The sequence below is a fragment of the Pontimonas salivibrio genome (genome assembly GCF_002950575.1).
GTDB lineage: Bacteria > Actinomycetota > Actinomycetes > Actinomycetales > Microbacteriaceae > Pontimonas > Pontimonas salivibrio.
In genome coordinates this window covers 170,907-397,051 of sequence record NZ_CP026923.1, presented here as the reverse complement: position 1 = coordinate 397,051, position 226,145 = coordinate 170,907, and the positions used below count along the sequence as shown (strand labels likewise).

The 226,145-nt window shown below is 58.7% G+C and carries 237 protein-coding genes, 6 tRNA genes, 3 pseudogenes and 1 riboswitch (2 of these 247 cut by a window edge); of the genes and pseudogenes, 81 read left to right on the top strand and 165 right to left on the bottom strand.

Annotated features, from left to right (window positions below):
* A protein-coding gene (locus tag C3B54_RS02150; protein WP_104913040.1) for a WXG100 family type VII secretion target crosses the window boundary here: on the top strand, positions 1-134 show its 3' portion. 157 nt of this gene lie to the left of the window's left edge; only the last 134 of its 291 coding nucleotides appear in the window; its start codon lies off the left edge, out of view; the stop codon is at positions 132-134.
* On the opposite strand, the gene C3B54_RS02145 is transcribed toward C3B54_RS02150, so the two are convergent.
* The 5 genes from C3B54_RS02145 to C3B54_RS08855 form a co-directional block, all read right to left on the bottom strand.
* The gene (locus C3B54_RS02145; RefSeq protein ID WP_104913039.1) at positions 131-1,687 is read right to left on the bottom strand and encodes a 2Fe-2S iron-sulfur cluster-binding protein; all 1,557 of its coding nucleotides are present in this window, start codon (positions 1,685-1,687) and stop codon (positions 131-133) included. The two genes, C3B54_RS02150 and C3B54_RS02145, sit on opposite strands and share 4 nt — an antisense overlap.
* Positions 1,680-2,663, bottom strand: a complete 984-nt coding sequence (locus C3B54_RS02140; RefSeq protein WP_104913038.1) for an FAD:protein FMN transferase — start codon at positions 2,661-2,663, stop codon at positions 1,680-1,682. The genes C3B54_RS02145 and C3B54_RS02140 overlap by 8 nt, the downstream gene beginning before the upstream one ends.
* The gene (locus C3B54_RS08860; RefSeq protein ID WP_211286306.1) at positions 2,663-3,181 is read right to left on the bottom strand and encodes a hypothetical protein; all 519 of its coding nucleotides are present in this window, start codon (positions 3,179-3,181) and stop codon (positions 2,663-2,665) included. The genes C3B54_RS02140 and C3B54_RS08860 overlap by 1 nt, the downstream gene beginning before the upstream one ends.
* Positions 3,126-3,848: a hypothetical protein gene (locus tag C3B54_RS02130; RefSeq protein WP_104913037.1), complete on the bottom strand. Its 723-nt coding sequence runs from the start codon at positions 3,846-3,848 to the stop codon at positions 3,126-3,128. Before C3B54_RS02130 ends, C3B54_RS08860 begins: the two co-directional genes overlap by 56 nt.
* Before the next feature lie 168 nt (positions 3,849-4,016).
* On the bottom strand, positions 4,017-4,514 hold the full coding sequence (locus C3B54_RS08855) for a hypothetical protein (RefSeq protein WP_211286304.1): 498 nt from the start codon (positions 4,512-4,514) through the stop codon (positions 4,017-4,019).
* 120 nt (positions 4,515-4,634) lie between these two features.
* Here C3B54_RS08855 and C3B54_RS02115 point away from each other — a divergent pair, with 120 nt between their 5' ends.
* On the top strand, positions 4,635-5,312 hold the full coding sequence (locus C3B54_RS02115) for a response regulator transcription factor (RefSeq protein ID WP_104913036.1): 678 nt from the start codon (positions 4,635-4,637) through the stop codon (positions 5,310-5,312).
* On the top strand, positions 5,309-6,694 hold the full coding sequence (locus C3B54_RS02110) for a sensor histidine kinase (protein WP_104913035.1): 1,386 nt from the start codon (positions 5,309-5,311) through the stop codon (positions 6,692-6,694). Before C3B54_RS02115 ends, C3B54_RS02110 begins: the two co-directional genes overlap by 4 nt.
* Before the next feature lie 117 nt (positions 6,695-6,811).
* On the opposite strand, the gene groL is transcribed toward C3B54_RS02110, so the two are convergent.
* The 4 genes from groL to C3B54_RS02090 form a co-directional block, all read right to left on the bottom strand.
* A complete protein-coding gene (gene groL / locus C3B54_RS02105) occupies positions 6,812-8,434 on the bottom strand; it encodes a chaperonin GroEL (protein WP_104913034.1) in 1,623 nt (540 codons plus the stop codon).
* Between the two features lie 116 nt (positions 8,435-8,550).
* On the bottom strand, positions 8,551-9,603 hold the full coding sequence (locus tag C3B54_RS02100; RefSeq protein WP_158665468.1) for a DUF3048 domain-containing protein: 1,053 nt from the start codon (positions 9,601-9,603) through the stop codon (positions 8,551-8,553).
* Positions 9,604-9,645: 42 nt separating this feature from the next.
* Positions 9,646-10,239: a LytR C-terminal domain-containing protein gene (locus C3B54_RS02095; protein ID WP_104913032.1), complete on the bottom strand. Its 594-nt coding sequence runs from the start codon at positions 10,237-10,239 to the stop codon at positions 9,646-9,648.
* Positions 10,240-10,551: a DUF3263 domain-containing protein gene (locus C3B54_RS02090; protein WP_245867973.1), complete on the bottom strand. Its 312-nt coding sequence runs from the start codon at positions 10,549-10,551 to the stop codon at positions 10,240-10,242. It lies immediately after the preceding gene.
* A gap of 64 nt (positions 10,552-10,615) precedes the next feature.
* Between C3B54_RS02090 and C3B54_RS02085 the strand changes: the two genes are divergently transcribed.
* Positions 10,616-11,755 (top strand): heme/hemin ABC transporter substrate-binding protein, encoded by a 1,140-nt coding sequence (locus C3B54_RS02085; protein WP_245867972.1) that lies wholly within the window; start codon positions 10,616-10,618, stop codon positions 11,753-11,755.
* Here the strand turns inward: C3B54_RS02085 and C3B54_RS02080 are convergent.
* Positions 11,682-12,452: an HtaA domain-containing protein gene (locus tag C3B54_RS02080; protein WP_104913030.1), complete on the bottom strand. Its 771-nt coding sequence runs from the start codon at positions 12,450-12,452 to the stop codon at positions 11,682-11,684. The two genes, C3B54_RS02085 and C3B54_RS02080, sit on opposite strands and share 74 nt — an antisense overlap.
* A complete protein-coding gene (locus C3B54_RS02075) occupies positions 12,449-12,922 on the bottom strand; it encodes a GNAT family N-acetyltransferase (RefSeq protein WP_104913029.1) in 474 nt (157 codons plus the stop codon). Before C3B54_RS02075 ends, C3B54_RS02080 begins: the two co-directional genes overlap by 4 nt.
* A gap of 62 nt (positions 12,923-12,984) precedes the next feature.
* Here C3B54_RS02075 and msrB point away from each other — a divergent pair, with 62 nt between their 5' ends.
* Positions 12,985-13,389: a peptide-methionine (R)-S-oxide reductase MsrB gene (gene msrB / locus C3B54_RS02070; protein ID WP_104913028.1), complete on the top strand. Its 405-nt coding sequence runs from the start codon at positions 12,985-12,987 to the stop codon at positions 13,387-13,389.
* 111 nt (positions 13,390-13,500) lie between these two features.
* Here msrB and C3B54_RS02065 read toward each other — a convergent pair whose 3' ends face one another.
* Positions 13,501-14,448, bottom strand: coding sequence for a DMT family transporter (locus tag C3B54_RS02065; RefSeq protein WP_104913027.1), 948 nt, complete (start codon positions 14,446-14,448; stop codon positions 13,501-13,503).
* Between the two features lie 130 nt (positions 14,449-14,578).
* On the opposite strand from C3B54_RS02065, the gene C3B54_RS02060 reads away from it, so the two are divergent.
* The 3 genes from C3B54_RS02060 to C3B54_RS02050 are packed head-to-tail and all read left to right on the top strand — an operon-like array spanning position 14,579 to position 17,663.
* Positions 14,579-14,911, top strand: a complete 333-nt coding sequence (locus tag C3B54_RS02060; protein ID WP_245867971.1) for a TM2 domain-containing protein — start codon at positions 14,579-14,581, stop codon at positions 14,909-14,911.
* 47 nt (positions 14,912-14,958) lie between these two features.
* A complete protein-coding gene (locus C3B54_RS02055; protein ID WP_104913026.1) occupies positions 14,959-15,471 on the top strand; it encodes a YqhA family protein in 513 nt (170 codons plus the stop codon).
* A 53-nt stretch (positions 15,472-15,524) separates the two neighbouring features.
* Positions 15,525-17,663: a heavy metal translocating P-type ATPase gene (locus C3B54_RS02050; protein ID WP_104913025.1), complete on the top strand. Its 2,139-nt coding sequence runs from the start codon at positions 15,525-15,527 to the stop codon at positions 17,661-17,663.
* 129 nt (positions 17,664-17,792) lie between these two features.
* Here the strand turns inward: C3B54_RS02050 and C3B54_RS02045 are convergent, their stop codons facing one another.
* From C3B54_RS02045 to C3B54_RS02005, 9 genes are all read right to left on the bottom strand, one after another.
* Positions 17,793-18,149, bottom strand: coding sequence for a cation:proton antiporter (locus tag C3B54_RS02045; RefSeq protein ID WP_245867970.1), 357 nt, complete (start codon positions 18,147-18,149; stop codon positions 17,793-17,795).
* A complete protein-coding gene (locus C3B54_RS02040; RefSeq protein ID WP_104913024.1) occupies positions 18,146-18,412 on the bottom strand; it encodes an MrpF/PhaF family protein in 267 nt (88 codons plus the stop codon). The genes C3B54_RS02045 and C3B54_RS02040 overlap by 4 nt, the downstream gene beginning before the upstream one ends.
* Positions 18,409-18,837 carry a Na+/H+ antiporter subunit E gene (locus tag C3B54_RS02035; RefSeq protein WP_104913023.1) on the bottom strand — a complete coding sequence of 143 codons (429 nt, stop codon included), beginning with the start codon at positions 18,835-18,837 and terminating at the stop codon, positions 18,409-18,411. Before C3B54_RS02035 ends, C3B54_RS02040 begins: the two co-directional genes overlap by 4 nt.
* Positions 18,834-20,453, bottom strand: coding sequence for a monovalent cation/H+ antiporter subunit D family protein (locus C3B54_RS02030; protein ID WP_104914204.1), 1,620 nt, complete (start codon positions 20,451-20,453; stop codon positions 18,834-18,836). Before C3B54_RS02030 ends, C3B54_RS02035 begins: the two co-directional genes overlap by 4 nt.
* 5 nt (positions 20,454-20,458) lie before the next feature.
* Positions 20,459-20,860 carry a sodium:proton antiporter gene (locus tag C3B54_RS02025; RefSeq protein WP_104913022.1) on the bottom strand — a complete coding sequence of 134 codons (402 nt, stop codon included), beginning with the start codon at positions 20,858-20,860 and terminating at the stop codon, positions 20,459-20,461.
* Complete coding sequence (mbhE, locus tag C3B54_RS02020) at positions 20,857-23,868, bottom strand: hydrogen gas-evolving membrane-bound hydrogenase subunit E (RefSeq protein ID WP_211286303.1); 3,012 nt, start codon at positions 23,866-23,868, stop codon at positions 20,857-20,859. Before mbhE ends, C3B54_RS02025 begins: the two co-directional genes overlap by 4 nt.
* 299 nt (positions 23,869-24,167) lie before the next feature.
* Positions 24,168-24,243 (bottom strand) — tRNA-Thr (locus C3B54_RS02015).
* 283 nt (positions 24,244-24,526) lie between these two features.
* A complete protein-coding gene (locus C3B54_RS02010) occupies positions 24,527-25,216 on the bottom strand; it encodes a hypothetical protein (RefSeq protein WP_104913020.1) in 690 nt (229 codons plus the stop codon).
* Positions 25,209-25,820, bottom strand: a complete 612-nt coding sequence (locus C3B54_RS02005) for a helix-turn-helix domain-containing protein (RefSeq protein WP_104913019.1) — start codon at positions 25,818-25,820, stop codon at positions 25,209-25,211. Before C3B54_RS02005 ends, C3B54_RS02010 begins: the two co-directional genes overlap by 8 nt.
* Positions 25,821-26,548: 728 nt before the next feature.
* On the opposite strand from C3B54_RS02005, the gene C3B54_RS01995 reads away from it, so the two are divergent.
* The 4 genes from C3B54_RS01995 (at position 26,549) to C3B54_RS01980 (ending at position 30,674) form a co-directional block, all read left to right on the top strand.
* Complete coding sequence (locus tag C3B54_RS01995; protein WP_104913017.1) at positions 26,549-27,529, top strand: ion transporter; 981 nt, start codon at positions 26,549-26,551, stop codon at positions 27,527-27,529.
* Positions 27,530-27,655: 126 nt separating this feature from the next.
* Positions 27,656-28,708 carry a mannonate dehydratase gene (locus tag C3B54_RS01990; RefSeq protein WP_104913016.1) on the top strand — a complete coding sequence of 351 codons (1,053 nt, stop codon included), beginning with the start codon at positions 27,656-27,658 and terminating at the stop codon, positions 28,706-28,708.
* Between the two features lie 270 nt (positions 28,709-28,978).
* Positions 28,979-29,764, top strand: coding sequence for a type IV toxin-antitoxin system AbiEi family antitoxin domain-containing protein (locus C3B54_RS01985; protein WP_104914203.1), 786 nt, complete (start codon positions 28,979-28,981; stop codon positions 29,762-29,764).
* Positions 29,751-30,674: a nucleotidyl transferase AbiEii/AbiGii toxin family protein gene (locus C3B54_RS01980; RefSeq protein WP_104913015.1), complete on the top strand. Its 924-nt coding sequence runs from the start codon at positions 29,751-29,753 to the stop codon at positions 30,672-30,674. Before C3B54_RS01985 ends, C3B54_RS01980 begins: the two co-directional genes overlap by 14 nt.
* A gap of 34 nt (positions 30,675-30,708) precedes the next feature.
* Here C3B54_RS01980 and C3B54_RS01975 read toward each other — a convergent pair whose 3' ends face one another.
* The 8 genes from C3B54_RS01975 to C3B54_RS01940 all read right to left on the bottom strand — a co-directional run bounded on the left by C3B54_RS01975 (position 30,709) and on the right by C3B54_RS01940 (position 38,548).
* A complete protein-coding gene (locus tag C3B54_RS01975; protein WP_104913014.1) occupies positions 30,709-31,860 on the bottom strand; it encodes a DNA polymerase III subunit delta' in 1,152 nt (383 codons plus the stop codon).
* 9 nt (positions 31,861-31,869) lie between these two features.
* Positions 31,870-32,490, bottom strand: coding sequence for a dTMP kinase (tmk, locus tag C3B54_RS01970; RefSeq protein WP_104913013.1), 621 nt, complete (start codon positions 32,488-32,490; stop codon positions 31,870-31,872).
* On the bottom strand, positions 32,487-35,312 hold the full coding sequence (gene topA / locus C3B54_RS01965) for a type I DNA topoisomerase (protein ID WP_170006140.1): 2,826 nt from the start codon (positions 35,310-35,312) through the stop codon (positions 32,487-32,489). Before topA ends, tmk begins: the two co-directional genes overlap by 4 nt.
* A 108-nt stretch (positions 35,313-35,420) precedes the next feature.
* Positions 35,421-35,759, bottom strand: a complete 339-nt coding sequence (locus C3B54_RS01960; RefSeq protein WP_158665466.1) for an Rv3654c family TadE-like protein — start codon at positions 35,757-35,759, stop codon at positions 35,421-35,423.
* Positions 35,760-35,809: 50 nt separating this feature from the next.
* The gene (locus C3B54_RS01955) at positions 35,810-36,241 is read right to left on the bottom strand and encodes a TadE/TadG family type IV pilus assembly protein (RefSeq protein ID WP_104913011.1); all 432 of its coding nucleotides are present in this window, start codon (positions 36,239-36,241) and stop codon (positions 35,810-35,812) included.
* The gene (locus C3B54_RS01950; protein WP_104914201.1) at positions 36,183-36,443 is read right to left on the bottom strand and encodes a DUF4244 domain-containing protein; all 261 of its coding nucleotides are present in this window, start codon (positions 36,441-36,443) and stop codon (positions 36,183-36,185) included. Before C3B54_RS01950 ends, C3B54_RS01955 begins: the two co-directional genes overlap by 59 nt.
* Before the next feature lie 196 nt (positions 36,444-36,639).
* The gene (locus C3B54_RS01945) at positions 36,640-37,545 is read right to left on the bottom strand and encodes a type II secretion system F family protein (protein ID WP_104913010.1); all 906 of its coding nucleotides are present in this window, start codon (positions 37,543-37,545) and stop codon (positions 36,640-36,642) included.
* Between the two features lie 28 nt (positions 37,546-37,573).
* Positions 37,574-38,548, bottom strand: a complete 975-nt coding sequence (locus C3B54_RS01940; protein WP_245867969.1) for a TadA family conjugal transfer-associated ATPase — start codon at positions 38,546-38,548, stop codon at positions 37,574-37,576.
* A 130-nt stretch (positions 38,549-38,678) separates the two neighbouring features.
* Between C3B54_RS01940 and acs the strand changes: the two genes are divergently transcribed.
* The gene (acs, locus tag C3B54_RS01935; RefSeq protein WP_104913009.1) at positions 38,679-40,637 is read left to right on the top strand and encodes an acetate--CoA ligase; all 1,959 of its coding nucleotides are present in this window, start codon (positions 38,679-38,681) and stop codon (positions 40,635-40,637) included.
* 8 nt (positions 40,638-40,645) lie between these two features.
* Here acs and C3B54_RS01930 read toward each other — a convergent pair whose 3' ends face one another.
* Both C3B54_RS01930 and sp36 read right to left on the bottom strand, forming a co-directional pair.
* The gene (locus tag C3B54_RS01930; protein ID WP_104913008.1) at positions 40,646-41,113 is read right to left on the bottom strand and encodes a RidA family protein; all 468 of its coding nucleotides are present in this window, start codon (positions 41,111-41,113) and stop codon (positions 40,646-40,648) included.
* Positions 41,113-41,271 (bottom strand): Sp36 family protein, encoded by a 159-nt coding sequence (sp36, locus tag C3B54_RS08800; protein WP_170006125.1) that lies wholly within the window; start codon positions 41,269-41,271, stop codon positions 41,113-41,115. Before sp36 ends, C3B54_RS01930 begins: the two co-directional genes overlap by 1 nt.
* Before the next feature lie 53 nt (positions 41,272-41,324).
* Between sp36 and C3B54_RS01925 the strand changes: the two genes are divergently transcribed.
* The 3 genes from C3B54_RS01925 (at position 41,325) to C3B54_RS01915 (ending at position 44,958) form a co-directional block, all read left to right on the top strand.
* A complete protein-coding gene (locus C3B54_RS01925; RefSeq protein ID WP_104913007.1) occupies positions 41,325-43,907 on the top strand; it encodes a transglycosylase domain-containing protein in 2,583 nt (860 codons plus the stop codon).
* Between the two features lie 6 nt (positions 43,908-43,913).
* Positions 43,914-44,873: a metallophosphoesterase gene (locus C3B54_RS01920; RefSeq protein ID WP_342749546.1), complete on the top strand. Its 960-nt coding sequence runs from the start codon at positions 43,914-43,916 to the stop codon at positions 44,871-44,873.
* Positions 44,874-44,881: 8 nt separating this feature from the next.
* A tRNA-Pro gene (locus tag C3B54_RS01915) sits at positions 44,882-44,958 on the top strand.
* 27 nt (positions 44,959-44,985) lie between these two features.
* Here the strand turns inward: C3B54_RS01915 and C3B54_RS01910 are convergent.
* From C3B54_RS01910 to C3B54_RS01895, 4 genes are all read right to left on the bottom strand, one after another.
* Positions 44,986-45,648 (bottom strand): thymidine kinase, encoded by a 663-nt coding sequence (locus C3B54_RS01910; RefSeq protein ID WP_104913005.1) that lies wholly within the window; start codon positions 45,646-45,648, stop codon positions 44,986-44,988.
* Positions 45,641-46,534, bottom strand: a complete 894-nt coding sequence (locus C3B54_RS01905) for a bifunctional methylenetetrahydrofolate dehydrogenase/methenyltetrahydrofolate cyclohydrolase (RefSeq protein WP_104913004.1) — start codon at positions 46,532-46,534, stop codon at positions 45,641-45,643. The genes C3B54_RS01910 and C3B54_RS01905 overlap by 8 nt, the downstream gene beginning before the upstream one ends.
* A 31-nt stretch (positions 46,535-46,565) precedes the next feature.
* Positions 46,566-47,861, bottom strand: a complete 1,296-nt coding sequence (glyA, locus tag C3B54_RS01900) for a serine hydroxymethyltransferase (RefSeq protein ID WP_281256242.1) — start codon at positions 47,859-47,861, stop codon at positions 46,566-46,568.
* 52 nt (positions 47,862-47,913) lie between these two features.
* A riboswitch (ZMP/ZTP riboswitch) is annotated at positions 47,914-47,995 on the bottom strand.
* 6 nt (positions 47,996-48,001) lie between these two features.
* Entirely contained in the window at positions 48,002-49,228 is a 1,227-nt protein-coding gene (locus tag C3B54_RS01895) for an MFS transporter (protein WP_104913003.1), read from the bottom strand.
* A 56-nt stretch (positions 49,229-49,284) separates the two neighbouring features.
* On the opposite strand from C3B54_RS01895, the gene C3B54_RS01890 reads away from it, so the two are divergent.
* The 4 genes from C3B54_RS01890 (at position 49,285) to C3B54_RS01875 (ending at position 53,099) form a co-directional block, all read left to right on the top strand.
* Complete coding sequence (locus C3B54_RS01890; protein ID WP_104913002.1) at positions 49,285-50,142, top strand: formyltetrahydrofolate deformylase; 858 nt, start codon at positions 49,285-49,287, stop codon at positions 50,140-50,142.
* A 105-nt stretch (positions 50,143-50,247) separates the two neighbouring features.
* On the top strand, positions 50,248-50,763 hold the full coding sequence (locus tag C3B54_RS01885) for a hypothetical protein (RefSeq protein ID WP_104913001.1): 516 nt from the start codon (positions 50,248-50,250) through the stop codon (positions 50,761-50,763).
* Positions 50,764-50,766: 3 nt separating this feature from the next.
* Entirely contained in the window at positions 50,767-51,627 is an 861-nt protein-coding gene (locus C3B54_RS01880) for an FAD:protein FMN transferase (RefSeq protein ID WP_104913000.1), read from the top strand.
* Positions 51,624-53,099 (top strand): hypothetical protein, encoded by a 1,476-nt coding sequence (locus C3B54_RS01875; protein ID WP_158665464.1) that lies wholly within the window; start codon positions 51,624-51,626, stop codon positions 53,097-53,099. Before C3B54_RS01880 ends, C3B54_RS01875 begins: the two co-directional genes overlap by 4 nt.
* Here C3B54_RS01875 and C3B54_RS01870 read toward each other — a convergent pair.
* Together C3B54_RS01870 and C3B54_RS01865 are read right to left on the bottom strand one after the other, a co-directional pair.
* Positions 53,096-53,476, bottom strand: a complete 381-nt coding sequence (locus tag C3B54_RS01870) for a hypothetical protein (protein WP_104912998.1) — start codon at positions 53,474-53,476, stop codon at positions 53,096-53,098. The two genes, C3B54_RS01875 and C3B54_RS01870, sit on opposite strands and share 4 nt — an antisense overlap.
* A 249-nt stretch (positions 53,477-53,725) precedes the next feature.
* A complete protein-coding gene (locus C3B54_RS01865) occupies positions 53,726-54,940 on the bottom strand; it encodes an NADP-dependent isocitrate dehydrogenase (RefSeq protein ID WP_104912997.1) in 1,215 nt (404 codons plus the stop codon).
* Positions 54,941-55,061: 121 nt separating this feature from the next.
* Between C3B54_RS01865 and C3B54_RS01860 the strand changes: the two genes are divergently transcribed.
* Positions 55,062-55,517 (top strand): GNAT family N-acetyltransferase, encoded by a 456-nt coding sequence (locus tag C3B54_RS01860; protein WP_104912996.1) that lies wholly within the window; start codon positions 55,062-55,064, stop codon positions 55,515-55,517.
* Here C3B54_RS01860 and purH read toward each other — a convergent pair.
* From purH to C3B54_RS01830, 6 genes are all read right to left on the bottom strand, one after another.
* On the bottom strand, positions 55,514-57,070 hold the full coding sequence (gene purH / locus C3B54_RS01855; RefSeq protein ID WP_104912995.1) for a bifunctional phosphoribosylaminoimidazolecarboxamide formyltransferase/IMP cyclohydrolase: 1,557 nt from the start codon (positions 57,068-57,070) through the stop codon (positions 55,514-55,516). The genes C3B54_RS01860 and purH overlap by 4 nt on opposite strands.
* Positions 57,067-57,669 carry a phosphoribosylglycinamide formyltransferase gene (gene purN, locus C3B54_RS01850; RefSeq protein WP_245867968.1) on the bottom strand — a complete coding sequence of 201 codons (603 nt, stop codon included), beginning with the start codon at positions 57,667-57,669 and terminating at the stop codon, positions 57,067-57,069. The genes purH and purN overlap by 4 nt, the downstream gene beginning before the upstream one ends.
* 10 nt (positions 57,670-57,679) lie before the next feature.
* A complete protein-coding gene (locus C3B54_RS01845) occupies positions 57,680-58,951 on the bottom strand; it encodes a cell division protein PerM (protein WP_104912994.1) in 1,272 nt (423 codons plus the stop codon).
* Between the two features lie 50 nt (positions 58,952-59,001).
* Positions 59,002-59,889 carry a succinate--CoA ligase subunit alpha gene (gene sucD / locus C3B54_RS01840; protein ID WP_104912993.1) on the bottom strand — a complete coding sequence of 296 codons (888 nt, stop codon included), beginning with the start codon at positions 59,887-59,889 and terminating at the stop codon, positions 59,002-59,004.
* 11 nt (positions 59,890-59,900) lie between these two features.
* Positions 59,901-61,064, bottom strand: a complete 1,164-nt coding sequence (gene sucC, locus C3B54_RS01835; protein ID WP_104912992.1) for an ADP-forming succinate--CoA ligase subunit beta — start codon at positions 61,062-61,064, stop codon at positions 59,901-59,903.
* 103 nt (positions 61,065-61,167) lie between these two features.
* A complete protein-coding gene (locus C3B54_RS01830; RefSeq protein ID WP_104912991.1) occupies positions 61,168-63,474 on the bottom strand; it encodes an ATP-dependent helicase in 2,307 nt (768 codons plus the stop codon).
* A 73-nt stretch (positions 63,475-63,547) separates the two neighbouring features.
* Between C3B54_RS01830 and C3B54_RS01825 the strand changes: the two genes are divergently transcribed.
* Both C3B54_RS01825 and C3B54_RS01820 read left to right on the top strand, forming a co-directional pair.
* On the top strand, positions 63,548-63,829 hold the full coding sequence (locus C3B54_RS01825; protein WP_158665463.1) for a DUF4190 domain-containing protein: 282 nt from the start codon (positions 63,548-63,550) through the stop codon (positions 63,827-63,829).
* Between the two features lie 113 nt (positions 63,830-63,942).
* On the top strand, positions 63,943-64,728 hold the full coding sequence (locus C3B54_RS01820) for a Bax inhibitor-1/YccA family protein (RefSeq protein WP_104912989.1): 786 nt from the start codon (positions 63,943-63,945) through the stop codon (positions 64,726-64,728).
* A 23-nt stretch (positions 64,729-64,751) separates the two neighbouring features.
* Here C3B54_RS01820 and guaA read toward each other — a convergent pair whose 3' ends face one another.
* The 5 genes from guaA to guaB all read right to left on the bottom strand — a co-directional run bounded on the left by guaA (position 64,752) and on the right by guaB (position 70,299).
* Positions 64,752-66,335 (bottom strand): glutamine-hydrolyzing GMP synthase, encoded by a 1,584-nt coding sequence (guaA, locus tag C3B54_RS01815; protein ID WP_104912988.1) that lies wholly within the window; start codon positions 66,333-66,335, stop codon positions 64,752-64,754.
* Entirely contained in the window at positions 66,332-66,808 is a 477-nt protein-coding gene (locus tag C3B54_RS01810) for a DUF3817 domain-containing protein (RefSeq protein WP_104912987.1), read from the bottom strand. Before C3B54_RS01810 ends, guaA begins: the two co-directional genes overlap by 4 nt.
* Position 66,809: 1 nt before the next feature.
* Positions 66,810-67,541, bottom strand: a complete 732-nt coding sequence (locus C3B54_RS01805; RefSeq protein WP_158665462.1) for an SURF1 family protein — start codon at positions 67,539-67,541, stop codon at positions 66,810-66,812.
* A 110-nt stretch (positions 67,542-67,651) separates the two neighbouring features.
* Positions 67,652-68,764 (bottom strand): GuaB3 family IMP dehydrogenase-related protein, encoded by a 1,113-nt coding sequence (locus C3B54_RS01800; RefSeq protein ID WP_104912985.1) that lies wholly within the window; start codon positions 68,762-68,764, stop codon positions 67,652-67,654.
* Between the two features lie 35 nt (positions 68,765-68,799).
* Complete coding sequence (gene guaB / locus C3B54_RS01795) at positions 68,800-70,299, bottom strand: IMP dehydrogenase (RefSeq protein WP_281256241.1); 1,500 nt, start codon at positions 70,297-70,299, stop codon at positions 68,800-68,802.
* 261 nt (positions 70,300-70,560) lie between these two features.
* Here guaB and C3B54_RS01790 point away from each other — a divergent pair, with 261 nt between their 5' ends.
* From C3B54_RS01790 to C3B54_RS01775, 4 genes are read left to right on the top strand one after another with little or no spacing between them, the layout of a single operon-like run.
* Positions 70,561-71,817, top strand: coding sequence for a branched-chain amino acid ABC transporter permease (locus C3B54_RS01790; protein ID WP_104914196.1), 1,257 nt, complete (start codon positions 70,561-70,563; stop codon positions 71,815-71,817).
* A 9-nt stretch (positions 71,818-71,826) separates the two neighbouring features.
* On the top strand, positions 71,827-72,807 hold the full coding sequence (locus C3B54_RS01785) for a branched-chain amino acid ABC transporter permease (protein WP_104912984.1): 981 nt from the start codon (positions 71,827-71,829) through the stop codon (positions 72,805-72,807).
* Positions 72,797-73,696: an ABC transporter ATP-binding protein gene (locus tag C3B54_RS01780; RefSeq protein WP_104912983.1), complete on the top strand. Its 900-nt coding sequence runs from the start codon at positions 72,797-72,799 to the stop codon at positions 73,694-73,696. The genes C3B54_RS01785 and C3B54_RS01780 overlap by 11 nt, the downstream gene beginning before the upstream one ends.
* Positions 73,696-74,427 carry an ABC transporter ATP-binding protein gene (locus C3B54_RS01775; RefSeq protein WP_104912982.1) on the top strand — a complete coding sequence of 244 codons (732 nt, stop codon included), beginning with the start codon at positions 73,696-73,698 and terminating at the stop codon, positions 74,425-74,427. Before C3B54_RS01780 ends, C3B54_RS01775 begins: the two co-directional genes overlap by 1 nt.
* 292 nt (positions 74,428-74,719) lie before the next feature.
* Here the strand turns inward: C3B54_RS01775 and C3B54_RS01770 are convergent, their stop codons facing one another.
* From C3B54_RS01770 to groES, 3 genes are all read right to left on the bottom strand, one after another.
* Complete coding sequence (locus tag C3B54_RS01770) at positions 74,720-76,018, bottom strand: ABC transporter substrate-binding protein (RefSeq protein ID WP_104912981.1); 1,299 nt, start codon at positions 76,016-76,018, stop codon at positions 74,720-74,722.
* A gap of 154 nt (positions 76,019-76,172) precedes the next feature.
* Positions 76,173-77,075: an EamA family transporter RarD gene (gene rarD, locus C3B54_RS01765; RefSeq protein ID WP_104912980.1), complete on the bottom strand. Its 903-nt coding sequence runs from the start codon at positions 77,073-77,075 to the stop codon at positions 76,173-76,175.
* An 88-nt stretch (positions 77,076-77,163) separates the two neighbouring features.
* On the bottom strand, positions 77,164-77,457 hold the full coding sequence (groES, locus tag C3B54_RS01760; RefSeq protein ID WP_104912979.1) for a co-chaperone GroES: 294 nt from the start codon (positions 77,455-77,457) through the stop codon (positions 77,164-77,166).
* 136 nt (positions 77,458-77,593) lie between these two features.
* On the opposite strand from groES, the gene C3B54_RS01755 reads away from it, so the two are divergent.
* A complete protein-coding gene (locus tag C3B54_RS01755) occupies positions 77,594-78,781 on the top strand; it encodes a class I SAM-dependent methyltransferase (RefSeq protein WP_104914195.1) in 1,188 nt (395 codons plus the stop codon).
* Positions 78,782-79,351: 570 nt separating this feature from the next.
* Here the strand turns inward: C3B54_RS01755 and tsaD are convergent.
* From tsaD to glmS, 7 genes and pseudogenes are all read right to left on the bottom strand, one after another.
* Positions 79,352-80,404, bottom strand: a pseudogene (gene tsaD / locus C3B54_RS08850) (tRNA (adenosine(37)-N6)-threonylcarbamoyltransferase complex transferase subunit TsaD); the annotation flags it as partial.
* Complete coding sequence (gene rimI / locus C3B54_RS01745) at positions 80,401-80,874, bottom strand: ribosomal protein S18-alanine N-acetyltransferase (protein WP_104912977.1); 474 nt, start codon at positions 80,872-80,874, stop codon at positions 80,401-80,403. The pseudogene tsaD and the gene rimI, both read right to left, overlap by 4 nt.
* A complete protein-coding gene (tsaB, locus tag C3B54_RS01740) occupies positions 80,871-81,470 on the bottom strand; it encodes a tRNA (adenosine(37)-N6)-threonylcarbamoyltransferase complex dimerization subunit type 1 TsaB (protein WP_104912976.1) in 600 nt (199 codons plus the stop codon). Before tsaB ends, rimI begins: the two co-directional genes overlap by 4 nt.
* Complete coding sequence (gene tsaE, locus C3B54_RS01735; RefSeq protein WP_104912975.1) at positions 81,454-81,987, bottom strand: tRNA (adenosine(37)-N6)-threonylcarbamoyltransferase complex ATPase subunit type 1 TsaE; 534 nt, start codon at positions 81,985-81,987, stop codon at positions 81,454-81,456. Before tsaE ends, tsaB begins: the two co-directional genes overlap by 17 nt.
* Positions 81,984-83,075 (bottom strand): alanine racemase, encoded by a 1,092-nt coding sequence (alr, locus tag C3B54_RS01730; RefSeq protein WP_104912974.1) that lies wholly within the window; start codon positions 83,073-83,075, stop codon positions 81,984-81,986. Before alr ends, tsaE begins: the two co-directional genes overlap by 4 nt.
* Positions 83,072-83,458 carry a holo-ACP synthase gene (locus C3B54_RS01725; RefSeq protein WP_104912973.1) on the bottom strand — a complete coding sequence of 129 codons (387 nt, stop codon included), beginning with the start codon at positions 83,456-83,458 and terminating at the stop codon, positions 83,072-83,074. Before C3B54_RS01725 ends, alr begins: the two co-directional genes overlap by 4 nt.
* A gap of 7 nt (positions 83,459-83,465) precedes the next feature.
* A complete protein-coding gene (glmS, locus tag C3B54_RS01720; protein ID WP_104912972.1) occupies positions 83,466-85,313 on the bottom strand; it encodes a glutamine--fructose-6-phosphate transaminase (isomerizing) in 1,848 nt (615 codons plus the stop codon).
* 57 nt (positions 85,314-85,370) lie between these two features.
* Here glmS and coaA point away from each other — a divergent pair, with 57 nt between their 5' ends.
* The gene (coaA, locus tag C3B54_RS01715) at positions 85,371-86,315 is read left to right on the top strand and encodes a type I pantothenate kinase (protein WP_104912971.1); all 945 of its coding nucleotides are present in this window, start codon (positions 85,371-85,373) and stop codon (positions 86,313-86,315) included.
* On the opposite strand, the gene glmM is transcribed toward coaA, so the two are convergent.
* The 43 genes and pseudogenes from glmM to rpoB form a co-directional block, all read right to left on the bottom strand.
* Complete coding sequence (glmM, locus tag C3B54_RS01710; protein WP_104912970.1) at positions 86,312-87,673, bottom strand: phosphoglucosamine mutase; 1,362 nt, start codon at positions 87,671-87,673, stop codon at positions 86,312-86,314. The genes coaA and glmM overlap by 4 nt on opposite strands.
* A 21-nt stretch (positions 87,674-87,694) precedes the next feature.
* The gene (rpsI, locus tag C3B54_RS01705) at positions 87,695-88,177 is read right to left on the bottom strand and encodes a 30S ribosomal protein S9 (protein ID WP_104912969.1); all 483 of its coding nucleotides are present in this window, start codon (positions 88,175-88,177) and stop codon (positions 87,695-87,697) included.
* Between the two features lie 25 nt (positions 88,178-88,202).
* A complete protein-coding gene (gene rplM / locus C3B54_RS01700) occupies positions 88,203-88,649 on the bottom strand; it encodes a 50S ribosomal protein L13 (protein ID WP_104912968.1) in 447 nt (148 codons plus the stop codon).
* A gap of 138 nt (positions 88,650-88,787) precedes the next feature.
* Positions 88,788-89,633, bottom strand: coding sequence for a tRNA pseudouridine synthase A (locus C3B54_RS01695; RefSeq protein WP_342749545.1), 846 nt, complete (start codon positions 89,631-89,633; stop codon positions 88,788-88,790).
* A 36-nt stretch (positions 89,634-89,669) separates the two neighbouring features.
* Positions 89,670-90,344 carry a 50S ribosomal protein L17 gene (gene rplQ / locus C3B54_RS01690; RefSeq protein ID WP_104912967.1) on the bottom strand — a complete coding sequence of 225 codons (675 nt, stop codon included), beginning with the start codon at positions 90,342-90,344 and terminating at the stop codon, positions 89,670-89,672.
* A gap of 27 nt (positions 90,345-90,371) precedes the next feature.
* Positions 90,372-91,355 carry a DNA-directed RNA polymerase subunit alpha gene (locus tag C3B54_RS01685; RefSeq protein ID WP_104912966.1) on the bottom strand — a complete coding sequence of 328 codons (984 nt, stop codon included), beginning with the start codon at positions 91,353-91,355 and terminating at the stop codon, positions 90,372-90,374.
* A 130-nt stretch (positions 91,356-91,485) separates the two neighbouring features.
* Positions 91,486-91,887, bottom strand: coding sequence for a 30S ribosomal protein S11 (gene rpsK, locus C3B54_RS01680; protein ID WP_104912965.1), 402 nt, complete (start codon positions 91,885-91,887; stop codon positions 91,486-91,488).
* A 38-nt stretch (positions 91,888-91,925) separates the two neighbouring features.
* Positions 91,926-92,300 carry a 30S ribosomal protein S13 gene (gene rpsM, locus C3B54_RS01675; protein WP_104912964.1) on the bottom strand — a complete coding sequence of 125 codons (375 nt, stop codon included), beginning with the start codon at positions 92,298-92,300 and terminating at the stop codon, positions 91,926-91,928.
* Positions 92,301-92,418: 118 nt separating this feature from the next.
* Positions 92,419-92,532 (bottom strand): 50S ribosomal protein L36, encoded by a 114-nt coding sequence (rpmJ, locus tag C3B54_RS01670; protein ID WP_104912963.1) that lies wholly within the window; start codon positions 92,530-92,532, stop codon positions 92,419-92,421.
* 56 nt (positions 92,533-92,588) lie between these two features.
* The gene (gene infA, locus C3B54_RS01665; protein WP_104912962.1) at positions 92,589-92,810 is read right to left on the bottom strand and encodes a translation initiation factor IF-1; all 222 of its coding nucleotides are present in this window, start codon (positions 92,808-92,810) and stop codon (positions 92,589-92,591) included.
* A 111-nt stretch (positions 92,811-92,921) separates the two neighbouring features.
* The gene (locus C3B54_RS01660; protein WP_104912961.1) at positions 92,922-93,509 is read right to left on the bottom strand and encodes an adenylate kinase; all 588 of its coding nucleotides are present in this window, start codon (positions 93,507-93,509) and stop codon (positions 92,922-92,924) included.
* Positions 93,506-94,834 carry a preprotein translocase subunit SecY gene (gene secY / locus C3B54_RS01655; RefSeq protein ID WP_104912960.1) on the bottom strand — a complete coding sequence of 443 codons (1,329 nt, stop codon included), beginning with the start codon at positions 94,832-94,834 and terminating at the stop codon, positions 93,506-93,508. The genes C3B54_RS01660 and secY overlap by 4 nt, the downstream gene beginning before the upstream one ends.
* An 88-nt stretch (positions 94,835-94,922) precedes the next feature.
* Positions 94,923-95,528: pseudogene (gene rplO, locus C3B54_RS08895) on the bottom strand (50S ribosomal protein L15); the annotation flags it as partial.
* Between the two features lie 299 nt (positions 95,529-95,827).
* The gene (gene rpmD, locus C3B54_RS01645; RefSeq protein ID WP_104912958.1) at positions 95,828-96,013 is read right to left on the bottom strand and encodes a 50S ribosomal protein L30; all 186 of its coding nucleotides are present in this window, start codon (positions 96,011-96,013) and stop codon (positions 95,828-95,830) included.
* On the bottom strand, positions 96,013-96,804 hold the full coding sequence (gene rpsE, locus C3B54_RS01640; protein WP_245867966.1) for a 30S ribosomal protein S5: 792 nt from the start codon (positions 96,802-96,804) through the stop codon (positions 96,013-96,015). The genes rpmD and rpsE overlap by 1 nt, the downstream gene beginning before the upstream one ends.
* Positions 96,801-97,172, bottom strand: coding sequence for a 50S ribosomal protein L18 (gene rplR, locus C3B54_RS01635; RefSeq protein WP_104914192.1), 372 nt, complete (start codon positions 97,170-97,172; stop codon positions 96,801-96,803). The genes rpsE and rplR overlap by 4 nt, the downstream gene beginning before the upstream one ends.
* 2 nt (positions 97,173-97,174) lie before the next feature.
* Entirely contained in the window at positions 97,175-97,711 is a 537-nt protein-coding gene (rplF, locus tag C3B54_RS01630) for a 50S ribosomal protein L6 (protein ID WP_104912957.1), read from the bottom strand.
* 6 nt (positions 97,712-97,717) lie between these two features.
* Positions 97,718-98,116, bottom strand: coding sequence for a 30S ribosomal protein S8 (gene rpsH, locus C3B54_RS01625; protein WP_104912956.1), 399 nt, complete (start codon positions 98,114-98,116; stop codon positions 97,718-97,720).
* Positions 98,117-98,189: 73 nt separating this feature from the next.
* On the bottom strand, positions 98,190-98,771 hold the full coding sequence (gene rplE, locus C3B54_RS01620; RefSeq protein ID WP_104912955.1) for a 50S ribosomal protein L5: 582 nt from the start codon (positions 98,769-98,771) through the stop codon (positions 98,190-98,192).
* Positions 98,771-99,130 carry a 50S ribosomal protein L24 gene (gene rplX / locus C3B54_RS01615; RefSeq protein ID WP_104912954.1) on the bottom strand — a complete coding sequence of 120 codons (360 nt, stop codon included), beginning with the start codon at positions 99,128-99,130 and terminating at the stop codon, positions 98,771-98,773. Before rplX ends, rplE begins: the two co-directional genes overlap by 1 nt.
* A 2-nt stretch (positions 99,131-99,132) precedes the next feature.
* The gene (gene rplN / locus C3B54_RS01610; RefSeq protein WP_104912953.1) at positions 99,133-99,504 is read right to left on the bottom strand and encodes a 50S ribosomal protein L14; all 372 of its coding nucleotides are present in this window, start codon (positions 99,502-99,504) and stop codon (positions 99,133-99,135) included.
* A 29-nt stretch (positions 99,505-99,533) separates the two neighbouring features.
* Entirely contained in the window at positions 99,534-99,833 is a 300-nt protein-coding gene (rpsQ, locus tag C3B54_RS01605) for a 30S ribosomal protein S17 (protein WP_104912952.1), read from the bottom strand.
* Complete coding sequence (gene rpmC, locus C3B54_RS08975) at positions 99,833-100,147, bottom strand: 50S ribosomal protein L29 (RefSeq protein ID WP_104912951.1); 315 nt, start codon at positions 100,145-100,147, stop codon at positions 99,833-99,835. Before rpmC ends, rpsQ begins: the two co-directional genes overlap by 1 nt.
* Positions 100,147-100,563 carry a 50S ribosomal protein L16 gene (rplP, locus tag C3B54_RS01595; RefSeq protein WP_104912950.1) on the bottom strand — a complete coding sequence of 139 codons (417 nt, stop codon included), beginning with the start codon at positions 100,561-100,563 and terminating at the stop codon, positions 100,147-100,149. The genes rpmC and rplP overlap by 1 nt, the downstream gene beginning before the upstream one ends.
* A gap of 2 nt (positions 100,564-100,565) precedes the next feature.
* Positions 100,566-101,327, bottom strand: coding sequence for a 30S ribosomal protein S3 (gene rpsC, locus C3B54_RS01590; protein ID WP_104912949.1), 762 nt, complete (start codon positions 101,325-101,327; stop codon positions 100,566-100,568).
* Entirely contained in the window at positions 101,327-101,728 is a 402-nt protein-coding gene (gene rplV, locus C3B54_RS01585; RefSeq protein WP_104912948.1) for a 50S ribosomal protein L22, read from the bottom strand. Before rplV ends, rpsC begins: the two co-directional genes overlap by 1 nt.
* 26 nt (positions 101,729-101,754) lie before the next feature.
* Positions 101,755-102,036 carry a 30S ribosomal protein S19 gene (rpsS, locus tag C3B54_RS01580; RefSeq protein WP_104912947.1) on the bottom strand — a complete coding sequence of 94 codons (282 nt, stop codon included), beginning with the start codon at positions 102,034-102,036 and terminating at the stop codon, positions 101,755-101,757.
* 9 nt (positions 102,037-102,045) lie between these two features.
* The gene (gene rplB, locus C3B54_RS01575) at positions 102,046-102,882 is read right to left on the bottom strand and encodes a 50S ribosomal protein L2 (protein WP_104912946.1); all 837 of its coding nucleotides are present in this window, start codon (positions 102,880-102,882) and stop codon (positions 102,046-102,048) included.
* A 14-nt stretch (positions 102,883-102,896) separates the two neighbouring features.
* A complete protein-coding gene (rplW, locus tag C3B54_RS01570) occupies positions 102,897-103,208 on the bottom strand; it encodes a 50S ribosomal protein L23 (protein ID WP_104912945.1) in 312 nt (103 codons plus the stop codon).
* Positions 103,205-103,855 carry a 50S ribosomal protein L4 gene (rplD, locus tag C3B54_RS01565; RefSeq protein ID WP_104912944.1) on the bottom strand — a complete coding sequence of 217 codons (651 nt, stop codon included), beginning with the start codon at positions 103,853-103,855 and terminating at the stop codon, positions 103,205-103,207. The genes rplW and rplD overlap by 4 nt, the downstream gene beginning before the upstream one ends.
* A 2-nt stretch (positions 103,856-103,857) precedes the next feature.
* The gene (gene rplC, locus C3B54_RS01560; RefSeq protein ID WP_104912943.1) at positions 103,858-104,508 is read right to left on the bottom strand and encodes a 50S ribosomal protein L3; all 651 of its coding nucleotides are present in this window, start codon (positions 104,506-104,508) and stop codon (positions 103,858-103,860) included.
* A 10-nt stretch (positions 104,509-104,518) separates the two neighbouring features.
* Complete coding sequence (gene rpsJ / locus C3B54_RS01555) at positions 104,519-104,827, bottom strand: 30S ribosomal protein S10 (protein WP_104912942.1); 309 nt, start codon at positions 104,825-104,827, stop codon at positions 104,519-104,521.
* Positions 104,828-105,254: 427 nt separating this feature from the next.
* Positions 105,255-105,479 carry a helix-turn-helix domain-containing protein gene (locus tag C3B54_RS01550; RefSeq protein WP_104912941.1) on the bottom strand — a complete coding sequence of 75 codons (225 nt, stop codon included), beginning with the start codon at positions 105,477-105,479 and terminating at the stop codon, positions 105,255-105,257.
* Positions 105,480-105,566: 87 nt separating this feature from the next.
* Positions 105,567-106,742 (bottom strand): DUF418 domain-containing protein, encoded by a 1,176-nt coding sequence (locus C3B54_RS01545; RefSeq protein ID WP_104912940.1) that lies wholly within the window; start codon positions 106,740-106,742, stop codon positions 105,567-105,569.
* Positions 106,739-107,290 (bottom strand): hypothetical protein, encoded by a 552-nt coding sequence (locus tag C3B54_RS01540; protein WP_104912939.1) that lies wholly within the window; start codon positions 107,288-107,290, stop codon positions 106,739-106,741. The genes C3B54_RS01545 and C3B54_RS01540 overlap by 4 nt, the downstream gene beginning before the upstream one ends.
* Complete coding sequence (locus C3B54_RS01535; protein ID WP_245867965.1) at positions 107,287-107,562, bottom strand: helix-turn-helix transcriptional regulator; 276 nt, start codon at positions 107,560-107,562, stop codon at positions 107,287-107,289. Before C3B54_RS01535 ends, C3B54_RS01540 begins: the two co-directional genes overlap by 4 nt.
* 102 nt (positions 107,563-107,664) lie before the next feature.
* Positions 107,665-108,858, bottom strand: a complete 1,194-nt coding sequence (gene tuf / locus C3B54_RS01530) for an elongation factor Tu (RefSeq protein WP_104912937.1) — start codon at positions 108,856-108,858, stop codon at positions 107,665-107,667.
* A gap of 101 nt (positions 108,859-108,959) precedes the next feature.
* Positions 108,960-111,074, bottom strand: coding sequence for an elongation factor G (gene fusA, locus C3B54_RS01525; protein ID WP_104912936.1), 2,115 nt, complete (start codon positions 111,072-111,074; stop codon positions 108,960-108,962).
* A gap of 35 nt (positions 111,075-111,109) precedes the next feature.
* Entirely contained in the window at positions 111,110-111,580 is a 471-nt protein-coding gene (gene rpsG / locus C3B54_RS01520; RefSeq protein WP_104912935.1) for a 30S ribosomal protein S7, read from the bottom strand.
* The gene (rpsL, locus tag C3B54_RS01515; RefSeq protein WP_104912934.1) at positions 111,580-111,945 is read right to left on the bottom strand and encodes a 30S ribosomal protein S12; all 366 of its coding nucleotides are present in this window, start codon (positions 111,943-111,945) and stop codon (positions 111,580-111,582) included. The genes rpsG and rpsL overlap by 1 nt, the downstream gene beginning before the upstream one ends.
* A gap of 279 nt (positions 111,946-112,224) precedes the next feature.
* The gene (locus C3B54_RS01510) at positions 112,225-112,710 is read right to left on the bottom strand and encodes a prepilin peptidase (RefSeq protein ID WP_104912933.1); all 486 of its coding nucleotides are present in this window, start codon (positions 112,708-112,710) and stop codon (positions 112,225-112,227) included.
* Between the two features lie 52 nt (positions 112,711-112,762).
* On the bottom strand, positions 112,763-116,650 hold the full coding sequence (gene rpoC / locus C3B54_RS01505; RefSeq protein WP_104912932.1) for a DNA-directed RNA polymerase subunit beta': 3,888 nt from the start codon (positions 116,648-116,650) through the stop codon (positions 112,763-112,765).
* 43 nt (positions 116,651-116,693) lie between these two features.
* Positions 116,694-120,185: a DNA-directed RNA polymerase subunit beta gene (gene rpoB / locus C3B54_RS01500; protein ID WP_104912931.1), complete on the bottom strand. Its 3,492-nt coding sequence runs from the start codon at positions 120,183-120,185 to the stop codon at positions 116,694-116,696.
* A gap of 247 nt (positions 120,186-120,432) precedes the next feature.
* Here rpoB and C3B54_RS01495 point away from each other — a divergent pair, with 247 nt between their 5' ends.
* Both C3B54_RS01495 and C3B54_RS01490 read left to right on the top strand, forming a co-directional pair.
* Positions 120,433-121,302 (top strand): spermidine synthase, encoded by an 870-nt coding sequence (locus C3B54_RS01495; protein ID WP_104912930.1) that lies wholly within the window; start codon positions 120,433-120,435, stop codon positions 121,300-121,302.
* A 50-nt stretch (positions 121,303-121,352) separates the two neighbouring features.
* Positions 121,353-121,811: a SprT-like domain-containing protein gene (locus tag C3B54_RS01490; RefSeq protein ID WP_104912929.1), complete on the top strand. Its 459-nt coding sequence runs from the start codon at positions 121,353-121,355 to the stop codon at positions 121,809-121,811.
* Here the strand turns inward: C3B54_RS01490 and C3B54_RS01485 are convergent.
* On the bottom strand, positions 121,801-122,103 hold the full coding sequence (locus C3B54_RS01485) for a DUF427 domain-containing protein (protein WP_104912928.1): 303 nt from the start codon (positions 122,101-122,103) through the stop codon (positions 121,801-121,803). The two genes, C3B54_RS01490 and C3B54_RS01485, sit on opposite strands and share 11 nt — an antisense overlap.
* A 56-nt stretch (positions 122,104-122,159) precedes the next feature.
* Between C3B54_RS01485 and C3B54_RS01480 the strand changes: the two genes are divergently transcribed.
* Positions 122,160-123,245 carry a class I SAM-dependent methyltransferase gene (locus C3B54_RS01480; RefSeq protein WP_104912927.1) on the top strand — a complete coding sequence of 362 codons (1,086 nt, stop codon included), beginning with the start codon at positions 122,160-122,162 and terminating at the stop codon, positions 123,243-123,245.
* Between the two features lie 12 nt (positions 123,246-123,257).
* Here the strand turns inward: C3B54_RS01480 and C3B54_RS01475 are convergent, their stop codons facing one another.
* The 5 genes from C3B54_RS01475 to C3B54_RS01455 form a co-directional block, all read right to left on the bottom strand.
* Positions 123,258-123,797, bottom strand: a complete 540-nt coding sequence (locus C3B54_RS01475) for a DUF4916 domain-containing protein (protein WP_104912926.1) — start codon at positions 123,795-123,797, stop codon at positions 123,258-123,260.
* A 60-nt stretch (positions 123,798-123,857) separates the two neighbouring features.
* Complete coding sequence (locus C3B54_RS01470) at positions 123,858-124,118, bottom strand: glutaredoxin family protein (protein WP_104912925.1); 261 nt, start codon at positions 124,116-124,118, stop codon at positions 123,858-123,860.
* 109 nt (positions 124,119-124,227) lie between these two features.
* Complete coding sequence (locus tag C3B54_RS01465) at positions 124,228-124,326, bottom strand: 30S ribosomal protein bS22 (protein WP_003792170.1); 99 nt, start codon at positions 124,324-124,326, stop codon at positions 124,228-124,230.
* Between the two features lie 77 nt (positions 124,327-124,403).
* On the bottom strand, positions 124,404-124,610 hold the full coding sequence (locus tag C3B54_RS01460; RefSeq protein ID WP_104912924.1) for a helix-turn-helix domain-containing protein: 207 nt from the start codon (positions 124,608-124,610) through the stop codon (positions 124,404-124,406).
* An 80-nt stretch (positions 124,611-124,690) separates the two neighbouring features.
* Entirely contained in the window at positions 124,691-125,119 is a 429-nt protein-coding gene (locus C3B54_RS01455) for an ArsR/SmtB family transcription factor (RefSeq protein WP_104912923.1), read from the bottom strand.
* 84 nt (positions 125,120-125,203) lie between these two features.
* Between C3B54_RS01455 and C3B54_RS01450 the strand changes: the two genes are divergently transcribed.
* Together C3B54_RS01450 and C3B54_RS01445 are read left to right on the top strand one after the other, a co-directional pair.
* A complete protein-coding gene (locus C3B54_RS01450; protein ID WP_211286301.1) occupies positions 125,204-126,730 on the top strand; it encodes a TrkH family potassium uptake protein in 1,527 nt (508 codons plus the stop codon).
* On the top strand, positions 126,723-127,394 hold the full coding sequence (locus C3B54_RS01445; RefSeq protein ID WP_104912922.1) for a potassium channel family protein: 672 nt from the start codon (positions 126,723-126,725) through the stop codon (positions 127,392-127,394). The genes C3B54_RS01450 and C3B54_RS01445 overlap by 8 nt, the downstream gene beginning before the upstream one ends.
* Positions 127,395-127,472: 78 nt before the next feature.
* On the opposite strand, the gene proC is transcribed toward C3B54_RS01445, so the two are convergent.
* Positions 127,473-128,300: a pyrroline-5-carboxylate reductase gene (gene proC, locus C3B54_RS01440; RefSeq protein ID WP_104912921.1), complete on the bottom strand. Its 828-nt coding sequence runs from the start codon at positions 128,298-128,300 to the stop codon at positions 127,473-127,475.
* Positions 128,301-128,350: 50 nt separating this feature from the next.
* Between proC and C3B54_RS01435 the strand changes: the two genes are divergently transcribed.
* Complete coding sequence (locus tag C3B54_RS01435) at positions 128,351-128,677, top strand: hypothetical protein (protein WP_104912920.1); 327 nt, start codon at positions 128,351-128,353, stop codon at positions 128,675-128,677.
* 40 nt (positions 128,678-128,717) lie between these two features.
* Positions 128,718-129,116 (top strand): hypothetical protein, encoded by a 399-nt coding sequence (locus C3B54_RS01430; protein ID WP_104912919.1) that lies wholly within the window; start codon positions 128,718-128,720, stop codon positions 129,114-129,116.
* Between the two features lie 42 nt (positions 129,117-129,158).
* On the opposite strand, the gene tadA is transcribed toward C3B54_RS01430, so the two are convergent.
* Entirely contained in the window at positions 129,159-129,668 is a 510-nt protein-coding gene (gene tadA, locus C3B54_RS01425; RefSeq protein ID WP_104912918.1) for a tRNA adenosine(34) deaminase TadA, read from the bottom strand.
* A 55-nt stretch (positions 129,669-129,723) separates the two neighbouring features.
* On the opposite strand from tadA, the gene upp reads away from it, so the two are divergent.
* From upp to C3B54_RS01410, 3 genes are all read left to right on the top strand, one after another.
* Positions 129,724-130,359 carry a uracil phosphoribosyltransferase gene (upp, locus tag C3B54_RS01420; protein WP_104912917.1) on the top strand — a complete coding sequence of 212 codons (636 nt, stop codon included), beginning with the start codon at positions 129,724-129,726 and terminating at the stop codon, positions 130,357-130,359.
* Positions 130,343-130,960: a winged helix-turn-helix domain-containing protein gene (locus C3B54_RS01415; protein WP_104912916.1), complete on the top strand. Its 618-nt coding sequence runs from the start codon at positions 130,343-130,345 to the stop codon at positions 130,958-130,960. The genes upp and C3B54_RS01415 overlap by 17 nt, the downstream gene beginning before the upstream one ends.
* A 221-nt stretch (positions 130,961-131,181) precedes the next feature.
* On the top strand, positions 131,182-132,549 hold the full coding sequence (locus C3B54_RS01410) for a cryptochrome/photolyase family protein (protein WP_104912915.1): 1,368 nt from the start codon (positions 131,182-131,184) through the stop codon (positions 132,547-132,549).
* On the opposite strand, the gene C3B54_RS01405 is transcribed toward C3B54_RS01410, so the two are convergent.
* Positions 132,506-133,414, bottom strand: a complete 909-nt coding sequence (locus C3B54_RS01405; protein WP_158665461.1) for a carbohydrate kinase family protein — start codon at positions 133,412-133,414, stop codon at positions 132,506-132,508. The genes C3B54_RS01410 and C3B54_RS01405 overlap by 44 nt on opposite strands.
* Before the next feature lie 4 nt (positions 133,415-133,418).
* Positions 133,419-134,330: a pseudouridine-5'-phosphate glycosidase gene (locus C3B54_RS01400; RefSeq protein WP_104912913.1), complete on the bottom strand. Its 912-nt coding sequence runs from the start codon at positions 134,328-134,330 to the stop codon at positions 133,419-133,421.
* Between the two features lie 66 nt (positions 134,331-134,396).
* Here C3B54_RS01400 and C3B54_RS01395 point away from each other — a divergent pair, with 66 nt between their 5' ends.
* Complete coding sequence (locus C3B54_RS01395; protein WP_245867964.1) at positions 134,397-134,996, top strand: DUF4395 domain-containing protein; 600 nt, start codon at positions 134,397-134,399, stop codon at positions 134,994-134,996.
* Here C3B54_RS01395 and C3B54_RS01390 read toward each other — a convergent pair.
* From C3B54_RS01390 to C3B54_RS01370, 5 genes are all read right to left on the bottom strand, one after another.
* Positions 134,989-136,296 (bottom strand): kynureninase, encoded by a 1,308-nt coding sequence (locus C3B54_RS01390; protein ID WP_104912911.1) that lies wholly within the window; start codon positions 136,294-136,296, stop codon positions 134,989-134,991. The genes C3B54_RS01395 and C3B54_RS01390 overlap by 8 nt on opposite strands.
* Positions 136,297-136,396: 100 nt before the next feature.
* Entirely contained in the window at positions 136,397-137,179 is a 783-nt protein-coding gene (gene pstB / locus C3B54_RS01385; RefSeq protein WP_211286354.1) for a phosphate ABC transporter ATP-binding protein PstB, read from the bottom strand.
* 41 nt (positions 137,180-137,220) lie between these two features.
* Positions 137,221-138,162 carry a phosphate ABC transporter permease PstA gene (gene pstA, locus C3B54_RS01380; RefSeq protein ID WP_104912910.1) on the bottom strand — a complete coding sequence of 314 codons (942 nt, stop codon included), beginning with the start codon at positions 138,160-138,162 and terminating at the stop codon, positions 137,221-137,223.
* Positions 138,162-139,118: a phosphate ABC transporter permease subunit PstC gene (gene pstC, locus C3B54_RS01375; RefSeq protein WP_104912909.1), complete on the bottom strand. Its 957-nt coding sequence runs from the start codon at positions 139,116-139,118 to the stop codon at positions 138,162-138,164. The genes pstA and pstC overlap by 1 nt, the downstream gene beginning before the upstream one ends.
* A 62-nt stretch (positions 139,119-139,180) precedes the next feature.
* Entirely contained in the window at positions 139,181-140,179 is a 999-nt protein-coding gene (locus C3B54_RS01370) for a PstS family phosphate ABC transporter substrate-binding protein (protein ID WP_211286300.1), read from the bottom strand.
* Positions 140,180-140,425: 246 nt separating this feature from the next.
* On the opposite strand from C3B54_RS01370, the gene C3B54_RS01365 reads away from it, so the two are divergent.
* From C3B54_RS01365 to C3B54_RS01350, 4 genes are read left to right on the top strand one after another with little or no spacing between them, the layout of a single operon-like run.
* A complete protein-coding gene (locus C3B54_RS01365; protein ID WP_104912908.1) occupies positions 140,426-141,349 on the top strand; it encodes a hypothetical protein in 924 nt (307 codons plus the stop codon).
* Positions 141,350-141,358: 9 nt separating this feature from the next.
* A complete protein-coding gene (locus C3B54_RS01360; RefSeq protein WP_104912907.1) occupies positions 141,359-142,294 on the top strand; it encodes a UDP-glucuronic acid decarboxylase family protein in 936 nt (311 codons plus the stop codon).
* A 6-nt stretch (positions 142,295-142,300) separates the two neighbouring features.
* Positions 142,301-143,020 (top strand): gamma-glutamyl-gamma-aminobutyrate hydrolase family protein, encoded by a 720-nt coding sequence (locus C3B54_RS01355; protein ID WP_104912906.1) that lies wholly within the window; start codon positions 142,301-142,303, stop codon positions 143,018-143,020.
* A gap of 10 nt (positions 143,021-143,030) precedes the next feature.
* Positions 143,031-144,383 carry a hypothetical protein gene (locus tag C3B54_RS01350; RefSeq protein ID WP_104912905.1) on the top strand — a complete coding sequence of 451 codons (1,353 nt, stop codon included), beginning with the start codon at positions 143,031-143,033 and terminating at the stop codon, positions 144,381-144,383.
* Here C3B54_RS01350 and C3B54_RS01345 read toward each other — a convergent pair.
* From C3B54_RS01345 to C3B54_RS01335, 3 genes are read right to left on the bottom strand one after another with little or no spacing between them, the layout of a single operon-like run.
* A complete protein-coding gene (locus tag C3B54_RS01345; RefSeq protein WP_104912904.1) occupies positions 144,380-144,679 on the bottom strand; it encodes a P-II family nitrogen regulator in 300 nt (99 codons plus the stop codon). The two genes, C3B54_RS01350 and C3B54_RS01345, sit on opposite strands and share 4 nt — an antisense overlap.
* Positions 144,670-145,659, bottom strand: a complete 990-nt coding sequence (locus C3B54_RS01340) for a sodium-dependent bicarbonate transport family permease (RefSeq protein WP_104912903.1) — start codon at positions 145,657-145,659, stop codon at positions 144,670-144,672. The genes C3B54_RS01345 and C3B54_RS01340 overlap by 10 nt, the downstream gene beginning before the upstream one ends.
* A gap of 48 nt (positions 145,660-145,707) precedes the next feature.
* Positions 145,708-146,541, bottom strand: a complete 834-nt coding sequence (locus C3B54_RS01335; RefSeq protein WP_158665460.1) for an IclR family transcriptional regulator — start codon at positions 146,539-146,541, stop codon at positions 145,708-145,710.
* Between the two features lie 112 nt (positions 146,542-146,653).
* On the opposite strand from C3B54_RS01335, the gene C3B54_RS01330 reads away from it, so the two are divergent.
* The 6 genes from C3B54_RS01330 to C3B54_RS01305 all read left to right on the top strand — a co-directional run bounded on the left by C3B54_RS01330 (position 146,654) and on the right by C3B54_RS01305 (position 151,750).
* Positions 146,654-147,664, top strand: a complete 1,011-nt coding sequence (locus C3B54_RS01330) for a glycine betaine ABC transporter substrate-binding protein (RefSeq protein WP_104912901.1) — start codon at positions 146,654-146,656, stop codon at positions 147,662-147,664.
* Positions 147,665-147,721: 57 nt separating this feature from the next.
* On the top strand, positions 147,722-148,378 hold the full coding sequence (locus tag C3B54_RS01325; RefSeq protein ID WP_104912900.1) for an ABC transporter permease: 657 nt from the start codon (positions 147,722-147,724) through the stop codon (positions 148,376-148,378).
* Positions 148,375-149,508, top strand: a complete 1,134-nt coding sequence (locus C3B54_RS01320) for an ABC transporter ATP-binding protein (RefSeq protein ID WP_104912899.1) — start codon at positions 148,375-148,377, stop codon at positions 149,506-149,508. Before C3B54_RS01325 ends, C3B54_RS01320 begins: the two co-directional genes overlap by 4 nt.
* Positions 149,508-150,269, top strand: a complete 762-nt coding sequence (locus tag C3B54_RS01315; RefSeq protein ID WP_245867963.1) for an ABC transporter permease — start codon at positions 149,508-149,510, stop codon at positions 150,267-150,269. The genes C3B54_RS01320 and C3B54_RS01315 overlap by 1 nt, the downstream gene beginning before the upstream one ends.
* A gap of 98 nt (positions 150,270-150,367) precedes the next feature.
* Positions 150,368-151,126, top strand: a complete 759-nt coding sequence (locus C3B54_RS01310; RefSeq protein ID WP_158665459.1) for a tyrosine-protein phosphatase — start codon at positions 150,368-150,370, stop codon at positions 151,124-151,126.
* A 3-nt stretch (positions 151,127-151,129) separates the two neighbouring features.
* Positions 151,130-151,750, top strand: a complete 621-nt coding sequence (locus tag C3B54_RS01305; protein ID WP_104912897.1) for a DNA-3-methyladenine glycosylase family protein — start codon at positions 151,130-151,132, stop codon at positions 151,748-151,750.
* A 13-nt stretch (positions 151,751-151,763) separates the two neighbouring features.
* Here C3B54_RS01305 and C3B54_RS01300 read toward each other — a convergent pair whose 3' ends face one another.
* Positions 151,764-151,988, bottom strand: coding sequence for a DedA family protein (locus tag C3B54_RS01300; RefSeq protein ID WP_104912896.1), 225 nt, complete (start codon positions 151,986-151,988; stop codon positions 151,764-151,766).
* Between the two features lie 12 nt (positions 151,989-152,000).
* The gene (locus C3B54_RS01295; RefSeq protein ID WP_104912895.1) at positions 152,001-152,357 is read right to left on the bottom strand and encodes a hypothetical protein; all 357 of its coding nucleotides are present in this window, start codon (positions 152,355-152,357) and stop codon (positions 152,001-152,003) included.
* A gap of 131 nt (positions 152,358-152,488) precedes the next feature.
* Between C3B54_RS01295 and C3B54_RS08730 the strand changes: the two genes are divergently transcribed.
* Positions 152,489-152,632, top strand: a complete 144-nt coding sequence (locus C3B54_RS08730; protein WP_158665458.1) for a hypothetical protein — start codon at positions 152,489-152,491, stop codon at positions 152,630-152,632.
* A gap of 24 nt (positions 152,633-152,656) precedes the next feature.
* Here C3B54_RS08730 and C3B54_RS01290 read toward each other — a convergent pair whose 3' ends face one another.
* Positions 152,657-153,337, bottom strand: a complete 681-nt coding sequence (locus C3B54_RS01290; protein ID WP_245867962.1) for a trimeric intracellular cation channel family protein — start codon at positions 153,335-153,337, stop codon at positions 152,657-152,659.
* A gap of 126 nt (positions 153,338-153,463) precedes the next feature.
* Between C3B54_RS01290 and katG the strand changes: the two genes are divergently transcribed.
* The 3 genes from katG (at position 153,464) to C3B54_RS01275 (ending at position 158,420) form a co-directional block, all read left to right on the top strand.
* Positions 153,464-155,626: a catalase/peroxidase HPI gene (gene katG, locus C3B54_RS01285; protein ID WP_104912894.1), complete on the top strand. Its 2,163-nt coding sequence runs from the start codon at positions 153,464-153,466 to the stop codon at positions 155,624-155,626.
* Between the two features lie 309 nt (positions 155,627-155,935).
* A complete protein-coding gene (locus C3B54_RS01280) occupies positions 155,936-156,691 on the top strand; it encodes an SDR family NAD(P)-dependent oxidoreductase (RefSeq protein ID WP_104912893.1) in 756 nt (251 codons plus the stop codon).
* A 217-nt stretch (positions 156,692-156,908) separates the two neighbouring features.
* Positions 156,909-158,420: a SulP family inorganic anion transporter gene (locus tag C3B54_RS01275; protein ID WP_245867961.1), complete on the top strand. Its 1,512-nt coding sequence runs from the start codon at positions 156,909-156,911 to the stop codon at positions 158,418-158,420.
* A 124-nt stretch (positions 158,421-158,544) separates the two neighbouring features.
* Here C3B54_RS01275 and C3B54_RS01270 read toward each other — a convergent pair.
* A pseudogene (locus C3B54_RS01270) lies at positions 158,545-158,892 on the bottom strand (ferritin-like domain-containing protein); the annotation flags it as partial.
* A 663-nt stretch (positions 158,893-159,555) separates the two neighbouring features.
* Here C3B54_RS01270 and C3B54_RS01265 point away from each other — a divergent pair.
* Both C3B54_RS01265 and C3B54_RS01260 read left to right on the top strand, forming a co-directional pair.
* Positions 159,556-159,804: a helix-turn-helix transcriptional regulator gene (locus tag C3B54_RS01265; RefSeq protein WP_245867959.1), complete on the top strand. Its 249-nt coding sequence runs from the start codon at positions 159,556-159,558 to the stop codon at positions 159,802-159,804.
* A complete protein-coding gene (locus C3B54_RS01260) occupies positions 159,794-161,032 on the top strand; it encodes a type II toxin-antitoxin system HipA family toxin (protein ID WP_104912890.1) in 1,239 nt (412 codons plus the stop codon). The genes C3B54_RS01265 and C3B54_RS01260 overlap by 11 nt, the downstream gene beginning before the upstream one ends.
* Before the next feature lie 36 nt (positions 161,033-161,068).
* Here C3B54_RS01260 and C3B54_RS01255 read toward each other — a convergent pair whose 3' ends face one another.
* The 8 genes from C3B54_RS01255 to C3B54_RS01220 form a co-directional block, all read right to left on the bottom strand.
* Positions 161,069-164,107 (bottom strand): fibronectin type III domain-containing protein, encoded by a 3,039-nt coding sequence (locus tag C3B54_RS01255; RefSeq protein WP_104912889.1) that lies wholly within the window; start codon positions 164,105-164,107, stop codon positions 161,069-161,071.
* Between the two features lie 308 nt (positions 164,108-164,415).
* Positions 164,416-164,991: a GNAT family N-acetyltransferase gene (locus tag C3B54_RS01250; RefSeq protein WP_104912888.1), complete on the bottom strand. Its 576-nt coding sequence runs from the start codon at positions 164,989-164,991 to the stop codon at positions 164,416-164,418.
* 28 nt (positions 164,992-165,019) lie between these two features.
* Entirely contained in the window at positions 165,020-165,532 is a 513-nt protein-coding gene (locus tag C3B54_RS01245; RefSeq protein ID WP_104912887.1) for a hypothetical protein, read from the bottom strand.
* A gap of 289 nt (positions 165,533-165,821) precedes the next feature.
* Positions 165,822-165,897 (bottom strand) — tRNA-Arg (locus C3B54_RS01240).
* A gap of 29 nt (positions 165,898-165,926) precedes the next feature.
* Positions 165,927-166,049 (bottom strand): DUF2256 domain-containing protein, encoded by a 123-nt coding sequence (locus tag C3B54_RS09015; protein ID WP_342749557.1) that lies wholly within the window; start codon positions 166,047-166,049, stop codon positions 165,927-165,929.
* Between the two features lie 40 nt (positions 166,050-166,089).
* Positions 166,090-166,929, bottom strand: coding sequence for an ABC transporter permease (locus C3B54_RS01230; protein ID WP_104912885.1), 840 nt, complete (start codon positions 166,927-166,929; stop codon positions 166,090-166,092).
* Positions 166,926-167,942, bottom strand: coding sequence for an ATP-binding cassette domain-containing protein (locus C3B54_RS01225; RefSeq protein ID WP_104912884.1), 1,017 nt, complete (start codon positions 167,940-167,942; stop codon positions 166,926-166,928). Before C3B54_RS01225 ends, C3B54_RS01230 begins: the two co-directional genes overlap by 4 nt.
* Before the next feature lie 119 nt (positions 167,943-168,061).
* Positions 168,062-168,433 carry a hypothetical protein gene (locus C3B54_RS01220; RefSeq protein ID WP_158665456.1) on the bottom strand — a complete coding sequence of 124 codons (372 nt, stop codon included), beginning with the start codon at positions 168,431-168,433 and terminating at the stop codon, positions 168,062-168,064.
* Between the two features lie 151 nt (positions 168,434-168,584).
* On the opposite strand from C3B54_RS01220, the gene C3B54_RS01215 reads away from it, so the two are divergent.
* A complete protein-coding gene (locus tag C3B54_RS01215; RefSeq protein ID WP_104912882.1) occupies positions 168,585-170,015 on the top strand; it encodes a PQQ-dependent sugar dehydrogenase in 1,431 nt (476 codons plus the stop codon).
* Here C3B54_RS01215 and C3B54_RS01210 read toward each other — a convergent pair.
* Positions 170,012-171,289, bottom strand: coding sequence for an ATP-binding protein (locus C3B54_RS01210; protein WP_104914185.1), 1,278 nt, complete (start codon positions 171,287-171,289; stop codon positions 170,012-170,014). The genes C3B54_RS01215 and C3B54_RS01210 overlap by 4 nt on opposite strands.
* 174 nt (positions 171,290-171,463) lie before the next feature.
* Here C3B54_RS01210 and C3B54_RS01205 point away from each other — a divergent pair, with 174 nt between their 5' ends.
* Positions 171,464-171,778: a hypothetical protein gene (locus C3B54_RS01205; RefSeq protein WP_104912881.1), complete on the top strand. Its 315-nt coding sequence runs from the start codon at positions 171,464-171,466 to the stop codon at positions 171,776-171,778.
* A 23-nt stretch (positions 171,779-171,801) separates the two neighbouring features.
* Here the strand turns inward: C3B54_RS01205 and C3B54_RS01200 are convergent, their stop codons facing one another.
* A complete protein-coding gene (locus tag C3B54_RS01200; RefSeq protein WP_104912880.1) occupies positions 171,802-172,260 on the bottom strand; it encodes a small multi-drug export protein in 459 nt (152 codons plus the stop codon).
* A 151-nt stretch (positions 172,261-172,411) separates the two neighbouring features.
* On the opposite strand from C3B54_RS01200, the gene C3B54_RS01195 reads away from it, so the two are divergent.
* On the top strand, positions 172,412-172,786 hold the full coding sequence (locus C3B54_RS01195; RefSeq protein WP_104912879.1) for a hypothetical protein: 375 nt from the start codon (positions 172,412-172,414) through the stop codon (positions 172,784-172,786).
* A gap of 146 nt (positions 172,787-172,932) precedes the next feature.
* The gene (locus tag C3B54_RS01190) at positions 172,933-173,358 is read left to right on the top strand and encodes a DUF1801 domain-containing protein (RefSeq protein WP_104912878.1); all 426 of its coding nucleotides are present in this window, start codon (positions 172,933-172,935) and stop codon (positions 173,356-173,358) included.
* A 320-nt stretch (positions 173,359-173,678) separates the two neighbouring features.
* On the opposite strand, the gene C3B54_RS01185 is transcribed toward C3B54_RS01190, so the two are convergent.
* Positions 173,679-174,401 (bottom strand): DUF4386 domain-containing protein, encoded by a 723-nt coding sequence (locus C3B54_RS01185; RefSeq protein WP_104912877.1) that lies wholly within the window; start codon positions 174,399-174,401, stop codon positions 173,679-173,681.
* A gap of 115 nt (positions 174,402-174,516) precedes the next feature.
* Between C3B54_RS01185 and C3B54_RS01180 the strand changes: the two genes are divergently transcribed.
* Entirely contained in the window at positions 174,517-175,221 is a 705-nt protein-coding gene (locus C3B54_RS01180) for a TetR/AcrR family transcriptional regulator (protein ID WP_104912876.1), read from the top strand.
* Between the two features lie 2 nt (positions 175,222-175,223).
* Here the strand turns inward: C3B54_RS01180 and C3B54_RS01175 are convergent.
* The 6 genes from C3B54_RS01175 to pheA all read right to left on the bottom strand — a co-directional run bounded on the left by C3B54_RS01175 (position 175,224) and on the right by pheA (position 179,949).
* Positions 175,224-175,312 (bottom strand) — tRNA-Ser (locus tag C3B54_RS01175).
* 56 nt (positions 175,313-175,368) lie between these two features.
* The gene (locus C3B54_RS01170; RefSeq protein ID WP_104912875.1) at positions 175,369-176,730 is read right to left on the bottom strand and encodes an LCP family protein; all 1,362 of its coding nucleotides are present in this window, start codon (positions 176,728-176,730) and stop codon (positions 175,369-175,371) included.
* A gap of 24 nt (positions 176,731-176,754) precedes the next feature.
* Positions 176,755-176,842 (bottom strand) — tRNA-Ser (locus C3B54_RS01165).
* A 24-nt stretch (positions 176,843-176,866) separates the two neighbouring features.
* Complete coding sequence (locus tag C3B54_RS01160; protein ID WP_245867958.1) at positions 176,867-177,724, bottom strand: HAD family hydrolase; 858 nt, start codon at positions 177,722-177,724, stop codon at positions 176,867-176,869.
* Positions 177,721-178,992: a serine--tRNA ligase gene (gene serS / locus C3B54_RS01155; RefSeq protein WP_104912874.1), complete on the bottom strand. Its 1,272-nt coding sequence runs from the start codon at positions 178,990-178,992 to the stop codon at positions 177,721-177,723. Before serS ends, C3B54_RS01160 begins: the two co-directional genes overlap by 4 nt.
* 12 nt (positions 178,993-179,004) lie before the next feature.
* The gene (gene pheA, locus C3B54_RS01150) at positions 179,005-179,949 is read right to left on the bottom strand and encodes a prephenate dehydratase (protein ID WP_104914183.1); all 945 of its coding nucleotides are present in this window, start codon (positions 179,947-179,949) and stop codon (positions 179,005-179,007) included.
* A gap of 78 nt (positions 179,950-180,027) precedes the next feature.
* On the opposite strand from pheA, the gene C3B54_RS01145 reads away from it, so the two are divergent.
* A complete protein-coding gene (locus tag C3B54_RS01145) occupies positions 180,028-181,206 on the top strand; it encodes a MalY/PatB family protein (protein WP_245867957.1) in 1,179 nt (392 codons plus the stop codon).
* A gap of 42 nt (positions 181,207-181,248) precedes the next feature.
* Positions 181,249-181,527 (top strand): GNAT family N-acetyltransferase, encoded by a 279-nt coding sequence (locus C3B54_RS01140; protein WP_104912873.1) that lies wholly within the window; start codon positions 181,249-181,251, stop codon positions 181,525-181,527.
* On the opposite strand, the gene C3B54_RS01135 is transcribed toward C3B54_RS01140, so the two are convergent.
* The 10 genes from C3B54_RS01135 to ddaH all read right to left on the bottom strand — a co-directional run bounded on the left by C3B54_RS01135 (position 181,524) and on the right by ddaH (position 192,559).
* A complete protein-coding gene (locus tag C3B54_RS01135) occupies positions 181,524-182,381 on the bottom strand; it encodes an ABC transporter ATP-binding protein (RefSeq protein ID WP_245867956.1) in 858 nt (285 codons plus the stop codon). The genes C3B54_RS01140 and C3B54_RS01135 overlap by 4 nt on opposite strands.
* The gene (locus C3B54_RS01130; protein WP_425440307.1) at positions 182,378-183,436 is read right to left on the bottom strand and encodes a FecCD family ABC transporter permease; all 1,059 of its coding nucleotides are present in this window, start codon (positions 183,434-183,436) and stop codon (positions 182,378-182,380) included. Before C3B54_RS01130 ends, C3B54_RS01135 begins: the two co-directional genes overlap by 4 nt.
* Entirely contained in the window at positions 183,433-184,482 is a 1,050-nt protein-coding gene (gene lplAB, locus C3B54_RS01125) for a lipoate-protein ligase LplAB (protein WP_104912872.1), read from the bottom strand. Before lplAB ends, C3B54_RS01130 begins: the two co-directional genes overlap by 4 nt.
* Positions 184,483-184,492: 10 nt before the next feature.
* A complete protein-coding gene (locus tag C3B54_RS01120; protein WP_104912871.1) occupies positions 184,493-185,371 on the bottom strand; it encodes an alpha/beta hydrolase in 879 nt (292 codons plus the stop codon).
* Positions 185,372-186,472 (bottom strand): acyl-CoA dehydrogenase family protein, encoded by a 1,101-nt coding sequence (locus C3B54_RS01115; protein ID WP_104912870.1) that lies wholly within the window; start codon positions 186,470-186,472, stop codon positions 185,372-185,374. It abuts the gene before it with no gap.
* A 9-nt stretch (positions 186,473-186,481) separates the two neighbouring features.
* The gene (locus C3B54_RS01110) at positions 186,482-187,630 is read right to left on the bottom strand and encodes an ABC transporter ATP-binding protein (RefSeq protein ID WP_104912869.1); all 1,149 of its coding nucleotides are present in this window, start codon (positions 187,628-187,630) and stop codon (positions 186,482-186,484) included.
* Complete coding sequence (locus C3B54_RS01105) at positions 187,627-189,192, bottom strand: ABC transporter permease (protein WP_104912868.1); 1,566 nt, start codon at positions 189,190-189,192, stop codon at positions 187,627-187,629. The genes C3B54_RS01110 and C3B54_RS01105 overlap by 4 nt, the downstream gene beginning before the upstream one ends.
* A gap of 70 nt (positions 189,193-189,262) precedes the next feature.
* The gene (locus C3B54_RS01100; RefSeq protein WP_104912867.1) at positions 189,263-190,357 is read right to left on the bottom strand and encodes an iron ABC transporter substrate-binding protein; all 1,095 of its coding nucleotides are present in this window, start codon (positions 190,355-190,357) and stop codon (positions 189,263-189,265) included.
* Between the two features lie 91 nt (positions 190,358-190,448).
* A complete protein-coding gene (gene rocD, locus C3B54_RS01095; protein WP_104912866.1) occupies positions 190,449-191,723 on the bottom strand; it encodes an ornithine--oxo-acid transaminase in 1,275 nt (424 codons plus the stop codon).
* Positions 191,696-192,559, bottom strand: coding sequence for a dimethylargininase (gene ddaH, locus C3B54_RS01090; RefSeq protein WP_104912865.1), 864 nt, complete (start codon positions 192,557-192,559; stop codon positions 191,696-191,698). Before ddaH ends, rocD begins: the two co-directional genes overlap by 28 nt.
* A gap of 103 nt (positions 192,560-192,662) precedes the next feature.
* On the opposite strand from ddaH, the gene C3B54_RS01085 reads away from it, so the two are divergent.
* Positions 192,663-193,094, top strand: a complete 432-nt coding sequence (locus C3B54_RS01085; RefSeq protein ID WP_104912864.1) for an Lrp/AsnC family transcriptional regulator — start codon at positions 192,663-192,665, stop codon at positions 193,092-193,094.
* A gap of 4 nt (positions 193,095-193,098) precedes the next feature.
* On the opposite strand, the gene C3B54_RS01080 is transcribed toward C3B54_RS01085, so the two are convergent.
* Positions 193,099-196,641 carry a proline dehydrogenase family protein gene (locus C3B54_RS01080; protein WP_104912863.1) on the bottom strand — a complete coding sequence of 1,181 codons (3,543 nt, stop codon included), beginning with the start codon at positions 196,639-196,641 and terminating at the stop codon, positions 193,099-193,101.
* 69 nt (positions 196,642-196,710) lie between these two features.
* Between C3B54_RS01080 and C3B54_RS01075 the strand changes: the two genes are divergently transcribed.
* Entirely contained in the window at positions 196,711-198,291 is a 1,581-nt protein-coding gene (locus C3B54_RS01075; RefSeq protein WP_104912862.1) for a phytoene desaturase family protein, read from the top strand.
* Positions 198,292-198,327: 36 nt separating this feature from the next.
* On the opposite strand, the gene C3B54_RS01070 is transcribed toward C3B54_RS01075, so the two are convergent.
* Positions 198,328-198,663, bottom strand: a complete 336-nt coding sequence (locus tag C3B54_RS01070; RefSeq protein ID WP_104912861.1) for a hypothetical protein — start codon at positions 198,661-198,663, stop codon at positions 198,328-198,330.
* A gap of 155 nt (positions 198,664-198,818) precedes the next feature.
* On the opposite strand from C3B54_RS01070, the gene C3B54_RS01065 reads away from it, so the two are divergent.
* The gene (locus C3B54_RS01065; protein ID WP_104912860.1) at positions 198,819-199,841 is read left to right on the top strand and encodes an ATP-dependent 6-phosphofructokinase; all 1,023 of its coding nucleotides are present in this window, start codon (positions 198,819-198,821) and stop codon (positions 199,839-199,841) included.
* 57 nt (positions 199,842-199,898) lie between these two features.
* On the opposite strand, the gene C3B54_RS01060 is transcribed toward C3B54_RS01065, so the two are convergent.
* From C3B54_RS01060 to C3B54_RS01045, 4 genes are all read right to left on the bottom strand, one after another.
* Positions 199,899-200,135 (bottom strand): hypothetical protein, encoded by a 237-nt coding sequence (locus C3B54_RS01060; RefSeq protein WP_104912859.1) that lies wholly within the window; start codon positions 200,133-200,135, stop codon positions 199,899-199,901.
* Positions 200,125-200,568 (bottom strand): phage holin family protein, encoded by a 444-nt coding sequence (locus C3B54_RS01055; protein WP_104912858.1) that lies wholly within the window; start codon positions 200,566-200,568, stop codon positions 200,125-200,127. The genes C3B54_RS01060 and C3B54_RS01055 overlap by 11 nt, the downstream gene beginning before the upstream one ends.
* On the bottom strand, positions 200,569-200,832 hold the full coding sequence (locus C3B54_RS01050; protein WP_104912857.1) for a hypothetical protein: 264 nt from the start codon (positions 200,830-200,832) through the stop codon (positions 200,569-200,571).
* Positions 200,833-200,907: 75 nt separating this feature from the next.
* Positions 200,908-202,890 carry a M13 family metallopeptidase gene (locus C3B54_RS01045; protein ID WP_170006123.1) on the bottom strand — a complete coding sequence of 661 codons (1,983 nt, stop codon included), beginning with the start codon at positions 202,888-202,890 and terminating at the stop codon, positions 200,908-200,910.
* Between the two features lie 136 nt (positions 202,891-203,026).
* Here C3B54_RS01045 and C3B54_RS01040 point away from each other — a divergent pair, with 136 nt between their 5' ends.
* The 5 genes from C3B54_RS01040 to C3B54_RS01020 are packed head-to-tail and all read left to right on the top strand — an operon-like array spanning position 203,027 to position 207,589.
* Positions 203,027-204,361: an MATE family efflux transporter gene (locus tag C3B54_RS01040; protein WP_245867955.1), complete on the top strand. Its 1,335-nt coding sequence runs from the start codon at positions 203,027-203,029 to the stop codon at positions 204,359-204,361.
* 10 nt (positions 204,362-204,371) lie between these two features.
* Positions 204,372-205,547, top strand: coding sequence for an MFS transporter (locus C3B54_RS01035; RefSeq protein WP_158665455.1), 1,176 nt, complete (start codon positions 204,372-204,374; stop codon positions 205,545-205,547).
* Positions 205,548-205,557: 10 nt separating this feature from the next.
* The gene (gene nucS / locus C3B54_RS01030; RefSeq protein ID WP_104912855.1) at positions 205,558-206,253 is read left to right on the top strand and encodes an endonuclease NucS; all 696 of its coding nucleotides are present in this window, start codon (positions 205,558-205,560) and stop codon (positions 206,251-206,253) included.
* Between the two features lie 35 nt (positions 206,254-206,288).
* The gene (locus C3B54_RS01025; RefSeq protein WP_158665454.1) at positions 206,289-206,969 is read left to right on the top strand and encodes an HAD hydrolase-like protein; all 681 of its coding nucleotides are present in this window, start codon (positions 206,289-206,291) and stop codon (positions 206,967-206,969) included.
* A 38-nt stretch (positions 206,970-207,007) separates the two neighbouring features.
* Positions 207,008-207,589, top strand: coding sequence for a hypothetical protein (locus C3B54_RS01020; protein WP_104912853.1), 582 nt, complete (start codon positions 207,008-207,010; stop codon positions 207,587-207,589).
* Here C3B54_RS01020 and C3B54_RS01015 read toward each other — a convergent pair.
* Entirely contained in the window at positions 207,537-209,786 is a 2,250-nt protein-coding gene (locus tag C3B54_RS01015) for a heavy metal translocating P-type ATPase (protein ID WP_281256240.1), read from the bottom strand. The two genes, C3B54_RS01020 and C3B54_RS01015, sit on opposite strands and share 53 nt — an antisense overlap.
* A complete protein-coding gene (locus C3B54_RS01010; protein ID WP_104912852.1) occupies positions 209,783-210,013 on the bottom strand; it encodes a heavy-metal-associated domain-containing protein in 231 nt (76 codons plus the stop codon). Before C3B54_RS01010 ends, C3B54_RS01015 begins: the two co-directional genes overlap by 4 nt.
* 236 nt (positions 210,014-210,249) lie before the next feature.
* Between C3B54_RS01010 and C3B54_RS01005 the strand changes: the two genes are divergently transcribed.
* Positions 210,250-211,875, top strand: a complete 1,626-nt coding sequence (locus C3B54_RS01005) for a succinic semialdehyde dehydrogenase (RefSeq protein WP_104912851.1) — start codon at positions 210,250-210,252, stop codon at positions 211,873-211,875.
* A gap of 3 nt (positions 211,876-211,878) precedes the next feature.
* Here the strand turns inward: C3B54_RS01005 and C3B54_RS01000 are convergent, their stop codons facing one another.
* Positions 211,879-213,099, bottom strand: coding sequence for a Fic family protein (locus tag C3B54_RS01000; RefSeq protein WP_104914176.1), 1,221 nt, complete (start codon positions 213,097-213,099; stop codon positions 211,879-211,881).
* A gap of 238 nt (positions 213,100-213,337) precedes the next feature.
* A tRNA-Leu gene (locus C3B54_RS00995) sits at positions 213,338-213,421 on the bottom strand.
* 142 nt (positions 213,422-213,563) lie between these two features.
* Between C3B54_RS00995 and C3B54_RS00990 the strand changes: the two genes are divergently transcribed.
* Genes C3B54_RS00990 through pknB form a run of 7 tightly spaced genes read left to right on the top strand, consistent with a single transcriptional unit; the run spans position 213,564 to position 222,432 of the window.
* On the top strand, positions 213,564-214,289 hold the full coding sequence (locus C3B54_RS00990) for an FHA domain-containing protein (RefSeq protein WP_104912850.1): 726 nt from the start codon (positions 213,564-213,566) through the stop codon (positions 214,287-214,289).
* Positions 214,286-214,774 (top strand): FHA domain-containing protein FhaB/FipA, encoded by a 489-nt coding sequence (locus tag C3B54_RS00985; RefSeq protein WP_104912849.1) that lies wholly within the window; start codon positions 214,286-214,288, stop codon positions 214,772-214,774. Before C3B54_RS00990 ends, C3B54_RS00985 begins: the two co-directional genes overlap by 4 nt.
* A gap of 6 nt (positions 214,775-214,780) precedes the next feature.
* Positions 214,781-216,016, top strand: a complete 1,236-nt coding sequence (locus C3B54_RS00980) for a PP2C family protein-serine/threonine phosphatase (RefSeq protein ID WP_104912848.1) — start codon at positions 214,781-214,783, stop codon at positions 216,014-216,016.
* The gene (locus tag C3B54_RS00975; RefSeq protein ID WP_245867954.1) at positions 216,009-217,409 is read left to right on the top strand and encodes an FtsW/RodA/SpoVE family cell cycle protein; all 1,401 of its coding nucleotides are present in this window, start codon (positions 216,009-216,011) and stop codon (positions 217,407-217,409) included. The genes C3B54_RS00980 and C3B54_RS00975 overlap by 8 nt, the downstream gene beginning before the upstream one ends.
* A complete protein-coding gene (locus tag C3B54_RS00970; protein WP_104912847.1) occupies positions 217,406-218,851 on the top strand; it encodes a peptidoglycan D,D-transpeptidase FtsI family protein in 1,446 nt (481 codons plus the stop codon). Before C3B54_RS00975 ends, C3B54_RS00970 begins: the two co-directional genes overlap by 4 nt.
* The gene (locus tag C3B54_RS00965) at positions 218,848-220,593 is read left to right on the top strand and encodes a serine/threonine-protein kinase (RefSeq protein ID WP_104912846.1); all 1,746 of its coding nucleotides are present in this window, start codon (positions 218,848-218,850) and stop codon (positions 220,591-220,593) included. The genes C3B54_RS00970 and C3B54_RS00965 overlap by 4 nt, the downstream gene beginning before the upstream one ends.
* A 60-nt stretch (positions 220,594-220,653) precedes the next feature.
* The gene (pknB, locus tag C3B54_RS00960; RefSeq protein ID WP_158665453.1) at positions 220,654-222,432 is read left to right on the top strand and encodes a Stk1 family PASTA domain-containing Ser/Thr kinase; all 1,779 of its coding nucleotides are present in this window, start codon (positions 220,654-220,656) and stop codon (positions 222,430-222,432) included.
* A 15-nt stretch (positions 222,433-222,447) separates the two neighbouring features.
* On the opposite strand, the gene C3B54_RS00955 is transcribed toward pknB, so the two are convergent.
* From C3B54_RS00955 to C3B54_RS00950, 3 genes are read right to left on the bottom strand one after another with little or no spacing between them, the layout of a single operon-like run.
* Positions 222,448-223,092: an anthranilate synthase component II gene (locus tag C3B54_RS00955; RefSeq protein ID WP_104912844.1), complete on the bottom strand. Its 645-nt coding sequence runs from the start codon at positions 223,090-223,092 to the stop codon at positions 222,448-222,450.
* Position 223,093: 1 nt separating this feature from the next.
* A complete protein-coding gene (locus C3B54_RS08795) occupies positions 223,094-223,249 on the bottom strand; it encodes a hypothetical protein (protein WP_170006121.1) in 156 nt (51 codons plus the stop codon).
* Complete coding sequence (locus tag C3B54_RS00950) at positions 223,249-224,025, bottom strand: class E sortase (RefSeq protein WP_158665452.1); 777 nt, start codon at positions 224,023-224,025, stop codon at positions 223,249-223,251. The genes C3B54_RS08795 and C3B54_RS00950 overlap by 1 nt, the downstream gene beginning before the upstream one ends.
* Positions 224,026-224,079: 54 nt before the next feature.
* On the opposite strand from C3B54_RS00950, the gene C3B54_RS00945 reads away from it, so the two are divergent.
* Positions 224,080-224,313, top strand: coding sequence for a cell division protein CrgA (locus C3B54_RS00945; RefSeq protein WP_104914174.1), 234 nt, complete (start codon positions 224,080-224,082; stop codon positions 224,311-224,313).
* A gap of 94 nt (positions 224,314-224,407) precedes the next feature.
* Here C3B54_RS00945 and C3B54_RS00940 read toward each other — a convergent pair whose 3' ends face one another.
* The gene (locus C3B54_RS00940) at positions 224,408-225,112 is read right to left on the bottom strand and encodes a rhomboid family intramembrane serine protease (protein WP_158665451.1); all 705 of its coding nucleotides are present in this window, start codon (positions 225,110-225,112) and stop codon (positions 224,408-224,410) included.
* A 119-nt stretch (positions 225,113-225,231) separates the two neighbouring features.
* Positions 225,232-225,771: a peptidylprolyl isomerase gene (locus C3B54_RS00935; protein WP_104912841.1), complete on the bottom strand. Its 540-nt coding sequence runs from the start codon at positions 225,769-225,771 to the stop codon at positions 225,232-225,234.
* 105 nt (positions 225,772-225,876) lie between these two features.
* Here C3B54_RS00935 and C3B54_RS00930 point away from each other — a divergent pair, with 105 nt between their 5' ends.
* On the top strand, positions 225,877-226,145 hold the 5' portion of the coding sequence (locus C3B54_RS00930) for a hypothetical protein (protein WP_104912840.1). 100 nt of this gene lie beyond the right edge of the window; only the first 269 of its 369 coding nucleotides appear in the window; it begins with the start codon at positions 225,877-225,879; its stop codon lies off the right edge, out of view.

The following is a 226,145-nucleotide window of genomic DNA, read 5'->3' as shown; positions in this document are numbered from 1 at the left end:
AGGTACTCGGTGAATGGAAGGCCACCCACGCCCATGTCGAAGCACAGTTGGTCTCCCTCACCCACACACTCGGGCAAGTGGCCCAGCATTACGCCGAACTAGAAGCGCAAAACACCAGGCTCTTCATGCGCTAACTGGGACTCACAGTGAGCTGATCCCCAACCGCCCGTGACACACACGGGTACATAATGCCCAGTTCGTCCTTATCCTCATCAGCCATTACCGAGTCCAAGTGAGTGGGAGTTCCACTCAGCACCGAAAGCTCACAGCTGCCGCACACACCACGGCGACACGAGGCGCTCACCGGAATCCCCGCACTCTCCAAACCCTCCAAGATGGTCTGGTCGGCTCCGACGTCAATGTGTTGGCCCGTCGGTTCCCATTCGACCCGGAGACCGTGTGCGGTGTGTTCGGCGCTGCGATCAACGGGAACGAACCGCTCCAGGTGAAGGCGACTCGAATCAACTTCCTGTTCCAATGTTTCCAGTAGGCCTTCAGAGCCACAGGCATAAATCTGGGCGCTGGGATCGAGAAGTTCACCGATTGCCGCGCGACCCCCTTGCTCGCCAGATACCCACAGAGTCACCTTGGAGGGGTACTGCGCTTCAAGCTCCTCCCCATAAGCCATTTGGTTTCGCTCTCGCCCCAAATACAGCAGCTCCCACTGGCGAGATGCCGGCAGCGAGGCCAACATGGCCCGAATCGGCGTGATGCCGATTCCGCTGGCGACAAACTGGTAGCGGTGAGCGGGCTTAAGAGCGAATGCTTGGATCGGCGGATCAATTTCTAACTCCATGCCGACCCTCACATTGTCATGAATCCACTGGCTACCCCCGCCTGGACCGCGAGTATTGAGTACTGCAATGGTCAACGAATGAGCGTCCGCCGGATCACCGGTTAATGAGTACTGTCGCTCCAGCCCGTTACCCAAGTGCAACGTGATGTGCGCTCCCGCCTCCCACTCCAGCTCGACGGCGTCACTCACGGGCGTCAGAGTAATTTCCGCAATATCTTTGGTGAGCGGGCGGCGGGTCACCACTCGGGCGGTGATTCGATCGGTCGAGGCAGACACCCCCGGAGTGTTGCTGACCGCCGGAACTGCATTGGGGGCGTCTGCTTTCTGGGTGGTCTTGCCCGCCGAGCCCGACGAACGGCGAGTCAGGATGATGCGAATCAACCCGGCAAGCGTGGCGGCGGTAATCAGCACAATAGACAGCGCCGTATACCAGGGGGTCCCCACATCAGTGCCGACCATGCCAGAGTGCAACGCCACCGCAAAAACACTCAGGTAGCTCAAATAGTGGATCGCCTTCCACACAGGTTGTGGGATCCATTGCATCGCCATCGAGGTGACCCACACCAGCACCATCGCCCACATGCCGATAATGCCGAGCGCCACGCCCCAGGGTTCAAACTCAGAAGAAAAAGGGATTAACAGGTCGGCGACCGTGAACTCGATATACGAATCAAGGTAGAGCGAGACCATGTGGGTCAACACCATCAACATCGCTAAACCCGAGATGAAACGGTGGACCACCTTCAGCCACTCTGGGTTATCGGCTCCACGCAGGATTCGCGTCTTCAGGAGAATGCCCCACAACACCGAGAGAGTCAGGAGGATCCACCCGACAATCGCACTCGACCGGGTGACATACCACCAGACGGCTGGTTCAGAAAAATCAAGCACGATATTCGGGCCAATCCGATGACCTAGTCCATGAACCGTCGCTCGTAAAGACCCCCACGCGCAAGCCTTTACGCCTTGACACGTGGAGGAAGTCAGCGGGGCTTTTCTGAAAACCCACTTTGGTCATCACCTCAGCCTGCCAGGCAGTGGGCGCGAGTACTGTGACCGACAACGAATCAGACTCCAGGCTTTCACCACTGTGCGAATCAATAAGGTGGTGCGTTTCTTTCCCCTGGGCGTTGTGAAAGCGACGCTTTAACTGGCTAGATGTCGCCAAACCTCCCGACTCAATCTCCACCACCGAGACGTGCGAATCAAGATTGAGCGGGTTTTCTACGCCAATGCGCCAACCGCGACCACGGGGCGAGAAGCCGTCCACTCGAAGGTCGCCCCCCAGTTCCACCATGGCGCCCATCGCGCCCGCTGAACGGCAAAAGTCCACAATGAGGTCAGCCGCGAAACCCTTACCAATACCGCCGGCGTCCAACGTCGTGCCCTTGGGCACCGTGATGATGTTGCCTTCGATAATGATGTCTCCCAGCTGCCCTGGAGCTCTCGCCGAATCGGGCAAAGTGGTTCCTCGGGTGGCATCAACCACAGAGTGGGTGTAGCCCTCGAGAAGAAGCTGGGGTAGCAGTGTGGGGTCAAACGCGCCGCCGGTATCCTTCCACGCCCTCTGCATGTAGTCCACGAGCGTGGCTGTGCGCGGATCCACCTCTATTGGTGTTCCCTCTGACCAGTTGAGAAGACTAATATCCGAATCAGGGCTAAACCGCGTCCACAGCCCTTCAAGCTCGGCCGCTAAGCCGATCGCATCATCAACAAGGTGGGGGTGTCCACCCACCAATGTGATTGAGGCATTCGCCCCCATCGCTTTAAAAGGGCGCGAGTGCACAACGGGTGTTGTGCCATCTCCAATCACTGCTGCGAGCACAGCCTCATCGGCCGGGTTTAGTGTGGAAGCAGAAAAGTCCATCAAGAGCCACCGGTGTGTGCGTCAACGGGCACTTCAACGGGAGCAGGGGCAGGGGCCGGCTCAGGTGCAGGTGCAGGGGCCGGCGTCGGTGCAGGTGCAGGTGCAGGTGCAGGTGCCGGAGCCGGAGCCGGAGCGGCTGCCGGAGCGGGCTCAGGCGCAGGCGTCGGATCTACCGCATCAACTGCAGGAGCTTGGGCTTCTGCCGGCAGTGGCTGGACCGGACCCAACCATTCGACGGTGGCATTTTCGGAAGCAACAACCTCCTCGCCATCCGGGACTACATCGTTGACTGCGTCCGAAATGTCTGCTCCAGAGCTTGCCTCTGTAGGCGCGGCTGTTGCTGTTTCAGTTTCAAAGAATGCTCCGTTTTGCAGAAAGCCGGCTAAGCCGAAGAAGGCGAATGACGCTCCGAAGCTGACAATCTGTTTTGTCATCGAACCCACCGGTCGAACGGGGGCGTTCTTAGTCGTCATCATCGTCCCCATCATCGTCATCGTCGTCATCGTCATCGTCGTCATCGTCATCATCGTCGTCATCATCGTCGTCGTGATCGTCGTCGTGATCGTCGTCGTGATCGTCGTCGTCGTAATCGTCGTCATCATCATCATCGTCATCGTCATCTTCGTAGTAAGCCGAAGCTCCCGTACTCGCGTCCACTGTCGCGGCAGATGTCGATGATGCCGTGGCGGTCGATGTGCCAGAACTGGAGGATGAACCTGACGACTGACTGGATCCTGACGAGGACGACTCTGAATAGCCCGAAGCGGACGTGCTTCCGTCTACGCTCGTGGCTGACGTTGAGGTTGTCGCTTGGCTCCCCGCCTGGGGTGTCGCCGGTCCGGCAAAAGTCGACGAAGCCCCGACGGTTCCAGGCTGCGGAGTGGTCGCGGATGAGCTTGTACCGGCAGCGCCAGCCGCGGCGGACTGAGAGGCGCCGTCGGCGAGTGTTTGACTGCCTGTCGGGTCGACAAGACCTGTTTCACTTCCACCCTCAGATCCGAAGGCTTCGCTTAATGGGCTGAAGGTGCCAGCGGTATCGGTTGCCACGACTGTGGCAGCTTCCTGCTCGTTGTTGAGACTGGCGGTGAGCAGAGGTTCGGCCAGGTTGGCATTTACTGCCACCGCTCCGGTTCCTGCTCCCAAGATTCCGGCAATTCCTGCACTGATAATCACGTTGCTGTTCATACTCACGAGCCTAGAAACTGCCAATCCAGCAGGCGGCGAGAGGAGAGTAAAGAAACAGCCAAGACTTAGCGGAGGTTTTTTCGCAGAAAGACGCTGGGTCAACTAGCCGAGGCGTCACGTAAGGTGCCCAGCGTGAATTGAGCTGGCAGTCGCGGGGCGGCCTACGGCCTAGTCGTCGTCCTCAGAGTGGTCGTCATCATCGTCGTCATCGTCGTCATCATCGTCATCGTCGTCGACGTCATCGTCGTCATCATCGTCGTCATCATCATCGTCGTCATCGTCGTGACTGCGCTCATAGTCATCGTCCGAACCCTCCGTCGGGGGAGGTGTCGGAGCAGGGGCCGGAGCAGGGGCCGGTGCCGGTGCCGGTGCAGGTGCCGGTGCGGCCGGTTGACTCACGGCTGGTGGCTCCTCGGTGCTTCCTGCCTCATTAGTCGAGGACCCGTCTGGGGGCGCACTGGGCAAGCCCTGGTCGGAAGCAGCAGGCGCGTCAATTTGGAGAGGTTCGTCGAGCGGCGTGGTGGTTTCGGCAATGAGCACTTCACTTGCTCTATCAACCGAGCTCTCCGGCGGAGTAGACAGTAGCTGGGTATTGGTGGCTACGGCAGCTGCACCGGTTCCCAAGACCGCAGCGATGATGGCGCCCACAAGCGTTTGAGTGTTCACCCTTCAACGTTACGACCGCGAGGCCCAGAACGTGAAGAAAGAGAGTAAAGGTTTGTCCAAGATTTAACCCGCGAGGCGTACCATCCCACGTGGAGGCGCCCCACACGCCACAATGGGGACGTGCGGATACTTGTTGTAGAAGATGATGCCGGCATTGCGGGCCCCATTATCGAGTCCATCGAAAACCTTGGTTGGTCGCCCACCCACGCGTCAACGGGGCGCCAAGCGTTGACGTTACTGACCAGTAGCGACTTTGACTGCGTGGTATTGGATCTCGGTTTACCCGATATGGATGGGGGCGAAATCGTTCGAGTTGTCCGTCAGAGTTCTAACATTCCCATCATTGTGGCCAGTGCCCGCCCAGATGAGGCGGACAGGATTTTAGCCCTCGAACTGGGTGCCGATGATTACCTCGTCAAACCTTTCGGCATACGAGAACTCATTGCCCGAATCCGCGCAGTGAACCGCCGCCACACCGATTCGGCACCGGGGACCGCCGACGATAGTGCCCTCCAGCTGGGCGCGCTAGTAGTTGATCAACGAACGCGTCAGGTACAACTGGCGGGTCAAGAGATCGAACTCACCCCCAAAGAATTTGACGTATTGGCCTACCTAGCAGCGGAACCAGGAACAGTGTTTCGCCGTGACGCCCTGTTAAGCGACGTGTGGGACATCAACTGGTACGGCAGCACCAAAACCCTCGACGCACACGTCGCATCGATTCGCCGAAAACTGGGCGACCCCTCCTGGATTGAATCTGTGCGCGGAGTCGGATTTCGCCTCGTGGAACCCCAATGAGACGGCTGTTTCTTTTCGCTTTGCTCGGTGTGAGCATCGTCGCGCTGTTACTTTCCGATATTCCCTTCGGGCTTTACCTCTACCAGGTCGAGCGCGATCGACTCATCACCCAATTGCAGCGCGACGCCTTTATTTTGGGTGGCCGAGCAGAAGACGCCCTGGAAGATTCGAATACGACGGGCCTCGATACCACCCGGGATTTGGCCATTGCTTATCGCGATGAGGGCGGGGCTCGAGTGGTCATTGTGAACACCGCAGGAACCGCGGTCGTCACCAACGACCCCACAGATTCTCGCGAGGGGTTGAACTATGGCACTCGGCCTGAAATTGCCGAAGCTCTCACCGGACGAGTCGCTACCGGGCAGCGTTATTCCGACACCCTCCAAATCGAACTGGTGTATGTGGCGGTGCCGATTTATAGCGGCGACAGCGTCGTCGGGGCCGTTCGGCTGACCTTTAACGAACAAGCAATCGACGACGCGGTCACCCGCTCATTGTGGGGGGTGTATCTCGTTGCCTTCATCACTTTGGTGTTCGCCATTGGGTTGGCCTTCGTAATCTCACGGGTGCTCTCGCGCAACCTGGTCCATTTGGGCGATATCGCCACCCGGCTTTCTCATGGCGACCTCAGCGCTCGCGCTGATGAACCTGACGGACCAAAAGAGGTCAAAGAGTTGGCTCAAAACGTGAACCAGATGGCCACCCGATTAGAGACCCTTGTCCAGGAGCAAAAATCTTTCGCTGCTGATGCCTCACACCAGTTGCGCACCCCACTCACCGCGCTGCAACTGCGGATCGAACGCGTCCGGGAGGGCCTCCCCGACAACCCCGAATTGGGGGAACGTTTTGATGAAATTGATGGCGAGCTCTCCCGAATGCGTCGCCTCATCGAAGGCCTGCTCGCACTCGGACGCTCCAGCGTGGAGGACGTCACCAGAGCACCCCAAGACATTGGGGCGATTGTTCGTGAACGGGTCGAGCATTGGCGCAGTTTGGCTGAAGAATCCGACGTCAGTATTCAGGTAGCCTCACCCGAATCGGCCATCGTGTGGGCAGTCCCCACCGCGACAGAACAGATCATCGACAATTACATCGACAACGCGCTCTCTGTTATGCCAGACGGCGGAGAACTACACATCGACGTCGCGGTGTCCGATGGGGAAACCGAAGTCCGGGTGAGAGATACCGGACCGGGGATTAGTGCTGAGGATGCTGAGCGGGCCTTTGACCGTTTTTGGCGGGGAGGTGCCACTCACGAAGGCACTGGGCTTGGACTCGCGGTCGTCAAACAGTTGGCGCTCTCCAGCGGGGCTCGGGTATCACTGGAGCCACACCCTGAAGGCGGCACGGTTGCCCGCGCAACCTTTTCCCGCACCGCTTAGCCTTCGCTTATGGGGCGCCTGCCACCGCACACCTCAAGCCCATGCGGTTGCGAAGCTGCTCATTACGCACTGAGGGGGCAGCCAAAGGCTGCCCCCTCAGTGATGATGTTCTTCTACTTAGAAGTCCATTCCTCCGGTGGGGTCACCGGCGGGAGCTGCCGAAGCAGGCTCAGGCTTCTCCGCAACAACAGCCTCAGTGGTGAGGAACAGTCCTGCGATAGAGGCGGCGTTCAGCAGAGCCGAACGGGTCACCTTCACGGGGTCAGCGATACCGGCAGCGAGCATGTCGCCGTATTCTCCGGTTGCCGCGTTCAGGCCGTGACCGTCTTTCAGTCCGCGCACGTGCTCGACCACAACGCCGGGCTCGTGGCCAGCGTTGAAAGCGATCTGACGCAGTGGCTGCTCGATGGCCTGGCGCACAATGTTCACACCAGTGTTTTCTTCACCATCGACCTTGAGCTTGTCCAGAGCAACAGCGGCAGCCTGAATGAGGGCCACGCCCCCACCGGCGACGATTCCTTCTTCAACAGCAGCCTTGGCGTTACGCACAGCATCTTCGATGCGGTGCTTGCGCTCTTTCAGCTCAACCTCAGTGGCCGCACCAGCCTTGATAACGGCAACGCCACCGGCAAGCTTGGCGAGACGCTCCTGGAGCTTCTCACGGTCGTAGTCGCTGTCAGAGTTTTCGATTTCTTGGCGGATCTGCTTCACGCGACCAGCGATTGCTTCAGAATCTCCGGCACCTTCCACAATGGTGGTCTCGTCTTTGGTGACAACCACCTTGCGTGCGCGACCGAGCAGGTCGAGGGTTGCGCCCTCGAGCTTCAGGCCGACCTCTTCGCTGATGACCTGACCACCGGTGAGGATGGCGATGTCTTGCAGCATAGCCTTGCGACGGTCACCAAAACCGGGAGCCTTCACGGCAACCGACTTGAAGATTCCACGGATCTTGTTCACCACGAGGGTGGCGAGTGCTTCGCCCTCAACGTCTTCGGCGATAATCAGCAGTTGCTTGCCCGACTGGATGACCTGGTCAACCACAGGAAGCAGATCCTTAATGGCCGAGATCTTCGAGTTCACGATCAGGATGTAGGGGTCTTCGAAGACCGCTTCCTGACGCTCAGCGTCGGTCACCATGTAGGCGGAGAGGTAACCCTTGTCAAAGCGCATACCTTCGGTGAGTTCCAGGGTGGTGCCGAAAGTGTTGGACTCTTCAACAGTGACCACACCTTCTTTCCCGACCTTGTCGATTGCTTCCGCAATCAGGTCACCAATGGCGGGATCCGCAGCGGAAATCGATGCGGTGGCAGCGATTTCGGCCTTGGTTTCGACCTCTTTGGCGGTGGAGAGCAGACGGTCGGATACGGCATTGACGGCCTTTTCCATTCCGCGCTTTAGGGCAATGGGGTCAGCGCCGGCTGCGACGTTGCGCAGTCCTTCGCGAACCATGGCCTGAGCGAGAACGACCGACGTAGTGGTGCCGTCACCGGCAACATCGTCAGTCTTCTTGGCGACCTCTTTGACGAGCTCGGCACCGATTTTTTCGAAGGGGTCCTCGAGGTCGATTTCTTTCGCGATCGACACACCATCGTTGGTGATGGTGGGGGCGCCCCACTTCTTTTCCAGCACTACGTTGCGACCGCGGGGTCCTAGCGTGACCTTGACGGCATCGGCGAGGACGTTGAGTCCACGCTCGAGACCGCGACGGGCCTCTTCATCGAAAGCAATTAGTTTTGCCATGTCAGTTTCTCGTCCCTCCTGGACGTTTACAGTGAGTCAAATTTGCACTCACAAACTGCGAGTGCTAATTGATTTTGGCACTCTCCGCCTGAGAGTGCAAGTGGACGATCCGGCGTTTACTCCAGCTCCACCTGGCCTGCCGGCACTCCGGAACCTTCGGCAGGAATCAACTCCACCCACGTTTGCCCGGGGGCGAGGAGGACTCGAGCGCCAGACGTGTCGGTCAACTCAATCGGTGCCTCGGGGGCAGCCTTCGACCAGCGCACCTCTAAGACACCACCGCCGGTGGCAACAACACCCTCTCCGGAGTCGACCATTCGAGTAGTCGGAATGTCTTGAATCACTTGAATATCGACTTCAAGCACGACGACGTTTTCCGCGGAAATCTGTTCACCCGAGAGGGCATTGTCTGGTGCACCGTTGGTTTGGTGACGCAGGTAAGACCCCCGCTCGGCGTCATACTCCCAAGTGGGAAAGGACGAACCGCTGAAGAAGACGCGCACCAGGTTGGCCGCCACTCCGTCAGTTGCCGCACTCGACTCGTCCACTTGGGTCGAATAGTTGAACTGCGGTGGGGGTCCCGAACGGTCCTGGAAATAGGACACCAGTTCGGGGGCTCGGACAATCACATTATGCGGAGCGATTTTGTCGCTACTGCGGTAAAAAAAATCCTCCACATCGCTTTGGCCATTGATGGCACTGGCGACTGGCGCATCAAGCATCGCCTCCACAAACCGCTGTTGACCGCCCGAGTAGGCAATGATTCCGCCAAAGGGGCTCACAATGTCGGGATCCATGGGACGGACAGAGCGCACCGGACCCACCTCGGCGGGAAGCGTCGAATGCCATACGGCCACATAACGAGTCAGGCCACCTTCGACCAGTTCCTCAAAAACAATGTCGGCCTGATCCAGACCCACTTGGGGCCTCGCCGCCGGAGCATTATCAATCTTTGCGGCAAGCGAAGGCAGGCTCGAATCGCCGCCATCCAAGGGAAGACCGGTCAGTGGCCAGAGGTCTGCATCGATTTCGATCGATGGCGATTCCGAGTTGTCAATCGGCGCCGACTCATCGGTGGCATCGCCACCGTCTGAACCCGCACCGCTTTGGCAGCCCGCCAGGAGCAGGGTCACAGCGAGAACTGAAGTGGCCGCTCGAATCGCTCTCATACTGCCCTCCCCCGTCATATTCAGACTAACGCCCGAAGGGTGTTAATCCGTGGAATAGTCGGCACCCAACAACACGGTGATATTGGCACCGGGATAGTTGTCGGTAAGGACTACCTCATCAATGCCCAGAATTTGTGCCACCCCAAGGGCTAACGCTTCGTCGTCTTCTTGCTGGTAGGCCACCAGGCTGGTCTCGACGTCTTGCGAATCTGCGTTCGTGAGGGTCTGATCCGGCCAGCCCTCATCGCTTAAACGCTCGCCCGCTCCGGAGGCCAAACCTGCCGTGTCGGTCCCGTTCAACACCGTGAGGGTAATGCCTTCGATCTCATCGGCCGAGGGGTTCACAATCGGCTCGACCGGCTCAGGTTCGGGTTCTGGCTCTGGCTCTGGTGCCGGTTCGGGTTCTGGTTCCTGCTCGGCGATGGCGATTTCTTCTGGGTCGAGCTCTAAATAGTTGTCCGCTTGATCAACCAGAATGATGCCCACCACAGCCACCACGGCACTCACACCCAACACGATTCCCGCAGGAATCAACCAAAAGCTTTTTGGCCGTTTCAGGCGACGCAAACCGACGTAACCCTTTTCGAGGGGAACGTCATCAAAACGATCGGGCAAAAACCTCGAACCCTTCGCCATTTAGCGACCTTCCCTTCGAAGCGTTTTTGCCAACCGCTGGGTGGTGACCTGATCAGCGGTGTCAAGAATGTGGTGCACCAAAGCCGAATCGTATTCCAAAGCCGCCTGACTGTGACACACCCGGTAAAGACGCTGGTAGTACACGGGAAGACTCAAGCCAAAACGCTCAAAAACGACCTGTTCTTTCATCGCCCCCGCGCCCCACACCTCCCGCTCACACTCGAGCAGGGAAATGTCATCGTCGGACAGCGCCGACGATGATGTGTGGTCAGAATCATGGGGAGGCACGGCTCCCGCAGCAAAGGGGCTCATCGCCCCCCATGATAGGTCCGGACCAGTCTCCTGCTCAGTTGGCGCGCGTAAACTCGGGCACACTGTGTCCGCACTTTTTCCCCTACCCAAAGCGCTCATCGGATTGACCGGTGCCCTGTCGCTCCTTGTGAGCCTCGGTGGCTGCCAACCCGGCTCCTACTCCTCAGACGACTACAGCCCACAGCTGGCCGGGGACCGGCCTGCACTATCCGACATTGACTGGTTGACTGACCCGAAAAGTTGGGAGGGCCCTTCCACTGCCCTGCTCTCTTCAGACGCCGTCACACCCATCACGAACACCCCTCCCGAACCTGATCTGCCTCGCACCGTCACTTCACGAGATCTTGCGGGTGATGTCGAAGTCACTGTGGAACGGGTCGAGCGGATCATCGCGGTCGATCTGGCCGGATCGCTCGCCCAGACCGTGGTCGGTTTGGGCTACGGCGATCGCCTGGTCGGTCGCGACATTTCGACGCAGATTCCCGGCCTCGAAGACTTACCGGTCGTGACCGGCACCGGTCACGCTATTTCCCCGGAAGCCGTCTTGGAGTTACGCCCAGACCTCATCCTCACCGATGGCACCGTGGGGCCAATCGACGTGATGCTCCAACTGCGAGAAGCAGGAATCCCGGTGGTGTTTATTCGAGTGGCACCCGGATTAGACCAACCCGCCCTTCAAGCACACGCCGTGTCGACTGTGTTGGGTCAACCGGAGCTCGGAGCGCGCCTCGGCGAGCGCATCAACGAAGAAATTGATCGGGTTGTCGCCACCATTGCCGACAACACCCCCGCCGATCCCTCAGATCGGCTTCGCATGGTGTTTCTCTATTTGCGCGGAGCAAATGGCATCTATTACCTCTTTGGTGAGGAGTCGGGTGCCGGTGAGCTCATTACGGCGCTGGGGGGAATCGATGTGGCCGGGGAAATTGGTTGGGAAGGGTTGCGCCCGGTCACCGATGAAGCCTTGGTGGCGGCAAACCCAGACCTCATTTTGGTAATGAGTACGGGTCTCACCAGCGTGGGCGGTGTCGAAGAACTGGTCACCGTGAAACCCGCCATTGGGCTCACGACCGCCGGCCAAAACCTCCGGTTTGTCGACATGGCGGACAACCTGGTGCTCGGTTTTGGCCCTAGGACACCTCTGGTGTTGGACGCTCTCGCCCGCGCCATCTACGCACCAGCACAATCGCCAGCGACACGGTAACCACGGAGCCGAGGGCTAAACCAAAAAACCACGGTGTCGATAATGGCGGTTGCAGACACCCTGGATCGACCTGTACTCGAATGTCAATGGGGTCAAACGCTTCACCGGCGGGGTAGGTACCAAACGCTTCGGCGCCCTCGGCGGTCAACACCGTGGGTGCCGAATTAACACTCCAGGTGCCAGCCTCCGAATCCACAACAGCACCCGCGGCATCAACGCTGACAAACGACACATTTTGCGCACTGACCGTGCGCCCCTCTTGAGTGTCGCCGCTGATGTCAAACACCACGTCCACCTCGTCGCCGTTAATGACCAGTCGCGGTGTGGAAAGGGTTTGATCGAGCAGGCCTTCGTGACCAAAAAATCCAATCGAACCGGTGGTGGCCAAATCACCCGAGCTCACGTCGGGTGCAAGGACACCGTCTGAGCCGCGAATCGTAAACAACGGTGTGCTGTAGGTCACATCACCACTCACATTCCACTCGCCGTTGGCTAACGACCCAGAAAGATACGAGCGGAAAGATTCCTTCACCCCCCACAACACCTCCCAGGAGCGCACCTCGCACGAAGACGCCGAATCCAGCGTTGTGACATCGGAGCCTCCGCCCTGCGCATGTGCGGGGCTCAATGGGGAGGTGAGGCCAGTGATGCCAGTGAGTAACACCGCGCCCAGAAACACCCCCACGCGCTTGATCATTGGGGGGTTTGCCTGGCTGGTCGAATCATTCGAACGTGGTCGATGCCTGCCTCATCAAACACGTCGCCGAAAGGCTCGAACCCGAGTGAGGCGTAAAAGTCTTGAATATAGGTCTGGGCGTGGAGGACCACCGGGGAGGGGTCAACATGGTCGATTGCTCGAGTCATGAGCCCACGGGCAATACCGGCACCACGGTAGTGAGCATCCACCACAAGGCGACCAATGCTGGTCGTCACACCCAAATCTTCGGTGGCAGGTTCGTCATTGTGAACCACACGGACATAACCAATTACCCGGTCATCCTCGACACACCAGATGTGCCGAGTCTGGGGGTCAAAATCAAAACGGTCAATTTCTTCTTCCGTGATGTGTTGCTCCAGGAAAAACACATCAGTGCGAAGCTTCGAAAACGCCAACACTTCCCCGGGTGTGCACTGCTCAAGAGCCTTGTTTTCCCAGCGAAGATTCACCCCTGAACCCTAATCTGCCAGTCTGAGCACACGCCAGAACCCATTGCCCCGAGGAGTGGCCCATGTCGTATCCCATCAATAAAGACAACGACACCTGGAAGGCCGAACTGCCCGCCGAAAAATTCCACGTCCTCAGGCAAGCCGGCACCGAGCGACCCTGGAGCGGTGAACTCTTAGAAGAAAAACGCCCCGGAGTGTTCCACTGCGGTGCCTGTGGCGCCGACTTGTTCTCCAGCGACACCAAATTTGAATCTGGTTCTGGCTGGCCGTCATTTTGGGATGCAGTCAACCCCGATGCGGTGGAACTGAAAGAAGATCGAGGGCTCGGAATGGTGCGTACCGAAGTGCTCTGTGCACAGTGTGGCTCGCACCTCGGTCACCTTTTCGATGACGCCTATGGCACCCCGACCGGGCAGCGCTACTGCATGAACTCGCTCGCGCTCGAGTTTTCGCCACAAGACTCGTAGTCGCCGCCGGAACTATTAACATCGGGCCCCGCACCGCCGGGGCGAACAAGACCGAACCTCTCACCCAGGTTTTTTGGGTGGCTCTTTACGCGGTGTCCCCACCGCTACGGCTTACGCCGGTTTTCTGGCCACCGTGACTAGCGCCGAGCCCACAATGGTGAGCAGTGCTCCCACCACCGTCCACACACCCAGCCGGAATTCCCCCACGGGTAAGAAATAGTCCAAACCCAACGAACCAAGAATTTGGCCGGTCACCAAACTGACCCCCAAGCCCAGCACCCCAATGCGGTGAACGGTGATGGTTTGGATGGGGATAAACAGTGTGCCCAACAGGCCCCCGGCATATAACCACCACTGGGTGGGAAGTGAATCCGGACCCCCGGTCACGGGCAGCAACACCACCCACGCCACAAGAAGTGCGCTGGTTCCCACCGTGAAGTTGATAAACGTCGCCGCCAGGGCAGACGACGCACGATTTCGCAGCCGACCGTTTAGTGCCTGCTGAATACCGGTGCCGGCACCTGAGACCAGTGGCAAGACAAAGGCCCAACCCAACGCACCAGCCGATCCAGCCCACACCTCAACACTCGCCATCACCCCGACCACCACCAGCAGGGCACCCACCACCCGTGGCAGGCTGAGGCGCACCTTGGGGACGCCCACAAACCCTGCACGGTCAATCCACATCGCCCCCAAGGTTTGACCCGCCACCACGGCAACACTAAACAGCGCGACCCCCAGGATGCCGGCCGTGAGTCCCTGAGTGAGCACCAGAAACCCGCCGCCCAGGCCGCCCAAAACACTCCACCAGGGCAATGCTCCCGCCCGAAGCTCCTGCACGATTGTGGCAAACCCTGCCCGGCCTCTCGCAGAAACCGCCATTGCTAGGCTCAAAATCAGCAGGCCCGAACTGAAAGAAATCAGTGCCGCCAAGGCACCATCCCCCATGGCCACACCCAACTCGCCGTTCACCCGGGATTGGCCGGCCACCAACACACCAGCCACCACACTGGCAGCGACCGCAAGGGCGTAGGCACTTTTACTGGAGGGAGTGGACACCCGATTACCGTAGCCGACCTGAACTCATACTCCGTATTGGGCGTGGCTAGATCAATACGGTGGTGGCGTCAGTGGTGAGGTCATAGCGTGGAGGTAGTGGGCCAATGGGCCCGCGCGGAAGGGGACACTCATGGCTGATGGCACCTACACCGACGGGGCAGGAAACAGCATGACGCTTCACCAGCCCGAAAAATCTTTTCTGCTGACCTGGCTCTTCGCGTTGTTTTTAGGTTTTTTCGGTGTCGACCGTTTCTACGCCGGCAAAGGAGGCACCGGGTTCTTAAAACTCATCACCCTCGGAGGCGCCGGGATTTGGGTACTGGTTGACCTGATTCTTGTCCTCACCGGCAATTACTCGGACAAGTTCGGTAGAGCTTTAGTCGGCTACGACAAATACAAAGTCATCGCCTGGGTTGCCACACCCATCATTGTCTTGGCTGCCGGCGGGCTTGGCTGGCCGTAAGCCAATCCTCTAAACCGCGAGCATCACGCAGTTACTACACTCCTCGTATGCGCCAGATTGTGGGTTTAACCAGGTACACCGTCATTGTGCCTGCGCTGGCGTCAATGCTCGGCGCACTACTGCTCATGGCGCAGGGTTCCATCGCCGTAGTGACGATCGTGTGGGACGTGTTGGTTAGTGGAACCCCGCTGAAAGACACCATCGTCGAGGTGCTCACCGCCGTCGATGCGATCCTGCTCGGCACGGTCCTACTCGTCATCGGCTACGGGTTATATGAGCTTTTTGTCGATACCGGCATCAATGTCCCCAAATGGTTACAAATTAACGACCTTGACGATTTGAAATCGAAATTGATTGGTGTGGTCGTAGCCATCATCGCCGTGGTGTTTGTGGGTGTGTTAGTCGACACCAATAGGGCCGATGACGTCATCTCTTACGGTGTTGGGGCGGGAGCACTCGTATTGGGCCTTGCGGGTTTTGCGTGGGCCACGAAAAAGAAAACGGATCCGGGGGCAACCCGCACAAAAAACACCGATAGGCAGGCTCAGAAGACGGACTAAACCCCAGGGCACCCTCTCATCCGAACGCCACCGACTGGCAAGGAGAACCTCTCATGGCCACAGCCGAAGAATCCTCCCACTCGGCCACACAGACACCAACGTCAGGTGCCACACCTCACGGTGAAGGCGACCACCACGCAGGCCATGACAAACACACGGGCCATGACAAGCACGCTGGCCATGACCCGGAAATGTTCCGAAAGCTTTTTTGGTGGAACCTCCTCATTGCCATCCCCGTCCTAGTGTTCTCGGCCCAAATACAGGAATGGTTTAACTACTCAATTGCTGGCGCATGGTCGCTATGGGTCGCGCCGGTGCTCGGAACCGTCATTTTCTTGTGGGGCGGCAAGCCATTCCTGGCGGGTGGACTCGCAGAAATTCGCCACCGTCAGCCCGGGATGATGCTGCTCATTTCCCTGGCCATCACCGTCGCCTTCGCCTCCTCGTTGGCGACCTCCCTGGGCTTTGGCAGTCTCGATTTTTGGTGGGAAGTCGCGGCACTCATTGTCGTCATGCTGCTCGGCCACTGGAAAGAAATGGAAGCCATCGGTCAGGCCCGCGGCGCTTTGGCTGCCCTCGCTGAGCTCGTCCCTGACAGTGCTGAGCGGGTTAGTGGCGACCAAGTCGAACACGTCGCCATTGATCAGCTTGCCCAGGGTGATGTGGTGTTGGTGCGCCCTGGCGGCCGAGTTCCCGCCGATGGTGAAATAGTCGACGGTCGGGCAGCCTTCGACGAATCAATGATCACCGGTGAGTCAAAGCCCGTCAGTCGAAGTGAAGGCGACCGGGTTGTCGCGGGAACCGTGTCAACCGATTCCTCGGTTCGCGTGAAAATCGACGCCATCGGCGAAGACACTGCCCTGGCCGGCATCCAGCGCCTCGTATCTGACGCGCAATCATCACAGTCTCGCGCGCAATCGTTGGCCGACCGGGCGGCAGCTTGGCTTTTTTACCTCGCCACCGCAGCGGCACTGCTCAGTTTCATTGCGTGGTGGCTCGCCGGCGATGCCGCCGAGGGCGTTATCCGTATGGTGACGGTGTTGGTCATCGCCTGTCCCCACGCCTTAGGTCTCGCCATCCCTCTCGTGATTTCCATTTCCACCGCGACCTCAGCCAAAGCCGGAATCCTCATCACTGACCGTCTTGCCCTCGAGAGGATGCGAAACATCGACGCCGTCCTATTCGATAAGACTGGAACCCTCACCAAGGGAAACCACGCAGTCGTCGACTACACCGCGGTGGACGGTGTGGACCGCGACGACGTGTTGTCGCTTGCCGCCGCCGTGGAGGCAGAAAGCGAACACCCGATCGCTCGGGCGATTGTCGAAGCCACCAAAGCGCAGGCCGACGCGCATAGCTCACAGGTCATGTTGCCGCGAGCCACCCACATCACCGCCATAACCGGACAGGGTGTTCAAGGCACCGTCGATGGCGCCACGATTAGCGTGGGCGGTCCGGCATTACTCGCTGAACTGGGCAGCGAAGAGCCAAACGAGCTTGCGAAAACCACCACAGGGTGGCGCGAGTCAGGAGGTTCTGTCCTTTACGTATTCCGCGATGGTGAAGTACTCGGTGCGATGACCCTGGCTGATGAGATTCGCTCGGAATCACGCATTGCCGTTGAACAACTTCACGACCGTGGCAAGCAGGTCATCCTGATCACAGGCGATGCCCAGCAGGTCGCCGACAGTGTCGCGAAATCCCTCGGTATCGATGAGGTCTTTGCCGAAGTGCTCCCCCAGGATAAGGACGCCAAAGTCGCCGAGCTTCAACGTCGGGGCCTTCGAGTGGCGATGGTGGGAGACGGTGTGAACGATGCACCCGCCCTCGCTCGGGCCGATGTGGGAATTGCGATCGGTGCTGGCACCGACGTCGCCATCGAATCGGCGGGGGTAGTGCTCGCCTCAAGCGACCCGAGAGGAGTGACCGGAATCATCGACCTCTCCCGGGCGAGCTACACCAAAATGATTCAAAACTTGGTCTGGGCGACGGCATATAACGTCGTGTCCATCCCCCTCGCTGCCGGAGTGTTTGCCTTCGCAGGAATCAGCCTTCCACCGGCTGCAGCAGCGGTAGCAATGAGCGCCTCCACCATCATCGTCGCCGCAAATGCCCAGTTATTGCGTCGACTGGATCTCCGCCCAGAACCCCTTGTCGAAGATGAGCGCGACGTGGCGCACTCACCCCAGTGACCCTGATTCACCCTGCCGAGAAGCGCGGCCATTGGGGTTGAATAATTAGGCGCTAGACAGGTCTTTGTGGTGACTGTTTCGCGCTAACTGTTACGCGCTAACTGTTACGCGCTAACTGTTTCGCACTAACTATCTCGCGCTGGCCTGGTCGGCCTGGTCGGCAAGCTCGTCGGGAACTGTGGTGGCTACCGGCTCACTCCCACTCATGTAGCTGGCACGGGCGAGCACGAAACTGCCGATCGCGCTGGTGAGTAGCTGGGCGATGATGGCAAAAATGCCCTTGATGAGGTTCAGTGTGTTGAAATCAAGCACCACCACCCCCACAATCATCAGCGACACCCCTAAACCGGCCGCGGTGCCAATGGCGCTCGTGCGGGTGTACACATCAGGTAGCTTCAACAGGCCAATAGCGGCGCTGGCTATAATCGCAGCACCCAGGATGAGCAGTGCACTGCCCACCACGGTGACCACCATGTCCGCGCTCACCGCTTGCTCCCCTGGATCAAACGCGCCAAGGACAACACCGACAGGAAACCGAGCAATGCCGCAATGAGGATGATGTCCATCACCGCTTCCATCGATAGCCACACGCCGATCACCGCAACGGCTCCAATGAACGCGAAGAAAATCAGATCCCCCGCGACGGCCGAGTTACCCGGGGTGGGCCCCCTCCAGGCCCGCACCACGGCGAAGACGATGGACAGCGCCAGAAGCCCCAGCGTCACTGCAACAACGATGTCGGGAATCATGCGACACCTCCCTGTTTCAGGCTAAGACTGGGACGTGCGCGAAGACCAAACAGCAGTCGGTCGTGTGTGGCACGAAGTGATGCGCGGAACCCTTCAGAGTCTCCGGCCACAAACATTCCGTGCACAAACATGCTGCCTTCTTCCCGGTTGACGGCGATGACCAGGGTGTCCGGGGTGATGGTGATCAGCGCAAGCAATATGGTCACTTCCGTATCGCTTAGCTCATCCATCGAAAGCTTCACAATGGCAGGCTCGGCCTGTTTCCCCGGTGTCACAATCAGTGCGACCACTTGAAGACTGGTCAGCACAAACTGGCCAATAAACCACCCTAGGAAGCCCAGCAGCCGCAGGGGCAGGCTCCAGGGTGAAGCCTGGAGTGAGGTCTGGGGTGAGGCCTGGGGTGAGGTCTGTGGTGAACCAGTCATCGTCCCAACACCGCCCTCACATAGTCGCTGGTGTCGAGCAGACCAGTACTGGCCTGCTCAGCCCAGTACAACAGAAATTCCCCACCGAGGCCGAGCGCGACGGAGATTCCCGCCAAGATCAGTGCCGGCAGAATGAGAGACGTGCGCACCCGGGTGCCGCGGTGGTCGTGCGGGTCATCATCGGCGCCGAGGATTCCCCGAGGCGGTTCGGTGTGTTCGACCGCGTGGGCGGCTTCTTCGGCGACCTCATCCTCATCAACGGGGTCAGTGTCGTAGAGGCCTTTTCTGGTGCGAATACGCTCCCGGGCGGCCAGCGTTTCGACATCGGCCTGGCGTTTGCCGTTAAACATTTCCGCCCAGATCTTCATCATCGACATGAGCACAAAAAGGCTCACGACAACGAGCAGTCCGGCGACGACGACTTCACCGGCATCAGCACTGGCCAACACCAACACGTATTTCGCCACAAACCCCGAAAATGGCGGCAAACCCGCCAGCGAGAGTGCCCCAATAACAAACACGCCCGTCACGAGATGCTCACGGATGCGAAGCCCCGAGACTTTATCGAGCCGGCCAGAGCCGTAGGTGTGTTCGATGGCGCTGGCGGCGAGTAACAGTGAACCCATCACCACCATGTGGTGAACCATGTAGGCAATACCTGCGCTCAGCCCCAGGGGGGTAAACAGGGCAACCCCCACGAGAATGAAACCAATCCCGCTCACCATCTGGAACAACAAGAGTGGACGGATATCCAATTCGCCCAAGGCAGCAAAAGCGCCCACCACAAGAGTCACTGAAGCGAGCACCAAAATCGCTGCCATCCAGGTGCTCTCGCCTTCGAAAATCACCGCACTAATGCGGTAAACCACATAGACAGCCACTTTGGTGTGGAGGCCAGAAAATAGCGCCGCAACCGCCGGAGATGCGGAAGCATACGCTCTGGTCAACCAACCGTGCACGGGAAAAACTGCCGCTTTGACACCGAGGGCGGCCAACATCACGGCGGTCGCAATGGCCGTCGCCGGATCATCTCCGGCACCGGCCAACGCCGCCAGATTCACGGTGCCCTGAAGTGCGTAAATCAGAGCCACACCGGCCAAAAACAGTGTGGAAGCGAGAAGATTCACCACAACATAAAGCCTGGAGGCTGCCATGTCCCCGCGACGGCTGAGGAAAATGAGCAGACCGTAGGAGGGAAGCAACATCACTTCGATAAACACGAAAAGGTTAAACAGGTCCGCCGTCAGTAGCGCCCCGGCCACACCGCCAATCAGAATCAGCACCAGTCCCGGAATGGAGGGGCTTCTACTTTCCCCGCTGGCGATCATGTACCAAAAGCTGATCACCGCAAGGAGTGAGGCCGCCGTCAGAATCAGTGCCGCAAAAGTATCCGCCACGAAAGCAATGGCGATTCCTTCCGGCCACAGTGCAATCTGATGGGCCACCACTGTGCCCCCCGAGGTCACCATCAACACGGTGATGGCACCAGCCAGCACCGCCAGCAGTGACCCCATCCCCACAATGGGCTGTAAGGGGTGGTTGCGCGGCACCACAAACAACACACCACCGAGTAGAAGAGGCGCACCCACAAACAGTGGCAACAGCAGTTCCACCATGTCGATCACGTCAGATCACCGCCTCGGTCCGTCAGGCTGTCTTTATTGGCGCCTTTGGCGGTGTATTCCGTGATGGCTTCCCCGTCGTGTGTCGATTCGGTCGGGTCAGCCTCAGTGTCATCGTCGCCGCGGCCCACCACGGCGAAGGTTGCGAGCACCACGGTGATGGCAAAAGCAATCACAATGGCCGTCAACACAAAAGCTTGCGGGAGTGGGTCGGCCGCCATCGACGTGTCGCCACCAATAAATGGTGCGTCTCGTCGGGCGACTCCGCCTGCCGCAATAATCAGCAGGTTCACCGCGTGGGTGAGTAACACAAAACCCAAAATGATTCGGATCATCCCTCGCTGCAGCACCAAGAAAACTCCGGCTGCCGCCAGTAGTCCGATACTTAAGGCCAAACTCATGAGCGGTCCTCCTTCTCAGGAGTTTTAGCGCCCCGTGTGACACCAGCAGGAAGCGCATCATTGCCCGAGGCGGCATCAGCACCCTCACGTGGCTCGGCGGATTGAGAGGTTCCATTCGGCGCTGCTCCGTTTAGCGCCGCTCGACTTCCTACAATCAAGACCGGGCCAGCCATGCTGATGGGTTGAGAGTCGCTTTCTCGAACGCCACCGAGTTCATTGATCACCGCAATGATGATGGCCAATACGGCCAAATACACCCCCAGGTCGAAGACCATGGCACTGGTGAAGCCATACTCACCGCCCCACGGCAGGGGAATATCGAAGCGCACCGGCTTCAGGAACGAACCCACAGCGTATCCCCACACCCCGCTCAGCACAGCCACGATCACACCAGCAGACAAAAGCCCCCGATAGGGCCACGCCACCGGGGCGCCGCGGTCAGATGCCGCGCCCAAATAGGCGAGGCCGAAACCGGTCGCACCCACCAGGGCGGCAATAAAGCCGCCACCCGCTTCATAGTGGCCACGCCAGAACAGGTGGAAGGACAGCAAAATAATGAATGGTGCAGCCCAGCGCGCAACCATGCGGACCGGCAACGTGTTGTCCATGGTGCGCGCAAGAGCTGTGTTCGCCCACGCCGCCACCTCCGCGGTGCGCTCAGCGATCATCGGGCGGGAGCGAAGAATCCCGATGAGCACAATTCCGGCCACCGCGATGACGGTGAGCTCACCGAACGTATCGAGAGCACGGTAGTCCACCAAAATGGTGTTGACCACGTTGGTGCCACCGGTGTCCTGATACGCCTCGTCGAGAAAATACTGTCCCACGGGAGACATGTCTCGCCGGCCGGTGAACGCGAGGGTCACCACAGTGGTCACCACTCCAACTCCTAGGGCAATGGCTGCCGTGACCAGCTGGCGTGTGCGGGCAACCGTGTGGAATACGGCAGGGAGCCTGCGCAAAATCAGTACCAGGGCTACCACGGTGAGTAACTCCACTAACAACTGGGTGACGCCGACATCCACAGCCCCCAGGGCAAAGAACCACAGCGCCACCACGAAACCTGCCCCGCCCACCAAGACGAGGGCGATGAGGCGAGACCGGGTGAGGACAGCGGGAACCACGGTGGCCACAAGGAGTCCCAACCAGAGCACATCACTCCACGGCTCCCCTGAGGGCACGAGGTTTCCGACCGCGGGGATAGTCACGAGGGCCGCTGCGGTGACGACACCCACGATGATCCACGGGGCGGCCAAATGCTGTGCGGGGGCATCGGTGCGGGTGGCATTACCCACCCTCACTCCCAGTGAGATTGCTCCAGTGCGAATGGCTTCGACCACGTCGATGGCCTTAAAACTGAGGATTCGACGCTCAAAGAAAACATCCAGGTGGCGTCGCTGAGTGATCGCGAGAGTGCCCAGGCCAATGATGGTCAGTGACAGGGCAAGCTCGGTGGTAAATCCGCCAAACAGGGCAAAGCTCGCGCCGTAAGACTCGCCTGAGGCGGCGCTGCCGGCTGCCCCGACCAGCGGGTACAGCACAGCAATTGCGGGCCCCAAAATGAGCCCAATTAATGCGGGGATCAAGGCCGAAAGGACAAACAACGGTTTCGCCTCACGAATGTCTTCGTGTGGCCCGTGGCCTTCTTCCACTTCGAGAGGGTGAATTGTTCCCCGATAGTCAGAAAAAGCGCCAAAGAGGATACGGCCCGTGTAGGCAAAAGTTGTCGCCGAAGCAAACACCGCGATGGCTGCCAATGCTGCCCCCACCCACGGTGTACCGCCCGCATCCAACATCTGTCCGAGTAGGTATTCCTTGGAAATGAAACCCAGCATGGGGAAAACCCCTGCCATCGATAACCCGGCCAACACCGTGGTGGCGAAGGTGACGGGCATTAGTCGCCATAGTCCACGAAGCAGTCGAATATCCCGGGTACCCGCCTGTCGGTCAACAATTCCCACGACCATAAACAGCGAGGCTTTAAACAGTGCGTGGGCCAGCGTATAGAGCGCCGCAGTAGCCAATGCCGAAGGTGTGCCGATACCAATGAGCGCGACAATCAGGCCCAACTGACTGATGGTCGAATTCGCCATGATTTCTTTCAAATCGAAAGATCGCATGGCGAATAGGGCACCCATCACCGCCGTGGTGAGCCCGGCAGCAATAAGAATGGACTGCCACACCAGGTTGCCGCCGAGGGCGGGAGAAAACAGCATCAAAAGGTAGATGCCGGCTTTGACCATGGCCGCCGCATGGAGGTAGGCACTGACAGGCGTGGGAGCCACCATGGCGTCTGGCAACCACATGTGGAACGGAAACTGCGCCGACTTTGTCATCGCGGCCAGGGCCACCAACACCGCAATCGCCGCACTAAAGCCAGGGTCTTCTGACCAGACAGCACTGCTGAGGGCTTCACTAATCACCGTGGTGCCGGTGCGCACCACAATCAAGACAACGGCAAACAGGAGGGACAGTCCACCCATGGCGGTCACCAAGAGTGTGCGCACCGCGGGTGCCCCAGCGCGCTCCCCCGAGCGGTTTATGAGAAAAAATGAACACAGGGTGGTGAGTTCCCAGAACACAAAAAGCAGGATGAGGTCGTCGGAGAGGACCAGCCCGGTCATTGCGAAGGCAAACAGCAGCATCCACGCGAAATAGCCCGTGTGGGGGTGGACGTTTCGCTCAGACATGTACCGCGCGGAGTAGGCCATCACGAGGGCACCAATGCCCAAGACAATAATGAGAAACAGGGCGGATAGTCCGTCCAGGCGCAATCCCAACGCGATATCCAGGCTCGGAATCCACGGCACACTCTCTCGCACCACGCCGAGGCCCTCCGCAGTGCCAGCATCACCCAGAATTTCGGGGATACGGACTCCCACCGCAAAGGCCAAAGCCGCGAGGACTGCGGCTGCCAACCAGCCGGCGTTTCGACCAATAACCCTCGTCGCCAGCATGGTGACCGCGACGAGTGCCAAGGTGGAAAAAAGAATGGCCGTCAGGGTCACGACGCCACCTGCGGAAAACATGGGCGGGGCATCAAGCTCGAGCGCGTCATGTTCTCCTCATAGTCGGGTTGGTCTCGGTCCCACCACTGAGGCAAAACCGATGCGGCATGCACATCCACGCCCCACACGCCGACCAGGCTTCCCGGCACTCCATGCCTCATCCTACCCGTCGCCCCTCCGGCATCGCCTCAGGGATCGGTAGCTAGAAAACGATGCGGAACTGGCGTCAAGGAGGAATGAAGATGAGCTAAGGCTCTAAATAGGGACCTCAGCAGTTTTCACCTTCCGAAGACTTCAGATGGGGCCGCCTGCGGGAATCGAACCCGCGACCTTCTCATTACGAGTGAGACGCTCTACCAACTGAGCTAAGGCGGCAAGTCCCCCAAGTATAGGTTCTCCGCACAACACCAACATGTAGGTAGGTGGACAAACCTGGTGCCTCGTTCACTCATGCCGTGTCAGCCGCGGTGTGTGATTTGAGTCAGTGCTAGGAGGGCTAAAGTTTTGGGCTCACCGTGTGAACCTGGGCGGTTGTGGTGACTCATTCGAGGCCGCCATCTACTGCGTCCTCAACGAAGAAGTAGAACGCTGGACAAGTAGGTCGGCGGCACCTCGTCGCAGCCGCAACAACGTAGCACTGTTGGATCGAGTGACCGCCTCAGAGGCGCGGCCGTGATTGTTGAGGCCCGACGCCGCGAAGCTGAAGTTCGGCGACCCAGGACTTGTTTGCCGCAGCGACAAGTTTCTGGTCAGCCTTCGATAAAGGCAGGATGGCGCCGATCAGGTCGAAGGCTTCGCCGACCATGGTCGGCAGATTCACGATGTCGAGGGTGGACGCCCGGTCAAGGACCTCCGCGGCGATCACGGGGTCGATGCCCTCAAGCTTCAGTAGTGCGAGGATCTCGCGCGCATCCTTCTGGCCCTTCTCAGAAGAGTGCCGATCGAGCAGAGCCGCCATCTTGGTAGCGATGTGTGCTTCAACTCTCAACAGTGTCCACTTCTCGAACGAGAGCTCGTCTGGGTACTCCGCGAGTACCTCAACTTTCAATCGCAGCTTGCTGCCGAGTTGCGACTCGAAGGGCAGGTAGATGTCGAGGTGCACGTCGTCGAACGTCGCGCGCAGTTTCCGCCCTTGGTGGTTGTTGCTGGAGGAAAGGTCGGTCATCATCTGCTCGATCTTGTGGCGGCTCTGCTGCGAGGTGATGAGATCAATGTCGAGACTGATCTCGCCGCCCACGCGAACGAAGGTCGCCCACCCGCCGATGAGGATCGATGGCTCGAGGTCGGAACCTAGCCGGTCGACGACTGCGCGGATGACTCCGTCGCCATCTTCGTAGAGATTAGGCACTGGTGCGCTGCTCCCAGTCGGCGTCGCCAAACAGCTTCGCTTTGAGTGCACGGGTGAATTCGGCGGCCTGCCACCCTGGGCTTGCCCACAGGTCGGCGTAGGTTTGCGCGAGGCTGGTGTAACCGGACTTCCAGGTGCGCGCCGCGAGGGGATCTTCGACGAGGATGATGACCTCGTCTCCCTCAGGGAAGTCAGCCTGCGAGAGGGGTCGGGTTGTGTAGACGATCCGACGGCCAAGATCAGAAATCGTGTTGCGACCACCAAGGTAGTGCGCTGCCGCGCTGCTGCCGCTGAGCGCGTAGTCGACCCCATCGTCGTCGAGGAGCTCTTGGGCGGCAGGCAAGGTTGTGGAGACCATGGTGTCGGCGCGTAGGTTGCGGTGAGCAGCGAACGCTTCGAGGAGTTTCTCCGGCGAGACCACCGTGTATCCACGGCGCGAATTCGGACGGACGGCGCCAATGTCAACCAGTCGCCCGAGCGCCTGATGGGTCGTTGAGGGCGCGACCGATGCGGCGTCAGCGATCTCGCCGATGCTGTTCCAATCGCGCTGCCCCTCGAGCGCGGCGTCTGCCAGGGTGCGCCACACGATTTCCACGTTCTTCATGGCCCCATGCTCGCATATTCCATATAAATATGGAAGCTACTGTCCATGTTTTTATGAATCAAGCGAATTCAGCTTCCCCCCTTTTGCCCACAACCGTCGGTGGACGAACCAGAGTGTGCGCGGTCAGATTCAACGATCGCCGTTGATTTTTCGAGAACCCCAACATTCCCTCCCTGAATGGACGACTGGGACAGGATCTCACCTGGGGCCAGTGCTCGTTTTGGTGGCACCTTTTTGGAGCGCTCGGCATAAACCATCGATTCCTTCACGGAATAGATGCGGCAGAGCGTACGCCGAGAGCACCGTTGCTCTTTGCGTTAAGGGCTACTGCCCAGTAAATCATTGGGTTCCGGGTACGCAAACGCAGATTGTGAACGAAGAAACCCACACCCTACGAGTGAGACGCTCTACCAACTGAACTCAAGCGGCAAAGGACGATCACTATGGGGGCTGCCCGGTCACTTGCTGGAATCAGAAAGTGCGGGACCTCTTCTGGTTTTGCAGCGATTGATGACTTTTGGGGGGCGATCCCGACTCGGAGACACTTCTCGGTAACTGATCGAGCGTGACGTGACGCCAGCGACGGAAGGCACTGCACTTTTCTCACCAAAGACTAAGAAGCCACCGCATAACCTAAAGGCGGGCTAGACCGTGGACGACAGTTCCCGAGAATGCTGTCGTGGGCCCGTAAACCCGTTGGCCGTGTCGTAACTGAGGAAGGTTAGCCCGTGTCCGACACCAGGCAATCTCGTGTGTTTATTCCCGCCGACAAATCGCTTCCGCCATACCGAATCGAATGGCTCACGAGAATTGTGTATGGCAATGTTTTCGAGTTCACCGTCGTGGGACTCATTGTGGTTAACGCCTTTTTTCTCGCAGCTCTGACCCTCCCCGACCTCGACCCAACTTTCGCCGCAATCGCTCGCACCTACGACTCAGTCGTGCTGTGGGTGTACGTGGTCGAGCTGGCGCTGCGCATCCTTTCCTACGGCAAAAAACCTTGGATGTTTTTCACGAGCCCGTGGAACATCTTCGACTTTCTCGTCATTGCACTGATTCCCGTGTTTTCTGCGCAAACCGTGGTGTTGCGTCTACTACGTCTGCTTCGGGTGGTGCGGCTCTTCCGCTTTATGCCTGAAGTGCGAATTCTCACAAATTCGATTGTCAAGAGTATGCCTCCCTTGGCCAGCGTCACGGTGCTGATCCTGTTTCTTCTTTTCCTGTACGCGATGGTTGGGCATTACCTCTTTGGCACTGCACTCCCTGAGCACTGGGGCGATATTACGAAAGCAATGGAGAGCCTGTTCATCCTCTTGACGCTTGAGAACTTCCCGAACTATTTTCAAGAGGCGATGGCGGTCACGCCTGCTGCACTGATGTTCTTCCTCTCTTACGTATTCATCATCGTGTTCACCATCTTGAATGTGTTGATTGGGATCGTAATTAATGCAATGGACGAATCACGAGCACAAGAGCAGCGGGCGTCGAAAGACCACTGGAGCGAGATGTTCGATGCGATTGATGGGCTCGAGCGGGATGGCGACTCCGACCAGGCTGGACTGATTGCCCTGCGCCAAGAGGTCCTTCGCGTTCAGAATCAGCAGCTAACGGCAGCCCCTGCCACACCCCCTGCCCCGGCCGCTCCTTCGAAGAACGTGCGCCGTGGCGTGGGGAAGCGGAACACTGGAGGGGCATCCTCAAGCCGTTAGATATATTTGCGACGTCCCTCGCAATTTGCGCGACGGTCGTCCGGGTGCACGCACTGACCCGCCCAAGGATTCGATATCCCATATACCCTGATGGAATCCTATTTTGTATGGTGAAGGGGTCGGTTAGTGATCACGCTCAGCGAGTTTTTCCCCCCTCGGCCAGAGGCCTCCTGGAAACTGGTGAAGCAGGCCGGTGTCGATCACGCGGTGGGAATCCTGAACGGCGGCGAACACGACCAGACGATGTTCCAATCGGTGGGAAGTAGTGGCTGGGCTCCCGATGCCAGGCAGGAAGCCCCATGGAGCCGAAAGGCAATCGAGCACGATAAGGAACTCTTTGAACAGTGGGGTTTTGACCTCGTCGCCATCGAAGACACCGCGCCGATTGACAAAGTTCGCTTAGGGACAGAAGGACGCGACGAACAAATCGATCAAGTCATCGAGCAGATCCGAGCAATGGGTGCTTTAGGCATCGAAGTGTTGTCCTACAACTGGATGGCCTGTTCCAGCTGGGCTCGCACCGACATTGCCATTCCTGACCGAGGCGGAGCCTTAGTCACCGGGTATGTCAGGGAAACTGCCCAGGCCGGGCCACAACTGCTCGCCGCCAATGAGGTCAGCGCCGATGACATGTGGCAGGCATTGGAATATTTCTTAGACGCCGTAATCCCCGAAGCAGAAAAAGCGGGCGTCAAGCTCGCTCTTCACCCCGACGACCCCCCACAACACATTGATCGTGGTGTTCCCCGGATTATGAGCTCCGTGGAAGCGTTCCGGAGGGTACTTGCCTACTCTTCATCCGATTCCCACGGCATTACCTTCTGCCAAGGAAACTTCGCCCTCATGGAAGAAGTCCTATCGGGTCAACAGACCATGGCCGATGTGATCCGAAGTATCGGATCCGACCGAATACCGTTCGTGCATTTCCGCGACATCAGAGGAAACGTCGAACAGTTCCAGGAAACATTCCACGACGATGGCCAAACGGACATGGCGGAATGTTTCCAGGCCTACCACGACGTCGATTTCCACGGGGTGATGCGACCTGATCACGTGCCGACGCTGGAAGGCGAATCAAACGAACGGCCTGGTTACCACATGCTCGGTCGCCTCTTCGCGCTGGGCTATATCCGCGGACTTGAACACAGTACTTTTGGCCACCCGTCGACCAGGGACTAAATACGCCCGAAAGTCGGCGGTGGGCCGATGGGCCGACCATGTAATCGCATTTGGGGTGGCGGCCCACCAGTAACTGCAGCGACTGCTTACCCTCGCCGGGCATGGTCCCCCGCCGCGAGCCTTTCAGTGCTCGACGGAATATCAGAAAGAAATCGAAGTCGCCCGGCCTGCGACACGAGCGTCGCCACAACGCACACCAAAAACCGCGGGCCAGGCGTCGGGATTTCGGCCATGGTGACCGGGGTTTACAAAAATGATAAATTACTTAATGTGATTACGGAAAATATCTCTCGGCTAAACCAACTAGAACGTCATTTGCCAGAAGGCCTCGTGGTCGATGCCGCCTGGCTAGAACGCCTCGGAATCTCGAGTAGCTTGCGGGCCTACTACGTGCGAACCAGGTGGCTCGAACAACCCACACGAGGTCTCTATCGGCGCACACGAGGAGAGCTTCAATGGCAGCAGGTGGCCATATCGCTCCGCCAGATGCTCGACAAGCCGATACACGTAGGTGGTCGGAGCGCACTTGACGCTCAGGGTTTTGCCCACTACCTCAGCGTCGACCCACACCGGATTCACCTTTACGGGCCCGAAAAACCTCCCAGCTGGCTCGCAAAACTCGAGCTCCCCCAGACATTCGAATTCCACAACACCCAAAAGCTTTTTCCCACATCGCTACTGGGAAAAGATGACGTGCGGGAAATTAGTTGGGGCCAATGGGACTGGACACTGACCGTGTCCACACCTGAGCGAGCATTTCTTGAACTACTCGATCAGCTCCCCGACGAAGAAAGCTTTCATCAGGTGGACATGCTCATGCAGGGGGCATCACACCTCAGCCCCACACGGTTGGAAAAACTGTTAACAACTTGCACCAGTGTCAAAGTAAAACGGCTATTTTTCTTCTTCGCCGACCGTCACCAGCACGACTGGCGTAACCGGCTCGATAGGGGGGTTTTTGACTTGGGATCAGGTAAACGGATGTTAGTCCGAGGGGGAAGGCTTGACCCGGAATATTTAATTACGGTTCCCGAAAGCCTCGATGCCCTTTCTTGACAGTTACCGCCAACAAGTACGCCTGCTCATACAGCTGCTTCCGTTAACAGCGAAGGAAAGCTGTTTCGCCCTCAAGGGCGGCACAGCCATCAACCTGTTCGTTCGCGATCTTCCACGCCTTTCAGTAGACATCGACTTGATGTATCTCCCGCTGAATGGCAGGACCAAAGCACTGGAAGAAATCGAGTCCGCCTTAATCAGAATCCAAGCCGCAATCCAAGGAAAGATTCCCGGCGCCCGTGTGGGGCAACACCGAACTGGAGGCGCACTCACCCGATTGATTGTGCTCTCGAATCATGCTCGAGTAAAGATTGAGTGCTCACCGGTGTTGCGCGGTGTGGTGAAAGGCTCGACGGTCATGACCGTCACGGAATCTGTCGAGTCTGAGTTTGGATTTGCTCAAGCACCGGTCGTTTCCTTCGACGACTTGTATGCGGGAAAACTCGTCGCGGCACTAGACCGCCAGCACCCTCGAGACCTTTTCGATGTTCGTAGCTTGCTCGAGGGCGAAGGGATCCAACACGGCCTGAGGGAAACCTTTCTGCTCTATCTACTCAGCCACAATCGTCCAATGGGGGAAATACTCTCTGGCCGCGTCAAGGACCTCGCGGCGGAATACCGTGACGGATTCGTGGGAATGACCCAGGCGCCGATCGGAATCCACACCCTCATTCAGACACAGGCGCGACTTATTCGTGAACTCATTGGGCAAATGCCCCAATACCACCAGGAGTTCTTACTCACCTTCGAAGAGGGTGCGGCAGATTGGTCACTGCTCGGCTTGGATGGTGCACCACAACTTCCCGCCATTAGGTGGCGCCAGCACAACCTCGACACCCTCGATCCCAAAAGACGCAGTGAATTGGTCCGACTGCTCGAACACTCCCTATCAAGGGCCCAAAGACAGTAAAAGCGTGCCTGATGGGCCGACCGTAACGAGCGCTCTACGCCGCCGCCTCGGCTAGCGGCACTCGACCACTGACCGCAATCAACATGGCTTCCAGGGCCAGTTGCGGTGGGGTGTTGCCGGCGATCCGATCACGAGCAATCTGCACGTGCTCCATGGCGGCCAAGGTGTGGTGGGCGGTCGTTACCCCTGCGCGCTCCTCCAGTGCCGGGCGATGGCGTTCGTTCACCAGCGGTTCCGCACTACCCACCTGAAGCATCAAGACATCCCGCAACACCGAGGTGATATCCGTGGCAATGCGATCAACACCGTCTCGCAAGCTCCTAGTGGCCCTTCGCTTTTGGTTATCCTCCAGCGCTTTCACGCTGCCTCGAAGAGCCGCGGGGACACTACCTCCGGGGGCAACACCCAGCGATCGCAGGGTGTCTTCTCGTTCTTGCTGATCGAGTTTTTCCAGCAGTGCTTTTTGGTCAGCTCCGGCGAGCGCAATGAGGTGGGCGGCTTGGTTCACCGCTCTGGAGACGGAGTTCAATGACAACACGGCTTTGACTGTTTCGTCCCGACGGGCCCTGGCTTCCGCATCCGTGGCAAGCCTGGTGGCCATGCCGATGTGGCTTTGGGCTTCGCGGGCAGCCATTGTGGCCACATCCAAGTCCACACCGTGGCGCTGGTGAATCAGTGTGGCCACCTGATCAACCGTGGGGGTGCGAAGGGTGATAGTGCGCACCCGAGAGTAAATGGTGGGCAACACGTCTTGAACACTCGGGGCACACAAAATCCACACCGTGTGGGGCGGGGGCTCTTCCAAGGCTTTGAGTAGGACGTTGGAGGTGCGCTCAGTCATCCGGTCGGCGTCTTCCATCACGATGACCCGCCACTTCGACTGCGACGGCGAGTAATAGCTCTGGGTGACAAGCTCACGCACTTCATCAATGGAGATGGTGACCCGGTCGGTTGCCACCAGGGTCACGTCCGGGTGGGTCCCGGCCATCACGTGGGCGAGTGCCTCATCGTCGTTTCCGTTGGACACCAGCGTGGCGGCAAAGGCGTGGGCGAGGGTGGAGCGGCCGGAGCCTGCCGGCCCCACCACCATCCACGCGTGGGTCATGGCCTGTGAGCCGGGCTGTGCAGCCTCACGTACCGCGGCAATAGCGGTTTCTTGTCCGACGAGCTGATCCCAGAGGCTCACAGCCCCAGGCTACCCAAGCAACGTCGTGACACGCTCGACAATGTCCCCGTGAATGTCTTCGGCGGGTCGTTGGCCGTCAATGAGCACAAAACGCTCGGGCTCTTTTTCCGCAAAGCGTCGGTAGGCGTCACGAACTCTTTCGTGGAAATCATCGGCTTCTGCTTCCAACCGGTCATACACCGTGCGGGTGCTCTCACGCCTGGCGCGCTGAACATCGGCGGGGACATCAAGCACAACGGTGAGGTCTGGAATGAGGCCCTCTGTTGCCCACAGCGACAGATCGCGCACTTCATCCTCGGAGAGGACCCGGCCCGCGCCCTGGTAGGCCACTGAGGAGTCAAAGTAACGGTCTTGAATCACCACTTTGCCCTCAGCCAGGGCAGGTCGAACCACAGTGTGGATGTGGTGGGCACGATCAGCGGCATACAACAGCGCTTCAGCGCGGGGGGCTAAGAACCCTTTGCGGTGCAAAATAATTTCGCGCAACTCGACGCCAACATCTGTGCCGCCGGGTTCGCGGGTGAGGACTACTGAGTGGTCGCGCTGTTCTAACCAACCAGACAGTAATTCCAGTTGGGTTGATTTCCCCGAACCATCACCCCCTTCAAAGGTGATGAATGCGCTGGTCATCCCTCATCCTTTGATGAGGGATTGCCTGTCTTCGTACCGGACTTTGCGGCGGCCTTCTTGGCGCCTGCGTTCTTCACTGTTGTTGTGGCTGACGTGGTCTTTTTGGCCGCTGGTTTTTTCGCGGCAGGTTTCTTCACCGGTGTCTTTTTTGCGGCAGGCTTCTTTACTGGCGTTTTTTTCGCCGCAGGTTTTTTGGCAGCACGCTTTGGTGCCGGACCTTTCGCGCGTTTCTCGGCCAACATCCGTTCAGCGGTTTCCTGATCGATTGCCGCAGGGTCAATCCCCCTGGGCACGGTCACGTTGGTTTCTCCATCGGTCACATAGGGACCAAAACGCCCATTTTTGACCGTGATGGCTTTACCGGTGTTCGAATCGACCTCGAGGGTTTTCAGCGGTGGTGTTTGCCTGCGGCCACCGTATTTGGGCTCCGCAAAACGTGCCACCGCACCGGGCACATCAATCTCGAAAATGAGGTCTTCGCTATCCAACGAACGCGTGTCGGTGCCCTTTTTCAAATACGGTCCGTAGCGCCCGTTCTGGGCGGTAATCATTTCACCCGATTCGGGGTCGGGTCCCACTTCTCGTGGCAGGGATAGAAGCTTCAAGGCCGTGTCCAAATCAATGGTTTCGATATCCATTGCTTGGAACAGGGACGCCGTTTTGGGCTTCACCGCAGTCTTTTTCTTCCCTTGCGCTGCTTCTGCCTCATCTTCCGGAATGACTTCGGTGACGTAGGGGCCGAAGCGGCCCTTTTTGGCGACAATTTCCCGCAGGCTTTCTGGATCAATACCCAGCACCCGGTCTTCGACCGGGGGCGCATCAATCAGCTCTTGAGCTTTTTGGGGGGTTAACTCATCAGGGGCAAGCTCGGGCGGCAAATTCACCCGCCGGACTTCACCGGTTTCTTCATCGAGGGTTTCTAAGAAGGGACTGTATTTACCCACTCGCAGTGAAATGGTGTCGGTAATGGCGATGGTGTTCAGCTCACGGGTATCAATTTCTTCGGTCGCCAGCAGGGCAACATCCTTTAGCCCACGGTGGTCATCGTCACCAAAATAGAACCGCTGCAACCATTCTTGGCGTGAGTATTCGCCGCGGGCAATCCGGTCCAAGTCTTCTTCCAACTCGGCAGTGAACTGGTAGTCGACCAGTTCACTAAAGCGCTCTGAGAGCAGCCTCGTGACGGGGAACGCAATCCACTGGGGAATCATGGCGCTTCCGCGGCGGGAGACATAACCGCGATCAATAATCGTGGAGATGATGGATGCGTAGGTGGAGGGTCGACCAATCCCACGCTCTTCGAGAGCTTTGACGAGGCTTGCTTCAGTAAACCGCGCAGGGGGTTGCGTTTCGTGGGCTTTCGCCGACACCTCCGTCACCCCGAGGCGTTCGCCCTGCTCCATTTTCGGCAACACAGCCGATTTACCGTCGTCGTCTTTATCGTCGTCGTTGCTCTCTTCGTAAGCCTGCAGGAAGCCACGCTCGAACAACACGGTTCCAGACGCCGTGAGCTCGACGGTGACCGGGCTGCCGCCAACTTCCACGTCCGCAGCACCCAGTGTCACGGTGACGGTTTGACCTTTGGCATCCACCATTTGGCTGGCCACAGTGCGCCGCCAAATGAGTTCGTAGAGTTTCAACTCGTCGGGGCGCAACACCCCCGAAAGCTCGTCGGGTGATTTGAAGGCTTCACCCGCGGGACGCACCGCTTCGTGTGCTTCCTGGGCGTTTTGGGACTTGCCTTTATAAAGCCTGGGTGAATCGGGAACGCTGGAGGGACCAAACATTTGTTTCGCTTGGGCCCTTGCCGCCGAAATAGCTTGCTGGGACAAGCTCACCGAATCGGTTCGCATATAAGTGATGTAACCGTTTTCGTAGAGCCCCTGGGCAACACTCATGGTCTGCTGAGCAGAAAAGCGAAGTTTTCGTCCGGCCTCTTGCTGCAAGGTGGACGTCGTAAAAGGAGCCGCCGGCCGCCGGGTGTAAGGCTTCGGGTCAATGGCCGCCACTTCGAGCGTGCTGCCGGGTGCCTCCAACGCTTTCACTAGAGCCGTCGCCACTTCGGGGTCAATCAGGCGCACGCCGTCTTTGAGTTCACCCTCACTGGAGAAATCTCGCCCACTAGCCACCCGGGTACCATCCAGCCTGGCCACTGACGCTACAAAAGATTCGCCGGCACCCGTTTCGACGGTGGCTTTCACATCCGAATAGACGGCGGGGATAAACGCCCGGCGCTCCAGTTCGCGATCGACAATGAGGCGAAGAGCGGGTGATTGCACACGGCCCGCCGATTTGGCGCCAGAGACCCGTCGCCACAGAACCGGTGAGACCTCAAAACCGTAAAGGCGATCCACGATGCGTCTGGTTTCTTGAGCATCGACCAACGCGGTGTCGACATCGCGGGTGTCAGATGTTGCACTACGAATCGAGTCTTCGGTGATTTCGTGGAAGACCATGCGCTTGACCGGAACTTTTGGTTTCAACAACTCCAACAGGTGCCAGGCGATGGCTTCACCCTCGCGGTCTTCATCTGTTGCGAGGTAAATTTCGGTGGCGCCCTTGGCAGCCTTTTTCAGATCCGACACGGTCTTTCGACCCCGCTCGGTGGTGACGTAGTAGGGCTCGAAACCGTTGTCCACATCGACGGCGAAGCGACCCAGTGACGTCTTTTTCAACTCGGCCGGCAACTCTTTCGGTTGGGCCAAATCGCGAACGTGACCCACCGAAGCCATCACTTCGTAGTCGTCACCCAAATACTTACCAATAGTTTTTGCTTTGGCGGGCGACTCGACAATGACTAGTTTCTTGCCCTCAGGCACCATGCTCCTTACATCGGACACTGTGACCTCACCTTGAGCCGGCTGCTCTTGGTCCTATCCGAGGGCTCACGATACACAACTATTTCTTGATGGCACGTTTCCGCCTCGGGGTCAGCGAACATCACCATCCGGCCAGACCCCTCCAGAAATGGGCCCCGCAGCAGCGCGTTTAGTAATCGACAGACCATGCCGGGTAGTCGTGGCGTACACCCTGACGAGGCTTCCAGTGACCTCGCACGAGCTCACCCGAATCCCCTGGCTGCGACCAATCTCCCTGGCCACCACGCAGGGCCGCCCGGGGATGACCCCCATCGCCACATCCGATGCCGCCAGCGCCGAAAGGTTGGCCGCGTGTTGAACTTTTTCACCAAAGCGCAACAGGTCGACCACCATCAGCGCAGCACTACCGGCGATGACCAGGGCTGCGATGACACCGAGGGCAACCACCACCCCGGAGCCTCTTGTGTACGAGTCGACACTCGGGGCTTCCGGCAGAACCCTCACAATGACTCTCGGGGTGTAGTTGCCTCGGCCACCGGCTCACTCTCCCGCAACGCACACGCCATGCCCTGCATCGTGAGGCCCGTCACTATCGATAATGGCCCTGACGACATCGCCTCCACCACCGCGCACACGCTGATGCCCTCGGACGCGGACTGCAATGACACAGTGGCCTCCTCGCCCAGCTGATCCCCGACATGGCCGGCGATTAATGCCGCGGAGTGACCGAGGCTGGCGAGCCTCGCCGCATCAGCAGCGACCCCATCCAGTCGGGACTGTTGAACCATCACCCCCACCGAGCTCAAGACGGCAGCCAGAACCAGCACCACCGCCGGGAGGACTAAAGCCCACTCGGCGGTGACACTGCCTCGATCACGCGGTGAAACTAAGTGCACTGCGCACCAGGTCGGTGAGAATCTCCCGCACCTCATCGCTTTGCATAATGACCACCAGCAGTCCGGCAAACCCCACTGCCGCCATCGTCGCAATCGCGTATTCGGCGGTCGCTGCCCCCTCATCTGCTCGGGGCCCCCGTCCTAAATCCTCGACATGCTGGGCGTTGTGCTCACTGCTCTGTTCGGTATCCCCCGGACTATTTTGTGCTTTACCTTGTGCACTCTCTGGTTCGTTCACGGTGTCATTCCTTTCCTCTCCGGCCGATGTCACCGCTTGGTAACTCGCGCACACTGTCAGGCCGGAGAGGCACAGAAGAGTCACCATTGGATTAAGGCGGAAAGGGATTGTGAGGGTGGGGCTGTGGACATCTCCCACTCGTGTGGGAGCAGACTTTCCGGGTCACCCTGTGTTCGGATAGTGCGTGGTGTCCTGGTCACCACAGTCCCTGCTGGTCTGGTCGAAGGGCCCCCTCCAGCAGGGCAAAAATCACCGGGACAACTCCCACGGCAACGAACGCCGGCAGGATAAACAGCCCAAGGGGAATGAGAATGCGGACCGACAAACTTTGCGCGGCCTCGGCTGCTTCGGCACGAGCGTGGTGTCGTTGCCAGGTGGCTTCCGCCACGGACAGGCGAGAGATGGGGATTCCCACTCGGCGCGATAGTGCAGTGAGGTGGGCAATGTCGGCATTGTCCGACTCGGCGAGTCCGTGTGCGAGTAACACCCTATTGACCCTCGCCTCTGCCACCTCGGGTAGTGCTCCACCCTGGCTGGCGACCGCAAGGAGATCCCTCGCCGGTGAAAGGTAACCAGAATCGGGCATCAGCTGGGCAACTAAACGCCCCATCCACACAATGGCTGCCACGTAGAGCAACGCCGCCAGGATGAGCAACAACCAGCCAAATGCTGAACCGGTCAAAAAACCGAGAGCGTTCACCCCCAGTAACCCCGCCACCACGAGACTAAGTGGCGGCAATGCCAGTAGCAACAGGGTGGTCTGTCGGGGGGCTTGAACGATGGAGCGGATTTCTGCCTCCACGGACACCCGATCGCGAAGCGCCTCGGCCAACGCCCACAGGGCTTGATAGAGCGCAGTGCCCGATTCGTCGGCAACAACGACGACAGCTGAAAACACTCGCTCGGGTTCGCCCCCGGCCTCACAGGCCCCTCGCACACTCTCGGCATGTCGACCGCCGCCTTGCAGGTGGGATTGGATGCGTCCCGCGAGGGCTTGGCCGGCTTCGCCGATTTGGCCATCGCGGGCTAACTCTTCCCACGCTTTCGCCGGAGAGAGGCCTGCTTGAAAAAACACGGCCAACCGGGCCGACAGGGTCGCCATGTGGGCGACCCCCACACCCCGCGGTCGACTAGATCCTGGCCACCACAAGGTCACCTCCCGCAGTGCCCACAAAATGGCCGAGTGTGACCTCGCGGGGTTTCCCCGGGGTGTGGTCGACGTGAATGATGAGGTCAAAGGCACTGCGCGCCTGGCGCGCCAATTGTTCTGATGTGAGCCCCGCGAGCGCGGCCAAACTATCCAAGCGCGCCGGCACTTCTTCCAAAGAGTGCGCGTGCATAGTAGCGGCACCGCCTCGGTGACCGGTGGTGAGTGCGGAGAGGAGATCGCGAAGCTCTGCCCCTCGACACTCCCCCACGACGAGTCGGCCCGGTCGCATGCGAAGCGATTCCCGCACGAGCCGCTGCAGGGTGACCTCCCCCGCGCCCTCTAAGTTCGCCTGGCGGCATTCGAGTTGCACGACGTGTGGATGGTCGATGCGCAACTCGCTGACATCTTCAATCACCACGATGCGATCCCGGGGTGACGCGAACGCTAACAGTGCGGCCAGGAGGGTCGTTTTCCCACTACCCGTCGCACCCGTCACCAACAGGGTGTGTCGCTGATCGACGGCGGCGAGTACCCGGTCACGCACCGCAGTAGACCACCCCAGGGCCAGCGCACCAATATCGGGTTTGGGGCCCCGGCCAAAGCGAATTGAGAGCACCGCTCCCCCGAGTGCCACCGGCGGGAGGGCGGCATGAACACGAATACCCTCAGCCAAGCGCACATCAACAATGGGTGAAGCCTCATCCAGGTGCCGGCCACCAGCTTCAATCAGTGCCCTGGCCAGGTCAACACTGGCATCTGCGCTCAGTCGAAGATCGGTGACCATCAGAGCGCCATCACCGCGGTCGGCAAAAACCCGGCCGTCACCGACCACGAATACGTCGGTGACACTCGGATCCGAACCGAGGACACCCAGAGGGCCCAGGGCGCGAATCACACTGTCGTCTAGGAGTGCCTGCTCCGGGGCAGGAAAAGACCAACGTGTGGGGGTGGGCACACTGGCAGGGTGTCAGGAATGGCTTCCTGGTGGGACGCCATGACAACAACTGTGGAAAATTCGCGTCCTCCATTTACACTGGTGTGCACCTGTTGGTAAGCCGCAATGATGCGAAAAGGGGTCACACACCGTGTCCGAATCCACGATTGATAACCGCCTGCACGAAGAGCGGCGTTTCGAGCCTCCTACAGAGTTTGTGGCCCAGCGAATTGCCGGTCCGGAACTCTATGAGGCCGCCAAAGACAACGGGCCGGAGTTTTGGGCCGACCAGTCGCGCGAATTACTGCACTGGCATAAGCCCTTTACTGAGGTACTGGACTGGTCCAACCCGCCTTTTGCGAAATGGTTTGCCGATGGTCACATCAACGTCGCCTACAACTGTCTGGATCGACACGTAGAGGCCGGACACGGCGAGCGCATTGCGCTGCACTTTGAGGGCGAACCGGGTGACCAACGTGACATCAGCTACGCCGAACTGACCGCCGAGGTGCGCCGGGCAGCAAACCTGCTGCTGTCGTTAGGGGTCAGCCAGGGTGACCGTGTCGTGATCTATATGCCACTCATTCCAGAGGCGGTCATTGCGATGCTGGCCGTCGCACGGATTGGCGCGATTCACTCGGTCGTGTTTGGTGGTTTCAGTGCCGAAAGCTTGCGGGCGCGAATCGATGACGCAGAAGCCAAGCTGGTGATTACCGCTGATGGTGGTTACCGAAAAGGGTCCGTGTTTGCTCTCAAGCCGGCCGTTGATGACGCCCTGGAGATGATTGCCAGCCCGGTGGACAACGTGTTGGTGGTGAAGCGTGGTGGCAACGAGGTCGCCATGGTGGACGGTCGCGACCTGTGGTGGCATGAGGAAATTGCCCCCATGTCGGATCAACACCACGCCGAAGGGTTTGAGGCCGAAAACCCGCTGTTTATCCTTTACACCTCGGGGACGACCGGGAAACCTAAAGGCATTTTGCACACTTCTGGTGGGTACCTCACCCAGGCGGCGTTTACCCACAAAAACGTATTCGACTTGCACCCCGAAACAGACGTCTATTGGTGCACTGCGGACATTGGGTGGATTACCGGCCACAGCTACGTCGTCTACGGGCCCCTGGCTAATGGTGCCACCCAAGTCATTTATGAGGGAACCCCCGATTCACCTGCACCTGGGCGCTGGTGGGACATCGTCGAGAAATACAAGGTCAGCATTTTCTATACCGCCCCCACCGCGATTCGGGCGTTTATGAAAGCCGGCCGACAGATCCCTGGCGCCCGCGATCTGAGCTCCCTGCGCCTGCTGGGTTCCGTCGGTGAACCGATCAACCCAGAAGCGTGGATGTGGTACCGGGAAGTCATCGGCGGGGGGGTCGCTCCCATTGTGGATACCTGGTGGCAAACCGAAACGGGTGCCATCATGATCTCTGCCCTACCCGGTGTGACCAGCACCAAACCGGGTGCCGCCCAAGTACCCCTACCCGGTATCAGCATTGACGTGTTGAGTGAAGAGGGCACCCATGTGGGCCCGGAAGCCGGTGGGCTGCTAGTGGTGACACAACCCTGGCCGTCTATGCTGCGCGGCATTTGGGGTGACCCCGATCGCTACGTCGACACCTACTGGTCTCGCTTCGGTGACAAATACTTCGCCGGTGACGGTGCCCACTTGGACGCCGATCACGACATTTGGTTACTCGGGCGAGTAGACGACGTCATGAATGTGTCCGGCCACCGCCTGTCCACCATGGAAATTGAGTCAGCGATTGTGGCCCATGAAATGACGGCGGAGGCAGCCGTTGTCGGAGCACAAGATGACACCACTGGTCAAGCGGTGGTGGCTTTTGTGATTTTGAAATCGCGTTTTGTGGACCAAAAACCTGCTGATGAACTTGTGGCGGAACTGCGCAACTGGGTGGGCCAACAAATTGGTGCGATTGCCAAACCGCGCGAAATTCACTTGGTCGACGAGCTGCCCAAAACCCGCTCAGGCAAAATCATGCGCCGGCTGCTTCAAGACATCGCCGAGGGTCGAGAAATTGGGGACACGACGACGCTGACCGACACCAGCGTGATTCGGACCATCACGACGTCCCTAGACGACGAGTAACCCCCTCGTTACGGGGTGGAAAACTCCACAATCAGTTCGAGTTCCACCGGGGCGTCAAGGGGTAAGACAGCGACACCTACTGCAGCGCGCGCGTGGATGCCGATGTCACCAAAAATCTCACCCAACAATTCTGATGCTCCGTTTAAGACAGTGGGTTGTTGGATGAAATCGGGGCTGGAGGCCACAAAACCGTTGACCTTCACCACCTGGGTAATGCGATCGAGAGACCCCAGCACGCTTTGGGCCGCAGCGAGTGCGTTGAGTGTGCAGATACGGGCCAGTTCGACCGCTTCGCTGGTGGACACGTCTTGGCCTACCTTGCCGGTAGCGACCAGTGCACCATCGACGAAAGGCAACTGGCCAGCGGTGTAGAGCAAAGATCCGGTGGTGCGGGCGGGCACATAGTTGGCCACAGGGGAGGCAACCTCAGGAATATCGATACCTAATTCGCGAAGGCGTGCATCGATGTGTCCCACTAGTTGTCACCCTTCGGGCGTTTAAAGTAGGCGACGAGTCCGCCCTCTGGTCCGGTAATCACATTGACAAGCTCCCAGCCGCCTTCGCCCCACTGGTTCAAAATGGCGGTGGTGTTGTGGATGATCAGCGGTGTTGTTGCATATTCCCACGTGGTCATGCGCGCCGTCCTCCTTCGAGTTGACTCTTATATCCATCGCGTAGCCTACTGGTATGGCAAATAACCCGCAGAAGTCAAAGGGCTGGTTCGCAGCGATACTCGGCATTACCGGGATGTCCGCCCTGGCCGGTGTGATTGTGACCGCCATGGTCGCCCCCGCCATTGCGGTGACCGGTGTTGCCGCCAACAGTGCGATTGGGGTTTTTGACGCCCTGCCGGAATACATTGACCTGGGCGAACAGGCCGAAAAGAACACGCTGTGGGCGTGGCGAAGCGATAACCCGGCCGACGGTCACATCCGCATCGCAGAGGTGTATTGGCAAGACCGTGAAGAGATTCCTCTCGAGCGGATGAGTGAACACGTCATCAATGCGGCGGTCGCCGGCGAAGATCGACGGTTTTACGATCACGCCGGCGTTGACGCCACGTCGGTATTCCGCGCGGCACTGGGAAACGTCCTCGCCGGCGATATCGAATCGGGTGCTTCGACACTGACCATGCAGCTGGTGAAAAACATTTTCGTGCAACGCTCGCTCTACCTGCCCACGGAAGAAGAACGCGACGAGGCGTACCGGCAAGCCACCGCGACAGACTTCGACCGCAAGCTCAACGAAATGAAGTTGGCCATTGGTTTAGAAAAACGCTTCACGAAGGATGAAATCCTCGAGGCATACCTCAACATCGCCCCGTTTGGGGGAAACACTTACGGTATTCAAGCTGCCTCGCAGCGCTACTTCGGAAAAATTGCGCAAACCCTGTCGCCTGCCGAGGCCGCCAGTTTGATTGCCATCGTGCAATACCCGACGACCAGAAACCTGTCCACCGCGGACAACTACGAAGCCAATGAGGAGCGACGAAACGTCATCTTGTGGTCCATGTGGCAAGAGGGCTACCTCACTGAAGCCCAATACGACGAAGCGGTCGCCATCCCCGTCGATTCAAACTTTGTCCAAATCGCCGAACCCACCAACGGCTGCTTAGCCGCCAACGAATACGCCAAATTCTTCTGCGACTACGTGGTGCGAAACGTGGAAAATTTCGAAAGTTTAGGCGCCACCCCGGAAGAACGCCTCGATCGCTGGCGCCAAGGTGGACTCGACGTCTACACCACCATGAACATGGACTTGCAACGCACCGCGCAAGACCGCGTGTGGGAACTCGTACCTAACGATTTAGAGACCATTGAATTGGGTAGCGCAACGGTCAGCGTCGAAATCGACACTGGTCGAATCCTCACCATGGCGCAAAACAAGGTCTTCAACGACACTGAAGACGGCGGCGGAATTACCGCAACCGCGGTGAACTTCAACACCGACCGCCCCTACGGTGGATCGAGCGGTTTCCAGGTCGGATCGACCTACAAGATTTTTGCCTTGCTCGCCTGGCTGCAACGCGGTTTCGGGCTCAACGAAGTGGTCGATGCCTCCCAGTTTGAACAAGACCAAACCGAATTCTTGGACACCTGCGCTGACGGTGGTGGACCGTGGGGTGGCATTTGGGAGTTTAAAAACTCCGCCAACTTAGAAATCCCGTCCGTGAGCGTCTTTGAAGCGACAACCCGTTCGATTAACTCCGCCTACGCATCGATTGCGAAAGAACTGGACCAGTGCGAAATTCGACGAGTCGCAGAAGCACTCGGTGTTCACCGCGCCGACAACAACCCCCTTCAAACCAACCCTGCTGCCGTGTTGGGCACCAACGAAATCGCCCCGCTGACCATGGCCTCTGCTTTCGGCGGTATCGCCAACGGCGGAAAAACCTGCGAACCGGTGATGGTGGACTACTTCGAAACAACTGATGGAGTGCGCCTAGCGGGGCAAGAAAGCAGCTGCCGCCAATCGCTCACACCCGATGTAGCAGCAGCTGCCGCATCCCCCATGCGTGGAGTAGTCACTGGAGGAACCGGAACCCGCGCGAACCCAGGCGGCGACGTTCCCGTGATCGGAAAAACTGGAACCACAGATAGCCAGGTTCACACCTGGATGGTCGGCTCCAGTACAGAAGTTGCGACCGCAGTGTGGGTCGGAAACATCGTCGGCGACACCAGTCTTCGACGAATTTCCGGTGGAACCGTCATGCGTCACGATATTTTCCGACCCATCATGGACCGCGCAAACGAAATGTATGGCGGGGAGGCATTCCCCACCCCGCCTGCGCGGTTGCAAAATGGCGCCGGTGTGCAACTACCCGACATCACCGGGCTGTACATCGACGAAGCAATCCAGCTACTCGAAGGGGTTGGCTTGAAGCTAGAAGTTCAAGCCGGTGCAGCCGGAGTGGTCGTCTCGTATGAGCCCGCACCCGGCACCCTGCTCGCCAGAGGGCAAACGGTGTATGTGACCCTGGGTGAGGGTGGCGATGACCGAGACCGATTCGTTCCCAGTACCGTCATGCCGAACCTCATCTCCCCGGCACGCTCTGAAGTCGAAATTAGAGGCCTACTCCAAGAAGCAGGAATTTATGGGCCCCTTCAGGCCTACTGTTTCGAAGGTTCGGCCGGCTCTGACACTGCCAATGCTGAAGCGATCGGCCAGCTACCCGATGCGGGGTCGTTCGTTCGCATCGATGTCCAGGTCGAAGTGGCCATGAATTGTTTCGCCGGAGCTGCCCCGAACCCCGACGAAGTTCTGGAATAGCCCGCTGTGAGAGCATCCGGAAACACCCTGTCTCGAGCACTGTGGGGGATGGGTGCGCTTTCCGCCCTGGCTTTTGCCTACGGTGTTGTGGTGGAGCGGGGGCGCTACCAGCTGCGTGTCGAACAGGTCCCCATTTTGGATGCGGGCAGTGAACCCATCCGGATTCTCCACCTCAGTGACCTCCACCTGGCACCCTGGCAGAAAAACGCCGTCTCCTGGATCCGGGCACTGGGTGACAACCCACCCGACCTGGTAGTCGGCACAGGTGACTTCTTTGGTCACCCCAGTGCCTTGCCCCAGCTCAAGGAAGCACTGCTGCCGCTAAAGGGCATCCCCGGAGTGGTGGTCCACGGGTCAAATGACCGGTTTGGGCCCCGAGTGGTGAACCCTTTTGGCTACCTTGCGGGCCCATCAGCACGTGTCGATCATGGAATTCCCCTGGACTTTGACGGCCTCACCGCTCTGTATGACGAGTTGGGCTGGCACGACATTGACAATGGTGTGGTCTCGCTCACTATCCGAGGATCCGAACTGGAATTCGTCGGATTGGGTGATGCCCACGCTGGCGCCGACCACACCGATTCACTCCCCACGTGGCTGGAAGCCGCCAGGGAGCAGCGAAGCGACGACACCGCCGGGGCTCGATCCACCACCACCATCGGGGTCACCCATGCGCCTTACCGCCGAGTGTTGGATGCGTTAGTCACACACGGTTCGGAACTGATTTTTGCCGGCCATACCCACGGGGGCCAAGTGTGTGTCCCGGGTATTGGGGCACTCACCACCAACTGTGACCTACCCCTCTCCCGAGCCCGAGGCCTGACAATGTGGCCCCACGGAAACAGGGCCTCCTACTTGAACGTGTCGGCCGGAATTGGCACCAGTATTTTCGCCCCCGTGCGTTTTGCGTGCCCTCCGGAGGCCGTCCTCGTCACTCTGGTCGGCGACGATATCGGGTACGCTTAACCCCCAGGCGGGGTGTGGCGCAGCTTGGTAGCGCGCGTCGTTCGGGACGACGAGGCCGCAGGTTCAAATCCTGTCACCCCGACCAATCCCTAGGTCCAACGAACGGGTCGGCTCAGCTGAAGTCAGGGTCGGGACCAGGCAACTGCGGATCGACCGGCCGCTGATGGGCACTGGCTAGACGGCCGCCACTCTCTTGGAGATAACACTGGCCACAGAGTGACTCGTAGCCGACATCGACACCGTCGATGGCGACTTGGTCACCGTCGAAAATGAACTCTCCGTCGGCTGTGCGGGCGTTGAATATCGCTTTCTTCCCGCAACGACAGATGGTTTTCAGCTCTTCAACGGAGTGGGCAATTTCGAGCAGTCGCCTGCTGCCTGGGAAGGCCACGGTTTGGAAGTCGGTGCGAATGCCATAGGCCAACACCGGCACTCCCACTTGAACAGCCACCACGAAAAGGTCTTCCACTTGGGCCGGGGTGAGAAACTGCGCTTCGTCGACCAGTACACACGAGAGGCGCTCTGCGGTTTCTGCCTGGAGCCGATCAATGTGAGCAGCCACAACCTGAACGAGGTTGTCATCAGGCTCGAGCATCACATCGACAGGTCTGGAGACTCCCAGCCGGGAGACAATCGTGCCTTGGCCTTTCGTGTCAATACGGGGCTTCAGGAGCACTACGCGTTGGCCACGCTCTTCATAGTTGTGCGCGGCCTGAAGTAGCGCAGTGGACTTCCCGGAGTTCATCGCCCCGTAGCGGAAGTAGAGCTTAGCCACCGTGGCCGCCCGCCTGACGCTCAGCCATTTCGACGACATTCTGTAAAAGTAATGCTCTCGTCATCGGTCCTACACCACCCGGGTTTGGCGACAACCAGCCGGCCACTTCGGCCACAGCGGGATCTACGTCACCCACAATTCGGGGTTTGCCGGTCTCCGGATCCTCCTCACGGGAGACTCCGACGTCCAACACGATGGCCCCCGATTTCACATCTTCTGTGCCCACAATGTGGGGCGACCCGGCTGCCGCGACAATCACGTCGGCCTGTTGCAGGTAGTGCGAGAGGTTGTTGGTCCTGGAGTGCGTGAGGGTTACCGTGGCATCCACACCGCGGCGTGTGAGGAGCAGGCCAATCGAGCGGCCCACCGTGATGCCTCGACCCACCACAACGACGTGGGCTCCGGACAAGCTCTGGCCGTGACGCTCGACCAGTTCAATGACGGCCCGCGGTGTACACGGTAGGGGTGAGTCAATCTCGCCGGAGACTCGAGCGACTAGTCGGCCCAGGTTCATCGGGTGCAACCCATCAGCGTCTTTTGCCGGATCAATGCGCTCAATCAACGCTTCCGAGTCGATGTGATCGGGAAGCGGCAGTTGGACGATATAGCCGGTGACTTCAGGGCTGACATTTAATTCGTCAATGACCGCTTCCAGCTCGGCCTGGCTGGCAGTCGCGGGAAGCTCCCTGGAAATCGAGGCAATTCCCACTTCCGCACAATCCCGATGCTTACCGGCGACGTACCACTTCGAACCCGGGTCATCACCCACCAGCAGGGTCGCTAAACCAGGCGTGTGGCCTGAGGAAGTCAGTGAGCGCACTCGATTGCGCAATTCGTCTTTGATGGTCGCTGCTGTGGCGAGGCCATCCAACACGGAAGCGCTCATCGGTGGGCTTCCTCTCGAACCAGCGTTCCCACTACCCCAATTCCCGGTAGAGGGGGAAGTCGGCGGTAAGGGCGGTCACCCGCGCTCGAAGTTCCGCCAAATCGCCTCCTGGCTTCAAGGTTTCGGCGATGATGTCGGCGACTTCGTCAAACTCGGTGGGACCAAAACCCCTTGTGGCAAGCGCGGGTGTACCAATGCGCACACCACTAGTGACCATCGGCGGGCGTGGGTCGAAGGGAACCGCGTTGCGGTTTACCGTGATGCCCACCTCGTGGAGCCGATCTTCGGCCTCAAGACCGTTGAATTCCGAGTGTCGAAGGTCCACCAGAGTGAGGTGCACATCGGTACCCCCGGTGAGGACATCGACACCAGCGGCGGTTGAGTCGGCGGTGGTCAGACGTGAGGCGAGAGCCTGAGCTCCGGCGATGGTGCGCTCTTGGCGCTCCCGGAACTCCGGTTCCATCGCGATTTTGAACGCCACTGCTTTGGCCGCAATGACGTGCATCAGCGGACCACCCTGCTGTCCGGGGAAGACTGCCGAGTTCAGTTTCTTGGCGAGGCCCTCATCGCGGCTCAAGATCACACCCGAGCGCGGTCCACCCAGTGTTTTGTGCACGGTGGAGGTGACGACGTCGGCGTAGGGCACGGGTGAAGGGTGTACCCCGGCGGCGACCAGTCCGGCGAAGTGGGCCATGTCCACCCACAGGGTGGCACCGACCTCATCGGCAATTTCGCGGAATGCTTTGAAGTCGATGTGTCGGGGGTAGGCCGACCAGCCGGCGATCAGGACTTTGGGTTTGTGCTCGAGTGCGGCGTCACGCACCTGGTTCATGTCGATGAGGAACGTTTCGGGGTCAACCCCGTATGAGGTGGCGTTGTAGACCTTGCCCGAAAAGTTCAGTTTCATGCCGTGGGTCAGGTGCCCGCCGTGGGCGAGCTCAAGCCCGAGGATGGTGTCGCCGGGGCTTGCCAGGGCGTGCAGTGCTGCCGCGCTGGCTTGGGCTCCTGCGTGGGGCTGCACGTTGGCATACGCCGCACTGAAGAGCGTTTTGGCACGCTCAATGGCGAGCTCTTCGGCGATGTCGACAAATTCGCAGCCACCGTAGTAGCGCTTACCCGGGTAGCCTTCGGCGTATTTGTTGGTCAGCACACTGCCTTGGGTTTCCAGGATGGAAAACGGAACAAAGTTTTCACTGGCGATCATCTCGAGCGTCGTTTCTTGACGGTCTCGCTCGTTGGCTAATACGGCAGCAATTTCTGGGTCAACCTCTTGGAGTGAGGCAGTAAACGAGGGGGAGCGGGTGTCGATTCGAGTGGCCGGGTTCACGGTGTCTCCTTCTGGCTGTGGTTCGAGGAACCGTAGGGTTCCCCACTGTTTCTCCACCAGCCCAGGCGCACGGCCGATGACGATATGTCGCTCCCCGATGGTGACCCATCTTTACGCCAGTTGCGATGGCCCGATTCTACTCACCCTCGTTGGGCATTGGGCGAGGGCACTCTGGATAACTCAATGCGGTCAGCAACGACGGCGACAAGTACCGCAATGGCAAACCCGCTTGCCCCGGCATAACCCAGGGCTTGAACACCCAGTGGGTCATACAGCAGTGCACCGATGAGCGCACCACCGCCGATACCCAAATTGAACGCGGTGACGAGTACCGCAGAACCAAAGTCACGCAGGCGCACCGATGCGGCCCGGAGCAGGCGCAACTGAAGCAACGCCGGAATACCCCCAAAGGCGGCAGCCCACACCATCACCATGGTGACCACCCAGATTTCTCCGTAGCCCCTGAAACCCAACATCGCCATCGACACGGTTGCGACCAGGAGCATGCCGATGAGTGACCCCTTCGGAAAACGATCACCCAACACACCGGCTAAGACGACACCGATCGCGCCGGCACCGCCGTAAAGAAACAGCACACCCGCCACCCCTTGGCCGCCAAAACCCGCCACATCAATCAGGTAGGGCGCGATGTACACATAAAAAGTGTTTTGACCGGCAAGTACCAAAATGACAATCACTGCCGCGACTAACACCAAAGGCAGGGTGGGGTCGCGGCGCATCGGCAGCGCGATTTCACCGGTTGATAGTGCGACCTCTCTGCTGACTCCGGGCAGCGTCACCATGAGAGCAAAGGCGAGCGCCAAAATGATGACCGCCAATGCCACAAACGCTAAGCGCCACCCAAAAGCGTTTCCCAGAGCAGTACCCAGGGGAACACCCAACACAAAAGCCATCGTGCCGCCGGCCGTGAGAATGGCCACCGCCCGACCTAGCCGCTCCCTCGGCACCAAATAGGCGGCGTAAGCATTCGCGAGGGCGAAAAACAGTCCGTGCGAGAGACCCCCCAGTATGCGGGCTCCCACCATCACAGCAAAGCTGGGGGCTATCGCGGCCACCACGTTGGATAGTGCCATCACGATCAGGGCAGTAATGACCAGAGATTTGCGTGAATAACGCCTGGTGAGAATGGATAAGCCCATTGCGGTGAGCACTACGGTGGCAGCAAAAATGGTGACCAGAAGCCCCACTTGAGCCTCGCTCACTGCCAGGCCTTCAGCAATTTGGGGAAGCAAGCCCGTGGGCATGAATTCAGCTGTGACGGAGACAAAAACTGCGGTGGCCAACAGCATCAACGCGCGGAGGGGAAACACCGACGGTTCGTTGCTGGCTTTCGAGTGATCTGTCATCAATTTTCCCCACAGGCCGCTTCGGCAGGCCCGGCCACAAAGCCTAAGCTAAGGGGGTGACTTCCTTGGACCAACACCTCATTGTCACCCTTGTATGTGACGACCAACCCGGGATTGTCCACGCCGTGAGTGGTGCGGTGGTGGAAGCCCGGGGCAACATTACCGAGTCGCAACAGTTCTCCAGTCACGACACCGGCCGGTTTTTTATGCGCCTTCAGGTCGAAACACTGCTCGGCTCAGAAGAATTTTCCGGCATCCTGCGCCCCGTCGTTGAGCGCTACAACATGGAACATTCGGTGAGCACGGTGGGTCAAAAAACGAGGACCCTCGTTCTTGGCTCAACGGCCGCTCACTGTGTGACAGATTTACTTTCTCGCCAACGAGATGGTCACTTAGCTATCGATGTGCCGATGATTCTGGCCAACCACCCAGACTTGGGCTCTGCAGCAGAGTTTTACGGTGTGGATTTTGAGTGGAAACCGGTCACCACGGAAGCCGAAAAAGCTGATTTTGAAGCCCGGGTGTGGGAAGTGGTCCAATCACACGATATTGAGTTAGTTGTTCTCGCCCGCTACATGCAGGTCGTGTCACCCGAATTGTGTGAGCGTTTAGCGGGACGGATGATCAATATCCACCATTCGTTCTTGCCAGGTTTCAAGGGAGCAAATCCGTACCGGCAAGCCCACCAGCGCGGTGTGAAACTCATCGGTGCCACCGCGCATTTCGTGACCGAGGATCTCGACGAGGGCCCCATCATCGAACAAAACGTGGTGCGTGTCGATCACTCTCAGTCACCAGCCGAACTGGTGCGAGTGGGTCAGGATGAAGAATCCCGGACTCTGGCTCAGGCCGTTGGCTGGTTTGCCGAACACCGCATTTTGCTGGACGGTATTCGGACGATTATCTTCCGCTAACTAGACCACGCCAGTCCACCAGAAAGCCTTGGTCGACCATTCAGGAAAATTCCACCCTCCTGGCGCACACTGAAAGCTCTTCCGCGTGATGACGAAAGGCTTCCGATGCGGGTTTCTCTTCCCATGAAAATGACGGTGTCGCTTAGTTCACTGGTCGCCCTCGCCGGGTGCCAATCGGCTGCCATGGTGGATTCCACCCCAACCGACGTGGACGACACGGCGCCAGCTGAGTCATCAGAGACCGAGGAGGCGACACAAGACATCTCTTCGGATGAGACTTCGATGGATGGCGCCGAAGCCAACAGCGACATGATGGCCGGAGCGTATGTTGATGGTTCCTTTGAGGCGACGGGTGAATACCAGTCACCCAACGGACCAGAAACGGTTGTGGTGAGCGTGACCCTGACCGATGGGGTGATCAGTGCTGTCGAGGTCACCCCTCAGCCGACAAATTCCACCACCGATCGCTACCAGGCGATGTTTGCCGGAGGCATCGGCGAAGAGGTGGTCGGTAAGTCCCTCGATGACGCCGACGTGTCCCGTGTGGCAGGTTCGTCACTCACCGGCGGTGGTTTTTCGGACGCTTTGGAAAGAATCCGCCAGGACGCCAAAGCGAGCTAGCGGGTGACCACGTGGCGCTTTGACGCCATTGGCGTCCCCTGGGTGATCGACACCTCAGTCACACTTCCCGAGACCCTTAGGCAGGCAATCAGCACTCGAATCGACGAGTTTGATCGGACCTACTCGCGTTTTCGTGGCGACTCTCTGGTGGCACAGGTGTCATCCGAGGCCGGTGAATACCTGTTTCCTCCGGACATTGTCGACCTGTTTTCCCTCTACGAATCGTTGTACACGGCAACGGGCGGGGCACTAAGCCCTGTGGTGGGTAACGCTCTGGAACATTGGGGCTATGACGCCCAGTATCGACTCGAACCCGCGGCGGGTAGGCCCCCATCGATTCCCCGGTTTTCTGATGTGTTGAGCCTGGAGGGCAACACCCTCCTCGCACCCCGTCCGGTGTCCATTGATATTGGTGCAGCGGGAAAGGGATACCTCGTCGACGAAGTGTTTCGGATTGTGCGCGAAGCGGGAATCGAGGATGTCGTTGTGGATGCCAGCGGCGATATTCGGGCACATACTTCCGCGCCGGAGCGTGTGGGGATGGAACACCCCGGTAACCCAGAACGTGTGGTGGGGGTCGTTGAACTGAGCGGACAATCGCTGGCTTCTTCCTCGCCCAATCGGCGCAGTTGGGCACCAGGGGTCCACCACATTTTGGACGCCCTCACGGGTCTTCCCACGTCGACAATTCGAGCCAGTTGGGTGGTGGCCGCAGAGTGTGCGGTGGCAGACGGTTTAGCCACAGCATTGTTTGTGGTGAAACCTGAGGTGCTGGAGGAGTATTTTTCTTTCCAGTGGGCCATCATCGATGGCCACGGGGTGTTGACTCACTCAACAGATTTTCCCGGAGAGGTGTACCCATGACGGTGACGTGGCCTGGGATGTACCGGCTGATCAGTTCGGTGTTGACAATGATCGTGCTGGCCGCTGCGGGACTCTCCGCGCTGGGTCTGGTGGGCTTTAGTCCAATTGGGATTCTGGTGACGGCCGGTCTCGGGATTGCCGCAACGCTGTTGACCAGTGTGTTGGGTGCCCTGTGGCGGGGTGCTCCACTACACGTCGAATCGAGCGTCATCACTGGAGTGTTGATTGCGTTGATTGTGCCGCCCACACTGGAGCCACGAGACCTCATCGGGGTGAGCGCTGCGGGGGCAATTGCGGGGGCCTCAAAATGGTTAATCGCCCCTGGTGGACGCCATCTGTTTAACCCCGCCGCAACGGGCGTGTTCTTTGCGTCAGTCTTTGGCCTCACCGTCGGCTTTTGGTGGGTCGCCACACCGTGGCTCACCCCACTGATCATTGCCGGTGGCGCCTTGGTCGCCTTTCGCTCAGGTCATTTCTTCGCCGTGGGGTGGTTTCTCGCACTCTCCCTCGCTCTGCTGACGGCCAGGCTTCTGGTCTCCGGGGAACCACTGGGTGACACCCTGTGGTTGGTGGTCACCAGCTACCCGTTGTTGTTCTTGGGCTTTTTCATGGTCAGTGAACCACTGACCCAAGCGACCAGGCGCTTTGACCAGTTTCTGGTGGCAGCCACAATCGCCCTTCCCGCCGCACTTCCATTCAGCCTTCCTCTTGGCTTCACCACACTCAGCTCATCGCCTGAGCTGGCACTCCTTCTGGGCAATGCAGTGGCGTGGGGTCTCACCGCCCTTCGGGCGGTGAGGCGCTCCACAGCGGTCACCCTCCAGCAGGTGATGGACATCAACGACACGGTGCGCGAATACCGGTTTATTAGTGATCATCCTCTGCGGATCGAGCCAGGCCAATGGGTTGAGCTTCAGTTGCCACACCAACGCGTCGATTCGAGGGGTTCTAGGCGAGTGATGAGCGTGTCACGGTTGGCCCCACCCTCGGAGTCTGATCAGTGGACTTTCGCCATCACTACCCGCCACAGTGACCCGGGCAGTTCGTGGAAGCGTGCCTTGGCGAAGGCAACACCGGGCACGAAGGCCAGAGTCAGTCAGGTGGGGGGTGATTTCTTACCGCCGCATGCGATTGTGGGCCACTTCGTGATGGTCGCCCGGGGTGTGGGGATCACTCCGTTTTCTGCACAGCTGTTTAACGCCCGAGATCGAGAATTGGGTGTTGAGGGCACCTTGATTGTGGTGGTCTCAGCCGATGAGGAAGAAATCTATCCCGAGTTGTCTCATGTCCGCGGAATCAGACGAGTGATGGTGGGAAGTGTGGACCAGATCTCCACAGCCTTGCCCGATTCCGTGGATGACATCAGTTGGGCGGGGGTTTCCGGATCACCGGAGTTTGTGGCCAAGGCGAGAAAGAACCTCGAGGCCGCCGGTGTGAAGCGAGTTCAGACGGATCGCTTCATCGGGTACTAGGACACTGCAGTCAATGCGTCACGCCCACCACTGAGGTAGGACTGCCATTTCAGATCGGAGCGCTCATGAGAGCGCAGCCGCTTCGACCACTGCTCAATCAGGGCGAGCCGCGCCTGATTGTCGGCCTCTGGCGAAAGGCTAGTGCGGCGAATCCGCCGGAGTTCTTTCAGGGCAACAACCTGGCCTTCGAAATATTTCGCGGCCTGAACACGCTCCCCTGTAAGGGTGCACAAGGAATCCTCAGCAGCTACGTGTTCCAGGGAAGCGAGCACCTGGTCCAGCATCAGATCGAGGTCGACCGCTGTGGCCTGGTCCGTACTCGAGGGTGACGTGGCACCCCGTGGGGGCTTCTGATCCTCGGCGGGCGCGGTAATCACCAACGCTGGTCAGCCTCGGTATCAGCCGGGGAGATTAGCCGCAGGTGCAGAGCTCGTCGTGAGAGAACGGTGCGAGCGCTTCTTCGATGTGCTCGCCACATCCACTCCAAGTGACTTTGCTGCAGCGGTTACAACGCACGGGACTGCACATGGGTTTTCTCCTTTTTACTCAGGTCAGTAAACGTCTGCCCTCAGTATATACCCCAGGGGGTATTAATGTGCAAGCTGGCGTGCGTGCCAGTAACGGCCTCAGGCGAGCTTGGCCTGCAGGTTCTCATCCAGAGCTTCGAGGAAACCTTCGGTGGTTAACCACTTCTGGTCCGGACCCACGAGCAGCGCCAAATCCTTCGTCATCACGCCCGCCTCGACGGTCTCGATGACGACCTGCTCGAGAGTGTCGGCAAAGTCAATGAGTGCCTGGTTGTCATCCAGTTTTCCGCGGTGGGCCAGACCCCGCGTCCAGGCAAAGATGGACGCAATCGGGTTGGTAGACGTCGGGTTACCTTTTTGGTGTTCCCGGTAGTGACGAGTCACCGTGCCGTGAGCAGCTTCCGCTTCCACAATCTTGCCGTCGGGCGAGGTCAACACACTAGTCATGAGACCCAGCGAGCCAAAGCCTTGGGCGACGGTGTCTGATTGAACGTCGCCGTCGTAGTTCTTTGTCGCCCAGACATAACCGCCCTCCCACTTCATGGCACTCGCCACCATGTCGTCGATCAGTCGGTGTTCGTAGGTGATGCCCGCTTCGGCAAATTTCTCCGCAAATTCAGCGTCAAAGATTTCTTGGAAGAGGTCTTTGAATCGACCGTCATAGGCTTTCAAAATGGTGTTCTTGGTGGAGAGATAGACCGGGTAGCCGCGGGAGAGTCCGTAATTCATGGATGCCCGGGCAAAGTCGCGAATCGACTCATCCAGGTTGTACATCGCCATGGCGACCCCGGCACCGGGGGCTTGGAACACTTCAAAGCTTTGTGCCTCTGAACCGTCTTGTGGCTGAAAGCTAATGCTCAGCGTTCCAGGGCCATCGAAGAGGAAATCTGTCGCACGGTACTGGTCACCAAAGGCGTGGCGCCCCACAATGATGGGTTTGTTCCAGCCGGGGACCAGTCGGGGGATGTTGGAAATGATGATGGGCTCACGGAAAATTACCCCACCGATGATGTTTCGGATGGTTCCGTTCGGGCTTCGCCACATTTTTTTCAACCCGAATTCTTCCACGCGGGCTTCGTCCGGAGTGATCGTCGCGCATTTCACCCCCACACCGTGCTTGATGATTGCGTGGGCGGAATCAACGGTGACCTGGTCGTCTGTTTTGTCGCGGTTTTCCATACCCAGGTCGTAGTACTCGAGGGTCACATCCAAGTAGGGGTGGATGAGGCGATCTTTAATGAACTGCCAAATAATTCGCGTCATTTCATCGCCGTCTAATTCGACAACAACGCCATCAACTTTGATCTTTTCCACGTGTAACCCCTTGCATCACTCTGTCTGTCTTGGACTAAAAGTCAGTCTAACCCGATTTTGTCTTTTATCTTCACGTGAAGATACCTGCCCATAATGGTGGGGAAAGCCATAACCTTGTCGCATGAGCGAGCTGCGACTAGAAGAACTTTCCGCCGAAACCGCGAGCGCAGCCAACACCCTGGAAATTCGGCCAGAGCAAGAAGATTTCGCCACCCCGGTCACCTACACCGAAGAAGAACCCAGCGTCGACCCATCAAAAGCGTGGTCGCGGGTAATCAGAAAAGACCAAGAAGTTGTCGGCTTCATTCGTGCGTATTTTGACCCCGAACACCCCCTACCCGAGCTTCGCAGCTGCATTTGGCGCATCACCGTCGCGGGCAGTGCACAGGGCGCCGGCGTGGGGCGCTTCGCCGCGCAGGCCGTCATCGATGAGGCGACTACGCGCGGGTTCGACACCCTCCACGTGATGTGGACGCCGGGAGAAGCGGGGCCCGGCGACTTCTTTCACCGCCTCGGGTTCATCGACTCCGGCCAGACCAGCTACGGCGACACCATCGGAACACTGAGCCTCAATTAGTGCAAGAAGTGGCGCTGCCCGGTGTGGAATAGGGCAATGTTGGCCGCCGTAGCCCGTGCAACCACTTCCTCATCACGCACCGAACCACCCGGTTGAACAACCGCCGCCACACCTGCCGCAATGAGAATGTCGAGCCCGTCGGCAAAGGGGAAAAAGGCATCCGATGCGGTAACAGAGCCGGCGGCGCGTCCTCCCGCCCTGGTCACCGCCAACTGGCACGAATCCACACGGTTGACCTGACCCATGCCGATTCCGACACTGGCGCCATCGGCGGCGAGCAAAATGGCGTTTGATTTCACCGATTTCACCGCCCGCCAGGCAAACTCCAGGCTCGCCATCGTCGCTTGGTCGACTGGACCACCGGCGACCTGCTCCCACTGATCGGCGGGCACGAAATACCGATCCCTCTGCTGAACCAACAGGCCACCAGAAATCACTCGATAGTCGGTGTCATCAGGCCGGTAACCCTCGGGGAGGACCAACACTCGGAGGTTTTTCTTCGCAGCGAGGACTTCCCTGGCGGCGTCACTCACTCCGGGTGCCACAATTACTTCGGTGAACACGTCCGCAATAGCGGCTGCGGTGTCGGCGTCAAGCGGCCGGTTGAGGGCAATCACACCGCCAAAAGCCGACACCGGATCACAGGCGTGGGCCGCCCGGTAGGCCTCAAGAATGGTGCCCGCCGTCGCAATGCCACACGGGTTTTGGTGTTTGATGATGGCGACCGCGGGGCCCTCATGGTCGCCCGCAGCAATCAATGCCGCCTCGGCGTCCAAAAAGTTGTTGTACGACATCTCTTTGCCCTGCAACAGGGTGGCCTGGGCAAGACCCGGTGTTGCACCCACACGTTGATAGACACTGGCGGACTGGTGAGAGTTCTCACCGTAACGAAGAGGCTGTCCTCCGACACCGGTAACCGACACCGCTTCGGGTGGGGCTGAATCTTGCGTGGTCGACTGGTCTTTTGTGGAAGCGAACCACTGAGCAATCATCTGGTCATAGGACGCGGTGTGTTGGTAGGCCTTCCCTGCCCACGCTTCGCGGGCCGCTAACGACACCCCGCCTTCACTCAAAAACCGCGTCACGCTGGGATAGTCCGCCGGGTCCACCACCACACTCACGCTGTGATGGTTTTTTGCCGCCGCACGGATCAGTGCCGGACCACCAATGTCAATGTTTTCAATCACCTCTTCGGGCCCTTTTCCACTGGCCACGGTGGCGGCAAAGGGATACAGGTTCACCACCACAAGGTCGAAGGGTTCGATACCTAAATCCGAGAGCTGTTGGTTGTGTGATTCGAGGCGACGATCAGCCAAAATCCCTCCATGAATGGAGGGGTGCAAAGTCTTCACCCGACCATCGAGGGCTTCCGCAAACCCGGTCACTGCCGCCACATCGGTCACCTTCACACCCGCATCCCTAATGGCCAACGCGGTAGAGCCCGTCGAGACAATTTCCACACCCGATTCCCCCAGGGCGCGAGCCAACTCCACCAATCCCGTCTTATCGCTGACAGATATCAGGGCCCGTCGAATTGTGCGTGCCTCAGTCATGTGCTGCTGTCCTCTCCTTGTGGCACAGTGGCCAACTTGTCACCTTGGGTCAAGACCTGCCACAGCAACTGCCGTTCAACAATTTTGATTCGATCGTGCAGCGACTCGACACTGTCAGACGCTTCTACCGGGACGCGTTGCCTGGCCAAAATGGGCCCCGTGTCGACACCATCATCCACCGAAATCACCGAGGCACCCGCCTGGTTCACTCCGGCCCGAATCTGATCAGCCACGGCGTGAGCACCAGGAAACTCGGGCAAATAGGCCGGATGGGTGTTGATCATCCCCGGTGCGAAACGACCCACCACACCCGGGGGCAACAATTTCATGAATCCACTCAAGACCACCACATCGGGTGAGTAGGCCTCGATCTCCTCACCCAGGTTCTCCCCCCATTCCTCACGGGACGAAAAACTGCTCAACGGCACCACAAAGGTCGAGATGTTGCGTGATCGAGCATGGTCCAGCCCTGCCGCCTCGCAATCAGCGCCCACCGCGACCACAGTCAAGCCGGCCTCAGGGTGTTCTTCGCAGCGCTCGAGGAGGTCCAAAAGATTCGACCCCGACCCCGAGATCAACACGACAAGACGCGTCACCACTCGAGATAGCCTACCGAGCCACACTCTGCTGGGTGTGTTGCCCGGGTTGCTCGTGGGCTCTAACCCACCGGAAACCGCGACCGGCCGCTAAGCCCAGGAGTGTGCCAAGGGCCACCTCGATCGCCCACCAGGCCATCACTGCCGGAAGGTCAAGCCCCACAGTGGCAAAACGCCCAGGACCCAGTGAGCCTGTCACCAACACTGCCGGAATCCACAACATCAGCACCGCTGTTGCTGTGGCGGTAATTGCGGTCAGTAGACCGCGGATGGGGGGTTGGGAAAACAATGATCCACCAGGAGTCCAGAATGTATCTCCCACCGAATATCCCAAACCGCGCTCCGAGAGAGCGGCCGCAATCACCGCAGCAATCAACGGAACCACGACCACACCAAAACCTGTCGGCCCCACCTCTTGGGGTAACGCGCCCAAAATGGGCAGGGCAGGCAAAGCCTGAATATCTGTCCCAAGGGGCGAAAACTGGGCCGCCTGACCCAGTTGAAAACCAGGGCCAATCAGCCACGCGGCCAACCACACCACCAACGTCGGCACAAACACCAATTGCGCGACAAACAGAGCCACCAAACCCACAACACTCGGCCCCAATGATTCAAACAGCCCAATGACTGTGGCGTAAGAAACCACCAGTGAGACGGCAAAAAACACACTCACGACACCAATCAAGATGGCGAAGGATCCAATACCCGCACGGACACCACTGGAGAGCACCTGCCACCCCCCAGGCGGCATCACCTGCTGAAGCCATAAACGACCAGGCGACCATTTCGTTGTCCACGACGCGATGATCAGCCCCGAGGCCATGAACAACGACGGCGCAACGGTGGCCTCCACGAGGGGGAACGACGCCACGTCGTGGCGCGCACTCCACGCGATGGCATACGACAAACCCACCAACGTGAGCAGTGACGTGACCCACACCACAACCGGGAAATCCAGCACCATGTCCCGCCGGCCCATGCGAAAACCAAACCACAGGGTTAACAGTGCGGGACCAAGCGGAGCAACACTCAATGCAAAGTTGGACTGGCTCGCTAAAAGCCCCAGACCTTGAGCAGTGTCAGCAGGGAGAGAAATCGTTAACGGGACACCGTGACCCAAAAGCCAGATATCTGCCGACGCCCGCCAATACACCAGCAAATCGGTGGCGAACTGGTCATCAAGAGCCCACACCACACTCAAGGGAGCAAAGAAAATGCCCACACCGATACCGACCACCACGAGGGTTTCGAGGGCGGTCACGAGTACCGCAAAGCGGGCTTTCATCGAGTGTTGAGCCTACCCTCCAGCACTACCGCAGCCCGGTAGAGAGGCAGTTACTTCAGCTGGTCAACAATGTCGCGCATCAGCCGCGCCGTCTCACTCGGAGTTTTCCCCACAGTGACACCGGCTGCCTCAAGAGCATCCTGCTTGGCCTGTGCAGTACCGGCTGAACCTGACACGATGGCTCCTGCGTGGCCCATGGTTTTCCCCTCGGGTGCAGTAAACCCGGCCACGTAGCCAACGACCGGCTTAGTCACGTGCGAGCGGATGTAGTCGGCGGCGCGCTCTTCCGCGTCGCCGCCAATTTCGCCGATCATCACGATTGCCTTCGTCGCAGGGTCTGCCTCAAAAGCCTCGAGTGCATCGATGTGAGTGGTCCCCACAATGGGGTCTCCGCCGATACCAATCGCCGTGGAGAAGCCGATATCGCGAAGCTCAAACATCATTTGGTAGGTCAATGTGCCCGATTTGGACACCAAACCAATGGGGCCAGGTCCCGTAATCGACGCCGGGGTAATGCCGGCCAACGCCTCACCGGGGGTGATAATTCCTGGGCAGTTCGGACCAATGAGCCGGGTCTTACCCGAGCGTTCTGCACGGGCAAAGAACTCTGCCGTGTCGTGCACGGGAATACCTTCAGTGATCACCACAACAAGCGGCATCTGGGCATCGATCGCTTCGTTGACGGCATCTTTCGCAAAAGCGGGGGGAACAAACACCACCGACACGTCAGCACCGGTCTGTTCCATCGCTTCTTGGACCGTTCCAAACACTGGCAGTGTCACATCGCCGTGAGTGACTGTGGTGCCCGCCTTTCTGGCGTTCACCCCACCGACCACCTGGGTTCCGGCAGCCAACATCAACGCCGTGTGCTTAGAGCCTTCACCACCGGTGATGCCCTGAACGATGACCTTGGAGTCTTTATTGAGAAAAATTGACATGTCTTCTATCCCTACTTCCAGGCAAGCTCGGCTGCGCGGCTCGCCCCTTCGTCCATCGTGTCGGCAAGGTGAACCAGTGGGTGGGCCGCTTCAGCAAGAATGGCCCGACCCTCTTCCACGCTGTTGCCATCAAGGCGCACCACAAGCGGCTTTGTCGCCTGATCGCCGATGATTTCTAAGGCTTGAACAATTCCGCGGGCGACCTGGTCGCAGGCGGTAATCCCACCGAACACGTTCACGAAAACGCTCTTGACCTGGGGGTCACCCAAAATGACATCCAAACCGGCGGCCATCACTTCAGCAGAGGCGCCACCTCCAATGTCGAGGAAGTTGGCGGGTTTTACTCCACCGAAGTTCTCACCGGCGTAGGCGACAACGTCGAGTGTTGACATCACCAGACCGGCACCGTTTCCGATGACACCGACTTCGCCGTCTAGCTTCACGTAGTTCAAATCGTGGGCTTTCGCTTTTTCTTCCAAAGGGTCAGCCGAGGCTTTATCGGCCAGTGCGTCGTGATGCGGGTTTCTAAACGCCGCATTTTCGTCGAGTGTGACCTTGCCATCGAGGGCAATGATGTCGCCGCCCTCGGTGAGAACCAGAGGGTTTACTTCCACCAGCGTGGCGTCTTCTGCGATGAACACGTCGTAGAGGCTCACCAACACCGGAGCGACCTGGTCCACCAGTTCTGCGGGGAACTGGGCTTTTACGGCAATGTCTTTGGCCACCTCGAGGGTGATGCCCTCCAACGGCGAGACCTGCACCCGTGCCAAGGCGTCGGGGCGCTCTTCAGCCAGCTGCTCGATTTCCATGCCGCCCTCGTAGCTACACAGCACGAGGTAGGAACGATTCGCTCGATCGAGCAGTACCGAAAAGTAAAACTCGCGGTTAATGGCGGCACCGGCCGCAACCATCACTCGGTGGACAACGTGGCCTTTAATGTCGAGGCCCAAGATGGACTCTGCGGCGCTCCGCGCCTCTTCGGGGTTCTTGGCGACCTTCACACCACCCGCCTTGCCACGTCCGCCCACTTTTACTTGGGCTTTGACGACCGTGACGCCCCCTAATTCCTTCGCTGCAGCCTCAACCTCATCAGCGGTGTCCGCGATTCGGCCGGCCAACACGGGAACCCCGTGTGCTTCGAACATGTCTCGGGCTTGATACTCAAAAAGATCCACGCAGAATTACCTCTCAGCAGTACACGCACAACCCCATTGGGGGGCGCATCGAGTTCACAAGTGCCTCCAAGCCTAGTGTCTTGGCGTGACGGCCCCAGGCGGTTTAGACGCCTGGTGTGAGTGAAATGGGGGCAATTTTGACAAGGAGACGCTTTTTGCCGACCTGGTCGAAACGCACCTCGGCAACCCTTTTGGGCCCAGCACCCGTGAGGGCGCTAATGGTCCCTGGGCCGAAATCGTCGTGAGTGATTCGATCCCCCACGGCGAGTTCCATTTCCGAGTTATCGCGCACCACCGTGTCAATCCGGTTAGCCCACTGGGTATTCTTCTCCCGCGGTGGCCGAGGCAGTGAGCGTGGTTCGCGCTCGAGAGAAGTACGCGGCGCAGTGAGCGCGCGGTCACCGAGGCCGGAGTCCCGCCACTGCATCAACTCTTCCGGAATTTCTCGCAGGAAGCGACTGGGGGCACACACCATCGCTTCGCCGAAGGTTTGACGGCTCATCGCCAACGACAGGTGCAGTTTGTTTTTTGCTCGAGTCATTCCCACATAGAACAATCGACGCTCTTCGGCGAGGCCACCGGGTTCGTTGGCACTCATCCGGTGGGGCAACAACTCTTCTTCGACGCCGGTGACAAACACCGCATCAAACTCGAGGCCTTTCGCGGTGTGCAGGGTCATGAGGGAGACGGTGCCACCAGAGTCATCTAATTCGTCCGCTGCTGCGACAAGAGACACTTCGGTGAGGAATTCGACCAAACCACCGTCTTGGTTGCCTCGGGAGAATTCACTGGCCACACCGAGTAATTCGTCGACGTTTTCCACGCGGGCGAGATCTTGCGGATCGTTAGAGCGCTCTAACAGCGTGCGATAGCCGGTGCGATCGATCACCGCCTTCAACGTTTCTGCTGCGGTAGCCGAATCGAGAGTGGAGCGCAGCTCGATGAGCAGTTGGCTCAACTCACTAATGGCGCCCGTGACTTTCGGGCCCAAGCCCATCTGATCCACTTCGGTCAGTGCTTGGCTGAGTGTGATGCCGGCCTGTTCGGCGTGGGCGACCAACGTGGCTTCCGTGGCGGGACCAATCCCCCTTTTCGGGGTGTTCAGAATTCGGCGCACGGCGAGGGCGTCAGCGGGGTTTGCGATCGCGTGGAGGTAGGCGAGAAGGTCTTTAATTTCGGCGCGTTCGTAGAACTTGGTGCCACCAATAATTCGATAGGGCAGGGCCTGGCGAATGAACACATCTTCCATTGCTCGGGTTTGAGCATTGGTCCGGTAAAAGACAGCAATGTCTTGGTAGCGGTAGCCCTCGTCGATGAGTTTTCCGATCTCATCGGCGACAAACTGTGCTTCGTCGTGCTGGCTGTAGCCGGTGAAGCCTTGGATTTTGTCGCCGGCGCCCAATTCGGAGAAAAGGTTTTTGGCTTTCCGATCGAAGTTTTGTGAGATGACCGCATTGGCGGCATCCAAAATAGTCTGCTTTGAGCGATAGTTTTGCTCTAGCAGGATCACTTCCGCACCGGGGAAGTCGCGCTCAAACTCGACAATGTTGCGGATGTCCGCGCCTCTAAAGGCATAAATGGACTGATCCGAGTCACCCACCACGGTAAGGGCGGGCGCCTCAAGACCATTCTCACGCTCGTGAGGTGGGGCCGATTCGGGCACCTGTTCGGGCGAAACGGCCTGAGTCAACTCACGAATCAGGGCGTACTGGGCGTGGTTGGTGTCTTGGTATTCGTCCACCAAAATGTGACGGAATCGTCGCCGATACACCGCCGCCACCTCCGGGAACGCCCGAAACAGTTGAACCGTGTGCACAATCAGGTCGTCAAAATCGAACGCTTGCGAGCGCGCAAGTTCCGCCTGATAGTCCGACCACAGTTGATAGAACGCCACATCGTTGGGGTCAGATTCGCGCACCTGGCCGCGGTAACTATCGACATCAACCAGTTCATTTTTCAACCGCGACATTTTTCCTGACACCGAAGCAGGGGTCAGCCCTAAACGGTCAGCACCGTGGTCACGAATAAGGCGTTTAATGAGTGCGCGTTGGTCACCCGAATCGTAAATCGTGAACGCTTTGGTGTACCCAAAGCGTTCCGCTTCGGTGCGCAGGATGCGCACACACGCGGAGTGAAAAGTCGAAATCCACATGCCTTGGCTGGCCTCACCGACCAAGGCGGCCACTCGCTCGCGCATTTCCCCGGCCGCTTTATTGGTGAATGTAATGGCGAGAATTTGGCTGGGCCAGGCTGTTTTGGAGGCAATCAAGCCGGCAATCCTGCGCGTCAGCACACTCGTTTTTCCTGATCCCGCTCCGGCCACAATCAGCAGTGCGCCCGCTTGGGAGGTGACGGCTTGGGCTTGGCGGTCGTTTAATCCCTCGAGCAGGGGTGAATCGGCGGGAAGCATGAGAGTCTCAGTCTACGGCGGGCCACAGACGATAAGCCTGCGGGCGTTAAGCCCCAGGCCATATTCTGAAGGCATGGAATTCGAGACCGAGGAGTTGCCTGCGCCCACCAGGCGTCGGCGTGCACGAAAACGCCTCAACGTGCTTGCTCCTCTGGCCTTTCTGCTGTCGCTGGTCGCAAGCCCCCTTGCCGTCGTTTTTGGTTACCTGTCGATTGGGCAAATTCGTCGCGCCGATCAGCGGGGTGCACCTTTGGCGTGGGTGGCGATCGGCCTGGGTTGGTTGTGGGTGGCCCTATTCGCTGTGGTGTTGGGCGCACTGGCCACCATTTGGTTGGAAAACCCTCTCTGGCCGTAACCGCATTCAGTAAGCCTTGGGCGTACACCGAGATTTTCCCCAGCACGGTGCCTACACTGGTATCAGTGCAGTTATGCACCCCCAGTTATTGATTAAGGAGTTGAGGTCCCCTCATGGCCAATTCAAACCCTGCGTTTAGTCGCTCAGCGGTGTTCAACCAGCCCGTTCGACCGACCGCGAGTGTGGCCGAGCTTGATGAGCTGTACGGCCGCCCATCGGCGACCCCGTCGGAAACCGGACGGATGAGCTACAACGACACCATCATGAAAACCCTCATCAGTTTTGGGGTTCTCGTCATCGGCGCACTCGTCGGATGGGTTGTTCCATTCCTCGCCATCCCCGCCGCCATCGCCGGTTTCGTGTTGGCCCTGGTCAACATTTTCAAAAAGGTGCCCTCAAGAGGCCTAATCCTCACTTTTGCCGCCGTCCAGGGTGTGTTTGTGGGCGGGATTTCCGCCATTTTCAACACCATGTGGGACGGCATCGTCACCCAGGCGGTCTTTGGAACCCTCGGTGTTGTCGGAGTGACCCTGTTTTTGTTCCTCAGTGGAAAACTGCGCGCCACTCCGCGTCTCACCCGGATCGCCATTGTGGGAATGTTTGGTTACTTGGCGTTCTCGCTGGTGAACTTCGGACTGGTCATGTTCGGCGCAACCGATTCAATGTTTGGCCTGCGGAGCTACGAAATCTTTGGCATCCCCCTGGGCCTCATCCTCGGTGTCGTCATTGTGCTCCTCGCCGTCTACTCGCTCGTGCTCGACTTTGAGTCGATCAAGTCGGGCGTCGAAGGTGGCGCGCCAGAGATTTACGGCTGGCAGGCAGCCTTCGGCATTGTGGTCACCGTCGTGTGGCTCTACGTCGAAATCTTGCGCATCCTCGCCATCCTGCGAGGCGAATAACCCCTACGATCAAAGTCGCCCGGCTACTCCCATTCGATGGTGCCGGGCGGCTTTGACGTAATGTCCAAAACCACTCGGTTCACACCGGCCACTTCGTTGGTGATGCGGTTAGAAATGTTGGCCAACAGCTCGTGCTCCAGCCGCGTCCAGTCAGCCGTCATCGCATCATCACTGGAGACCGGGCGCAACACGATGGGGTGGCCGTAGGTCCTACCGTCACCTTGGACCCCCACCGAGCGCACATCCGCCAGCAACACCACCGGGCACTGCCAAATCTCCCCATCAACACCTGTGGCGGTGAGCTCTTCGCGGACAATCAGGTCCGCTGCACGCAGCAGGTCAAGTCGCTCCGCGGTGACTTCACCCACAATGCGAATACCCAAACCCGGTCCGGGGAAAGGGTGCCTGGCGACAATGTCTTCTGGCACACCCAGTTGCCGACCAATCTCACGCACCTCATCTTTAAACAGGGTGCGCAGGGGCTCGATCAGGTCAAACTCTAAATCGTCTGGCAGGCCCCCCACATTGTGGTGGCTCTTAATGACCGCTGTGCCGGCACCGCCACCGCTTTCCACCACATCCGGATACAGGGTGCCTTGGACTAAAAACCGCACCTCGGCGTCATCTTCGGCCGCTTCTCGGACCAGGTCAGCTGCCGCCTGTTCGAAGGTGCGAATAAATTCCCGGCCAATGATTTTGCGCTTTGACTCCGGGTCTACCACGCCGGAGAGTTCACCCAGGAAGCGCTTAGTGGCATCGACAGTCACCAGGCGCACACCGGTGGATTGCACGAAATCACGCTCGACCTGTTCACGCTCACCCGCTCGAAGTAGCCCGTGGTCGACAAAAACACACACCAACTGGTCACCGATGGCGCGGTGAACTAGAGCGGCCGCCACGGACGAATCGACCCCGCCGGAGAGACCACAAATCACGCGCGCATCGCCGACTGTGTCGCGAATCGCTTCCACCTGGTCGGCAATCACATTGTCGGCATTCCATTCGCGAGCAAGCCCGACAATGTCGTGCAAGAAATGCTCCAACACGTTTTGGCCCCAGTCGGTGTGGCGCACCTCGGGGTGCCATTGGACGCCGTAGCGCTTGGTGGCCGGGTCCCCAAAAGCCGCCACCGGTGTCGCCTCGGTGGTGGCGAGCACAGAAAAACCGGGAGGGGCAGCGACCACCTGATCGCCGTGGCTCATCCACGTCACCTGGGTGTCGGGTTGTCCCGCCAATAGTGGGTCGGTGTTGTTGACCACTCGGGCTTCCGTGCGACCGTATTCGCGGCTGCCCGTCTGGGCGACTTCACCACCGAGGGCTTGCGCCATCACTTGGAAGCCGTAACAGATGCCAAAAATGGGCACATCGAGATCAAACACGGCCGGGTCCAACTCCGGCGAACCCGGTTCATACACACTCGCCGGTCCACCGCTTAAGACCAGAGCAAGGGGATCTTTGGCCATAATGTCAGCGGCTGTGGCGGTGTGGGGGACAATTTCTGAGTAGACACCGGCTTCTCGCACTCGCCGGGCGATGAGCTGTGCGTATTGGGCACCGAAGTCAACCACGAGTACGGGTCTCGGGGTGTGAACAGTTGCTGTGGTCACGGGGTGTGAGCTTCCTTAATGGCCTGACGAATGATTGTGGTCGCACCAGACTCTATGACGAAAGACAGGAACGGGAAGAGCCCACCGGAAGCAAGCCACAAGAATCGCCAAAAGGGCCACCGCAGAATCGACCAAATCCGAAACGACGCGAACAGGTAGACGACATAGAACCAGCCGTGGGCGATGAGGATCGCTTGAGAAAAGTTGAACGCTTCGACTTCACCGTCTGGAGTGAGCGCCACCAAGCCCTCATCGCCAAACATTTCCACCTCATAGCCGTAGCCATATTTGGCGATAATTTCGACGGTCAGCAGCAACAACAACACCCCGGTGATGTAGGCCGCGACGCGATAAAACTTCAGGGCACCTGGAAGTGACGGGTGTGCGGCAGGGCGACCCTGTCGCACAGAATCGTGTTGTACGGACTCATCGGGTTGTGCAGAAGCACTGGCGTCAGGTGACATCTTCTCCATCCTAAGCTTTGGCCCCTTCGGGCTGTGATGCCTGTTCCGACTCCCACTCGTCTCTCACGAGCCGGTACCAGAGATAAATAGCGAAAAGGGCAAAAATTGCCCACTCGGCCGCGTAAAACAGGTTCAACCAGTTGAGCTCACCATCCGGTGGGGGCGGTGCCGTGGAAATCGCACGCAACCCTTCCGGGGCAACAGACGACACTAGGTAGCCGCCATAGACCGGGCCCGGTTGCTCCCAGAGGTTAATCAATTCGGCCACCGAAATGGCGCTTCGCTCCCCCGCTTCAAAATCCGACGACTGGGGTGACTCTGTCGGAACGTAACGACCCACCAGATCCTGACCGGTTGGAGCACTGAATCCTTCCACCCGCTGGGTTGCCTCCGAGGCCGGAAGCCACCCCGCCGCGACTGCTAAAGAGTGCCCTTCCGGTGTCTGGCAGTGTCGAATCAACCAATCACCACGACCATCAGGGTGGAGCCGATCGGTGATCCACAGATCGTCACCACCCACAACATCACACTCAACGCTCACCATCCGACCACTGGCGTCAGTGGAAATCACCGACTGCGGGGAAGCCACAGACCCCAATTCCACGGGGGTTTCGGTTTCCCTGGTGGGCACATCAACATTGGCGAAGCTTCGCTCCCACTGCCACTGTCCCAGACCGGCAAACACGGCAGCGATGGTCAACGCCAACACCAGCGCACCAATCCACTTTGGCCTTTTGGCCACAGCCCACATGAAAGCCCCTTGCTCCGCCGAAGTCCGGTCCTTCTAGGGTAGTTGGGCCAACTGGGGGACGCCTTGGGATGGTGGGCCGCAACTCCCTCCGGTTCGCCTACCTAATGTTTGGTGAGAACGACGTCGACCTTTTGGAAGTCTTTGAGCTCGGTGTAGCCACAAGTCGCCATGGAGTGGCGAAGCGCACCCATCAGGTTGGTCTTGCCGTCCGCTAAATAGGCAGGGCCTAGGAGGACTTCCTCGAGCGAACCCGCACTACCCACCTCAACACGGTTTCCCCGGGGAAGGTGTGGGTGGTGTGCTTCAGGCCCCCAATGCCAACCAGCACCGGGTGCTTCTTTCGCTCGGGCCAGGGGCGAACCCAGCATGACCGCATCGGCACCAGAGGCTAACGCCGCCACAATGTTGCCGCTCACACCCAAGCCACCGTCGGCTAAGACGTGAACGTAACGGCCGCCGGATTCATCGAGGTAGTCACGTCTGGCTGCTGCCACATCGGAAATAGCGGTCACCATGGGCGCGTGAATACCGAGGGTGAGTCTGGTGCTGGATGACGCACCACCACCGAAACCGACAAGAACACCGGCGGCGCCGGTGCGCATCAGGTGCAAAGCCGCCGTGTAGCTGGCAGCACCGCCCACAATCACGGGGACATCGAGTTGATAGATGAACTCTTTGAGGTTGAGGGGTTCACGGTTGGAACTGACGTGTTCCGCACTGACAGTGGTCCCTCTAATCACGAAAAGGTCAACCCCGGCAGAAATCACCACATCCGAAAACTCTCTCGTGCGCTGCGGGCTCAACGCTCCGGCAACGGGAACACCCGCTTCACGAATTTCGTCGAGGCGCTGTCGAATCAGTTCTGGCTTAATCGGTTCCTGGTAAAGCTTCTGCAACAAGGGAGTGGCCACCTGAGGGTCTACGTGGGAAATCTCGGCCAACACTTTTTCGGCGTCGGCGTAGCGGGTCCACAGCCCTTCGAGGTTCAACACCCCCAAGCCACCAAGCTTTCCGAGCGTAATGGCGCTTTCCGGGGACATCACCGAATCCATCGGGGCGGCCACGACCGGCATAGAAAAAGTAAACGCATCAATCGACCACTCGAGGGAGACATCTTCGGGGTCCCTCGTGCGCCGTGAGGGAATCACGGCAATGTCGTCAAGACCATAGGCTTCGCGGGCGCGCTTCGCGCCACCAATTTCCAGCTCGTTCACGCCCACAGCTTAGTCCGGGCCACCGATCGGGCGGTTTATCGGTTGTAGTTGGGGGCTTCCACCACACGGTGGATGTCGTGCGGGTGGGACTCTTTGAGGCCTGCGGGAGTGATCCGCACAAATTTGCCACGGACTTTCAACTCATCAATGGTGGCCGCACCGGTGTAAAACATGGACTGCCTCAGACCACCGAGTAGTTGGTAAACCACAGAACCCAAGGGTCCCCGGTAGGGGACTTGACCTTCGATGCCTTCAGCGATGAGTTGCTCATCGCTTGGCACATCCGCCTGGAAGTAACGATCGCGAGAGTAGGAGGTTTTTTCACCGCGACGCTGCAGTGCACCCAAGGACCCCATCCCCCGGTAGTGCTTGAACTGTTTGCCGTCGACGAAAACCAAATCCCCCGGGGATTCATCCGTTCCGGCAAGAAGCGAACCCAACATGACACTGTCCGCGCCCGCCACGATGGCTTTGGCGATATCGCCCGAATACTGCAGGCCTCCGTCAGCAATGACCGGAACACCGGCAGGGATTGCGGCCCGAGAGGCCTCATACACGGCAGTGACCTGGGGAACACCCACTCCGGCCACTACGCGGGTCGTGCAAATGGACCCCGGGCCCACACCCACTTTGATGGCGTCGGCGCCGGCCGAAATCAGTGCCTCGGCACCCTCACGGGTGGCCACGTTTCCACCAATGACATCGATGTCATTGAAGGAACTGTCGGCTTTCAGCCGGGTGATGATGTCCAACACTCCAGAACTGTCCCCGTTAGCGGTATCCACCACGAGGACATCGACACCCGCATCCCGCAGCGCACACGCACGATCCCAGGCATCACCGAAGAACCCCATGGCCGCGGCAACCCGCAGCCGGCCTTGGGAATCTTTCGTGGCGTGGGGATATTTCTCCGACTTGTCAAAATCTTTGACTGTGATGAGTCCCCTGAGGAGCCCGTCACTGTTCACCAGGGGAAGCTTTTCAATTTTGTGCTTCGCGAAAAGGGCCAGAGCGTCTTCTCTGCTGATTCCCTCCGGCGCCGTAATCAAAGCGCTGCTGGTCATCACATCGCGAACAACTGTGGTGGCCATTTCGCCATCAGGCACAAACCGCATATCGCGGTTGGTAATGATCCCGACAAGCTTTCCCTCGCCTTCCACGACGGGAACCCCGGAGACACGAAAGCGTCCACACAGCTCATCAACGTCGGCCACCGTCGCATCGGGAGTAATGGTGACCGGGTTCGTGATCATGCCCGACTCGCTGCGCTTCACCTTGTCGACGGCTGCCGCCTGGTCCTCAATGGACATATTGCGGTGGAGGACACCGATACCGCCTTGGCGAGCCATCGAAATCGCCATACGCGATTCCGTCACCGTGTCCATCGCCGCAGACAGCAGTGGCGCAAACACTGAAATGCGTTTCGTGAGGCGCGAGGTGGTGTCCGCTTGGGAGGGAATGACATCAGTATGAGCGGGTAGCAACATGACGTCGTCGTAGGTCAAACCCACTAATTCGAAAGGACTTGACTCCACCCTGGGGGACCTCCACACTGTTGGCCGCAGAAGGTTGAAACGAAAAGTCTGCGCGATTGTTATGGTACCGGTTCGACCCTTGAGTAATAACCAGGCATAATGTTTCCCACTGTTAACCTTCAAGGGGTCAAACTAAGCATGGCGCTGTCAACGGTGACAGAGTCAGTGAGGCGTCAAGACGGCGCAGGGAAATCAAAACTGAGTGGAGGCCGTGTGGATCTCGTAGCCACCGAGCGCAAACCTGTGTTTCGACGTCTTGTCATGATTCTCATGACGTTTGCGTTAGCAGTGACCGGAATGGCGCTGTCTGCCCCGGCCTATGCCGACTCTGTGGGCGAAGAATACGACTTCCAAGTCTTTGGCAACGTCAAGAATGAGGGCACTCCACTTGAGGGTGTCGAAATCATCATTGAGGGCAACGGCTATGAAGCCTCAGTCCTCACCGACGAGAACGGCCAGTGGAATATTGGGGTTCCCGAGAGAGGCACCTACCAAATCACTCTGGTTGAGTCGACTCTTCCTGAAGGCGTCGCTGTGTTGGAAGGTGGGCCAGTCCAAAGTTTTGATTGGGGCTTCACCAACAACGTTGCCTACAACTTCTTTATCGGTGAAGGTGAGCGCACACCAATCAGCACCGTTGACCAATTCCTCATGCGAGTCTTCGACGGGCTGAACTTCGGCCTGCTGTTGGGGCTCGCCGCAATTGGCCTATCGCTCATTTTTGGAACCACTGCTCTGCCAAACTTCGCACAGGGTGAAATGGTCACCTTCGGAGCTCTGGCAGCCCTGATGTTTGTTGTCCTCGGGGTTCCGGTCTGGTTGGCATTCCCTGCCGCCATAGCTCTCTCCGGTGGATTTGGCTGGGCCATAGATGCCGGAGTGTTTGGCCAACTGCGGCGACGCGGTGTCGGCATCGTTCAGATGATGATTGTGAGTATTGGCCTCTCACTGAGCGTGCGCTACGTGTACCAGTTCTTCGCCGGAGGTGGCACCGCTCAACTTCCCGGCGGAACAGGGTCTACTGAAGTCCCCCTGTTTAGAACCGTCGCTCTCAGTGTCAATGACCTGATCAGCATGGCGGTCAGCCTCATCGTGATTATTGCCGTGGGCTGGTGGCTACTCAACACCAAAATGGGCAAAGCGACCCGTGCGGTGTCAGACAACGCGTCCTTGGCTGCAGCGTCCGGTATCGATGTCGAGCGAGTGATTAGAACTGTCTGGGTGCTATCTGGTGCCCTGTCCGGACTCGCAGGCATCCTCTGGGCCTACTTCCGTCCAGGCTTGAAGTGGGATATGGGAGAAAAAATCCTCCTCTTCATTTTCGCCGCCGGTGTTCTTGGCGGGTTGGGAACGGCATTTGGTGCGCTAGTCGGCGCGCTCATTGTGGGTGTCTTCATTGAGACCTCTGCGCTGTTTATTCCCTCGGACCTCAAATACGTTGGAGCATTGGTCATCATGATCGTGATTCTGCTGTTTAGGCCACAAGGAATTCTCGGCAAGAGAGAGCGAATAGGTTAGCGGGGCGTCATGGACTGGAATTCGATCTATATCAACACCGCGCAAGCGCTGTTTAACCCTGTCACCATTGCGTTTGCTCTGGCAGCGCTGGGTCTCGCCGTTCACTTCGGCTTTGTCGGCCTACTGAACTTTGGTATCGCTGGATTCATGGCCGTGGGAGGCTATGGCTATGCAATCTCGGCCCTGAGCTTTGGGTTCCCTTGGTGGGCATCCATGCTCACGGCGATTGCCGCGTCAATTATCTTCGCCTTGATATTAGGGTTACCCACCCTGCAACTACGGGGTGATTATCTGGCCATTGTGACGATTGCTGCGGCAGAAATCATTCGTCTTCTGTTGGTCTCTCAGGCGTTTAACTCCGTGACAGGTTCCGCAGATGGGCTTACCGGATTCGCTGACGACTTCCGTTCCATCAACCCGTTCCCCGATGGCACCTACGGCTTTGGGCCGTGGTCGTATACGGCCAACCAGTTCTGGATTTTGATTGTCGGTTTGATCATCCTCATCATCAGCCTTCTGGTGGTGTGGCGCTTGGTGAACAGTCCCTGGGGCCGAGTCATCAAAGGCATCCGGGAAGATGAAGACGCCGTGCGGGCCCTGGGTAAGAACGTGTTTGGTTACAAACTCCAAGCCCTCATGGTCGGTGGTGTCATTGCCGGACTAGGTGGTGTCATCTACGTCTTGCCTTCCTCGGCGAACCCGATGACCTTCATCACCTCGCTCACGTTCTTCGTGTGGACAGCGCTTTTGCTCGGTGGGGCCGCAACAGTATTCGGCCCTCTCCTTGGAGCACTGATCTTCTGGGTACTCCAAGCCTTCCTCGGAGCTCTGCTTCCCGCATTGGCCGATGTTGGCCTCCTCGGAGCCTTCTCCTCTGCTCAGGCTGGGGCGTTGCGCTTCGTGATCATCGGTATCTTGCTCATCCTGATTGTGGTGTTTAGGCCACAGGGAATTGTTGGCGACAAGAGGGAGTTGACCTTTGTCCGATAGCGCGACACCACAATCCAGCCCGGTGAAGTCCACCGGGCTCCACACCGGTGAGGTTGCCCCCGGGGTGAAGAAAGTGGACCCCATCATCGTTGCCGATCACGTCTCCAGAACTTTCGGTGGTTTGACTGCGGTCGACGTCGAACACCTGGAGATCCCTCGCGGAGCGATCACCGCACTAATTGGCCCAAACGGTGCGGGAAAGACCACCTTCTTCAACCTGCTAACCGGCTTCGATACCCCGGATACTGGAAGCTGGGAATTTAACGGTCAAAGCCTTGCCGGAATCCCCGCTTATAAAGTCGCACAGCGCGGTCAGGTGCGCACCTTCCAGCTCACCAAAGCACTTAGTTTGCTGACCGTGTTGGAAAACATGAAGCTTGGCGCCAAAGACCAAAGCGGGGAAAACCTCTTCCAATCCATCTTTCCGTTCCTCTGGAAAAAGAAGGAAGAAGAAATTGAAGCCAAAGCGCTTGAACTACTCGAGCGCTTCAAGCTCCTGAAGCTCAAGGACGACTTCGCAGCGAGCCTCTCCGGTGGTCAACGGAAACTGCTTGAAATGGCCCGCGCTCTCATGAGTGACCCGACGCTGGTAATGCTCGATGAGCCGATGGCTGGGGTCAACCCGGCGCTGACAGAATCCCTGCTGGAGCACATTCTGAACCTCAAGAAGGAAGGCATGACCGTCCTCTTCGTGGAGCACGACATGCACATGGTGCGCCACATCGCCGACTGGGTGGTCGTCATGGCCGAGGGCAAGATCATTGCTGAAGGCGCCCCGGACGAAGTGATGGCCAACGAAGCAGTAGTCGATGCCTACCTGGGCAGCCACCAGGACACTGACCTGGGTGTTGTTACCGGTCGAATCCAGCTACCTGAGGGAGAGGCCTAATGGCAGAGCACGAAGCGCCCGTCGTCGAAATCAAGGACCTCGTTGCGGGCTACCTTCCCGGTGTGAACATCCTTGAGGGCTGTAACCTCACGGCGGGTAAAGGTGAATTGATTGGAATCATCGGCCCGAACGGTGCCGGTAAGTCCACTCTGTTGAAGGCCATGTTTGGCCAGGTGAACGTGCGAGGTGGGTCAATCAGCCTCCTCGGCGAAGACATCACAGGGTTGAAAGCGAACAAGCTTGTTGCCCGCGGTGTGGGGATGGTCCCCCAGAACAACAACGTGTTCCCCAGCCTCACCATCGAGGAAAACCTCGAAATGGGTGTCTACCAAGACCCCAGCAAGCTCGAAGAGGGCATGACGACGGTTACTGAGCTCTTTGCTGAGCTGAAGCCACGCCTCAAGCAGCGCGCAGGGTCGCTCTCCGGTGGAGAGCGACAGATGGTCGCCATGGGCCGTGCACTGATGATGAATCCGTCAGTGTTGCTCCTCGATGAACCCTCCGCTGGCCTTTCCCCGGTCCGACAGGACGAAGCCTTTATCCGAGTCTCGGAAATCAACAACGCCGGCGTGACAACGATCATGGTCGAGCAGAACGCCAGGCGCTGCCTGCAAATCTGTGACCGCGCCTACGTGCTCGACCAGGGTAAGGACGCCTACACAGGCACCGGACGTGAGCTTCTGAACGACCCTCGGGTGATCGAGCTTTACCTCGGCTCACTGGGAGCCTAAACCGCTACCTGCGCCCGGTTAAGAAGCCTTCAGAGGCCTCGAGAGCGGTTCTTTAGAGTGCAGCCGGAACCGAGGTAGGGCTGAGCGAGTCGCACCCTGTGACGGCAGTGCTGGCGCCAATGCACCGTCGCCGAGCGGAGACCTCATCGTCGTTCAGGTCACCAGAGAGAACATGGTGCGACCTCGCCGACTCCACAGTGCAACAGCGCAAAGCGAGGGAAAACGACTGCGGCCCCGGTCAGAAGACCGGGGCCGCAGAGTAGTGACTTTCGTCACTGACTAAGAAGTCAGCTTAGAAGTTCGCCACCACATCGATCGGTGAGTACGTGTTGTCGTCACCGTACTGGTAGATACCAACCTGGGCCTGGGTCGGGTCACCGTTGTCACCGAAGGTGACGGGGCCCGAGAAGCCGTCGTAGTCAGCAACTCCACCACCGTTGATGATGTCAGCACACTCGGCGAACGAGGTGCACTTTTCACCATCACCGGATCCACCGGAGACTTCCTGCAGCTTGCCTGCGATGTCGGCCGAATCGGTCGAACCTGCAGCCAAAGCGGCAAGAGCAATCAACACGGTCGCGTCGTAAGACTCGGTGCTGTATGCCCAGACGTCTGCTTCGAACAGTGAGGGGTTACCCATTTCAACCCACACGGCGTCAGCTGCGTCTTTGAACTCCTGGGCAGCATCTGTCGGTCCGGGGAGTGTTCCCTTGGCACCGGTGATGAGGCCTTCTTCGAAGTCAGCCGAGTAGTTGGAGAGGTTTCCATCGGTGAAGTAAATGTTCTCACCGGGGAAGCCTGCTGCCACAATCTCGGGCACAGCAGTCTTGGTCTCGTCGAAGAGGATCACAACAAGTGCGTCGGGGTCACCGGCGAGAGCTTCGCTGATCTGCGAAGTCAGGTTGGTGTCACCCTGGTTGACTGAAGGAGTCGCGAGGATTTCTCCACCGGCAGCTTCGAAGGCCTTGGTGGCCTCGTCGCGCAGGGTGGTTCCATACGAGTCGTTCAACACGATCATCGAGGCAGTCTCGTGACCATCCTGAGCCAACAGAGTTCCAAGGGCTTCACCCTGGAGGAAGTCTGCAGGCGCAGTACGCCAGTAGAGACCGGCATCGTCGTAGTCAGAGAATGCTGTCGAGGTGTTCGCGGGCGACACCATGAGCACGCCAGCTTCCTTGGTCACCTGGTCGATGAACTGCAAGGACACACCGGATGATGCGGCACCGACGATAGCTGCCACGTCTTCGTTCAGAAGACGGGGAATTTCAGTCTCGTAGGCCTTGTTGTCGAGGTCACCCGAGTCACCGAAGACAACCTCAAGCGAGATACCCGCTGCGGCGTCGTTGATGTCCTTCTGGGCGAGTGCGACACCGGCTTCTTCGGGGGGTCCGAGGAACGCGAGGGTTCCCGTGACCGGAAGGGCGGTACCAATCTTCAGACTTAGTTCCTCAGCCGCAGGCGACTCTTCAGTCGTCTCTTCCTCAGTGGTTTCTTCGGCAACGGGCTCTTCAGCCGCTGCACAACCACTGAGCACTAGCGCCGAGGCGGCGAGAATGGCAAAACCACTCCCAGCCTTCGAAATTACGCTCATGATGCTCCTTACATACTCTTCTTCATCCTCAAGGGAAAAAGGGTCGTGCGATACACAACCGGCTTCTATCGTAAGCGCTCAGGGGTGCCCAAGGCACTACAGGATGGTTACAGCCCTGTAACATCGTGACGCGAAATTCCTGGGGAAAATTGGCTTACCTCCCGGTTAACCCCCGGGTTTTGAGAGCGTCGCCAATGAAAACGCCAAGTGCCACGACGATGATGGCGAAGCCCCACCACCGCTCGATAGGCATCGGTTCCATCAGGATGAAGATTCCCACCAGTGCTTGCAAGATCGGGTTTAAATACTGCAGTAACCCAACAGTTGCCAGAGGCAGGCGCCTCGCTGCTGATGCGAAAAGTAACAGCGGTATCGACGTCACGGCACCCGCTAACGACATCAACATGACGAGTCCAGCGCCTTCGCTAGTGACCGCCAAGCCGTCGGTCAGCGCAATCCAGATCAACAAACCCACTGCCAGCGGTGTCACCCACACTGTCTCCAAGGTCAACCCGGTGAGGGCTGGCATCTGGCCCAAACCTTTCTTCACCAGACCATAAAAACCGAAAGAAAACGCAAGGCCTACGGATATCCATGGAAACTCGCCATAGCCCACAACGAGCACCGTGACCGCCACAACACCAAGTGCCAGGGCTACCCACTGGGCCGTGCGCAGCCGCTCACGCAAAATAAACACTCCCAGCAGTGCCGTCACCAGAGGGTTAATGAAATACCCCAACGCGGCATCCATCACATGCCCGGTCTGGGTTGCGTACACAAAAATGCCCCAGTTGGCCAAAATCAACACCCCAGCCGCCGCGGTGAGCAGCGCGCTGCGCCGGTCTCGAAGTACCGCGAGCGCTCGCTGCAGGTGTCCGGTCGCCAGCAAAATCAGCACACAGAACACCAACGACAACACAATTCGCCAGGCGAGAATCTCTAATGAGCTTGCGGGCGCCAACGCCACAAAATACAGAGGCATGAAGCCCCACAGCGAATAAGCGCCCAGCGCGTAGCCATAGCCAGCGCGAACACTCTTCGTCTCAGATGATGTCACTGCCCAAGGTTAGCGCCGAGGAACACCCCGCCCCGCATACAAGAACGCCCCGGCCTTCACGGCCGGGGCGTTCTTAGGAAAGCGTGTGTTAGCGCTCGACGATCGCCAAAATGTCTTTGGCCGAGAGCACCAAGTACTCGTCAGTTCCGAATTTCACTTCGGTTCCGCCGTACTTGGAGTAGAGCACGCGGTCACCCACGGAAATGTCCATGGGAACTCGCTTGTCTCCTGCCATGCGACCTGGTCCAACAGCCACAACTTCACCCTCTTGGGGCTTTTCTTGAGCTGTGTCTGGAATGACCAGACCGGACGAGGTGGTCTGCTCTGCATCGACCTGCTGAATGACTACGCGATCTTCGAGCGGCTTGATAGACACCGACACGGTTGACCTCTTTCTGAAACTAATGGGTTAGCACACTCACCACTTGAGTGCTAAGTCTTACTGTATCGAACGAATTAGCACTCATGCAATCCGAGTGCCAAAAATTGTGCGCTCCGGAGCCTGCCACAATAGCGAGGTGGCTATCGATGCGGACGTATTGCTCCAGTCCGAAACTCTGATACTCATCGACACTCTCGCCGAGTCAGATTCGAGTGCAGACATCGTTCAGACTGTTTCAGCCCTCCGCCGCGCCGGACACCCGACCGAACGCATCCACCAAGCACTCGAACAGCTTCGACTGCGCCGAAAAGGCGAAGCGAAATTTGGCCCTTACGCCAGTCAGATGCTTTTCAGCGAAACAGGCTTGGAGCAGGCCAGTCGTCTTGCCGTGGCCGCCCACCACGCAGGCCGCTTCCAGGCCGCAGGCATTAGGACTGTCGCCGACCTGGGTTGTGGCATCGGAGGAGACTCGATGGCCTTTGCCGCACTGGGGCTATCCGTCCTCGCTGTCGATTCGGACCACAACACCGCGGCACTAGCGAGCTACAACCTCGCTATGTTCGACTCCGTCACCGTCGAACACGCTGATGCCCTTCAGGTTGACCTGAGTGGCGTCGAAGGCATTTGGCTAGATCCTGCAAGACGAGAGGGCGGAACCCGCCTTGTCAATCCCGAACAGTGGTCACCCTCGCTCACCGACGCATTCACCCTCGCTCGAACACGCCCCAGTGGGATCAAGCTTGCGCCCGGGATGGACCGCGAGTTGATACCCGCAGATGCCGAAGCACAGTGGGTCAGCCACAGTGGCGGCGTTGTCGAAGTGGTCCTCTGGTGGGGCGCGCTGGCCCGCCCGGGTATTCGGCGATCGGCACTCGTGCTCGGTGCTGAGCATTCGGCCGAACTGACAGCTGAAAACGATGCGCCAGACGCAGATATCGGGCCGCTTCGCGATTACCTCTATGAACCAGACGGTGCGGTCATTCGGGCCCGGCTCATTGGCAAGCTCGCCGGAATGTTGGGCGGCGCAATGCTCTCACCCGGCATCGCCTACATCACCTCTGACGAGGAACACCACAGCGTGTTTGCCGCCGGTTTCGCCGTCCACAAAGTCCTGCCACTGAAAACGAAAGACCTGGTCGCTTGGGTCCGAGACGCCAACATTGGCACCCTGGAAATCAAAAAACGAGGCGTCGATATTGATCCCGCGAGACTGCGGGAACAACTCTCCCCACAAGGCTCAGAGTCCGGCACGCTGATCATCACCCGCTACCAGGGCAAGAAAGTCGCAATCGTTGCCACACGACTGGTCCCAGCCGCCGGCTGACCGCGCCGACAAACAAGTCTAACCCTCCGGCAGTAACAACCCTGCGCTGACTAACAGTGCCCGAACCAACGGTGTTGCCGCGGCCACACCCACCACGATGGACAGGGCAATACCCAGATAGCCAAGGACCAAAGCCACCATCACGGTGCCCTTCCTTGCCAGAGGGTAGGGCTTGGAAATGTGTCCAGTCACCACCGCAAGGATGGCCGGAATCACTCCCACACCAAGCGCAGGCGACAGCGCGAGTCCTAACACCCCGAGCGAGAGGCTCACCGTGGGCAGCCAAGGTCGCTTCGGTGTGGGCGCCCTAGTTGTCGAAGCCGACACTGTGGGCTGTAGGCCGGTGATGGCCTCGTCAATACGTTCTTCCTCTTCGCCCTCGCCTTCAGCTTCGCTACCAGTGGACGCAGAATCAACGCCTTCCGCCGCTTCTGCTTCTGCTTCTGCTTCTGCTTCTGCTTCTGGCGCACTGACCGGGTCGGTGGGGGCCCAGCGTGTCAACGATTCAGTGACCTCAGGATCATCCACGGGCACATCACCGCCATTAGACGAACCATCAACCTCGCGCCCCAACTGAGCATGCTCGGCGGAAACGGTTGACTGGGCAGAAGTATCCATGCGCGAGGGCGCCTGGCCCCTCTTGATCAACTCCGCCCCTAACACGGCAATCATTGCGCCGTTATCGGTGCACAACGACAGCGGTGGAATGCGCAGGTCCACACCCGCCACGCCTGCACGCTCAACAGCTAAGGCCCGCACTCTCGAGTTTGCCGCCACGCCCCCACCCAGCACCAACCGTGGAACACCGTGTTCGGTGCAGGCATCGATGGCTTTAGCGATCAACACATCGGCGACAGCTTCTTGGAACGATGCGGCCACGTCAGCAATGAGCGCCTCATCGGTGGGATCGCCGTGGGCTTCCCACCACCTCGCCACAGCGGTTTTCAGACCGGAAAAAGAAAAGTTATAGCGGTGTGTGGCTTGGTCTTTGTGTTGGGTCAAGCCTCGGGGGAACGCATATTTGCGCGAATCCCCTGTTCGGGCGACCCGGTCAATTTCTGGACCACCCGGGTAGGGCAACCCCAGCACTCTGGCGACTTTGTCAAAGGCTTCACCGGCAGCGTCGTCGATAGTTTCGCCTAAGACTTCCACACCGTCAACAAGGTCACGAATGAGAAGAAGTGACGTGTGCCCTCCAGAGACCAACAGCGCAACACAAGGCAACTCCAGTTCGCGCCCTTCCGAGCGCAGTAGTTCCACCGCCACGTGACCGACTAAGTGATTGACCGCATAGAGCGGCTTATCGAGAGCTTGGGCCAAACCTTTTGCGGCACCTACACCCACCATTAAGGCCCCGGCGAGACCAGGACCCGCGGTGACCGCGATAGCGTCAACGTCTTCCACCGCAACACCAGCCTGGTCGATGGCTTCTTGCAACACCTGAGGCATCGCCTCTACGTGTGCCCTGGCAGCCACTTCGGGGACAACACCACCAAAGCGGCGGTGTTGTTCCATGGAAGATGACACCACGTTGGCAAGAAGTTGGTCACCCCGGACAATTCCCACCGAGGTTTCATCACAGCTGGTCTCAATTCCCAGCACAAGGGGTGCGTCGCGGTTCATTGCCCGTCCCCTTCAGGTGTGGTGAGTGTGAGGCGCATCACTATGGCGTCAACTCCGTCTGGCTGATAGTAGTTTGGCCGCCGGGCAATCTCCCGAAAGCCGACACTCTCGTAGAGGGCATGGGCGGCGGGGTTATCGGCACGGACCTCCAACAACAATTCCGGCACCCCCTTCGCGGTGGCATACCCCACTAGCTCGTTGAGTATTCGCCTGGCCCAACCAGCGCGGCGATAGTCGGGGTAAATCGCGAGAGTTTGAATGTCGCCTGGGGCGGCCGGCACAGGCACCCGCACTCCCCCATAACCGACCACAGCTGGGCCGTCTTCGAGGACGAGGTAATGAGAAAAGGGGTGCTGTAGCTCAAGCGTGAAGACCTCGGGCGACCACGCATCGGACCCAAAAAGCTCGGCTTCGAGGGCGATCAGCGAATCACGATCGCCCGGCTCATAGGGGCGAACTATCTGGCTCATTGGGGCATCGTCACATCGGGTTCACGCAAATACACCGGCCGAGGCTCTTCCAGATTCTCCCCGCGTGCCTGGAGCGTTACCGCGGCGAGCGCTAAATGGGCGGGGTTCACATTTTCTGCCCTAATAAGCAACGAATCGTGCCAGTGGGTCTGACTGTCGTCAATGTCTTCTCGGGGGATTAAACGACTCAATCCTTCCCGGACACCCAAACCGCCCTGGGGATGGGGGGTGTAGGCCGAGAAGGCCCACTCTCCTCGGCGCGCATCCGTTATCACCGCACTGTCGTGAACTATCGACACCGCAGCAGCATCGTGGCTGTGCACCGGCCACAGCGGCACGGAACGTGCCCAGGCGAAGCTTTGCGCCGCAGCCATCCCGACTCGAAGTCCGGTGAAAGGACCGGGGCCCACTCCCATCACGACCGCGGTGATGTCTTTGGGACCAATTCCTGCAGAGTCCAGCGCTTGTGCAATGAGGGGACCAATAGCTTCGGCGTGGCTCCTGCGATCGAGGGTTTCCGCCACGCTCACCTGCACCCCATCAGAGGTGGTCACAGCTACCGCGGTGCCCGCAGATGAATCAATGGCCAAAATCATTAAGGTCCTCCATCAACGATGTGAAGCGGTGTGGTGAGTGGCCACTTCGAGAGTGAACGCTCAACGTGACGAGGCGTTCCCGGTCATCCTCCATAGGGTCGTCCTCCATCGGCTGATCATCTTCCATCAGGGACGCCCGGGTCTCAATATCGATATCGAGCCACTGGTCGGCGACCCTTTCCACATAGCCCCTACCCCACTCAATCAACACGATGGAATGGTCGTAATCGATATCCAAATCGACTAGTTCTTCCGCATGAGCCAGGCGGTAGGCATCGACGTGCACGAGGGGTGGATGCTCGGCCACGTTCCGGGGGTGAGTCCTGGCCACTACGAAGGTCGGTGAGGCGATCACTCCCTGAACCCCCAAAGCCTGCCCCACACCGCGGGTAAAGGTGGTCTTCCCCGCACCTAATGGGCCGTGGAGGACCACCACATCACCCGCAACAAGCTGTGCCCCGATGCGCCCACCGAGTGCTTCCATCGCCTCCGCGCTGGTTACCGACACCGTGGTCATTGCACCACCCGGGGAACCCTGGAGCCCAACAGGGACACGACTTCATAAGGGATTGTGCCCGATACGGCAGCCCATTCAGCTGCCGAGGGGTGCCCCTCTGTGGGATCCCCCCATAGCACCGCCCATTGGCCCACCTGGACTGGGTGGTCACCCACATCAATCGAAATCTGGTCCATTGAGACACGACCTGCAACCTGAAAACGCTGGTCACCAAGGACGACAGGTCCCGCTGATGAGCCGTGGCGTGGCACACCGTCGGCGTAGCCGAGCGGAATAATCGCCATGGTCGTATCTGACGCTGTGGTGTAGGTGAGGTCGTATCCGACACCGTGCCCAGCGGGAAGCCGCTTCGTCACGATGACTTGCCCCGATAGTCGCATCGCCGGGCGCAGACCCAACGCTTCGTGTTCGGGTGTGAGCGCGAACCCGTAGGCCGCGATACCGAACCGGGCCAAGTCGTACCCGCGTCCGGGTGTTCGAATGGAGCCGACACTGGCCCCCGCGTGGGTGAGTTCTGGCCTCAGGCCTGCATCGTGCAGCACCGCGAGAGCACGCTCGAAGCGCTCCAACTGGGTGTTGTCTGAAGTAGTCGACTCTAAGGACAGGTGGGTAAACACTCCACGCACTCGAATGAGGCCTTGGCGCTCATACTCTTTTGCCCGACTGGCCACAGGTGCCCAGTCGGGCTCCGTGAGGCCGCCACGGCCCATGCCGGAATCAATTTTCAGCTGCACCGTGGCGGGTGTGGCTGTTGTTGCGTGTTTTGCTGCGACATCTAACTGCCAGGGGCTGGAGATCCCCAAGTCGATGCCCACCTGGATCGCTTCCGCCACAGCACTGTCTGGCCCGATGAGCCAGGCGAGGATCGGTGCGTCAATCCCTCCAGCACGAAGGGCGAGGGCTTCGTCGATGTCCGCTGTTCCGAGCCACGTTGCCCCCGCTTCCAACCCCGCACGAGCGGCAGTCAACGCGCCGTGGCCGTAACCATCGGCTTTGACCACCAGCATGCTCTGCGGCGTTGCTGCCCTGGCGTGTAGTGCCTCCACGTTGGCGCTAATGAGGCTCGGCCGAATGAGTGCTTCTCTCATACCCGTGCCTCTTCCAGAGATTCAGCCACCACAAACGCGATGGCCACACCACCATCGTGGCTCAGCGACAGGTGCCACCGATTAATTCCTTTGTGCTGACTGGCACGCTGTGCACCACCAGTGAGAACGAGAGTCGGGGGTGCCTGCGCGGGCCGCTGCACTTGAATGTCGTGCCAACTAAAACCTGGAATGTGCCCCCCAAGGGCTTTCAGTGTGGCCTCCTTGGCGGCGAACCTAGCGGCCAGGGAAGCCGCATTCCCCTCCGGGGCGAGTCCTTCCGTATCGAGGTCGCCAAAGACGCGAGGGCCAAGCGCTGGAGTTCGCTCCAGCGCTCTGGCCATTCGATCAATGTCGACGACATCCACGCCAACGGCAATCACCATCTGCGGTCTACTCCACCGTCACCGATTTGGCCAGGTTTCGAGGCTGATCAACGTCTAACCCTTTCGCCATCGCCAATTCCATCCCAAACAAGTGAAGCGGTATGACAGCCAGTAGGGGTTCAACAAACGTGTGTGCGGGCGGAAGGGCAATCACCTCATCGGCGAACGGCAACACGGCCGCATCGCCGCGCTCTGCCAGCGCAATCACCCGTGCGCCGCGAGCGCGAATCTCTTGAATGTTGGAGACCACTTTGGAGTGTAGCGAGCGGGGGTCTCGCGGGCTTGGCACCACCACGAACACGATTTGGCCGGGCTCGATCAGGGCAATGGGCCCGTGTTTGAGCTCTCCGGCAGCAAAACCTTCCGCATGGATATAGGCAAGCTCTTTAAGTTTCAGTGCCCCTTCCAATGCGATGGGGTAACCGACGTGTCGACCCAAATACAGCACCGAATGGGTATCCGCCATCCAGTGAGCCAATTCATGAATACGCTCACCCGTTTGGACCATCTCTGCCATCTGGTCTGGCGCAGCCAGGAGGGCTTCAGCTAATTCGGCTCGCTCAGCTGCGCTCAGCGCACCTCTGGCTTCACCAAAGGCAAGAGCCAACAGGTAGGTGGCAACCACTTGCGCGGAAAACGCTTTGGTGGAGGCGACAGCAACTTCTGGGCCCGCATGGGTGTAGAGCGTGGCGGTGGATTCGCGGGGAATAGTGGCCCCCTGGGTGTTACAGATTGACACCGTGGTGGCACCCGCTTCGGCCGCGTGGCGCACCGCCATCAGCGTGTCCATCGTTTCTCCCGATTGGCTCACCGACACCACCAGTGTGTGCGCGTCGATTACCGCGTCTCGGTATCGAAACTCGTGTGAGAGTTCCACGGAGGCGGGGATATGTGCCCACTTCTCCATCGCATACGCCCCCAACATGGCGGAGTAAGCCGCAGTACCGCAGGCAATAAACACCACGCGAGTAATCTGTGTGTCGGCGACCACCTTGGCCAGCTCGGGAATATCGATATGGCCTTCAGGGGTAATTCGACTTCGCAGAGTATTGGCCACAGCTTCAGGCTGTTCAGAAATTTCCTTCGCCATGAAACTCGACCAACCGCCTTTTTCGGCGGCGCTGGCATCCCAATCCACGGTGAACTCTTCAGGGTGGACGACATTGCCGTCGAAGTCGGTGACGCTAATCCCTTCAGGAGTAATCGTCACTACCTGGTCTTGACCGAGCGCTACCGCCCGCTGAGTGTGTTCAACAAAGGCTGACACATCGGAGGCCAGGAAGTTTTCGCCTTCACCCAAGCCGACCACTAACGGTGAGTTTCGCCGTGCCCCGACCACAAGACCCGGTTGATCTTGGTGAGTCACCAACAGTGTGAAGGCCCCGTGGAGCTGGTTGGCACTCTGGCGTAGCGCCTCAGTGAGGTCACCGGTGTCCCGGTATTCCTTGGCCACCAGGTGGGCAGCCACTTCCGAATCGGTTTCGCTGATGCAGTCAATACCGTCAGCTCGCAGCGCTTCGGCGAGCGCCTGGTAATTTTCGATGATGCCGTTGTGAATCAGGGCAAGCTTGCCGCCATCGGCCAAATGGGGGTGGGCGTTTAAATCGGTGGGACCACCGTGTGTGGCCCACCGAGTGTGGGCAATGCCGGTGTGACCTTCGCCCAGTGCTTCGATGGTGAGCTGATCGGCGAGTACCTGAAGTTTGCCGGCTTTTTTTGCGGTGTGGATACCACCCACCTCGTCAACAATGGCGACACCGGCGGAGTCGTAACCGCGATATTCCAAACGCTTCAGACCGGCCATTAACACTGGAAGGCTCGCTTGATGGCCGACATATCCGACAATTCCACACATGTGCTCGAGTCTAGGCGATGGCTCCCCAGCCAACCCGGTGGTACTACTGTTGAGGTCATGCCCGCCCGAGAGAGCGCGGAAAACGCTACCCCGTTTGTCGCCTACGACCGAGCCAGTTGGGCCAGCCTCTCCGCCAGAAAACCCTTCACCCTCACGGATGAGGATCTTGCGCGCATCCGCTCGACCGGTGATCGCCTTGACGTAGATGAAGTCACCCAGGTGTATCAACCCTTGGCGGAACTGTTGGGCCTCTACATCCAAGCAACCAGGGACCTCCACCACCACACCAGGACCTACCTAGGTGCAGACACCACCCTCACACCTTTTGTGATTGGGGTTGCCGGCAGTGTGGCGGTAGGAAAATCCACCACTTCCAGGCTGTTGCGGGAGCTACTCAGCGCCCAAGCCCAAACACCCAAAGTGGACCTTGTGGCAACGGATGGTTTCTTGTGGCCCACCAAAGAGTTAGAGCGCCGTGGCATTTTGCACCGCAAAGGTTTTCCTGAAAGTTACGACCGGCGCTCTCTCCTGCGCTTTATCTCCCAGGTCAAAAGCGGCGTCGCGCCGGTGGAAGCGCCCGTCTACTCCCACCTGTTGTATGACCGGCTGGAGGGGGAAACCCAAGTCGTCGACTCTCCCGACGTGCTCATTCTGGAGGGGCTGAACGTCCTCCAACCACCGAGTGGTTCGTCAGCGTTAGCGGTGAGCGACCTGTTCGATTTCAGCATTTATGTTGACGCTCGAACCCGGGATATTGCGACATGGTACGAAGAGCGTTTTCTCGCACTCCAACAGGGAGCCTTTGCTGACCCCCGCAGTTACTTTCACCGCTATTCGAGCTTGAGTGAGCCAGAAGCAAGAGCGGAGGCGCGGCGAATTTGGGCTGAAGTGAACAAACCCAACCTGCAAGACAACATTTCGCCCACAAAACCGCGAGCGTCACTGATCTTGCGGAAAGAAGCCGACCACCGAATCAATACGGTGTTGCTTCGAAAGGTTTAGTGCGCTAACTCTTGGCGCACTACATCAGCAATGTCAGCCGCATACTGCTGGGCGAGTTCTTTGGTGGAGGCCTCCACCATGACGCGCACCAAAGGCTCTGTGCCAGAAGGCCGAAGCAACACTCGACCCGAGTCACCCAAGGAGCGCTCTATGTCAGCAACCCGGTCGCTGACGACCGCATTACCGGTTAGGCCGTTGTGGTTCACCCCTGGCACGTTGACCAGAACCTGCGGGTAGACCTCCATGTCACTCGCCAAGTCGTGTAGGCGTCGACCGCTGTGGATGACTTCGGCAGCAAGGTGAAGTCCGGTGAGGATGCCGTCACCGGTCGTTTGGTGGTTGGCCAAAATGATGTGGCCGGATTGTTCGCCACCCAGCGACAAACCACTCTTGTGGATTTCTTCCAACACGTAGCGGTCGCCCACTTTGGTGTCATGAATAGTGATGCCGTGTTGCTCGAGCAGTCGTCGAAGCCCCAAATTGCTCATCACCGTGACCGCCACAGCATCGCCGGCTAACTCGCCTCGACGTTTCATCGCCAGGGCAAGGATGGCAATCATGCGGTCGCCATCCACCAGTGCCCCCGTGTGGTCCACGGCGAGTGTTCGATCCGCGTCGCCGTCGTGGGCAATACCCAAATCGGCCCCCAACTCCACCACGGCCTCTTGCAGGTTGCCGGGATAGGTGGAGCCGTAACCCTGGTTGATGTTCAAACCATCGGGTTCGGCACCAATCACCGTCACCTCGGCACCGGCATCCCGAAATACTCGGGGTGACACGCCCGCAGCTGCCCCGTGAGCACAATCCAACACAATGTGCAGGCCGTCGAGACGAACAGGAAGCGTCTTGAGGAGCGCCAGGGCGTAACGGTCTTCTGCATCAGCAAAGCGACTAATCCGCCCCACACCTGCACCCGTGGGGCTCAGTGGCTGCGTACCTAAGAACCCTTCGATGCGGTCTTCGACCTCATCGGGCAGCTTGGTTCCCCCAAAGGAGAAAAACTTGATGCCGTTGTCGGGGGCCGCGTTATGTGAGGCAGAAATCATCACCCCAAAATCGAGGCCAGCATCTTTCACCAGCAGTGCCACCGCGGGGGTGGGTAACACCCCCGCATCCAACACATCGATTCCTGAGCTGGCTAATCCTGCCGCTACCGCGTGGGAAAGAAACTGCCCCGACACACGGGGGTCCCTGGCGATGACCGCTTGAGGCCGCAGACCCTTACTGCGCAGGTCATCAGCGTGTCGCCCCTTTGTGAGGACAGACGCTGCCGCTTGGGCAAGTTCAAGCGCCAGCTTCGCCGTCAGGTCTGCGTTAGCGAGACCGCGGACGCCGTCAGTTCCAAAAAGGCGACCCATCGTCTGGTCCGAAGACTCGGACTACCTCTTGGAGTACTGAGGAGCCTTACGAGCCTTCTTCAGACCAGCCTTCTTGCTTTCCTTGACGCGAGCGTCACGGGACAAGAAGCCAGCCTTTTTCAGGTCGGCACGGTTGTTGTCGCGGTCAATCTCATTCAGAGCTCTCGCGATTCCCAAACGCAACGCACCAGCCTGACCGGAGGGGCCACCACCGCTGATGCGTGCCTGAACGTCGTAGCTACCCTGCAGCTTTAACAGGGTGAACGGGTCATTAATCAGCTGCTGGTGCAACTTGTTGGGGAAGTAGTCCTCGAGGGTGCGACCGTTGACGGTGATCACACCGCTTCCGGGGGTGAGACGCACGCGGGCAATAGCCTGCTTGCGTCGACCCACAGCCTGCCCACCAATGGTGAGGGCGGGACGAGGGGCTGCGGTTTCCGCAGTTTCTGGTGTTTCGGTGCTGTAGGTCTCTGGGATCTCAGCCTGGTCGGCGATAGTAGCCATGGTCTAATCCTTTGTGTGTGCGCCGTTACTGGGCGATTTGGTTGATTTCGAAGGGTGTGGGCTGCTGTGCCTCGTGCGGGTGTTCCGGACCGGCATAGACTTTGAGCTTTTTCAGCTGCTCGCGGCCCAAAGTGTTTTTGGGCAACATTCCTCGAATGGCGCGCTCAACGGCGCGAACAGGGTTCTTCTCCAACACCTCGGTGTAGGAGGTGGCGGTCAAACCACCGGGGTAACCCGAGTGGCGGTATTCCATCTTCTGGGCGGCTTTGTTGCCGGTCAGGACCACTTTTTCCGCGTTGACAATGATGACGTAGTCACCCATGTCCATATGCGGGGAAAAAGTGGGTTTGTGCTTACCGCGAAGAACAGTGGCGGCGTGAGTCGCAAGGCGACCCAGGACCACGTCAGCGGCGTCGATTACCACCCAGGAGCGGCGGATATCCGCGGGGGTGGGGCTAAAGGTGCGCGTCATGCGTCATCCCATCGTGTCGAGGTGTTCGTGAATCCCGCTCCGGGGGGAGTTTGTGACAAACATCCCGGTGGAGGGCTCAACCGAGGTGCCAACTTCTTTGGCACCAGCGCTCAACGTTACACGCTGTGGCGGGCAATCTCAATCTGTGGGTTGTTCGCGCTTTGACCTGGTGGCCTCAGCCCTAGTGAAAAGCTCGTCGTCCGGAGGGTATTTCACCTCACACAGCGTCAGACCCTTCGCAGCCATTGTCTTCCAGCTACTGGTCCTCGTCGTGGCATCCCGCAGCGCAACGATCTGTTCAACGCTCAAATCGGCACGGCCCACCGCGACCGCGGCTCCCACCAGCGACCGAACCATGGAGTGGCAAAAAGCATCAGCGATAACGGTGGCCACTAAGACGTTGTCGGCATCACGCTTCCAGGAGAACTGCTGAAGTTCCCGAATGGTGGTTGCCCCAGGTCGGGCCCGACAAAAACTCGCCCAGTCGGCAACGCCACGAAGTGTGTCGCCGAGGGTATTCATTTCCCCGATATCCAAAAGATCCTCAACCCACAGCGTGTGGTCGACCCGGCGGGGGTCTTTTGTGGAATCGGCATCGGCCATTCGATATTCGTAGCGGCGCGAGAGTGCCGAAAAACGCGCATCGAAGCCCGCCGGTGCACGACCCACCGACTGAATCCAGATGGGCGAGGTTTTACCCAGCGCCCCTCGCAGTCGACGGAGGATGTGCTCGTCGCCACCAGCGCGGTTCAGAACAGCCTGTGCTTCATCCGGCAAGTCGGCGTGGCACACCTGCCCGGTGGCATGAACGCCGGCATCCGTGCGACCCGCGACCACGGTGCGCACCTGCTGAAGCTCAGAGTGAAACACCCGAGAAAGGGCAAGCTCGATGTCGCCCTGAACGGTACGCCGGTGGGGTTGGATTGCCCAACCGGAAAAGTCAGACCCATCGTAGGAAAGGTCGATGCGTAACCTGATGCTCACAACGAGCAGTGTAAGCCAGAGGCCAAAGCCACCTAGTTAGGCCTTTTTGTCCTCAGGGGCTTCGTCGGTCGCAGCAACCTCGGCCTCGGCGTCGTCAGAAACAGCCTCATCGGCCGCTTCCGTCTCTGCTGGCGCCTCTTCCGGGGCGTCCGCAGCCGCGTCAGTGCCCTCGGCGTCGTCTGAGACTGCTTCCACGGCCTGGTCCATGTCAACGGATACCGACTCAGTGGTTTCCGCCGCGCCCTCAACCTCAGTAGCGTCCACCTCGGTGGCCTCTACATCAGCGGCAGGAACCGCGGCAGCTGCTGCTTCGCCTGAGGCCTTGGCTTTCTTCGCCGACGGCTTCTTTTCCACCGGATCAAGAATCAGTTCAATGATCGCCATAGGCGCGTTGTCGCCCTTACGGAAACCGGTCTTCACCACACGGGTGTAACCACCTTCGCGGTGCTCAACCAGCGGAGCGATTTCCGTGAACAGCTTGTGCACTGCCGACTTGTCGCGAATCACTGTCATCACCCGGCGACGTGCGTGGAGGTCACCCCGCTTCGCGAAAGTCACCATCCGCTCAGCCAGGGGACGAAGGCGCTTCGCCTTCGTCTCAGTGGTCTGAATACGACCGTGAGTGAATAGCGCAGTCGCAAGATTCGCGAGCATCAGCTTTTCGTGGGCGGGTCCGCCGCCGAGGCGGGGTCCCTTCGTGGGCTTAGGCATGGTGTCTTCCTTGTACTGGTGAGCTGATTATTCTTCGTCGAGGCCGGTGTAGTAGGCGCTACCATCAAAACCGGGCATGGTGTCTTTGAGAGACAGGCCCATTTCGATGAGCTTGTCGCGCACCTCGTCTACCGACTTCTGACCGAAGTTGCGGATGTTCATGAGCTGGTGTTCTGACAACGCCACCAATTCGCTCACAGTGTTGATGCCTTCACGCTTGAGGCAGTTGTAGCTGCGAACCGAAAGGTCCATGCTCTCAATGGGCGTAGCCATTTCGTTGGACATCACTGCCTCAACGGGAGCTGGCCCAATTTCGATACCTTCAGCCTCTGCGTTCAAGTCGCGGGCGAGACCGAAGAGTTCCACCAGGGTACGACCGGCTGAGGCAACCGCATCCCGTGGAGCCATCGACGGCTTGGTTTCGACATCCACGACAAGACGGTCGAAGTCGGTGCGCTCACCGGCACGAGTGGCCTCGACACGGTAGGTGACCTTCAACACAGGCGAGTAGATCGAGTCGACAGGAATCTGACCGGCTTCGGCGTACTCGTTGCGGTTCTGGGTGGCTGACACGTATCCACGACCGCGCTCAATGGTGAGCTCCAGCTCGAAGCTGGCTTTGTCGTTCAATGTCGCGATGTGCAGCTCAGGGTTGTGGATTTCGACACCGGCAGGGGCAGAAATGTCTGCCGCGGTGACGTTACCCGCACCCTGCTTGCGCAGGTAAGCGGTGATGGGCTCGTCGTGCTCACTGGCGACAACGAGGTTCTTGATGTTCAAAATAATTTCGGTGACGTCTTCCTTCACACCCTCCACCGTGGAGAACTCGTGGAGGACACCGTCGATGCGAATGCCGGTTACGGCAGCGCCGGGGATAGACGACAGCAGCGTGCGACGCAAAGAGTTACCGAGCGTGTAGCCAAAACCTGGCTCCAGGGGCTCGATCACAAAGGTCGAACGGTTTTCGGAGAGGGATTCTTCTGCGAGGGTGGGGCGCTGTGCAATGAGCACTATTTGTTTCCTTTCGGCAAAGTGTCCGCTATTTGACACCTATTACGCAATGCGGTTTCACACCGCGGAACATATTGAGTTGTGTTGCGAGGCAGTCCATCCGGATGTCAGGGTGACAACCGGTCAGGCCTCAGACGCGACGACGCTTGGGGGGACGGCAACCATTGTGAGCCTGGGGCGTCACATCGGTAATCGAACCCACTTCGAGACCAGCGGCCTGGAGCGACCGGATGGCCGTTTCCCGACCAGAGCCTGGTCCCTTGACGAAGACGTCAACCTTTTTCATCCCGTGTTCCTGCGCCTGCTTCGCAGCCGATTCGGCAGCCAGCTGAGCGGCGAACGGGGTGGACTTTCTCGAACCTTTGAAACCGACTGCTCCAGAAGAAGCCCAGCTCACTACGCCACCTTGCGGGTCAGTGATCGACACGATGGTGTTGTTAAAGGTTGATTTGATGTGGGCTTGTCCCACAGCAATATTTTTCTTGCCCTTACGGCGCGGTTTGCGCGCGGGGGACGCTTTGGTGGTTGCCATTAATTAACTCCGAAACTCGTTTGCGATCCAGGGAGCCGCTATGCGGCTTTCTTCTTACCGGCGACGGTGCGCTTGGGACCCTTGCGGGTACGCGCGTTGGTTTTCGTGCGCTGGCCGTGCACGGGAAGGCCCCGACGGTGCCGGATGCCTTGGTAGCTGCCGATTTCGACCTTGCGGCGGATATCTGCGGCTACCTCACGGCGGAGGTCACCTTCCACCTTGAAGTGGGTTTCAATGTGCGAGCGCAACGCAAGCAACTCATCGTCGCTCAGGTCCTTCACGCGGGTGTTCGGGTTAATCCCGGTCGCGGCGAGGGTCTCGCGCGCCTTGGTCGGCCCTACGCCGTAGACGTAAGTGAGGGCGACTTCGACCCGCTTTTCGCGGGGAATGTCAATCCCGGCAATACGTGCCATGTGTTTTCTCCAAATGTGGCTGAGAGGTATGTGTCAGATTCGGTGCCCGGGCCTCTCCCCGAGGTGTCCTCCCGTGAGGGATTCGTGAATCTGGCTGGTCTATTGAGTTGTGGTACTGCTATCCCTGGCGCTGTTTGTGCCGGGGGTTGGAGCAAATCACCATGACGTTTCCGTTACGGCGAATAACGCGACAGCGGTCGCAAATCTTTTTGACGCTCGAGCTAACCTTCATTTTTTCTCCTGCTGGCCTCGTACCCGCTCGCGCGGGCCGTTCCTTCTCAGTACCCGCTATTTGTAGCGATAAACGATTCGGCCACGGGTCAGGTCGTAAGGACTCAGCTCCACAATCACACGATCCTCGGGGAGGATACGAATGTAGTGTTGCCGCATCTTGCCCGAAATGTGGGCAAGAACCTTGTGACCGTTGGTCAACTCAACGCGAAACATCGCGTTGGGCAGGGACTCGACAACCGAACCTTCGATTTCGATGACACCGTCTTTGTTGGCCATAGCCTCTTCGTCTACTCGTACTGGTCATGCTGGAGTGGCTGGCTCGAAAGCCAATGACACACCAAAGGACTAGTTTATGCCGAAGTAGCCTCCGGCACAAATCTTGCTGAACTAGTTCACACCGGCTGCCGTGAGGCGAGCCACAATCCGGTCAGTAATCTCATCAATCGGACCGATCCCATCAACGGTGACCAAAAGTCCACGCTGCTGGAAAACTTCAATGAGCGGCGCCGTCTGCTCGGCATACACACTGAGGCGGTGGCGGACAACATCTTCACTATCGTCGCTTCTGCCCTGGTCAATGGCCCTCTGGCGCAGGCGGTTCACCACAACCTCCACATCGGCAACCAGCTCCACCGCCGCGTCGAGCTTGGTGGACTGTGCGGCGAGCATGCCCTCCAGAGCATCAACCTGGGCGGCCGTGCGGGGGTAACCATCGAGGAGGAAACCCTCGGCGCAATCGTCCTGCTTAAGGCGGTCCTGCACAAGGTCGTTGGTTAGTGAGTCGGGGACGTTCTCGCCAGCGTCCATGTAGGACTTGGCTTTTCTGCCCAACTCGGTTTCGTTCTTGACGTTCTCGCGAAAAATATCGCCCGTGGAAATCGCGGGAATACCGAAATGTGCACCTAGTCGTTCCGCTTGGGTGCCCTTGCCGGCGCCCGGAGGGCCAATGAGGAGTAGCCGTGTTCCGTGGCTCACTTCAGGAGTCCTTCGTAGTGACGCTGCTGCAACTGCGAGTCGATCTGTTTCACTGTGTCGAGACCAACTCCCACGATGATCAAAATGCTGGCGCCACCGAAGGGGAAGTTTTGATTGGCGTTCACTGTCGCCAGGGCAATCAACGGGATGAGTGCCACCAGGCCCAAATACAACGAACCAGGGAAAGTAATACGAGTGAGGACATAGTCCAGATATTCCGCAGTCGGCCGACCAGCTCGAATACCGGGAATGAAGCCGCCGTACTTCTTCATATTGTCGGCGACTTCTTCAGGGTTAAACGTGATGGCCACGTAGAAGAAGGTGAAGCCCACAATGAGCAAGAAGTAGACAAGCATGTAGAGCGGGTTATCACCCGATGTGAAGTTGTTTTGAATCCACACCACCCATTCCGATGCCTGCTCGCCGCCCGCACCAGGCTGATTGAACTGGGTCAACAGGGCCGGAAGGTACAGCAGTGATGAGGCGAAAATCACCGGCACAACCCCGGCCATGTTCACCTTGATGGGGATGTAGGTGTTGGTGCCACCAAAGGTTCGGCGACCGACCATACGCTTTGCGTACTGGACGGGCACCCGACGTTGAGACTGCTCAACAAACACCACCAAGGCCATAATGACCAGCCCAATGATGAGCACACCAGCGAAGATTTCGAAACCTTCCGACTGGCCAATGGCCCACAGCGAACCGGGGAATGTCGCCGCAATCGACACAAAAATCAGCAACGACATGCCGTTCCCGACACCGCGCTCGGTAATCATTTCACCCATCCACATGATGAGTCCCGTACCAGCCGTCATGGTGATGACCATCAGCATGATGGCGTACCAGGAGTCGTTAGCCAACAGCTGGTTACATGCCGCAACACCGGAGTTCGCACCAAAAAGAGCGCCACTTCGTGCGACCGTAATCAACGTCGTCGACTGGAGAAGAGCCAAACCAATCGTCATGTAACGGGTGTACTGCGTGAGTTTCGCCTGGCCCGTCTGGCCTTCTTTATGCAGAGTCTCAAAGTGAGGAATCACAACCCTCAACAGCTGGGTGATGATGGCCGCCGTGATGTACGGCATGATCCCCAACGCAAAGATAGACAGCTGTAGTAAGGCGCCACCACTGAAGAGGTTGACCAGTTCGTAGAGGCCCTGGGTTCCCCCGGCACCGGCCAGACACTGCTGAACGTTGCGGTAATCCACGAACGGCGCCGGGATGAACGACCCAAGCCGGAAGACCGCAATGATGGCGATCGTGAACGCGATTTTGCGCCGCAAGTCAGGGGTTCGGAAGATTCTTCCTATGACCTGAAACACATTTGCCTCCCGATGCGGCTTGGCCGCTCACAATGCCCACGAGCCTAGTGGTTTTTGGTTCCCGCCGGCTGGCGGGAACCTGAGGTCACTAGCGGACCTCGCCACCAGCCTTCTCAATCTTTTCCTTCGCAGATCCCGAGACCTTGTCCACGCTCACAGTGAGTTTGACTGCCAAGTCGCCGTCGGCGAGAACCTTGACCTTCTCGTTCTTGCGCACAGCGCCCTTAGCAACCAGATCGGCCACAGTGACGTCGCCGCCCTTGGGGTAAAGCTCCGCAAGTCGGCCCACGTTGACCACCTGGTATTCCACCCGGAACGGGTTGGTGAATCCCCGAAGTTTGGGCGCACGCATCACCGAAGTGAGCTGTCCACCTTCAAAGCCAGGACGAACCTGGTAACGAGCCTTCGTACCCTTGGTTCCGCGACCCGCAGTCTTACCCTTGGATCCTTCACCACGACCCACACGGGTTTTCGCTTTCTTGGAACCTGCTGCAGGACGCAAGTGGTGCAGTTTCAACACCGCTGGACGTGCCACATCGGAAGAAGCAGGCTTCTTCTTCGCAGCAGGCTTTGCCGCAGGCTTGGACGCACCCGATGTGCTCTTGGTCGCCGCCGAAGCAGACGCTTCAGAATCTGAAGCCTTCTTTGCCGCAGGAGCCTTCGTGGTCGCCTTGGCTGCTGGCTTGTCTTCGGCTTTCTTCGCAGCAGTCCCTTTAGCAGCTGCAGGCTTCGAGGAACTTGCCTTCGCAGGAGCAGCCTTTGTCGAGGCAGCCTTTGAGGCCGTCGTTTTCGCTGCAGTGGTCTTCGCTGCCGTGGACTTTGCCGCCGTGGTCTTCGCTGCAGGCTTTTTCGCCGCCGTGGACTTTGCCGCAGTGGACTTTGCCGCAGGCTTCTTGTCAGCGCTGGCTGTTGTTTTCTTTGCAGCAGCTGGCTTGTCAGCCGCAGGCTTCTTGGCAGCCGGCTTTTTCGCCGCCGGCTTCTTCTCTTCAGCCATTAGTCAATCTCCTCCACCGTCACAAGGTGACGGACAGTCTGAACGTATCCGCGGTTTTGCGGGTTATCTGGTCGGATTACTGATTGGCCAATTTTCTTCAGACCGAGGCTGCGAAGAGTTTCGCGCGCCTTAGGCTTCTCGCCAATCCGCGACTTCTTCTGAGTCACTTTGAGATTCTTCGCCATTATTCGCTCCCCTTCTTTGCCGCCAGAGCTTCGGCCTCAGCGCGCACCAGGCGGCCAGGAGCCATCGACTCGAATTCCACACCGCGGCGAGCTGCCACAGCGCGAGGCTCCTCGAGCTGCTTCAAAGCCTCCACTGTCGCGTGAACAATGTTGAGGGTGTTAGAAGAACCCAGCGACTTGCTCAACACGTCGTGGATTCCCGCACACTCCAGCACCGCACGAACGGGACCACCGGCGATAACACCGGTACCTGCTGCCGCGGGACGCAGGAGAACGACGCCGGCTGCTGCCTCGCCCTGAACCGGGTGAGGAATGGTCTGGGATACCCGAGGGACGCGGAAGAAATTCTTCTTCGCCTCCTCGACGCCCTTTGAGATCGCGAGGGGAACTTCACGGGCTTTGCCGTAACCGACACCGACCATGCCGTTGCCGTCACCGACAACAACCAGGGCGGTAAACGCAAAACGGCGACCACCCTTAACCACCTTGGACACACGGTTAATGGTGACTACCCGCTCCAAGAACTGGCTCTTATCACCGGTGTCGCGGGCGCCGCGCTGAGCGTCCGGACGACGCTCACGACTTCCACGACGCTGCTCACGAGGCTCTTCGGCAACCGAGGATCCCGCAACGGGGGCGTCGGTGACAACAGCAGCCTCGGTGGCTTCCGCTTCAGGAGCTTGAACCTCGGGAGCTTGTGCCTCAGCAGCCTGGGCCTCGGGAGCTTCGGCCTCGGGAGCTTTGGCCTCAGTGGCGTCGGTCACGGTTTCTTCCTTCTTCTCGTCGCTCACAGCTCTAATCCACTCTCTCGGGCACCTTCAGCGATAGCGGCCACACGGCCGGCATAGCGGTTGCCTCCACGGTCAAACACCACCGCGGTGATGCCCTCTTTCTTGGCGCGCTCAGCGACCAATTCACCGATCTTGCGGGCCTTGGCGGTTTTATCACCGTCGAAGGAGCGCATGTCGGCTTCCATCGTTGATGCCGAGGCAATCGTGCGACTCTCTTGGTCGTTCACGACCTGAACAAACACGTGACGTGCTGAACGGGTGACCACCAAACGGGGACGCTCGGGGGTGCCGACAATCTTCTTACGCAGGCGGTTATGGCGACGGGCGCGCTGAGCCTGCTTGCTCGAACCTCTAGTTCCCAAAGCCATGATCACTTACCAGCCTTTCCAGCCTTGCGTCGGACGCGCTCACCTTCGTAGCGCACACCCTTGCCCTTATAGGGCTCCGGCTTGCGAAGCTTGCGAATGTTCGCTGCCGCTTCGCCAACAGCCTGCTTATCAATGCCACTGACAGTGACCTTGTTGTTCCCCTCCACGCTGAAGCTCACTCCAGCTGGCGGGTCAACGGTGATCGAGTGCGAGTAGCCCAACGCAAACTCCAGTGACTGTCCCTTGGCGGCCACACGGTAACCGGTGCCGACCACTTCGAGCGTCTTGGTGTAACCGTCGGTCACGCCGATGATTTGGTTGGCAATGAGGCTGCGTGTCAGGCCGTGAAGTGCGCGGGATTCGCGCTCATCATCGGGCCTGGTCACCAAGACTCGGTCATCTTGCAACGTCGCTTCAATCGGGGACGCCATGGTGAGCTCCAGCTCGCCTTTGGGTCCCTTCACGGCAACGTGGGCTCCGTTGATGGCCACCGTGACTCCGGCGGGAACGGGAATAGGAAGTCTTCCAATACGTGACATGTCAGATCACCATACGTAGGCGAGAACTTCCCCACCTACGCCCTTCTGGTTGGCCTCACGGTTGGTCAACAAACCGGAGGAGGTGGACAAAATGGCGATACCCAAGCCACCGTGAACTTGAGGAAGCTCTGTCGACTTGGCGTATACCCGGAGACCGGGCTTGGACACACGAGTGATGCCCACAATGCTGCGCTCACGGTTCTGGCCGTATTTCAGGGTCAGCGTGAGGGTTTTACCCACCCGCTGATCTTCCACGGCGAAGCCAGAAATGTAGCCCTCACGCTCGAGAATTTCGGCGATGTGGGATTTCAGTTTGCTACCGGGCATGCTCACAGAGTCATGGTGAGCCTGGTTGGCGTTTCGCAACCGGGTCAACATATCCGCTACCGGATCTGTCATCGTCATAATGCTGTATTCCTGTCTTCGGCCGGTTTCGACTCCCGGGACACCGGGGCCGACCCATCCGATTTATGGGCCCTTAGGCCTCTTCTACTGTTTTGGTGACGAATGGAAAGCCCAGCGCTTTCAACAGCGCCCGACCTTCATCATCGGTTTTTGCTGTGGTCACGACAGTGATGTCGAAACCGCGGACCCGGTCAATCTTGTCCGGGTTGATCTCGTGGAACATTGACTGCTCGGTCAGTCCGAAGGTGTAGTTACCTGAACCGTCAAACTGCTTGGGAGAGAGTCCCCGGAAGTCTCTAATGCGCGGCAGCGCGAGGTTCACCAGACGGTCAAGAAACTCCCACGCCCGGTTGTTACGAAGGGTCACGTGCGCACCAATCGGCATTCCTTCGCGCAGTTTGAACTGGGCGATGGATTTGCGAGCCTTCGTGACAACAGGCTTCTGGCCGGTGATTGCGGTGAGGTCTGCGACCGCACCGTCAATGACTTTGCTGTCCTTAGCTGCCTCTCCCACACCAGTGTTCACGACCACCTTGACAAGGGTCGGCACCTGGTGGGGGTTAGTGTAACCAAACTCCTGGGTGAGGGCCGCAATGATTTCATTGCGGTAGCGAGCTTTGAGGCTCGGCAGTGCAGTAGTAGTTGTGGTCGACATCAGAGGGTCTCACCTGACTTCTTCGCATAACGAACACGGATGGTCTTTTTAATGCCACCCTTCTCGCCGACCTCTTCGCGGAAGCCCACACGGGTGGGTTTCTTCGTCTTTGGGTCGACCAGGGCCACATTAGAAATGTGGATGGGGGCTTCGTGGGTTTCGATACCACCGGTTTTCGCACCGCGGTAGCTTTGGCCCACTTTGATGTGCTTGGTCACGAAGTTGACGCCTTCGACCAGGACACGGTCCTGATCGGCGAGTACCTCAATGACTTTGCCCGTCTTGCCGCGATCGCCACCGCGCGCTTGGGTTTTACCCGAAATGACCTGAACCAGGTCACCCTTTTTAATCTTGGCCATTGTTAGAGCACCTCCGGAGCGAGCGAGATGATTTTCATGAATCGCTTGTCGCGAAGCTCACGGCCGACGGGTCCAAAGATGCGCGTGCCGCGAGGCTCGCCTTCTTTGTTTTTGATCAGCACTGCGGCGTTCTCGTCAAACTTGATGTACGAACCATCGTGACGACGGGTCTGCTTAACCGTGCGCACGATGACGGCCTTGACGACCTCACCCTTTTTGACGTTTCCGCCAGGGATCGCATCTTTCACGGTCGCGACAATCACGTCGCCCAGTCCCGCATAGCGGCGACCGGAGCCACCGACCACACGGATGGTGAGTAGCTCTTTTGCGCCGGTGTTATCGGCGACTTTAACTCGGGATTCCTGCTGCAACATGACTACGGGGTCCTTTTAGTTGTTGGGGCCTACTTGGCCTTCTCCGCAATTTCCACTAGACGCCAACGCTTGGTTGCCGACAGTGGCCTGGTCTCGGAGATGACCACCAGGTCACCTACACCAGCTTGGTTAGTTTCGTCGTGAGCTTTCACTTTGGAGCTACGACGCACCACCTTGCCGTAGAGGGGGTGCTTAACCCGATCCTCCACCTCAACGGTGATGGTCTTGTCCATTTTGTCGCTTACGACGTATCCGCGGCGCACCTTGCGGTAGCCACGCGACATTTCTTCCGCCTCAGTGGCGGACGCCTTTTGTGCTTCGGTCGCCATTACGCGGTCTCCTCGCTTGCTGCCGCCTCAGCGGTTTCCTTCTCGTCCTTTTTGGACGCCTTCTTTTTGGATGGCACCTCAATCGGAGCGGGGGTGGCACGAATGCCCAACTCGCGCTCACGAATCACGGTGTAGATCCGGGCGATGTCGCGGCGAACCGCTCGCAAACGTCCGTGGTTATCCAACTGGCCGGTCGCGTCCTGGAATCGCAGGTTAAACAGCTCTTCCTTCTGGCGCTTCAGCTCATCCAAGAGGCGCTGGTCCTCAAAGGTGTCCAGCTCTTCTGAACGCAGTTCTTTCGATCCAACAGCCATCAGGCGCCCTCCTCCCGGGAAATAATCCGAGCCTTCAGCGGCAGTTTGTGGATGGCGCGGGTGAGCGCTTCGCGTGCAAGCTGCTCATTCACACCCGAGACCTCAAAAAGCACACGGCCAGGCTTGACGTTGGCGATCCACCATTCCGGTGAACCCTTACCGCTACCCATACGGGTTTCGGCGGGTTTCTTCGTCAACGGGCGGTCAGGATAGATGTTGATCCACACTTTTCCACCACGCTTAATGTGACGGGTCATGGCAATACGCGCGGCCTCAATCTGACGGTTCGTCACATAGGCCGAGGTCATCGCCTGGATACCGTATTCGCCAAAGGACACCTTGGTGCCACCGGTGGCGTGACCGCCCCGCTTGGGGTGGTGCTGCTTGCGGTATTTCAGCTTCCGAGGAATCAGCATGACTAGGCCTCACTTCCGCTTGCCTGGGCTGCGGGCTGGGCTTCGCGCGCGGGGCCGCGTCGGGCGCCGTCACGGCGCTCCGGGCGCTGCGAGCGCTGCTGGGCTTGTTCGCGAGCCAGTTCTTTGTTGGTCAAATCACCTTTGTAAATCCACACCTTCACACCAATGCGACCGTAGGTGGTGCGAGCTTCGTAGAAGCCGTAGTCGATGTTCGCCCGGAGGGTGTGCAGGGGCACACGGCCTTCGCGGTAGAACTCGGAGCGGGACATTTCTGCACCACCCAGTCGACCCGACACCTGGATGCGAACACCTTTGGCGCCAGCACGCTGGGCACCTTGGAGGCCTTTACGCATCGCCCGGCGGAACGCCACACGGGCGCTGAGCTGTTCAGCGATACCTTGGGCAACCAGTTGCGCTTCCGCTTCGGGGTTTTTCACCTCGAGGATGTTCAGCTGGATTTGCTTGTTGGTGAGCTTTTCCAAATCGGCGCGAATGCGCTCGGCTTCGGCACCGCGGCGACCGATCACAATTCCGGGACGGGCCGAGTGGATGTCGACGCGTACCCGGTCACGGGTGCGCTCAATTTCGATGCGGGCAATGCCGGCACGATCGAGTTCTTTCTTGAGGAACTCGCGGATTTTCACGTCCTCAGTCACGAAGTCGCGGTAACGCTGTCCTTTGGCGGTGCTGTCGGAGAACCAACGCGACGTGTGGTCGGTGGTGATTCCCAGACGGAAACCGTAGGGGTTGACTTTCTGACCCATTACTTGCTCACCTTCTGCTTCGCGCCGGCTCGTGAGCCAAGCGACGGTTCATCGGGGGTTGCCAGGACCACAGTGATGTGGCTGGTGCGCTTGTTGATACGAAACGCACGTCCCTGGGCGCGTGGGCGAAAACGCTTCAGCGTGATTCCCTCGTCCACAAACGCTTTGGCGATGTAGAGGTCGGTTTCGTCCAAGAACACTCCGTCGCGATCAGCGATTACCTGGGCGTTAGCAATTGCCGAGGCAACAACTTTGCCGAGGGGCTCACTGACAGCTTGTGGCTGGTGCTTGAGAATGGCGACAGCTTCCACTGCGCGCATTCCACGAATCAGGTTGACGACTCGGCGGGCCTTTTGGGGTGTGACGCGAATTTGTCGCACCCGGGCCATCGATTCCACCATGGTCTTCTCTCCTCTGTGACGCGCGCCTAGCGGCGGCGACCCTTTCTGTCGTCTTTTTCGTGTCCGCGGAACGTCCTCGTTGGCGCGAACTCGCCCAGCTTGTGACCCACCATGGTTTCGGTGATGAATACCGGGATGTGCTTACGGCCGTCGTGGACGGCGATGGTGTGACCGAGCATGGCCGGCACAATCATCGACCGGCGTGACCAGGTCTTAATGACGTTCTTCGTTTTCGCTTCGTTTTGGACGTTCACCTTGTTCAACAGGTGGTCGTCCACGAAGGGACCTTTTTTCAGACTGCGTGGCATGTCTGGCTCCTAGCGCTTCTTACCGGTGGACCGGCGACGGACAATGAGTTTGTCGGAGGGACGGTTGGGCTTGCGGGTGCGACCTTCGGCTTGGCCCCAGGGGCTCACCGGGTGACGTCCACCAGAGGTCTTACCTTCACCACCACCGTGTGGGTGATCGACCGGGTTCATCGCGACACCACGAACAGTGGGGCGGATACCTTTCCAGCGGTTACGTCCCGCCTTACCCCAGTTGATGTTCGACTGTTCGGCGTTACCCACTTCGCCGATGCTGGCGCGACAGCGGGCATCGACGTTGCGAATTTCGCCCGAGGGCAAACGCAGCTGAGCGTAGGGGCCGTCTTTGGCGACGAGTCGCACGGAGGCTCCCGCCGAGCGGGCCATCTTGGCGCCACCGCCGGGGCGAAGCTCGATTGCGTGAATCACTGTTCCCACGGGGATGTTGCGAAGGGGCAGGTTGTTACCGGGCTTGATGTCGGCACCGGGACCCGACTCAACAATGTCGCCCTGCTTGAGTTTCTCGGGCGCCAGGATGTAACGCTTGGTGCCGTCCACGAAGTGCAACAGTGCGATGCGCGCGGTGCGGTTGGGGTCGTACTCGATGTGGGCGACCTTGGCGTTGACGCCATCTTTGTCATTGCGGCGGAAGTCAATCACTCGGTACTGACGCTTGTGTCCTCCACCGATGTGTCGGGTAGTGATCCGCCCCTGGTTGTTACGGCCACCGGTTTTCGGCAGGGGGCGCAACAGAGACTTCTCGGGGGTTGTCCGAGTGATTTCCTGAAAGTCGGACACCGAGGATCCACGACGACCAGGCGTCGTCGGACGGTGTTTACGAATAGCCATTAGTCAGTGTCTCCTTAGCCGACTGCGGTGAAGATGTCGATGGAACCGCTGGTGAGGGTCACAATCGCGCGCTTGGTGTCTTTGCGCTTGCCTTGCCCGAAACGGGTGCGGCGAGTTTTGCCCTGGCGGTTGAGGGTGTTCACACTTCCGACCTTCACATCGAAGATTTTCTCGATGGCGGCCTTGATTTCTGTTTTGTTTGCCTCGGGGTGAACCTCGAAGGTGTACTTCCCCTGATCGATGAGGTTGTAGCTTTTCTCACTCACGATCGGGCGGACAATGATGTCCCGGGGGTCCTTGTTACGGGCAATCTGGTCGACGCTCATTTGGTGGCCTCCTCAGCGGTCACGGCGGTGCCTGACACAAACTGTTCAAACGCCGCTTGGGTGAAGACGATGTCGTCGGAGCCCAACACGTCGTAAGCGTTTAGCTGGTCGGGGTGCAGGGCGTGCACACCGGGAAGGTTGCGCACACTCTTCTGACCGACTTCGTCTTCGCGTCCGACCACAACGAGGACCTTGGGTCCGGGGGCGGTGGCCTTCAACAGTGACGCAGCGGTCTTAGTCGACGGGGTGTCGCCCAAGCCGAAGTTCTTGACCACGTGAAGGCGTTCTGCGCGAGCACGATCGGAGAGTGCTCCAAAGAGTGCCTGACGGATCATCTTCTTGGGTGTGCGCTGTGCGTAGCTGCGGGGCGTGGGGCCGTGTACGACTCCACCACCACGGTGTTCGGGGGCGCGGATCGAACCCTGACGGGAGCGACCGGTTCCCTTCTGCTTGAACGGCTTGCGACCGGAACCGGCCACTTCACCACGGTGCTTCACTTTGTGAGTTCCCTGGCGTGCGGCAGCAAGCTGGGCAACGACGACCTGGTGAATTAGTGGCACGTTGGTTTGCACGTCGAACATGTCGGCGGGCAGGTCAACAGAGCCGGACTTTTTACCGGTCGCGTCGAGGACGTCGATGGCACTCATGCTCAGGATCCCTTCCGGGCGTTACGAACAAAAACGAGGCGACCCTTTGGGCCGGGGACAGCACCTTTGATCAGGAGCAGGTTGCGCTCAGCATCGACCCGCACCACGGAGAGATTCATCACGGTGACGCGTTCGTTGCCCATACGACCGGCCATGCGCATTCCTTTGAACACGCGTGACGGGGTGGCAGAGGCACCGATTGAACCGGGCTTTCGGTGGTTGCGGTGAGCACCGTGTGAGGCGGAAACGCCCTTGAAGTTGTGACGCTTCATCACACCGGCGGTACCTTTACCTTTGCTGGTACCGACCACGTCGACAACCGCGCCAGCCTCGAACGCCTCAGCGGTCAGCTCTTGGCCCACTTCATAGCTGGAGGCGTCGGGGGTGCGGATCTCGGTGATGTGGCGACGAGGAGTCACTCCGGCCTTCTCAAAGTGGCCTTTGAGTGGCTTGGTCACCTTGCGAGGGTCGATGGCGCCAGCAGCGATCTGAATGGCGTCGTAGCCATCGTTGTCGACGGTGCGGATCTGGGTGACCACGTTGGGGCTCACCTCAATGACGGTGACGGGAACGACATTGTTATTGTCGTCCCACACCTGGGTCATGCCGAGCTTCTTGCCCAGCACGCCTTTGGTTGCAGTCAGAGTAGACATAGTCGTTTCCCTACAGCTTGATTTCGATGTTGACGTCCGCGGGCAGGTCGAGTCGCATCAGCGAGTCGACTGCCTTCGGGGTGGGGTCAATGATGTCAATGAGGCGCTTGTGTGTGCGCTTTTCAAAGTGCTCTCTCGAGTCTTTGTATTTGTGGGGAGAGCGAATCACCGTGACGATGTTTTTCTCCGTGGGAAGGGGCACTGGGCCCACTACGGTGGCACCGGCTCGCGTCACAGTGTCGACGATTTTTCGCGCCGAAACGTCCAGACCTGCGTGGTCATACGACTTGAGTCGAATGCGGATTTTTTGTCCCGCCATGGTGTTCTTCCTTCTTTTTCACACGCCAGAGGCACTGAGCCCCTGACGTTCCCACCGGCCTGCCGCACGCGGCAGTCCGATTGACATCACTGTGTGTATTTCAACGGGTTTGGAACACAGTCCAAACCACTCCCCAGCCACCCGCACGAAACGGGAGCCCGAAGTGACGATGAGAGTTCTGCTACCCGCGGCCTAGAGCGTATCTATGCACTGCCTGGCAGTGAGCGCTACAAACGCAGCGCGTGTTGAACCTCGCTAACTCTGCCACACCCGGGTATTTCCCGCAACCCGGGCGTGTCGGATTTGTTACCCTCTGCTGTCTCCGGAGGAAATATCTGCCCTGACAGGCCTCGCAACAGGTGGGTGGTGGCGGATCGAGTGTTCCCGACCCAAAAAAGATAGCCGTCTTCGGACGCCCCGGGCTGCCTCACCACCTCACCTCCCCTGATTCCTGACCGCGCAGGGCGATCTCGAAACCCAGTGCCTGGAGGACATGGAAAAGACGGTTAGCTTCCACGGTGGGTTTCCCGGCTTCCACATCAGCGATAAATGACCGTGACACTCGCGCTTTCGCCGCAAGGGCTTGCTGGGTCAGTCCTTCACTGTCTCGAAGCTCGCGCACAACAGCCGCCAGTTCGCGCATGCTGTACATCGCGCCTCCTCTTGTCGCCGTACGAAGACAATTAAAGAATGTGTGCGTACGGCGGCAATAGCCTCCGTCGGTGGCGGGGGCCCGCAGTTAGCGCGAAGGCCTCGACATACCCACGCGCGACCAGGCAGTCAGCAGGCGCTCCATGGGGCCCTGCGTGGCCCAGCGCAACCACAGCGTGGCGCCCAGGGCGAGCAGCAGGGTCACCCCCACCGCAATCACGACCGCCGACCAGTAGGGCACCTCTTGGTAGAGGCCAAGCCCCCAACCGCCAAAGATCACACTCAAAATGACCGACTGGCCCAAATACACCGTGAGGGACATTCGGCCCATGCGGCCCAGCCATCCCAAGACTGTGGGTTTCGCCCTGACGAGCGTCAACACAAGCCCCACATAACCGACACTGAGCAGTGGCGCGGCGAGGAAGCTTCCAAAGAAGGACCCCAACTCCACGGCTGTGGAGGGCGCAGCAGAGAGAGTGTTGGCCAACCACAGCCCGCCAAAGAACAACTGCAGGCCCAGGCCAAGGCCCAGACCCCAGCCCATCATTCCTCGCAGCGTGTGCGCCGCCAGGCCATTGGACGTGAGGGCACCGGCGCGGGCGGCGAGCACGCCGGCTAAGAAGGCCACGAAGGTTAAGGCGCCCTGGAAGGCGACGAGCAGGATCGCTTCCGAGAACCAGAAGTCAAAACGGGCAGGAATCGACGCCAGGTAGTCGCCGGAGAGCACGGTGGATTCGTAAACCTTCGCGGCCTGTGACGTCTCACCCGCCGCACTGAATCCCTTCGCCTCGACTGACCAGACCAGAGCGATAACAGCAACAGAGAAGAAGGCGAACGCCCCATAAATCCAGGCCATCCACCGCCTAATGACCTTTTCGCTGCGGCCATAGAAAGCCAGCAACACTATGCCCAGCAGCCCATAAAGAAAGAGGATGTCGCCGATGAAGAGAAAACTTGCGTGGGCAACACCGAGGATCACTAAGCCAGCGCTTCGCCACCACCAACGTCGGCGCCCTGTCTCCAGGTTTCGCAACACATAGTGGGCGCTATAGCCAAACAGGAAAGAAAAGATGAGGTAGAACTTGCCCTGGGCCAACACAAAAACCAGAAAGGCCGCAATAGCGTCCCCGGTGGACAAGAGGGTGGAAGCAGTCGGCCCAGAATCTACTGAGTGGGAGAAGTAGGCCACATTGACCAGGATGATTCCCCACAGGGCAAAACCTCGAAGGACATCAGGGCCAATGTCGCGCGTTTTCTGACTCACAGTTGAACCTTTCGTCGGCGAATTCCAAGGGCGAGAGTTAATGACGGCATCAGGAGAATCTGGGCGAGTACGAACCAGATGAGGGCGTTGACTTGCGGCCAACTGATGCTGAAGCTCGCCGCGGGGGCGCCTGAGCGAATCTCCACAATCGACCAGACAAGCAACGCTCCCGCAATCAACCCGAAGACACCGGCCAGTACACGATAGGCCAAGAGGTAGGTTCGGTTCCTGATCGCAATCAGGCGCTCGTCAAGCGCTTCATCGGGCGCAACGGTGACGAACCTCACCACTCGACGCAACAAAAACCACGTCAGGTACACACTGCCCACGAACGCCACCGGCACCAACCCGATGGGGTCTTCGACAAACCACACCAGCACGGGGGCAACGAACAACACCACCACCGCCAACGCGATGACGGCCCCGAGGCCAAAGGGTGTGCGCAGCCCATCCCACCGTGTATCGGCAAGCCCCCTGGCGATGTGTTGGCGATGCGCCGAATCACCGACTCGTGCAGCTTCGGAGAAGTGCTTTGGGTTTCCCGTCACGATCTTTTCTCCTTTGCACCGCGGGCAGGCGCTGGATTCGAGGGAGAGCGGTCCAGCCAAAAGACGTCCTCCACGCCAACCTCTAAGGCTCCTGCAATCTTGAGGGCCAATTCCAGGCTGGGGTTATATTCGCCTCGCTCGAGGTAGCCCATGGTTTGGTAATGGACGCCGACAATGTCGGCGAGGTCGCTCCGAGAGAGGCCTCGGCCATTCCGGGCCTGTTCGATCCGGTTCACCACGGGAGCAGTCTCGTCTTTAGATGGCCTACTCACACCTAGTAGCATAAATGCTATCTAGCAATAATGCAACATTTTTCGGCTGCGCAAACGACGAAGGCCCCGGGGTTTCCCCGGGGCCTTCGTGTGAAGCGGAAACTACTTGATGACCTTGGTCACCGTTCCGGCACCCACGGTACGTCCACCTTCACGAATAGCGAAGGAGAGACCTTCCTCCATGGCGATGGGCTGAATCAGCTCCACCTTCATGTCGGTGGTGTCGCCGGGCATGACCATCTCGGTGCCCTCGGGCAGCGAGATGACGCCGGTGACGTCGGTGGTGCGGAAGTAGAACTGCGGACGGTAGTTCGTGTAGAAGGGGTTGTGACGCCCACCCTCGTCTTTTCCGAGGATGTAGGCGGTTCCTTCGAACTCGGTGTGAGGAGTCACAGATCCGGGGACCACGACAACCTGACCGCGCTCGACATCTTCACGCTTGGTACCACGCAGCAACAGACCACAGTTCTCGCCAGCCCACGCTTCGTCGAGCTGCTTGTGGAACATCTCGATTCCGGTGACGGTGGTCTTCTGAGTGTCGCGGATACCCACGATTTCGACGTCGGAGTTGATCGACAGCGTGCCACGCTCGGCACGGCCGGTCACAACAGTTCCACGTCCGGTGATGGTGAAGACGTCCTCGATGGGCATCAAGAACGGCTTGTCCTTGTCACGCACGGGGTCGGGAACGTTGTTGTCCACGGCGTCCATGAGCTCCATGATCTTGTCGCCCCACTCCTGGTCGCCCTCGAGGGCCTTCAGAGCGGAGACGCGAACCACGGGGGCGTTTTCGCCGTCGAAGCCCTGGCTGGAGAGCAGCTCACGAACCTCGACCTCGACGAGCTCGAGGATTTCCTCGTCGTCGACCATGTCGGACTTGTTCAGCGCGACCAAGAGGTAAGGAACACCCACCTGCTTGGCGAGCAGAACGTGCTCGCGAGTCTGAGCCATCGGGCCGTCAGTGGCGGCAACCACGAGGATTGCTCCGTCCATCTGAGCCGCACCGGTGATCATGTTCTTGATGTAGTCGGCGTGGCCGGGGGCGTCAACGTGTGCGTAGTGACGCTTGTCGGTCTCGTACTCGACGTGCGAGATGTTGATGGTGATACCACGCTGCTTCTCTTCCGGAGCAGAGTCAATGGACGCGAAGTCACGCGACACGTTGACGTCTGACGGATGACGGTCAGCGAGCACCTTGGAAATTGCAGCGGTCAGAGTGGTCTTGCCGTGGTCGACGTGACCAATCGTTCCGATGTTTACGTGCGGCTTGGTCCGCTCGAACTTGGCCTTAGCCACTTGGTCCTCCTCAGGACTTCGGTGTTTGAATCAGTTGCTCCGACTCAAACAGGATCGGTTGTATTGATAATGCAAGGCTCGGCGAGCCTATTCGCTCGGGCTTAGTCTCCCTTGCCCTTCTGAATAATCTCGTCGGCCACAGCCTTCGGGACTTCAGCATAGGAGTCAAAGACCATGGAGTACACGGCGCGGCCCGAAGTTTTCGAGCGCAAATCACCAACGTATCCAAACATCTCCGACAACGGTACGAGGGCGCGCACAACTTTAATGCCGGTCGCATCCTCCATGCTCTGCACATGCCCACGCCTGGAGTTCAGGTCGCCGATGACGTCTCCCATGTATTCCTCAGGAGTACGCACCTCGACGGCCATCACTGGCTCGAGCAGTGCAGGGTTTGCCTGTCTCGCGGCCTCTTTAAAGACCATCGATCCAGCAATCTTGAACGCCATTTCTGACGAGTCGACGTCGTGGTACTGACCGTCGAGGAGGATTGCTTTAACCCCCACGGTCGGGTACCCCGCCAAAACACCTACCTGCATGGCGTCCTGGATTCCGGCGTCAACGGATGGAATGTATTCACGAGGAATACGTCCACCAGTGACCTTGTTCTCAAACTCGTAACTGGTCTCCGGGGTGACTTCGAGAGGCTCGAGACTGATCTGCACCTTCGCGAACTGACCCGAACCACCGGTCTGCTTCTTGTGGGTGTAGTCGTACTTCTCAACTGTCCGACGAATCGTTTCGCGGTAGGCAACCTGGGGCTTACCCACGTTGGCTTCCACGTTGAACTCACGCTTCATCCGGTCAACGAGGATGTCCAAGTGCAACTCGCCCATGCCTTTAATGACGGTCTGGCCCGTTTCCGGGTTCAACTCGGTGCGGAAGGTGGGGTCCTCTTCGGCAAGCTTCTGGATGGCCAAAGAGAGCTTCTCCTGGTCAGCCTTGGTCTTCGGCTCAATGGCCACCTCGATGACGGGCTCAGGGAAGGTCATTGATTCGAGAATCACTGGGCTCGCCGGGTCACACAGGGTGTCGCCAGTGGTGGTGTCTTTCAAACCAATGACGGCGTAAATGTGACCGGCGGACACGTAATCGACCGGGTTTTCCTTGTTCGAGTGCATCTGGAAGATTTTTCCGATGCGCTCTTTTTTACCCTTAGTCGAGTTGATGACCTGGGCGCCCGATTCGATGGATCCCGAGTAGACGCGCACGTAGGTGAGCCGTCCGAAGAAGGGGTGCACGGCAACTTTGAACGCCAGCGCTGCAAACGGCTCGTTGGAGTCAGGCTTGCGCGTGATGATGGTGTCTTCGTCGTTGGCCTTGTGACCTTCAACTTCGGGGACATCCAACGGCGAAGGCAAGTAATCGACTACGCCGTCCAACATGGGCTGCACACCGCGGTTCTTAAACGAGGAACCACACAGGATGGGGTAGGCCTCGCCGGCAATGGTCAGCTGGCGGATGCCCGCTTTCAATTCCGGAATCGAGATTTCTTCCCCACCGAGGTACTTCTCGAGCAGCTCTTCACTCGCTTCAGCAACGTCTTCGACAAGCTTCGCGCGGTACTCCTGAGCTTTCTGGAGCAACTCTTCAGGAATTTCCCGGGTCTCATATTGAGCACCAAGGGTCACATCACCCTTAGAGTCACCGGGCCACACTTTGGCCTTCATTTCGACCAGGTCGATCACTCCGAGGAAGTCTGATTCAGCACCGATAGGCAGCTGAATCACCAGAGGTTTTGCACCCAGGCGCTTGATGATGGTGTCGACGGTGTAGTAGAAATCCGCACCCAGCTTGTCCATCTTGTTGACGAAACAAATACGGGGAACGTTGTACTTGTCGGCCTGGCGCCACACCGTTTCCGACTGGGGCTCCACACCTTCTTTACCGTCGAACACTGCAACGGCACCGTCGAGAACACGCAAGCTGCGCTCCACCTCGACGGTGAAGTCAACGTGTCCGGGGGTGTCAATGATGTTGATCTGGTGGTTATCCCAGAAGCAGGTTGTTGCCGCGGACGTAATCGTAATTCCGCGTTCCTGCTCTTGAGCCATCCAGTCCATGGTGGCGGCACCGTCGTGGACCTCGCCGATTTTGTGCGAAATACCCGTGTAGAACAGGATTCGCTCGGTGGTCGTTGTTTTTCCAGCATCGATGTGGGCCATGATGCCGATGTTGCGGACCTTGTTCAGGTCGGTTAGCACGTCCTGTGCCACAGTGCTCCTCCGGGAGGGTTGTAGGGGTGTGGTGGTTACCAGCGGTAGTGGGCGAAGGCCTTGTTGGATTCGGCCATCTTGTGGGTGTCCTCGCGACGCTTCACGGCGGCACCGAGGCCGTTTGATGCGTCGAGAATCTCGTTGGTCAAACGCTCAGTCATCGTCTTTTCACGACGTGAGCGGGCATAGCTAACCAACCAGCGCAGCGCCAGGGTGTTCGCCCGGTGGGGCTTCACCTCGACGGGTACCTGGTAGGTCGAACCACCCACGCGGCGTGAGCGAACTTCGAGGGTCGGGCGGACGTTGTCGAGCGCTTTACGCAACACTTCAACAGGCTCCTGGCCGGTCTTCGCCGAGACGCCTTCGAGGGCGCCGTAGACGATTCCCTCAGCCAGACCTTTTTTACCCTGGACGAGAATCTTGTTGACCAGCTGCGTGACAACTGGGGAGTTGTATACCGGATCGGCAACAACGGGACGCTTGGGTGCGGGACCTTTTCTTGGCATTACTTCTTCGCTCCATAACGGCTACGGCTCTGCTTACGGTTTTTCACTGCCTGGGTGTCGAGCGAACCACGCACGATTTTGTAGCGCACACCGGGGAGGTCTTTCACACGTCCACCGCGAACGAGCACCATCGAGTGCTCCTGCAGGTTGTGGCCCTCACCGGGGATGTAGGCGGTCACTTCCGTACCGTTGGAAAGCTTCACACGAGCGACCTTGCGAAGCGCAGAGTTAGGCTTCTTCGGGGTCGTGGTGTACACGCGGGTGCACACACCGCGCTGTTGGGGGTTTCCCCGCAATGCTGGCGCCTTGGTCTTAGAGACCTTCGGCGTGCGCCCTTTGCGCACCAGCTGTTGAATCGTTGGCACAATGAACTCCTTGTTATCTGCTCTGCACGGTGACAGTGTGATGGTTTTCCCCGACGCGTGACGGATGTGTCACACCCCAGGCGACATCGAACCGAAAGCCCTCCGGTTGGAAGGCTGACGATATGCCGTGGGGGCCGCAATCCAGCACTTTCATGCCGTTTCGCTTACCCTTTTGTGACGTTCGCGACCCGATACCTAGCGGCCCCGTATTCCGGGCACACGCTGCGGGCGTGCCAACGAACACACAATCGCCCAGACTACTGCCCCCAGCGCTAAGGGTCAAGTGACCATCCCCCCATTCCCCGCCCCCACACTGGCCAACACCACTAACCAGGCCATCACCATGTAGGGCCCGAATGCCAACATGTCGTTGCCTTTGAGGACTCGGCGGCTGATAAGCCACAGCGCGTGTAACCCACCGACTACGAAGGCGAATGCCAACCAGGGCCCCACCAAACCCCAATGATGAATTCCCAAGTGCAGGGAAAGGACCGCACCGAGCTTCACATCCCCAAAGCCCAAAGGGTGCCCCGGCGCTTCCGAGAGGAGCCACAACACAAGAACGGTGATCGCCATCGCGAGCCCGGCAGAGTGAGCTGCGGGGGTGACCTCCTGGGTTGTGCCCAGTAGCATCAGGGCCAATGCGCTGACACCAAGGGCAGGCAACGTCCAGGCGTCGGGGAGCCGGTGGGTGAACTGATCCCACCAGGTGAGCCGAAAGAGGACGGGCACCAGCAGAATGTTTCCCAGAAAAAACAGAACCACCCGGGAACCCTAATGAGATATCAGGGACCCGGGTGGGCCGTTTTCCACAGGGTTAGCTGTAGTTGTCTTTCTGAGTTCCGTCTTCGGTGCTAAACGCTTCGAAGTCAACAAACGACAAGTCGTCTGCCGATCCGAACGCGTCGTCTTCGCTGAAGAGGCGCGCGGGGTAGTGCTCCGCCCTGGCTTCTTCGGTGGGCTCCACCTGAATGTTGCGGTAGCGCGACAGTCCCGTTCCGGCAGGAATGAGCTTTCCGATGATGACGTTCTCTTTGAGGCCCACTAGCGGATCGCGCTTTCCTTGCATGGCCGCTTCGGTGAGGACCCGTGTGGTCTCCTGGAAGGAGGCCGCGGAAAGCCACGATTCGGTTGCCAGTGACGCTTTGGTGATTCCCATGACTTCCTGACGCGCGGAGGCAGTCTTCTTGCCTTCGGTCAGTGACTCACGGTTGATTTGGTTGTATCGGGTGCGATCCACCAGTTCACCGGGCAACAGCCTCGTTTCACCGTGATCCACAACGGTGACCTTGCGCAGCATTTGGCGCACGATGACCTCAATGTGCTTGTCGTGGATCGGCACACCCTGGGACCCATACACACCCTGAACTCCGCCGACCAAGTGCTCCTGCACCGCGCGGACACCCTTAACCCGAAGAACTTCCTTCGGGTCGACAGGGCCTTCGTGCAGTTGAGCACCCAGTTCCACGTGGTCGCCGTCGGCAACCAGCAAGCTCATGCGCTTCGAGACAGTGTGCAAGACCTCTTCGTCGCCGTTATCCGGAGTGAGGGTGATCTTGTACTGGGTGTCAGTCTCTTCAATGGAGATCCGGCCATCAGCTTCCGCAATGGGGCTTGCACCCTTGGGGGTACGCGCTTCAAACAACTCCGCCACCCGGGGAAGACCCTGGGTGATGTCGTCGGCAGAAGCGGAACCACCGGTGTGGAAGGTACGCATGGTGAGCTGGGTTCCCGGTTCACCAATCGACTGGGCGGCGATAATTCCGACCGCTTCACCGAGGTCAACCGCGGTACCACTGGCGAGCGAGCGACCGTAGCAGGCCGCGCACACACCGACGTGCGATTCACAGACCAATACAGAGCGCACCGAAATCTCGTGCACACCGGCTGTGACCAGTTCGTCGATGAGCACATCGCCCACGTCGGCACCCGCTTGTGCGACGACGGTGCCTTTGGCATCGACGGCGTCCTGAGCGAGGTTCCTGGCGAACACTTCGTTTTCGACGTTGTCCGAGCGCACCCAGCTACCTTCGCTGTCTTGGTGAGCGATGGGGAACGTAATGCCCTTGGTGGTGCCACAGTCTTCTTCGCGAATGATGACATCCTGCGACACGTCGACGAGTCGACGGGTCAGGTAACCGGAGTCAGCAGTACGAAGAGCGGTGTCGGCAAGACCCTTTCTCGCACCGTGTGTCGCGATGAAGTACTCGGCCACACTGAGGCCTTCGCGGTAGCTGGAAATAATCGGACGGGCAATGACCTCACCACGGGGGTTGGACACCAGTCCACGCATACCGGCGATGTTTCCCACCTGCAGCCAGTTACCACGAGCACCAGAAGTCACCATGCGGTTAATCGTGTTGCCCTCTTCGAAGACCTCACGCATCGCATCGTTCACTTCTTTGGTGCCCGCACTCCAGAGTTCCACGAGTTCACGACGACGCTCCTGGTCAGAAATCAGACCCTTTTCAAACTGTGCGTCGACCTTTGCCGCCTGCTTTTCATACTTGGCAACAATGGCGTCCTTCTGCGGAGGACGCGGGACATCGCTCAACGCGACGGTCACACCGGAGCGAGTGGCCCAGTGGAAGCCGGCGTCTTTGATCTTGTCCAGGGTGTCCGCCACAACCACTTTGGGGTAGCGCTCAGCCAAGTCGTTGACCAACTCGGATACCCGCGACTTGTCAATGACGGCTTCCACCCAGTAGTAGTCCTCGGGAAGAAGTTCGTTGAACAGTGCACGACCGAGAGTGGTTTCCCGAATCATGGTCGAACCTTGGACGAATCCTTCTGGCTGCTTCCGCGGCGAGAGGTGAACGTTCTCGATACGAATTTTCACCACAGAGTTCAGGTGAAGCTCGCCCCGGTCCATCGCCATGATGGCTTCAGCGACCGACGAGAACATGCGGCCTTCGCCCGCGGCCTCTTTGCGCACCGAGGTCAAGTGGTGCAGACCAATGATCATGTCCTGGGTGGGCACGGTGACGGGGCGACCGTCGGAGGGCTTCAGGATGTTGTTCGAGGCCAGCATCAACACGCGGGCTTCTGCTTGCGCTTCCACGGAGAGTGGAAGGTGAACAGCCATCTGGTCACCGTCGAAGTCAGCGTTGAACGCCGCACAGACCAAGGGGTGAAGCTGAATCGCTTTACCCTCGACCAGTTGTGGCTCAAACGCTTGAATACCCAGGCGGTGAAGCGTGGGGGCGCGGTTCAGCAACACGGGCCGCTCACGAATGATCTCTTCCAACACGTCCCAGACCTCGGGGCGTGAGCGCTCCACCATGCGCTTGGCGTTTTTGATGTTGCTGGAGTGCCCAATGTCCATCAGGCGCTTGATCACGAAAGGCTTGAACAGCTCCAACGCCATCAGTTTGGGCAAACCACACTGGTGCAGTCTCAGCTGCGGACCGACCACAATGACCGAACGGCCCGAGTAGTCCACGCGCTTACCCAACAGGTTTTGGCGGAAACGACCCTGCTTGCCCTTCAGCATGTCGGAGAGGCTCTTCAGGGCACGATTGTTGGTTCCCGTGACGGGACGACCACGACGACCGTTGTCGAACAGGGCGTCAACGGCTTCCTGCAGCATCCGCTTTTCGTTGTTCACGATGATCTCGGGTGCACCGAGGTCAAGCAGACGACGCAGACGGTTGTTGCGGTTAATCACGCGGCGGTACAGGTCGTTGAGATCGCTGGTCGCAAAGCGACCACCGTCCAGCTGCACCATGGGGCGAAGCTCCGGTGGGATCACCGGGACAACTTCCAACACCATGGATGCCGGTGAGGCACCCGTTTGGAGGAAGGAGTTCACGACCTTCAGGCGCTTAATCGCACGGATCTTGCGCTGGCCTTTACCGTTTTGGATTTCGTCGTGCAGAATGTCGGCCTCGGCCTGAAGGTCGAAGTCTTCGAGGCGACGCTGGATGGCTTCGGCACCCATGTGGGAGTCGAAGAACATTCCGTAGCGGTCCTGGACGTCCTGGAAGATGGCGTCTTCAGCTTTCAGGTCACCGACCTGCAAGCTGATGAACTCTTCCCACACCCGCTCGAGGTGTGCGATGTCGTCGTCGTAGCTTTTGCGGATTGACGCCAGCTCTTTCTTCCCGGCATCGTCGGCACGGCGCTTCTGGTCGGCTTTTGCCGCCGCGGCTTCCAGTTCAGCCAGTTCCTGTTCCAGCTCGGTCATGCGCTCAGCGAGTGCTGCGTCGCGCTCTTTTTCGAGCACACCAATTTCTTGGCGGAGTTCTTTTTCCAGTTCGGGCTTTTCGCGGTGACGGGCGTCAGTGTCCACCCGAATGATCATGTACGCGGCGAAATAAATGACCTTCTCAAGGTCTTTCGGTGCCATGTCGAGCAGGTAACCCAAACGGCTGGGCACACCCTTGAAGTACCAAATGTGGGTCACAGGGGCAGCCAGTTCGATGTGGCCCATGCGCTCACGACGCACCGAGGACTTGGTGACCTCTACGCCACAGCGCTCACAGACGATTCCTTTGAACCGGACGCGCTTGTACTTGCCACAGGCACACTCCCAGTCCCGCGAGGGGCCGAAAATCTGTTCACCGAAGAGACCATCCTTTTCCGGCTTCAGCGTCCGGTAGTTGATGGTTTCGGGCTTTTTCACCTCACCGTAGGACCAGCCGCGGATGTTCTCCGAGGTGGCCAAACCGATGCGGATTTCGTCAAACGTGGTTGCTTCCAGCACGCTATCTACCTTCTATTTCGACTTCGTGAAAAACGGGACCGGATTAGATTTCGTCGATGCTCGACGATTCAAACCGGGTGGAAATGTTGATGCCGAGTTCTTCGGCAGCGCGGTAGAGCTCGTCGTCGCTGTCTTTCAGCGACACGGCTTGACCGTCGGAGGCGAGCACTTCGACGTTGAGACACAGTGACTGCATCTCTTTCATCAGCACCTTGAAGCTCTCCGGAATACCAGGCTCCTGGATGTTCTCGCCCTTCACGATGGCTTCGTAGACCTTCACACGGCCCAAGATGTCATCGGACTTGATGGTGAGGAGCTCCTGCAGTGCGTAGGACGCACCGTAGGCTTCCAGCGCCCACACTTCCATCTCCCCGAAGCGCTGACCACCGAACTGAGCTTTACCACCGAGGGGCTGCTGAGTAATCATCGAGTAAGGCCCGGTTGAGCGAGCGTGAATCTTGTCGTCGATGAGGTGGTGGAGCTTCAGGATGTACATGTAGCCCACACTGATCGGGTCCGGGAATGGTTCACCTGAGCGGCCATCGAAAAGCATGGCTTTACCCGAAGCGCCAATGAGCTGTGTGCCATCGCGGTTGGGTTTGGTGGACTCCAAGAGACCCACAATTTCCTCCTCGCTAGCACCGTCGAACACCGGTGTCGCTAGCTTGGTTCCGGGGTCGACCTCTTTGAACTCAGCGGGTAGGTTCTTTGCCCACGCTGGGTTTCCAGAAATCTTCCACCCTTGACTGGCCACCCAACCGAGGTGGATTTCCAGCACCTGTCCCACATTCATACGGCCGGGAACGCCCAGCGGGTTCAAGATGATGTCGACGGGTGTGCCATCTTCCAGGAAGGGCATGTCTTCAACGGGAAGAATCTTCGCGATGACACCCTTGTTTCCGTGGCGGCCAGCGAGTTTGTCACCCTCAGAGATTTTGCGCTTCTGGGCGATGTAGACCACAACACGCTGGTTGACACCACTGCCGAGTTCATCTTCACCCTCTTCAGCGTCAAATACTTTGACGCCAATGATGGTGCCCTGTTCACCGTGTGGAACCTTGAGCGAAGTGTCGCGCACTTCACGGCTCTTCTCGTTGAAGATGGCGCGAAGCAGACGTTCCTCTGCGGAGAGTTCAGTTTCACCCTTCGGGGTGACTTTACCCACGAGGATGTCGCCGGGTCGCACCTCAGCACCAATGCGGATGATTCCGCGTTCGTCGAGGTTGGCGAGCAGCTCGGGGCCGACGTTGGGAAGGTCGCGAGTAATTTCCTCTTTACCCAACTTGGTGTCGCGGGCGTCCACTTCATACTCTTCGATGTGAATCGAGGAGAGAGTGTCGTCCTTGACCAAGTTTTGGCTGAGGATGATCGCGTCTTCGAAGTTGTAGCCCTCCCATGACATGAAGGCGACCATGAGGTTCTTACCCAGGGCGAGCTCACCATTTTCGGTGGCCGGACCATCGGCAATCACTTCGCCTTCTTCAACACGGTCGCCCACTGACACCACAACACGCTGGTTGTAGTTGGTGCCCTGGTTCGAGCGGTCAAATTTGCGCAGGAAGTAATGCTTTGTTCCACCCTTATCGAGTTTCACTTCACAGTGATCAGCAGACACCTCAGTGACCACACCGGAACCCTCACAGATAATGACATCACCGGCGTCAACAGCCGAGTAGGACTCCATACCGGTTCCGACCAGTGGTGACTCGCTGCGAATCAGCGGCACTGCTTGGCGCTGCATGTTCGCACCCATCAGGGCGCGGTTGGCGTCATCGTGTTCCAGGAAGGGAATCAGCGAGGTCGCGACAGACACCATCTGGCGGGGCGAGACGTCAACGTAGTCAACGACATCGGGAGTGACCAGTTCGACCTCGCCACCTTTTTTACGCACCAGAACTTTGTCGTCGGCGAAGGTGCCATCCACGTTCAGCGGCGTACCTGCCTGGGCGACGATGAAGTCGTCCTCATCGGTTGCCGTCAAGTAATCAATGGTCTTGGTGACTTTGGCGTTTTTCACCTTGCGATAAGGGGTTTCAATGAACCCAAACGCGTTGATTCGAGCAAACGATGCCAGCGAACCGATCAGACCAATGTTGGGGCCTTCCGGGGTTTCGATGGGGCACATACGTCCGTAGTGGGAGGGGTGCACGTCGCGCACCTCAACCCCTGCCCGTTCACGGCTGAGACCACCGGGTCCAAGCGCCGACAGGCGGCGCTTATGGGTGAGCCCAGACAGTGGGTTGTTTTGGTCCATGAACTGCGAGAGCTGGCTGGTACCAAAGAATTCTTTGATCGAGGCCACCACGGGACGCACGTTAATTAGTGTTTGCGGCGTGATCGCTTCGATGTCTTGGGTGGTCATCCGCTCACGAACAACTCTTTCCATCCGAGACAGGCCGGTGCGCACCTGGTTTTGAATCAACTCACCCACGGCACGAATACGGCGGTTACCGAAGTGGTCAATGTCGTCTGTGTCGAGACGCAGTTCGACTTTCTTGCCACCGCGGACCCCATCCAAGGTCGCGCGACCTTCGTGGAGTGCCACGAGGTAGCGAATGGTTTGAACGATGTCTTCGACGGTGAGTACCGACACGTCGAGGTCTTTGTCCATCCCCAACTTGCGGTTGATTTTGTAGCGGCCGACCCGGGCAAGGTCATAGCGCTTCTGGTTGAAGAAGAAGTTGTCCAACAGCAAACGGGCGGCTTCGGCGGCAACCTGCTCGCCGGGACGCAGTTTGCGGTAAATGTCTTTCAGCGCTTCCTCTTTCGTGAGGATGGTGTCGCGCTCGAGGGTTTCAAGAATCGAATCGAATCCGGCAAATTCTTTTTGAATGTCTTCGGTGGTGAGTCCCAAGGCTTTCAAGAAGATGGTGACCGACTGCTTGCGCTTGCGATCAATACGCACGCCCACTTGGTCGCGCTTGTCGACCTCAAATTCGAGCCACGCACCGCGGCTGGGGATAACGCGTACGGAATGGATTTCTTTGTCGGTCTGCTTGTCCAGCTCCCGTTCGAAATACACTCCGGGGCTTCGCACCAACTGGGATACGACGACACGTTCGGTTCCGTTAATGATGAATGTTCCGCGCTCAGTCATCAGCGGGAAGTCGCCCATAAAGACGGTCTGGGTTTTGATTTCACCGGTTTGGTGGTTCATGAACTCGGCTTCGACGTAGAGGGGAGCCGCGTAAGTCTTGCCGCGTTCCTTACATTCGTCGATCGAATACTTCTCTTCTTCGAGGTAAGGGTTCGTGAACGACAACTGCATGGTCTCGCCGTTGTCCTCAATGGGGGAAATCTCTTCAAAGATCGCCTCCAAACCACTCTGCGTGGACGACACGGGGGCGCCAGTAGCTTCGGCCTCTTTCAGGCGCGCCGCCCAGGCGTCATTACCGACAAGCCAATCGAAGCTCTCGGTCTGCAAAGCCAGCAGATCCGGAACCGAAATGGTGTCTGAGATTTTGGCGAACGAGAGTCGCGGGGCGACTCGGCCGTTCTTAGGGGTGGATGCGGTGTGAGAACGCGCAGAAGCCAAAGAAGTAACCTCCCGGGTAGTAGCGTCTACCCTCGCTGTTGAGTGACCGAACTATGCCTGGGCCCACCCCGGAGAGACCCGTTATCGGGGTCACTATCGCCAAGAACCGCAACACTCTCGGGGCCGACCGCCATATGACGACTGAGAGACAGGGGGAGCAATCTTTTACCTTACCCCGAAGCGTAGTCATTGTCTAGCTCTGGGGGGTTCCCCCCACCGCCGCGTCCGATGGAGCTAACCTGACAGCGTGCCCACCCCCACCGCCTATCCCGAGGTGATTCTCGAACACAGCGGATATACGGCACAACTGATACCCGACCGCTATGTCCCCGGTGGCTTTGTCTTAAGCGTTGACGGGGTCGCACAATCTCAAGTAACTCCTGGGCGTCCAGAGCTACTCACCTTCGAATACATCCGGCGAATCGGCAACCTTATTGACCTTCTTGCCCCAGCCGGTCAACCGCTGTCGGCTCTGCACCTGGGCGCTGGGGCTCTCACACTGCCGCGCTACCTTGCCCACACCAGACCCGGCTCGCGCTCCCAAGTAATCGAGTGGGAAAAAAACCTGATCGACTTTGTCCGAGAACACTTACCGTGGGATTCTCGCTGGAGTATTCGGGTGCGTTACGGCGACGCGAGAGACGTCGTCGCCACGCTACCTGCCGGCCTCCACGGCGCACTTGACCTCATCGTGGTGGACCTTTTTTCGGGAAATCAGACTCCCAGTCACCTCACCACGAAAGAGTTTTATGCGTTACTGGTGCCTCTTCTGAGGCCCACGGGTGTGATCGCACTCAACCTGGTCGATGGTCGGGGAAGTAGTTTCGCCAAAGCCCAAGCGGTCACCCTTCGTTCCCTTTTTGGTTTCGTCGGCGCCTACGGCGAAGCCGGGGTGGTCCGGGGTAGGCGCTTTGGCAACATGGTGATGGTCGCCACAAGGGATTCCACCGAGCCGGACTGGTGGCCGGAGTTGATTCGCCGTGGGCCCCACCCCACCGGATCTTTAGCCGGAGAGAAGCTGGAGCGCTTTTCCCACGGTGTCCCCCCACAGCTTGATGCCCAGCCGATGGAGTCTCCGACGCTTTCTCAGGCTTTCCTTCCCGGCGCATCCGACTAGTTGTGGATAGTCGGCCGCACTCATAGCCCAACGCTCGTTACTCTGTGGCCATGGCGGAGCTACAGCGGGTGGAAGTGTGGGCGGATGCACTCATTCGACTTCACCTGGATTCGTCGTGGAGTTTTCATTTCGATCACGCCAAGACACGTTTTGGTCAGTGTGACCACAAACACAAACGTATTTCCGTCTCACGGCATTTAAGCGTCAAAGCCACCGATGACGAAGTCCACCAGGTTCTTCTTCACGAAGTCGCCCACGCTGTTGCTGGGGTGAGGGCCGGACATGGTCCGGCGTGGATGCGTATTGCTCGGGAGCTGGGCTATGAGGGCGGCCGCACTCATGACAGTCCGGCTGCTACCGAGCACGCAAAATGGTTAGGGCTGTGCCCTACGGGACACGAAATTATCCGTTTCCGGCGGCCCTCAAAACCCACATCGTGCGCGCTGTGCAGCAGGCGGTTTAACCCCGACTACCTGATCACCTGGCACGACCGTCGCGCTATGGCGTGACCGTCACCTCGCGCCCAAAGGCGACGAAGCCGGCAAAGTCTTGCCCGACTCGTGCCACTGCGCCGTCAATCAAGTCGGGATATGCCCACGCCTGGTCGGCGTGTGCGTGACCGTCGATTTCCACGTGATAAAACTGACACGGTCCTTTCCAGGAGCAGGTGTACTGGGTGGGACTCGCGTCTAAGAACTGTGCTTTCACAGTGTGCGGGGCGAAATACCAGTTGCCCTCGATGGAGACGACTTCTTCGTCGCTCGCTTCGGCCAATACGGTGTCGTTGAGTGTGGCTTTCATGTTGTGGAGGTTAGGCCTCCCGGCTGAGCGCAAGCCGAACAGGAGACAATATGTAGATGAAGATTTCCACCCACGCCACCCTTTCTTGTTCCATCGATAGCGCGTGGGATGCCCTTCATAATCCCGCGATTTTTAAAGCCGTATCAGCGCCCTTCACCGTTTTTGTCGAGAGTCCCGGCTTACCGTTGCCGAATCGTTTCGCCCCGAACACCGACTACTCGGTGTCGGTGAAAGCAGGCGGCATTGTGCCTCTGGGTGACCAAACTATTCACCTCGTCGACGACGTGACCGATTGGTCCACGCGCTCTGTCACCGATAGTGGGCACGGAACATCCGGCGCTCTGGGCGCCCTTCGTGATTGGAATCACCGGATGAGTCTGATCGCACGGCCCGACGGCGGTACCGACTTTCACGACACTCTCCATGTTCACGCTGGAGCGCTGACTCCCCTGCTGTGGTTGGGCCTTCGGGTGATGTGGTCGTGGCGGGCACTTCGACTGCGGCGTGTGACACAGGGATTAGATCCGGCGGCTACCGCCGCCTGGAATCAACGCTACTTCGGAAAAAGCGCCATGTGGAGCGGGAAGGTAAACCCCGTTTTAGAGGATGTGTTGTCCTCGCGCATTGCGGGGCTCGCCATTGACGCGGGAGCAGGTGAAGGTGGTGACGCTCTGTGGCTGGCCGAACAGGGCTGGAGGGTGATCGCTCTGGAAGCCTCTTCGGTGGGAATCTACCGCGGGGTGAAAGAAGCCGACACGCACACATCCACATCAGGAGGAGCACTCGACATTGACTGGCGGGTATGGGATTTACAGAAAGCCTGGCCCGTCGAGCCAGGCAGTGCCGATGCGGTGAGCCTCCAGTTCATTCACACCGACCCCACCGCGAGGCAGCGCATCTGGGCTCACGCCGTTGACGCCGTCGCACCGGGAGGAACCCTCCTCATCGTCGGACACGACCCGAAAGATGCCGAGGCAGGTATTCCTCGCCCACCCGCCGACATGTGTTTCACAGAAGATGAGCTGTGTGAGGCAATCCCTTCCCACTGGTCGACTGTGTCAACCCGAGTGGTCTCGCGCGAACAGACCATTGGTGGCTCGGCGGTGCAGGTTCACGACATCGTGTTGGAAGCGACCCGTTAGAAAACTGCCCGGTTAAGGCAACGCGCCGACGCTTGCGAGCGCCGATCGCAGTAGCTGGCCCCGGCCGCCTTCAAGTTCGGAGGCGATGGAGTCACTAACGGCTTCTTCCGGTGACATCCACGTGATTTCGAGGGCATCCTGCCTGGGCTCGCAGGTGCCCGTCACCGGCACGACATACACCAAGGCGACGGCGTGCTGACGAAAATCGGTGTATTTGGCGTCGGGTTCCGGGAAGTATTCGGCCACTTGAGCCGGCTGCGGGGAGACGGGCAGTTGGGGAAACGCCATTGGACCGAGATCTTTTTCCAGGTGTCGAAATAGGGCATCGCGCAAGGTTTCACCGAAGAGCACCCTCCCGGACACGAGGGTGCGGTTCATCGAACCCTCCCTGTTCACTCGGAGGAGAAGCCCCACCTCGGTGATGACCGAATAACTGTCTACTCGGACCGGAACAGCTTCGACATACATCAGGGGCAGCCGTTGTCTAATTTCTTTGAGTTCGTCGTCGGAAAACCATCCGGAATTGGGGTCTGGGGTCCTCGTCTGCGCCATGACTCCTTTTTACCGCGAAAACCTCAACGGCGGGAGAAGTAATCCACTATGTGTGTTGTGTCAGCTCGCTTCGGCGAGTGCCGTGTTTACCGCGTGGGACAGTTCTTTCTTGTCCACCCGCCAGTGGGCAAGTTCTTTACCGTTCACCAACACGACGGGGATGAGTTCGCCATAGAGTTCGCTCCACAGCGGATTGTCGTCAAGAGAGACTTCGTCAAATTCAACATCGAGTGCGTCATCCGCCACTTCGGCAATCACCGCGCGGGCGTCATCGCAGAGGTGACATCCGGGCTTACCGATGAGGGTGATGGTGACAGGCACGGCCTAAGACTAAAAAGCTTGGCCGGGCTTTGCAAACCCTGGCGTTTACCTGGGTGAACAACCGGTGTCGAGTCGGGGGACCTCATCCCGCCAACACACACCCCGCGGGCTACTTCTTGTTGCGGCGCTGGTGGCGGGTCTTACGCAGGAGCTTCCGGTGCTTTTTCTTCGCCATCCGCTTCCGACGCTTTTTGATTACTGAACCCATTACTCACCTCTATTTGGTCGCACCTTTGGTGCGAGGAGACACAACCGCTCGAGTGTAACGCACGGCCAGGCGGAAAATTATCCCGCTTGGTTTATTTCCCAGTTGCCCACGTGGCCGACCAGTTGCTCCATCGCAGATTCGGGGATCCTGAACGATCGCCCAAATCGAATGGCCGGAATTTCTCCGGCATGCACCATCCGATACACCGTCATGCTGGAGACACGCATCGTGTCCGCCACTTCTTGAACGGTGAGAAAGCGCATAGCAGCAGGAGTCTCGTGCATCTGATCCTCCTGTGACTGGTGTGACGAGCGTTACCTCACGTCACTGTAGAGCTATGGAGGGCCTGATGTAAAGGCCGCGGTTACGAGCTTCGCCCGAGTGAAGCGTCAATGCTCTGGCGCAGGCGACCCAAAAAAGCCCCCACCTGGTAGCCCGCTGGCCACAAGTCGACGTAGGGCGCATCGACCACATCACCGAGGGGACCGCCGTCGGCCGCGGGGACAATCCCATCAAGGAAGGTGCGGACCGGCCCAAGCGACTGTGCGGATAGACGGTAATAGCGATGCTGGCCGTCTTCTCGCACCTGAACAAGCTCGTGGTCGCGCAACACCTTGAGGTGTTTGGAGACGGTGGGTTGGGTGATGCCTAAGCGTTCGACGAGTTCACCCACACTGGATTCGCCGGGGAGGGCCCCTTCGTCGCTACGAGATGCTGCTGCTTCACGCTGGCGAAGCAGGACCAAAATGTCACGCCGGGTTTCGTCTGCAAGGACGTCAAAAATGTCTGCCACAGCTTCTTAACCTACCGGGCCCGGTGGAGGAGTACCATTTCTGCTGGTCGTTTCGACACCCTAAGCGAAAGTGGGCAAACCCGCATGGCCCGACGGCGAGGTCTCTTCTCGCGCCAAAAGTCACGCAGTTCGACACTGCGCTCTGCTTCGGCTCTGCCATACGGTCTCCACCCGCGGCCAGGTGCTCTCGGATTGTTTGATCGTGTGCGCTCGGTGTTGGGCAACTCAGCCGCAACGCTCACCATTGCCGTGTTTCTTGTCCTCAGTCTGATTACCACCAGCCTGTTGATGCTGCCGGTGGCGTCCGCCACCGCGGAGGCCACGCCAATGGCTGATGCATTTTTCACCGCGGTGTCGGGTATTGCTGTGACCGGCCTCACTACGGTAAACATGGCGACCCACTGGTCACCTTTTGGGCACACCGTCGTCTTTTTCGCCCTCCAAATTGGGGGCATCGGTGTGATGACCCTTGCCACCCTGCTGGCGATTTTGGCTTCCAGACGACTCGGCCTGGGCGCCCGAAAAGTGATGGCCAGCGATGTGGACCCGTCACGTTTGCACGAACGCCAAGAAATGAACGCGCACGGAATGAATTTGGGCGATGTGAAGGGCCTAATCGGCACTGTGGTGATCAGTGTGTTCGCGATTGAACTCGTACTGGCTGCCATCATCATCCCCCGCCTCTGGCAGTCCGGATTAGACGCCGTGACGGCCCTGTGGCAGGGCGGCTACCTCGCCGCATCGGCGTTCACTAATACCGGTTTCGTGCCCCTGGTGGAAGGTCTTAGTGCCTACCAAAATGACCCGGTCATTGTGATGACCGTAGGGGTGGGGGTGTTCTTGGGCAGCCTTGGCTTCCCCGTGATTTTTGCCCTTTCGCGCGCGCTGTGGATTGCCAGGAAACGTCGTAAACGCTCCACGCTTGCCCACGCCCGGATCGGACTTCACGCCAAGCTGACTTTGGTCACGACCACGATTTTGCTTGTCGTGGGTGCTCTCGCGATTGGCCTACTGGAGTGGGGCAACGACAAGACCCTGGGCGGCCAAGACATGTGGGTGCGGCCGATGACGGCGGTGTTCACCTCAATGATGGCGCGCTCTGGCGGTTTCAACACGGTCCCCACGGAAGACATGAGTGGGGCAACCCACCTAGTACTCGACATGTTGATGTTTGTCGGTGGGGGCTCTGCGTCGACAGCCGGCGGAATCAAAGTGACCACTCTGGCGATTTTGTTTATCGCTGCCTACGCCGAAGCCAGGGGTGACCAAGACCTGAGCGTCTACGAGCGCCGCATTCCTTCCGACACCGTGCGCCTCGCGGTGAGTGTCACACTGTGGGGCTCAAGCATTGTGGCGCTGTCGACAATCGCAATTTTGCAGATCACGAACGAGCCCCTGGATAAGGTCCTCTTCGACGTGATTTCCGCTTTTGCGACGTGCGGTTTGAGTGCCGGTTTGACATCAAATGACCTGGAAGAAGAAGCCAAGTATGTCTTGGCCATCACTATGCTGCTGGGCCGAGTTGGTACAGTAACCCTCGCAACAGCCCTCTCGGGAACTCACCGTCAGACGGTGTACCGGCGAGCGGCGGAAAGGCCAATCGTTGGTTGAGAAAATTGCGCACGATGCCCCAGTCCTTGTCCTCGGCTTAGGGCGCTTCGGGGCCGCCACCGCAGGTGAGCTCGACAAGCTGGGTCGTGATGTCTTGGCGGTCGACGCCGACCCTCTGCTTGTGCAGAAATGGGCTGACCGGGTACGCCACACCGCGGTGTTAGACGCAAGGGATATGAATGCTCTGCAGCAGATTGGCGCAGCAGACTTTTCGGTTGCCATCGTCGCGGTCGGCTCGTCTATTGAAGCCAGTGTGCTGATCACGACCAATCTGGTGGATTTGAAGGTCCCCCAGATTTGGGCCAAAGCGATCTCAGAAGCGCACGGCAAAATCCTCACCCGAATCGGCGCCCACCGGGTGATTTATCCTGAGCGCGAAGCCGGCGAGCGCGTTGCCCACCTCGTGTCGGGGCGGATGATCGACTTCATTCGCTTCGATGATGACTTTGCGCTGGTGAAGATGTATCCGCCGAAGCCCATCCGTGGCAAGACTCTCACCGAATCCGGTGTGCGAACCAAGTACAACATCACCGTCGTGGGTGTGAAATCTCCAGGGAAACCTTTCACCTACGCCACGGAAAATACCGTGGTGACAAACCACGACCTCATCATCGTCTCGGGGTCTAACGAAGACATCGAACGCTTCGCCGCACTGGAGGGTTAACGCGTCGGGAATTTCCCGTGAGGAAACACCGGGGCGATTGAGGCTTTGGCCAATGGGGCGGCAGGTGACACCACCGGCTTAGCGTGTTGCAGCCATCTCTTCTGCTCTTGCGACCGCGCGGTCGATTGCTTCTGCCCACACAGCACCAAGGTCGTGGGCTTCCAACACCGCAATCGCCTGCTCCGTGGTTCCCCCGGGGCTGGTCACGGCTTTGCGTAATTCTGTTGGTGTCGAGGCGGAGTGGTCCAACAGCGTCGCCGCACCCAAAAGGGTGCCCTTCACCATTGTGTTCGCCTGTTCTTCGCTAAAGCCGCGCTGCTGCGCGACGTCGATGAGTTTCTCGGCAATGTAAAAGAGGTAGGCGGGGCCTGATCCGGACAGGGCGCTCAAGGTGTTGATTTGGGTTTCCTCGACGACGACGACATCACCCACCAGCGAAAACAGTGTCTCGACCATTGCGAGGTGTTCGGTAGTGGAGCGGGACCCACCAGCGATACCGGTGACACCCTGGCGTATTTGTGAAGGGGTGTTGGGCATGGCACGTACGACAGGCACTTTGACGACTGATTTGATCTGAGCAGTCGTGATACCCGCCGCCACACTCACGACGACAGCGTGCGGGGATAGTGCGGGCGCCACCGAGCGCGCGACGTCAATGATGGCGTAGGGCTTCACGCCCAGGATGACAATGTCAGCGCCTTCTACCGCCCAGGTATTCGCCCCAGGGTCCGCTTCTAAGCTTTTGGCTTCCACACCTCGGGCAGCCAGTTTCTGGGCTGAGGCCACACTGTGTGTGGTGGCCCTAAGGGACACGAATGTCACATCGGGTTGGAGGAGCCCGTCGAGTATTGCTCCGACCATTTTTCCGGTTCCGAGCAGAGCAATGCGAGGCAGGGTAGCGTTCATCCCGCCAGTGTATGTTGGTGGTACCGACACGGTCGAGGGAGTGAGCCACAATGCCCGAGTCGAACACGTCTTCCCGCGAGAGCGAGCGCCGGAAACTGGTCGCTGACGCCCTTCTGGAAAGCCCCGATATTGAATCGGTTCTGCGCCTCACGGTTGTGAAGGACAAGGCGGAAAAAACGCTGGTTGTCGCGGCCAGTGTGGCCATGGTGGACACTCTTCCCAACCACATCATTTCTCACGCGGTGCGCGATGCCAAACGTCGCGTGCGCGACGCGCTGGGTGAAGAGTGTGATGTTTTTTTGGAACCGGACCTGGTTCGAGACCCCAATTGGAGCGAACCGGAAACGGACGTCATCGTTATTCGCGCGTCAGATTGACCACAAGCCCACACATTTCTCGTAGGACGGAATCACCCTGATGGAAATTGCCCGCAATCTCACCCTCATCGCCCACTTCATTGGGCTTGCCATGGTCATTGGCCCATTCCTGCTGCACATGCGCTCCAAGGGTGGTTACCCGTTCAACTGGGTCCTTTCCGGAACCGTCGTGCAATTGGTCACCGGTCTACTCCTCGTGGGGATTGCGGAAATGCGCCTAGCGGATGATCCAGATATTGCTCTTGACCACATCAAAATTGCGGTTAAGTCGGGTGTGGCGCTGATTGCGTTCGTCGCCGCTCTGCTGGGCTTCCTGCGTCAGCGTAAAGGGACCTTCACTAATGAACGAAAGCTCATGCCATTTTTCCACACCGCCGGTGGGCTGGCCATAGTCGATGTCTTTGTCGCTGTGCTGTGGCCCGGCCTGGTGATGGGCTAAGCCTCAGCCTCGGCCTCGGCCTCGGCCCCACTCACTGACGGGTTATCCCCTCAACGGTCCAAAAAAGTCCACCAAGAGCGTGGCCGCTTCGTCGGCTAGGACACCACCAATGACTTCATCAACCCGGTGGGGTAACGCTCGGTCGCGAACGAGGTCGTGGGGGCCACCACCTGCGGCTCCCGCTTTGGGATCCGCAGCGCCGTAGATCACTCGATGGATGCCAGCTTGAGTGATTGCCCCAGCACACATCACGCAGGGCTCCAGAGTGACAACGATCGTGAAACCATCGAGTCGAGCACTGCCCACTGTGTGGCCGGCTTGCCGAAGCGCCACAATTTCTGCGTGGCCGGTAGGGTCGTGCTCGGCCTCCCGAGTGTTGTGTCCCTCAGCGATGACCTGCCCGGTCTCATCAATGACTACAGCCCCTACCGGTACATCATTGTGCTCGAGGGCAGCACGCGCGTTGTCCAGGGCCAACCTCATCCACTGCTCCATTTGTTCACGGCTGGGCCGAGGGGGTGCGTGAGTTTTTCCGGGCTCCGAGGGGGTCATGTCATTAAGCGTAAAAGGCCGTACCGCATTTTCCCCCCTGCGCTAGCCTTGGCCCATGCGCCAACAGGTCTCCAGCCACCCTCTCGTTGCAGAAAAAATCACCAGATTACGAGATCACACCACGGATACTCCGGAGTTTCGGGCGCTCACCAGAGAGTTGGTGACACTGCTGGCCTATGAGGCCACGGCGGACATCGAGGTGTCGGAGGTCCAGGTGGACACTCCTGTTGCGAGTGCTCGTGGTGTGGAAATGCCCGCGCCCGGTCCGCTCATTGTGCCAATCCTTCGCGCCGGTTTGGGCATGTTGGATGGAATGCTCGCTCTCCTCCCTCGCGCTGAGGTCGGTTTCTTGGGAATGGTGCGAAACGAGGACACCCTGCAGGCCACTACCTACGCGGAGCGGTTACCTCAAGATCTTTCGGGACGCACGTGCCTGGTGCTGGATCCGATGTTGGCCACTGGGGGCTCTTTGGCCCAGGCCAACGAGTTCCTCTTCAACCGGGGTGCGCGTTCGATTATTGCCATTTGCTTGCTGGCCGCCCCTGAGGGGGTTGCGGCGTTGGAAAAAGCCAGCGGCGATCGCGATGTCACAGTAGTGCTGGGCGCACTGGATGAACGACTAAACGACCAGGGCTACATTGTCCCCGGGTTGGGTGACGCGGGAGATCGTCTCTATGGACTCGCCGACTAACAGGGACAAAACGGCCCGGGGCTTCGCGCTCTACGTGGGACTCGATGAGGACGCTGCCAAAGCAGCGGGGGTTCCTTTGGCCGACTTGGTTCAACTGCTGAAAGACCGTCTCGCCCAGAGTGTCCCCGAGGCGAAAACCCACGCAACGATTGCCTTGGCTCCACGGGGTACCCCGGGCGATGATTTGGAATTGGTGCGTTTGGCGCTGCACGATCCGGGAAAACTGCAGGCACTGACGACACGACAGCAGGAAGAAGATGAACCAGACGGCGTAGTGATTGATATTTCGCGCAAGAAGGTAATCATCGGCGGCAACCTGACCGGGCTCACTTTTCTCGAATTTGAACTTCTGCAGTTTCTGGTTCTGCGCGAGGGGCAATCGGTGGCGAGGCAGGCGATTATCGACCACTTGTGGGGTTTGGAATCAGGTGACGCCCCCAATGAGCGAACCATTGACGTCTATGTGCGCAGGCTCAGGCAGAAGTTGGAGCCCTACCCAGACATTGTGCGCACGGTACGCGGTCAGGGGTACCGATTTGATCGACACGCTGATGTTGTCATTGTCTTCGGTCAGGGCCCCTCGCCTGACGTCGGTGTCTAGCGCACGGTGACCATTCGGTTAAATAACGATTTGGTCACTAGACAGCGTTACCATTTCGTTATACATTGAAGTCATCGTCAGTTGTTTGCTGTGACAACTCTCGTGAATGTGATTGCAGAACACTCTTGGTGCAAGGGAAACAGGGTCGGTCGCTCGCCTCGGTGACCGGCCCTTCCTTTTGCCTCCAGCGACCACACACCCGCCCCGCGTAATCTAAACGCGTGAGCGCGCCCACCATTGTCTGGTTTCGAGATGACTTGCGCATCACCGATCACCCTGCCCTGAACTGGGCCATTGAGCGCGGTGGGCCCATCGTCGCCCTCTACCTGTTCGACCAGGAATCACCAGAAATTCGACCCCTAGGCTCGGCAAGCAAATGGTGGTTGCGCCATTCACTGGAGAAACTTGACGCGTCGCTTCGCGCCTTAGGTGGTTCACTCACCCTTCGCTCTGGTCCAGCCCGAACAGCCATCCCTGAACTCGCCACAGAAACTTCTGCCGGGGCAGTCGCCTGGAACCGGCGTTACGGCCCGTCAAAGGCCATCGACCAAGAACTGAAAACCACCCTGCGATCCGACGGAATCGAAGCCGAAAGCTTCCAGGCCAACGTGTTATTCGAGCCGTGGACGATCACCACTAAAGACGGCCGGCCCTTCCAAGTGTTCACCCCGTTCTGGCGGACCTGCCTGTCCGGTGAGCCACCCAGGGAGCCGCTGCCCGCACCAACGACGGTGACATCGCTCGCGGGTGTGACATCAGAACACCTCGACGAGTGGGCACTTGTGCCCACCTCCCCCGACTGGTCGACCGGCCTCGCCGAGACCTGGCAACCGGGAGAAGCGGGCGCGATGGCACGGCTTGAGGCCTTTCTCGAAAACGGCCTCGCTCTCTATCACCGCCGGGATGAGCCCGGGATTGACGCCACGTCGATGCTGAGCCCCCACCTGCGCTTTGGTGAAATCAGTCCCCACCAGGTGTGGCAACACACTCACCGTGTCACCAACCCAGAAGCGCGAAAAAACGTGGACAAGTTTCTGAGCGAAATTGGTTGGCGAGAATTCACCATCAACGTGCTGTTCCAACACCCCGACCTGCACACTCACAACATCAAGCCAGCCTTTGACCATTTCCCCTGGCAGTGGCCAGACCACGCTGAGCTTCGACCCTGGCAACAAGGACTCACCGGTATCCCCCTCGTGGATGCGGGTATGCGCCAGCTCTGGCACACCGGATACATGCACAACCGAGTGCGCATGGTCACCGCATCGTTTTTGGTCAAGAACATGCTCGTGCATTGGCGGCTTGGCGAGCAGTGGTTTTGGGACACCCTGGTCGACGCCGATGAGGCCAGTAATCCTGGCAGTTGGCAGTGGGTTGCCGGCTGCGGCACCGACGCAGCGCCCTACTTCCGAGTATTCAACCCGGTGGTCCAGGCAGAGAAGTTCGACCCCGATGGTAGCTACCGCACAAAATGGCTCCCCGAATGGGGAACCGACGACTACCCAGAGCCGATCCTGGATCTCAAAGAATCGAGAATAAGAGCGCTCAGTGCTTTTGACGTGACCAAGGCCGCGCCCCCAACTGGGTAACCGCGAGCGCTGATACTCGAAGCCCCTCAGTCACGGCCTGCTCGAGCGAACCCCCGAGCAGAAGCTTCGAAATCAGACCCGCACTGAAAGAATCCCCTGCACCGGTGGGATCCACAAGACCTTCCGGCCCGAGTGGTTGGGCGGGAAGGTAAGTCGCCGACTGGTGAGGCGTGGCACACACTGCCCCTTTTTCTGCCAACGTGACAATGCCGGTCACACCGTGGTGGGTGAACCCCTCCACCGCCTCATTCGGATCTGTCGAACCGGTGAGGAAATGGGCTTCGTCTTCGTTGGCACGCAACACCGTGGCATGGCGGGCTATCTCCCACCACCAGTTGGCACCGTGGTCGGCCAAAAAACCCGCCGATGACGCATCCAACACCACGTCACCACCGCGCTGAACCACCCGGTCCATCAAATTCACGAGGTCATCGATGGGCTCCCGGTGGAAAAAGCTGTAACCGGTGAGGTGGAGCACCCGAGGGGCACTATCGTCCTGAAAGCGGATGTCAGAGACATCGAGGGTCAAGTTGGCTCCCCGGTCGCTCAACATAGTCCTCGATGAACCCTGAACAATCACAATGATGGTTCCGGTGTGCCCTTCGGGTTCGACCTGAAGGGTGGCGTCCACGCCAAAGCGTTCGAATTCGACGCGGTGGCGCACTTCGTCGTCTACACCGACCCGGCCCAAGAAGTTCACGGACGAACCAAGGTGGCCCAGCCAGCATGCGGTGTTGGCTGCTGAGCCTCCCGGTCGTACCTGAATATTGGCTAAAGTGTCGGTGTTTTGACGGATGGGGCCTTCAGCGACCACGTGAACGTCGTCGATGATGTCGCCGACAACTAACGCCCACGGTGTTGTCACGGAATTAGGCCCGTTCGCTGACGGCCCGAGCAATGCCCGCAGCAACCTGAATGTTGTGGGCGACCACGTCCAGGTTCACCCGAAGGCTGTCTCCGCCGGATTCGCGTTGGATGTAATCCAGGAGGAACGGGGTGACGTCTTTACCTCGAATACCCTCCTGATTGGCGGCGGCAAATGCCAGGTCGACCAGCCGGTCGTGATCGTCCACACTCCAGGCTTTATCTTCAGGGATGGGGTTAGCCACCAACACTCCACTATCGAGACCGAGTTCTCGAAGGGAAGCCAAGACGGCCGCGACCTCCTCGGCGCTATCTACCCGGTGATCCACCGGAAAATCACTGCGGGGTAGCCAAAAGCGAGGAAAGACATCCGTGCCGTAGCCGAGGACCGGAACACTCAGTGTTTCGAGCCGCTCCAGGGTGGCCTGTATATCCAGGACGGATTTCACACCCGCCGACACGACCGCGACCGGGGTGTGGGCAAGGGTGCCCAAGTCAGCCGACTCGTCAAAGCTGGTGCTTGCTCCCTGGTGCACCCCACCGAGTCCTCCGGTGGCAAACACCGAAATGCCGGCTTTGGCGGCAAGAAAGGCTGTCGCAGCAACAGTGGTGGCACCGTGACCACTGCGGGCCATCACGATGGGTAGGTCGCGAACGCTCAGCTTCTCCACGTCCTCGGAGCTGGCAATCAGTTCGAGTTCTTTGTCTTCCAGGCCAATCCTCGCCACGCCGTCAATAACCGCGATTGTTGCGGGGGTCGCTCCGTATCCCCGCACGAGTGCTTCAAAGCGCTTGGCAGCCTCGTAATTGTCGGGGTGTGGCAGACCGTGGGAGATGATTGTCGATTCGAGTGCGACCACTGGGGAGCCTGCATGAAGGGCATCAGCGACGTCGGTTTTCACACGAATAGTGGCCATTACTTAAGCCTAACGGCCGGAAATACCCAGTCGACTTAATATACCCCCCCTGGTATAGTGGGGTGGGTGAGCACAGCGACGGCAACACAAGAAGAAGCGCCAAGTTTCGGCGAAAAAGTTGACGGCATTGATATTCCCGTCTTTAACGAACGTGCGGTCCGCGCGTCAGCCGGTCTTCTCTTCCTTATGGGCTTTGCCGCCTGGATGACCGCTTTCTACACCGGCGACTTCCAACCCATGCGCGCTTTCGGCGCACTCTTTCTCATCGAGATGATGGTCCGCCTCACCCTCAGCCACCGTTTTGCGCCAGCAATGGCGATCGGGGCACTGCTGGTGCGCTGGCAACGACCCGAATGGGTGGGAGCACCCCAGAAGCGTTTCGCCTGGTGGTTAGGTTTCGGTTTAGCCAGCGTCGGCTGCCTCGGCTTTGGCTGGTTAGGTTTTCCTGCCATCTGGATGCTCGCACTGTGTGGCCTCTGCCTGGGTTTACTGTTCCTGGAAGCCGCCATGGGGATTTGTGTGGGCTGTGAGCTTCAAAGGCTCTTCGCGAAGGAACCACCGCAGCTGTGTCCAGGCGATCGCTGCAGCTACACGCCACCCGCCCGCGGTGAAGGCCACCGTTACGAAGGGTCAACTTTTGTCGACACCCCGCCGGCGACTAGGTGACCCGGGACTCCTCAGCGACGGCATCACGGTATCGACCCGACTCGACCAGGTCGCGCATCCGATCTAACCCATCCCAGACTTCCTGATAGGTCGTCGCCAGTGGTGACATCGCCACACGAATCATCGAGGGCTCCCGGTAGTCGGGAATGACGTTACCCAGTTGACGCATGGCCAGGGCAATCTGTTTGGCCTCAGGGTGGGTAACAGCGATGTGACCACCCCGATGCTCTGCATTTCGTGGGGTCTGAAGCTCAAAACCTAACGGTGCGAGCCAGGCGTCAAAAAGCTCCACCATCATCTGGGTTCCCTGCTGCGCCTTGTGTTCAATGGCGGCCATTCCCGCGCGCTCAATCATGTCCAGGCTGGCTTGGACCGCGCGGATTCCCATGATGGGAGGGCTCGCGATTTGGAAACGGCGAATACCCTCAACCGGGTCAAAAAGTGGTCCCATCGCAAACTGGTCGGCCTGAGCAAACCATCCCTGGATGGGTACCTGAAGACGCTCCTGCCACTCTTTTCTCACAAACAGCCAACCGGGTGAACCGGGACCCGAATTCAGGTACTTATACGTACAGCCCACGGCGAGGTCGACCCCGTTGGCGTCGAAATCCAACACCACTGACCCGGCTGCGTGAGAGCAATCCCACACCACAGGAATGCCGTATTTTCTGGCCAATTCAGTGATTTCTCGCACCGGCTGACGTGTGCCCGAGCGGTAGTTCACCGCCTGTAGCGTCAACACCGCGACATCGTCGCTTAAGACAGACTCCAGACGAGCCAGATCGAAGCGCTCCTGGTCGGTATCCATGCTGATTGCCCCTGGGCCACCGGTGTGGTCAACATCCAACGTGACCAGTGTGAGCCCACGAGCTTTGGCAATGCCTTGGACGATGTAACGGTCTGTGGGAAAGTTGGCCGAATCGATAATGATGGTTCGCCTCGAGGGCTGGGCGTCAACGGCAGCCATCAGGAGTTGATACAAGTTGACAGACGTCGTGTCGGTGACCAGAGCTTGACAGGGCCCCGCGCCCAACACGGCGCGGGCAAGCTGGTCCCCCGCACGCTCTGACTCATCAATCCAATGCGCCCATCCATCAACCAGCTGCGTGCCCCATTGCTCGGTCAAAAACGATTCCAGCGCTGATTTAGTGGCTAAGGGGAGGCGACCGAGCGAGTTGCCATCCAGGTAGCAAAGATCCTCATCGGCGCGAAAAAACTCTCCTGGGAAGTCCGCGAGTATGTCCTCACGGTCTCGCTGCTCAGCGTGTTCTCTCTGCGTGGCCGTAACGGAAGCGCTCATCCCTCCAGGCTAAACCCAGAACCATTTGGGGCACACGACACCCTCAACCCACTACCCCCCGACCTAAGAGCCGACGGGTTCGCGGCGGGGCGAAGAGTCGTTACCCGAAACGTCCCGTGACGTAGTCACGGGTTTTATCGTTTGCGGGATTCTCGAAAATCTTCGACGTCTCGTCGTGTTCGACAAGGGTGCCGATGCGACTTCCCGCTTCATCGTCGGAGACGACAGTGAAGAACGCCGTGCGGTCTGCCACCCGGGCGGCCTGTTGCATGTTGTGGGTGACGATGACAATCGTGTACTGCTCTTTAAGCTCGTTCATGAGGTCTTCGATTTTGAAGGTGGAGACCGGGTCCAGTGCGGAACAGGGCTCATCCATCAAGATGACGTCAGGGTTCACCGCAATCGAGCGCGCGATGACGAGGCGCTGCTGCTGACCGCCGGACATACCAAAGGCGTTGTCTTTCAGCCGGTCCTTCACTTCGTCCCACAGTGCGGCTGAACGAAGGGCATTTTCGACAATCTCATCCATGTTGCCCTTCATCCCAATCGTGCGGGGACCAAAAGCAATGTTGTCGTAGATGGATTTCGGGAAAGGGTTGGGTTTTTGAAACACCATCCCAATGATTTTCCGCACCTGCACGGGATCCACCGTCGGACCGTAGATGTCTTCACCGTGGTAGAGCACATCACCGGTCACTCTGGCCCCGGGAATAAGGTCATTCATGCGGTTGAGCGAGCGCAAAATGGTGGACTTGCCACAACCCGACGGCCCAATCAGTGCAGTGATTTCGTTTTTGTAGATGGGCAAGTTGACGGACTGTACGGCAAGGTTTTTGCCGTAGTACACCGACACGTCTTTGAGGGAAAAGACTTCTTCCTTCATTGACGTCGCCTCTCCCATGTCTGCTGCAGCCATCGACACTGCTACCACGTCCTCTCGTATCGGGCACGAAGCCAGATGGCCACCGAGTTGATAGCCAACAAAATCACCAACATCAACAACACTCCCGCTGCCGCAAGAATCTGGAACTCTTCTTGGGCGCGACCTGCGTAGTTGTAGATCAAGACGGGGAGGGCCGAAAAGCCCCCCTCGAAGAAGCTCGGGTAGAAGGTCACGAAGGTCAGCGCACCGACCAGAAGCAACGGTGCTGCTTCACCGATTGCTCGGGAGATGGCCAAAATGATCCCGGTCAGAATGCCGGGGAATGCTGCGGGGAGGACCTGCTTGCGCACCGCCTGCCAACGGGTCACGCCCAACGCCAGCGAGCCTTCAAGGATTGATGACGGCACCGCGCGGATGGCTTCTCTGGAAGCCAGAATCACGGTGGGAAGCACCAGAAGGGCAATGGTGGCCGACCCTGCGGCGGCCACCAGACCCCAACTAAAAGGCCCCCGCACAAAGAATGCGAGCCCCAGGATTCCAAACACGATTGAGGGGACACCGGCGAGGTTTTGAATGTTCAGCTCAATCAGACGGTTGTACCACTTTGAACGGTCAGCGAATTGCTCCAAATAAATCGCAGCGCCCGTGCCGAGTGGAACAATCAACGCAATCACACCGGCGATGATTTGCAGGGTTCCCACAATGGCGACGCTGTAACCCGCGGTGGCACGGCGCGCAGTGGACGGACCGTTCATAATCAGGTCCAGGTCAATACGGGTACGGCCTTCGACAAACGCCCAGGCCAAGATGGCAAAGATGGCCACAATGGCGACCGATAGGGCCACAATCATCACACCGACAAACAGGGCCCGGCCGACTTCAGCCCACGTGTCTTTCGCCTGGAACTGGCTGGCGACCGTTGCACGAGCACCCGCCATTGCCGCGCCGGAGCGAAGCGATGCTTTCGGTGTTGAGGTGGACATTATTCGTACACCTCCCGGAACTTCTCGACGAAACGAATGGCGATGATGTTGAACACCAACGTGATGAGAAACAGTAGGGCTCCGACCGCGAAAATGGTGTCGTACACAACCGAACCCACCGCGATCTCACCCGTTGCGCGGCTCGCGATGTAGGCGGTCATGGTTTGAATACCCTCAAACGGGTTAAACGCAAGGGTGGGGGATCCCGCACCCGCGACCAACAGCACGACCATGGTTTCACCCACAGCCCTAGAGGCACCCAGTACGAACGCCGCAATAATGCCCGAAATAGCTGCCGGCACCACGACCTTTAGTGCCACACGCATTTTGCTCGCACCTAAGGCGTAGGCGCCTTCACGCAGTGAGCGGGGTACCGAGCGCATGGCGTCATCAGCGACAGAGGCGATCAGGGGAATGATGATGAGACCTACTGCGAAGCCCGCGACACCGGTAGAAAACAAACCCGACCAAGGAAGCCAAGGCGTGAGGTATTCCAAAAAGGGACGTAACCAGAAAAAAGCGAAGAGGCCGGTGGCGACCGTGGGGATACCTTCGAGCACTTCTAGCATGGGCTTGATGGTTTTACGCACCCGCTCCGGTGCGTACTCGGACAAGTAGATCGCGGAGAGGAGACCCAGGGGAATCGCGACCGTCAAAGCAGTAATGACCACGATGAACGTTCCGACCACAATCGGCCACACTCCGTACTTCGGGTCAGAGTAACCGGGCGACCATTCCGTTTCGGTGAAGAACTCAACGATCGAAATCTTTTGAAAGAAGCCGGGTAGTGGTTGGAAGAGTGAGATGACGATGGCGGTCGTCACTGCGACAGACACTGCCGCGGTGAGGAAGAGAATCCCAATAATGAGCTTCTCACCGTAGCGGGGAGATTCGGCCTGGAGCGAGCGTCGCTGTGACGACCCGCTCCAGGCCGACTGCACTGTTGATGAAGACATGTCTAGAAGAACCTAACCAATCTCTCCATCATCCCGATACAGTGACTTTTTCTTGCGGTGTTCTAGCCGAGGTTCGCAACAACGTCGAGCTGCTCAGCTTTCTGGTCGTCGGTCAATGCGACCAGACCAGCAAGGCTTGCAATCTCATCGTTGTTGTTGATGACGTACTCGTAGAACGCGAGCACCTCGGGGCGCTCGAGAGCGGACGAAGCCGGGAACATGTACAGGCCACGGCCGAGCGGGGTGTACTCACCGGCGAGAAGGTTCTCAACAGTGGGCTCCACACATCCGTCACCGGAATCAATGGCAAGACCCTTCACCTGGTCGAGGTTCTCCTGGTAGAAGGAATAGGGGATGAATGCCATCGCCCCCGTACCACCAGAGACACCCTGAACAGCCTGGTTGTCGTCTTCACCGATGTTGTTGTAGTCGGTGCGGATGTTGCCCGATTCACCGTTGATTTCTTCGGTGAAGAAGTCGAAGGTGCCGGAGTCAGTTCCGGGGCCGTAGAGAACGAGTTCTTCGCCGGCGAGGTCGCCTGCGTCGAGACCGTCAACTTCGCCCCAGGTGGCAACGGTCGAGTCAGCGTTCCACATAGCGGAGAGCTGCTCCGTGGTGATGCACTGGAGCGGGTTGTCCTGGTTGACAACTACCGACAGGGCGTCGTTGGCAACGGTGATCTGGCCAAACTCGATGCCGTTCTCTTCACAGAGCGCCTTTTCTTCGTCCTTGATTCCACGCGAGGCGTTGGAGCCATCGGTTTCACCGTTGCAGAACTTTTCGAAGCCTCCACCGGTACCGGAGATACCGACGGTGACGTTCACGCCAGTCTCCTCGTTGAACAGCTCAGCGGCTACTTCAGCGAAAGGACCAACAGTGCTGGAACCGTCCAACAACACGGTGCCGGAAAGTTCAGGGGCTGCTTCAGTGGTTTCTTCGGTGGTTTCCTCGGCGGCTTCGGTAGCAGCCGGAGCCGGCTCTTCCGCCTCGGTCGCACACGCGGAGAGCAGCAAAAGCCCGGCCGACAACGCGGCGACCGGAGCGATCAGGTGCTTTTTCACAGTGATACTTCTCCTCTTGGATTGAGAGTGAGCAGGGGTTTCTGCTCGTGCCCAATTGTGAGAGCCGTACGTAGACGTCCAGTGGTCAGGTGGTGAACGGAAAGCAAACTCTCCGGGGGTCTTGCCGCACAAACCAGGGAGGGGGAACAACCTTCTGATTGGGTCAGCACCTCACTATTCTGATTTTTCAAGGTGAACAGACGGTAAACAACTGCGCGGTGACCGCCAGCTTGAGACAATGAGGCCATGGCCGTTTCTTCCCGCATTTCCCCATGGCAATCGCGCAGCGCTGCCATCGCTATCGCATTGGGCCTCCTGTGCGCGCCCCTCGCGCTCGGCGCGCACAGCGCCACCGAGCTGGTCGATAACACCGAATATGTTGCCGACGCCCTTGAGCCCCTCATTGAACAGCCTGCGATCCAACAACAGCTTGTAGACCAAGCACTCCAACCGCTCACCGAAGCGTTCACCTCGGAGGCTGTTGTATCGCTCCTTTTAGAGTCCGCCGGTGTGTCTAGTGCCCTCCCCGACACACTTCAAGACAGCGCCGAAGGGCTCATCCAACCTCTGATTGACCGACTGACTGCTCAGGTGGAAACCACTGCAAGTGACATTGTGGCCAGTGAAGTTTTTGCGTCCAGTTGGCGAACTGCTGTGGGTGACTCTCACCGGTCCTTTAGGGAGGCCGTCACACAAGGCGGGGATATTGCCATCGATCTGCCCCTGCAGCCCTTCTTGGAACTGGTGCGAGACGATATTGCCCAGTCCGGCTTTCCCGGTGTAGAGCGCCTCCCTATTCCCCAAGTGTCGCTCCCGTTGTTTACCGTGGAACCACCCGAGATGTGGCAACGCAGTTACCAACTGGCTGCCGCAGCCGACCCGTGGCTGGCGCTGCTAGCTATCGGCCTCATTGGTGTGGGGGTGTGGTTTTCCAACCGAAAAGATATTGCCTGGGTCACCATCGGTGCGGTGACCCCTCTGGTCACCGTTGTTCCCGTGTTGGTCGCCACGTGGTGGATCGACCGCCAGGAAGCGTCCTTAGCTACTGAGGCTGATGCTGCACTACTGGGCAGGCCACTCGAAGTGGCTGCCCTCGTGTCGGTCGGGGTGGTGTTGGTCTCTGCCACCGGCTGGTTTGTGGAGAGCAGCCGTAGAGTCACTATCGCCTAGCATGTGGGGATGCGCATCCTCGTCACCGGCGGAGCCGGTTTCCTCGGTTCCCACCTTTCCGATCGGCTGTTGGCCGACGGTCACGAAGTGATTGTCGCGGACAACTTTTTCACCGGCAGTAAGAAAAACATCTGGCACCTGCACAACCAACAAAACTTTGAAGTCATTCGCCACGACGTGACCTTCCCCCTCTATTTAGAGGTAGACGCCATTTATAACCTGGCCTCGCCCGCCTCGCCCATTCACTACCAACGAGATCCCGTCCAAACGACAAAGACCAGTGTCTTGGGCGCAATCAACATGCTGGGTTTGGCGAAACGTTTAGGTGTGCGCATCTTTCAGGCCTCCACATCGGAGGTCTACGGCGACCCCGAAGTCCACCCACAGCCCGAGTCGTATTGGGGCAAGGTCAACCCGATTGGCCCCCGCGCCTGCTACGACGAAGGCAAAAGGGCCGCGGAGACACTCTTTTTTGACTACCACCGCCAACACGGCCTGGCCATCAGGGTTGCCCGCATATTCAATACGTATGGTCCGCGGATGGCGCCCGACGATGGTCGTGTGGTGAGCAACTTTGTCCTGCAGGCCCTGCGCGGCGAACCACTCACTATTTATGGTGACGGTTCACAGACGAGGTCCTTTTGTTACGTCTCGGACTTGGTCGATGGGTTTGTGCGTTTGATGGATAACGACCAAGACCTGGTCGGTCCCGTCAATCTGGGCAACCCGGGCGAGTTCACGATGAATGAACTCGCTGAGGCTGTGCTGGAAGTGACCGGGAGTAAGTCGTCTATTGACTACCGGCCTCTGCCAGAAGATGACCCCAAACAGCGGAAACCGGATATCAGTTTGGCCACTTCGGCTCTCGGTTGGGAACCCGGCGTGCAGCTGCGTGAAGGACTCGACCACACGGTGCAGTACTTCCGCGGCGTGTTAGCCGAGTAACTCGCCATGGCAGCGCCCGTCATTGGCCTGAGTTGTTACCGCACCCACGGGACAATGACCATCTATGACGGCGAGCTCGCGTCGCTGCCCGCCCAATACGTGGATTCGGTCACCAGAAGCGGTGGAACCGCCATATTGCTCCCGCCACAACCATTAAGCATGTCTCAGGCCAAAGACATCATCAGCAGACTCGATGGCTTACTACTCACCGGCGGTGCCGACATTGACCCGGCCCGCTACTCCCAGGAACTCTCCCCGCGCCACGAAGGTTTTGAAGCACTTCGAGACGCCAGTGAAGACACTCTGCTCCATGCAGCACTCGAGGCAGACCTTCCGATCCTCGGTATTTGCCGGGGCGCGCAGATGCTGAACGTTCACCTGGGTGGGACTTTGCACCAACACTTGCCGGATGTCCTCGGCCACGACCGCTATCGAAAGCCCGGAGAGTCCTTCACGACAGAGCCCATCACCATCGAGTCGAACACTGTGGTCCATAAGGCGCTCGGAGGCGACCGTGAAGTTCACGGCCCCGTTCAACACCACCAAGCAATCGATGACGTCGCTCCAGGGTTGGTGGTGTCCGCCAGAGGTTTCGACGGTATCGTCCAAGCAGTGGAGTGGCCAGAGAAATCATTCTGTGTGGCCGTTCAATGGCACCCTGAAGAGGATGCCTCCGATGATCGGTTGGTACGCAGCCTCGTAGAGGCGGCCCTGCACCGCGCATAGACTGACCGGCATGACAGCCGCGTCTCGTTCAATCTTGGTCCCCCTCATTGCCGCTCTGGTGTCGTGGGCGGTATTCATGCTGGCGATTTATACCGACCTGTTCGTTACCGACGTGTTTGATGATGGTGTCCGCGTTGGACAACAACCTGCCGTAGCAGCATCGACCTACCTGTTTTTTGTGGCCGTTGCCGTGTTTGGCGTGGCAGCTTTGTGGGGTCAACGCGTGGCTATTTCGGCGAGGGTTCAGGAAGGGCCGAAGTCTCGCCCGGAACGAGCGGCTCACCGGTTTGCCACGCTGGCCTTGATTGTTGCGATGGCCCTTGCCGCCATTCTCGCCATCAGTGCGTTTCTGGAAGGGTTTGGCCGGTCGGACCAACAAGGCGATTTGGCTGTCCGCTTTGGCAACGTGTACGGCCCCATCCTGCTCTACACCGCCCTAGTGGTGACGATTTTGCTGTGGGGGTTTGTGTTCCGAAGGGACACGTTGCCCAAATCAACAGACCTCATTTCGGCAGAAATTGAGGAAGGGGGTACTGGGCTCGGCGGCCAACGCGACCTCGGAGCGTCCTACGCCATTCCGATCGTGGCAACAGCCGTCGCTCTGATTTTCGGCCTCATTGTGTATGACGCCACAGGCAATGCCCTGGAGGTGTGGGTGTGGGTGGCGATTCAGCTGGTGATTGGTGCCGGCGTTGTGGCGGGCACCATCTTTGGAGAGCGAGCCATCGCCCAGGGGCCCACCTCGCACAGCTCCCGCAGTCGCATTACCCGCGGTGCACGGGGGCTCTCGTTTGTCCTCTCGATTGTGTTTGCCGCAGTGGTTGGCCTGATGGGCTTTGGTTACGGCTCCTCGGCGATTGAGTCACTGCGCAGCAACCCCTACTTCTTTGTGAACATCGTTACCGGTCCAAATACCCCGTTAGAGCGGGCCGAAGTGAGCCTCAATGGGTCAGACCTTGCTGAAGGCTCCACGGTAAGCATTGTGCTCGAACCGGTCGGCGAAGAACTCTTGGTCGAGGAGATCACCGATTCGGATTACTTCTACGACACCAGGCCACTCCCGGGAAACCTCGAGGCCGGGGATTACACACTGGTCGCTCAAGCAACTGCCGAAGATGGCAGGGGGTTAACCCGCGAGGTTGATTTTGAGGTATCCGCTGAGGGCCAGGTGGTGTACGACCCTCAACTCGACATCGATCCACAGTGGCAAGAAGACAACACGGTGATCACTGAGGCTGACGGTGAATGGTTTGTTGAGGACTTCTTGCCCTCTCTGGTGCTCATCACACTGTCACTTGCGGTGATCTACATGACCCTCACCCAGCGCAACAAGCCCGTGCGTAAGGTGGGCAGCGACTCTTAGAAGTGCTCTCCTCGCACGACGGAGGCTTCGCTTAACCAGGCCACACAGGCATAGTGGGAGAAGTATTTTTCCTGGAGCATCGAGAGGATTGCCACGGCAGTGTCGTGGGGTAACACCGTTTCGATGCGAATGTTGCCACCCTGAATGTCGCCTTCTCGCTGGCCACGCACGCCGGCACCGTGTGCCGGCGTGACGGTATAGCCGGGCACGCCGGCAGTCTGTAGGTCACCGATGAGTCTGGACTCTAAAGCCGATTCGGCAACAATCGTCACTACTGTTCGTGAAGTCAGTTCCATCCGATGAGTCCCCCTAAGGTTTCTGCATACCAGTAATACAGGGGGATCCCTGCGATGAGGTTGAACGGGAAAGTGATTCCCAGGCTCGCGGTGAGATAAATTCCGGGGCTTGCTTCAGGCAACGCCAGACGCACTGCAGTGGGGGCCGCGATGTAGGACGACGAGGCCGAGAGGACACCGAGTAGTGCGGCGCCGCCCACTGAAAGCCCGGCGGCGAGGCCGCCTGCCACTCCGGCCAGACCGGCCACCAGCGGAAATAGTGTGCCAAAGGCGACCAGGCCCCAACCGGTCTTTTTCACATCCGGTAGCCGCCTGCCAGCAACAATGCCCAGCTCCAGCAAGAACAGCGTCAATACCCCGGTAAATAGCCCGCCAAAGAAGGGTTCGATGGTGGCAAATCCGACGCTTCCCGCAGCCGCACCAATGGCAAGGCCACCCACCAACAGCACAATCGACTTACCGGAGAGGACTTCTTGCAGGGACTCCCCCCACGCAATTCCCCCTTTTCTCGCACGCGATGCCAGCAGCAGCCCAACAATAATTCCGGGCACTTCCAGGATGGCCAGCAGTGTCACAAGGTAACCCTCAGCGAACTGACCAGACGATTCGATAAATACCAGCGCCGCCGTAAACGTCACGAGTGACGTGGACCCGTAGTGGGCAGCGAGCGCGCCGCGGTTGATGGCGTCAAGTCTGGTGAACCACGATGACACGACGTAGGCACCTAATGGAATGAGCACACCCAAAATCAGGGTGACCACAATGGGTAACCAAATTTCTTGAAGCGAAGAATCGCGCAGGGCGACTCCGCCTTTGATTCCAATACCGAGAAGGAGGTAAATGGAGATTGCCTGGTAAACGGGTTCTGGCAAACGCAGGTCACTTTTGATCGCGACGGCGAGTAGCCCGAGGGCAAAAGCCAACACTGGCGGGGATAAGAGGTTCGCTATCGCCAGCTCGACGACACTTGTAGTCTCCACTCGTCGTCCCCTCGTGAGATCTGGTCCAGGTTACTAGAGCACCCTGGACTAGTCCGCCACCGCGCTACCCAAGATTTCCGAGATGCGCCTGGCGTGTGTGGTGACGGCTTCACCCATCAACTCGTAGTGGCCGCCAATTCTCTCGCGCACAGCGCCCACTGCGATTGCCCCCACAGCCGTTCCTGTGGGGTCAACAATGGCCGCTGCGGCGTCAACGATGTTCGGGTTCAGCTCACCGACACTGACCGCATAGCCGACGTTTCGCACCCTGCGCACCACACGTTTAAGACCGGTGAGGCTTCGAATACTTCCCGGCTGGCGCCGCAGCCTGCGCAACTGGGGTGTCTCTCGCGGCAGCTTGGGGGCATCTTCTGGGGGTGGCCGCCAGATGCCGTGTTCTTCCCACCAGGCGGTCAGTTCGCTGTCTGAATAGGTGGCGAGGATGGCCCTGCCGGATGCGGTGCGCAATGCCGGCAGGGTGACGCCACTCATGCTGCCGTCTCGAAGGGTGTGTTGGGACAATTCCGTGCGGACAGTGAGCACTCCCCCTCCGCGCAACACGGTGAGGTGTGCGGACTCTTCGGCTTGAACGACGAGCTCCAGCAAGGTGCGCTGGGCGAGAGCCGCAAGGTGTGCTTCGCGGGTGCGAAGAGCCATGGCGTAGAGGCGATGGCCGAGGGCGTATTTCTTGGTGACAGGGTGTCGAACCAGGAGGCCCACTTCATAAAGCGTCCTGCATACTCGGGAAATTTGGGCCTTATCGCGACCGGTTTCCGAGGCGATGTCTTGGACGCCGAGGCCACCCTGTTCGAAGACTTCTTCGGAGCCCAGAAGCTCTAAGACGTCGAGGTCTCGAACGAGTCCAGAGGTGTGTGTTGACATCCACCCCACGTTAACAGTCAGTTGACATATGGACAACTGCATTCGACGTCTGGCGAACCAGGCCCTTACGGTTGGGAGACCTATGCACAACATAAGGAGGCATACGAAACGAATGAAGTTATTCAATAAGAGTGCGATCGTGGCCGCCGGGGCCGCGAGTCTTCTCGTTCTTTCTGGCTGCGCCGCGGGCGGAGACAGCGAAGTAACTGAAGACCCGACTCCAGCTGGAGACGACACCGCCGAAGAGACCACAGAATCGGCGGCACCCGCAACCGATCTCTCTGGAGTGTCCATCACCGTCGGATCGAAAGACTTCGACGAACAGCTCGTCCTCGGCTACATGCTCGTGGAAGCGTTTGAAGCAGCCGGTGCGGACGTCACTGACCGCGTAAACCTGGGTGGAACCAGCGTGGCCCGTGAGGCTCTCGTCTCCGGTGCTATCGACACCTACATGGAATACAACGGAACGGGTTGGGTTACCCACTTGGGCAACTCAGATCCCAGCTTCGACCCTGCAGAACTCACTGAGGGTGTGCGAGCTCAGGATCTCGAAGAGAATGGCATCCGCTGGTTGGGCCGTTCACCGTTTAACAACACCTACGGGTTTACCTCCAGTCCTGACGCCACTGAGGCAAACGGCGGAGAACCCTTCACTCTGCAGACGATGATGGAATATGTCATTGATACTCCTGACGCGATCGTGTGCATGGAGTCGGAGTACCCGAACCGTGACGACGGCCTCGTGCTGATGGAAGAGGCCACCGGCCTTGTGATTCCTGAAGCCCAGCGCCTCATCCTCGACACCGGAATTATCTACACTGAAACTGCAGCGAACAACTGCGACTTCGGTGAGGTGTACACCACGGATGGTCGTATCGGTGCTCTCGGACTGACACTTGTCGAAGACCCGGGCGTGAACATTTTGTACAACGTCTCGGTCAACCTTCGCGACGAGGTATACAGCCAGGCTCCTGAAGCCTTCGATTCGATTGTGGAGGGCATCCTTGCTCCTCTCGACAACGAACGGATGGCTACTCTGAACGGTCTCGTCTCTGTTGACGGAGAAGACCCTCAGGCAGTAGCGCGGGACTTCCTCATTCAAGAGGGCCTGATCGCCGAGTAATTGAGTGCATGTGGGAGGGGGGAAACCCCCTCCCACATCACATTGAAGAGGGAATTTATGGAATTCATTGCGAGTCTGTGGGAGTTCTTCCTGGGGCGCACCGATCAGGTGCAAGAGGCACTGTTCGAACACCTGCTCTACGTCATTGTCGTGGTGGGCCTGGCGAGTGCCTTCTCGATCACGATTGGTGTGCTGACCCGCTACAACGTGTTCGCCCGTGAAATGTCCTTGGCCGTCGGGTCGGTATTTCTCACCATTCCCTCGCTCGCGCTGTTCACCATCTTCATCCCCCTCGTGGGGCTGGGCTTTTGGCCCTCGTTTATCGCTCTCTTCCTCTACGCAATCCTCCCGGTACTGCGAAACACAGTCACCGGCCTTGAGCAAGTGGACCCCAGTGTGTTGGAGGCCGCGAAAGGTATGGGGCTCACGAACACAGAAGTGCTGTTACGGGTTCAACTTCCTCTCGCTTGGCCGGTCATCCTCGCTGGAGTTCGGATTGCCACCATGCTGACCATCGGTATTGCCGCTATCGCCACACTGGTTGCCGGAGGAGGACTTGGCGACTTCATCAAGAGCGGTCTCGCCAGACTGCCACTACCCAACTCTTTAGAGTCCATTTGGTTGGGCACAGTGTTGTGCCTGCTGTTGGCCTTCGTTATTGACCTCGGGCTGAAAGGCCTCAAAACCGCAACGATCTCAAGGGGGATCCGATGACCGACGACGTACTGATTCGGCTGGAAAACGTCACCAAGCAGTACGGTGGCACCGAAGAGCCTGCAGTCAACAACCTAACCTTGGAGGTCCTCCGAGGCGAAGTGTTGGTCCTCGTAGGGCCCTCCGGTTGTGGGAAGTCGACCACCTTGCGACTGATTAACCGACTGATTGAGCCCAGCTCGGGCAAGCTTTTCCTCGACGGTGAGGATGTCACCAGCATTAACCCGAGCTTGCTGCGCCGAAAGATCGGTTACGTCATTCAACAGGTCGGCCTCTTTCCGCATCGCACTATTGCCGAAAACATTGCCACTGTGCCCAAGTTGCTGGGTTGGGATAAGAAGAAAATTGACGAGCGCGTCGATGAACTCCTCGAAGTCGTCTCGATGGACCCGAAGACCTACCGCGAGCGCTACCCCAAAGAGCTCTCCGGTGGTCAGGCCCAGCGTGTTGGTGTGGCCCGCGCCTTGGCGGCCGACCCCGATGTGCTGTTGATGGATGAGCCTTTTGGTGCCATCGACCCCATCACTCGCGACCGTCTCCAAAACGAATTCCTCCGACTGCAGCAAGACTTGAAAAAAACCATCGTCTTTGTCACTCACGACATCGACGAAGCCATCAAAATGGGCAACCGCATCGCCATCTTGCGCGAAGGCTCCGAAATCGCACAGCTGGACACCCCGGAAGCGATTCTCGCTGACCCTGCTGACGAGTTTGTCGAAAACTTCCTCGGTTCGGGCGCCATCCTGAAATCGCTCACACTGGCAAAAATTAAAGACCTTGAACTCCACCAAGTTCCTGTCCTCAAAGCCCCAGTGATGCGGGATAAAGCCCTGGAAACACTTCAAGAGTCCGACGATTCCACGGCAATCCTTCTCGATAAGGACGATAAGCCGCTTCGCTGGCTCGACCAGGCTGCGCTAAACCGGACCAGTCAACCCATTGAGAAAAGCGGTCGTCCCATCACCGTTGATCTCCAGCCAGAGGACACCCTGCAGGATGCACTCACTGTGATGCTGCAGTCCTCCACAGGACTCGCGGCGGTAACCGACCGCAAAGGCACCTATTTGGGGTGCGCAACGATTGAAAGCCTCGCGAATTTGATCGTGAGCGGTCAGGGAAGCAAAAACTAATGACTGCCCTGCAGCCACTCAGACGCCAAAAGACTCCGCTTGCCGAGCGGCTGGATCTTATTGTCACGCCCATCTTCGCGAGCCTCCTGGCTCTGATGGCGGTAGTGGTCTGGCTGTATTCGGATATCGACTCGACCACTCTGGAAATTCTCGCTCCCGAGAAGATCACCCGCCAGATTCGAGAGACCATCGTGTTGGGTTTTCTCTCCTCTGGGCTGGTGGTGCTGATCGCCGTGCCGATTGGCATCATCGTGTCGCGCCGAGGATTTCCACGGCTGAAAAACTTCCTCGTCGACTTTCTGGGGCTCGCCCAAGCACTCCCCGCCTACGGCCTGATTGTGATCTTCTTCACCTTCATGGGCACAGGCTTAGAAACGGTTGTCTACGCCCTCGCACTGTTCTCCCTGCTGCCGGTGCTTCGAAACACCATCGTGGGTCTCGAGCAGGTGGATAAGTCAGTCATTGATGCGGGTCGAGGAATGGGTTACACCCGCCTCCAAGTACTCGCAAAGATTGAGCTTCCTTTGGCTGTTCCGGTCATCATGGCCGGTATTCGCACGGCAATCGTCATCAACATTGGTATGGCCGCTTTGGCCTTCCTCGTCGGTGGTGGAGGTATCGGTGAAACCATCAACTCCGGTCTAAAGCTCAACCGTGGTCCGGCGATCTTCATCGGTGCCGTCATGGTGGCCATCTTGGCCATGGTCTTCGACTTCTTGAGCGCACTGGCCCAGAAGTACTTAAAGCCCAAGGGCATCTAATCGCTATCTGCAGTAAATACTCACGGCGCACCCGATAAAGTCCTCGCTGTGGGGAGCAATGGGGATCAGTGGTTCAGTCTGTGTCGAAGAGCACCACAGTGAGCGTTTTCTCGCTAGCCAATATTCGAGACTTAGCGCAGGTCCGGTTGCGCAGCGGTGCTTTGCGGGAAAAACAGCTGTATCGGTCCGACGATGTGAGCACCATCGACGCTGCGGGAGCCCGCGCACTTCACAAAGAGGGAATCCGGCACGTCTTTGACTTGAGGGGCGCCCCGGAGCAGCAGATGACCGGTCGCGGGCCGCTAGAGGGCCTCACCGGCTACGACCACCTGCCTTTTGTCCTTTCCCCGGTTAACGACCCCCTCCAACCGGTGGCATCAGGAACCGGCGCGGCGCTTGTGAGCCACACAGCCCTCAGCCCCCAGACGGTGGGCCACTGGTACCTGAGCGTCACCCTCGATTCGGCAGAAATCATTGTCCGCGGGCTTGAGACCTTGACCCGCATTGAGGGCGCCACCGTTTTTCACTGTGCGGCAGGAAAGGACAGAACCGGAATTTTCGCCGCATCCGTGTTGTCAGTGTTGGGCGCACCAGATGAAGAAATCGTGAATGACTACCACGCCACTGAGGCGCAATTGGAGCGAGTCTTTGACCGGCTTCGGGCAGCACCGTATGGATTCTTTCTGCAAAACCTCCCCCACGCCGGCGCACTGTTAAGGGCGCAGAAGGACACGATGCGCGCATTTCTCGACAAGGCCCGCCTCGACCACGGGGGCCTTGAGGAACTACTCAAAGCCCGTGGCCTGAGCCAAGACTCCATTAATCAACTGCGCGCCCGACTCGTGGATGGAGATTAAGCGATGACACCCCAGGCGCCGTACGCTGAGGCTCTCACCCACCTCGGTGACCGCTGTGAGGTCATGGCGGGCCTCATTGGCATCCACCGCCCACCGGGCTTTGCACCGGTGGAGCCGGAGAAATATTTCGATGTCCTAGTGTGTTCAATTGTCGGACAGCAGCTCTCTGTCCGTGCAGCCGACACCATCGAAGCGAGGCTGCGAGCGCTCGTGGGTCCACTCACTCCTGAGCGAATACTCGATGCCCGCGAAGAAGACCTTCGCGCCTTAGGTTTTTCTCGCTCCAAGGTGGCCTACAGTCACGGCTTGGCGGAAGCTTTTCTGAACAACACGATTACCCCCCACCTGCTGACCGATGCGCCCGATGAGACCGTCGTCTCAACATTGACCGCCGTGAAAGGGATCGGTCCGTGGACGGCGGAAATGTTCATGATGTTTGGTCTTGGCAGACTCGATGTGTGGTCCCAGGGAGACTTGGGGCTTCGTCGCTCAATGGAGCACTTCTTTGGCGAGGCGACCCCGGCAATCGCCGAACGCTGGAGGCCCTATCGTTCGGTGGCAGCCTGGTACCTCTGGGAGCACTCGGATCAACTCCAGGGCCGAATCATTCCCCCAGCTGACTAAGAACCAGCCGGAGTCAGGAACCGTTGGCCTGTCGCCGAATAAGACGGTCGACAACAAAACCCAGCAGGATAGCCACCACCACGGCAACGATGAGGGCCAGCCACCACTGATCCCCAAACCAGGATCCTGCACCGGCGCCAATACCGACATACGCACCCGCCCACACCACACACCCCACAGCGGAGAGCGCCACAAAGCGCCACACCGGATAGCCGCTGGAGCCTGCAGCAGCGTTCACCAAAATGCGGCCTTAAGGAATGTAGCGGGCGGACATGATGTAGAGCGGACCCTGGGTGTCCAGTCGCGCCCTTGTCCAACGCAGCGCGGTACCCACCCGTGACCCATCACGAAGCCAACGGGTCCTTGCTAACCCACGGCCAACAAAAAACACGCCAATATCCCCCAGGTGGGCACCCAGTGCAGCCGCTGCCGCAAGCCCCCACAGGCTGGGGGCACCGAGGCTGACCGCGGTACTGGCCAACCCCGCCACTACCGTTTCGCTGGGCAGGACAATAGTGAAGGCATCGGCCGCCGAGAGCAATAAGACAATGGGGTAGACCCAGACCGATTGGGCGAAGTCGAAGGCCACGGCCTCAAAAGCAGTCACACTCTGTGTTGTACGCCACGAAGGTGAACAGAAGCATGGCGAGCGCCCTAAAAGACTGGAAGCGTTTATCAGCAGGAGTACTACGCTGGGGCTACCGGAGGTGTCCGGAACCCAAGAAAGAGGAGGCCCCCATGAAAACGAACCGGCCGACCAATGAGTATGAACTGCGTGAAGGTCAAGCAGAAAAAGCTCGCTTGAACGCGGAAGAAATTCCCCAAGAGGAGCTCGAAGAACAAGAGCGAGAAGAACGCAAAGGCCTCAACAACCCCAACTAGGTGTCACGCTGAGCCCACACCGGGCTACTGCGGTGGCAGCGCAATCGCACCGGTGTGGTCGTCACGGCGCCAGTTAGGCAGTTGCCAATTGAAGGCAATCGCCAACAGGCGCCACGTGGCAGCTACGAGCGCCGAAATAGCCACCGACACTGCAGGTGACGCGCCCAATTCGTTGAGCCCCCACACCAACCAACCGCCCACAAAGGCGATGATGGCGTAATGCTGGTAACTGGCAACAAGCCACGGCACCTTATTGAGCAGTACGTCGCGCAAAATTCCGCCTACCGAGGCGGTGATCACGCCCATCATGGTTGCGATCAGAGGGCTTGACCCATTCTGGAGGGCGATTTGCGCGCCCGAGGCCGCAAAAACTCCCAGCCCTAGCGCATCAGGCCACTGAATGGCCCGTTCAGTGAGATCGAAATGTCGGGATCGCAGCACCATGGCGCCAAGCACAGACAGCCCGATAATCACCCACAAATACTCTTGGTGGATCACCCAAAAAAACGGTGACCGATCGAGAAGTAAATCACGAATCGTCCCACCACCGAGGGCGGTGAGTAACGCAATGACGACCACCCCGACAAGGTCCAGTCTGGCCCGCACGGCGGCCACCACACCGGAAAGCGCGAAAGCCACGACGCCAATCGCTTCAAACACGAAAAGCACACCTTGAACGGTGCTGTCGCTGATGGTGAAGTCCACGCTCACAGTGTGGCAGGAATCCTCCGAATCCAGGTGACACTGATACCCCTACGGGTATAGTGGAAACCTGGCCTCAGTGGCCCCGTTACGCTGGTAAGAACGCGACCCCAAGGAGATCCACCCCGCATGGAAACCGAAGCCAAATGTCCCATTGTCCACGGCGCAGCAAGCACACAGGGTGTGGCGAACATGGAATGGTGGCCCAACGCCCTCAACCTTGACATTCTCCACCAGCGCGACACTAAGACCAACCCTCTTGGTCAGGATTTTCAATACCGCGAGGAGCTCAAAAAGCTCGATGTCGACGCCCTGAAAAAGGACCTCCACGCGTTGATGAATGACAGCCAGGTGTGGTGGCCTGCTGACTGGGGTCACTACGGCGGACTGTTCATTCGGATGGCTTGGCACTCAGCAGGTACCTACCGCACCGCGGATGGCCGCGGTGGTGGAGGAACCGGTTCGCAACGTTTCGCGCCCCTCAACTCTTGGCCGGACAACGGAAACCTCGATAAAGCCCGTCGCCTGCTGTGGCCGATTAAGAAAAAGTACGGCAACAAGGTCAGCTGGGCTGACCTGATGATCCTCGCGGGAAATATTGCCTACGAATCAATGGGGCTGAAGACTTTCGGTTTCGGCTTCGGTCGTGAAGATGTCTGGCACCCCGAAATCGACACCTACTGGGGTTCAGAAAAAGAGTGGCTTGCCCCCAGCGACAGCCGCTACGACTCCGTCGACAACCCCGCCACGATGGAAAACCCTCTCGCCGCAGTGCAAATGGGACTCATCTACGTGAACCCAGAGGGTGTCAATGGAAACCCTGACCCACTCGCCACCGCCGCACAGATTCGCGAAACCTTTGCTCGCATGGCGATGAATGACGAAGAAACAGTGGCCCTCACTGCTGGCGGCCACACGGTCGGAAAATCTCACGGTAACGGCCGGGCCGAAAACCTCGGGCCGGAGCCGGAAGCAGCCGACATTAGTGAACAGGGACTCGGCTGGAACAACCACACAACCCGCGGTGTGGGTCGCGACACCGTCACCAGTGGAATTGAAGGTGCGTGGACAACAGAGCCCACCAAGTGGGATAACGGCTACTTCTACCTACTGTTCACCTACGAGTGGGAACTCACCAAATCTCCCGCCGGTGCGTGGCAATACCAGCCGGTCGGCATTAAAGAAGAAGACATGCCAGTCGATGTGGAAGACCCATCGATTCGTCTCAACCCGATGATGACCGACGCTGACATGGCCATGATCAAAGACCCCGCATACCGAGAGATTTCGGAGCGCTTCTACAAAGACCCCGATTACTTCTCGGACGTATTCGCCCGGGCCTGGTTCAAACTCACCCACCGCGACATGGGACCCAAAGTTCGCTATGTCGGACCCGATGTCCCCGAAGAGGACCTGATCTGGCAAGACCCGGTACCTGCAGGACGTAGCGACTACAACGTCGATGCCGTGAAAGCCCGCATCGAACACACAGACCTGTCCATCTCGGACATGGTCTCGACGGCGTGGGATTCTGCCAGGACATTCCGCGGTTCCGATATGCGTGGTGGCGCCAACGGCGCACGCCTGCGTTTGGCCCCTCAGCGCGAATGGGAAGGCAACGAACCCGAACGTCTAAACCGGGTGCTGAGCGTGTTGGAACCCATTGCCGAAGAGTTCGACATCAGCGTTGCTGATGTGATCGTGTTGGCCGGAAATGTCGGTGTCGAACAGGCAGCCAAAAATGCCGGCGTCGATGTGAGCGTTCCCTTCAGCCCAGGCCGCGGTGATGCCACTCAGGAGCACACGGACGCTGAGTCGTTCGAGCCTTTGGAGCCCATCCACGATGGTTTCCGCAACTGGGTCAAGAAAAACTACACCGTCCCCGCCGAAGAGTTGATGCTCGATCGAGCCCAGCTCATGGGCCTCACCGCTCCAGAAATGACTGTGTTGATTGGTGGCATGCGCGCCATTGGCACCAACCACATGGGCGCCCAGCACGGTTACTTCACCGACAACCTCGGAGCGCTCACGAACGACTTCTTCGTGAACCTTACGGACATGTCCAACGTGTGGGAGCCCCACGGGGACAACCTTTACAACATCCGTAGCCGCCATGACGGTCAAGTGAAATGGACAGCGACCCGCGTGGATTTGGTGTTTGGGTCAAACTCAATCCTCCGTTCCTACGCCGAGGTTTACGCCCAGGACGACAACAAGCAAAAGTTTGTTGAAGACTTCATCAAGGCCTGGAACAAAGTGATGAACGCTGACCGGTTCGACCTGGTTCACTAGTCGCATCGCGTTACTGGGGGCCCCATCACGCAACTGCGTGGCGGGGCCCCCAGTATTTTCCGAGGACACTTACTCAACCCCTCGGCCGCCCATGTCGGTCTTTGGAGGTTTCGGCTAAAAACCCGGCCACAATCCCCCGGAGAAAGACGGCGGTTGAGTGAACACTCGACAACGTTCAGTCACATCATTGGATTATCAGTGACACTGGAGGTAATAACAAGGCGCCTGAGGGCTGCTGCCCTCGCGGACCCGAAGCACACAAAGCTCCGCGGACCAAGGGTGGCCTAAGACCCCAACAAAGGAGCGCGCATGACACAAGAATTCACAGGCAAAACCGTCCTGGTAACTGGCGGCGGATCGGGCATTGGCGAGGCTGTTGCCCTGCAGCTCGGCCGTGAAGGAGCCAATGTCGCGGTAGCGGATATTGACCTTGCCGCGGCGGAAGCCGTCGCTAAGAAGGTTGTTGACGCCGGCGGTAGTGCACAAGCCACCGCGGTAGATGTGGGCGACCCCGAAGCCGTCAAGGCGATGGTCGACTGGACAGTCAAGACGTTCGGTCACCTGCACGGCGCATTCAATAACGCCGGAATTGGTGGTCCCACCGGCCTTCCGGAAGACATCGACATTGCCGAGTACCACAAGCTGATGGATGTGAACTTGCACTCCGTGTTCTACGGAATCAAGTACCAGGCGCCGGAAATCGTCAAGTCTGGTGGAGGGTCGATTGTGAACACCTCCTCCATTTTGGGTCTCGTTGGCGAGGGAGGCTTCTTGCCCTACGTCACTGCCAAACACGCTTTGGTGGGAATGACCAAGGCTTCTGCACTGGCATACGCGGCTCAGGGTGTTCGAGTGAACTCAGTTCACCCCGGGTACATCAATACGCCGTTGCTCGCCAACAACCTCGATGCGGAAACAATGGCTGGACTGGTAACCCTGCACCCGGTCGGGCGCCTCGGCGAATCTGAAGAAGTTGCCGAAGTGGTCTGCCTCCTACTGTCCGATAAGTCCTCGTTTGTCACGGGCTCACAGTATGTCGTCGATGGTGGCTACGTCACCAAGTAGACCCCTTCATAAGGCCCCCACCTTCGGGTGGGGGCCTTATTCATTCCCCTTCCGCAATCCGCTGCGCGGTGGGGTCCTGTTGTGTCTACAGAATGTCTACATGCCGGGTAGGGTCGAAGGGTAAGTTGCGGTGTTCTGCCGTGCGTCCTGCGGCCCGCTGATGTGCCTGTCTGAAGCAGAGATTCAGTCGTTCCCTCCCCCAATAGACAGGTGTTTTGTGTCCGCTGTTTCTTCTCTTCCTGAGCCCCACAACCGCTACCGCATCGAGCCCACAGTGTGGCAAGCACTTCGCTCACCTCGTTTGCTCACGCGTGAAGTACTCGCCGGGCTTGTCGTCGCCTTAGCGCTGATCCCGGAAGCGATTGCGTTTTCCCTTATCGCTGGGGTCGACCCCCGCGTGGGCCTGTTTTCCTCTTTCATCATGGCCGTGTCGATTGCGTTTCTGGGTGGCCGGCCTGCGATGATTACGGCCGCAACAGGCGCCATTGCGCTGGTGATTGCTCCTGTGGCCCGCGAGTATGGTTTGGAATATTTCATCGCCACGGTCATTTTGGCGGGGCTGTTTCAAATCGTGTTCGCCCTTTTTGGGGTGGCAAAACTGATGCGCTTTATTCCCCGCTCAGTCATGGTCGGCTTCGTGAACGCTCTCGCCATCATGATTTTCACCTCGCAGTTGCCAGAGCTGCTGGGTGTGCCATTCATGGTCTACCCGTTGGTGGCAGCTGGTCTGCTGATCATGTGGCTGATGCCCAAGATCACGAAAGTGGTTCCCGCCCCGCTGGTGTCCATCGTGTTGGTCACCACGGCAGCAGTGGCCTGGGGGTTGAATGTCCCCACGGTCGGCGATAAGGGGGCACTGCCCCAGTCACTGCCGTCTCTGTTTATTCCCGATGTCCCCTTCACGTGGGAAACCCTGGAAATCATTGCGCCATTTGCTTTCGCTATGGCCGTGGTCGGTCTGATCGAATCGCTGTTGACCGCGAAGCTGGTCGACGAAATCACCGACACCCACTCGCGGAAAACCCGTGAAGCACTCGGCCAGGGGGGTGCCAACATCCTGTCGGGCTTCTTTGGCGGCATGGGCGGTTGCGCCATGATCGGCCAAACCATGATCAACGTGAAGGCATCCGGCGCGCGTACACGTATTTCGACCTTCCTCGCGGGAGTATTCCTCTTGATGCTGGTGCTACTCCTGGGGGACCTCGTCGCGATTATTCCCATGGCGTCACTCGTCTCGGTGATGATCGTCGTGGCGATCGCCACTTTCGATTGGCACAGCATCAAAATTTCGACCATCAAAACCCTGCCCAAGAGTGAAATGTTCGTGATGCTCACCACCGTGGTGATCACCGTGTGGACACACAATTTGGCTATTGGTGTCGCCGCCGGTGTTCTGGTCGCCATGGTGATGTTTGCCAGAAGGGTCGCCCACTTCACCAACGTGGCACGAGAAGAAACCGTTGACGCTGAGGGCCCATTCGTGCGCTACACGGTAGTCGGGGAGTTGTTCTTTGCCTCCAGCAACGACCTGACTACCCAGTTTGAGTACTCGAAAGACCCGGAGCGGGTAGTGATTGACCTCTCCCAATCCCATGTCTGGGATGCCTCCACTGTGGTTGCCCTCGACGCCATTGAAAACAAATATGAGGAACGTGGCAAGAAGGTCACCTTTGAGGGAATGAATGACGCCACAATCGCTTTCCACACCAGGCTCACCGGCGAGCTGTAGGCCCGGCATTACCGTCGGGCCAGCCACTCGCTTCGTGAAACAGATTGCTTCACACGCACAGGCGCAGGAAGGCCAACGCCCACGATGGTGACACTCTGAGCTCAGTCAGGGTGCGCCAGAGCCTCTAGTCCACCGAGATGTGGGCGTGGAGAAACCAGCGGTCCTTATCCAGTTCCCCAAGAATCCCAATCGCCACATCCTGGCTCACCGAGTCAACCTCGCCCAATTCATCGACCGCGACCTTTAGCGGCTCTCGCACCGCGTCGATGGCACCAATCACGACATTGATTGCCGCGGCGGCCTGAATAAAGCGTGGTTCCGGCGATGCAGCGGAAGCATTCTTCACCACCGCCTCTTTGGTCATGTTCACTGGTAGGCCTAAAGCCACCACACGCTCGGCGAGGGTGTCAGTGTGGCCGAGTGCTCGACTCACCACTCCATCCAGCAGTTCATGCACGGCGATAAACGTGGCACCGCGGACGTGCTATTGCATCTGTTGACCAATCAGTGCCAAACCGGCGAGATTTTGAATGATGGGATCGAAAAGTTACCCAACCTTTTGGACGGCGTGCGTCTAGTTATCAAAAGTGTGTTCAGACATCCTGTGCGCCTTCAGCCCCCTCTGACGCTAACAGCGCTGTGTGAGTGGGTCCAACGTCACGTGGACCGCCTGCGTCCACGAGTTGCAGGCCCGATGAGGTCGTTAGTCAACCTTTCCCCCCCTCCAAAATCGTGAAGGAAATCTGATCGTGTGGCCCCACGGCTGACGCATTTCGAACCGCAATTGGCTAGGTCGTGGGGTTTTTTGACGTCAACTTTGCGACGCTTTCTATAGAGACAGTGGGGCTGTTGGAGGACATCGGGTCAGCGAGAGGAATATTCCTTACTAATTCAACGGCTCATGTATTTCACAAAGGCTTCCATCGCCCTACGCCTCATGTGGCGCCGCCACCGAATGGCCTAAACGGCCTCCTCCCAAAATCTGCGCGTATACGCGTATAACCCCTGGTGAGGAGATAAACCCGCACCTCGACACCAATTTATGTGTGTTCGCACATAAAAATAGGAAATGCTCTAAGTCCCAGTGTGTTTAATGCATAATTATGTGTGAACGCACATAAACGAGAGGCGGAGGGTGCTGGGATCGTCACCGTCAATTGCTTCGACACTGCGGGCGCGGCGCAAAAAGTTGGGCTTAACCCAGCAAGATGCAGCGGAGCTCGCTGGAGTGTCCGTGCGATTTGTCCACGACTGCGAGTCGGGCAAGGCCTCAGTGCAGTTAGATCGGGTCCTAGCCTTCGCCGCGGCCCTCGGCCTTACCCTCTCCCTTGCACCGCGCCAACCCGAACCAACCAAAGCTGAAAGTCAGCCACATGAGCATTGATGACGACTCCTGGCAAGAGCCCGTTAATGAGGCCGACGTCTACAAAGCAGGAGTACTGGCTGCTCGTCTGACGAAAACCGAGAACGGGGTCAGTTTTTCTTACCTCGATGCTTACCTTGAGAATTTCGACGGGCATGAGGCCGCCGTTGCCACCACACTGCCGCTAACCGACCAACCACTCACTAGCCCTTCGGGGGCTGTGCCGGCATATTTTTCTGGCCTGCTCCCGGAAGGTCGCCGACTCACGGCACTGCGTCGGCGCATCAAAACCTCTGCCGATGATGAACTGGGTTTGCTGGTGGCCGTGGGTCACGACACTGTGGGGGATGTGCAGGTTGTCCGCCGCGGCCACACACCAGAAACTCCAGGCGAGCAAAAGCCCACTCTTACTGACCCGTCAACCGTGTCGTTTTCCCAGCTTCTTGCCGACGACGTCCCGCTCGATGGAGTGGCACTGGCTGGTGTGCAAGAAAAGGTCTCGGGCAAGAACATTACGGTTCCCGTGAAGCACAAAAACCGGGACACGATCCTCAAACTCAACCCACCGGAATACCCCCACCTTGTCGAAAACGAGGCCTACTTCCTCACGCTCGCCAGACGAGCGGGGATCCCTGCTGTTGATCACTCAGTCATATATGACAGGGACGGAGTCAGTGGCCTACTGGTGAGCCGATTCGACCGACCGGCAATACCAGGCGGCCCCGGGGAATCACCGCGCATGCTCCCGGTGGAAGACGGTTGCCAAGTGTTGGGTCTCTGGCCTGCCGACAAATACAACACCACGATGGACACAGTCATCACCGTGTTATCGGGTTTGTGTGCGGCGAACCTCGTCGCGGTGCGCCTCGCTTTCGAGCAAGTAGTGTTCGCGCTCCTCACCGGAAACGGCGACCAACATGCGAAAAACATGTCGATCGTTCGCCGAGATGGTGAGTGGGTGCTCGCCCCCGCCTATGACCTTCCCTCCACTCTCATTTATGGTGATTCAACGCTCGCCCTCCCGATTGCTGGTAGGCGCCGTGATATTTCTCGTCGCCAACTGATCGCCTTTGGCAACTCGCTAGGACTCTCCAGCAAAATCACCGAACGAATCATCACCAAACTCTTGGATGCCACAGGTGATCTGGAGGCAGACCTTCGAGCCGGCGCCCTACCCTTCGACTCACCGCGAATCGCCGACACAGTCACCGCACTGCGATACCGCCGCCGCCTGGTCAGTCACTCATAGGCAGCTGGCGCAACCCAAAGGACCAACACACGGGGATTACACCACAGGTCGTCCCCTGCGGTACCACCACGTACCGACGCCGATTGCGGCGGCGAGCAAGAGGGCAAGGCCGATGACCCACCAGAGGAAGGCAAGGCTTTGCTCTTGAGTGTCAATGACAGCAGCCTGAGCATCTTCGACCAACACTCCGAGGTTCGCCGAGCGCACATAGCCATCGTCCCCGACCCCTTGAATTTGAAGAGTGTGCTCACCCGCCGAAATCAGGTTGGGGTCAACTTTCAACGTGCCACTAAAGTCACCGTTGCTATCGATCTCCACGGTGCCGAGCAGAGTGGGTTCCGAAAACAGCCAGACATCGCTTCTCGTCCCGGGCATGAAACCACCGCCGGAGACCTCGACGGTTTCATTACGCACCAGTTTTAGTAATGCTCCTTCTTCACTGGGTTCAACGCCACCGTCTGGGGAGGCCACGTTTACCGACATCGTCCAGCCATCCCCCTCAACGACCGCAAGTTTCTGGTCCCGGACTGCCGTCACACGCACGGGAACCGGAACGCCCGCTTCTGTCGCGACGGACTGCCCGGGAGCCATTGTCGGAATGACACCGTCTACCCGGTTGAGCTCTGGAGTAGGTACGGGCTGCGCGATGTTGACGGTCATCTCCATCACTGTCTGGTTCCCGTCCTCATCGAGAGACACGACCTGGAGTGTTTGTGGGCCAATCGGAAGGGGCGCATCCTGGGGCCTCGTTGCGAATGGAGCGGAACCCTCAAAAGATCCATCCTGGCCAACAGGGATTTGAGCCAACTCTTTAGAGTCATCTCCATTGAGGGGGAGAAATATTTGAACGGTCGAACCCGGTTGAAGTCCTGATCCTCGCAAGGTGGTCGCGGAGCCTTTTCGGACTTCAAGGCCCCTTGAGCCGTCGGCGCCGTCAACCACTCGACCTTGAGCCTGGTCTACTTGGACTCCGAGGTTCACGGAACCTGCGCGTACGTTCAGCTGGTCACCCCCGGTAACGCTGGTTTCGGTTTGAACCGAACGTCCGCCCACAAGCGCAGATGGTGCACGGGGAGGTGCGGGCGCTACGCCCCCGCGAAGCACCGGACCGGTGGTAGTGAGGTTGGCGTTGGGCCTCGGCGGGTCAACCCGCGCAGGTGCTCGAACCGCAGGTGTGGAGGCCACCACCGGAGCGGTCGTTTCCTCGTCGTCGTTATTGCCGTTGTTGTTGTTATTCGCTACCGGTCGCACAAGAACGATCGTTAATTCTGCGTCAACGGTAGCCGCGAGGAAGGCTCCTTGCTCGGCTGCTGAGGCTCTCAATGTGCAGGTGCCGACCGCATCAAAGGTCAGATTGTTTGAGCCATCAAGGGCGCAGTTTGGATCGCCGGCGACGCTCACGCTGTAACTCACCGCGGTACTAGCCGACGCGGCGTTTAGGCCAGAACCAATTTGGAGTCCACTTTGAGACAGCAAGAGTGTGCGTTGTGACGGAGGCAACGTCCAGGTCGCGCTCTGTGAACCGCGTGGTGTGGTCTCCTCAGATTCCGATGAGGCAGTACCGTCAGATGTCACCCCACCGCTCTGGATTTGGGGGATGGTTCTGAAGACATAACCGGTACCATTTGTCAGACCGGTAATTGTCGAAGCTTGACCATTTCCCGAAAGTGTTTCGAAAGTAGACCAGTTACTTCCCGAGTCGTCGGAGTACTGCACCTTCGTCCCCGCCAAGGTTTCGCCATCTTCAAGAGTCGGGTTCACCCACGAAATGGCCACCTGAGAATCACCCGTTTCGGTGATGGTCGGCGCATTGACCACAATAATTTTGAAAGACCGAGAAGCCGTCAAATTCACGTCCCCATCGGGACCGCCGTCATCAGTTGCTGTCACCTCGACGTTGATTGTCGCGTTAGGAGCATTTGACGGTGGCTGGAGGGTGACCAGGCGCGTCGTGGTGCTCACCCCGCCTGAGCTCGAACTGGTTGCCGTCCCAATTGTTGCCCAATCCGGAAACGTTCCACCTACTGCAACCGTCACCGTGTCATCGTCGGGATCTGTCGCGGATATTGTGAAGGTCGTGGCGGTGTCGGTCCCTGCGACCACCCGAAACTCTTGGTTCGCGTCAAAACCTGAAATCGAGGGTGCAGTGTTGTCCGTGGTGATGAACTCGATGCCAATGTCTCTCGTGACGAAACCCACAACAGCGTTACCGTTGTCGCCATCTAGCTCTTCAACTCGGAGCTTGATTGCCAAGCTGTTGTTCGAGACACCAGCAATGTGGCTCGAAACAGCACTAGAAATTGCCAAGTCACCCCCGGAGGAAACGGTGGCGAGATCTTGTCCTCCTAGTGCAGAGGCACTCCAACTCAGACCCTCCCCGCCAGTACCGCCATCGTCATTCTCGGCAGAAACGGGGGTTCCATTCTTGTCAACTACCTCGGTGGAATCCTCCATGAAGCTGTAGGACAGCGTGGTGTTTTTCGTGGTGTTCGGAGACTCGCCTCCGAGGTTTTGGGAAAAGTTCTGACCCCCACCAATTTGGGTCTGCAAGGAAGAGGTGAAACGGGGAGATCCAAACCATCCCGAGTCTTCCGGATCTGGGTTAGCCGGGTCGAAGTAGAAGCCGACTTCATAACTGAAGGAAGACTGTCCTACGTTGAAGTTTGTGCTGATTCGAGCACTACCATCCCAGGCAAAGGAGTGCAGCCCCGCTGTCCCCGAAGTGGGGAGAGGGCAATAATAAACGTCTGATTGACTGAGGCCTCCCACATAGCTTCCGTCGCAAGTTACTGAGGTAAAATCTTCCCCAGGTAACTTTCGTTTCTCTGGACTGGTATCTCCTCCGCTTTTCCACACACTGTTGACCAAAACTTTCGCGTAGAAGACACCAGTACCTTCTTCCTCGATGTCTGAGACTGCGTTGTACTCCACAATGTCAACTTTCGGCTCAACGCCTATAAAGTGACCAGCCCAGGCTGGCTGTGCTGGCCCGAGGGCGACAATAAAACCTGTCGCCAAGACAAAGGCCATCATCATTGCGACCAGGCGGGGCCGGCGCGTCCATGCGTAGAGCATTACAAACTCCCAAGCGGGTTCAGCAACAAATAGAAAGTTTGCAAGTAATCCTTCACTTTAGCCGATTTAGAAGAGAAAAGAAAAGTTTTCTCTTTATTCAACTGCTAATGAAGCGTCAAAGGCAACAGCCAACTCCTACCAAAGCGTCCTGCGCCGATTCGGAAATCAAGAGCCGCATCAGCCGCGGAGGCAATTGCCCGGCACCATTCACCACCAGCCAGCGGTTACATTCAATCGACAAGCATTCGCGGGTAGCACGCTCGCACTACCCAGGTTTCGTTGCCCGAGGGAGCAGTCAAGCGCGCGAGCTAGAGGCTCGAGTGGTGACTCCCCAAGTCCTTCATGAAAGTGACAGAGGTAACCGCGTAACCCTTCGCCCGAAAGAACCTGTGAGCATCTTCATTTGCGACGCCGCTTTCCAGAAAAATTCGCGCAATTCCCACACTGTTGAGGGATTTTTCAACCCACGAAATCAGCTGCGACCCTACCCCCAGACCTCGTTGGTTCTCCGCGACAATAAAGTCTTCGATTGTGGCAAACGGCACGGGATCCTGATTATCGCCCTCATCTCTGTCACGTGTAACTGTGGCGAATCCCACAATCTGTCCCTCTCGTTCGGCTACGGCGACACGAACCCCGGGGTGCAGAAACGGCCCTCCAGAAAGGTCCAACCGTGCCATTTCTCTCCGGTGAATTTCAGCAATGTCGGGAGACCAAAGCCCTGGGGCGTCGGCGCGACCATCCATCAGTTCACCGTGTGAAATGTATGCGTTGTGGATTCCCTCCAGGAAAAGAGAAGTGATTTCCTCGACGCGTTGAGCATCACAGAGCCAAGTAACCGACAATCCAAGACCCTCCGAGAGCGCATCGGTCACGATGGGCACCCCTTCACACTTGGTTGAGGAAAAGAGATTAGGTTACGAGAATACGGCGCAACTCTGAGGGTTGAATTCCTTCGTCGGATTGTATGACTCGCTCCATCAAACGCTGCAGCCTTTGCGAGTAGTGGTTGCCCACGCCAGCCTCCCATACAGCGCGGAAACCGGGCGCTTTCCCCACATCGTTAAACCAAGGCAACCATGTCTCCAAAATGCTCGCTTCGACTAATTCATTGCAGTGCAACTCGACTTGCAACTCGAATAGGTTGAGAATCTGGGACACATAGTTGTGGTATGCCTTCAACTCGGCCGGTTCAGTGGGCGCCCCGACGCCGGTGTAAAGAGGCCGAATCAAGTCGACGTGATCCACTTCAAAACGGTGCAAGTCGATGGACGCGAGCTCAAGGCGTTGATAGATCTCAAACTGACTGCGTTTTTGTTCACGCTTCGCCTGCGCCCTGTCCCGATTGCGTTGGCTTCGCAACTCGAGAAACACAGCAATGAACGCAAGAAAAATCCCAATGTCGAGCGTCAAAGCGAAATTCATTGCAGCGACCCCTCACTGTTTTTGGAGCCAAAGATGACTCCTCGGAATTAAAAGGTAACCCCACTACTGCGCTTGAGCCTAGGCAGCGGGGGGACAAAAAACGAACCCTGTGATCCGCCGAGTCCCGGCAACCTCCGAAATGCAGGACATGATCTCGATTGGGCAAGCCCGGCTCAAGCAAGACCACGAACCGGAAGAGCGCGAAACCTTCGCGAAGGAACCCCCTAGCCCAGCAGTCACCACCATCAACCCGGCTCCCAAGGTCAGAAGATGTCTAAAGTGTCCGATTTGGCACGCCCGGAGGGATTCGAACCCCCAACCTTCTGATCCGTAGTCAGATGCTCTATCCGTTGAGCTACGGGCGCACATCGTTTTCACGACGTGTTAGAGCATATCAGCCATCGTGACGCGTCGATTTGGCAGTCCTCTTACAACGCTCAGAGCAATAGCGAACACTGCCCCAGTCGCGCTCCCACTTTTTGCGCCACTCAAACTCCAGTCCGCAGTGCTCGCACACCTTAGGCAGATGCCCGCCCTTCGTTTTCGCGACCACCGGGTTACCTCGAGGAAATCGCGGCGAACTTCCGAATGGACAGCGGGACGAAAATCGCCAGCATCACTGCCATTCCAATCAATACCGTCAACAGCGGGTTTTGGGCTGTCCAGCTTTCCCCCACAGGGAAAGCGTCAGGGACGTTGCCAAAAAGCTCACGCGATGTTTGCACTAGCGCCGACACCGGGTTCCATTCCGCAAACGCACGAAGCGGGCCGGGCAGGGTGCTGGAGGGAACAAAAGCGTTGGAGATGAAAGTAATCGGAAAGAGAATGAGGAACGAGACGTTGTTGATGATTTCTGGGCTTCTCACACTCATCCCCACATAAGCCATCACCCACGAAAAGGAGTAGGCAAAAAGGAGGATGAGCGCCACCGCGGCGAGCGCTTCGAAGAAACTGGAGCGCACCCGCCAGCCCACAATGAACCCGGTGATCATCATGACCGCCATCGAGGCGGCATTGATGAACATGTCACCGTTGGTGCGGCCCACGAGCACCGCCGAGGGGTTCATCGGGAGGGTGCGAAACCGGTCAATGATGCCGTCTTTAAGATCTTGGGCCATCGCTGAGCCCGAATAGGTGGAGCCAAACACCACCGTTTGGGCGAAGATTCCCGCCATCAGGAACTCCTGATAGCTGGATCCGGGAATTTCGATCACACCGCCATAGACGTAGGTGAACAGCAGCACAAACATGATGGGTTGGATCAGGGTGAAGACCAAAATGTCGGGGACCCTTTTGATTTTGAGAAGGTTGCGCTTGGTGGTGACCCAACCGTCAGAGAGGAACCGTCCAAGCGGTGTTCCGGTGGGTTGGAGGGTGGCGTGCGAGGTGTCGCTCATGCGCGGGTTTCTTTCTTCTGGGCCTCGTCAGTGTTACCGGCAGTGAGGTCATCGGCGTCCTGGCCATCGGCGCTGCGTCCCGTGAGTTCCAAGAACACGTCGTCGAGGGTGGGCCGGCGCATGCCGGCGTCGTTGAGTTCAATGTTGGCTTCGGCAAATGCGCGAAGGACCGCTTGAAGTGTTTTGGGCGCGTTGTCCACCGCGATCGCTAACTGTCGCTCATCGGTTCCCACGCTGGGCTCACCCTGGCCGTGGGATGCAAGGAGTTCGCGTGCGGCTCCGACCTGGTCGAGGTCGTGAACGGTCACTTCCACTCGGGCGCCACCGATTTGATCTTTTAGTTCATCGGCAGTGCCCCGGGCAATCACTTTGCCGTGGTCGACAACCGCAATACTGTCGGCCAGTTGGTCGGCTTCTTCCAGGTATTGGGTGGTCAGTAAAACGGTGGTGCCCTCGGTGACAAGGTTTTTGATGATGTCCCACAGGGCGAGCCTGCTTCTAGGGTCCAACCCTGTGGTGGGCTCATCCAAAAACAGCACAGGAGGTTTAATGACCAAAGCACCCGCGAGGTCAATACGACGGCGCATTCCACCGGAGAAGCCTTTGACTGGGCGGTGGGCTGCCTCCACCAAATCGAACATTTCAATGAGCTCCCGCGCACGGGCTTTCGAGTCCGCCGGGGAGAGGTGGTAAAGCCTGCCGACCATGTCCAGGTTTTCAAAACCCGTCAGGTTCTCATCCACGGCAGCGTACTGACCACTCACGCCAATCATCCGACGAATGGCATCGGGTTTAGCCAATACATCGACGCCGCCAATGGTGGCGTGACCCGAATCGGGTTTTGTCAGTGTGGTGAGTACTTTCACTGTGGTGGTTTTCCCAGCACCGTTGGGGCCTAAAAGCCCCAGGATGCTTCCCTGCGGGACCTCGAGGCTGACGCCATCAAGGGCAGTCACCGTTTTGCCGGAGGACTGATAGGTCTTGACGAGGTTGCTGGCAGAAATAAAGCTCACCGTTGAACGTTAGTCGACTTCAGGCAGGGCTGAGTGAACCGGGCATTCAGCGTCAGCTACAGCGCTGCGACAGTTTTTTCCCTTCATCGCTAATGGCAAAGGAATACACGTGCCGAGAACTAATACATCAACAGCTTCGAGCGCAGAATGCGCTCGAAGGTTTCCACACTGCCGTCAGAGACGCTCAAATCGTTCCAGTCCATGATCATGCTGAGCTGGCCGTCATCGCCTTCAATGAGCACACAGGGCTCACGGCCTGCGCTTGCCTGAGCCTCAGCGTCCGTCGTTTCGTTACGGTGTCGCAGCACAATGTCATGGCCTTCGCCTGCAAGGCGGGTTTCCATTTCTTTCCACGCTTTTTTCTTACGAATCGGCGAATGGGTGATGTCACACAGTGCGCATTCCACGGCGCCCACCATGTGACCCAGGACGTAAGCAAGCTCGCCACGTAGACCGCCGTCCGCGTTGTAGATGCCAATGATTCGCGCCACCACACACCTCGTCGCTTTTTCCGGGATCCAAACGTGTGTGCTGAGGCTAACAACACCGGCTGGGCACATTGCCCTAAGGAAGGGCGACGAGGGCCTGCGGCCCGAAGTGATCGCCCAGGGCCTGTCAAACCGAAAACTCTAAGGTGAAGGGATGATGCGTATTGGGTTCGGACTCATCGCGATTGCTGTGCTTTTGGCCGGGTGCCAGCCCGCACCTATCGACCCACCCGATGCTCCGGTGGAACAGACACCGGAAGAATCAGCAGAAGAGAGTTCACCACCCGATGGGTCGGAAACGGGCACTGCCCGCACAGGTTTCCAGCCGGCGGCCACGCCTGTTTTTTGTTCCGAGTTTGATCCAGGGAATCTGGAATGGTTCGAGTTGGGCCTAGGCGGGCCACGGGACCTTGTCAGTTCTGAAGGCTCCGAGTTGAGCGTTCAACGCGCTTCGCTTCCTTCGACAGACTCGGAGCGCTACAACACCATTGCGGAGATCTGCCCGGGCTTCCACCTGGTGAGCACCCACGTTGGCGACACAAAAATACTTTCCGTCGATGAGGGCCGCTTCGCTGATACCGCCAACCTCACCCCCGCAGGTTCCCTGAACAACCCAGCCGACGCGGGAGTTATCGGCGGCGGGCCTACGTGGGGTTTTCGTGACTCCCTTGTCGCCGGTGACTACCTGTATCTTTCCGACGCCGTGCTCGATGTCGAGCAACAGTGTGTGTCGGTGGCCATTCACCGCGTCGCCGTCGAAGAAGTCCTCACCGTGGACGATGCCACAACCGACGTGATCTACACCTCCACACCCTGTGTGAGTTACACCGATGACTACCGTGCACGGGCTCCTCTCAAAGTGCACCTCGGTGGGGCACTGGCCTACCGGGGCTCAAGCGATGAGCTCTACCTGACCATCGGTGACATGCATTTGGGCTCAAGCACCATTGGTCAGGCTGAAGCGATTGGGGTCGACAACGTCGAAAAGGATTACGCGCTCCTGCGTGATGACACGGCAGCGATTTCTGCCGTGGTCGCGATTTCTGATCCAGCCCAATCCGCCCAGTCTCGTGTGTTCGCGAAGGGTCTTCGAAACTCTTTGGGGATCACCGTCGTCCGGACCGACCGACTGTGGCTTACCGACCACGGCCCACAAGGTGGCGATGAGCTGAACCTCATCGAAGAGGGCGCAGACTACGGCTGGCCGCTGACGTCTGAAGGCCAGCCTTACGACCGTTCGAATTACCCGGACGACCCGAATTCCCTTCCGGCCCCCTGGCTCGATATTTACCTCTCTCAACAGGAGGGCACCGTCGATCCAGCAACGAGTTGGTCGCCCGCAATCGCCCCCACGGCAATCATTCAGTACCCAGAAGGGGCAACCGGGATAGCGAATTGGGCGGGAGATTTGTTGATTGGTTCGCTGCGCGGCCAAGCGCTCATTCGACTGGCCCTCACCCCCGAGTCGACCATCACTGAAGACCGGGTGGAGCTGGGTGAGCGCATCCGGGACATGGTGGTGACACCAGGCGGGCAAATACTGGCCGTGACTGACTCGTCTCGACTGTTGGTGGTGTCTGGCTAAAGTCTGGCCAGTTCGTCGATGTCGACGAGGAAATCCTCGGCAACATCTTTCGAGACGGTCATTCGGGTATGACCAATCGCCCAGTCGTAGTCGTCGGTACTGGGACCGGTTTGGTTTCCGTCCTGGTACACCGCGTCTTCTAACGCCCGTTGGGAGCCTTTGCGGGCTGCGTATTCGATATCGGCGGGGGAAAAACCTGCCGTTCTCTCTACCAGGCGATCCAAATCGACACCCTCTAAAGACTGCGGTGGGATGTACCGGGTCCAGATCGAGCGTCTCGCATCCTCATCGGGTAGCCCGATAGGGATGACGTAGTCAAAACGCCCGTGGCGCAAAAAAGCGGCGTCGAGCGCCCGAATAAAGTTGGTCGCCACAATGAGCAGTCGACCGCGTCCTTCCCTAAACAAGGGAATCAGCTTCAACAGTTCGTTCGTGACCCCTTGGGTCGGTGCGGGGGGTTCACCTTTACGGTGGGAGGCAATTTCTTCCACCTCATCGATAAAGACCACCACGTTATCCAACTCAGCAATTTGAGTGAAGGTGTCGCGCAATGCACCGGCCATCCCTCGCGAGTCTCCCGCCAACCGGGCGGGGAACACTTCCACAAAAGGCCAACTCAGCCGGGACGCCACCGCTTTCGCGAACGTTGTTTTTCCTGTTCCTGGAGGGCCAAACAACACGATCGCCCGTGGGGGCTCCACCCCAAACGTCTCGGCAGTGTCCGGATCTTGCAGGGGCAGCACGAGTCGTCGCTCGAGCAGCTGTTTCTCGTTTTGCATCCCCGCGATGCTGGTCCACAAATCGGGAGCAAGGTGTCTCCCGCCAAGCTCCGCGAGAGTGGCCCGCTCTTTTTCACTCATGGGAAGCTGGCGCTCAAAGTAGCTGAGGTGGTTCTTATCGACAAACCCTGACCGGTGTAAGACACCGGTGTCGTGTTGCTGATCGGGCACCAAAATACTCAGCTTGGTCAAACCAAGCGGTGTCAACCGGTTTTCCAGGGCTGCCAACAACGCACTGCCGATGCCCTGTCGGCGCATGGGTTCCGTGGTCCAGAAAAACACAATCCAGCCCTGTTCGTGGGCGGCTCGGGCAACGGCGGCTCCCACCACTTTGTTGTCCGCTACGGCCACCACGGCGTGATCTTTTTCACAAGAGGCCAATACTTCAGCAACCGAATAGACGGGCTCTTGCCCGGATTGTTTAGATTCTTCCCATAGGGCAAGAAGCGCGTCAGTGTCGACGGGGTGAAACTCGCGAATACGAAACGTCATGATGGTCCTCCCACAGTGAATGAATATCGTGCCGATGGTCTCGGCCAAGCACGCACCTCAGGGTGGGAGGAAGCGATAAGGCCAGAATACGACACCGTCTCTGACTAACTGGGAAAACGCGGAATAGTTTGCGAAGACGTAACGTTCTTGTGAGTAACGAGGAGAAGAGGTCACACGATGAGCGAGTGGAACTACACCAAGTGCGCGAAGCCTTTTGGCAGCCAAGAAGAAGCCAGGACCTTCATGATCGAGCGCAACTTTGCTGGGCAAATTTTGTTACGTGACAACGGCGGCTACACGGCAGTGTGCCCGACCTACCCCGAGGGGTATTACCCGGATGCGATTCCGGTCGAAACAATTGACGAATCGATGCTTGACGCCCCGGCGAGTAGCGAACACCTTGTGGGGAGCATCACAGACAGCGTCACTGCCGACGATGAATTGTGTTGCGACACCCGCCAAGAGGTAACCATTACCAGCAGGCCCCAGTAAACAGTCGTGGCCTGAAACCTGGCTTAGGCCACAATCGCCCAGGTGATCACACCCGTGGCCACACCCCACACGACGGCACCCAAAGTCACGATGGTGCTCGATCGCCAGACACTGACACCCAGCGACACCGCAATGGCGGCGGCAATTTGGGTACCAATAATTAGTGGCCCCACCACAGCCATTCCGAAGACGCCGTAGCGGGTAAAGATTCTTTTCGCTCGTTCCATTCGAGCGTCCGGTTCGCGGGAGAGGCCTTTTCGCTCCCGTCTTCTGGCTAACCGGGCCATGATGTTGTCGCTGAGGAGCGCGAAAAGCACGATGGTGCTGGCATTACCGACCAGCGCCCACACCATCGTCCACACCGGGGACAGGCCAAAAGCAATTCCCACCGGAATCACCACGACAGCTTCTAACCAGGGTGTTGCACCGGCAATAAACACCCCGAGCAGTCCCAGCTGCTCAAGCAAAAACTCCGATGCCATCAGTGCCTTTCGACCCTCGGCAGAAAGTGACGGTCCACTCCGTCACCGCTTCCAGTGTAGCTCTCGGTTTTCACCACCTTCCGGCAGTTAGTGTGGCCAGAGAGCGTCACAGCTGTGGGCTCACCGCCAACACGTTAAGGGGAATCCCACCGTGAACGAAAAAGATCTTGTCGCACTCTGGAATGACAAACGTCGCCAGCTCATCCACGCCCAGCTCCACTCCGTCATCGCGCTGTCGGTCCTCACCGCGCTCGTGCTATTCGGCGCCTTCGCCGTGGCACCAACAATCGTTTCCCTCTTCGCTTTGCTCTTCCTGGTCACCGTCGGTGGCTTGGGTGTGCTCAGCCAGTTCGCCATCATCCGTGAAGCAAAAAGCGTGGTCGAAGAACTCGGCGCCCACGAGAACACGGGTGCTGTGGCGAAGACCATCGCGGCCAGTGGCACCTACCTCACCCTGACCCAAGCACTGATGGCAGTCTTCAGCATTGCCCTGCTTGTCGTGTTTGTCTTGGTCGCGTTCCTCTAAAGCGGCAGCACCAGGTTGATCCCGTGGTTGCCTGGAGCCAGCCTCTGGGCGCTCCAGGCAATCACGCGAGATAGAGGCTGACAGCTCGGCGAAAAGCCGAACCCTTGAATCTGCCAAACCCCTGATTCATCTCTTACGCTGTCGATATGGCCGAGAGCACAAAATCCTCTTCCGCCTTCACCGAAAAAGAACGTGAGGCGATGAAAGAGCGTGCTCGGGAAGCGCGCGAGTTTAAGAAACTCTCCGGGGAGGAGCAAGTCCGGCGGAAAATCGCCGAAATGGGCACCGAGGATCAGGGCCTCGCGAATGCCATCCACTCAGTGGTGATGAGCATTTCCCCCGACATCACCACGAAGACGTGGTACGGCATGCCCGCGTATTACGTCAATGGGTCAGTGGTGTGTTTCTTTCAAGCCGCCAGTAAGTTCGATAGCCGCTATTCCACGCTGGGTTTCCAGGATGCCGCCCGCCTTGATGATGGGGTGTTTTGGCCCACGTCATACGCCATCACTGAAATGAACGAGTCGGTGGCAGAGCGGATCAAGGTTCTCGTTGAAAGAGCAATCTCGTAGCGCGGCGATTGGCCACACATTGAGTGTTGCGGTGGCCTCTCACACCGCACCGGTTGTGTGGATCCCGCAGGCCCGACCGGTTTAGTAGGGCGTTTGGGCGAGAATGCGAAGTGCCCAGCTGACTAGGGTCAAAAACACACCTACGCTGACTAGCCCAACACCCACCCCGACGGGTGAGGTCCAAGTGAACCAGCCGACCTGGGTCAGTGGGTCGGGTCGGGATGGAGACAATTCCGGAGCGTCAGACATGGTGTGCTTCTTCCTGGGGGTATTGGACAACCCGTTGGGGTTAGGCGATGCGGGTCCTAAGAGGGCCGGCGCTAGTCGGTCGAGGACGCCAATAACTCGGCGGCCTTCGCGGGACGTTTTTTTTGGGCAATCACAAAGAGCCACACGGTAACGGCCAATTCGGACACCACCGAAAGGATGGCCACGGCGACGACCATGACACTAGAAATCGCTGCATAGTTCACGAGCGAAATCTGCAAGAGACTATCGGCGATATAGGCGAGGCCGGCGGCGGCAAGTACGATTCCCAGCGTGCGGGGCGCCATGCCAGAACGGTGCATCATCACCCCGACGAGTACCAAGTGCATTCCGAAAGCAGTTAGTCCGATTGACCAGGTCACGGTGAAGGCGTTCAGCATCAACATCCCGACTTCGGCGTCTAATCGGGAGGGTTGAAGGGCGACCTCCATGCCGAGAGACAAGAACACTGTGGCGACCGCGAGCATTACCGAGTAAGCAATTCGGAACCAGGCGGCATGTAGCGAATGGGCGTGCCCAGCGGGCTTGAGTACGACATAAAGCCCCCATGCAATGACAATATCCAGGATGAAGATGACAGTGAAGGCCGCAAGACCAAGGCGGAAGAGTCCTTCCTGGTCCCGAATGGCGGCCATTGTGCTCTCAGGGTTATCGGGGTCAATAAGGCCGATTCTCACAAAGAAGTTGGCAAATACGGCCAAAGCAAATACCGCGGTGTAGCTGACTGCCGCCGTGAGCGCTGCAAGGCGGGTGGTGCTGAGCGAGGTTGTCGACATGGCGATTTCTTTCTCGTAAGGAGTATCGGGGCCACAAGGCCCATTTCGTACATTGTACGAATCTTCCTTGACGATATAGTACTAAGTACGAAACGTCAAGGCATGACGAGGGGCAATGGAAAATTTGGTGAGTGCGGAAGCGCGCAGTTCACTCGACCGCGCGCGGATCATTCAGGGAGCTGTGGCCTTAGCGGATCAGATCGGCCTCGAGCCCCTCACCATGAGGCGGCTAGCCGAACACCTGAAGACAAAGCCAATGACGCTTTACCATTACGTAAAAAACAAAGAAGACATCCTGACCGGCATGGTCGGATACGTTTTCGACGAGGTGGAGCGACCTGACGTCGAGCTCGGTTGGAAAGAAGCCATCACCCAAAGGGCCCAATCATTTCGTCTCGCACTGACACGACACCCCTGGGCTTTGCCCATTATCGAATCTCAGACCCAGCCAGGTCCCAACATTCTTGATCACCACGAAGCCGTCCTTTCAGCCTGGATGAGATCGGGTCTTCCGCTCCCCCTGATTGCCCACGGTGTGGCCATCAGCGACGCCTTTGTTTTCGGTTTCGTTCTCCAAGAAACGACTCTCCCCTTGGGGGGCGAGGAAGAATTGGGAGGGAACCTCGATGAGGCGAGCAGAGAAATCATTGCGCCGCTCGCTCCGGAAAAGTACCCCGCGCTCACCAGGTTCACTGCGGAACATGTGATGCAGCCCGGCTACGACTTTGGCGACTCCTTTGACGTTGGCCTGCGGTTCATCCTCGACGGGATTGAACGGCTCGATCGGCAAACCAATCAGGACCAGCAGGCCGCGGAGTAGAGCGGAGACGGAGGGATTTGAACCCTCGGTCCCCTTACGGGGACTCCACCTTAGCAGGGTGGTGCACTCGGCCGGACTATGCGACGTCTCCTGATGCGGGCCCTAGCCTACCGCGTTGACCTCAGTGTCTCGACCCCACATCGGTGATTAGTTTGCGACCGCGCAGGTGACGTCACTGGCGGTTTGGCCGACAAGGCCCTCGAGTACTTCCGCTTGGGTGACCGGCTGGTCGGCCTCTTGGTCATTGTCTTCGGGCTGCGGCTCAACCTCTTCGCCACTTTGGTCACCAGAGGAATCATTCGAGGTGTCTGCGCCCTCATCTGCCACCGGCTTGTCACCTGTGTTGTCCTCAGCATCAGGTAGTGAAGTAGTGGCCTCTGTTTCGTCACCCTCCTCGACGGGGGCGTCCTCAGAGCCTCGACCACCAGAGCCTTCCGCGAGCGCGTAGGGCTCATCGAGTTGGATTTTCGCCAACACGGTTTCCGACAGGGTCGGATCGGGAATGACTTTGCCCGAATAACCCTCCGGTGCATCAAGCACCGGGAATTGGATGAACACAATGTTTTCGTTGGGAATATTTCGTAGCGCCCTGGCCATAGACACCATCACGTCGAGGCTTCCCAAAGAACTCGAGAGCACCATATTTTGTGCTGCCACCTGGGCGATGCTGTACAGGCGGGTGACGTCGTTCAGGACACCGTCTGCCTGCAGGGTGCGCACCAAAGCCGACATGTACACCTGTTGGGAGGAAATGCGTGCCAGGTCGCTGCCATCCCCGACACCTTTTCGGGTGCGCAGGAAGGCCAAGGCTTGACCGCCTTCAAGGGTGTGCCAACCTGCTTCGGGAAGATTAAGCCCCGACCAGGGATCCACGATGGGTTCATTGACACAGACTTCGACGCCACCCACCGCAGTCGACAGTTGCGCCACACCGGTGAAAGTCATTACTCCGGCATAGCCGACGTCCAGCCCAGTGAGTTGCTCAACGGTTGCCGCTACGCAGGGCAACCCCCCGATACTCCAGGTCGCATTCAGTGGCGTCATTGTGCGGGGGTCCGAGAGTGAACCATCTGCTTGTTCGCAGGCAGGAACATCCACCAGGGTGTCTCGGGGAAAACTCATCACTGTGGCGTGGTCGTGGTTTTCTGACACGTGCACTAGCAGGTTGACGTCGTTTAGTTCACTGTCACTCTCACCAAACTGTTCACCCTGGCCGACACGAGTGTCTGAGCCGACAATCAGGACGTTGAAACCACCTTCCCATTCACCCACTCCCGCCATCACGGGCTGCTCGTAACCGGGCAGTTCAACGGTTTGTAGTGAGGCGGTGAGGTTCACCACGGTGAAGCCGGCGACGGCGAAGGCACTGACCACCAATGAGGTTGCGACAAGACCCGCAATAGTCGCGCCAGCCCGCCAACCGCCGAGACGTTTTTGGGTCGCGTGGTGGGGTTGGTACACACCGCGGTCGCGGCGACGCTCGCGCCTGGCGATGCCTTCCGTGCTCACCCGGGGTACCCCTTTACTTTGTCGTGGCGGAGGGCGTGGGATTCGAACCCACGAGACATTTCTGCCCACTGGTTTTCAAGACCAGCTCCATCGGCCGCTCGGACAGCCCTCCAACTAAAAAGTGTAACCCCGGATGCTAAACCACGCCTTTGAGGCTCTTGAGTGCCCAGGCGACCCCGTCTTCCACATCCGCTCGGGTCACTTCGGTGGCGTGTTCGAGCACATCGGGTGGTGCTTGACCCATTGCCACGGCGCGGCCTTCGATTCCGGCCCACTGAAACATCTCAATATCGTTTCGGCCGTCACCGATGGCCATCACTCGGTTTCTCGCAAACCCCAAAGTGTGGCGGACACGCTCCAAGGCAGTGGACTTGTTGACACCGTCGGGCGCAATGTCTAACCAGTTAGTCCACCCCACCGCATAGCTGACTTGGTGCAAACCCAAGTCTTCGACGGCTTGTCGGAAATCGTCGGCGTCGTGTCCAGGGGCGATAACCACTACGCGGGTCGCTACCGTCGTCAAGAGGTCGTCGAAGGCGACTTCTTCGGTCTCAATATCGAGAGCACCGTCTGGAAACCACCCCGTGTAGCGATAGAGCCCCGTTTCGTTTTCCACCGCATAATTCGCGTGCGGAAGCCGCTCCTTAATGGACTGCAACACCGGTGTGGGGTCAAAGTGTTCGACGTGTTCACGGCGGTAACCCCTCGGTGCTGTGGGGTCACGCTTGAGGGTAATTGCCCCATTTGACGACACGACAAACTCAGGACTCAATTCCAGTTGCTCCAACACGGGAAGCGTCAGTGACACCGAGCGGCCAGTAGCCAGAGTGACTTCGTGACCTTCGTCGCGTACCCGTCGCACTTCACGCACCACGTGATCAGACAGGGCACCGTTTTCGTGAAGCACCGTGCCGTCAATATCGAGGGCAACCAACCACGAGTCGGCCGACCAGGTGCGAGGAGGCTGGTCAATGCCGGGAGCGACGTCGGTCACTGATCTCCCTTGGGCCGAATCACATCATGGCCAACAAACGGTTGTAAGGATTCTGGAACACGAATCGAACCATCGGGTTGCTGGTGGGTTTCTAACAGGGCAACAATCCAGCGGGTCGTGGAGAGGGTTCCATTGAGTGTGGCGACTGGTTCGGTGTTGCCATCTGGTTCGACGCGGTGCCTCGTGCCGAGCCTGCGGGCTTGGAAGGTGGTGCAGTTGGATGTGCTGGTGAGTTCACGGTAGGCCTCTTGGGAGGGAATCCACGCTTCGATGTCGTATTTGCGTGACGCACTGGAGCCCAAATCGCCTGCCGCCACATCAATAACCCGGTAGTGCAGCCCCAATTCACCCAGCAGTTGTTCTTGCCAACCCAGCAGCCGTTCATGTTCCGCTTCGGCGTCACCCTGGCTGGTGTAGCTAAACATTTCCAGTTTTTGAAACTGGTGTACTCGGATGATGCCCCGGACATCGCGACCGTGTGATCCGGCTTCCCGCCGGTAACACGTCGACAGGCCGGCGTAGCGCTTGGGTCCCGCACTCAAATCGATGATTTCGTCTGAGTGGTAACCGGCCAGTGCCACTTCGCTGGTGCCGGTCAAATACAGGTCATCGTTTTCCAGGTAGTACACCTCGGACGCGTGCTCTCCCAAAAAGCCTGTGCCCTGCATCACTTCTGGTCGAACCAGTGTGGGGGGAATCATCAGTTCAAAACCGTGAGCCACCGCAACCTGAATGGCTCGCTGCATGAGAGCGTTTTCTAGAAGGGCACCGGCCCCGACCAGGAAAAAAAAGCGTGAGCCGGACACCTTCGCACCACGGTCCATGTCGATAATCCCGAGTGCTTCAGCGAGGTCTAAATGGTCCTGCACCGGATAGTCAAAAGTGGGCTTCTGTCCAACAGTTTTCAGTGTGTGAAAGTTTTCTTCGCCCCCTGGTGGGACACCGTCTGTGACCAGGTTCGGCAGTCGGTAGAGAGCCTTCTTAGCTTCCGCTTCCGCGTCTTGCAGGGTTGCCTGGGCAGCTTTGACTTTTTCGGCGAGCGCTTTGGCTGCCGCCACGAGGGTGCTTTTTTCGTCCCCTTGGGCTTTGGCCACTTTCTTGCCGTAAAGGTTTTGTTCACCCCGCAGGGTTTCGAATTCGGAAATCGCCACACGCCGTGCCTCATCAGCGGCAATCGCGCGATCGACGTCTTCCACATCGCCACCCCTGGCGCGAAGTGACTGGCGAATACTCTCCGGATTGTCGCGGAGGAGGGCGGGATCAATCACCCCTCTAGTGTGTCACGACTCGCTTGGCTCGCCCTCGGCGACAGCGTCTAACCATCGACGTGCGTCGATAAACGCTTCGTCGGTGTAACGCGGTGACACGGAAGGCGTGTGGCCGTTTGCGCGAGGGTATGACCCAAGGAATATGACTTTGGGGCTGAAGCGCCGCAAGCCCATCAACGCATCAGCGACGCGCTCATCGTGAATGTGGCCATCCAGGTCAATGACAAACCGGTAGCGACCCATCGCATCACCGATAGGTCTCGATTCCAACAGGCTCATGTTGACCCCGCGGGTGGCGAACTGTTCCAACATTTCCAGCAGACGCCCGGGGCGGTCATCGGGTAGCTCAGCGATGATGCTGGTTTTATCCGAGCCTGTCCGCTTGGGAACTGGGCCACCCTTTTGAACCAGAACAAAACGGGTTTCCGCACTCGGGTTATCGCCAATATCGTCAGCGAGCACTTCCACATTCACCCGCTCAGTGATCCCCCGCGGCGCGAGGGCAGCGTGGACGCCATCATCCTCGAGGGCGTCTCGCGCTGCTTGCACATTGGAAGAAGAGGGAATGTGGGTGTGGCGGGGAAGATTGGCCTCCAGCCACCGCCGACATTGCGCATAGGCCACCGGGTGGGCAGCGAGCAACTCAACCTGTTCAAGCCCCACCCCAGCGGGAGCAACCAAGGCGAACCGCACCGGCACTTGGTATTCCCCCACGATCCGCAAATCGGGAATGTGGGCCAACGCATCTTGGGTGGCACTCACGCCACCCTCCACACTGTTTTCGATGGCAATCATGGCGTAATCGCTGCGGCCTGTCACCACATCGTCGAGTGCCTCACCCAGGTTGGCGACACTGATCCACTCACCGTTTTCGGCACCATCAACCAGGCGCAGGGCTTCCCAGGTGAAGGTTCCTTCTGGGCCCAAATAGCTGTAACGGGCAGGTGTGGTGGTCATGGTGTCTAAGTGTAGTGAGCAGCTACCAACCCGTGGCGGTGCCAAACTGGTGGTCACCGGCACACGAGGAGGTGCGAAGTGTCTTTACCCACACATCCGTACGACCACATCAGTGAAGCGGACCTGATTGCCAAAGGGTCGCTGAAGTGGACCCACTTTCCGGGAACTTTGCCGGCTTTTGTGGCAGAGATGGATTTCCCTCTCGCTCCGGCCATTTCTCACGCACTGGCCGAAGCGGCACAGCGCGAACAGTATGGCTACCTTCCCGAGCCGGTCAAGCGCGAGATGCGAGAAGCCACCAAAGATTTTTTTGCCCGGAGCTACCAGTGGGACATTCCCGCCGAGCGGATTTACCCCACGGGTGACGTGTTAGCCGCCTACGAGGTGGTCATTCGACGGCTGGTGACGCCCGGTACTCCCATCATTGTTCCCACACCGGCGTATATGCCTTTTCTCACCCTCACCAAACAACTTGACCACCCGGTGATTGAAGTGCCGATGCTGAATCTAGACGGCCAGCGGCCCACACTCGATCTCGACACCATTGGGGCGCATTTGCAGGGCGATGCCGAATTGGTGGTGCTGTGCAACCCGCACAACCCGCTGGGTCTTGTGCACACTAAAGCCGAGCTGCGGGCGTTGGCCAACGTGGTCGAAGCCCACGGGGGGCTGGTGTTTTCTGATGAAATTCATGCGCCCTTGGTCTTCGGCGACAAGAAACATATCCCTTACGCCAGCATCGGCGATGTGGCTGCCGCGCACAGCGTGACAGCCACTTCGGCGTCTAAAGCGTGGAACCTGCCGGGGCTCAAATGCGCGCAGCTGGTCGTGACGGCCGATCGCCACCAGGAGATCCTGAAACCTCTCGAGTTCACGGTGTCTCACAGTGCCTCCACGCCGGGTGTGTTAGCGACTACTGCTGCCTACCGCGACGAAGGCCCCTGGTTGACTGAACTGAAGGATTATCAGCGAGGCAACCTGGAAATGATTGACCACTTCCAGGAAGAACACCTCCCGGGTGCGCACTACCGAATCCCCGAAGGCACCTACATTGCGTGGCTCGATGCGCGATCTGTGCGCATTGGGGACCAGGAAAACCCTGCAGAATATTTTCGTGAACACGCGAAAGTGTCTCTCACCGACGGGGCGTCGTGTGGTGTGGCCGGCATTGGCCATGTGCGACTGATTGCGGCAACACCGAGACCCATCCTCACAAAAATTCTTCAGCAGCTGTCAGACCACTGGGTTGTTGAATAGTTCCTCTTTTCAGATGGGCGTTCCCGGCGTAGATTATGCGCTATGCCGATTCGTCACGAACCTGAAGCCTCCCGTTACGTCCTACTCGATGATGAGGGTGACTTTGCCGGTGAGGTCGAATATGACACACAGGGTGACACCCTGCTTCTTGTTCGCGCGGAAGTCCCCATGGAGCGACGCGGAGGCGGCTACGGCGTCACCCTGGTGCGAGAAACGCTAGAAATGATTCGGGACGAAAAACACGGCAAAGTCCAACCGATTTGTCCCTTTATTGCCAAATTCATGGTCAAAAATCCTGAATTCCAAGCCCTGAGGGCTTAATTAATGACCCCTCTGGTGGGGACCACCATGAGGTTCCCATCGGGTGCACGAGTCACGTCGAGTGACACCTGATAGGCGTCACTCAAAATATCTTTGGTCATCACTTCATCGGGTGTTCCCACCGCCACCAGCGCACCACCCACGATCAGACCCACCCGGTCGGCGTAGGCGGCGGCGAGAGACAAATCATGCACGACGACCACCACGGCCCGCCGCGTCACCGCCGGCGTCGCCGATGAAGCAGACGAATCGCCGACACTGCCGTCATCGGCAATGCGGGAGTGCCTTCTAATCACCCGCATCACCCGGTCTTGATGGTGCAAATCCAATGCGGCAGTGGGTTCATCCAACAACAACACGTCGGTGTCTTGCGCGAGGACTCGAGCGAGCGACACTCTGGCCTTTTCACCGCCCGAGAGTTCCCCAAAACGCCTGGATGCTAAATCCACCACACCCACCGAATCCATGGCGCGGGCAATACTCGCTTCATCGTCATCAGCGCGGGGCGTTCCCGCCCAAGGATTTCGGCCCATTTCCACCACCTGAGACACGGTGAAAGGAAAAGAGACTTGATTGGACTGCAACAAAATGGCCCGCAATTGAGAAAGCTGTTTGGGTCGGTAATTTTTTGTCGGCACGCCATTGATCAGTGCCTCACCCGTCGACGGCTGTATTTCTCCCGATAAGGCGCCCAGGAGTGTCGACTTTCCGGCACCGTTTGGCCCGACCAAGGCAAAGACTTCTCCGGGGTGAATACCCAAGGACACGTCAGCGACAATGGTGCGCTTTGTGCGCACCACGCTGACAGTGCGCAGCTCTAACAGGTTGGAGGCTTCCCGGGCAGTGTGGCTCACATCCACCCCCCGCTCTTTCGCCGCTGCTGGTAAAGCAGCGCAAAGAAGAAGGGTCCACCCACCAGCGCGGTGAGCATTCCGATGGGCAAATCTGCGCCCTGAACAAGGGTCCTTGTGAGCAAGTCCGCCCACAACAGCAGCGTCGCACCACCGACAGCACTCGCCCACAACAGCCCGCGGTGGGCGGGGCCCAACACCATGCGGATGATGTGGGGGACAACCAAACCCACAAACGCGATAATTCCCGCAAAGGCCACCGCTGCCGCGGTGAGCAACGCCACCAACACGATGACCACGATGCGCAAAGCCTCCACATCAACACCCAAATGGCGGGCGTTTCGCTCCCCCAAAGCCAACACATCGAGTTGCCTAGCCAGTACGACCGCGGCCAACATTCCCACCAACAGCAGGGGCACGACGACCACTACTTCCGACCACAATGAGCCGGCCAATGAGCCCAGCTGCCAAAAGACAATTTGTTCCCGACTGGCCGTATCGGCCAGAAAGAGGACAAAAGCGAGACCGGCTTGAGCAAAAGCGTTGATCGCAATACCGGTCAGCAACAGGGTGACCACCTCGGTGCGACCCCCGGCGCGAGCCACCGCATAAACGAGCAATGTGGCCAACAGGCCACCAACGAAGGCAAGCGCTGCGACCCCACCGCCCGCGAATTGAACACCAAACACGATGGCAATGGATGCCCCAAGGGCTGCCCCAGATGACACACCCACCACACCGGGTTCCGCTAAGGGGTTGCCAAAAACGGCCTGCATCAGTGCCCCACCGACCGCCAAAGACGCACCCACCGCAATCGCCATCACGATGCGGGGAAAACGCACCACCCATAAAGTCGCGTCGACGACATCTTCCGTGGGCGCCAAAGTGGTCGAAAAACCAAGCCGGTTCAGAATGGACCCCCACACTTCACTGGCGGAAATATCTAACTGGCCGGTCACCGCCGAGACCAATACGCCGGTAATCAATAGTGCAAGCAGTGTGAGGGCCAACACACTGCGTCTCAGAACACCCGCCGGTCGGGCAATTGTGTTGCTCACGGAACGCGGTGAAGCCACTCAGTGGTGGCAAATTTTTCGCTCGCCAAATTGGCCGCCAATCGGTGTTCGGCGTCGGTGATTGACCCGGGGCGAAGCGAATAGAGCGACTGGAAGGTGTTGACCAAGTGGTCTTGAATGTCCGCTCGACTCATCCCGGTGTGAGCGCGTAAGGGGTCAACCCTTTTGTTCGCCGAAGCGACGCCTTTATCGCTGATCTTTTCGCGACCAATGCGCAACACTTCCACCATCCGGTCGCCATCCATGTCGTAGGCCATGGTGACGTGGTGGAGCACAGCACCACTGCCTAGACGTTTTTGGGCCGCACCACCGATTTTTCCACTCGGGGATTGGATGTCATTGAGGGGCTTGTAGTGGGCGTCAATACCCAAACCTCGCAAGGCCTGAATCACCCAGTCGTCTAAGAACGCGTAGGAGTCTTGAAAACTCATTCCGGCGACAAGTTCCGCGGGGGCGTAGAGGGAATAGGTAATCGCTGTACCTAGTTCCATAAACATGGCCCCGCCGCCGCTGACCCGGCGCACGACTTCCATACCGTGGCGGTTGGCCCCTTCCATATCCACTTCGTTTCGAAGGGATTGGAAACTACCAATGACGACCGCAGGTTTCGCCCACTCCCATAAGCGCAGGGTAGGCCCGCGCTCACCGGCACCCACCTGTTCGGTGAGGACCTGATCCATCGCCATTTGGTGCAGCGGCTCTAGAGGTTCAGGAGCGAGGTAATCCCACTGATAGTCGGTGAAGCTTGTTGCGCTGGTCAATGCTCGCCGCACGACCGTGGCGACGGCCGCTGGGTCGAAACCCATCAACACAGCACCGTCAGGGATCACCTTCGATACGGCAGCTTCCAGATCATCGTGACTGGTCGCCACCGATAACCCTTCGAGGGAGTGGTTGATCATCTCCAGAACCTCATCGGGTTCTAAAAAGAAGTCGCCGGCCACCCGGGCGTGACTAATCACACCGCCACTGGTCTCTAGGTCTACCGTGACAAGTTTTCCGCCCGGAACTTTATACTCTGCGTGCACAGAAACCAGCTTACTTTCGCGATTCTGGCAGTGCGTCAGACAACCATCCGAGTAGGTCAGTGACTACTTCGTCGCGGTTTATTTCATTGAACACTTCGTGGCGTGCTCCTGGGTAAATCTTTGTTGCTAGCCGAGTAAGACCACCGCGGGTGCGGTAAGCCTTCTCGAGCTTTTTTACCCCCTGCTCACCGCCCAACGAATCGTCATCACCCACCATCAGCAACATCGGAATGTCACTACCCACTGCTCGGGGCCCCCCGAGCAATCTCAGCGCGTCGAGGGGACCAAAGAGTTTCAGAGTGTTGGCCGGAAACGCTAGCGGGTCTGCCACCCAACGCTGATGGATTTCCGGGTCCCGACTAAGCCATTCCGCACCGGTGTCACCCAAGTGGGCATGGTGGGCGTTTAAGTCACCCGCATTCATATAACCCGGCATCCGGTAGGTGGTCCCGCTAAACACCACGGCGTCAAGGTCCTGGGCAAATCCTTCATTGAGAAGGATTTGCCCCATCAGGGAGCCCCAACTGTGACCGAGGAAGACGTTGGGGACACCGGGATGCTCATGGGTGATGAGGTCGTGAAACTCCCGGACTGACCGGATCGTGGAGCGCAGACCACCGATGCCTAAACGGCCCAGCTTGGCGTAATCGCCATCCCACTGGTCCAGCCCGGTTTGGCCATGACCCCGGTGCTCATTCGCCCACACTTCATAACCGGCGCCCACGAGTTGCCGGGCTAACCAGTCGTAGCGCATGGCGTGTTCGCCCAGCCCGTGGGCTATCTGGATGATTGCCCGGGGACTTTTTCGTCCCCACCAACGGTGAAAGTAAATGGTGACACCATCGACATCCACAAAAGAGTCATCAACGCGTTCCACCTGAGCCATCATCTATTGCCGCTCTGCCGGGCCGAGGAGGTCAAAGGCCACCGTGTGGTGGACGGCCTCCGTGTCACTCGGGTGATACACCCCGGCCAACACATCACGTTGAAGCCGGCTGATTTCGTGGCTGACGTGATAGCCACGACCACCGTGAAGTCTTAGGGCACTATCGACCACGCTTCTGGCCGTCTCAACAGAGCGGTGTTTCACCCCGGAGAGCAATCGAAACCAGCGCGGCCCGTGATCGACCTGGTCAACCACGTCGGCAGCAAGACTGCGAAGGGGTGCATCGAGCGCGTCGACAGCCATTGCCGCGTCGGCAACCTGCCACCGAATATCGGGGTCAGTGGCATAAGTCTTCCCGTCTCTGGCCATGCTCGTTCGGGAAGACACCGCCTCGACGGCGAGTTCCAACGCACGCTCGGCGATCCCGACATACACCGACGAGACCAAGAGCAGGAAGTTTTGGAAGATTGCACGAATAAAAGGATCAGAATTGTCGCCCACAGGAATGATGCGGGCTAAGTGGTCCGAGCTCACCACCGCACCGTCCAACACGGTGGTGTGACTCTGGGTGGCCCTCATCCCCAACGTGTTCCAGTCTTCAACAATGTGGTAACCGGGGGTATCCCTGCTGATAAAGCCGTGGACGATGCTGTCGCCCATCCGACCCAAGAGGCCCAGTTTCGTCCAGGCGGGCGACAGTGACGTGAAAACCTTTTCGCCGTGGAAGGCGTAGCCGCCCTCCACCTGGCTTACCTGGGTGACCGAATCTGTCAGCACTCGGTCGTTTCCGCGTTCACTCACACCGAAAGCGAAAAGCTCCCCCGATCGTGCCCCCTCCAGGACAAACGCTAAAGAGTCATCCCCAGCTGCCTGCAGGGTTTGGGCCACACCCACCCACGTGAAATGCATTCCCAAACCCAGCGCGGTGGCTGGCGCATAACGCGCCAGGGTGCGCTGATTGTCCACCAATTCTGTAAGTGGGCGAGGGTGTAGGTAGCCAATATCTCGAAGGGCCTCGAGGTCTTCGTGGAAAAAAGAGTTGGTCGCATCGAAGTGCGCCGCTCGTGCCCGGATTGACTCCAGCAGTTCGTCAGTCCACTGCATGAGCCCCCCTTACACCTGTGTGACGTGGTCCGAGACTAGCGATTCCTCGTGAGAGTTGAGGGGGAATACCAACGCTGGGTGTCGCACCGCGATACCAAAAGGTGAGCCCACGGCGGGTAAAAACGGTGCGGCAATCCGGGCTCGCACTTTGGTATCACTGGGGGCAATCATGAGTTCCACGAGCGCATCATGACCCGCATAGGTGAGGTTGGTCACCGTGGATTGCACCCCCTGGGCTTGGGGGACCAACCATTCTGGTCGCAGCACCACCCGAACAGATTCGCCCTGGCCGGGGTTGAACCCTTGTGCACTGGCGGCCAATGAACCCAAGACAGTATCGACGTGTCCCGAGCATCCGTAACGCAGTGGTTGCCCTTCACAGAGCTCCTTCGCTCCACAGGTTTCACACTCCAAGGCCGTGTCTTGCCAGGTCCCTTCGACCTCTACGGTGTCGCCCACAAACGACGCCACCCAGGGGGTTAGGGGGGATTCGTAGATTTCTCTGGGGGTTCCCACTTGAGCAACACGGCCGCCATCCATCACCACAACGAGGTCGGCCAGGTCGAGTGCTTCCTCCCGGTCGTGGGTGACTAACACTGTGGTGGTGTCTGTTTCTCGAAGCAATTCAACGACTTCACGAGCGAGTTGGTGTCGAAGCACAGTGTCGAGCGCGGCGAAGGGCTCATCCAACAGGATGGCGTCGGGGGTGGGAGCAAGAGCTCGTGCGAGTGCCACCCGTTGAGCTTGGCCGCCAGAGAGGGCGCTGGGTTGCCGGTTGACCAACTCACTAATGCCCACAAGCTCAGCCAAGCTGTCAATCTTGTCGCTTCGACGCCGGCCTTTGGGTAACCCAAAACCAATATTGTCGGCGACACTCAAGTGGGGGAACAGTGAGGACTCTTGGGGGACCCATCCAATACCTCGCTGTTCGGGTGGGACGAGAGCGTCAGGCGAGCTCAACGTCTTTGACCCCACCGAGATGGTCCCCTCATCGATTGCCAACAGTCCTGCGAGCGCGAGAAGGAGGGTGGTTTTTCCGCAACCGGAAGGGCCGAGTACGGCGACGACCGAACCGGAAGGAACGACCAAGGAAATGTCGCGCAGCGCCGGAGTGTCACCGTAGGAGATGCTGAGGTGGGAAACCGCGAGGGTGGTCATGCGGGGCCTCCTTTCTCACTTCTCGCTCCGGAGAGCAACATGGCGGGGATTGCGGCGATGAGGACCAACAGTGCGGCATAGGGTGCTGCCTGCCCAAATTCGACGACAAGCGTTCTGGTCCACAGTTCTGTCGCTAGCGTATTCACTCCAGTCGGGCGAAGAATGAGAGTGGCGGGTAGTTCTTTCATGGTCGCAATCATCACCAGGAGCGCCCCCACACCGATACCGGGCAGCGCCAGGGGCAACGTCACTCGTCGCCACGCCCCAAAAGGTGTTTCACCGAGAGTTCTGGCGACCATCAACAGTGTGGGCGACACCCCTTCGACACTGGCTCTCGCGGTGCCAATGGATTTGGACATGAACAACACGGTGTAACCAAAAACCAACACGATTATGCTTTGGTAAAGCCCCGGGAGGAGGCGCAGGGTGAGAAACACCAGTGAGAGTCCCACCACAATTCCTGGCAGTGCGTGACTCAAATACCCCAACGATTCGATTGCTCGAGGAATGGTGCCGCGGAACCTGGCGGCAAGAGCCGCAATGGGCAGAGCGACAACTGTGGCAGCGACTGCGGCGGCGATCGAGACTCCGACCGTCCACAGGGTGGCTTCCACCAGGCGTCCCACATCAACGCTCTGCGCTGTTTCTACTTGCAAGAGTCGAACTCCAAGACCCAACAGCGGCACCACCACTCCGACGACGACCGGGGTGAGTGCCAACGCCATCAGGACACGGCGCAAAAGGGGGGCCGGGCGGGGCCCAACAGGTTTGCTGCGCCCCGGGGTGAATTGCCTTTGGCCTCGCACCCGGCGCTCACCCAGAACACCGATTAAGGCCAAGAGGACGACGAGCAGGGCCAAGACGGCTGCTTGGTTGCGATCAAAGCTCGCCGAATAGGCGGCGTTGACACCCCAGGTGAGCGTGTGGAAGCGCAGCATGGCGACGAGGCCAAAATCGCTCACCGAATACAGGAACACCAGCAGGGTTCCAGCGAGCGCCGCGGGTCGAATTTGTGGCCACGTTGCCACCCAAAACGCTTCAAAGGGTTTCTTGCCAAGGGTCCGGGCGACTCGCTCCTGGTCACCTCCGACACTGCGCAGTGCGGCAGCAGTAGGGAGGATGACGTAGGGAATGGTGACTGCGGTGAGCAGTGCCCAACTGGGCCAAAATCCAGAAAGGGTGGGCCACCACACTAACCAGCCGTAGGAGGCTAGGTAGGAGGGTATTGCCAGCGGTAGGGCGGAGAGAACCAGCCACAGCCTGGGTTTAGGAAAACGCCCCCTGCTCATCCCGACCGCAATTGCCACACCACCGAGGAGTGCGGTGAGCGCTACCGACACGGCGAGCGCCAACGTGTTCAGTGTGTAGCCCAGAGCCCTGGATTCGAACAGAACACTGATCAGCTGTTCAAATGGGATTTCGCCCGCTCGCACCGCGAGGTACACCATCGGGACTAATACGATCAGTGCCGCGATCAGAGCGGGAATAACCCGCCATCCGGGCGTGCGCGCCATCCCACTCACCGTCACGGTGGTGCGGGTGGTGGTGCTAGCAGTGGTCACAAAGGGTCCTTACGACACGTGACCGGAGCAGACCCCGGTGGGGTCTTTGCTCCGGCCACTTATTAGGGTACTAAAGCAACCCGAAACGTGTCAGTAGTTCCTGGGTCTCTGACAGGGATTCCAAATCTGAGAGGTCCAGGTCGGGGTTGACCAGGCTTTCCAGCGAGGGAAGATCCGCCGGAGCATCAATTCCGTCAACCAACGGGTATTCGTAGGTTTGCTCAACAAAGTAGTTTTGGCCGGCTTCGGAGACCATGTAGTCGACGAAGTCGATAGCGTCTTGGTCGAGTTGGGCGGGGGTGAGGATGCCTACCCCGGTGACGTTCACCATTGAGGTGGGGTCGCCCGCTTCGGTGAACCACAGCCTGGAGGCAAGGTTGTCCAGTCCGCGCTCTGCTTCTAACCGGTACCAGTAGTAGTGGTTAATCAATCCCAGTGGGATGCCTCCCGATTCCACCGCTTCGAGGATGGGAGTATTTCCTTCGAAGTACTCTGGGTCGTTCGCGACAAGGCCACTGACCCATGCTTCGGCGGCACCTTCCCCGTCGATCACCCGGTAGGCGGTGACAAAAGACTGGAAGCTGGCGTTGGTGGGCGCCACTCCGACCTGACCGGACCATTGCGGCTCGAGGAGCTCGTTGGCGGTGTTGGGGAGTTCTTCTTCGGTGACCATGTCGGTGTTGTAGACCACCACTCGAGCGCGCCCGGTCACGCCGACCCATGAACCGTCGGTGGAGGTGAATCCGGGTTGGACTCGTGAGCTGATGTCTTCGGGCAGGGTGCTAAATAGTCCCGCTTGACTGAGCGCACCGAGTGCGCCGGCGTCTTGGGAGAGGAAGACTCCGGCTTGGGTGGCTTCTCCTTCTTCGAGGAGGAGGGCAGCCATTTCGCCGGTGTTGCCGTAGCGGACCTCGACGTCGATGCCGGTTTCTTCCATGAATTGGTCGATGAGCGGCTGGACAAGAGTTTCACTCCGTCCGGAGTAGAGGGTGAGGAAGCCGTCAGATGTGGCTTCGCCTTCAACGGCTTCGACCGAGCCTTCTTCAACAACTTCTTCTTCGGGTGCTGTTTCTGGCGCCTCTTCGGGGGCGGCTTGGCATCCGGCTAGTACAAAAGCCAGAGCCCCAATGGCGGACACGACGCGCACGGACGACCGACTAGTCATGAGTTTCTCCTTGAGACAAAAAAGTACCAGCGACAGGCCGTCGCTGGCTCTAATAAGTTAGGTTAGCCTAACTTTATCTCCAGGGCAAGGGTTAATTCGCTCGAAAGCTTTGAATGTCCTGTAAAGCGAGCTCCAACTGGTCCATGGCGAAGTGCACGTCGGCTTCTTTCACCATCAGTGGCGGCGCAAAACGCAGGGTGGAGCCGTGTGTGTCTTTAGTGAGGACCCCACGACCCACAAGGGCTTCAGCCACTTCGCGGCCAGTCGCTAACTCAGGGTCGATGTCAACACCCGCCCAGAGTCCCTCTTGGCGAACACCGACAACACCGAGACCGCGCATCTGCTCGAGGCGTTGACCCATGACCACACCGAGCTTCTTCGAATTGGCCTGCATCCGACCGGTCTGAAGAAGCTCCACCACGGCCTTGCCGACAGCAGCCGCCAACGGGTTGCCACCAAAAGTCGATCCGTGCTGGCCCGGTGCAATGACCCCCATGACATCAGCTCGACCAGCCACGGCGCTCACCGGGAGCAGGCCGCCACCTAGAGCTTTACCCATGATCACCATGTCGGGGTGAACCCCCACATTATTGACCTGCAACGTTGCTCCGGTGCGGCCCAAACCGGACTGAATCTCGTCAGCAATCAGGAGCACGTTGTGTCGTGCCGTCACCTCGCGCACCGCGGGGAGGTAAGACGCGGGGGGAATCACGATGCCCGCTTCACCTTGAATGGGTTCGACCAACACGGCCACAGTGGTGTCGTCAATTGCGGCCTCCACAGCCGCCGCATCACCGTAAGGCACCGAGCGGAACCCCGGCAGGTAGGGCCCGAAATCATCCCTGGCTTCCGGGTCGGACGAAAAACTGATGATGCCCAGAGTGCGCCCGTGGAAATTGTTATCGGCAACGATGATGGTTGCGTTATTGGCGGGGACACCTTTGGAACGGTAGCCCCACGCCCTGGCGATTTTGATGGCCGTTTCTACCGCTTCAGCGCCGGTGTTCATCGGCAACACCATGTCTTGTTCCACCAGGTGTGTAAGGCCCTCGGCGAAAGGGCCCAATTGGTCGTTGTGCACTGCACGGGAGGTGAGACTCAACGTGCGCAATTGGCGCTTAAGCGCGCGCACCAACGCCGGGTGTTGGTGGCCAAAGTTCAACGCCGAGTAGGCAGCAAGACAGTCAAGGTATTTCTTCCCCTCAACATCCCACACCCACTGGGCTTTTGCCCGTCGAGCGACCACGGGCAGTGGGTGGTAGTTGTGGGCAAGGGTTTTACCCTCTCCCGCAATCAGTTGGCTGGTGCGAGGGGACGCCTGATATTCAAAGCGTGTGGTTATGTCCGAAGCTCCAGCGTGCAACATTTCACTCCCCCTCCACCCAATAGCAACTCCGATAAATCTACGGTGTGTGTCTCATATCCTCGTGCCTGGAGCTCAACGCGCAGTGTGTGAGCCTGCTCGGCCATCACCACATTGAGCCCATCGCTAAAGAGGTTGAGGCCCAGCACTGCGGCGTCTTCCTCACTGGCGATAATCGCGTCGGGATAACGCTGTTCCAGTATGGCCCTGGAGGCATCATCAAACGCAGAAGGCAAGTAGGCGATGGTCTGATCGTCGAGAACAGCCAGTGCCGTATCCAGGTGATAAAAACTGGGGTTGATCAGCTTCAAGCTGATCACCTCTCTGCCAAATACTTCGGCGATTTCGCGGTGTGAGTCTGACTCGCTGCGGAAACCGTGGGCTGCGAGGATGACGTCTCCGACGAGCAAGAAGTCCCCTTCGCCCTCATTGTTTTCTACCGCCTCGCGCGCATCGAAGCCCAGCCTGGCGAGGTGGGCCAGGTAGGCGGGGCCTTCTGGCTGGCGCTCTGGGTAACGGAACTTTGCTTCATAGGCGATGCCATCGAGCACGAAACCACCGTTTGCGGCGTAGACCATGTCCGGCAGACCAAGAAGAGGGTCAATCAGCTGAACGTCAAAACCTAACCGGATATACGTGTCGTACAGCGTCTGCCATTGCCTGGCCGCCAGGGACTGGTCGGTGGGGTTTTCGGGAAACATCCACGGGTTGATTCGGTAGCTCACGGTGAAGTGGTCGGGCCGGCACATCAAGACCGTCTTGGCCTGCGCAGTGTTGGCCGACAACGAATCGCGTTGTGGACTGTTGTGCGTGGTGGTTGCTGGAGTGGTGATGGTCATAGAAGCAGTGTGTCACGCACAATGCGCGCGTATACGCGTCTCTAACGCGTATATCGTGCAACTTTGCGAGTAAAATAGCGGTTTTATTGCGTAGAGTGTCGTCATGGACACGATTGACCGCCGGATCATTGCCCTGCTGCGAGAAAGTGCGCGAATGCCCTACGCCGATATCGGCCACCAGGTGGGGCTCTCCGCGTCCGCAGTGAAACGTCGCGTCGACCGTCTCACTCAAGACGGCACCATTCGAAGCTTCACCCTCGATGTTGACCCCGCCGTGGATGGGCTCGGTGTCGAAGCCTACGTCGAACTGCACTGCCGGGGCACAGTCGCCCCCCAGGAGCTCAAACACATACTCGCCAAAGTTCCCGAAGTCGTTCAAGCCGGAACAGTGAGTGGTGACGCAGATGCCATCGTGCACCTTCGAGCACGTGACATCCACGCGTTGGAAGAAGCGCTCGAAAAGGTTCGCCTTGCTCCCAATGTGGAGTTTACGAAGAGCTCAATCGTGCTGTCTCAACTGATCAACCGGCGCTAGCCCATCAGACCGGTAGCGACAGAAACCTCGGGTCGGGTGCACCAAAACGGTGACCGGTAATCGACACAGCCTGTTCGCGAACAAACGGCAACATCTCCACTCGCCCCGACTGAGTCACTTCGTCATCCCACACGGCCACAGCCGGGCTGCCATCAAAGTGCACGTACATGACGTTGGCATTTCCGCCCAACAGCCGGATCCTCTGAGGAGGGTTTCGCCGCACACGCTCCACAAACTCGAGCTCAGACTCTACGTGGACACTGGCCAACGCAGGTCGATTCCCCGAAGGGCTCCCCAAGACTCGCATCACCGGGTCAGGCAGTGAATCTGAAGAGGACAAGTGCACCACGGAGCCCGTCCGGAGCCCCGCCAATACCACCCGAAGTACATCAACCAGCGGGGTGAGAGAAGAAGCGCGAACTACCGCCTCAAAAGGCCGGTAGCGAAACACGTTTCGCTCGACACCCACCTCACTCACATCAACACTCGCTCCGTAGTGGTGCGAATAGGCATGCTGGTCGCTCAACAGTGCGTGAGTAAGCGACTCTCGCTCTTCTGGCGTGAGTGTCTCCCCCGCCGCGGCAACCACCTCCAGAAACTCTGGAGCAATGTCTTCCACAGAACCCACGAGGTCTCGGTTAACCGGTGCTGATGTGAGGCTGCCCAAACCGAAGAGGTAGTTGGGCCCGCCAGCTTTCGCAGTCGGGCCAACGCTCGATTTTTTCCAGCCACCAAACGGTTGGCGGCGGACGATTGCGCCGGTGATCCCACGATTCACGTAGAGGTTTCCTGCGTGAACGTGGTCAAGCCAATAGCTCACTTCGTCGGGATCGAGCGAGTGAATTCCCGCAGTCAAACCGTATTCGACACTGTTTTGATACTCCACGGCATCCTGAAGGGTTCTTGCCGTCATGACTCCCAGCAAGGGTCCAAAGTATTCAGTCTGATGGAATGTGCTACCCGGGCGTACCCCCAGTCGAACACCGGGGGACCACAACCGCTCAGTGTCATCCAGTTGGCGCGGTTCGGCCAACCATTCTTCTCCCGCACCCAACTCGGTGAGCCCCTGGCGCAGCTTGGCCCCAGGGGGTTCAATGATGGGGTTCATGGTGGTTTCTGGTCGAGCGTCAGGCCACCCGACATCCAACGTGTTGACAGCGTCCTCTAATTGACGCCAGAAGCGCTCCGACTTCGCGACGGAGCCCACCAAAATCACCAGCGACGCCGCAGAGCATTTCTGACCTGCGTGACCAAAAGCACTTTTCACCAAATCCGCAACCGCTAAGTCGATGTCGGCACTGGGTGTAATGACCAAAGCATTTTTTCCACTGGTCTCTGCCAGCACGGGGAGGTCAGCCCGCCAGCTGCGAAACAGTGCAGCGGTCTCAAAAGCGCCCGTCAAAATAACCCGATCGACACCCTGGTGGGAGATGAGCGCCCGACCGAGTTCGCCTTCACTGACATCGGCGAGATGCAGCACATCTTTGGGTACACCGGCAGCCCACAGTGCCTCGACCATCACCGCCGCACAGCGCCGGACCTGGGGGGCAGGTTTGATAATCACTGCGCTACCCGCGGCAAGGGCCGAAGTGACCGAACCAGTGGGGATTGCGACCGGGAAATTCCACGGCGGGGCGACCATGGTCAGGCCCACCGGGGTGAACTTGGCGCCGTTGAGTTGCTCCATCTCGACCGCTTGGGAGGCGTAGTAGCGGGCGAAGTCAATCGCTTCACTGATTTCCGGGTCCGATTCGGCCAACGTCTTGCCCGCTTCTTGCATCATCACGGACATAATTTCTCCCCGGCGCACCCCCAACTCGGCAGCCGCTTTGAGGAGAATTTTCCCTCGGCCTTCAGCGCCCCTCGCCGCCCATTTCTTGCCACCTCGTCGCATTTTTTCCACAATGGAATCGATTTCGATTCGGCCATCGATGGGGCCAAGGTCATCCGAGATGAGCCCACCCTGGAGAGTGTCCAGACCGGCGGCTTGGCCTTCTAATGACGCGGCGTGACGATAGATACCACGTGCCCATTCTTGGTTTGCCGGCAAGGCAAGATCGGTATCGGGTTCGTTGTGAAACTCGTCCACTGCGGGAAGAGTTCGCGGACGAGTCTCCAGAGTGCGGTCTTGTGTGCGGGACGGGGTCGGGGCTTTTTGTGTCATCGCATCCAGCGATGCCCGAAAACGCGCTTCCTCGCGGGCAAACACGTCTGAGTGGTCGTGGAGGTCGAATACGGCCGACATAAAGTTTTCGGGGCTTGCGTTTTCGTCCAAGCGGCGAACCAAATAACCCACTGCGGCATCAAATTCGTGTGAGTGCACCACGGGGGTGTAAAGGATGAGGGGACCAACCGTTTCTCGAACCGCGTCGGCTTGATCGGGTGCCATTCCCACCAACATTTCAAAGTCAACGTGCTCGCGCACACCGCGTGACGTTGCCAACAGGTGGGAGAAGGCCAAATCAAAGAGGTTGTGCCCGGCGACACCAATTCGGATGGCTTTCGCCCGTTCAGGGCTGAGCGACCATTCCAACACTCGCTTGTAGTTAGTGTCCGATTCCTGCTTACTGGGCAAAACCGCAACCGGCCAGTCGTGTAATGCGGCATCAACCTGCTCCATTTGCAGGTTCGCCCCTTTGACCACGCGGACTTTCAGTTGGGCCCCACCCTTAGCCACACGCTCGGTAGCGAATGCGCTGAGACGTTTCATCGCATCCAATGCTTCGGGCAAATACGCCTGCATCACGATGCCGCCGTAGTAGTGGTGAAGGCTTTCACGACCGAGGACCCGTTGGAACACGTCGAGGGTCATCTCCAGGTCACGGTATTCCTCCATGTCGAGGTTGATGAAGGTGGGCGGGTTAGTCGCGGCAGCTTTCTCGTACAGGGGAACAAGTTTTTCCACCACGCGCTCAACGGTCTGGTCGTAGCTCCACATCGACAACTGTGCGACAACCGATGACACTTTCACCGACACGTAGGTCACATCGCGGCGTTCGATTAGTCGCTCGATGCCCTCTAAACGTTTGGTGGCTTCCCCCGCCCCCAACACTGCTTCACCGAGCAGGTTGATGTTGAGTTGGTCGCCGCGTTTGGTCAGACGCTTCAACGTGCGCTCAAGAGATGCATCCGATGCGTCAATGATCAGGTGGCCAATGAGCGTTTTCAACGCTTTTCGGGCAATGGGGACCACGATGGCGGGAAGAAGTGGGGCAAACCACGAGCCCACCATGAGCAACCACCGCAAAATCCCGGTGAGGAATGCGGGTGGTTTTTGACCCAGCTCGCGCAGTGCGCGGGCTGCGACGGTCAAGTCTTCGGGACGCAGCACCCGATCCACGAAACCCAAGGCAAAGGCGGGACCGTCAGGGTCTTTCAGCAGGTCGGCGAGCCGTTGAGAACTGGCGTGGGGTTTCTTGTGCAGGGTGGCTGCACGATCCAGCCACTGGTGGACAAGTTCGACGCAGTCGTCGCTGAGCGTCTTTGCTCCGCGGACACCTTTTGTCGAGACCTGCGCTGTGTTCGATTTACTTACCGTGAGAGACATAACTCGAGGGTAGATGCTTAGAGGGTTTTCAGCATCACGGCATCCTGAGTGTCCTTTTACACTGTGGGGATGTCACAGACGTTGCCCACAACAGCCGATATTGTCGTGGCCGGCGGTGGTCACAATGGCCTTGCCGCAGCCGCCTACCTCGCCCGCTCAGGTTACGACGTGGTCGTCTTAGAGAGGCAGCCCGTTGTGGGTGGTGCGGCCATTTCCGCCCAAGCTTTCGTGGGTCACGACGCAAGGCTCTCGCGCTACTCCTACTTAGTCAGTCTTCTGCCGGAGCGAATCAGAGCCGATCTCGGGCTGAAGATTGACCTGATTCGCCGGCGCTATTCCTCCTACACACCAGTGCCTGGAACACACACGGGGTTGCTCATTGACGCAGAAGACCCGGTTCGCACCAGGGCGTCCTTTGACTCCATTGGTGCGAGCGAGGACTACGAACGCTGGGTGGAGTTTTACCGTGACACCGAGATTCTTGCCCAGACCCTTTTCCCGACAATGACTGACCCGCTGTTGCGGGAATCGGAAGTGCGGTCACTCCTGGAATCCCGTGCTCCCGGTCGAAAACTGTGGGAGCGTTTTTTCGCCACTCCGATTCGTACGCTCGTGAACGACACTTTTGACAACGACATTGTCCGCGGTGTGGTGCTCACCGACGCACTGATTGGAACATTCCCCGACTCGGATGGCGAAGGGTCCTTGGGGGCCTGTTTCCTCTACCACGTGATTGGTGGAGGGACGGGAGATTGGGATGTCCCCGTCGGGGGCATGGGAGCAGTCAGTGGAAGCCTGGAGCGCGCGGCACGACACGCGGGCGCAAGGATCATTACCGACGCTTCGGTGACGGCCATTTCGGATGCCCCGTCCGTCGAATTCGACCGCGGAGACTCCACGCATCACATTGACTGCCGATTAGTGGTTTCCGGGATTTCTCGGAAGCACACCCAAGAATTGTCTGGCCTCACACCAGCCAGCACGCCTATCGAAGGCGCTCAGGTGAAAGTGAACCTGCTGCTCAGTCGGCTTCCCCAACTTGCCGACCCCAACGTGCGTCCAGAAGAAGCCTTTGGCGGGACTTTTCACATTAATGAATCCGGCACTCAGCTCGAGGCGTCAATTGCCCAAGCCCAGAGCGGCAGCATCCCCGATCTGATTCCCTGTGAGGTGTACTGCCATTCTCTGAGCGATCGAAGCATTCTTGGTGAGGGGCTTCGAGAGACGACTGCTCAGACACTCACCGTGTTTGCTCTGAATGTGCCACACCGGCTTATTGCCGATTTAGACCCTGACGACATCAGGCAGGAACTCCAAGACAGAGTGCTTCACTCCCTCCGGAGTGTCCTTGCAGAGCCTTTAGAGGACTGTTTGCTGAAAGATGCGAACGACCAGTGGTGCGTGGAAACCAAAACGACCCTGGACCTAGAGGCCACCCTGGGTCTTCCCGGAGGCAACATTTTCCACGAGCCGCTGGGCTGGCCTTTCGTCTCTGACGAAGACCCCTTGGAGACGCCCGCCGAGCGGTGGGGTGTTGATTCCGGTGCGCCCCACGTCCTCCTCGCCGGTTCAAGCGCCCGGCGAGGAGGCGGGGTCAGCGCCATCGGCGGTCACAATGCCGCCATGGCCGCCCTAGAGCTTTTGGAATAAAACCCCATCGAGTGGCTGGTTAATCCAGAGGGCTGCTTAGAAATCGTCCATGTCGAAACCGTTCATGCCGAAGCCGCCCAGTTCGCCACTCAGGCTCACAATGAGGGCTGTCCAGCCCACAATGGCCAACACGATGAGAACCAGCAGTGTGGCACTCACCGCGACAGCAACTTTTGCGGGGACATTAGAGCGACCCACCTTGTTTGACCACACCCACGCGATGATTCCCATAATCAACGCGGGAATCTGAGAGAAGAAGGCGAGAACGAGTGCGACCACTCCCAGGGTGCGCCCGGGGTATTCCGTCCACTCGTCGGTCGAGTTCGTGGGGGTGTGCTCGATTGGGGCTTCGCCGCTGGTTGCTTCAGCCATGGCATTTTCCTTTCACAACTATTTGCCAGCGACGGTTACCGCCGGCACAACACCACGCTAACCGCAGGCGCAAAGGTGACCTGTGAGCACTCTGGAGAGTTACTTTGAGCTTCCTATGTTCACACCAACTCGCCCGGTGGCCCAAGATGGAAGGTATGCGCCTAGGAATTTTAACCAGTGGGGGCGACGCCCCCGGATTAAACGCCGTCATCCGTGGAGCGGTGCTCACCGGGGAGAGAACCGCCGGACACAGTTTTGTCGGCTTTCGAAATGGTTGGCAGGGAGTTGTCGAAGACGACACCATGCCACTTAGCCGCCACCAGGTGAAAGGCATCAACAAACTCGGTGGAACAATCATCGGCACCAGTCGCACCAACCCGTACGAGCATGGCGGCGCTGAGCGAGTCAAAGAAGTACTGGCCAAAAACGAGGTGGACGCTCTCATCGTGGTGGGAGGAGAAGGAAGCCTTGCCGGTGCGCAAGAGCTCTACAAAGATGGAGTGCCCATTATCGGCGTGCCAAAGACTATCGACAACGACCTGGGTGGCACCGACTACACGTTCGGGTTCGACACTGCTGTAGGAATTGCGACCGAAGCAATGGACCGACTGAGAACCACCGGTGAATCCCACTCTAGGTGCATGGTCGCTGAAGTAATGGGGCGCCATGTGGGGTGGATTGCTCTTCACTCGGGCCTCGCAGTCGGCGCACACCTCATTCTCATTCCTGAGCGAAAAACCTCGATGGACGAAATCACCCACTACGTCAAGGGGGCCTACGACCGGGGTCGGGCGCCCCTCGTTGTGGTGGCTGAAGGTTTCCAGTTGGCCTCAATGGACACAGTGCACTCTGAGCTCGGACTCGATGAAGCCGGGCGACCACGTCTTGGCGGCATTGCGAACCTTCTGGCACCGCTCATCGACGAAGCAACCGGTATCGAAACCAGGGCGACAACGCTCGGGCACATCCAACGCGGTGGAACACCCAGTGCGTTTGACCGTGTACTCGCCACACGTTTTGGTATGGCAGCGGTGCACGCCGCCCAAGCCAGTCAGTGGGGCCACATGGTCTCAGTGCGAGGCACCGACATTGTGGTGGTAGGACTCGAAGAGGCCGTCGGATCGCTCAAAGTGGTCCCCACAGAACGCTACGACGAAGCCGCCCTGCTCTTCGGTTAGGCCTGCAGGAAGGTCTTCTCCTGCTTCCGGACGCGGTTGCTTTCGAGCGCCGCTGGTTTATTCGTCGTTGTCGCTGCTGATTAAGGCCCAGGTGACTATGCCCGCGATGGCGGTCACGCCGATTGCTGCGCCGATGGCCCAGGCAACGGGGTGGCGCCGAGCTGACGCCCGAGCTAACGCCGCGCCCACCTTCGCCAGGTTGCCCGGCGCAAAGCGTTGTTCGAGCTCGTCGAGGTAGTCGCCGACCTGGTCTCTGGATCGCTCCGCCCTGCGAAGTTCCTGCTCAAGCGCCACTGGAAGTCCTCTCGGATTTTGCGGCGCGATCGCCCCGGATTCTCGCGATATCTTCCCGGACGCTTGCAAGCGTTCTCTCTGGTACCGGGGCTTTCGTCCCCGACAGGAGGGCAGCTCCGATTCCCAACATGACCAGTGCCAGCAGGAGTACGAGACCCGCAACAATCAGTACCGCCGCCCAGGCTGGGACCACAAGGCTCAAGGCGAGGATGCCGGCCACAGCCAGGAGGGTGAGCACCACGCTAATCAACGAAATGGCTACCGCAATGAGGCCCAAGCCGATGCCGGTGCCTTTGAGTTTGTGGAGGAGCTCGGCTTTGAGTAGATCGAGCTCAGCCCGGATCAGCTGCCCCAGCAGATGCGGCAGCTCGGTAATCAACGCGAAAACGGAGCGCTTCGATTCCCGAGAGGGTTCCTGCTGGTTGTGTGTCATTTAGTTTCCCGTGTCAGTTTTCTTCGAGCGACGCTCACGCACCTGGTCGGCAAGTTTGCGGGTGGTGGTCTCAACCCGCTCGACGACCTCCGGTGCGGCTCCCCGAACATAATCTTCCGCGCGCTGAACTTGGGTCTGCACGCTGGGATTCGTCCAGAGTCGCTCGGCACTCGCCCTCAGCTGTTCGTAGCGTTCTCTACCTGCGCGGGTGCCCAGGACATAGCCAAGGCCGAGTCCCACGAGGAACATCACTTTTGATTTCACGACACCACTCCTTATATGTATTCCCCAGACGGCATAAATACCGTCTGGCCCCAGGCTAACGCGAAAAGCATGGCTTCACCAGATGGTGACGCGCTTTTCGGGCTCCAACCACAGTGGGCTCTCCGGCCCCACATCAAATGCCTCGTAAAACTCATCGAGGTTACGCACAATCTGATTGCACCGAAACTCAGCCGGCGAATGCGGGTCAATCTGCAACAACCGTTTGGCTTCTTCGTCACGTGCCGAAAGTCTCCAGGACTGCGCCCAGGCGATGAAGAAGCGCCGGGCCGCAGTGACACCATCCACGACAGGTGGAGCCTCACCACCCAAAGACAGAAGGTAAGCCTTCCAGGCGATACCCAAACCGCCCAAGTCGCCAATGTTTTCCCCGAGCGTCAGCTCACCGTTGACCCGAAGCCCCGGCAACTGTCTGGGTTCCAGCGCGGAGTACTGCTCGACCAGACTCTTTGTGAGCGATTCAAATCGCTCACGGTCTTCCGGTGTCCACCAGTCAGCAAGGCGCCCGTCACCGTCAAAGCGCGAACCCTGATCATCAAAACCATGGCCGATCTCATGGCCAATCACTGCACCGATGGCACCATAGTTCGCTGCAGCGTCCCGCTCGGGGTCAAAAAATGGATACTGCAGGATCGCTGCGGGAAAAACGATTTCGTTAAAGCCCGGGTTGTAATACGCATTGACCGTTTGCGGCGTCATGAACCATTCGTCCCGATCCAAGGGGCGACCCAGCTTGCCGAGCTCCCGCTGGAACTCAAATTCGGCACTCGCCTCAAGGTTGCCAATAAGGTCATCAGCCCTGATGCTCAGCCCCGAATAGTCACGCCACTTCTTGGGGTATCCCACCTTCGGGTTGAACGTTTCCAGTTTTTCTAATGCGCGTGCTTTCGTCGCATCAGACATCCACTCCAAGCCCTGGATGCTCTGGCGGTACGCCTCCATCAGGTAACCCACCAGTTCATCCATCTGAGCTTTTGCGTCGGGTGGGAAATGCTCTTCCACGTACAGCTTGCCGACGGCTTCACCCAACACCGATTCGACAAACCCCACACCGCGCTTCCAACGCGCACGAAGCTCCGGAGTTCCACTGAGCGTTCGGCCAAAGAAATCAAAATGGGCCTCAACGAGATCCGAGCTGAGGTAGCCAGACAACGACCGAATCACTTGCCACGACATCCAGTCCGCTAACGCTTCAGCGTCCAAGTCATTCCACAGCTCCGGCCACGAAGCCACAGCAGAGGGCTGCCGGATGACCACCTCATCGACCGCTGTGGCGTCGACACCCAGCGTGAGTAACCAGGCATCCACATCAAATCCTGTCGTCATCTCACGCCACGAAGCCAGGCTGGTCAAGTTGTAGGTCGCCACCGCATCCCGACAGCGAACCTGATCCCAGTGGGTTTCGGCAATCCGGGTTTCGACATCCATCACGCGCTGTGCGAACTGAGCCGGCTCGGGCAGACCCAGAATGGTTGCCACCGATTCAAGGTGTCGAACAAACGCTTCTCTCAGCGGCCCAAACTGTTCTTCCCGGTAATAGGACTCATCGGGCAACGTAATGCCGCCCTGTTCGACAAAGGCGATGTAGCGCTCGGGATTACCCGGGTCGTTGTCAATAAACATCTGCCACAAGCCCGCAACACCACGGCGTTCATGTTGGGCCATCACCTGAATCAGGGCGTCCTTGTTGCCCCTGGCAGCATCGATGGCTTTCAGGCGTTCGTGCACCGGCTGGTGGCCCCTAGCCTCAACGGCTTCCTCGTCCATAAAACTCGTATAGGCATCACCTACAGCGCGCTCCAGCGTGCCCTCCGGGGCAGTCTGAGCCTTTTCGATAATCGCTCGAACGTTACGCTCGGCCCGCTCCGCCAGGATGCTAAACGCACCGTACATGGACTTATCGGCAGGAATGGGGTGGGCGTCCAACCACAATTCATTGACGTGTCGAAACAAATCCACGTCAGGAGCGATTTCGGGGTGTAACCCTGAAAGCTCGAGACCACTGGCGGGGGACACCGTAAAAGAAGACTGTGTGCTCACCCCCCACAGCCTACGTCGGAAGCCTTGACAGGCCCTGGACTAGAAGCCCCCCATCACACGACCAGTGAATTCTTCGAAAGATGATTTGGGCGGCCACGTTCTCACTGTGAATAGAGAGTCCGGGTAGCGTAGGTCGGTGCGCACAACTCCGCTCGACCGGCGAATTTTTACCCTGGCGTGGCCTGCCCTCGGGGCACTCATTGCCGAGCCACTTTTTCTCCTCACCGACACCGCGATGGTCGGACACCTCGGTGGCGAAGCGCTCGCATCGTTGGGGCTTGCAGGAATCATTTTGCAAACCCTGGTCGGTTTGCTCATTTTTCTCGCCTACGCCACCACACCTTTCGTCGCGAGACGGTTGGGGGCTGGTGACGAGCGCGGGGCACTCGCTGCCGGGGTCGACGGAGTGTGGCTTGCGATTTTTCTCGGCGTCACCGTGGGCACACTCGGCATCTTTCTTGGATCCACCCTCGTGTCGTGGTTTGGTGCTGAAGTCACAGTCAGCGAAGGCGCGACCGACTACCTCACGATTTCGTGGTGGGGTCTGCCCGGCATGTTGATCGTGCTGGCGGCAACCGGTGTGCTCCGTGGGCTCCAAGACACCCGCACCCCACTGGTTGTCGCGCTGGTCGGTTTCAGCCTCAATGCCCTGCTTAACGCAGTACTCATTTACGGCTTGGATTTGGGGTTGGTCGGCTCCGCCTGGGGGACAGTGCTTGCGCAGTGGATGATGGCGCTGTGGCTGTCAGGGGTCGTCATCTCACGGGCTCGAAGCGTGGGGGCGGGGCTTCGACCAGGCAGCGCCGGAATTGCTCGTGCCGCCCAGTTAGGCGGCTGGCTTTTTATCCGCACCATCAGCCTCCGGGTGGCATTCGTTGGCGCCACTCTCGTCGCCACCCAACTGGGCACAGACCAGTTGGCCGCCTGGCATGTGGCCTTCACGGTGTTCACGTTGATTGCGTTAGCCCTCGACTCTCTCGCGATCGCCTCGCAGGCTCTCGTCGGCCACCAATTGGGAGCAGGAGACCCCGTCTCGACCAGACAAGTGGTCTCTAGAACAGTGTGGTGGGGACTGTGGGGTGGAGCCGGTTTGGGTGTGGTGTTGGCCACGAGCGCTCCCGTGCTCCCACTCATTGTCACGTCGGACACCGCCGTGCGGGCGCTGCTAATTCCCACTCTGCTTACTCTCGCACTCGCGATGCCTTTGGGTGGGTACGTCTTCGTACTCGACGGGGTGTTGATGGGCGCGGGAGATGGACGCTACCTTGCCCTGACGGGAGTATTGAACGTCCTCGTGGTTATTCCATTGTTTTTCATGACCCTCTACGTGTCCGAAACTGTCGGCCCCACCTGGGTGGGTTTGGCGCTTTTGCAGGCGAGTGTGGGTCTTGGTTACTTGGGCGCGCGGGCGCTCACCCTGGGGCTTCGCGTACGAGGCGATCGTTGGATGGTGATCGGTGCGCACTCCTAACCCACTCAGCATGTCCCTTCGACGGCGACGCCTCGGCGTCTACTGGATTTTCGCCATCAATGGTCTGGCTTTTGCCACCTGGATGGCCAGGCTCCCTGGACTGCGCGACAACCTCCAAGTCACCACCGCTGAGGTGGGATTGTTTTTGCTGGGAGGCGCTGTCGGTGCACTAAGCGGCTTAGCTCTGTCGTCACACATCATCGCCGCCCTGGGAAGCACGCGAACAATCGCGTTGTTTGCGACACTTGCTCTGATTGCTGTCGGCGGGGTGGGGGCATTGAGCGCCCTCTGGCCGTCGTTGCTCATCGCGATGGCGGCCATGTTTGTCTTCGGCGTCGGAACGAGTATCACCGACGTGGCGATGAATGTTGAGGGCGCCGAGGTGGAACGGGACTTGGAGCGCACCATCATGCCGTGGTTCCACGCCCTGTTTTCTTTGGGGACCGCACTCGGTGGTGGTCTTGCCGCCGTGGCGAGCTCGCTGGGGATTGGGGTCGAGTTTCACTTTGTGGTGATTGCCCTTGTCCTCATTGGACCCGTGGTCTACAGCGTGCACTTAATGGGTGGCACGCAAGGCGGCTCAAACGCTACCTCCACTGCCCCTGGAGCATCGGGCGTGAAGAGCAGGCTTTCGGTGTGGGCGGAGGGTCGCACCGTACTGATCGGAATTGTTGCCCTCAGTATGGCTTTCGCTGAAGGCTCGGCTAACGACTGGTTGGCCTTAGCGATGGTCGATGACCGCGGTTACACGAACGCCGAAGGTGCGCTGTGGTTTGTCCTCTTCACCGGGTCAATGACCCTGGGTCGGTTCTTGGGGGTTCCCCTCATTGACCGGTTTGGTCGAGTGCCCATTTTGGTGGGCAGCGCCCTCGCGGCACTCATCGGTTTAGCGACCATCATCGTGGTCGACAACCCCGTGGTCGGTGTCTTCGCCGTGATTGCCTGGGGTTTGGGAAGTGCGTTGGGTTTCCCCGTCGCAATGTCCGCTGCCGCTGATGACCCAGAGCGTGGGGCAGCCCGCGTGAGTGCCGTTGCCACCATTGCTTACGGCGCGTTCTTGGTTGGCCCGCCACTCATCGGTGGCCTCGCCGAGTTCACCGGTATTCTCACCGCGCTGTGGGTGGTTGCGGCCGTGATTGCGTTGGGCCTACTAGCGACACCGGCAACGAGGAAGCCAAAGGCCTAAACTCGGGTGGGTGAGAGTGCTTGTCGCCACCTGTAGCGTGAACTACGCCGGTCGACTAAACGCCCACCTTCCACTGGCCACAAGGCTCATCATTGCCAAGAAAGACGGCAGTGTGTTGATCCACTCTGACGGGGGAAGCTATAAGCCGTTGAATTGGATGGCTCCACCGTGTGATGTCAGCGTGATCACACCTGATGCTGATCAGGTTGCTGACGGGGTGAGCGAAGTGTGGCGGGTCACTCACCAAAAAACCGCGGACATGCTGATTCTCAGCATTCACTCCATCCACACCGAAGTGGAACACGATTTGGGTGATGATCCGGGTCTGGTCAAACAGGGTGTCGAAGCCGACCTGCAACGCCTCGTCGCCGATCAACTTGAGGTGATCGGCGAAGGGCTGGAACTGGTACGGCGAGAATTCCCCACCGCCATCGGACCCGTCGATGTGCTCGCGCGAGCTCCCGAAGGCGGAACGGTCGCCATCGAAATCAAACGGCGTGGCGACATTGACGGTGTGGAGCAGCTGACCAGGTATCGAGAGCTCCTCCAAAGAGACCCCCATCTGCGACCCGTCAGGGCCGTGTTTGCCGCACAAGAAATCAGCCCGCAAGCGAGAACCCTCGCCAAAGACCGCAATATTGACTGTGTGGTGTTGGACTATCAAGCCCTTCAACACAGCGACATCCCAGAAAACCGCCTGTTCTAACGGGCACTCCCGCATCCAGTGGGTACGCTCCTGGGGTGAGCGACTACAAAACAATCCTGTTAGACCTGGATGGCACCCTTGTCGACAGTGCACCGGGTATCACCCAGTCGATTGCTCACACTCTTCGCACCATGGGGCTGCCCGTCCCACCCATGTCGGAGCTTTTGCACTGGGTCGGACCTCCGCTACCCCAGTCTTTTGCCCGCCTGGCAGGGCTTGACCCACAAGGGGTCGACGAAGCCATTTCGATTTACCGCGAACAGTATCTGAACGTTGGCGCTTACGATTCGAAACTGTTTGACGGAACAGGGGCACTCCTTCGCGACTTGAAGGAACGGGGTCACCATTTAGCCCTCGCCACGTCAAAACCGTGGACTCCCGCAGTGTTAATGCTGGAGCACTTCACCCTTGTTCGGTTTTTCGATGTCATTGCCACCGCGGCAGACGATGAAAGCCGCGGTGCCAAACACGAAGTGATTGAGGATGCACTGGCCGGTCTTCGAGAAAAAGGTCTCCCCACCGAATCCATGCTGATGGTCGGGGACCGTATTCACGACGTTGAGGGGGCACGAACTCACGGTCTGGATACCGCCATCGTGCAGTGGGGATATGGAACACCCGAGGAATGGGAAAAAGCCCACCACAAAATTGCGACGCCCCGACAACTGCGTCAACTGCTGGGTTTACCGGCACAGTTTGAACACACAGTCCGCTAAGCGCGCCTCACCTCAGACCCGAGGGCTAACATCGGGCCATGCAGCCCAACTGGGACAACCTGGACGACCTGCCCCTGCGGTTTATTGTGCCCGAGGGGTGGCGAACCCCCGCTCCCAAGTGGATCTCACTGCACCAAGGCTTTATTCCCCCAGCTGATTGGCAGCCCTACCCAGACGCACCCGCAATCCCCCATAACTGGCCCTGGTGGGAGGAAAACGGATCTTCTTGGTACACCTTCTTCCGCTACCACGCACCTCCGCCCAGTCGGGAACTGGGCTGGTGGTTTGCCCTGGGAGCGACCGGACTGTTCACGCTCACCGTGTCACCTTTCGCCCTCGGGTTTCCGACCGCCTTCATCCCCGGCGGGCTTGCCCTTGTCGCCCTCATTGTGGGGGTGTCAGGAATTGTGAGGACCCTGCGCAAAAGCACCCACTGGGTGGGAAACGACCCGATGGACCGCGTGCGTAAGTGGTCCGATCAGAGGCGCCAAGAGTTTTACGACCGCGCCTACGACCGCCACCGGCAAAACAGTCCAGACGAACAATCGCGCCCCGAATTTGAAGCGGCTATGCACCGGCAGTGGTGGCGCGAAACCTCCGCAAACGAAGAGAGTTCGTGACCACGAACACCGACGAAAACGCCATCGCGGCACCCGCGATAAGAGGATTCAACACACCACCAACAGCGAGTGGAATGGCCACCACGTTGTAGGCGAAGGCCCAAAACAGGTTGCCCCGAATGGTCCCTAACGTTTTACTCGCCAGTGCGAGGGCGGTGGGCACCTGTTCGATGTCACCGCGAGTAATGGTGATGTCACCGGCCGACATGGCCTGGTCAGTGCCACTACCCAAGGCAATACCCACGTTGGCTGTCGCGAGCGCGGGGGCGTCGTTAATGCCGTCACCCACCATGGCCACACGGTGTCCTTCATCTTGCAGGGCACTCACCGCGTCAACTTTGCCCTCAGGGCTCACCCCCGCGATGACGCGATCAATTCCTAATTGTCCGGCGACATGTTCTGCCGGTCCTTGGCTATCTCCGGTGAGTAACACCACCTGCAGGTTTCTGGCGTGCAGGGCGGCGATGGTGGCCGCAGCCTGTGGTTTGGGCTCATCGGAGAGGTAAACCCCTCCCCATAGTTCACCGTCAACGGCGAGCCACACCGCGGTGTAGGCGTCGAGGCGCTGGTCATTAAACGCGTCAGTGAGATGCTGGGGTACGCTCAGTTGCCCCTCGGATAACCACGTTGACCGGCCGACCCGAACGCTTCTTCCCTCGATGGTGCCCTGAACACCGAAGCCGGCATCAGCACTGGCGCCCTCCACCGGGTAGGACCTGACGTGCTCGGCGTGGGCGACTAAGGCTTGCGCAATGGGGTGACTGGAGGTCGATTCGAGACTCACCAGATAGGACCAAAACTCGTCCTCGTGCTCAGTGTCAACCACGCTGTGGCTGACACTCATTGACCCTGTGGTGAGGGTTCCGGTTTTATCCAACACCACGGTGTCGACGTGTCGACTGGCCTCTAGGGCTTCGGGGCCCGAGAGCAAAATACCCAGCTCCGCCCCGCGGCCTGTTCCCGCAAGTAACGCTGTGGGTGTGGCAAGCCCCAGGGCACACGGGCAGGCAATAATCAGTGTCGCTACAGAGGCCCGAAAGGCCCACTCGGCGGAAGGGCCAAAGATTAGCCACCCAATGAGCGTGAGGATGGATAAGACGATGACAATGGGGACGAACACCCCGGAGATTTGATCGGCCAGGCGCTGGGCGCGAGCTTTACCGTTTTGGGCCCGCTCCACAATGGTGGCCATCCGTGCAAGGTGTGTATCCGCCCCCACCCGGCTGGCTTCAACCACCAAGCGGCCGTGAGAGTTGATGGTTCCGCCGATGACACTCGTTCCAGGCTGAACCTCCACGGGAACAGATTCGCCGGTCACTAATGACTGGTCGACAGCTGACGAACCCTCCAGCACAATGCCGTCGGTGGGAATCCGATCGCCGGGGCGGACGACGCAACGAGAGCCCACCAACAGCTGATCGATCGGGACAACCGTCTCAATGTCGATGGTGCCCTCAGGGCCGGGTATCTCCCGGATGACTCTGGCTTCTGCCACTCCCGCTTCCAACAGGGACGCTAATGCTTTACCGGCATCCCTTTTGGCCCTGGTTTCCAAATAACGGCCCAACAAGATGAACGTGGTGACTGCAGCAGCCACTTCCAAATAGATTTCGTTTCCGATTTGGTCTGGCGGGGCGAAAAGGTGCATCGACATCGTCATGCCAATTTCTCCCGCACCCCCCAAAATCAGCGCGTAGAGAGACCACAGCGTTGCCGCCAGGACACCAATGGACACCAAGGTGTCCATAGTCGCCTGACCGTGTTTCGCGTTCACCCACGCAGAGCGGTGGAAAGGCCATGCCCCCCAGGTCGCCACCGGCAGGGCAAGCGCCAACACCACCCATTGCCAGCCGGGAAATTGCACGAGGGGCACCATGCTCAAGACCACGACCGGGAGGGTAAATATCGAAGAGATCAAGACCCGCCGGCGAAGTGCGGCGACCCTGTCGGGCTTTGGCGGACTGTCCGCACTGTGAGCTCGGGCCTTGTAGCCGGATTTTTCGACCTGTTCAACCAGGGCCGACACATCAGGTTCAGCAGCCCAAATGGTGGCTTTCTCGGTGGCGTAGTTCACCGTTGCGGTCACACCGGGGACGGTGTTGAGACCTTTTTCTACCCGTTGCGCGCACGACGCGCAGGTCATGCCCTCAATGTCGAGCTGGATGGAATGGCTGGAGTCTGGGGTAGTGAGACTCACGAGTTCTCCGTGACCGCCTCAAGGGTGTAGCCCTCGGCGGCGACAGCCTGGGCGACGTCTGCCAAGAGGTCCCCCCCACCGTGGCTGACGGTGACTGTCGAGCGACCTTTCGGATCCAAGTCAACGTCTACAGATTCGACACCCTCAAGCGCCCCTAATGCACCGGAAACACTGCCCACGCAGTGGTCACAGGTCATTCCTGATACTTCGACAACAAGGGTGCTCATGCTGTTCTCCTTAAATCCCTCAAGGGTGGTGATACCTGTGCGGTGAGCTGCACTGAGACGTACACGCGTGGACTCTTAGTTGTTAACAGTTACCTCAACCACAGTATTCCCCGCAGTGGCATGCGGGTACGGAAATAATCACGAATGGGGAGATGAAGAGTGCTCTGAGCATTTCATCAATGCGTATGTGACGGCTTGTTCATTGCCCTCTCAGCAAATGGCTCCAGCATGGGGTCATGTCATCGACAGTTACCCCCACCAGCAGCCAAGAGACAGGATCGTCTCCTGCACCAACAACCAGTACTACGTTCAAGATCGCAGACGGTTCGGCAGTGCTGGAGGCTGTTCAATCGTCTTTGGTGTGCTCTGGCAATGGCAGCGTCTCTGACGACACCATTGATGTCGTCTCGCCAGTCACCGGTGACGTGTGGTTGTCTCTGCCCCAATCGACTCCCGCTGATGTGCGGGAGGCTGCCGCGAGGGCGCGTGCCGCTCAGCGTGGTTGGGCAACACGTCCCCTGCATGAGCGCACCCGGGCCGCCCGGCGCCTACACACGCTGATTCTGGACCGCGCAGAGGACATCGCGGACATTATCGGCATGGAGACGGGTAAGGCTAGGCGCAACGCAATGGAAGAAGTCGCCGATGTCGCGATGACGGCGTTGTATTACGCGAAGAATGCGAAGCGGCACCTGGGACCACACCGGCGAAAAGCGGGGTTTCCGATCCTGACTCACACCGTTGAGCAGTCAGTGCCCAAAGGCTTAGTGGGGATGATTACGCCTTGGAATTACCCGCTCACTATTCCCATTTCTGACGCGATTGCCGCGCTGTTGGCAGGAAATGCCGTGGTGATTAAGCCCGACACCCAGACCACTCTCAGTGCACTGTGGGGCATGGAGCTGTTGGTGGAAGCAGGACTACCGCGGGATCTTTTCCTCGCCGTCACCGGAAACCCTGCCGAGATCGGCGAAGCGTTGATTACCGAATCTGACTATGTGGCCTTCACCGGTTCGACAGCGACCGGGACCCATGTGGCAACGGAATGCGCAAAAAGGCTCATCGGCTGCAGTGTGGAACTGGGTGGCAAAAACCCGATGATTGTCCTGCCCGATGCGCCGCTCGACCGCGCAGCCAAAAGCATTGTCCAGTCGGCGTTTTCTAACGCAGGTCAGTTGTGTATGAGTATTGAGCGGATCTATGTCCACCGCGACGTGTTCGATGATTTTCTCGACAAAGCTGTCGACACGATTAAGCACCTCACTCTCGGTGTCGGTCTGGATTACGAGTTCGACATCGGTTCGCTGGTGTCGAAGCAACAACTGGAGCGCGTCGGCGCTCACGTTCAGGACGCAGTGGCACGCGGTGCCACCGTTCACGTGGGGGGCGCACACCGACCAGACATTGGTCCTTACGTGTTCGAGCCCACCCTGCTCACCGGTGTTGATGAGTCGATGGCGTTGTGCAGAGAAGAAACTTTTGGCCCCGTCATTGCCCTCTACCCGGTGGATTCAGACGCAGAAGCCGTGATGAGGGCAAACGATTCCGACTACGGCTTAAACGCCAGCGTGTGGGGCTCCGTGTCCCGGGCAACTCCCATCGCCCACCAGATTGAGGCCGGAAGCGTGAACATTAACGAAGGGTTTACCGCGACCTGGACCTCTCACGATGCCCCCATGGGGGGCTTTAAACGCTCGGGGCTTGGGCGTCGACACGGCCGGGAAGGCATTACCCGCTTCACCGAATCCCGCACAGTGTCCACCCAGCGCCTGATCACCATCGACCGTCCGGACACAATGGGTAACAAGGATTTCGCTCAGTTGATGATCCGAGGCCTTCGGCTGCTTCGGCACCTCCCCTGATGATTAGCTGGGGCTGTTTCCTGAACGCTCGCCGTCTCGATTGCGCTGTGGAAAAGCCACCAGCTCCAGGTACTCATCGGCAGTCCAACAAATAAGACGTCCCCGTTGATTTTTTGTTCGTCTGAGTACCCCCAGCTCGGCCAACTCCGTAAGCGCCCGGTGGGCGGCTTGTTCAGAGATGGCGAGTCGGGAACTTACTGAACCGACCGTCACAACGGGGTGGGAGGCGAGGGTGTGAAGAATCCGGCGCACGGCGGCGTCGCTTCGGGGTATGGCGGGACGCGTTCCTCGATGGTTGCGAAACGCGACCAGTCGCTCAAAGATCTCCGCGTCAAGTAACTCAATATCTTCGGCAAGTTCAATCGCGTATCGCGCCGCTGCCTCAACCGCACCCGAAAACGCAATCACCCAGTCATCAAGAGCGGGAGGCTGCTCGCGGTAGCTACTAAGGCCCGCAAGGTAGTTCGCTGTGTGAGAGGCAAACACCGTGCTGATAGGGATGGGGCTGTTTCTCACTGCGTCGGCCCGACGAAGAATGGTGTGGATGATGGCGCGACCGGTGCGCCCGTTGCCGTCAATAAAGGGGTGAATCGTTTCGCACTGTGCGTGCGCAATGGCTGCCCTGACCGCGGGATTGCCTTCGGTTTCCGTGATGAAGTGAGCCAGGTCTTCCACTAACCGCGCCACTTCTGTCTCCGGCGGCGGAATGAAATCTGCTCTCAGCGGTGACCAACCCGAACCACCCACCCAGTTTTGCTCGGTTCTCAATCCTCGTGGAAGGCGTGGTTCGATGATGTGCTGAAGGTCGATTAGGTCCTCGGTGGTAATCGGACGGGTCGGATCAGCTAGGTCCGCAATGGCATTTTCCGTGGCGTGAACGGTAGCGACGACGTCGAGAGCCTGGCGTGTTCCTTCGTTGAGTAGTTCAGCAATCGCAAGGCGCTTCGGGCTTACTCGATTTCCTTCGATCCACGACGACGAGATGGATTCGGACCGAATCAACAAATGGTTTAAGTCGGCACCACGCCGGCCAATTCGCTCATCCGCGCGGACGAGGACCACCAGGGCTTCCTCGGCCGCCTGTTGTGCCTCGGGGCTTAACGTCGGAAGATGGGTGCCCAATTCATCCGGAACATACGCCTGGTAGCGACCAGGCAAGCGGTCTTTTCTGCTCAGCCCATGGGTTCGCTCAGGTTGCCAGACGCGTTCAACGAAAGACGCCATGACCATCACCCCCCACTCACACTATCTCACCTTTAGTGGTGCTAAAGGTGAGATACCTCGTTCGGGCTCTCACTTAGTCGGATAGGGCATTGATCCCCACACAGGGCAACGCCTCTGAGTATCCAGCAACGCTCAATCGAGCAGATTCGTGCAGTGGAAGTGGACGCAACCATTCCGCCCACATGGCGACCAAGCCCGCTGGGGCCGGGATTCGAATCCCGAAGGATCATTTCTCTTGTGCGCGAGGGGGGACTTGAACCCCCACGCCCTTGCGGGCACTGGCACCTGAAGCCAGCGCGTCTGCCAATTCCGCCACTCGCGCGTGAGATCAACCGCCGTGGTTGACAGGCTGAGAGTAGCACAGGGCGACGGTGGCACACCGGGCCCCCAGCAGGGCTTACTCCCACAAATTGGCCTCCTTCGCCGGCTACCATCGAGGGCACACAACCGCCTCCGGAGGAATCATGGGTTTTCTCGACAGCTTTGAACGCTCGGTCGAGCGCGCTGTGGGGGGCGCTTTTGCGAAAACGTTTAAAAGTGGGGTGCACCCGTTAGAAATCGCGTCGGCGCTAAAACGGGAAATGGACTCTCAAGCGGTGATCGTTAACCCTCAACGGATGCTCGTGCCCCGCGACTATTTCGTCTCCCTCTCAGAGGCTGACTACGAGCGCCTTGACGCACTCGGAGCATCGCTACGCGACGAACTGGCCAATGAACTCGGCAGCCACCAACAACACCAGGGTTATTACGCCACCGCCAGCCCGCGGGTTTCGCTACGAATCGACCGGGCCCTCGGTGAAGGAATGGTGGGCGCGAGCGCTGTCGTGACCAAAGGGCCCCTGGTCTGGATTCCGGTACTCGATGTGGACGGAACCAGATACCCGCTGGTGAAGAGGAAAACCCTGCTCGGACGGGGAAGCGACGTCGATATTGCCCTGGAAGCTCGTGGTGTGTCACGCCACCACTGCGAAATTCGGTGGAACGGGAAAGATGCCGAAGTAGTGGATTTGGGCTCCACCAATGGCACCGAAATCGACGGTGTGACGGTGACTCACCACCCCCTTCCTGACCGATGCATTCTCGGTGTCGGTCAGGCGCGTATTGTGGTGGCAGTGGTTCCCCAGCTTCAGAAGGAATATCAAGGCCTCGTAGAGTCCGGGCGGGGCCCTCAGTCGGAGGATGCACCGTGAGTCAATTGACACTCTTTGTCCTTCAACTGGCCTTCCTCGGCTTACTGTGGGCGTTCATTTTCGCCATCGTCTACGCGCTACGAACAGACCTTTTCGGCCCACCCATGCGGCGCAACGATCAAAGTGGGCCGCAACGCGTTCGCCAAGACAGTCAGCCAGAAACACAACCCACTCCCACCACACCCAGTGGCATTGCCACCAGTTTGGTGGTCACCTCGGGCCCGAAAGAGGGGCTCGAAATTCCTCTCGATAAAGAAGAACAGTTCACGATTGGTCGCTCTGCCGAATCAAGCCTCGTCATTCGGGATGACTTCACCTCAACCCATCACGCTCGCTTGATGCTGTGGAACGAACAGTGGATGGTTCAGGATCTTGACTCCACCAACGGGACGTTACTGGCCGGAAAACGTGTCAGCATCCCAACCCCTATTCCCTTAGACACCCCCATTCAGGTGGGCGAAACCACCTTCGAGCTGCGACGGTAACGCCCGGTGGTCACTCCCGTTCTCAGCGCCGCCTCGTCCCACATTGGCAAGGTGCGCGCCAGCAACCAAGATTCTGGGTCAGTAGGAAACCATCTCTTCGTGGTCGCCGACGGGATGGGCGGCCATGCCGGAGGTGATGTCGCCAGCGCCATTGCGGTGAAACACCTGGTGGGTATTGACCAGGCATTTGAAAATACCGACGATGCCCGCGAAGAGCTCTACCGGGGAATTTTGGATGCCGGCGCCAAACTCACCCAAGCCGTCGCTGAGCACCCAGAACTCACCGGGATGGGAACCACCGTGAGTGCCATGGTGCGTGTGGGCCATCAGATGGTGATTGCCCACATCGGCGATTCACGGATTTACCGCCTACGCGATGGCACCCTGGAGCAAATCACTGCCGACCACACTTTCGTTCAACGCTTGGTCGACACGGGTCGCATTACTCCTGAAGAAGCCGCCGTCCACCCCAGGCGCAGCGTTCTGATGAGGGTGCTGGGTGACGTCGATGTCGACCCTGAAATCGACACCCACATTGTGGACACTGCGCCCGGCGATCGCTGGTTACTGTGCTCCGACGGCCTCAGCGGTTACGTCTCTGAGCGGGAGATGGCCGAAATTCTCCTCAGTATCGACGACCCTCGAGAAGCCGTCGACAAACTAATCCTCGCCAGTTTGGCCGAAGGCGCACCCGACAATGTCACGGTTGTCATCGCCCACGTAGAGGAAGGCTTCGAACACTCCCCTCCGGCAGAACCTCAGATTGTTGGGTCCGCATCCGAACCACTCACCTACGAAACCGGCCCTGTGACCCGGGTTCAGCGGCTTCCGGCATTACTGCTCCACCCCTTGCGGGCACAACCCATTGCGGATGAGCATTTCGAGCCCGAAGAGGGCTACCTCGAAGAACTCATCGAAGAGGACCGTCAGCGCCTCCGGCGCCGCCGGATTGTGTGGTCCATTGGGGTGGTGCTCGTGATCGGCGCCATTGCCTGGGGCGTCGTTGCCAGCTACCAGTGGACCCAGACGAAATTCTTCGTGGGAGAAGATGACGGCGTCGTCGTCATCTATCAGGGTGTCCAACAAAACGTGGGGCCTTTCAGCCTCTCGAGTCCGTTTGAAGACACCGGCATCGTCGTCGACGAGCTCCCCCTGTTTATCCAAGACAGCGTCAGAGACACCCTGCCGGCAGACAATTTGGAAGAAGCCCGAGACATTGTCGAGAGGCTGACCCGTGACTAACCAGGCTTCGCTCCCTCCCCTCGCGCCCGTCACCGGGCGCGTGGTGTTGAAGGTGCGGGTGCCCAAGCGGCTTCGCAACCTTGAACTGCTCCTTCTTGTCTTTGCACTGGGGTTGAGCGCTGTTGCGATGTCGCTGGTGCAATTTGGCGCTCAAGGCGGACTTGATCTTCGTGTTCTGAGCTACGTCGGTGGACTTGCTGGGCTGGTGCTGTTGGTTCACCTTGCGGTGCGCTGGTTGGCGCCGGACGCCGATCCGTTTGTTGTTCCCATTGCGACAATGCTTAATGGTTTAGGGATCACCATGATCCACCGGCTCGATATCGCCGAAGGTCTTGTCGGCTGGCAAGCAGCCGGTATTAGGCAGATGGCGTGGACGGCTGTGGCGCTTGTCGCTGTCGTGTTGGTGCTCCTGGTGGTGAGAAACCATCGAGTGCTCCAGCGCTACCGCTACCTGGCAATGCTCGCCGGAGTAGCCCTGCTGGCCTTGCCATTAGTACCCGGAATTGGGCGGACCGTGAACGGCGCCACGCTGTGGGTCCAGTTTGGTCAAGTGTCGTTCCAGCCGGGTGAGGTGGCAAAGATTGCGTTGGCCATTTTCTTCGCGGGCTACCTCCTTACGGCAAAGGATTCGCTTCGCGTGGTGGGGAAGAAGTTCTTAGGTGTGCGCTGGCCCCGCCTTCGAGACCTTGGCCCCATCGTGTTGATTTGGGGCCTGTCGATGGGGGTGTTGGTTTTCCAACGCGACTTGGGCACCTCGCTGCTCTACTTCGGATTATTCGTCGTGATGATGTTCATCGCCACTGAGCGATTTATGTGGATTGTGTTGGGTGGGGGTCTTTTTCTCGCCGGTGCCGCGATTGTGGGAAGCCAGATTGGCTACGTCCAAGGTCGTATTTTTGGTTGGTTAAATTCCTTTAACCAAGACGTGTACGAAGCCATTGGGGGGAGCTACCAACTGGTCCAAGGCCTCTTTGGTTTCGCCGAAGGAGGCTTTATCGGCCAAGGGTTGGGCCAAGGCCAACCCGACCTGGTCCCCCTCGCTGAGAGCGACTACATTGTGGCCGCTCTCGGTGAAGAGTTGGGGCTCATCGGGGTGTTCGCCATTTTGGCGCTGTATTTGCTTTTGGTCAGCCGGGGTTTCCGTGTGGGGTATTTGGGTACGGAAGATTTCGGCCGGCTTCTCGCCTCCGGGCTGGCGTTTGTCATCGCACTGCAGGTTTTTGTGGTGATTGGCGGGCTCACGCGAATCATTCCCGTTACCGGCCTCACCACCCCGTTCCTGGCCGCTGGGGGGTCCTCACTGGTCGCCAACTGGATGATTGTGGCGCTGATTTTGCGCCTGAGCGATGACGCCACCACCCGAGATCGCCAACTCTCCGGGGGTGGCTCATGATTCGCTCACTGAAACTGACGGGTGGCGTCGTGGTGGTGTTATTCATCGCGCTTTTCGTGTCCACGTCAGTGGTCCAAGTATTGGCAGCCCCCGCGCTCACCAATGATGACCGAAACGTCCGGAACCTTTTTGAAAGCTTCTCTGCCGAACGGGGTCCCATTTTCGCGGGAAATGAACTCGTGGCACGCTCCACACCGGTCGACACCCAGTACCGCTATTTGCGCGAATACCCCCACCCGGAGCTGTATGCACCAGTCGTGGGTTACTACACACTCACCCAAGGAAACGCCGGTATCGAAAGTGAGCTGAACCCTTTTCTCACCGGTCAGTCCAACCAACAGTTTTTAGATCAGCTGAACTCGTTGGTGACCGGCACAACACCCACCGGTGCCACGGTGGTCTTAAGCCTCGACCACGAACTGCAACAGGTCGCCTTTGACGCGTTAGCCGGCCGAAGTGGTTCCGTGGTCGCCATCGAACCTTCCACCGGTCGGATCCTGGCGATGGTGTCGACCCCCTCCTTTGACCCCAACCAGTTAGCGTCGCATTCGACCACGGATGTTCTGGAGGCCTACCGGGCGTTGGAGGCAGACAGCAATCAACCGTTAGCCAATAAGGCCATCGCCGGCGACCAATACTTCCCGGGCAGTGTTTTTAAAGTGTTGGTCACTGCGGCGGCCTTGGAATCCCAATCGTTTGTTTCCGGCAGTCAATTTCCTAACCCCCCAGAGCTTCAGTTGCCGCTGTCCAACAGCATTGTGACTAACTCGGGGGGGCGCCTATGTGGTCCGGATGAAGAAGTGAGCCTCGAAACGGCCCTGATCCAGTCCTGCAACATTCCGTTCGCTGAACTGGGTCTTGCCCTCGGAGAGGGCACAATCGGCTCTATGGCTGATGACTTCGGATTCGAAGCGACACTCGAAATTCCGATGCCCGTCACCCCCTCTCGTTACCCCCGAGGGATGGACCAAGCTCAACTGATGCTGTCGTCGTTTGGTCAATACGACGTTCGAGTCACGCCACTGCAAGTCGCCATGATGAGCGCAGCAATCGCGAATGAGGGTGAATTGATGACGCCCCACATTGTCGACACCGTGCTGGCTGATGACTTAGAAGCCCTCCGAGAAACCGAACCCTCTGTGTATTCGACTCCGCTTTCTGGTCGCACCGCAAGAGAATTGCAGCGAATGTTGATTCGCGCAGTCGACGACGGCGTCGCCAACCAAGCGTCCATTCCCGGGGTTGATGTGGCCGGGAAAACAGGAACTGCCGAAACGGGTATTGGCGATGGGCGCTATTTCTGGTTTACCGGCTTCACCCCTGCCGACCAGGGTGACATTGCTGTGGCGGTCGTCGTCGAAGGGGTCGCGGCCGATGGAACGGGTAACTCCGTGGCGGCACCAGTGGCCAAAGCGGTACTTGAAGAGATGGTGAACAGATGAGACCCAGTACTGGCCAGGTCTACGGCAACCGCTACGAACTGATTTCCCGTATCGCCATCGGGGGGATGGGTGAAGTCTGGAAAGCGACCGACACCGTCATCGGTCGCACAGTGGCCATCAAAATCTTGAAAGAGGAATACTTCGGCGATCCGGGTTTCCGCGAGCGCTTTCGCGCTGAGGCTCGCCACGCGGCACTCGTCAACCATGAAGGCATCGCCAATGTCTTCGACTACGGCGAAGAAGAAGGTAACGCCTACCTGGTGATGGAGATGGTGCCCGGTGAAGCCCTCTCGACCGTACTGGAGCGCGAAAAAGTACTGCCACCGGAACGGGTGCTGTCGATTGTGCGCCAAACAGCCTTAGCCCTGCACCAAGCCCACCAGGCCGGGTTGGTCCACCGCGACGTCAAACCGGGCAACCTGTTGATCACGCCAGATGGCACCGTGAAAATCACCGACTTTGGTATTGCCCGGGTCGCCGACCAGGTCCCTCTCACTGCTACCGGGCAGGTGATGGGAACCGTGCAGTATTTGGCCCCCGAGCAGGCCAGCGGAAAACCAGCATCGCCATCGACAGACATTTACTCTCTCGGAATTGTCGCCTACGAAGCGCTCTCTGGCAGGCGGCCTTTCCGCGGTGAATCTCAAGTGTCGATCGCAATGGCGCACATCAAAGAAGCACCACCTGAGTTACCGGGAACCATTCCTGAAGCGGTGCGTGCGCTTGTCATGTCGTGTATTGCGAAGAAACCCGAAGGGCGCCCCGCGACGGCAGAAGCATTAGCTAAAGCAGCTCGAGCCATGGAGCGTGGGCACAACGAAGAGGGCCTTTCCTACATTCCGGCTCCGGGTGCAAGCTCTGGGGCCGCCAGTGGCAGTGGAGGCGGTTCGGGGACGGGCTCCTCAACAACCCAACCGATTCCGGTCGTTGAGGAGGGAATCCCTAGGCGTGTGTGGACCATTGCGGTCGCCGGAGGGGTCGGTGTGATTGCGTTAGTCATTGGCGCGATTGCTTTAATCAATTCCCAATTGGGTCCAGAATCTGAGGTACCACCTGAACAGCCCGCGGTCATTTCCGAAGAGCCGGAACCTACGGTGGAAGACACACCGGAGCCCGTGACCCCCGAAGTAGAAGAACCGGAACCGGTCGTGGAACCAGAACCGGTAGTGACCACTGTGAGCGTGCCCAGCTCTGAAATGATCGGTAAAACACAGGCTCAGGTGACAGAAATCCTCACCGGCCTGAACCTGCGCATTGATGCCATCACGGGCAACATTGCGCCATCCAAGGATGCTGTCGGTCAGGCCTACCGGGTGAACCCCACAGGAACCGTCGCCGAAAACACCCTCATCGCGGTCTACTTTTACGCAGAAATTCCCAGTCCCCCCGCCCCGTCGAAAATCGTTGTGGACCCCGTCGAAGGTCCTTACGAGCCGGGTGACCAAATCACCCTGAGCTGGCCCGCATACGCCCAATGTCCCACCGGGTTCCCCGTCACCAGCTACCGTCTCGAAGTCACCCGAGGAACCCTCGTCGACCAGGACGACAGCGTATTGGAGGCGAACGTCACCTCGGTCGCAGTGACCCTGGGAGATCCGGGCAACTTTTCGGCCAGTTATGTGGTGAGTTGCTCCGATATCAACACCCCGAAGTCCTCAGCGGCGACCCTCACTATTTCCGATCCGGATGCGCCAGAAGAAGGCTCAGGTGGCTCCGACACAGATGGTGGAACAACCGATTAAGTAGACTGTCAGCTTGGCCGGCATGTTGACCAGCCCGGCACGTCGAGGAGTGAACCAATAGTGAGCAACCACCAGAAGGGGCCATGGACTGGCCGACTGCTCGGTGGCCGCTACGAGGTCCACAACATTGTCGGTCGCGGTGGTATGGCCGATGTCTACAAGGGTCGGGATGCACGTCTGGCCAGAGATGTGGCCATCAAAGTCTTGAAATCAACGCTTTCCACTGACGCGAACGCCAGGGAAAGGTTCCGCCGTGAAGCGATGGCCGTGTCGAAAATGGCCCACCCCACTGTGGTGCGCGTTTTCGATGCGGGGGACGAAGGCGACACCGACGATGTCGGAAACCCGACCGGGTCCACAACGCCCTACATCGTGATGGAGTTTGTGCAGGGTCGCCTGTTGGGCGACATCATTCACCGCGGAATTATCGACGAAGCTGCGGCATTAGGCATCGCCGACGGGATGCTGAACGCGCTTGAAGTGTCCCACCAGGCTGGCATTGTTCACCGCGACATCAAACCTGCCAACGTCATGATCACCACCAACGGTGGTGTAAAGGTCATGGATTTTGGAATCGCCCGGGCGATTGCCGACACGGTGGCTAACGGTGGAGAAACCTCGTCGATCTTGGGCACAGCAATGTATCTCTCACCGGAGCAAGCCCGCGGCCAAGACGCCACAGAACGCAGTGACCTCTACGCCCTCGGTGTCGTTCTCTACGAAATGCTCGCCGGTCGGCCACCATTCGAGGGTGATTCACCTGTCGCGGTCGCCTTTCAGCACATCAACGATGAGCCGGCGCCCCTTGGATTGCAAAACCCTTCCGTAAGCAAAGGCACGGCAGCCATCGTGCACAAGCTGTTAGAAAAAGAGCCAGCTCATCGTTTCTCCTCCGCAACCGAGGTGCGAAAAGCCCTTCTGGCCCTTCCCGAGCCGGGAACCCAAGAGGCTGAACAGACGCAGTGGGCACCTGCCGCGAGCGATACTGAGCCGCCCGTTGTGACATCGAGCATCCCTCAGGCCACCTGGCAGTCACGCGCTGAACCCGCCGTGGATTTCACGCTCCCCGCAGGTCAGAATGTTCAACAGGCCAGTGTGCCGCGGTTAGCCATCGCACTGGGTTCAGTCATCGCCATTTCGATGCTGATTGCCATCGTGGTGTGGCTGTTTACGCTAAACCCCACGACAGTGTCGACGGCGACTGCTCCGATGGTTCCGGACCTTCGAGGCCAAAGCCAAGTGGTCGCGGTGAGCACCATTGAGTCGTTGGGTCTCACGCCGAGCGTCATTGAAGAAGTCAGCGGCGAATTTGAGGAAGGTTTGGTGATTCGCACCGAACCCGGGACAGGAATTCGCGTCGCTCCTGGTGAGCGTGTTCGCGTGTATGTCTCGGCAGGAGCAGACCAAATTCGTTTACCCGACCTGGTGAACCAAACTTCTGAAGACGCACGAGCCCGGGTGACCGAGTTGGGTCTGGGTCTCACCGAAGACCGCACCGACTATTCCCCCAATATTCCAGAGGGCACTGTATTGGCCACCCTGCCCGAAGCGGGGGTCATGCTGAACCCCTCAGACCCCATCACTCTGGTGGTCTCGAACGGTTTAGTGCAGGTTCCTGATGTGCGGGGAATCACTGTCGGTGAGGCAAACCCTCTCCTGAGTGGCCCAGATATTCAGTTGACCGTTCGCCTTGAACCCGACCCCACCTGTCTGGGACAAACGGTCCAAGCACAGTCGCTCACCCCCGGTGAGCACCCACAGCGCTCAGAAATTACCTTGACCTACTGTGCAGGTTTTGACCCGACAAACCCGTTCGTCCCTGAAGAGGGTGACGGCTAAAGCCGGACGGTGACCCTAAGCTTTCGGGGCCGTGACCCTCGGGCTTAAGGTTTTTGCGGTACTCGCTGCTCCTGCCAGCCCTGTCTGTTCCAACCAGTTCCCAAGCATTTGGTATCCCCCCTCGGTCACGACCGATTCGGGGTGGAATTGAACCCCAAAGACGGGTTCCTGCTTGTGGCACAGACCCATGATGACCCCACCCTGGGTGGCGGCGGTCACGTTGAGTTGTTCCGGGACTGTCCCGTCGACAACAGCGAGGCTGTGATACCTGGTCGCCCGGAACGATTCGGGTACTCCCTCGAAGAGCGCGCTACCGTCGTGGCGGACCTGGGAGGTTTTACCGTGCATGAGCTCTTCGGCGTGTTCGACCCGCGCTCCGAGGGCTTCCGCAATTGCCTGGTGGCCTAAACACACACCCAGAAGTGGCTTGTGGGCTCGGATTGCCTCGTGAACCACGGGAATAGATATTCCCGCATCTGCGGGAGTCCCTGGGCCGGGTGAGAGCAGCACCCCGTCGTAGCGGGCGATGAGTTCCGGCAGTTCGTCCACTGTGACCGAGTCGTTTCTGATCACATCAGTCGTGGCGCCCAACTGATGGAGGTAGCCATTGAGTGTGTAGACAAAGCTGTCGTAGTTGTCGACAACGAGAATATGAACCATGTCACCCCACCGTCGATTCTTCAACAAGGAAAGTATCAGCCACAAAAGGAAAGACCACGAAGAATAGCAGCGCCACTACCGCGATGCCGAGTATGACCGATTGCAGGGTTTTGGCCCACCGTGGCCCCGGTAGAACACTCCATAACGCCCGATACATCAGGTGACCTCGGTGGCGATTGGGGCGATTTCTGCGGGTGGGCCACTAGAGCGTGGGTACCACGCGTCGAACACGGCGTAGGCGATGATTCGCTCCGCTTCAGAAAAACGGGGGTGGCAGCTGGTGAGGGTGAGCAGACGCTCAGTGGGTTGGGCCTCTGGCTGGTGTGGAATGGGGGCGAGCACTTCCACTTGGGTGGGCCAGACGTATTCGAGGTTTCTAAATTGGTAGCTATACCAACCCTCTTCAACTTCAACGTAAAGGTGGTCGCCCACTCTCAGCTCACCGATGTCACTAAACGACGCGCCATAGGTGGTGCGGTGTCCGGCAATTCCGACATTGCCCAGTTCTCCGAACTGTGCTGTCTGGGGGTAACGCCCGACCCCCAGTTCGTGGCTATTTAATACGGTGGCGAGATCGACACCCTCAGCAATCGTTCGTGCGTAGTTTTCTCCAAAGCGCGGCACATATAACACCGCAAAGGCGTCGCCCTCGGCAGTCTCACCAACCACGGGCGGCTCGACTGGGGCGAGGGTGCCATCTGATTCGCCGCGAGCTTTTCCAAACATGTCATCGGTGTCGCTATCCCACTGCGAGGCGACCTCTGATGCTGAGCGGCTTTGGTTGGAGCCTTGAATCCAGTCGTTCACTCCCAGGTACCAGGCAAAAAACAATAAGCCCACGACCCCCAGAGTGAGGCTCGCCTCGCCTGCGATACCCAACCAGGAGTAGGGGGCGTTGCGAGTCGCAGCGTCCGTGGAAGTGTTGGAGTTCATCAGCTTCATTCTAAGAGCCCCCACCCGGTGTCACCCTCGAGTACACTCGTGGGCATGGCTGATCAAGGGCGCGGGCGTACTTCCGTGAGTGTTTCCGAAGAAGATGACAACAACCCACCGTGGTTCAAACCGGTGATGTTTGGCCTGATGTTGGTCGGCCTGGTGTGGATTTTGGTCTACTACATCGCGGGAACCGGGTGGCCCATCCCCCAAATTGGGGCCTGGAATATCGCGGTCGGCTTTGGAATTATGTTTGCCGGCTTCTTGATGACGACCCGCTGGCGCTAACAATAACGCAAGTGGCTTTAGTTACACCCATGTAGTTTCTCCCCACTGTTGACGGGGTTGTGGATAACCCCACACCGGGCGCAAGATCGGCGGCTTAGAGCAGAACGAAGCGGGCCGCAGTCAGCAGTACCAGGGCGCCCGTTGTCGCCCCGAAAACACCAGGAATTCCGCCAGGAATTTCACCGTCGCGCGCTTTCACGAGGCCCCAGGCGATAGCTAAGCCCACGAGCAGACCACCGATGTGCGCCTGCCAGGACACCCCCGGCACGATGAAGCCCAAGACCAAGTTGAGACCCAACACAATCAGCAACTGAGGGTTCGATACCCCGAAGCTTTGCTGGAGGACCAACAACGCCCCAAAAAGACCAAAAATGGCGCCGGAGGCGCCAATCACTGCTTGGCCATACCCCAGCCACAAGACAGCCACTGAGCCGCCCAGTCCGGAAATCATAAACAGCAGTGCGAAGCGCCCTGAGCCCAACAACCTCTCGAGGAGGGTCCCCAATACCCACAACGAATACCCGTTAAAGAGAATGTGGAAAAAGGACCGCTCTGAGTGAACAAATAATGCCGTGAGCATCCGCCACGGCTGATCCGGGGTGAGAGGCGGGAAATACAACGCCAAGTTTGTGACGATGCCGCCGCTCAACAACTGAGCCAGATACACCACCACAATCGTGGCCAACAGTGAATAGGTGACGGGCGCGTCAGCCCACCTCCCGCTACGACCAGCCCGGCGCACCGATTGGGGTTGGCGCGCTTTTGCTTCGGCCTGGCACTCCGGGCAGTGCACGCCCACGGGGGCCGCAATCTGACAGTCACCACAAATAGTTCGTGCGCAGCGCTGACACAGCACATAGCTCACCCTTTTGGGGTGGCGGTAACAATAATCGTCAGGCGACGACCCTTCCACAGTCACTAGGCGTCAGAAATACTGACCCGATGAATGATGACGTCGTCCACCGGACGGTCGTTCGCACCTGTGGGTGTGGCTTCAATCGCTTTCACCACACCTTGGGATTCCTCATCAAGGACAACCCCAAAGATGGTGTGGTTTCCCTGCAACCACGGAGTGGCTGCGGTGGTGATGAAAAACTGCGACCCATTGGTACCCTGGCCGCCGCGTTTGCCAGCATTGGCCATGGCGAGGAGGAACGATTCGTTGAAGCTCAACTCCGGATGAATTTCATCGTCAAACTGGTAACCCGGACCACCGGTTCCCGTGCCAAGCGGGTCTCCACCTTGAATCATGAACCCAGGAATGACGCGGTGGAAAATCACGTCGGTGTACAGGGGCTCAGAGACCGACTCACCGGTGGTCGGATGGGTCCAGCTGATGTCGCCAGTGGCCAGGCCGACGAAGTTCTTCACGGTTTTCGGGGCATGGTTTTCGAAGAGGCCGAGCCGAATGTCGCCGTGGTTAGTGTGCAGGGTCGCGAGGTGAGTATGCAATGTCATTCCCCTAGTCTGCCAGGCCAGTGGCTGTGCGCGTTGGGAGTTACCAAGAAGCCTCCCAAGGTTTTCTGCCAGAATGAGGGCAATTCCACTGGAGGGAGTGGTCCCATGGAACTTTCAAGAAAACGAGAGCGTGAACTCGGCCGTCTGAGCGATGACGCCGCTGAGCTCTGGCAAAAACAGCGCGACCTGCTATCGCGGGCAACAGAAGTGTTGCGTGAGGCTGGGCGTCAAGCCAGCGATATTGGACGTGGCGAGCTTTACCCGCACGCAAAAAGCTCCGTACAGCACGCCGTGAAGCCTGCCCTGGAGAAACTGCGCAAACACAAGCCCCAATCGGAACCGGCGCCAAAGATGGGTGCGGGCGCCTTCGCCTT

What these genes read in the sequence shown, in the direction of transcription:
- C3B54_RS02140 (WP_104913038.1), bottom strand. Translation starts at nt 2,663, where the DNA reads ATGGACTTTTCTGCTTCCACACTAAACCCGGCCGATGAGGCTGTGCTC.
- C3B54_RS08860 (WP_211286306.1), bottom strand. Translation starts at nt 3,181, where the DNA reads ATGACGACGATGACGATGACGACGATGACGATGATGGGGACGATGATG.
- C3B54_RS02130 (WP_104913037.1), bottom strand. Translation starts at nt 3,848, where the DNA reads ATGAACAGCAACGTGATTATCAGTGCAGGAATTGCCGGAATCTTGGGA.
- C3B54_RS02110 (WP_104913035.1), top strand. Translation starts at nt 5,309, where the DNA reads ATGAGACGGCTGTTTCTTTTCGCTTTGCTCGGTGTGAGCATCGTCGCG.
- groL (WP_104913034.1), bottom strand. Translation starts at nt 8,434, where the DNA reads ATGGCAAAACTAATTGCTTTCGATGAAGAGGCCCGTCGCGGTCTCGAG.
- C3B54_RS02100 (WP_158665468.1), bottom strand. Translation starts at nt 9,603, where the DNA reads ATGAGAGCGATTCGAGCGGCCACTTCAGTTCTCGCTGTGACCCTGCTC.
- C3B54_RS02095 (WP_104913032.1), bottom strand. Translation starts at nt 10,239, where the DNA reads ATGGCGAAGGGTTCGAGGTTTTTGCCCGATCGTTTTGATGACGTTCCC.
- C3B54_RS02090 (WP_245867973.1), bottom strand. Translation starts at nt 10,551, where the DNA reads ATGAGCCCCTTTGCTGCGGGAGCCGTGCCTCCCCATGATTCTGACCAC.
- C3B54_RS02080 (WP_104913030.1), bottom strand. Translation starts at nt 12,452, where the DNA reads ATGATCAAGCGCGTGGGGGTGTTTCTGGGCGCGGTGTTACTCACTGGC.
- msrB (WP_104913028.1), top strand. Translation starts at nt 12,985, where the DNA reads ATGTCGTATCCCATCAATAAAGACAACGACACCTGGAAGGCCGAACTG.
- C3B54_RS02060 (WP_245867971.1), top strand. Translation starts at nt 14,579, where the DNA reads ATGGCTGATGGCACCTACACCGACGGGGCAGGAAACAGCATGACGCTT.
- C3B54_RS02055 (WP_104913026.1), top strand. Translation starts at nt 14,959, where the DNA reads ATGCGCCAGATTGTGGGTTTAACCAGGTACACCGTCATTGTGCCTGCG.
- C3B54_RS02050 (WP_104913025.1), top strand. Translation starts at nt 15,525, where the DNA reads ATGGCCACAGCCGAAGAATCCTCCCACTCGGCCACACAGACACCAACG.
- C3B54_RS02040 (WP_104913024.1), bottom strand. Translation starts at nt 18,412, where the DNA reads ATGATTCCCGACATCGTTGTTGCAGTGACGCTGGGGCTTCTGGCGCTG.
- C3B54_RS02035 (WP_104913023.1), bottom strand. Translation starts at nt 18,837, where the DNA reads ATGACTGGTTCACCACAGACCTCACCCCAGGCCTCACCCCAGACCTCA.
- C3B54_RS02030 (WP_104914204.1), bottom strand. Translation starts at nt 20,453, where the DNA reads ATGGTGGAACTGCTGTTGCCACTGTTTGTGGGTGCGCCTCTTCTACTC.
- C3B54_RS02025 (WP_104913022.1), bottom strand. Translation starts at nt 20,860, where the DNA reads ATGAGTTTGGCCTTAAGTATCGGACTACTGGCGGCAGCCGGAGTTTTC.
- C3B54_RS02005 (WP_104913019.1), bottom strand. Translation starts at nt 25,820, where the DNA reads ATGAAGAACGTGGAAATCGTGTGGCGCACCCTGGCAGACGCCGCGCTC.
- C3B54_RS01980 (WP_104913015.1), top strand. Translation starts at nt 29,751, where the DNA reads ATGCCCTTTCTTGACAGTTACCGCCAACAAGTACGCCTGCTCATACAG.
- tmk (WP_104913013.1), bottom strand. Translation starts at nt 32,490, where the DNA reads ATGACCAGCGCATTCATCACCTTTGAAGGGGGTGATGGTTCGGGGAAA.
- topA (WP_170006140.1), bottom strand. Translation starts at nt 35,312, where the DNA reads ATGGTGCCTGAGGGCAAGAAACTAGTCATTGTCGAGTCGCCCGCCAAA.
- C3B54_RS01955 (WP_104913011.1), bottom strand. Translation starts at nt 36,241, where the DNA reads ATGAGGTGCGGGAGATTCTCACCGACCTGGTGCGCAGTGCACTTAGTT.
- C3B54_RS01945 (WP_104913010.1), bottom strand. Translation starts at nt 37,545, where the DNA reads ATGGCGACCCTGTCGGCCCGGTTGGCCGTGTTTTTTCAAGCAGGCCTC.
- sp36 (WP_170006125.1), bottom strand. Translation starts at nt 41,271, where the DNA reads ATGACCACGTGGGAATATGCAACAACACCGCTGATCATCCACAACACC.
- C3B54_RS01925 (WP_104913007.1), top strand. Translation starts at nt 41,325, where the DNA reads ATGGCAAATAACCCGCAGAAGTCAAAGGGCTGGTTCGCAGCGATACTC.
- C3B54_RS01905 (WP_104913004.1), bottom strand. Translation starts at nt 46,534, where the DNA reads ATGAGCGCTTCCGTGTTGGATGGCCTCGCCACAGCAGCGACCATCAAA.
- C3B54_RS01895 (WP_104913003.1), bottom strand. Translation starts at nt 49,228, where the DNA reads ATGACAGATCACTCGAAAGCCAGCAACGAACCGTCGGTGTTTCCCCTC.
- C3B54_RS01885 (WP_104913001.1), top strand. Translation starts at nt 50,248, where the DNA reads ATGCGGGTTTCTCTTCCCATGAAAATGACGGTGTCGCTTAGTTCACTG.
- C3B54_RS01875 (WP_158665464.1), top strand. Translation starts at nt 51,624, where the DNA reads ATGACGGTGACGTGGCCTGGGATGTACCGGCTGATCAGTTCGGTGTTG.
- C3B54_RS01860 (WP_104912996.1), top strand. Translation starts at nt 55,062, where the DNA reads ATGAGCGAGCTGCGACTAGAAGAACTTTCCGCCGAAACCGCGAGCGCA.
- purH (WP_104912995.1), bottom strand. Translation starts at nt 57,070, where the DNA reads ATGACTGAGGCACGCACAATTCGACGGGCCCTGATATCTGTCAGCGAT.
- C3B54_RS01845 (WP_104912994.1), bottom strand. Translation starts at nt 58,951, where the DNA reads ATGAAAGCCCGCTTTGCGGTACTCGTGACCGCCCTCGAAACCCTCGTG.
- sucD (WP_104912993.1), bottom strand. Translation starts at nt 59,889, where the DNA reads ATGTCAATTTTTCTCAATAAAGACTCCAAGGTCATCGTTCAGGGCATC.
- C3B54_RS01830 (WP_104912991.1), bottom strand. Translation starts at nt 63,474, where the DNA reads ATGCTTCCCGCCGATTCACCCCTGCTCGAGGGATTAAACGACCGCCAA.
- C3B54_RS01825 (WP_158665463.1), top strand. Translation starts at nt 63,548, where the DNA reads ATGGAATTCGAGACCGAGGAGTTGCCTGCGCCCACCAGGCGTCGGCGT.
- C3B54_RS01820 (WP_104912989.1), top strand. Translation starts at nt 63,943, where the DNA reads ATGGCCAATTCAAACCCTGCGTTTAGTCGCTCAGCGGTGTTCAACCAG.
- C3B54_RS01810 (WP_104912987.1), bottom strand. Translation starts at nt 66,808, where the DNA reads ATGGAGAAGATGTCACCTGACGCCAGTGCTTCTGCACAACCCGATGAG.
- C3B54_RS01790 (WP_104914196.1), top strand. Translation starts at nt 70,561, where the DNA reads ATGATTCTCATGACGTTTGCGTTAGCAGTGACCGGAATGGCGCTGTCT.
- C3B54_RS01785 (WP_104912984.1), top strand. Translation starts at nt 71,827, where the DNA reads ATGGACTGGAATTCGATCTATATCAACACCGCGCAAGCGCTGTTTAAC.
- C3B54_RS01775 (WP_104912982.1), top strand. Translation starts at nt 73,696, where the DNA reads ATGGCAGAGCACGAAGCGCCCGTCGTCGAAATCAAGGACCTCGTTGCG.
- C3B54_RS01770 (WP_104912981.1), bottom strand. Translation starts at nt 76,018, where the DNA reads ATGAGCGTAATTTCGAAGGCTGGGAGTGGTTTTGCCATTCTCGCCGCC.
- rimI (WP_104912977.1), bottom strand. Translation starts at nt 80,874, where the DNA reads ATGAGCCAGATAGTTCGCCCCTATGAGCCGGGCGATCGTGATTCGCTG.
- tsaB (WP_104912976.1), bottom strand. Translation starts at nt 81,470, where the DNA reads ATGATTTTGGCCATTGATTCATCTGCGGGCACCGCGGTAGCTGTGACC.
- tsaE (WP_104912975.1), bottom strand. Translation starts at nt 81,987, where the DNA reads ATGACCACGGTGTCGGTAACCAGCGCGGAGGCGATGGAAGCACTCGGT.
- alr (WP_104912974.1), bottom strand. Translation starts at nt 83,075, where the DNA reads ATGAGAGAAGCACTCATTCGGCCGAGCCTCATTAGCGCCAACGTGGAG.
- C3B54_RS01725 (WP_104912973.1), bottom strand. Translation starts at nt 83,458, where the DNA reads ATGGTGATTGCCGTTGGCGTGGATGTCGTCGACATTGATCGAATGGCC.
- glmS (WP_104912972.1), bottom strand. Translation starts at nt 85,313, where the DNA reads ATGTGTGGAATTGTCGGATATGTCGGCCATCAAGCGAGCCTTCCAGTG.
- coaA (WP_104912971.1), top strand. Translation starts at nt 85,371, where the DNA reads ATGCCCGCCCGAGAGAGCGCGGAAAACGCTACCCCGTTTGTCGCCTAC.
- glmM (WP_104912970.1), bottom strand. Translation starts at nt 87,673, where the DNA reads ATGGGTCGCCTTTTTGGAACTGACGGCGTCCGCGGTCTCGCTAACGCA.
- rpsI (WP_104912969.1), bottom strand. Translation starts at nt 88,177, where the DNA reads ATGGCTACTATCGCCGACCAGGCTGAGATCCCAGAGACCTACAGCACC.
- rplM (WP_104912968.1), bottom strand. Translation starts at nt 88,649, where the DNA reads ATGACGCGCACCTTTAGCCCCACCCCCGCGGATATCCGCCGCTCCTGG.
- rplQ (WP_104912967.1), bottom strand. Translation starts at nt 90,344, where the DNA reads ATGCCTAAGCCCACGAAGGGACCCCGCCTCGGCGGCGGACCCGCCCAC.
- rpsK (WP_104912965.1), bottom strand. Translation starts at nt 91,887, where the DNA reads ATGGCAACCACCAAAGCGTCCCCCGCGCGCAAACCGCGCCGTAAGGGC.
- rpsM (WP_104912964.1), bottom strand. Translation starts at nt 92,300, where the DNA reads ATGGCACGTATTGCCGGGATTGACATTCCCCGCGAAAAGCGGGTCGAA.
- rpmJ (WP_104912963.1), bottom strand. Translation starts at nt 92,532, where the DNA reads ATGAAGGTTAGCTCGAGCGTCAAAAAGATTTGCGACCGCTGTCGCGTT.
- infA (WP_104912962.1), bottom strand. Translation starts at nt 92,810, where the DNA reads ATGGCCAACAAAGACGGTGTCATCGAAATCGAAGGTTCGGTTGTCGAG.
- rpmD (WP_104912958.1), bottom strand. Translation starts at nt 96,013, where the DNA reads ATGGCGAAGAATCTCAAAGTGACTCAGAAGAAGTCGCGGATTGGCGAG.
- rplR (WP_104914192.1), bottom strand. Translation starts at nt 97,172, where the DNA reads ATGGCTTTGGGAACTAGAGGTTCGAGCAAGCAGGCTCAGCGCGCCCGT.
- rplF (WP_104912957.1), bottom strand. Translation starts at nt 97,711, where the DNA reads ATGTCACGTATTGGAAGACTTCCTATTCCCGTTCCCGCCGGAGTCACG.
- rpsH (WP_104912956.1), bottom strand. Translation starts at nt 98,116, where the DNA reads ATGACGATGACAGATCCGGTAGCGGATATGTTGACCCGGTTGCGAAAC.
- rplE (WP_104912955.1), bottom strand. Translation starts at nt 98,771, where the DNA reads ATGTCGACCACAACTACTACTGCACTGCCGAGCCTCAAAGCTCGCTAC.
- rplX (WP_104912954.1), bottom strand. Translation starts at nt 99,130, where the DNA reads ATGGCCAAGATTAAAAAGGGTGACCTGGTTCAGGTCATTTCGGGTAAA.
- rplN (WP_104912953.1), bottom strand. Translation starts at nt 99,504, where the DNA reads ATGTTGCAGCAGGAATCCCGAGTTAAAGTCGCCGATAACACCGGCGCA.
- rpsQ (WP_104912952.1), bottom strand. Translation starts at nt 99,833, where the DNA reads ATGGCGACCGAAGCACAAAAGGCGTCCGCCACTGAGGCGGAAGAAATG.
- rpmC (WP_104912951.1), bottom strand. Translation starts at nt 100,147, where the DNA reads ATGGCTGTTGGATCGAAAGAACTGCGTTCAGAAGAGCTGGACACCTTT.
- rplP (WP_104912950.1), bottom strand. Translation starts at nt 100,563, where the DNA reads ATGCTGATTCCTCGGAAGCTGAAATACCGCAAGCAGCACCACCCCAAG.
- rpsC (WP_104912949.1), bottom strand. Translation starts at nt 101,327, where the DNA reads ATGGGTCAGAAAGTCAACCCCTACGGTTTCCGTCTGGGAATCACCACC.
- rplV (WP_104912948.1), bottom strand. Translation starts at nt 101,728, where the DNA reads ATGGTGGAATCGATGGCCCGGGTGCGACAAATTCGCGTCACACCCCAA.
- rpsS (WP_104912947.1), bottom strand. Translation starts at nt 102,036, where the DNA reads ATGCCACGCAGTCTGAAAAAAGGTCCCTTCGTGGACGACCACCTGTTG.
- rplB (WP_104912946.1), bottom strand. Translation starts at nt 102,882, where the DNA reads ATGGCTATTCGTAAACACCGTCCGACGACGCCTGGTCGTCGTGGATCC.
- rplW (WP_104912945.1), bottom strand. Translation starts at nt 103,208, where the DNA reads ATGAGCGTCGACCAGATTGCCCGTAACAAGGACCCCCGGGACATCATT.
- rplD (WP_104912944.1), bottom strand. Translation starts at nt 103,855, where the DNA reads ATGAGTGCCATCGACGTCCTCGACGCGACCGGTAAAAAGTCCGGCTCT.
- rplC (WP_104912943.1), bottom strand. Translation starts at nt 104,508, where the DNA reads ATGTCTACTCTGACTGCAACCAAAGGCGTGCTGGGCAAGAAGCTCGGC.
- rpsJ (WP_104912942.1), bottom strand. Translation starts at nt 104,827, where the DNA reads ATGGCGGGACAAAAAATCCGCATTCGACTCAAGTCGTATGACCACGCA.
- C3B54_RS01550 (WP_104912941.1), bottom strand. Translation starts at nt 105,479, where the DNA reads ATGTACAGCATGCGCGAACTGGCGGCTGTTGTGCGCGAGCTTCGAGAC.
- rpsG (WP_104912935.1), bottom strand. Translation starts at nt 111,580, where the DNA reads ATGCCAAGAAAAGGTCCCGCACCCAAGCGTCCCGTTGTTGCCGATCCG.
- C3B54_RS01490 (WP_104912929.1), top strand. Translation starts at nt 121,353, where the DNA reads ATGGCGGAGCTACAGCGGGTGGAAGTGTGGGCGGATGCACTCATTCGA.
- C3B54_RS01485 (WP_104912928.1), bottom strand. Translation starts at nt 122,103, where the DNA reads ATGAAAGCCACACTCAACGACACCGTATTGGCCGAAGCGAGCGACGAA.
- C3B54_RS01480 (WP_104912927.1), top strand. Translation starts at nt 122,160, where the DNA reads ATGAAGATTTCCACCCACGCCACCCTTTCTTGTTCCATCGATAGCGCG.
- C3B54_RS01475 (WP_104912926.1), bottom strand. Translation starts at nt 123,797, where the DNA reads ATGGCGCAGACGAGGACCCCAGACCCCAATTCCGGATGGTTTTCCGAC.
- C3B54_RS01465 (WP_003792170.1), bottom strand. Translation starts at nt 124,326, where the DNA reads ATGGGTTCAGTAATCAAAAAGCGTCGGAAGCGGATGGCGAAGAAAAAG.
- C3B54_RS01460 (WP_104912924.1), bottom strand. Translation starts at nt 124,610, where the DNA reads ATGCACGAGACTCCTGCTGCTATGCGCTTTCTCACCGTTCAAGAAGTG.
- C3B54_RS01450 (WP_211286301.1), top strand. Translation starts at nt 125,204, where the DNA reads ATGGCCCGACGGCGAGGTCTCTTCTCGCGCCAAAAGTCACGCAGTTCG.
- proC (WP_104912921.1), bottom strand. Translation starts at nt 128,300, where the DNA reads ATGAACGCTACCCTGCCTCGCATTGCTCTGCTCGGAACCGGAAAAATG.
- C3B54_RS01435 (WP_104912920.1), top strand. Translation starts at nt 128,351, where the DNA reads ATGCCCGAGTCGAACACGTCTTCCCGCGAGAGCGAGCGCCGGAAACTG.
- C3B54_RS01430 (WP_104912919.1), top strand. Translation starts at nt 128,718, where the DNA reads ATGGAAATTGCCCGCAATCTCACCCTCATCGCCCACTTCATTGGGCTT.
- tadA (WP_104912918.1), bottom strand. Translation starts at nt 129,668, where the DNA reads ATGACCCCCTCGGAGCCCGGAAAAACTCACGCACCCCCTCGGCCCAGC.
- upp (WP_104912917.1), top strand. Translation starts at nt 129,724, where the DNA reads ATGCGCCAACAGGTCTCCAGCCACCCTCTCGTTGCAGAAAAAATCACC.
- C3B54_RS01415 (WP_104912916.1), top strand. Translation starts at nt 130,343, where the DNA reads ATGGACTCGCCGACTAACAGGGACAAAACGGCCCGGGGCTTCGCGCTC.
- C3B54_RS01400 (WP_104912913.1), bottom strand. Translation starts at nt 134,330, where the DNA reads ATGGCCACTATTCGTGTGAAAACCGACGTCGCTGATGCCCTTCATGCA.
- C3B54_RS01390 (WP_104912911.1), bottom strand. Translation starts at nt 136,296, where the DNA reads ATGAGCGCTTCCGTTACGGCCACGCAGAGAGAACACGCTGAGCAGCGA.
- pstB (WP_211286354.1), bottom strand. Translation starts at nt 137,179, where the DNA reads ATGAAGGAAGAAGTCTTTTCCCTCAAAGACGTGTCGGTGTACTACGGC.
- pstA (WP_104912910.1), bottom strand. Translation starts at nt 138,162, where the DNA reads ATGTCCACCTCAACACCGAAAGCATCGCTTCGCTCCGGCGCGGCAATG.
- pstC (WP_104912909.1), bottom strand. Translation starts at nt 139,118, where the DNA reads ATGTCTTCATCAACAGTGCAGTCGGCCTGGAGCGGGTCGTCACAGCGA.
- C3B54_RS01365 (WP_104912908.1), top strand. Translation starts at nt 140,426, where the DNA reads ATGGCCGTTTCTTCCCGCATTTCCCCATGGCAATCGCGCAGCGCTGCC.
- C3B54_RS01360 (WP_104912907.1), top strand. Translation starts at nt 141,359, where the DNA reads ATGCGCATCCTCGTCACCGGCGGAGCCGGTTTCCTCGGTTCCCACCTT.
- C3B54_RS01355 (WP_104912906.1), top strand. Translation starts at nt 142,301, where the DNA reads ATGGCAGCGCCCGTCATTGGCCTGAGTTGTTACCGCACCCACGGGACA.
- C3B54_RS01350 (WP_104912905.1), top strand. Translation starts at nt 143,031, where the DNA reads ATGACAGCCGCGTCTCGTTCAATCTTGGTCCCCCTCATTGCCGCTCTG.
- C3B54_RS01345 (WP_104912904.1), bottom strand. Translation starts at nt 144,679, where the DNA reads ATGGAACTGACTTCACGAACAGTAGTGACGATTGTTGCCGAATCGGCT.
- C3B54_RS01335 (WP_158665460.1), bottom strand. Translation starts at nt 146,541, where the DNA reads ATGTCAACACACACCTCTGGACTCGTTCGAGACCTCGACGTCTTAGAG.
- C3B54_RS01330 (WP_104912901.1), top strand. Translation starts at nt 146,654, where the DNA reads ATGAAGTTATTCAATAAGAGTGCGATCGTGGCCGCCGGGGCCGCGAGT.
- C3B54_RS01325 (WP_104912900.1), top strand. Translation starts at nt 147,722, where the DNA reads ATGGAATTCATTGCGAGTCTGTGGGAGTTCTTCCTGGGGCGCACCGAT.
- C3B54_RS01320 (WP_104912899.1), top strand. Translation starts at nt 148,375, where the DNA reads ATGACCGACGACGTACTGATTCGGCTGGAAAACGTCACCAAGCAGTAC.
- C3B54_RS01315 (WP_245867963.1), top strand. Translation starts at nt 149,508, where the DNA reads ATGACTGCCCTGCAGCCACTCAGACGCCAAAAGACTCCGCTTGCCGAG.
- C3B54_RS01305 (WP_104912897.1), top strand. Translation starts at nt 151,130, where the DNA reads ATGACACCCCAGGCGCCGTACGCTGAGGCTCTCACCCACCTCGGTGAC.
- C3B54_RS08730 (WP_158665458.1), top strand. Translation starts at nt 152,489, where the DNA reads ATGAAAACGAACCGGCCGACCAATGAGTATGAACTGCGTGAAGGTCAA.
- katG (WP_104912894.1), top strand. Translation starts at nt 153,464, where the DNA reads ATGGAAACCGAAGCCAAATGTCCCATTGTCCACGGCGCAGCAAGCACA.
- C3B54_RS01280 (WP_104912893.1), top strand. Translation starts at nt 155,936, where the DNA reads ATGACACAAGAATTCACAGGCAAAACCGTCCTGGTAACTGGCGGCGGA.
- C3B54_RS01260 (WP_104912890.1), top strand. Translation starts at nt 159,794, where the DNA reads ATGAGCATTGATGACGACTCCTGGCAAGAGCCCGTTAATGAGGCCGAC.
- C3B54_RS01255 (WP_104912889.1), bottom strand. Translation starts at nt 164,107, where the DNA reads ATGCTCTACGCATGGACGCGCCGGCCCCGCCTGGTCGCAATGATGATG.
- C3B54_RS01245 (WP_104912887.1), bottom strand. Translation starts at nt 165,532, where the DNA reads ATGAATTTCGCTTTGACGCTCGACATTGGGATTTTTCTTGCGTTCATT.
- C3B54_RS01230 (WP_104912885.1), bottom strand. Translation starts at nt 166,929, where the DNA reads ATGAGCGACACCTCGCACGCCACCCTCCAACCCACCGGAACACCGCTT.
- C3B54_RS01215 (WP_104912882.1), top strand. Translation starts at nt 168,585, where the DNA reads ATGATGCGTATTGGGTTCGGACTCATCGCGATTGCTGTGCTTTTGGCC.
- C3B54_RS01205 (WP_104912881.1), top strand. Translation starts at nt 171,464, where the DNA reads ATGAGCGAGTGGAACTACACCAAGTGCGCGAAGCCTTTTGGCAGCCAA.
- C3B54_RS01200 (WP_104912880.1), bottom strand. Translation starts at nt 172,260, where the DNA reads ATGGCATCGGAGTTTTTGCTTGAGCAGCTGGGACTGCTCGGGGTGTTT.
- C3B54_RS01190 (WP_104912878.1), top strand. Translation starts at nt 172,933, where the DNA reads ATGGCCGAGAGCACAAAATCCTCTTCCGCCTTCACCGAAAAAGAACGT.
- C3B54_RS01185 (WP_104912877.1), bottom strand. Translation starts at nt 174,401, where the DNA reads ATGTCGACAACCTCGCTCAGCACCACCCGCCTTGCAGCGCTCACGGCG.
- C3B54_RS01180 (WP_104912876.1), top strand. Translation starts at nt 174,517, where the DNA reads ATGGAAAATTTGGTGAGTGCGGAAGCGCGCAGTTCACTCGACCGCGCG.
- pheA (WP_104914183.1), bottom strand. Translation starts at nt 179,949, where the DNA reads ATGACCACCACACCTGCCCGTTACAGCTATTTGGGCCCAGAAGGAACC.
- C3B54_RS01140 (WP_104912873.1), top strand. Translation starts at nt 181,249, where the DNA reads ATGCCGATTCGTCACGAACCTGAAGCCTCCCGTTACGTCCTACTCGAT.
- C3B54_RS01120 (WP_104912871.1), bottom strand. Translation starts at nt 185,371, where the DNA reads ATGATGGCTCAGGTGGAACGCGTTGATGACTCTTTTGTGGATGTCGAT.
- C3B54_RS01115 (WP_104912870.1), bottom strand. Translation starts at nt 186,472, where the DNA reads ATGCAGTGGACTGACGAACTGCTGGAGTCAATCCGGGCACGAGCGGCG.
- C3B54_RS01110 (WP_104912869.1), bottom strand. Translation starts at nt 187,630, where the DNA reads ATGACCACCCTCGCGGTTTCCCACCTCAGCATCTCCTACGGTGACACT.
- C3B54_RS01100 (WP_104912867.1), bottom strand. Translation starts at nt 190,357, where the DNA reads ATGACTAGTCGGTCGTCCGTGCGCGTCGTGTCCGCCATTGGGGCTCTG.
- rocD (WP_104912866.1), bottom strand. Translation starts at nt 191,723, where the DNA reads ATGTTGCACGCTGGAGCTTCGGACATAACCACACGCTTTGAATATCAG.
- ddaH (WP_104912865.1), bottom strand. Translation starts at nt 192,559, where the DNA reads ATGACCATCACCACTCCAGCAACCACCACGCACAACAGTCCACAACGC.
- C3B54_RS01085 (WP_104912864.1), top strand. Translation starts at nt 192,663, where the DNA reads ATGGACACGATTGACCGCCGGATCATTGCCCTGCTGCGAGAAAGTGCG.
- C3B54_RS01080 (WP_104912863.1), bottom strand. Translation starts at nt 196,641, where the DNA reads ATGTCTCTCACGGTAAGTAAATCGAACACAGCGCAGGTCTCGACAAAA.
- C3B54_RS01075 (WP_104912862.1), top strand. Translation starts at nt 196,711, where the DNA reads ATGTCACAGACGTTGCCCACAACAGCCGATATTGTCGTGGCCGGCGGT.
- C3B54_RS01070 (WP_104912861.1), bottom strand. Translation starts at nt 198,663, where the DNA reads ATGGCTGAAGCAACCAGCGGCGAAGCCCCAATCGAGCACACCCCCACG.
- C3B54_RS01065 (WP_104912860.1), top strand. Translation starts at nt 198,819, where the DNA reads ATGCGCCTAGGAATTTTAACCAGTGGGGGCGACGCCCCCGGATTAAAC.
- C3B54_RS01055 (WP_104912858.1), bottom strand. Translation starts at nt 200,568, where the DNA reads ATGACACACAACCAGCAGGAACCCTCTCGGGAATCGAAGCGCTCCGTT.
- C3B54_RS01035 (WP_158665455.1), top strand. Translation starts at nt 204,372, where the DNA reads ATGTCCCTTCGACGGCGACGCCTCGGCGTCTACTGGATTTTCGCCATC.
- C3B54_RS01020 (WP_104912853.1), top strand. Translation starts at nt 207,008, where the DNA reads ATGCAGCCCAACTGGGACAACCTGGACGACCTGCCCCTGCGGTTTATT.
- C3B54_RS01010 (WP_104912852.1), bottom strand. Translation starts at nt 210,013, where the DNA reads ATGAGCACCCTTGTTGTCGAAGTATCAGGAATGACCTGTGACCACTGC.
- C3B54_RS01005 (WP_104912851.1), top strand. Translation starts at nt 210,250, where the DNA reads ATGTCATCGACAGTTACCCCCACCAGCAGCCAAGAGACAGGATCGTCT.
- C3B54_RS01000 (WP_104914176.1), bottom strand. Translation starts at nt 213,099, where the DNA reads ATGGCGTCTTTCGTTGAACGCGTCTGGCAACCTGAGCGAACCCATGGG.
- C3B54_RS00990 (WP_104912850.1), top strand. Translation starts at nt 213,564, where the DNA reads ATGGGTTTTCTCGACAGCTTTGAACGCTCGGTCGAGCGCGCTGTGGGG.
- C3B54_RS00970 (WP_104912847.1), top strand. Translation starts at nt 217,406, where the DNA reads ATGATTCGCTCACTGAAACTGACGGGTGGCGTCGTGGTGGTGTTATTC.
- C3B54_RS00965 (WP_104912846.1), top strand. Translation starts at nt 218,848, where the DNA reads ATGAGACCCAGTACTGGCCAGGTCTACGGCAACCGCTACGAACTGATT.
- C3B54_RS00955 (WP_104912844.1), bottom strand. Translation starts at nt 223,092, where the DNA reads ATGGTTCATATTCTCGTTGTCGACAACTACGACAGCTTTGTCTACACA.
- C3B54_RS08795 (WP_170006121.1), bottom strand. Translation starts at nt 223,249, where the DNA reads ATGTATCGGGCGTTATGGAGTGTTCTACCGGGGCCACGGTGGGCCAAA.
- C3B54_RS00950 (WP_158665452.1), bottom strand. Translation starts at nt 224,025, where the DNA reads ATGAACTCCAACACTTCCACGGACGCTGCGACTCGCAACGCCCCCTAC.
- C3B54_RS00945 (WP_104914174.1), top strand. Translation starts at nt 224,080, where the DNA reads ATGGCTGATCAAGGGCGCGGGCGTACTTCCGTGAGTGTTTCCGAAGAA.
- C3B54_RS00935 (WP_104912841.1), bottom strand. Translation starts at nt 225,771, where the DNA reads ATGACATTGCATACTCACCTCGCGACCCTGCACACTAACCACGGCGAC.